At 71.3% G+C, this 229633-nt stretch carries 201 protein-coding genes, 1 pseudogene and 2 riboswitches (2 of these 204 running past the window's edge); of the genes and pseudogenes, 97 read left to right on the top strand and 105 right to left on the bottom strand.

The annotated features are described in order from the left end of the window. A protein-coding gene (locus F6J85_RS04910; RefSeq protein ID WP_150924080.1) for a pyridoxal phosphate-dependent aminotransferase crosses the window boundary here: on the bottom strand, positions 1–124 show its start. It extends 1103 nt beyond the left edge of the window; 124 of the gene's 1227 nt are visible here — the first part of the coding sequence; it begins with the start codon at positions 122–124; its stop codon lies off the left edge, out of view. A 134-nt stretch (positions 125–258) separates the two neighbouring features. After that, complete coding sequence (gene secA, locus F6J85_RS04905; protein WP_150924079.1) at positions 259–3060, bottom strand: preprotein translocase subunit SecA; 2802 nt, start codon at positions 3058–3060, stop codon at positions 259–261. Positions 3061–3366: 306 nt separating this feature from the next. Here secA and F6J85_RS04900 point away from each other — a divergent pair, with 306 nt between their 5' ends. Beyond that, positions 3367–4680: a coiled-coil domain-containing protein gene (locus F6J85_RS04900; protein ID WP_150924078.1), complete on the top strand. Its 1314-nt coding sequence runs from the start codon at positions 3367–3369 to the stop codon at positions 4678–4680. 81 nt (positions 4681–4761) lie between these two features. Here F6J85_RS04900 and hpf read toward each other — a convergent pair whose 3' ends face one another. From hpf to mtrA, 5 genes are all read right to left on the bottom strand, one after another. Next, a complete protein-coding gene (gene hpf, locus F6J85_RS04895) occupies positions 4762–5421 on the bottom strand; it encodes a ribosome hibernation-promoting factor, HPF/YfiA family (RefSeq protein WP_150924077.1) in 660 nt (219 codons plus the stop codon). Positions 5422–5522: 101 nt separating this feature from the next. Further along, entirely contained in the window at positions 5523–6185 is a 663-nt protein-coding gene (locus F6J85_RS04890; protein ID WP_150924076.1) for a ComF family protein, read from the bottom strand. Between the two features lie 91 nt (positions 6186–6276). After that, positions 6277–7941, bottom strand: coding sequence for an LpqB family beta-propeller domain-containing protein (locus F6J85_RS04885; RefSeq protein WP_150924075.1), 1665 nt, complete (start codon positions 7939–7941; stop codon positions 6277–6279). After that, the gene (gene mtrB, locus F6J85_RS04880) at positions 7938–9608 is read right to left on the bottom strand and encodes an MtrAB system histidine kinase MtrB (protein WP_150924074.1); all 1671 of its coding nucleotides are present in this window, start codon (positions 9606–9608) and stop codon (positions 7938–7940) included. The genes F6J85_RS04885 and mtrB overlap by 4 nt, the downstream gene beginning before the upstream one ends. Positions 9609–9615: 7 nt before the next feature. Beyond that, positions 9616–10296 carry an MtrAB system response regulator MtrA gene (mtrA, locus tag F6J85_RS04875; RefSeq protein WP_150920036.1) on the bottom strand — a complete coding sequence of 227 codons (681 nt, stop codon included), beginning with the start codon at positions 10294–10296 and terminating at the stop codon, positions 9616–9618. 158 nt (positions 10297–10454) lie between these two features. Between mtrA and F6J85_RS04870 the strand changes: the two genes are divergently transcribed. From F6J85_RS04870 to F6J85_RS04850, 5 genes are read left to right on the top strand one after another with little or no spacing between them, the layout of a single operon-like run. Further along, positions 10455–11780: a DUF7847 domain-containing protein gene (locus tag F6J85_RS04870; RefSeq protein WP_150924073.1), complete on the top strand. Its 1326-nt coding sequence runs from the start codon at positions 10455–10457 to the stop codon at positions 11778–11780. Then, complete coding sequence (locus F6J85_RS04865; protein ID WP_150924072.1) at positions 11777–12436, top strand: DUF4129 domain-containing protein; 660 nt, start codon at positions 11777–11779, stop codon at positions 12434–12436. The genes F6J85_RS04870 and F6J85_RS04865 overlap by 4 nt, the downstream gene beginning before the upstream one ends. Further along, complete coding sequence (locus tag F6J85_RS04860; RefSeq protein WP_150924071.1) at positions 12433–13593, top strand: DUF4350 domain-containing protein; 1161 nt, start codon at positions 12433–12435, stop codon at positions 13591–13593. The genes F6J85_RS04865 and F6J85_RS04860 overlap by 4 nt, the downstream gene beginning before the upstream one ends. After that, positions 13590–14561: an AAA family ATPase gene (locus F6J85_RS04855; RefSeq protein WP_150924070.1), complete on the top strand. Its 972-nt coding sequence runs from the start codon at positions 13590–13592 to the stop codon at positions 14559–14561. Before F6J85_RS04860 ends, F6J85_RS04855 begins: the two co-directional genes overlap by 4 nt. Positions 14562–14563: 2 nt before the next feature. Further along, positions 14564–15931 carry a DUF58 domain-containing protein gene (locus F6J85_RS04850; RefSeq protein ID WP_150924069.1) on the top strand — a complete coding sequence of 456 codons (1368 nt, stop codon included), beginning with the start codon at positions 14564–14566 and terminating at the stop codon, positions 15929–15931. 133 nt (positions 15932–16064) lie between these two features. Here F6J85_RS04850 and katG read toward each other — a convergent pair whose 3' ends face one another. The 3 genes from katG to F6J85_RS04835 form a co-directional block, all read right to left on the bottom strand. Further along, complete coding sequence (gene katG / locus F6J85_RS04845; RefSeq protein ID WP_150924068.1) at positions 16065–18326, bottom strand: catalase/peroxidase HPI; 2262 nt, start codon at positions 18324–18326, stop codon at positions 16065–16067. Then, positions 18323–18784 (bottom strand): Fur family transcriptional regulator, encoded by a 462-nt coding sequence (locus tag F6J85_RS04840; protein WP_150920874.1) that lies wholly within the window; start codon positions 18782–18784, stop codon positions 18323–18325. The genes katG and F6J85_RS04840 overlap by 4 nt, the downstream gene beginning before the upstream one ends. Before the next feature lie 185 nt (positions 18785–18969). Beyond that, positions 18970–19965 carry a stage II sporulation protein M gene (locus F6J85_RS04835; RefSeq protein WP_150924067.1) on the bottom strand — a complete coding sequence of 332 codons (996 nt, stop codon included), beginning with the start codon at positions 19963–19965 and terminating at the stop codon, positions 18970–18972. A gap of 16 nt (positions 19966–19981) precedes the next feature. Between F6J85_RS04835 and F6J85_RS04830 the strand changes: the two genes are divergently transcribed. Next, positions 19982–20803, top strand: coding sequence for an RDD family protein (locus tag F6J85_RS04830; RefSeq protein WP_150924066.1), 822 nt, complete (start codon positions 19982–19984; stop codon positions 20801–20803). A 106-nt stretch (positions 20804–20909) separates the two neighbouring features. Here F6J85_RS04830 and F6J85_RS04825 read toward each other — a convergent pair whose 3' ends face one another. Then, a complete protein-coding gene (locus tag F6J85_RS04825) occupies positions 20910–21116 on the bottom strand; it encodes a DUF3499 family protein (protein WP_150920877.1) in 207 nt (68 codons plus the stop codon). Positions 21117–21187: 71 nt separating this feature from the next. Between F6J85_RS04825 and F6J85_RS04820 the strand changes: the two genes are divergently transcribed. Continuing rightward, entirely contained in the window at positions 21188–21622 is a 435-nt protein-coding gene (locus F6J85_RS04820) for a metallopeptidase family protein (RefSeq protein ID WP_191639963.1), read from the top strand. An 8-nt stretch (positions 21623–21630) separates the two neighbouring features. On the opposite strand, the gene F6J85_RS04815 is transcribed toward F6J85_RS04820, so the two are convergent. The 4 genes from F6J85_RS04815 to manA all read right to left on the bottom strand — a co-directional run bounded on the left by F6J85_RS04815 (position 21631) and on the right by manA (position 27546). Further along, positions 21631–23025: a DUF5719 family protein gene (locus tag F6J85_RS04815; RefSeq protein ID WP_150924065.1), complete on the bottom strand. Its 1395-nt coding sequence runs from the start codon at positions 23023–23025 to the stop codon at positions 21631–21633. After that, entirely contained in the window at positions 23022–25841 is a 2820-nt protein-coding gene (locus tag F6J85_RS04810; RefSeq protein ID WP_150924064.1) for a glycosyltransferase, read from the bottom strand. Before F6J85_RS04810 ends, F6J85_RS04815 begins: the two co-directional genes overlap by 4 nt. Before the next feature lie 68 nt (positions 25842–25909). After that, complete coding sequence (locus tag F6J85_RS04805) at positions 25910–26236, bottom strand: WhiB family transcriptional regulator (protein ID WP_150920880.1); 327 nt, start codon at positions 26234–26236, stop codon at positions 25910–25912. Positions 26237–26376: 140 nt separating this feature from the next. Beyond that, complete coding sequence (gene manA, locus F6J85_RS04800; protein WP_150924063.1) at positions 26377–27546, bottom strand: mannose-6-phosphate isomerase, class I; 1170 nt, start codon at positions 27544–27546, stop codon at positions 26377–26379. Between the two features lie 42 nt (positions 27547–27588). On the opposite strand from manA, the gene F6J85_RS04795 reads away from it, so the two are divergent. The 4 genes from F6J85_RS04795 to F6J85_RS04780 all read left to right on the top strand — a co-directional run bounded on the left by F6J85_RS04795 (position 27589) and on the right by F6J85_RS04780 (position 33360). Next, positions 27589–28992, top strand: coding sequence for an O-antigen ligase family protein (locus F6J85_RS04795; protein ID WP_150924062.1), 1404 nt, complete (start codon positions 27589–27591; stop codon positions 28990–28992). Beyond that, a complete protein-coding gene (locus F6J85_RS04790; RefSeq protein WP_150924061.1) occupies positions 28989–30335 on the top strand; it encodes an O-antigen ligase family protein in 1347 nt (448 codons plus the stop codon). The genes F6J85_RS04795 and F6J85_RS04790 overlap by 4 nt, the downstream gene beginning before the upstream one ends. Positions 30336–30484: 149 nt before the next feature. Beyond that, positions 30485–32386, top strand: a complete 1902-nt coding sequence (locus F6J85_RS04785) for a glycosyltransferase (RefSeq protein WP_238707061.1) — start codon at positions 30485–30487, stop codon at positions 32384–32386. After that, the gene (locus F6J85_RS04780; RefSeq protein ID WP_150924059.1) at positions 32383–33360 is read left to right on the top strand and encodes a glycosyltransferase family 2 protein; all 978 of its coding nucleotides are present in this window, start codon (positions 32383–32385) and stop codon (positions 33358–33360) included. The genes F6J85_RS04785 and F6J85_RS04780 overlap by 4 nt, the downstream gene beginning before the upstream one ends. On the opposite strand, the gene F6J85_RS04775 is transcribed toward F6J85_RS04780, so the two are convergent. From F6J85_RS04775 to F6J85_RS04750, 6 genes and pseudogenes are all read right to left on the bottom strand, one after another. Next, positions 33345–34091, bottom strand: coding sequence for an ABC transporter ATP-binding protein (locus F6J85_RS04775; RefSeq protein WP_150924058.1), 747 nt, complete (start codon positions 34089–34091; stop codon positions 33345–33347). The genes F6J85_RS04780 and F6J85_RS04775 overlap by 16 nt on opposite strands. Then, a pseudogene (locus F6J85_RS04770) lies at positions 34091–34878 on the bottom strand (ABC transporter permease). The gene F6J85_RS04775 and the pseudogene F6J85_RS04770 overlap by 1 nt, the downstream one beginning before the upstream one ends. 46 nt (positions 34879–34924) lie before the next feature. Then, positions 34925–36061: a UDP-galactopyranose mutase gene (gene glf, locus F6J85_RS04765; RefSeq protein WP_150924057.1), complete on the bottom strand. Its 1137-nt coding sequence runs from the start codon at positions 36059–36061 to the stop codon at positions 34925–34927. A gap of 39 nt (positions 36062–36100) precedes the next feature. Next, positions 36101–37363 carry a lipopolysaccharide biosynthesis protein gene (locus F6J85_RS04760; protein ID WP_150924056.1) on the bottom strand — a complete coding sequence of 421 codons (1263 nt, stop codon included), beginning with the start codon at positions 37361–37363 and terminating at the stop codon, positions 36101–36103. Further along, complete coding sequence (locus F6J85_RS04755) at positions 37360–38280, bottom strand: glycosyltransferase (RefSeq protein WP_150924055.1); 921 nt, start codon at positions 38278–38280, stop codon at positions 37360–37362. The genes F6J85_RS04760 and F6J85_RS04755 overlap by 4 nt, the downstream gene beginning before the upstream one ends. Before the next feature lie 67 nt (positions 38281–38347). Continuing rightward, the gene (locus tag F6J85_RS04750) at positions 38348–39589 is read right to left on the bottom strand and encodes a glycosyltransferase (RefSeq protein WP_238707157.1); all 1242 of its coding nucleotides are present in this window, start codon (positions 39587–39589) and stop codon (positions 38348–38350) included. 44 nt (positions 39590–39633) lie between these two features. Between F6J85_RS04750 and F6J85_RS04745 the strand changes: the two genes are divergently transcribed. Beyond that, positions 39634–40503, top strand: a complete 870-nt coding sequence (locus F6J85_RS04745) for a glycosyltransferase family 2 protein (RefSeq protein ID WP_150924053.1) — start codon at positions 39634–39636, stop codon at positions 40501–40503. After that, positions 40487–41386 (top strand): glycosyltransferase family 2 protein, encoded by a 900-nt coding sequence (locus F6J85_RS04740; RefSeq protein WP_150924052.1) that lies wholly within the window; start codon positions 40487–40489, stop codon positions 41384–41386. The genes F6J85_RS04745 and F6J85_RS04740 overlap by 17 nt, the downstream gene beginning before the upstream one ends. Here the strand turns inward: F6J85_RS04740 and F6J85_RS04735 are convergent. The 5 genes from F6J85_RS04735 to F6J85_RS04715 are packed head-to-tail and all read right to left on the bottom strand — an operon-like array spanning position 41371 to position 47514. Beyond that, positions 41371–41781 carry a DUF2304 domain-containing protein gene (locus F6J85_RS04735; RefSeq protein WP_150924051.1) on the bottom strand — a complete coding sequence of 137 codons (411 nt, stop codon included), beginning with the start codon at positions 41779–41781 and terminating at the stop codon, positions 41371–41373. The two genes, F6J85_RS04740 and F6J85_RS04735, sit on opposite strands and share 16 nt — an antisense overlap. Then, a complete protein-coding gene (locus tag F6J85_RS04730) occupies positions 41778–42506 on the bottom strand; it encodes a glycosyltransferase family 2 protein (protein WP_150924050.1) in 729 nt (242 codons plus the stop codon). Before F6J85_RS04730 ends, F6J85_RS04735 begins: the two co-directional genes overlap by 4 nt. A 35-nt stretch (positions 42507–42541) precedes the next feature. Next, positions 42542–44473, bottom strand: a complete 1932-nt coding sequence (locus F6J85_RS04725) for a DUF6541 family protein (protein WP_150924049.1) — start codon at positions 44471–44473, stop codon at positions 42542–42544. Between the two features lie 27 nt (positions 44474–44500). After that, complete coding sequence (locus F6J85_RS04720) at positions 44501–45496, bottom strand: arabinosyltransferase C-terminal domain-containing protein (RefSeq protein ID WP_150924048.1); 996 nt, start codon at positions 45494–45496, stop codon at positions 44501–44503. Continuing rightward, entirely contained in the window at positions 45493–47514 is a 2022-nt protein-coding gene (locus tag F6J85_RS04715) for an arabinosyltransferase domain-containing protein (protein ID WP_191906756.1), read from the bottom strand. Before F6J85_RS04715 ends, F6J85_RS04720 begins: the two co-directional genes overlap by 4 nt. 137 nt (positions 47515–47651) lie before the next feature. Here F6J85_RS04715 and F6J85_RS04710 point away from each other — a divergent pair, with 137 nt between their 5' ends. The 4 genes from F6J85_RS04710 to F6J85_RS04695 are packed head-to-tail and all read left to right on the top strand — an operon-like array spanning position 47652 to position 52018. Further along, positions 47652–48881: a lipopolysaccharide biosynthesis protein gene (locus F6J85_RS04710; RefSeq protein WP_150924046.1), complete on the top strand. Its 1230-nt coding sequence runs from the start codon at positions 47652–47654 to the stop codon at positions 48879–48881. Between the two features lie 4 nt (positions 48882–48885). Further along, positions 48886–50016 carry a glycosyltransferase family 4 protein gene (locus F6J85_RS04705; protein ID WP_150924045.1) on the top strand — a complete coding sequence of 377 codons (1131 nt, stop codon included), beginning with the start codon at positions 48886–48888 and terminating at the stop codon, positions 50014–50016. 53 nt (positions 50017–50069) lie between these two features. Next, positions 50070–51053, top strand: coding sequence for a GDP-mannose 4,6-dehydratase (locus F6J85_RS04700; RefSeq protein ID WP_150924044.1), 984 nt, complete (start codon positions 50070–50072; stop codon positions 51051–51053). After that, a complete protein-coding gene (locus F6J85_RS04695) occupies positions 51050–52018 on the top strand; it encodes a GDP-mannose 4,6-dehydratase (RefSeq protein ID WP_150924043.1) in 969 nt (322 codons plus the stop codon). Before F6J85_RS04700 ends, F6J85_RS04695 begins: the two co-directional genes overlap by 4 nt. Positions 52019–52022: 4 nt before the next feature. On the opposite strand, the gene F6J85_RS04690 is transcribed toward F6J85_RS04695, so the two are convergent. Then, positions 52023–52886, bottom strand: a complete 864-nt coding sequence (locus F6J85_RS04690; protein WP_150924042.1) for a decaprenyl-phosphate phosphoribosyltransferase — start codon at positions 52884–52886, stop codon at positions 52023–52025. A 125-nt stretch (positions 52887–53011) separates the two neighbouring features. On the opposite strand from F6J85_RS04690, the gene F6J85_RS04685 reads away from it, so the two are divergent. Genes F6J85_RS04685 through rfbD form a run of 4 tightly spaced genes read left to right on the top strand, consistent with a single transcriptional unit; the run spans position 53012 to position 56933 of the window. Then, entirely contained in the window at positions 53012–53635 is a 624-nt protein-coding gene (locus F6J85_RS04685) for a histidine phosphatase family protein (protein ID WP_150924041.1), read from the top strand. A gap of 12 nt (positions 53636–53647) precedes the next feature. Then, the gene (gene rfbA, locus F6J85_RS04680; RefSeq protein ID WP_150924040.1) at positions 53648–54517 is read left to right on the top strand and encodes a glucose-1-phosphate thymidylyltransferase RfbA; all 870 of its coding nucleotides are present in this window, start codon (positions 53648–53650) and stop codon (positions 54515–54517) included. Further along, entirely contained in the window at positions 54517–55518 is a 1002-nt protein-coding gene (gene rfbB, locus F6J85_RS04675) for a dTDP-glucose 4,6-dehydratase (protein ID WP_150924039.1), read from the top strand. Before rfbA ends, rfbB begins: the two co-directional genes overlap by 1 nt. Positions 55519–55520: 2 nt before the next feature. Beyond that, complete coding sequence (gene rfbD / locus F6J85_RS04670; RefSeq protein WP_191906797.1) at positions 55521–56933, top strand: dTDP-4-dehydrorhamnose reductase; 1413 nt, start codon at positions 55521–55523, stop codon at positions 56931–56933. A gap of 1 nt (position 56934) precedes the next feature. On the opposite strand, the gene F6J85_RS04665 is transcribed toward rfbD, so the two are convergent. Further along, the gene (locus F6J85_RS04665; protein ID WP_150924037.1) at positions 56935–58227 is read right to left on the bottom strand and encodes a nucleotide sugar dehydrogenase; all 1293 of its coding nucleotides are present in this window, start codon (positions 58225–58227) and stop codon (positions 56935–56937) included. A gap of 129 nt (positions 58228–58356) precedes the next feature. Between F6J85_RS04665 and F6J85_RS04660 the strand changes: the two genes are divergently transcribed. Then, on the top strand, positions 58357–60306 hold the full coding sequence (locus tag F6J85_RS04660; RefSeq protein ID WP_150924036.1) for a cell wall-binding repeat-containing protein: 1950 nt from the start codon (positions 58357–58359) through the stop codon (positions 60304–60306). Positions 60307–60324: 18 nt separating this feature from the next. Here the strand turns inward: F6J85_RS04660 and wecB are convergent, their stop codons facing one another. Then, entirely contained in the window at positions 60325–61392 is a 1068-nt protein-coding gene (wecB, locus tag F6J85_RS04655) for a non-hydrolyzing UDP-N-acetylglucosamine 2-epimerase (protein WP_150924035.1), read from the bottom strand. 78 nt (positions 61393–61470) lie between these two features. Here wecB and F6J85_RS04650 point away from each other — a divergent pair, with 78 nt between their 5' ends. Continuing rightward, positions 61471–62556, top strand: a complete 1086-nt coding sequence (locus tag F6J85_RS04650; RefSeq protein ID WP_150924034.1) for a glycosyltransferase family 4 protein — start codon at positions 61471–61473, stop codon at positions 62554–62556. Between the two features lie 108 nt (positions 62557–62664). On the opposite strand, the gene F6J85_RS04645 is transcribed toward F6J85_RS04650, so the two are convergent. The 19 genes from F6J85_RS04645 to F6J85_RS04555 form a co-directional block, all read right to left on the bottom strand. Then, positions 62665–63978: a glycosyltransferase gene (locus tag F6J85_RS04645; protein ID WP_150924033.1), complete on the bottom strand. Its 1314-nt coding sequence runs from the start codon at positions 63976–63978 to the stop codon at positions 62665–62667. Then, complete coding sequence (locus F6J85_RS04640; protein ID WP_150924032.1) at positions 63975–64403, bottom strand: hypothetical protein; 429 nt, start codon at positions 64401–64403, stop codon at positions 63975–63977. The genes F6J85_RS04645 and F6J85_RS04640 overlap by 4 nt, the downstream gene beginning before the upstream one ends. Continuing rightward, positions 64403–65665 (bottom strand): glycosyltransferase, encoded by a 1263-nt coding sequence (locus F6J85_RS04635; protein ID WP_191906755.1) that lies wholly within the window; start codon positions 65663–65665, stop codon positions 64403–64405. The genes F6J85_RS04640 and F6J85_RS04635 overlap by 1 nt, the downstream gene beginning before the upstream one ends. Positions 65666–65718: 53 nt before the next feature. Next, entirely contained in the window at positions 65719–66924 is a 1206-nt protein-coding gene (locus F6J85_RS04630) for a glycosyltransferase (protein WP_150924030.1), read from the bottom strand. A gap of 2 nt (positions 66925–66926) precedes the next feature. Next, positions 66927–68705, bottom strand: coding sequence for an ABC transporter ATP-binding protein (locus F6J85_RS04625; protein WP_150924029.1), 1779 nt, complete (start codon positions 68703–68705; stop codon positions 66927–66929). A gap of 3 nt (positions 68706–68708) precedes the next feature. Next, on the bottom strand, positions 68709–69695 hold the full coding sequence (locus F6J85_RS04620; protein ID WP_150924028.1) for a Gfo/Idh/MocA family protein: 987 nt from the start codon (positions 69693–69695) through the stop codon (positions 68709–68711). Further along, complete coding sequence (locus F6J85_RS04615) at positions 69695–70792, bottom strand: DegT/DnrJ/EryC1/StrS family aminotransferase (protein ID WP_150924027.1); 1098 nt, start codon at positions 70790–70792, stop codon at positions 69695–69697. Before F6J85_RS04615 ends, F6J85_RS04620 begins: the two co-directional genes overlap by 1 nt. Further along, positions 70789–72012 carry a glycosyltransferase family 4 protein gene (locus F6J85_RS04610; RefSeq protein ID WP_150924026.1) on the bottom strand — a complete coding sequence of 408 codons (1224 nt, stop codon included), beginning with the start codon at positions 72010–72012 and terminating at the stop codon, positions 70789–70791. Before F6J85_RS04610 ends, F6J85_RS04615 begins: the two co-directional genes overlap by 4 nt. 65 nt (positions 72013–72077) lie before the next feature. Further along, positions 72078–74003 (bottom strand): DUF6541 family protein, encoded by a 1926-nt coding sequence (locus tag F6J85_RS04605; RefSeq protein ID WP_150924025.1) that lies wholly within the window; start codon positions 74001–74003, stop codon positions 72078–72080. Continuing rightward, positions 74003–74740, bottom strand: coding sequence for an ABC transporter ATP-binding protein (locus F6J85_RS04600; protein WP_150920789.1), 738 nt, complete (start codon positions 74738–74740; stop codon positions 74003–74005). The genes F6J85_RS04605 and F6J85_RS04600 overlap by 1 nt, the downstream gene beginning before the upstream one ends. Further along, complete coding sequence (locus tag F6J85_RS04595) at positions 74737–75663, bottom strand: ABC transporter permease (RefSeq protein ID WP_238707060.1); 927 nt, start codon at positions 75661–75663, stop codon at positions 74737–74739. The genes F6J85_RS04600 and F6J85_RS04595 overlap by 4 nt, the downstream gene beginning before the upstream one ends. A 99-nt stretch (positions 75664–75762) precedes the next feature. Then, a complete protein-coding gene (locus tag F6J85_RS04590) occupies positions 75763–78000 on the bottom strand; it encodes a cell wall-binding repeat-containing protein (RefSeq protein ID WP_150924024.1) in 2238 nt (745 codons plus the stop codon). Between the two features lie 59 nt (positions 78001–78059). After that, positions 78060–79157, bottom strand: coding sequence for a glycosyltransferase (locus F6J85_RS04585; RefSeq protein WP_150924023.1), 1098 nt, complete (start codon positions 79155–79157; stop codon positions 78060–78062). After that, entirely contained in the window at positions 79154–80623 is a 1470-nt protein-coding gene (locus F6J85_RS04580; RefSeq protein WP_150924022.1) for an LCP family protein, read from the bottom strand. Before F6J85_RS04580 ends, F6J85_RS04585 begins: the two co-directional genes overlap by 4 nt. Beyond that, positions 80620–81087, bottom strand: coding sequence for a 5-(carboxyamino)imidazole ribonucleotide mutase (gene purE, locus F6J85_RS04575; RefSeq protein ID WP_150927186.1), 468 nt, complete (start codon positions 81085–81087; stop codon positions 80620–80622). The genes F6J85_RS04580 and purE overlap by 4 nt, the downstream gene beginning before the upstream one ends. A 98-nt stretch (positions 81088–81185) precedes the next feature. Then, positions 81186–82322 carry a 5-(carboxyamino)imidazole ribonucleotide synthase gene (locus F6J85_RS04570; protein WP_150924021.1) on the bottom strand — a complete coding sequence of 379 codons (1137 nt, stop codon included), beginning with the start codon at positions 82320–82322 and terminating at the stop codon, positions 81186–81188. A gap of 67 nt (positions 82323–82389) precedes the next feature. Further along, positions 82390–82944 (bottom strand): PH domain-containing protein, encoded by a 555-nt coding sequence (locus F6J85_RS04565; RefSeq protein WP_150924020.1) that lies wholly within the window; start codon positions 82942–82944, stop codon positions 82390–82392. A gap of 48 nt (positions 82945–82992) precedes the next feature. After that, positions 82993–83787, bottom strand: a complete 795-nt coding sequence (locus F6J85_RS04560) for a biotin--[acetyl-CoA-carboxylase] ligase (RefSeq protein WP_150924019.1) — start codon at positions 83785–83787, stop codon at positions 82993–82995. Between the two features lie 96 nt (positions 83788–83883). Further along, the gene (locus F6J85_RS04555) at positions 83884–85776 is read right to left on the bottom strand and encodes a serine hydrolase (RefSeq protein ID WP_275094070.1); all 1893 of its coding nucleotides are present in this window, start codon (positions 85774–85776) and stop codon (positions 83884–83886) included. A gap of 500 nt (positions 85777–86276) precedes the next feature. Between F6J85_RS04555 and F6J85_RS04550 the strand changes: the two genes are divergently transcribed. Beyond that, a complete protein-coding gene (locus F6J85_RS04550) occupies positions 86277–87866 on the top strand; it encodes an acyl-CoA carboxylase subunit beta (RefSeq protein WP_191906753.1) in 1590 nt (529 codons plus the stop codon). Beyond that, positions 87863–88090 (top strand): acyl-CoA carboxylase subunit epsilon, encoded by a 228-nt coding sequence (locus F6J85_RS04545; RefSeq protein WP_150924017.1) that lies wholly within the window; start codon positions 87863–87865, stop codon positions 88088–88090. Before F6J85_RS04550 ends, F6J85_RS04545 begins: the two co-directional genes overlap by 4 nt. Positions 88091–88480: 390 nt before the next feature. Here the strand turns inward: F6J85_RS04545 and F6J85_RS04540 are convergent, their stop codons facing one another. The 4 genes from F6J85_RS04540 to F6J85_RS04525 are packed head-to-tail and all read right to left on the bottom strand — an operon-like array spanning position 88481 to position 92720. Beyond that, complete coding sequence (locus F6J85_RS04540; RefSeq protein ID WP_338037102.1) at positions 88481–89515, bottom strand: hypothetical protein; 1035 nt, start codon at positions 89513–89515, stop codon at positions 88481–88483. Further along, the gene (locus F6J85_RS04535) at positions 89512–90768 is read right to left on the bottom strand and encodes a sensor histidine kinase (RefSeq protein WP_150924016.1); all 1257 of its coding nucleotides are present in this window, start codon (positions 90766–90768) and stop codon (positions 89512–89514) included. Before F6J85_RS04535 ends, F6J85_RS04540 begins: the two co-directional genes overlap by 4 nt. After that, the gene (locus F6J85_RS04530) at positions 90761–91429 is read right to left on the bottom strand and encodes a response regulator transcription factor (protein WP_150924015.1); all 669 of its coding nucleotides are present in this window, start codon (positions 91427–91429) and stop codon (positions 90761–90763) included. The genes F6J85_RS04535 and F6J85_RS04530 overlap by 8 nt, the downstream gene beginning before the upstream one ends. Positions 91430–91448: 19 nt before the next feature. Then, positions 91449–92720, bottom strand: a complete 1272-nt coding sequence (locus tag F6J85_RS04525; RefSeq protein WP_150924014.1) for a class I SAM-dependent RNA methyltransferase — start codon at positions 92718–92720, stop codon at positions 91449–91451. A 36-nt stretch (positions 92721–92756) separates the two neighbouring features. On the opposite strand from F6J85_RS04525, the gene F6J85_RS04520 reads away from it, so the two are divergent. Further along, positions 92757–93413 carry a Maf family protein gene (locus tag F6J85_RS04520; RefSeq protein ID WP_150924013.1) on the top strand — a complete coding sequence of 219 codons (657 nt, stop codon included), beginning with the start codon at positions 92757–92759 and terminating at the stop codon, positions 93411–93413. 78 nt (positions 93414–93491) lie between these two features. Then, complete coding sequence (locus F6J85_RS04515) at positions 93492–95258, top strand: acetyl/propionyl/methylcrotonyl-CoA carboxylase subunit alpha (protein ID WP_150924012.1); 1767 nt, start codon at positions 93492–93494, stop codon at positions 95256–95258. A 22-nt stretch (positions 95259–95280) separates the two neighbouring features. Here F6J85_RS04515 and F6J85_RS04510 read toward each other — a convergent pair whose 3' ends face one another. Further along, positions 95281–96732: an NAD(P)H-quinone dehydrogenase gene (locus F6J85_RS04510; RefSeq protein WP_420846128.1), complete on the bottom strand. Its 1452-nt coding sequence runs from the start codon at positions 96730–96732 to the stop codon at positions 95281–95283. 76 nt (positions 96733–96808) lie between these two features. On the opposite strand from F6J85_RS04510, the gene F6J85_RS04505 reads away from it, so the two are divergent. The 3 genes from F6J85_RS04505 to F6J85_RS04495 are packed head-to-tail and all read left to right on the top strand — an operon-like array spanning position 96809 to position 99941. Continuing rightward, positions 96809–97642 (top strand): purine-nucleoside phosphorylase, encoded by an 834-nt coding sequence (locus tag F6J85_RS04505; RefSeq protein WP_150924011.1) that lies wholly within the window; start codon positions 96809–96811, stop codon positions 97640–97642. Beyond that, the gene (locus tag F6J85_RS04500) at positions 97639–99321 is read left to right on the top strand and encodes a phospho-sugar mutase (RefSeq protein WP_150924010.1); all 1683 of its coding nucleotides are present in this window, start codon (positions 97639–97641) and stop codon (positions 99319–99321) included. The genes F6J85_RS04505 and F6J85_RS04500 overlap by 4 nt, the downstream gene beginning before the upstream one ends. 29 nt (positions 99322–99350) lie before the next feature. Further along, the gene (locus F6J85_RS04495; protein ID WP_150924009.1) at positions 99351–99941 is read left to right on the top strand and encodes a GNAT family N-acetyltransferase; all 591 of its coding nucleotides are present in this window, start codon (positions 99351–99353) and stop codon (positions 99939–99941) included. A 30-nt stretch (positions 99942–99971) separates the two neighbouring features. Here F6J85_RS04495 and F6J85_RS04490 read toward each other — a convergent pair whose 3' ends face one another. Continuing rightward, the gene (locus F6J85_RS04490) at positions 99972–101897 is read right to left on the bottom strand and encodes a BglG family transcription antiterminator (RefSeq protein ID WP_150924008.1); all 1926 of its coding nucleotides are present in this window, start codon (positions 101895–101897) and stop codon (positions 99972–99974) included. Between the two features lie 197 nt (positions 101898–102094). On the opposite strand from F6J85_RS04490, the gene F6J85_RS04485 reads away from it, so the two are divergent. From F6J85_RS04485 to F6J85_RS04450, 8 genes are all read left to right on the top strand, one after another. Next, on the top strand, positions 102095–102436 hold the full coding sequence (locus tag F6J85_RS04485) for a PTS sugar transporter subunit IIB (protein WP_150924007.1): 342 nt from the start codon (positions 102095–102097) through the stop codon (positions 102434–102436). Between the two features lie 19 nt (positions 102437–102455). Next, entirely contained in the window at positions 102456–102731 is a 276-nt protein-coding gene (locus tag F6J85_RS04480) for an HPr family phosphocarrier protein (protein ID WP_150920768.1), read from the top strand. Positions 102732–102744: 13 nt separating this feature from the next. Further along, a complete protein-coding gene (gene ptsP / locus F6J85_RS04475; protein WP_150924006.1) occupies positions 102745–104436 on the top strand; it encodes a phosphoenolpyruvate--protein phosphotransferase in 1692 nt (563 codons plus the stop codon). Next, on the top strand, positions 104433–106043 hold the full coding sequence (locus F6J85_RS04470; protein WP_191906752.1) for a PTS mannitol transporter subunit IIBC: 1611 nt from the start codon (positions 104433–104435) through the stop codon (positions 106041–106043). Before ptsP ends, F6J85_RS04470 begins: the two co-directional genes overlap by 4 nt. A 110-nt stretch (positions 106044–106153) precedes the next feature. Beyond that, positions 106154–106591, top strand: a complete 438-nt coding sequence (locus F6J85_RS04465) for a PTS mannitol transporter subunit IIA (RefSeq protein ID WP_150922078.1) — start codon at positions 106154–106156, stop codon at positions 106589–106591. 2 nt (positions 106592–106593) lie between these two features. Beyond that, positions 106594–107745, top strand: a complete 1152-nt coding sequence (locus F6J85_RS04460; protein WP_420846150.1) for a mannitol-1-phosphate 5-dehydrogenase — start codon at positions 106594–106596, stop codon at positions 107743–107745. Beyond that, positions 107742–108509, top strand: coding sequence for an alpha/beta hydrolase (locus F6J85_RS04455; RefSeq protein WP_150924004.1), 768 nt, complete (start codon positions 107742–107744; stop codon positions 108507–108509). Before F6J85_RS04460 ends, F6J85_RS04455 begins: the two co-directional genes overlap by 4 nt. A gap of 649 nt (positions 108510–109158) precedes the next feature. Continuing rightward, positions 109159–110076, top strand: a complete 918-nt coding sequence (locus F6J85_RS04450; protein WP_150924003.1) for a type IV toxin-antitoxin system AbiEi family antitoxin domain-containing protein — start codon at positions 109159–109161, stop codon at positions 110074–110076. Between the two features lie 325 nt (positions 110077–110401). Here F6J85_RS04450 and F6J85_RS04445 read toward each other — a convergent pair whose 3' ends face one another. The 8 genes from F6J85_RS04445 to F6J85_RS04410 form a co-directional block, all read right to left on the bottom strand. After that, positions 110402–111523, bottom strand: coding sequence for an adenosine deaminase (locus tag F6J85_RS04445; protein WP_150924002.1), 1122 nt, complete (start codon positions 111521–111523; stop codon positions 110402–110404). A gap of 22 nt (positions 111524–111545) precedes the next feature. Continuing rightward, positions 111546–112856: a thymidine phosphorylase gene (locus F6J85_RS04440; RefSeq protein WP_150924001.1), complete on the bottom strand. Its 1311-nt coding sequence runs from the start codon at positions 112854–112856 to the stop codon at positions 111546–111548. Next, positions 112853–113275, bottom strand: a complete 423-nt coding sequence (locus F6J85_RS04435; RefSeq protein WP_150924000.1) for a cytidine deaminase — start codon at positions 113273–113275, stop codon at positions 112853–112855. Before F6J85_RS04435 ends, F6J85_RS04440 begins: the two co-directional genes overlap by 4 nt. Position 113276: 1 nt before the next feature. After that, on the bottom strand, positions 113277–114557 hold the full coding sequence (locus F6J85_RS04430; protein ID WP_150923999.1) for an ABC transporter permease: 1281 nt from the start codon (positions 114555–114557) through the stop codon (positions 113277–113279). Then, positions 114554–115816 (bottom strand): ABC transporter permease, encoded by a 1263-nt coding sequence (locus tag F6J85_RS04425; RefSeq protein WP_150920066.1) that lies wholly within the window; start codon positions 115814–115816, stop codon positions 114554–114556. The genes F6J85_RS04430 and F6J85_RS04425 overlap by 4 nt, the downstream gene beginning before the upstream one ends. Then, the gene (locus F6J85_RS04420; protein ID WP_150923998.1) at positions 115813–117309 is read right to left on the bottom strand and encodes an ABC transporter ATP-binding protein; all 1497 of its coding nucleotides are present in this window, start codon (positions 117307–117309) and stop codon (positions 115813–115815) included. The genes F6J85_RS04425 and F6J85_RS04420 overlap by 4 nt, the downstream gene beginning before the upstream one ends. An 89-nt stretch (positions 117310–117398) precedes the next feature. Next, positions 117399–118475 (bottom strand): BMP family lipoprotein, encoded by a 1077-nt coding sequence (locus F6J85_RS04415; RefSeq protein WP_191906751.1) that lies wholly within the window; start codon positions 118473–118475, stop codon positions 117399–117401. A gap of 182 nt (positions 118476–118657) precedes the next feature. After that, positions 118658–119773, bottom strand: a complete 1116-nt coding sequence (locus F6J85_RS04410; RefSeq protein ID WP_150920069.1) for a mannose-1-phosphate guanylyltransferase — start codon at positions 119771–119773, stop codon at positions 118658–118660. Positions 119774–120008: 235 nt separating this feature from the next. Between F6J85_RS04410 and sdhC the strand changes: the two genes are divergently transcribed. The 15 genes from sdhC to F6J85_RS04335 all read left to right on the top strand — a co-directional run bounded on the left by sdhC (position 120009) and on the right by F6J85_RS04335 (position 135148). Then, a complete protein-coding gene (gene sdhC / locus F6J85_RS04405; protein WP_150920070.1) occupies positions 120009–120443 on the top strand; it encodes a succinate dehydrogenase, cytochrome b556 subunit in 435 nt (144 codons plus the stop codon). Then, positions 120443–120907 carry a succinate dehydrogenase hydrophobic membrane anchor subunit gene (locus F6J85_RS04400; protein WP_420846126.1) on the top strand — a complete coding sequence of 155 codons (465 nt, stop codon included), beginning with the start codon at positions 120443–120445 and terminating at the stop codon, positions 120905–120907. Before sdhC ends, F6J85_RS04400 begins: the two co-directional genes overlap by 1 nt. Positions 120908–120939: 32 nt before the next feature. Further along, positions 120940–122748, top strand: coding sequence for a succinate dehydrogenase flavoprotein subunit (sdhA, locus tag F6J85_RS04395; protein WP_150923996.1), 1809 nt, complete (start codon positions 120940–120942; stop codon positions 122746–122748). 1 nt (position 122749) lies between these two features. Further along, the gene (locus F6J85_RS04390) at positions 122750–123541 is read left to right on the top strand and encodes a succinate dehydrogenase iron-sulfur subunit (protein ID WP_191906750.1); all 792 of its coding nucleotides are present in this window, start codon (positions 122750–122752) and stop codon (positions 123539–123541) included. Between the two features lie 99 nt (positions 123542–123640). After that, on the top strand, positions 123641–124816 hold the full coding sequence (locus F6J85_RS04385; RefSeq protein WP_150923995.1) for a YihY/virulence factor BrkB family protein: 1176 nt from the start codon (positions 123641–123643) through the stop codon (positions 124814–124816). A gap of 174 nt (positions 124817–124990) precedes the next feature. Further along, positions 124991–125839 carry an exodeoxyribonuclease III gene (locus F6J85_RS04380; protein ID WP_150923994.1) on the top strand — a complete coding sequence of 283 codons (849 nt, stop codon included), beginning with the start codon at positions 124991–124993 and terminating at the stop codon, positions 125837–125839. 927 nt (positions 125840–126766) lie between these two features. Next, entirely contained in the window at positions 126767–127771 is a 1005-nt protein-coding gene (gene trpS, locus F6J85_RS04375) for a tryptophan--tRNA ligase (protein ID WP_150923993.1), read from the top strand. A gap of 150 nt (positions 127772–127921) precedes the next feature. Beyond that, complete coding sequence (locus F6J85_RS04370) at positions 127922–128485, top strand: GNAT family N-acetyltransferase (protein WP_150923992.1); 564 nt, start codon at positions 127922–127924, stop codon at positions 128483–128485. 27 nt (positions 128486–128512) lie between these two features. Then, positions 128513–129376, top strand: a complete 864-nt coding sequence (locus tag F6J85_RS04365) for an Fpg/Nei family DNA glycosylase (protein WP_150923991.1) — start codon at positions 128513–128515, stop codon at positions 129374–129376. A 67-nt stretch (positions 129377–129443) separates the two neighbouring features. After that, positions 129444–129600: riboswitch (FMN riboswitch) on the top strand. A 53-nt stretch (positions 129601–129653) separates the two neighbouring features. After that, positions 129654–130694, top strand: a complete 1041-nt coding sequence (gene ribD, locus F6J85_RS04360; RefSeq protein ID WP_150923990.1) for a bifunctional diaminohydroxyphosphoribosylaminopyrimidine deaminase/5-amino-6-(5-phosphoribosylamino)uracil reductase RibD — start codon at positions 129654–129656, stop codon at positions 130692–130694. Continuing rightward, a complete protein-coding gene (locus F6J85_RS04355; RefSeq protein WP_150923989.1) occupies positions 130694–131323 on the top strand; it encodes a riboflavin synthase in 630 nt (209 codons plus the stop codon). The genes ribD and F6J85_RS04355 overlap by 1 nt, the downstream gene beginning before the upstream one ends. Next, complete coding sequence (ribA, locus tag F6J85_RS04350) at positions 131320–132600, top strand: GTP cyclohydrolase II (protein WP_150923988.1); 1281 nt, start codon at positions 131320–131322, stop codon at positions 132598–132600. The genes F6J85_RS04355 and ribA overlap by 4 nt, the downstream gene beginning before the upstream one ends. After that, complete coding sequence (gene ribH, locus F6J85_RS04345; RefSeq protein ID WP_150923987.1) at positions 132597–133070, top strand: 6,7-dimethyl-8-ribityllumazine synthase; 474 nt, start codon at positions 132597–132599, stop codon at positions 133068–133070. Before ribA ends, ribH begins: the two co-directional genes overlap by 4 nt. A gap of 118 nt (positions 133071–133188) precedes the next feature. After that, a complete protein-coding gene (locus tag F6J85_RS04340; protein ID WP_150923986.1) occupies positions 133189–133539 on the top strand; it encodes a Fe-S protein in 351 nt (116 codons plus the stop codon). A gap of 157 nt (positions 133540–133696) precedes the next feature. Then, the gene (locus F6J85_RS04335) at positions 133697–135148 is read left to right on the top strand and encodes an MFS transporter (RefSeq protein WP_150923985.1); all 1452 of its coding nucleotides are present in this window, start codon (positions 133697–133699) and stop codon (positions 135146–135148) included. An 850-nt stretch (positions 135149–135998) separates the two neighbouring features. Here F6J85_RS04335 and F6J85_RS04330 read toward each other — a convergent pair. Genes F6J85_RS04330 through F6J85_RS04320 form a run of 3 tightly spaced genes read right to left on the bottom strand, consistent with a single transcriptional unit; the run spans position 135999 to position 138612 of the window. Beyond that, positions 135999–136823 (bottom strand): ABC transporter permease, encoded by an 825-nt coding sequence (locus tag F6J85_RS04330; protein WP_150923984.1) that lies wholly within the window; start codon positions 136821–136823, stop codon positions 135999–136001. Beyond that, on the bottom strand, positions 136820–137674 hold the full coding sequence (locus tag F6J85_RS04325) for an ABC transporter permease (protein WP_150923983.1): 855 nt from the start codon (positions 137672–137674) through the stop codon (positions 136820–136822). The genes F6J85_RS04330 and F6J85_RS04325 overlap by 4 nt, the downstream gene beginning before the upstream one ends. Further along, positions 137671–138612, bottom strand: coding sequence for an ABC transporter ATP-binding protein (locus F6J85_RS04320; RefSeq protein WP_150920644.1), 942 nt, complete (start codon positions 138610–138612; stop codon positions 137671–137673). Before F6J85_RS04320 ends, F6J85_RS04325 begins: the two co-directional genes overlap by 4 nt. A 103-nt stretch (positions 138613–138715) precedes the next feature. Between F6J85_RS04320 and F6J85_RS04315 the strand changes: the two genes are divergently transcribed. Together F6J85_RS04315 and F6J85_RS04310 are read left to right on the top strand one after the other, a co-directional pair. Beyond that, a complete protein-coding gene (locus F6J85_RS04315) occupies positions 138716–138931 on the top strand; it encodes an AsnC family protein (RefSeq protein ID WP_150923982.1) in 216 nt (71 codons plus the stop codon). Positions 138932–138954: 23 nt separating this feature from the next. Further along, on the top strand, positions 138955–140841 hold the full coding sequence (locus F6J85_RS04310) for an ABC transporter ATP-binding protein (RefSeq protein ID WP_150923981.1): 1887 nt from the start codon (positions 138955–138957) through the stop codon (positions 140839–140841). An 88-nt stretch (positions 140842–140929) separates the two neighbouring features. Here the strand turns inward: F6J85_RS04310 and F6J85_RS04305 are convergent, their stop codons facing one another. Then, a complete protein-coding gene (locus tag F6J85_RS04305) occupies positions 140930–142822 on the bottom strand; it encodes a phosphoenolpyruvate carboxykinase (GTP) (protein WP_150923980.1) in 1893 nt (630 codons plus the stop codon). A gap of 117 nt (positions 142823–142939) precedes the next feature. On the opposite strand from F6J85_RS04305, the gene F6J85_RS04300 reads away from it, so the two are divergent. Then, complete coding sequence (locus F6J85_RS04300; RefSeq protein WP_150923979.1) at positions 142940–144382, top strand: XRE family transcriptional regulator; 1443 nt, start codon at positions 142940–142942, stop codon at positions 144380–144382. Positions 144383–144390: 8 nt separating this feature from the next. Here F6J85_RS04300 and F6J85_RS04295 read toward each other — a convergent pair whose 3' ends face one another. From F6J85_RS04295 to F6J85_RS04285, 3 genes are all read right to left on the bottom strand, one after another. Then, the gene (locus F6J85_RS04295; RefSeq protein ID WP_150923978.1) at positions 144391–144840 is read right to left on the bottom strand and encodes a hypothetical protein; all 450 of its coding nucleotides are present in this window, start codon (positions 144838–144840) and stop codon (positions 144391–144393) included. Positions 144841–144919: 79 nt separating this feature from the next. Beyond that, positions 144920–146029: a winged helix DNA-binding domain-containing protein gene (locus F6J85_RS04290; RefSeq protein WP_238707059.1), complete on the bottom strand. Its 1110-nt coding sequence runs from the start codon at positions 146027–146029 to the stop codon at positions 144920–144922. Positions 146030–146067: 38 nt separating this feature from the next. After that, on the bottom strand, positions 146068–147990 hold the full coding sequence (locus F6J85_RS04285; protein WP_150923977.1) for an FAD-binding monooxygenase: 1923 nt from the start codon (positions 147988–147990) through the stop codon (positions 146068–146070). Between the two features lie 147 nt (positions 147991–148137). Here F6J85_RS04285 and F6J85_RS04280 point away from each other — a divergent pair, with 147 nt between their 5' ends. Continuing rightward, positions 148138–148848: an IclR family transcriptional regulator gene (locus F6J85_RS04280; RefSeq protein ID WP_150923976.1), complete on the top strand. Its 711-nt coding sequence runs from the start codon at positions 148138–148140 to the stop codon at positions 148846–148848. Positions 148849–149551: 703 nt separating this feature from the next. Here F6J85_RS04280 and F6J85_RS04275 read toward each other — a convergent pair. Beyond that, complete coding sequence (locus F6J85_RS04275; protein WP_150923975.1) at positions 149552–150838, bottom strand: multidrug effflux MFS transporter; 1287 nt, start codon at positions 150836–150838, stop codon at positions 149552–149554. A 163-nt stretch (positions 150839–151001) separates the two neighbouring features. Here F6J85_RS04275 and F6J85_RS04270 point away from each other — a divergent pair, with 163 nt between their 5' ends. The 8 genes from F6J85_RS04270 to F6J85_RS04235 all read left to right on the top strand — a co-directional run bounded on the left by F6J85_RS04270 (position 151002) and on the right by F6J85_RS04235 (position 158487). Next, positions 151002–151964 carry an AraC-like ligand-binding domain-containing protein gene (locus F6J85_RS04270; RefSeq protein WP_191906749.1) on the top strand — a complete coding sequence of 321 codons (963 nt, stop codon included), beginning with the start codon at positions 151002–151004 and terminating at the stop codon, positions 151962–151964. A gap of 137 nt (positions 151965–152101) precedes the next feature. Beyond that, complete coding sequence (locus F6J85_RS04265) at positions 152102–152536, top strand: carboxymuconolactone decarboxylase family protein (RefSeq protein WP_238707058.1); 435 nt, start codon at positions 152102–152104, stop codon at positions 152534–152536. Next, positions 152533–153930: an aldehyde dehydrogenase family protein gene (locus F6J85_RS04260; RefSeq protein WP_150923973.1), complete on the top strand. Its 1398-nt coding sequence runs from the start codon at positions 152533–152535 to the stop codon at positions 153928–153930. Before F6J85_RS04265 ends, F6J85_RS04260 begins: the two co-directional genes overlap by 4 nt. A 6-nt stretch (positions 153931–153936) precedes the next feature. Beyond that, on the top strand, positions 153937–154854 hold the full coding sequence (locus F6J85_RS04255; protein ID WP_150923972.1) for a fumarylacetoacetate hydrolase family protein: 918 nt from the start codon (positions 153937–153939) through the stop codon (positions 154852–154854). Beyond that, on the top strand, positions 154851–155297 hold the full coding sequence (locus tag F6J85_RS04250) for a nuclear transport factor 2 family protein (RefSeq protein ID WP_150923971.1): 447 nt from the start codon (positions 154851–154853) through the stop codon (positions 155295–155297). The genes F6J85_RS04255 and F6J85_RS04250 overlap by 4 nt, the downstream gene beginning before the upstream one ends. Before the next feature lie 175 nt (positions 155298–155472). Continuing rightward, positions 155473–156261 carry a VOC family protein gene (locus tag F6J85_RS04245; RefSeq protein ID WP_150923970.1) on the top strand — a complete coding sequence of 263 codons (789 nt, stop codon included), beginning with the start codon at positions 155473–155475 and terminating at the stop codon, positions 156259–156261. After that, positions 156248–157222: a ketopantoate reductase family protein gene (locus tag F6J85_RS04240; RefSeq protein WP_150923969.1), complete on the top strand. Its 975-nt coding sequence runs from the start codon at positions 156248–156250 to the stop codon at positions 157220–157222. Before F6J85_RS04245 ends, F6J85_RS04240 begins: the two co-directional genes overlap by 14 nt. Further along, entirely contained in the window at positions 157219–158487 is a 1269-nt protein-coding gene (locus F6J85_RS04235; protein WP_191906748.1) for an alpha-hydroxy acid oxidase, read from the top strand. Before F6J85_RS04240 ends, F6J85_RS04235 begins: the two co-directional genes overlap by 4 nt. On the opposite strand, the gene F6J85_RS04230 is transcribed toward F6J85_RS04235, so the two are convergent. Together F6J85_RS04230 and F6J85_RS04225 are read right to left on the bottom strand one after the other, a co-directional pair. Next, positions 158472–158933, bottom strand: coding sequence for a DUF3237 domain-containing protein (locus F6J85_RS04230; RefSeq protein WP_150923968.1), 462 nt, complete (start codon positions 158931–158933; stop codon positions 158472–158474). The two genes, F6J85_RS04235 and F6J85_RS04230, sit on opposite strands and share 16 nt — an antisense overlap. A gap of 37 nt (positions 158934–158970) precedes the next feature. After that, the gene (locus tag F6J85_RS04225; RefSeq protein ID WP_476738600.1) at positions 158971–159945 is read right to left on the bottom strand and encodes an NAD(P)-dependent oxidoreductase; all 975 of its coding nucleotides are present in this window, start codon (positions 159943–159945) and stop codon (positions 158971–158973) included. Between the two features lie 82 nt (positions 159946–160027). On the opposite strand from F6J85_RS04225, the gene F6J85_RS04220 reads away from it, so the two are divergent. From F6J85_RS04220 to dctP, 11 genes are all read left to right on the top strand, one after another. Beyond that, complete coding sequence (locus F6J85_RS04220) at positions 160028–160339, top strand: EthD family reductase (RefSeq protein WP_150923967.1); 312 nt, start codon at positions 160028–160030, stop codon at positions 160337–160339. Between the two features lie 37 nt (positions 160340–160376). Next, entirely contained in the window at positions 160377–161132 is a 756-nt protein-coding gene (locus F6J85_RS04215; protein WP_150923966.1) for an SDR family oxidoreductase, read from the top strand. 39 nt (positions 161133–161171) lie between these two features. Further along, positions 161172–162890 carry a dihydroxy-acid dehydratase gene (locus F6J85_RS04210; RefSeq protein ID WP_150923965.1) on the top strand — a complete coding sequence of 573 codons (1719 nt, stop codon included), beginning with the start codon at positions 161172–161174 and terminating at the stop codon, positions 162888–162890. Continuing rightward, positions 162887–163774: an NAD(P)-dependent oxidoreductase gene (locus tag F6J85_RS04205; RefSeq protein ID WP_150923964.1), complete on the top strand. Its 888-nt coding sequence runs from the start codon at positions 162887–162889 to the stop codon at positions 163772–163774. Before F6J85_RS04210 ends, F6J85_RS04205 begins: the two co-directional genes overlap by 4 nt. Positions 163775–163784: 10 nt before the next feature. Further along, entirely contained in the window at positions 163785–164783 is a 999-nt protein-coding gene (locus F6J85_RS04200) for a thiamine pyrophosphate-dependent enzyme (RefSeq protein ID WP_238707056.1), read from the top strand. Next, positions 164780–165805, top strand: coding sequence for an alpha-ketoacid dehydrogenase subunit beta (locus tag F6J85_RS04195; protein WP_150918593.1), 1026 nt, complete (start codon positions 164780–164782; stop codon positions 165803–165805). The genes F6J85_RS04200 and F6J85_RS04195 overlap by 4 nt, the downstream gene beginning before the upstream one ends. After that, positions 165798–166130 carry a biotin/lipoyl-containing protein gene (locus tag F6J85_RS04190; protein WP_150923963.1) on the top strand — a complete coding sequence of 111 codons (333 nt, stop codon included), beginning with the start codon at positions 165798–165800 and terminating at the stop codon, positions 166128–166130. Before F6J85_RS04195 ends, F6J85_RS04190 begins: the two co-directional genes overlap by 8 nt. Beyond that, the gene (locus F6J85_RS04185; RefSeq protein WP_150923962.1) at positions 166130–166882 is read left to right on the top strand and encodes an alpha/beta fold hydrolase; all 753 of its coding nucleotides are present in this window, start codon (positions 166130–166132) and stop codon (positions 166880–166882) included. The genes F6J85_RS04190 and F6J85_RS04185 overlap by 1 nt, the downstream gene beginning before the upstream one ends. Before the next feature lie 100 nt (positions 166883–166982). Further along, the gene (locus F6J85_RS04180) at positions 166983–167648 is read left to right on the top strand and encodes a TRAP transporter small permease (protein ID WP_150923961.1); all 666 of its coding nucleotides are present in this window, start codon (positions 166983–166985) and stop codon (positions 167646–167648) included. Beyond that, entirely contained in the window at positions 167645–169192 is a 1548-nt protein-coding gene (locus F6J85_RS04175; RefSeq protein ID WP_150923960.1) for a TRAP transporter large permease, read from the top strand. The genes F6J85_RS04180 and F6J85_RS04175 overlap by 4 nt, the downstream gene beginning before the upstream one ends. An 81-nt stretch (positions 169193–169273) precedes the next feature. Continuing rightward, the gene (gene dctP, locus F6J85_RS04170; protein ID WP_150923959.1) at positions 169274–170485 is read left to right on the top strand and encodes a TRAP transporter substrate-binding protein DctP; all 1212 of its coding nucleotides are present in this window, start codon (positions 169274–169276) and stop codon (positions 170483–170485) included. Positions 170486–170537: 52 nt separating this feature from the next. Here dctP and F6J85_RS04165 read toward each other — a convergent pair whose 3' ends face one another. The 3 genes from F6J85_RS04165 to F6J85_RS04160 all read right to left on the bottom strand — a co-directional run bounded on the left by F6J85_RS04165 (position 170538) and on the right by F6J85_RS04160 (position 174270). Further along, complete coding sequence (locus F6J85_RS04165) at positions 170538–172535, bottom strand: acetoacetate--CoA ligase (RefSeq protein WP_150923958.1); 1998 nt, start codon at positions 172533–172535, stop codon at positions 170538–170540. A 63-nt stretch (positions 172536–172598) separates the two neighbouring features. After that, positions 172599–172736 carry a hypothetical protein gene (locus F6J85_RS17650; RefSeq protein ID WP_191906747.1) on the bottom strand — a complete coding sequence of 46 codons (138 nt, stop codon included), beginning with the start codon at positions 172734–172736 and terminating at the stop codon, positions 172599–172601. A 61-nt stretch (positions 172737–172797) separates the two neighbouring features. Beyond that, positions 172798–174270 carry an NAD-dependent succinate-semialdehyde dehydrogenase gene (locus F6J85_RS04160; protein WP_150923957.1) on the bottom strand — a complete coding sequence of 491 codons (1473 nt, stop codon included), beginning with the start codon at positions 174268–174270 and terminating at the stop codon, positions 172798–172800. A 271-nt stretch (positions 174271–174541) separates the two neighbouring features. Between F6J85_RS04160 and F6J85_RS04155 the strand changes: the two genes are divergently transcribed. Continuing rightward, positions 174542–176191 carry a thiamine pyrophosphate-binding protein gene (locus tag F6J85_RS04155; RefSeq protein ID WP_150923956.1) on the top strand — a complete coding sequence of 550 codons (1650 nt, stop codon included), beginning with the start codon at positions 174542–174544 and terminating at the stop codon, positions 176189–176191. Positions 176192–176213: 22 nt separating this feature from the next. Here F6J85_RS04155 and F6J85_RS04150 read toward each other — a convergent pair whose 3' ends face one another. Further along, positions 176214–177605: an MFS transporter gene (locus F6J85_RS04150; RefSeq protein WP_150923955.1), complete on the bottom strand. Its 1392-nt coding sequence runs from the start codon at positions 177603–177605 to the stop codon at positions 176214–176216. Positions 177606–177728: 123 nt separating this feature from the next. Between F6J85_RS04150 and F6J85_RS04145 the strand changes: the two genes are divergently transcribed. The 6 genes from F6J85_RS04145 to F6J85_RS04120 all read left to right on the top strand — a co-directional run bounded on the left by F6J85_RS04145 (position 177729) and on the right by F6J85_RS04120 (position 184504). After that, the gene (locus tag F6J85_RS04145) at positions 177729–179204 is read left to right on the top strand and encodes a fumarylacetoacetate hydrolase family protein (protein WP_150923954.1); all 1476 of its coding nucleotides are present in this window, start codon (positions 177729–177731) and stop codon (positions 179202–179204) included. Continuing rightward, positions 179201–179914 carry a GntR family transcriptional regulator gene (locus tag F6J85_RS04140; protein WP_238707055.1) on the top strand — a complete coding sequence of 238 codons (714 nt, stop codon included), beginning with the start codon at positions 179201–179203 and terminating at the stop codon, positions 179912–179914. Before F6J85_RS04145 ends, F6J85_RS04140 begins: the two co-directional genes overlap by 4 nt. 15 nt (positions 179915–179929) lie before the next feature. Further along, positions 179930–181447, top strand: coding sequence for a 5-carboxymethyl-2-hydroxymuconate semialdehyde dehydrogenase (gene hpaE, locus F6J85_RS04135; protein ID WP_150923952.1), 1518 nt, complete (start codon positions 179930–179932; stop codon positions 181445–181447). Positions 181448–181473: 26 nt separating this feature from the next. Next, a complete protein-coding gene (gene hpaD / locus F6J85_RS04130) occupies positions 181474–182640 on the top strand; it encodes a 3,4-dihydroxyphenylacetate 2,3-dioxygenase (protein WP_150923951.1) in 1167 nt (388 codons plus the stop codon). 290 nt (positions 182641–182930) lie between these two features. After that, the gene (hpaH, locus tag F6J85_RS04125) at positions 182931–183716 is read left to right on the top strand and encodes a 2-oxo-hept-4-ene-1,7-dioate hydratase (RefSeq protein WP_150923950.1); all 786 of its coding nucleotides are present in this window, start codon (positions 182931–182933) and stop codon (positions 183714–183716) included. After that, positions 183701–184504, top strand: a complete 804-nt coding sequence (locus F6J85_RS04120) for an HpcH/HpaI aldolase family protein (protein ID WP_150923949.1) — start codon at positions 183701–183703, stop codon at positions 184502–184504. Before hpaH ends, F6J85_RS04120 begins: the two co-directional genes overlap by 16 nt. A gap of 7 nt (positions 184505–184511) precedes the next feature. Here the strand turns inward: F6J85_RS04120 and F6J85_RS04115 are convergent, their stop codons facing one another. Both F6J85_RS04115 and F6J85_RS17645 read right to left on the bottom strand, forming a co-directional pair. Continuing rightward, entirely contained in the window at positions 184512–185132 is a 621-nt protein-coding gene (locus F6J85_RS04115) for a pyridoxine/pyridoxamine 5'-phosphate oxidase (protein ID WP_150923948.1), read from the bottom strand. Between the two features lie 10 nt (positions 185133–185142). After that, a complete protein-coding gene (locus tag F6J85_RS17645; protein WP_191906746.1) occupies positions 185143–185283 on the bottom strand; it encodes a hypothetical protein in 141 nt (46 codons plus the stop codon). Between the two features lie 56 nt (positions 185284–185339). Here F6J85_RS17645 and F6J85_RS04110 point away from each other — a divergent pair, with 56 nt between their 5' ends. Next, positions 185340–186137, top strand: a complete 798-nt coding sequence (locus tag F6J85_RS04110; protein WP_150923947.1) for a transglutaminase-like domain-containing protein — start codon at positions 185340–185342, stop codon at positions 186135–186137. Positions 186138–186176: 39 nt separating this feature from the next. Next, the gene (locus F6J85_RS04105) at positions 186177–186791 is read left to right on the top strand and encodes a hypothetical protein (protein WP_150923946.1); all 615 of its coding nucleotides are present in this window, start codon (positions 186177–186179) and stop codon (positions 186789–186791) included. 132 nt (positions 186792–186923) lie between these two features. Here the strand turns inward: F6J85_RS04105 and F6J85_RS04100 are convergent, their stop codons facing one another. Beyond that, positions 186924–187805: a bifunctional methylenetetrahydrofolate dehydrogenase/methenyltetrahydrofolate cyclohydrolase gene (locus tag F6J85_RS04100; RefSeq protein WP_150923945.1), complete on the bottom strand. Its 882-nt coding sequence runs from the start codon at positions 187803–187805 to the stop codon at positions 186924–186926. A 180-nt stretch (positions 187806–187985) separates the two neighbouring features. After that, positions 187986–189260: a serine hydroxymethyltransferase gene (gene glyA, locus F6J85_RS04095; protein ID WP_150923944.1), complete on the bottom strand. Its 1275-nt coding sequence runs from the start codon at positions 189258–189260 to the stop codon at positions 187986–187988. 39 nt (positions 189261–189299) lie between these two features. Beyond that, positions 189300–189385: riboswitch (ZMP/ZTP riboswitch) on the bottom strand. 93 nt (positions 189386–189478) lie between these two features. Here glyA and F6J85_RS04090 point away from each other — a divergent pair. The 4 genes from F6J85_RS04090 to F6J85_RS04075 are packed head-to-tail and all read left to right on the top strand — an operon-like array spanning position 189479 to position 193964. After that, on the top strand, positions 189479–191035 hold the full coding sequence (locus F6J85_RS04090) for a family 20 glycosylhydrolase (RefSeq protein WP_150923943.1): 1557 nt from the start codon (positions 189479–189481) through the stop codon (positions 191033–191035). Then, entirely contained in the window at positions 191032–192180 is a 1149-nt protein-coding gene (gene nagA, locus F6J85_RS04085; protein WP_150923942.1) for an N-acetylglucosamine-6-phosphate deacetylase, read from the top strand. Before F6J85_RS04090 ends, nagA begins: the two co-directional genes overlap by 4 nt. 36 nt (positions 192181–192216) lie before the next feature. Continuing rightward, positions 192217–192603, top strand: a complete 387-nt coding sequence (locus F6J85_RS04080) for a YrdB family protein (protein WP_150922054.1) — start codon at positions 192217–192219, stop codon at positions 192601–192603. Next, positions 192600–193964, top strand: a complete 1365-nt coding sequence (locus F6J85_RS04075; protein WP_150923941.1) for an FAD-binding oxidoreductase — start codon at positions 192600–192602, stop codon at positions 193962–193964. Before F6J85_RS04080 ends, F6J85_RS04075 begins: the two co-directional genes overlap by 4 nt. A gap of 22 nt (positions 193965–193986) precedes the next feature. Here the strand turns inward: F6J85_RS04075 and F6J85_RS04070 are convergent, their stop codons facing one another. The 6 genes from F6J85_RS04070 to F6J85_RS04045 are packed head-to-tail and all read right to left on the bottom strand — an operon-like array spanning position 193987 to position 200014. Continuing rightward, positions 193987–194766 carry a glucosamine-6-phosphate deaminase gene (locus tag F6J85_RS04070; RefSeq protein ID WP_150923940.1) on the bottom strand — a complete coding sequence of 260 codons (780 nt, stop codon included), beginning with the start codon at positions 194764–194766 and terminating at the stop codon, positions 193987–193989. After that, positions 194759–195712, bottom strand: coding sequence for an ROK family protein (locus F6J85_RS17940; RefSeq protein WP_238707054.1), 954 nt, complete (start codon positions 195710–195712; stop codon positions 194759–194761). Before F6J85_RS17940 ends, F6J85_RS04070 begins: the two co-directional genes overlap by 8 nt. Continuing rightward, positions 195712–196563 carry a carbohydrate ABC transporter permease gene (locus F6J85_RS04060; protein ID WP_238707053.1) on the bottom strand — a complete coding sequence of 284 codons (852 nt, stop codon included), beginning with the start codon at positions 196561–196563 and terminating at the stop codon, positions 195712–195714. The genes F6J85_RS17940 and F6J85_RS04060 overlap by 1 nt, the downstream gene beginning before the upstream one ends. Next, positions 196560–197549, bottom strand: a complete 990-nt coding sequence (locus F6J85_RS04055) for a carbohydrate ABC transporter permease (RefSeq protein WP_150923939.1) — start codon at positions 197547–197549, stop codon at positions 196560–196562. Before F6J85_RS04055 ends, F6J85_RS04060 begins: the two co-directional genes overlap by 4 nt. A 25-nt stretch (positions 197550–197574) precedes the next feature. Continuing rightward, positions 197575–198807, bottom strand: a complete 1233-nt coding sequence (locus F6J85_RS04050) for an extracellular solute-binding protein (RefSeq protein ID WP_150923938.1) — start codon at positions 198805–198807, stop codon at positions 197575–197577. 55 nt (positions 198808–198862) lie between these two features. Further along, positions 198863–200014: an ROK family transcriptional regulator gene (locus F6J85_RS04045; RefSeq protein ID WP_150923937.1), complete on the bottom strand. Its 1152-nt coding sequence runs from the start codon at positions 200012–200014 to the stop codon at positions 198863–198865. Positions 200015–200157: 143 nt separating this feature from the next. Here F6J85_RS04045 and F6J85_RS04040 point away from each other — a divergent pair, with 143 nt between their 5' ends. The 3 genes from F6J85_RS04040 (at position 200158) to F6J85_RS04030 (ending at position 203143) form a co-directional block, all read left to right on the top strand. After that, on the top strand, positions 200158–200628 hold the full coding sequence (locus F6J85_RS04040; RefSeq protein WP_150923936.1) for a hypothetical protein: 471 nt from the start codon (positions 200158–200160) through the stop codon (positions 200626–200628). Between the two features lie 72 nt (positions 200629–200700). Beyond that, a complete protein-coding gene (locus F6J85_RS04035; protein ID WP_150923935.1) occupies positions 200701–202146 on the top strand; it encodes a L,D-transpeptidase family protein in 1446 nt (481 codons plus the stop codon). Between the two features lie 28 nt (positions 202147–202174). Next, positions 202175–203143: an acetylxylan esterase gene (locus tag F6J85_RS04030; protein ID WP_150923934.1), complete on the top strand. Its 969-nt coding sequence runs from the start codon at positions 202175–202177 to the stop codon at positions 203141–203143. Between the two features lie 52 nt (positions 203144–203195). On the opposite strand, the gene F6J85_RS04025 is transcribed toward F6J85_RS04030, so the two are convergent. Beyond that, positions 203196–205415, bottom strand: coding sequence for an NADP-dependent isocitrate dehydrogenase (locus tag F6J85_RS04025; protein ID WP_150923933.1), 2220 nt, complete (start codon positions 205413–205415; stop codon positions 203196–203198). 138 nt (positions 205416–205553) lie between these two features. Between F6J85_RS04025 and F6J85_RS04020 the strand changes: the two genes are divergently transcribed. Beyond that, positions 205554–206006: a GNAT family N-acetyltransferase gene (locus tag F6J85_RS04020; protein ID WP_150922071.1), complete on the top strand. Its 453-nt coding sequence runs from the start codon at positions 205554–205556 to the stop codon at positions 206004–206006. Between the two features lie 223 nt (positions 206007–206229). Further along, positions 206230–207081, top strand: coding sequence for an endonuclease domain-containing protein (locus F6J85_RS04015; protein WP_150923932.1), 852 nt, complete (start codon positions 206230–206232; stop codon positions 207079–207081). Between the two features lie 156 nt (positions 207082–207237). Here F6J85_RS04015 and F6J85_RS04010 read toward each other — a convergent pair whose 3' ends face one another. From F6J85_RS04010 to F6J85_RS03965, 10 genes are all read right to left on the bottom strand, one after another. Further along, positions 207238–209055: an ABC transporter ATP-binding protein gene (locus F6J85_RS04010; RefSeq protein ID WP_150923931.1), complete on the bottom strand. Its 1818-nt coding sequence runs from the start codon at positions 209053–209055 to the stop codon at positions 207238–207240. Further along, complete coding sequence (locus F6J85_RS04005) at positions 209052–210893, bottom strand: ABC transporter ATP-binding protein (protein ID WP_150923930.1); 1842 nt, start codon at positions 210891–210893, stop codon at positions 209052–209054. Before F6J85_RS04005 ends, F6J85_RS04010 begins: the two co-directional genes overlap by 4 nt. Positions 210894–211205: 312 nt before the next feature. Next, positions 211206–211718: a methylated-DNA--[protein]-cysteine S-methyltransferase gene (locus tag F6J85_RS04000; RefSeq protein ID WP_150923929.1), complete on the bottom strand. Its 513-nt coding sequence runs from the start codon at positions 211716–211718 to the stop codon at positions 211206–211208. Beyond that, positions 211715–213307: a DNA-3-methyladenine glycosylase 2 family protein gene (locus F6J85_RS03995; protein ID WP_150923928.1), complete on the bottom strand. Its 1593-nt coding sequence runs from the start codon at positions 213305–213307 to the stop codon at positions 211715–211717. The genes F6J85_RS04000 and F6J85_RS03995 overlap by 4 nt, the downstream gene beginning before the upstream one ends. A 72-nt stretch (positions 213308–213379) precedes the next feature. Next, a complete protein-coding gene (locus tag F6J85_RS03990; protein ID WP_150923927.1) occupies positions 213380–215413 on the bottom strand; it encodes a hypothetical protein in 2034 nt (677 codons plus the stop codon). Positions 215414–215430: 17 nt separating this feature from the next. After that, positions 215431–216507 carry a glycoside hydrolase family 130 protein gene (locus tag F6J85_RS03985; protein WP_150923926.1) on the bottom strand — a complete coding sequence of 359 codons (1077 nt, stop codon included), beginning with the start codon at positions 216505–216507 and terminating at the stop codon, positions 215431–215433. Then, a complete protein-coding gene (locus tag F6J85_RS03980) occupies positions 216504–217343 on the bottom strand; it encodes a carbohydrate ABC transporter permease (RefSeq protein ID WP_150923925.1) in 840 nt (279 codons plus the stop codon). Before F6J85_RS03980 ends, F6J85_RS03985 begins: the two co-directional genes overlap by 4 nt. Then, positions 217340–218311 carry a carbohydrate ABC transporter permease gene (locus F6J85_RS03975; RefSeq protein WP_150923924.1) on the bottom strand — a complete coding sequence of 324 codons (972 nt, stop codon included), beginning with the start codon at positions 218309–218311 and terminating at the stop codon, positions 217340–217342. Before F6J85_RS03975 ends, F6J85_RS03980 begins: the two co-directional genes overlap by 4 nt. Before the next feature lies 1 nt (position 218312). After that, positions 218313–219596: an extracellular solute-binding protein gene (locus tag F6J85_RS03970; protein ID WP_150923923.1), complete on the bottom strand. Its 1284-nt coding sequence runs from the start codon at positions 219594–219596 to the stop codon at positions 218313–218315. A gap of 1 nt (position 219597) precedes the next feature. Continuing rightward, entirely contained in the window at positions 219598–220653 is a 1056-nt protein-coding gene (locus F6J85_RS03965; protein ID WP_150923922.1) for a LacI family DNA-binding transcriptional regulator, read from the bottom strand. Between the two features lie 154 nt (positions 220654–220807). Between F6J85_RS03965 and F6J85_RS03960 the strand changes: the two genes are divergently transcribed. Beyond that, positions 220808–222241: a dihydrolipoyl dehydrogenase family protein gene (locus F6J85_RS03960; protein WP_150923921.1), complete on the top strand. Its 1434-nt coding sequence runs from the start codon at positions 220808–220810 to the stop codon at positions 222239–222241. A 35-nt stretch (positions 222242–222276) separates the two neighbouring features. After that, complete coding sequence (locus F6J85_RS03955; protein WP_338037101.1) at positions 222277–222753, top strand: ASCH domain-containing protein; 477 nt, start codon at positions 222277–222279, stop codon at positions 222751–222753. Between the two features lie 547 nt (positions 222754–223300). Here F6J85_RS03955 and F6J85_RS03950 read toward each other — a convergent pair. The 8 genes from F6J85_RS03950 to F6J85_RS03915 form a co-directional block, all read right to left on the bottom strand. After that, entirely contained in the window at positions 223301–223582 is a 282-nt protein-coding gene (locus tag F6J85_RS03950; RefSeq protein ID WP_150923919.1) for a hypothetical protein, read from the bottom strand. Between the two features lie 58 nt (positions 223583–223640). Next, the gene (locus tag F6J85_RS03945; RefSeq protein ID WP_150923918.1) at positions 223641–224597 is read right to left on the bottom strand and encodes an ADP-ribosyltransferase family protein; all 957 of its coding nucleotides are present in this window, start codon (positions 224595–224597) and stop codon (positions 223641–223643) included. Positions 224598–224642: 45 nt separating this feature from the next. Continuing rightward, positions 224643–225131, bottom strand: a complete 489-nt coding sequence (locus F6J85_RS03940; RefSeq protein WP_150923917.1) for a hypothetical protein — start codon at positions 225129–225131, stop codon at positions 224643–224645. Next, positions 225128–227971, bottom strand: coding sequence for a WXG100-like domain-containing protein (locus F6J85_RS18145; RefSeq protein ID WP_150923916.1), 2844 nt, complete (start codon positions 227969–227971; stop codon positions 225128–225130). Before F6J85_RS18145 ends, F6J85_RS03940 begins: the two co-directional genes overlap by 4 nt. Beyond that, the gene (locus F6J85_RS03930) at positions 227968–228261 is read right to left on the bottom strand and encodes a hypothetical protein (protein ID WP_150923915.1); all 294 of its coding nucleotides are present in this window, start codon (positions 228259–228261) and stop codon (positions 227968–227970) included. The genes F6J85_RS18145 and F6J85_RS03930 overlap by 4 nt, the downstream gene beginning before the upstream one ends. Then, positions 228258–228590: a WXG100 family type VII secretion target gene (locus F6J85_RS03925; protein WP_150923914.1), complete on the bottom strand. Its 333-nt coding sequence runs from the start codon at positions 228588–228590 to the stop codon at positions 228258–228260. The genes F6J85_RS03930 and F6J85_RS03925 overlap by 4 nt, the downstream gene beginning before the upstream one ends. Before the next feature lie 77 nt (positions 228591–228667). After that, entirely contained in the window at positions 228668–228961 is a 294-nt protein-coding gene (locus F6J85_RS03920; protein ID WP_135063853.1) for a WXG100 family type VII secretion target, read from the bottom strand. Between the two features lie 37 nt (positions 228962–228998). Beyond that, on the bottom strand, positions 228999–229633 hold the 3' portion of the coding sequence (locus F6J85_RS03915; RefSeq protein ID WP_150923913.1) for a hypothetical protein. The gene runs 178 nt beyond the window's last position; the window shows 635 of its 813 coding nt (coding positions 179–813); its start codon lies off the right edge, out of view — the gene reads right to left on this strand; it ends in the stop codon at positions 228999–229001.

Genomic DNA, 229633 nt, shown 5'->3' with positions numbered 1-229633 from the left:
TGAGCTTGAGGATCGCGTGACCCTCCGACTCCAGCCGGTCGGCCTCGACGAGAGCCTGCCCGCGGATCTCGTAGAGGACGTCCTTCAGCTTGGAGGACTGATCGAGGGGGCGAAGCGGGCTCATCGGATCAGGATATCCCCGGCCCGGCCACGGGCCTGCGCAGGCTGAGCGGGCCAATCCCGGCCCCGTGGCGTCGGCGCCCGGCACGTGCATCCCCCTCCTGCGCGCTCAGTGGCAGCAGAAGGGGGATGCCGCGCCTACTTCTTCTTGTCGGCGGCCCGACGCTGGGCGCGGTTGGCCGCGGGAGCGGTGGGCCCGGCGCCATCGGTGCGCTGACCGAAGGCGCCGCGCGGCGCCTCGGCGGTGCGCGTGGGGGCGGCGCCGGACGACGCGGCGGCCTGCCGCATGCGTCCGGTGGCGGCCTGCTGCACCTGCCCGCGCTCGTTGCGGACCTCCACCTCGCCGGCATCGTTGGCCGCGGAGTACTCCAGGCGCGGGGCTTCCGCCGGGCCCGAGAGGCCCTTGGCCTCCACCTGCGCACCCTGCTCGCCCTCGGCGCGACGCACCTCGACCTCGAGGTTGAACAGGTAGCCGACCGACTCTTCCTTGATCTGGCCCATCATCGCCTGGAACATCTGGTAGCCCTCGCGCTGGTACTCGATGAGCGGGTCGCGCTGGGCCATCGCCCGCAGGCCGATGCCGTCCTTGAGGTAGTCCATCTCGTACAGGTGGTCGCGCCAGCGGCGGTCGAGCACCTGCAGCACGACACGGCGCTCGAGCTCGCGCACGGCCTGCTCGCCGAGCTCCTCCTCGCGCTTGGCGTAGGCGATGCGGGCGTCGGAGAGGATCTCCCGCTTGAGACCCTCCGCCGTGATGCGGCCGCGCGTCCCGGCGTCGGCGACGACCTCGTCGATCGTCACGCCCACCGGGTAGAGGGTCTTCAGCTCCGTCCACAGGGCGTCGAAGTCCCAGCTCTCGGTGTGACCGCTGCCGGTGTGGTCGTCGATGACGGCCGAGATGGCGTCTTCGATGAAGTGCTGGACGCGGTCGGCGATGTCATCGCCCTGCAGGATGTGGCGGCGGTCGGCGTAGATCGCCTCGCGCTGCCGGTTGAGGACGTCGTCGTACTTCAGCACGTTCTTGCGGATCTCGGCATTGCGCGCCTCGACCTGGGCCTGCGCGCTCTTGATGGCGCGGGAGACCATGCCGGATTCGATCGCGACGTCGTCGGGGAAGTTCGCGCGGGCGAGGATCGCCTCGGCGGCCCCGGACTGGAACAGGCGCATGAGGTCATCGGTCAGCGACAGGTAGAACCGGCTCTCGCCCGGGTCGCCCTGTCGGCCGGAGCGCCCGCGCAGCTGGTTGTCGATGCGGCGGGACTCGTGACGCTCGGTGCCCAGGACATAGAGGCCACCGGCCTCGACGACCTTGGCGCCCTCCTCCGCGGCGGTCTCGCGCACGCGCTGGTACACCGCATCCCATTCGGCCTCGTACTCCTCAGGAGTCTCGACCGGATCCAGGCCCTGGGCCTTCAGCTCCTGCACCGCGAGGAACTCGGGGTTGCCGCCGAGCATGATGTCGGTACCGCGCCCTGCCATGTTCGTGGCGACCGTGACGGCGCCCAGGCGCCCGGCGCGCGCGACGATCTCGGCCTCGCGCGCGTGGTTCTTGGCGTTGAGCACCTCGTGCTTGATGCCCTTCTTCGCCAGCAGGCGCGAGAGGTACTCGCTCTTCTCCACGCTCGTGGTGCCCACCAGCACCGGCTGCCCGGTGGCGTGGCGCTCGACGATGTCTTCGACGACCTGGGCGAACTTGGCCGTCTCGTTCTTGTAGACGAGGTCGGACTGGTCCTTGCGGATCATCGGCTTGTTCGTCGGGATGGGGACCACGCCGAGCTTGTACGTCGACATGAACTCCGCCGCCTCGGTCTCGGCGGTGCCGGTCATGCCGGCGAGCTTGTCGTACAGGCGGAAGTAGTTCTGCAGCGTGACGGTCGCGAGGGTCTGGTTCTCGGCCTTGACCGGCACACCCTCCTTGGCCTCGATGGCCTGGTGGATGCCCTCGTTGTACCGACGACCGACCAGGATGCGGCCGGTGTGCTCGTCGACGATCATGACCTCGTCGTTCATGACGACGTAGTCGGTGTCGCGCTTGAACAGCGCGAGGGCCTTGATCGAGTTGTTCAGGAACGAGATGAGCGGGGTGTTGGCCGACTCGTACAGGTTCTCGATCCCGAGGTAGTCCTCGACCTTCTCGATACCGGGCTCGAGCACGCCGATCGTGCGCTTCTTCTCGTCCACCTCGTAGTCCACGCCCGCCTCGAGCGTGCGGGCGATCTTGGCGAACTCCGCGAACCAGCGGTTCGCCTCCCCCGAGGAGGGACCGGAGATGATCAGCGGCGTGCGGGCCTCGTCGATGAGGATGGAGTCCACCTCGTCGACGATGGCGTAGTAGTGGCCGCGCTGGACGAGGTCCTCCTTGCGCCACGCCATGTTGTCGCGCAGGTAGTCGAACCCGAACTCGTTGTTGGTGCCGTAGGTGATGTCGCACGCGTACTGCGCCCGGCGCAGCTCCGGGGTCTGTCCCGAGACGATGACGCCGGTGGTCATCCCGAGCGCGCGGTAGACGCGGCCCATGAGCTCGGACTGGTAGGTCGCGAGGTAGTCGTTGACGGTGATGACATGCACGCCCTGGCCGGCGATCGCATTGAGGTAGACGGCGAAGGTGGCCGTCAGCGTCTTGCCCTCACCGGTCTTCATCTCGGCGATGTTGCCCAGGTGAAGCGCTGCACCACCCATGATCTGCACGTCGTACGGGCGCTGACCGAGGGTGCGCTGGGCTGCCTCGCGCACGGCGGCGAAGGCCTCGGGCATGAGGCGGTCGAGGCTCTCCCCCGCCTCGAAGCGCGTCCGGAGCTCGGCAGTCTCGCCGCGCAGTTCGTCGTCGGTGAGGTGGGAGTAGTCCTCTTCCAGCGCGTTGACGGCCTTCACGACCTGCTGAAGCCGCCGGAGGATGCGTCCCTCTCCGGCTCGGAGCAGTTTCTCGAGAGGATTGGCCACGGAGGATCTCCATCTGTCGGGTTCGGCCGTGTGCTGCCGCACGTGGCCCGCCTGCGCGCAGGCATACCGTGCCATGTTATCCGTTCGTGACACGAAGGATCCTGCGAGAGCCCGGCGAAAGCGCCTCGACGTCTCCGGCGGACCGGGGCTTCCCGCCGAATCCCCCGAACCAGGGGATTCCCGGCGAGAGCGAGGGCGTCGCCCCCGCTCTCGACCCGGATGCCCGGTCTCGCCGAAACGCGGGCCGCCGGAGCGCGATCGGTGAATACGCGACGCGGGAGCGCCGTCGGCTCGTAGGATCGTCGCATGGCCGGATTCTGGGGTAAACGCAAGCGCGAAGAGCAGGATGCCGCCGACGCCGACCTGGCGAAGCGGGCAGAACTGGCCCTGGTCGCCGCCGATGAGCGCATCCGCCTGACCACCGACGAGCTGGATTTCGCCGTCGCCGAGCTCGGTGAGGCCCGCACCGCCGACCTCCGCGGGGCACTCACCGCCGTGCGCACCCACATGGGCGAGGCGTTCCAGCTCCACCAGCTCAACCACGACCACATCCCCGACACCCCCGAAGAGCTGCGGACGCGGAACGCCCGCATCATCCAGCTCTGCGAGTGGGCTGAAGACCTCCTCGAGGAGCGCACCACCGCTCTGCAGCCGGCCATCGAGGCGGTGCGGCGGGCGCCGCAGATCCTCCAGCGCGTGCGCAGCGACCGCGAGCGTCTCGAGGAGCGCGTGCCGCACGCCCGCGAGGTGGTCTCCCGCCTGTCCGGTCGGTACAGTGCCGCGGCGCTCCGCCAGATCAGCGGCAACCCGGATGAGGCCGACCAGCTTCTGGACTTCGCCGTGCACTCCGCAGACGTCTCCCAGCGCCGGCGCGAGGCCGGGCAGCGCGAGCAGGCATCCGTCGCCCTCGAGGCCGCCACCGAGGCGGTGCGCCGCGCGGAGTCGCTGCTGGATGCGGTGGACGCGTTCGAGATCGAGGCGCTTCGGGCCGAATCCACCCTCGCCGCGGTGATCGACGACTCGCGAAGCGACCTGATCGAGGCCCGCAACGGCCCGATGACCCCCACCGTCACGACGGCGATGGCCGAATTGGAGGCCGCCCTGGCGTCCCTCCCGGCCAACGCCGCCAAGGACGATCCCTTCGGCGCCCTCTCCCGCCTGCGTACCGCGAATGCGGCGCTGGACGCGGCGCGTGAGCGTGCAGCCCGTCCGGTGATCTCCGAGGCGCACGTGCGGCACACCGTGGACGACGCGGACCGTCAGATCTCCGTCGCGCGCAGCGTCATCGCCGGACACCGCGGTTGGATCGGGGCCGATGCCCGCACGCGGTTGGCCGAGGCCGAACGGCTGCGCGGCGAGATCCCGTTCGGACCGATCCCCGAAGACGACCGCGAGGCCACGCAAGCCGTCGCACGGCGCGCAGGTGCTCTCGCGAGCGAGGCGCTGCAGCTGGCCCAGCAGGACATCGACTCCGCGCGCCCGGACGACTGGGGCAACGACGGATGGGGCGGCCGCGGCGGCCGCGGAGGTATGGGCGGTATGGGCGGCGGCGGCATGGGCGGCGGCATCCTCGGCGGCCTCGTCATCGGTTCGCTCCTGGGCGACATCTTCGACGGCTGACCGACCCCGGGGCCCGTGGGCCGCGGCCCACACGCACGGGAACCCCCGCGGTGCGGGGGTTCCCGGTCACGACGTGCGCGGTCAGGACGCGGCGCGGGCTGCCGGCGGCGCGGCCGCCGTCAGCGAGATCACACCGTAGTCCCAGCCCTTGCGGCGGTACACCACGCTCGGGTGGTCGGTGCGCGCGTCGATGAAGAGGAAGAAGTCATGCCCGACCAGCTCCATGCGGTCCACGGCCTCCTCGACCGTCATCCATTCGGCGTCGAACTGCTTCGTACGGATGACCACGGGCGTGTAGGGCTCGTCGTCCACCGAGCGCAGCACCGGGATGTCGCCGGTCGCCACGGCGTGGATGGCATCGGCCGACGCGGGCTCCACGTCGATGCCCTCCAGCGCGCCGGTGCCCTTTTCGAACTTCGGACCGCGAGGATGGTTGCGCGAGTCGATGCGCTTGTCCTTCGCGCGGCGCAACTGCTCGGTCATCTTGTCCACGGCCAGATCCAGCGCGGTGAACTTGTCGCCGTCCGCCGCCTCGGCCCGGACCACGGGGCCCTTGTTCACGAGCGTCAGCTCGACGGTGTCGTCCTCCATCCGGCCGTTGTGGTACGCCCGGTGGGTCACCTTCACTTCCAGGACCTGCGCCCGCGGGCAGAGGTGTTCGATGCGGGCTGCCTTCTCCTCGACGACACTGCGGAAGCGGTCGGTGATCCCGACCCCCACGCCGACGATACTGGTGTCCATCCGTTACCTCCTTGTTCCGGGTCCGCCCTGCGGGTCACACGGTGCAAGGGCGGACATCCGTCGCCTTGTACTCCCACGCTATCCCGCCGCGACGGAAAGTGTCACCTCACGGGACCCGTTCTCTCTCGACCGCGAGAAATCCGCCGCGGCGTCGCCGCGACCGTGACCGCGCCGATCACCTCGCCCCCCGCCGCCCGCACGGCGCGTGCCGTCTCGCGCAGCGTGGCGCCGGTGGTGACCACATCGTCCACGATGAGGACTCGGGCACCGGCCACCCCGCGCGCCCGCATGCTGCCGGCCACGTTGGCCGCCCGGCCGCCGATCCCGAGGGCCCGCTGGTCGGCCGTGCGGCGCGTCGTGCGCACGAGCCGTTGCGTGCGCCAGCCGGCGCGGCGGGCGAGGAGCTCGGCCACCCGGTAGCCGCGTCGTCGCATGGCCGCGGCGGAGGTCGGCACGGGCACCACGATCACCCCGTGGAGGTCCCAGGATGCGGCGGCCGCTTCCAGCGCCTCCCCCAGCGGCCGGGCGAGGGCCGTGCGGCCCTCCTCCTTGAGGGCGCGGATGACGCGGGCCACGACGCCGTCGTAGACCAGTGCGCTGCGCACGGTCAACCCGTCGACGACCTGCTGGGACGGCGACGCGCACAGCTGCGCGAGGCACCCCTCGCACAGCGCGACGTCGACGGCGGAGCATCCGGCGCATTCGACGGGCAGGAGGAAGGCGAGCGCCTCGGCGAGCGCGCGGCGGACGGGGCTGGTGGGCATGCGCCGATCCTGGTGCGACGCGGAGCCGCGCCGAAGCCGGGCGCGAGAGCCGGCGGACAACGCCGCGGCCAGGGCGGCGGTGCAGGAGAGGTTACGGCATGCCCTGCTGGACGGCGAGCACGCGCACGTCCGACGCGAGCTGCTGCCATGTCGGGCCCTGCCGCACGTACAGGATGCCGCCATCGGTGAGCAGGCGCGCGCTGGAGTTGCCGCCCGCCACCGACGACACGCCGGCGGGGATCGTCAGGTCGGTGCCCGGGCCGCCCACGGGCTGCTCGCGCAGCGACGCGTCGCCGCCCGAGCGCAGCAGGACGCCGAGGGTGATGTCATCCAGCCACGCCAGGCCGGCGCCCTCGCCGCTGAGCACGGCGACCATGTTCGGTTCGCCCAGCGTGATCTCGGCGCCGTCGGAGGTGCGTCGGATGCCCGCGACCCACAGCTCGGTGTGACCGCGCACCGTCACGGTGGCCGCGATCCGAGCCCCGTCGCGGGAGACCTGCATCGCCGAGATCCCGGTGGCGCCCGGCCACGCGTCGGCCACGTCGATCGTGCCGCCCGCCGGCGCGTACGCGCGCACCGCGGCGGGGTCGCCTGCGGGCACAGCCCACACCATCCCGAAGGGATCGATCGTCGGAGACAGCAGGCCCGGGCGCTGGTCCAGCAGCGCCGTCGTGCCGTCGGCGGCGGCGCGCACCACGGCCCCGGAGGCGGTGCGGATGGCCGCGAGTTCCAGGTCGGCGGTCGTCTGCACCGCGACCGCGTCCACCGACTCCACGGCGGGCGAGAGGCCGCCGACGGCCTCCACGGAGTCGCCGTCGAGGAAGCCGAACGGCCCGTCGGTCAGTTCCACGAGCGACTGGGCGTCCACGCGCGTGGAGACGGTCGCGGCGGCGCGGGCCTGCAGCGGCGAGCCGTTGGCCGTCATCTGCACGCCGGTGATGTCGGGCGAACGCAGGGAGGACTCCAGTTGCGCCTGCATGCGATCCAGCGTGGTCTGCCCGAGCGAGAGGGCGGATCCGTCGAGGTCGACCTGTGCGACGCCCTCGGAGACGGTGACCGCGCGCGTGGCGCCCCCCACGTCCTCGGGGAAGGCGGTCGCGACCGATCCGTCCAGCCACGGACTGGGCGCACCGTCCACGAGCGCCCGCGCGATGTAGGTCGCGCTGTTGGTGCGCGGGAACCACCGGACATCGGGCACGAGGTACTGCCACAACGGATCGAAGTACGCCAGCGACGCCGAGCGGAAGACGCTGCGGAACTGCTCCTCGAACAGCACGATGCCGTCGGGGGCATCCGCGATGCGCCACTGGCCGTTCTCCTCCGTCAGCGCGAAGCTCAGCGTCGCGACGCCGCCGTTGTGCGGCTGATACGCCCCCTCGGCGTCCACGATGCCGATGGGGGTCACCTCCACCGTGCTCACCCCGTCCACCGGCGTGGTCGGGGTGGAACGGTCGGTCAGGCGGTCGATCGTGACCGTTGCCAGCGGGTTCCACTCCGGCGCGAAGGATTCGGTGAGGAACTGCCGCGCGGTGGCCCAGCCGTCCTGCGACCCCGACCCGGCGCGGATGAAGCCGCTGACGATCTCTTCGGGCGAGGCGTCGGGCTGCGGGCTGTCGGGGATGAAGCGGATGTCGGGATCGGCCTCGACGTCCACCGGCGAGCGCCCGGGATTCACGGCGCCGGTGGTGGGCAGGCCCGCGCAGGCGGAGAGCAGGAGCACGAGCGCGGCGGCGGCCGCCGCGGCCAGGCGCCTCACGACGCACCCCGCGCGAGGTCGATCGGCTGCGTCAGGCCCATGGCCTCGAGGGAGGCGGAATCGTCGTCGACGTCGAGTGTGATCGGCGACGGGCCGGCGAGCCGGCCCCCGCGGCGCGGGAGGGTGAGGACGAAGTGCGACCCTCGGCCCAGCTCGCTCCACACCTCCAGGCGTCCGCCGTGCAGCCGGGCGTCGCCGAGGGCGATCGACAGCCCCAGCCCGCTGCCGCCGATCGTGCGGGTGCGGGAGGGGTCGGCACGCCAGAACCGGTCGAACACGTGCTCGGCCTCCCCCGGCCGCATCCCCATGCCGTAGTCGCGCACGCCGAGCGCGACGGCGCTCTGGTCGCTGTCGACGGTGACCACGATGGGCCTGCCCTCGCCGTGCTCGATCGCGTTGCCGAGAAGATTGCGCACGATGCGGCGGACGCGGCGGGCGTCCATCTCCACGAGCGAATGCCCGCCGGGGGCCAGGAGGCGCACATCCGAGCCGTGCTGCTCGGCGAGCTGGTGGAGCGAGCCGATGACGTCCTCGGCGAGGTGGGCGAGGCTCGTCGGCTCCAGCTCCAGCTGCACCGAGCCCGCGTCGTAGCGGCTGATCTCCAGCAGGTCGGTCAGCAGGCCCTCGAACCGCTGCACCTGGGCGTGCAGCAGTTCGGCGGCACGGGCGGTGGCCGGGTCGAAGCTCTCGCGCTGGTCGTTGATCATGTCGGCGGCCAGGCGGATGGTCGTCAGCGGAGTGCGCAGCTCGTGCGAGACGTCGGAGACGAACCGCTGCTGCACGAGCGACAGGTCGGCGAGCTCCTTGATCTGCGACTGGATGCTGTCGGCCATCGCATTGAACGAACGCCCCAGTACGGCCAGCTCGTCGTCGCCGCGCACCGGCAGCCGCACGCCGAGATCACCGGCGGCCAGCTGCGCGCTCGTCTCGGCCGCCTCGCCGATGGGGACGGTCACCGACCGCAGCACGAACCACGTGATGCCGCCGATGAGGGCCACGAGGGCGAGCCCCGCGCTCCACAGGGTGACCTGCACGAACGCCAGCGTGGCCGAGGCGCCCTCGAGGTTGTAGGCCAGATACAGCTCGTAGGGTCCCACACCGCGGACCACGAGCTGCTGGCCGACGAGGATGCCCGGTCCCTGTCCGGCTTCGGTGGTCAGCGGCACCGACTGCCACCACTGCGTGTCGACGTTCGAGCGCACGAGCTCGCGGAGTTCGGGTGTCACGATCGCGGGATCGAAGCCGACGGAGTCGATGTTCTGCGGCGCGAGGGAGGACGCATCCGTGTCGATGCGGTAGGAGGCGAACGCGTCGGCGGCGGACTGCTGCGAGAGCGTCCGCAGCACGCTGTTCATGAGGTTCTGCGCGGTCACCGGATCGTCGGTCTCCACCGCCGCGTCCAGCTCCGTCTGCGCCGCGACCGTGGCGCGCTGCGCGGAGGACAGCGCTTGACGCAGACGCGACTGGAACAGCTCGTTCTGGATCGCCAGCGCCATCCAGATGAACGCCACGAGAACCGTGACCGCCGTCAGCGCGAGGGTGATCATGATCGTGCGGAACCGCAGCGACCGCTGCCACAGCGCCGTGAGGCGACCCGGCCACGAGCGCCAGCCGCGCACCACGGTGGGCACGGGGCGGCGCGGCGTCGGGGCCGTCGCCGTCGTCATCCCGACCTCACACCACCGCGCCGGCGCGGTAACCGACCCCGCGTACGGTCGTCACGATGCGCGGGTTGTCGGGGTCGGTCTCCACCTTGGCCCGCAGGCGCTGCACGTGGACGTTGACCAGCCGCGTGTCGGCCTTGTAGTGGTAGCCCCACACCTGCTCGAGCAGCATCTCGCGGGAGAAGACCTGCTGAGGCTTGGATGCCAGAGCCACGAGCAGCTCGAATTCCAGGGGCGTCAGCGCGATGACCGTGTCGCGGCGGCGCACCTCGTGGGCCGCCACGTCGACGGTGAGGTCGCCGATCCGCAGCACCTCGGTGCCGCCGACGCCCGCCGGGCGCAGCCTCGTGCGGATGCGGGCGACGAGCTCCTTGGGGTTGAACGGCTTGACGATGTAGTCGTCGGCGCCCGATTCCAGGCCCTTGACCACGTCGGCGGTGTCGGTGCGAGCGGTGAGCATGATGATGGGGACGCCGGACTCGGCGCGCACACGCGCGCACACCTCGATGCCGTCCATCCCGGGGAGCATCAGGTCGAGCAGGATGAGGTCGGGCCGCTCGCGCCGCCACGCCTCGACCGCGTGCGCACCGTCGGCGCAGAACACCGTGTCGAAGCCCTCGGTGCGCAGGACGATGCCGATCATCTCGGCAAGGGCGGTGTCGTCGTCGACCACCAGGATCCGTGCTGTCATGTGCGCGTTCTCGTCCTCACATCCGCCCGGCTGCGCGACGGGTGCACGCAGCAGCCTCCCCGTGCGCTTCCCACAGGGTAGTCGAGGCGGCTGGACACGAGCCGGGCGCCTCGCCCGCGTATGACACGATAGGACAAGCCCAGCACGAGGAGGCGCATGTGACCGCGTACCCGGCCTGGACGCCGGCACCCCGCCCGGGGATCGTGCCGCTGCATCCGTATGGTTTCGGCGTCACGCTCGGGCGCTCTTTCACGGCCCTGCGGCAGAATCCCGGCGTTCTGCTGGGATTCGCCCTCGGCGTGCAGGCGCTCGCCTTCCTCGTGCTGACGCTCGTGACCGGAGGCGTCGCGTTCGCGGCGTTCTCGCGGCTGGACACTCTGATGGAGGGCACCGAGGAGTTCGAGGCCGTGCTGGCCGGCTCGATCGCCCTCACCGCGATCACCGGCGTCGTGCTCTCCCTCGCCGCCGGCGCCCTCGGCGTGCTGGTGCAGGGCATCGTCGTGCTCGAGGTCGCGCACGCCGTCGTCGCGGAGCGGCTGCCGCTGAGGGCGCTGTGGCGGCGCCTGCGGCCGGTCGCGCCCCGGCTGGTGGGCTACGCCTTCCTGGTGCTCCTGGCCGTCGCGGTGGTGGTGGCGGTCGTGGTCGCGCTCCTGTTCGCCATCGGGGCGGCCTCCCCGCCGCTGGCGGTGCTCACCGGGATCCTGGCCCTGCTGGGCGCGATCCCGCTCACGCTGTGGCTGAACACGAAGTTCCTCCTGGCGCCGGCGGCCATCATCCTGGAGCACGCCGGCATCGTGCCGGCGCTGCGTCGCTCGTGGCACCTGACCCGCACGCGCTTCTGGCCGACGCTGGGGATCATCGTCATCGTCTCGCTGACCTTCAGCGTGCTCGCCCAGCTCGTGGGCCTGCCGTTGCAGTTCTTCACGGCGGGTCTGACGAACATCCTCACTCCGACCGGGGAACCGGATGTCGGCTTCGTCATCGCCTTCCTGGTCACGGCCGTCATCACGCAGGTCATCACGATCCTCATCCAGTGCGTCGCGCTGATCGTGCAGTCCACCGCCACCGCGCTCGTCTACGTCGACTGCCGTATGCGTCATGAAGGGCTCGACCTGGATCTGCTCGCCTACGTCGAGCAGCGCGACGGCGGGGCGACCGAGCTCGCCGATCCCTACCGCGTGCACATCGGCCGCGCCCTGGCACCGCGACCGCCGGTGTTCGCCGCGCCCTCCCCGTATCCGGGTTCCCCCGCCGGCGCATCCGCCTTCCCGGCCGGCCCGGCGGGTCTGCCCCCGTACGCCGGCGGGTTCGCCGCGGCGCCGTCGTGGCCGGCGCCGTCGGGCGCCCCGCGGCCCGGACCCCCAGCCGCTCCGCCGCCCCCCGCGCCGGTGGGGACTGCCGCTTCGCAGGCCCCCGGGGCTGCCGCTTCGCCGGCAACGACGTGGGCGCCCCCGGGCGCACCGGCCGGACCCCGGCAGCCGTGAGGCCGGGCCCGGTCCTGGCGCAGTCCGCACCGCTTCTGCCCGACCCCGACGACGCCCGCGACCTGCTGCGCCGCGAACTCGAAGACCCCGTCTACGACGCCGCCGAACCCACCCTGCTCGACCGTGCCGCGAAGGTCGTCGGCGATTTCTTCGCACAGCTGCTCGATCCCGACCTCTCCGGCGCGTGGGGGCCGGCGGCGGCCGTGGTGGCGACGGTCGTGGTGGTCGCGGTGCTGGGGGCGGCACTTCTCATCCGGGGTCGGCCGCGCTCGTCGGCGCGTTCCCGCCGCACCGGCACCGAACTGTTCGGCGCGGATGAGCGGCGTTCGGCAGCGATGCTGCGGGCGGATGCGGCGGCAGCCGCCGCCCGCGGCGACTGGGATGCGGCGATCGCGCTGCGCTTCCGCGCCCTGGCCCGCGGACTCGCCGAGCGCGCGATCGTGGAGCCCTCGCCCGGCACGACCGCGCAGGCCTTCGCCCGCGCCGCCGCGGTGGCGTTCCCCGCCTCGGCGCCGGAGCTGGCGCGGGCAGCGACGACCTTCGACGACGTGCGGTACCTCCGCCGGCCCGGGACGCGCGAGCTGTACCAGGAGTCCGCCCGCCTCGACGACGCCCTGGTGCGCACGCGCCCCGCCGCAGCGGAGGTCGTGCGATGAGCGCGGCGCAGCGCACTGCTCCCCGGCGCACCAGGGTCCTGGCGTGGGCGGGGTTCGTCGCGGCGGTGATCGTCGTGGCGATCGCCGCCGGGCTCCTCGCCCAATCCGCCGCATGGTCAGAGCGCGGCGTCCTCGATCCCGAGTCGGCCGGGCCCGACGGCGCGCGCGCGGTCGTCCGCGTCCTGGAGGCCGAGGGGATCGAGGTGCGGGTCGCCCGCGACCGCGCCGCCGCTGCCGCGGCGCTCGCGGACTCGGACGCCACGCTCGCGCTGACCGACGTGCCCGGCCTCTCCGACGCCGCGCTGCGGGATCTCGTGGGCGACGCCGGCGACGTCGTGCTGCTCGAGCCGCGCTCCCGCACCCTGCGGCTCCTCCTCCCCGGTTCCGCTCCCGCGGGGGCGTTCGCCGACGAGGAGGTCTCCCCCGCGTGCGGCTTCCCGCCGGCCCGCCGCGCCGGCGACATCGTCGCGGGCGAGCTGTTCGCACCGGCCACCGACGGGCAGGCGTGCTACCGCGTCGACGACGGCTACGCACTCGTGACGGCGACACAGGACGGCCGCTCGGTGACCGCCGTGGACGGCCGGACGCTCCTGGCCAACGACGGCGTCGACCGCGCCGGCAACGCCGCGCTGGCCCTCGCGCTGCTCGGGGCCCGCCCCACCCTGGTGTGGTATGTCCCGTCCCCGGCGGACGCTGACGGGGCCGCCCCCACCCTCGGGGAGCTCACCCCGCCCTGGGTCACCCCCGCGATCGTGCTGCTCCTGGTCGCAGGCGCGGCCGCCGCGCTGTGGCGGGGCCGCCGCTTCGGTCCGCTCGTGGCCGAGACCCTCCCCGTCACCGTGCGCGGGTCGGAGACCACCGCCGGCCGCGCGCGCCTGTACGCCAGGGCGCGGGACACCGCGCACACGGCCGAGCAGCTCCGCTCCGCCGCGCTGGCGCGGCTGCGCCGCATCCTCTCGCTCGGACCCCACGCCGCCCCCGCGGCGGTGGCGGATGCAGCCGCCGCCCGGCTGTCCGAAGACCCGGCTGCGCTCCGCCGCCTGCTGCTGGCCGACGCACCCGCCACCGACCGCGAGCTCGTCGACTTCAGCGACCGCCTGCACGACCTCGAAGCGGCCGTCGCGGCCGCCGCCCGACCGGAAGGGACCACACGATGAGCGATCACGCTCCCGACGACGCCGCCCTGCGCGATGCGATGCACCGCGTGCGCACCGAGATCGGCAAGGCGGTGGTCGGGCAGGACGGCACCGTGACCGGGCTGCTGATCGCGCTGCTGGCGCGGGGCCACGTGCTGCTGGAGGGCGTCCCCGGCGTCGCCAAGACGCTGCTGGTCCGCGCCTTCAGCCGCTCGCTGGGCCTGGACACCAAGCGCATCCAGTTCACCCCCGACCTCATGCCCGGAGACGTGTCGGGCTCGCTCGTGTACGACGCCCGCACGGGCGAGTTCGAGTTCCGCGCCGGGCCGGTGTTCACCCACGTCGTGCTCGCCGACGAGATCAACCGCACACCGCCGAAGACCCAGGCGGCGCTCCTGGAGGCGATGGAGGAGCGTCAGGTCTCCACCGACGGCGTCACCCGCCCCCTCCCCGAGCCCTTCCTCGTCGCCGCGACCCAGAACCCCATCGAGCACGAGGGCACGTACCTGCTCCCCGAGGCGCAGCTGGACCGCTTCCTGCTAAAGCTCGTGGTGGACGTGCCCGGACGCGACGCCGAACTCGCGGTGCTCCGCCGCCACGCCGACGGGTTCGACCCGCGGGCGCTGGAGGCGGCAGGGGTGCAGCAGACCGTCAGCCCGCGCGAGATCCTCGCGGCCCAGCGCGCGGCGGCCGCCGTCACCGTCGCCGACGACGTCCTGGGCTACGTCGTCGACCTCGCCCGCGCCACCCGCGAGAGCCCGTCGGTGCAGCTGGGGGTGAGCCCCCGCGCGACCACCGGGCTCCTGGCCGCGGCCAAGGCGTGGGCTTGGCTAAGCGGCTACCCCGCCATCACCCCCGACCACGTCCAGACGATGCTCGTGCCCACGTGGCGCCACCGCATCCGGCTGCGCCCCGACGCCGAGATCGAAGGCGTCTCGGTCGACGCGATCCTCACCTCCATCCAGCAGCAGACCCGCGTTCCCCTCTGATCGTGTTCGTCACCGGCCGCTTCCCGCTCCTGGTCGCCCTCGGCGTCGTGCCCGTCGTGCTGCTGTCGGCAGCCGGCGTGCCGGCATGGGCGGTCGTGGGCGCGTGGATGCTGCTGTGCCTGGCGGTCGCCGGTGCCGACGTGGCCCTCGCCGCCGATCCTCGGGCCCTCAGCATCCAGCGGCGCCTCCCCGCCCGGAGCCTCCTGGGCGAACCCGCCGAGTCCGAGCTGATCGTGGGCAACGGCGCCACGCGGGCGATGCGCGCTCTCGTGCGCGACGGCTGGCAGCCCACGGCGGGGGCGGGACCGGCGCGGCTGCGGCTGGACGTGCCCGCCGGGGAGCGCCGCATCCTGCGCCAGAGGCTCGTGCCGGCGCGGCGGGGAGAGCTGCGCAGCAGCTTCGTGGCGGTCCGCTCCGGCGGCCCGCTGGGCTTCGCCGGGCGACAGGCCGTTCTCGAAGCTCCAGGGCGCCTGCGCGTGCTCCCGCCCTTCCGGGCGCGCCGGCATCTCCCCTCCCGCCTGGCACGCCTGCGCGAACTCGACGGGAACACCAGCGTGCAGGTGCGCGGGCAGGGCACCGAGTTCGACAGCCTGCGTGAGTACGTCCGGGGCGACGACGTGCGCTCCATCGACTGGCGCGCCACGGCGCGGGCGGGCACCACCATGCTGCGGACCTGGCGCCCCGAACGCGACCGGCACATCGTGATCGTCGTGGACACCGGGCGCACCTCCGCCGTGCGGGTGGGCGATGGCACGCGGCTGGATGCCGGCATGGAGACCGCGCTCCTGCTGGCAGCCCTCGCCGCACGCGCGGGCGACCACGTGCACGTGCTCATGTTCGACCGCGTCGTGCGCGCCCGGGTGAGCCGGGTGGACGGCCCGGCGCTGCTGCCCACCCTCGTGGACGCGATGGCGCCCGTGGAGCCGCAGCTGCTCGACACCGACTGGGACGCGGCCTTCGCCCAGGTCCGCGCGCTCGCGGGCCACCCCTCGCTGGTCGTGCTTGTCACCGCCCACGACGATCCCGCCGCCGCGCGCGGGTTCCTCGGCTCCCTGCCGGCGCTGACGGCCCGTACGCGCGTCCTCGTCGCCACGGCGTCCGAGGATACGGGCGCCGGCTCGGCCTCCACCGCCGGCGACGCAGGCTCATCCTCGCCGCGCACCGCCCGGCGGGGACAGCGCGCCGCGGAGACGAAGACCGCCGCCGACGTGTATGCCGCCGCGGCCGCCGAACGGGCCGCCGCCGATGCCCGGCGGGTGGTCGCGGCCGTCGAGCGCGCCGGCGGCGAGGCGGTCACCGCATCCGCCGACGACCTGCCCCCGCGCGTGGCCGACCGCTACCTGGCGCTGAAGGCCGCCGGGCGGCTGTAGCCCGCCGCATCCGCCGAGAGTGCATCATCTCGGCGAGAGTGCACCGAATCCGGTGCACTCTGGCCGGTTCCATGCACCCTCGGGAGACGCGGAAAGGCCCGCCCCGGAAGGGACGGGCCTTTCTGCGGCGGTGTCAGACGAGGTCGAAGCGGTCGAGCTCGGTGACCTTGCGCCACGCGGCGACGAAGTCGCGGACGAACTTCTCCTTCGCGTCGTCGCTCGCGTACACCTCGGCGAGGGCGCGCAGCTCGGAGTTGGAGGCGACGACGAGGTCGACGCGCGATCCCACGCCCACGCGCTCGCCGGAGCCGTCCTTCGTGCCCTCGAAGGCGTGCTTGCCGGTGTCCAGCGGCTTCCACGTGGTGCCGAGGTCGAGCAGGTTCGCGAACACGTCGTTCGTGAGCGCACCCGGGGTGGGGGTGAACACGCCGAACGGCGAGCCGTCCCAGTTCGCGCCGATCGCGCGCATCCCGCCCACGAGCACGGTCATCTCCGGCGCCGTGAGCGTGAGGAGGTTGGCCTTGTCGACGAGCAGGTACTCCGCCGGGAGCTTCGCGTCGCGCGAGATGTAGTTGCGGAACCCGTCGGCAACCGGCTCGAGGTAGGCGAAGGATGCCTCGTCGGTCTGCTCCTGCGTCGCGTCGGTGCGCCCCGGGGTGAAGGGCACCTCGATCTCCACGCCGCCGGCGAGGGCCGCCTGCTCGACGCCGGCGTTGCCCGCCAGCACGATGAGGTCGGCCAGCGACACGGTCTTGGCGCCGGCCTGCTGCGCGTCGAACCCGGCCTTGATGCCCTCGAGCACGCCGAGCACCTTCTGCAGCTGGGCGGGGTTGTTGACCTCCCAGTCCTTCTGCGGGGCGAGGCGGATGCGGGCGCCGTTGACGCCGCCGCGCTTGTCGCTGCCGCGGAAGGTGGATGCGGCGGCCCACGTCGTGGCGACGAGCTCCTGCACGCTCAGACCGCTGTCGAGGATCTGCTGCTTGAGCGCGGCCGCGTCGGTCTGGTCGATGAGGGGGTGGACGGCTGCGGGCAGCGGGTCCTGCCAGATGAGCTCCTCCTGCGGCACCTCGGGTCCGAGGTAGCGGGCCTTGGGGCCCATGTCGCGGTGGGTGAGCTTGAACCAGGCGCGGGCGAACGCGTCGCCGAAGGCGACGGGGTTGTCCTTGAAGCGGCGGGAGATCTTGTCGTACTCCGGGTCCATCCGCAGCGCGAGGTCGCTCGTGAGCATGCGCGGCTCGCGCTTGCCCTCGGAGTGGGCGAGGGGGACCATGTCGGCCCCCATGCCGTTCTTCGGACGCCACTGGTGCGCGCCGGCGGGGCTCTGGAACAGCTCCCAGTCGTACGCGTACAGGATGTGGAAGAACTCGTTGTCCCAGCGGGTGGGGTGGTAGGTCCACGTGACCTCGAGCCCGCTGGTGATCGTGTCGTCACCCTTGCCGGTGCCGTACTCGTTCTTCCAGCCCAGGCCCTGCTCGTCGATGTCGGCGGCTTCGGGGTTGGGTCCGACGTGCGAGTCGGGGGCCGCACCGTGGGTCTTGCCGAAGGTGTGACCGCCGGCGATGAGCGCGACGGTCTCCTCGTCGTTCATGCCCATCCGGCCGAACGTCTCACGGATGTCGCGCGCCGACAGCAGCGGGTCGGGGTTGCCGTTGGGGCCCTCCGGGTTGACGTAGATGAGGCCCATCTGCACGGCGGCGAGAGGCTTCTCCAGCTCGCGGTTGCCGGTGTAGCGCTCGTCACCGAGCCACGTGGTCTCCGGTCCCCAGTACACGTCGTCGTCCGACTCCCACACGTCGGGGCGGCCGCCGGCGAATCCGAAGGTGGAGAAGCCCATCGACTCCAGCGCCACGTTGCCGGCGAGGATCATGAGGTCGGCCCACGAGATCGACTGGCCGTACTTCTTCTTGATCGGCCAGAGCAGGCGGCGGGCCTTGTCGAGGTTGACGTTGTCGGGCCAGCTGTTCAGGGGGGCGAAGCGCTGCATCCCGGCCCCGCCGCCGCCGCGACCGTCGGTCGCGCGGTACGTGCCGGCGCTGTGCCACGCCATGCGGATGATGAGCGGGCCGTAGTGACCGAAGTCGGCGGGCCACCAGTCCTGCGACGTGGTGAGGGCGTCCTTGATGTCCTGCTTGAGGCTCGCGAGGTCGAGGCCCTCGAAGGCCGCCTTGTAGTCGAATCCCTCATCGAGCGGGTCGCGCTGCGCGGAGTTCTTGGCGAGGATCTTCAGATTGATCCCGTTCGGCCACCACACGCGGTTGGCCGATCCCTGCGTGGGGTGGGGCAGTGCGCCGGCGGGCTCGCTGTCGGCGGGCGCCTCGCCCACGGGCAGGCGGTTGTCGTCCGGGGCAGCGCCATCGTGGAATACGGGGCAGCCTGGGGCGGCGGTGTCGCTCATTCGGGTCCTCTCAGAGGGTTCGGGTTCTCTACTTCTGCTCGACAGGCCGGGCACGTGCCCCAGAACGTGACCTCGGCGGAGCGGACGTCGAATCCGCTCCCCTCCGGCACGTGCAGGCAGGGCGCGGCACCGACGACGCAATCGACGTCCTCGATGTGGCCGCACGAGGTGCACACCACGTGGTGGTGGTTGTCGCCGACGCGCAGTTCGAACATGCCGGGGTGACCGGCCGGTTCGATCCGGCGCGCGACCCCGGCCTCCACGAAGTCGCCGAGGGCGTTGTAGACCGACTGCATGCTGGTGCCCGGAAGGGTCACGCGGATGCGGTCGAACACCTCCTCGGCGGATGCGTGGGGCTTGCCGGAGAGCGCGTCGAACACGGCGGTTCGGGTCGAGGTCACGCGGAGCCCCGCGGTGCGCAGCAGCGCCTCGGGAGTCGTATCGGGGCCGTCGAGCATCCCTCGAGCCTAGCCGTCTTTTGAGTCATTCAAAAAACGGCCGGTCACCCGGCATGCCCCACTGCACTCCCCCGGCACACACAGGTCGGAGCATCCCGCCATCGTCGGAGCATGCGGCGCGCATCCTCCGACCTGCATGCGATTCTCCGACGTGGAGGGCCGCTGCGAGGCGAGCGCGGCAGGCGTCAGCCGGCGACCAGGCGCGAGGTGCCGGCCTCGTACTCGGTGAGGTCGCCGTCCTCGCCGGCCCGCACGGCCCGCCCGCCGACCACGAGCATGTACGCCAGGAACGCGCCCAGCGCCGCCGCGCCGATCGCGATCTTCACCGCGACCGGCCAGGGCGCCGGCGTCACGAAACCCTCGATCACGCCGGAGAGGGCCAGGACGAACACGAGCCCGATCGCGATCGTGCCGAGCGATCGTCCCGCCGCCGCCAGTGCCTCGCCACGCGAGCGCGGGCCCGGAGCCACCCACGCCCAGAAGATCTGCAGGCCCGCCGCCGCGGCCACGAGCACCGCCGTGATCTCCAGCAGGCCGTGCGGGAGGATGAAGGAGAAGAACACGTCGCCACGGCCGAAGGCGAACATCACCGCCGCCGCCGTGCCGATGCCGACCGCGTTCTGCACCAGCACCATGAGCGGCCAGATGCCGGTCACCCCGAACAGGACGCACTGCGCGGCGATCCACGCGTTGTTCGTCCACACCGTCCCGGCGAACACCGCGGCGGGGTTCTCGCTGTAGTACGACGTGAACTCCTCCTCGGCGTAGTACTCCAGGTCTGCGCGGTCGCCGAGGGCCGCGACGGCGGCCGGATCGCCGGCGATCCATCCCGCCACCAGCGCCGTGACCGCGAGGAAGCCGACGGCCACGGCCAGCAGCATCCAGCGCACGCGGTACAGCGCCGCCGGCAGCTGACGCAGGAAGAAGCGCGGCACGAGCGCTCCGGAGTGCTCGCGCACGCCCGTCAGCCGCAGCCGGGTGCGGGCCAGGAGGGTGGAGACGTAATCGCCCTGCGGGGTGCGCCCGGCGGAGGTCTTGATGTCGGCGAGGTCGGCGGATGCCGCGCGATAACGCGTGACGAGTTCGTCGACGTCGGCGCCGGAGAGGTGGCGCGCGCGGCTCAGAGCGTCCAGTCTCGCCCACTCCTCCCGGCGTGCGGCGGTCAGGGCGTCGAGATCCATTTGCTTTACTGTACCCATGGCGCAAGGCCCCTCCCCCGACCTCGTGCGCGTCGCGCAGGACGAGACCCTCACCGGTGAAGCCGTCGCCCTGGATGTGCAGTCGGCGGGGTTCTTCCTCCGGGCCCTGGGCGCGCTGCTGGATTTCCTCGCCGGGGTGACCGTGCTGCTGCTGATGGCCGCGGTCGTGACGTGGCTGGTGAACGCCGGCGCGCTCAGCGAGGCGATGATCCCCCCGGTGGCGATCACGGTTCTCGTGCTGGTCACCGTCGTCGTGCCCACGACCGTGGAGACCCTCACACGCGGGCGGAGCCTCGGCAAGCTCGCCGTGGGCGCGCGGATCGTGCGCGCCGACGGCGGGGCGATCGGATTCCGGCACGCATTCCTGCGGGCGCTCGTCGGCGTGCTGGAAGTGTGGTTCACACTGGGTTCGCTCGCCGCTCTCGTGGCGATCTTCACGCCGCGCGCGCAGCGGCTGGGCGACCTGCTGGCCGGCACCTACAGCGAGCGCACCCGCACGCGACCGCTGCCGGATCCCGCACCCGGGGTGCCGCCGGTGCTGGCCGGCTGGGCGACCGTCGCCGACGTCGCGCGGCTTCCCGACCGCCTCGCCGCGCGCATCGCGCAGTTCGTGCGGGCGGCACCGGAGCTCGACCCGGCTGCGCGGCTCCGGCTCGCCGAGACCCTCGCGGTCCAGGCGCGCCCCTTCGTCGCGCCGCTGCCGCCCGTGGACGCCGACGTGTTCCTCCACGGCGTCGCCGCGGTACGGCGCGACCGCGAGCTGCGCGCCCTCCGCCTGCAGGACGAGCGCGTGGCCGCGCTGGTCCCCCCGGCCTCCTGACCCGCCGCATCCGCCCTAATCAGGAGGATCGCCGAAATCAGGCCCGGATGCGCCCGATCGGGCCTGATCTCGGCAGATCGCCTGTTCTCGGGCGATCTGGCATGGGTCAGACGCGCAGGGTCTCGTGGCGCACGACGACCCAGCCGCGCGGCACCGAGAGCCGGTCGGTGTGGATGGCGCACAGGTCGTGCGCGTGCGGGTCGTCGACGCGTCCCAGCGGTCCGATGACGGCCATCTGATCGCCGTAGTCGTACGTCAGTGTCGCCACGGCCTCACGGGAGCAGGCCACCTTGGAGCAGAGTCTGTCGCGCATATCGCCGCCAGCCTAACCGCGGGCTCCGTCATCGCCGCAGCGCCTCGCCGCCCGCGTCGTAGGATGGGGCCATGGTCCGCCGACGCACGCGCGAGCGTCTCCGCGCGAGACCCCCGCGCCATGGCCGTCACGGCCGCGAGAACCGCAGCCCGGTCGTGCGGCCGCCGCTGCCGCCGCTGGATACGCGCACGGAACGGTTCGACCTGGCCGTGGGCACCGCGGCGGAGTTCCTGCGCTCGGCATGGGAGGAGCTGCGGGACGTGTCGTTCGAGATCGGCGTCCTGCCCCCCTCCCCCGACGATCAGGGAATCCCGCGCTGGCGCGTGCTGCAGGAGCAGAAGCGCATCATCCTCTATCGCGTGCCGATCGAGCGGCTCAGCCACCTGCACCGCAACGACGACCTGCACCGGCGGATGATGATCGAAAGCGCGGTCTTCCGCGCCGCGGCCGAGTACCTCGACCGCGATCCGTGGGACCTCGGACCGGAGCGCTTCCGGTACTTCTGACCCGGCGGCTACGGGAAGACGACGATCGGCGGGGCCGCCGCATCCGCGCCCCACACCGGATATCCGGCGAGCGCGCCCGCCGCGGCGAACGACACGCCCGCACGCACCGGCGCGGACGGGTCGAGCGTGTAGACGCCGGATTCGGCCAGCTCGACCTGGACGGCGCCGGATGCGGGCACCTCCACGTCCCGCGTGGATCCGGTCGGCGACGTCAGGACGACCGTGGCGTCGGCGGCGCGGTCGTTGACGAACGACATCGTCGGCGCCGTGCCGCCGGGCACCGCGACCGCCGTGGGCAGGTCGACCTCGGGCGCGGCGGCGAACCACGCGTAATCCGACCCTTCGCCGAACCCGGTCGTGCTCCACACGCCGGCAACGACCGGGGCATCGGCCTCGACCACGACGGAGTAGGTGCCGGCGGCAAGGCCCGGCAGCTCCAGCTCGATCGGGATCCCCGCCGCGAGGGGAACCGTCGCGGTCTCCCCCACGGCACGCCCGGTCTCGTCCTGCACCGACACCTGGGCCTCGCCGTCGCCGGCGGGGGCGAGCACGCGCACGATGGCGCGCGCCTGCGCGCCCTCATCGGCGGCGGGGGCGAGCATGACCACGCCGGGGATGACCTGCCGGTCGGCGGCCGCTGCCAGGGGGCTCACCTGGTCGACGCCGCCCGGCAGGAGCGTGCGGGTGAGGCTGGACTGCACCGCCACCGCCACCGGCGCCCCGGCCGCCGTCACGTGCACGACGGGGCTGGCCTCATCGCGCAGGAGCCCCGCGAGGGGCACCACGATCTGGCTCCGGGCCGGCACGACGCGGTCCACGCCACCGGGCGCGCTCTGCGCCCCGGCCGCGCCGTACACCGTCACCTGCACCGTGGCGGCGACGACACCGGGGTTGGTGAGCACCACGAGGTCGTTGGAGCCGGTCGTGGTGGCACCCCCCACGACCCACGACTCCAGGAGGGGAGGCCGGCACGCGGATGCGGCGTACCCGCGCAGATCCGCCGCTTCCACCGACGCCGACCCGGCCGCCGCGAACGCGGCGGGGGCGGAACCGTCGGGAGCGGCGGTGAAGCTCAGTGGTCCCTCGTCCGGCACGGGGCCCGTGAGGGCGCGCTCGGACGCGTCGGCGCTGCCGGGCCCGGAGACGACGGACTGTGCGGCGGCGAGGTCGAGCTGGCCGGCCTGCTCGACGGTGCGCCCCAGCACCAGCAGCGGCCCATCGCACGCGAGCACGGTGTCCGAGGGGGCCGGCGTCGCCTCCACCCGCACGGGTTCGGTGGACACGGTGGGCCAGGGGAACGCGATGGCCAGCACGACCGCGATGACCACGGCCACCGCGGCGGCGGCACCCGCGATCACACGCGCGCTGGTGAGGGCCCAGCCGAATCGGCGACGCTCGGTCATCGGGCCTCCCGGTGTGCGGGGCCGACGATGCGCGGGGTGCGCCGCGCGATGCGCCGGCTGGCTGCGGTGGGCACGGCCAGGAGCAGCCCGATGACGACGACGGCGATCTGCAGCACCGCCAGCAGACGGGCCGTGTCATGCACCGCCGCGCTCGCGTCGGGTCGGGGCTCGACGTCGCCGGTCACGCGCCACAGCACGCCGTGGGAGGCCGCATCCAGTCCATCGCGCTGATCCAGCGCCGTGGATGCGGCCAGCCGCAGTGCGCGCACCGCCTCGACGTCGTCGGCGGGGGCTGCGAGCATGACGAAACCGATGCCGCGCGCGGCGAGCGCTTCGACGGCGGCGGGCCCGGTCGAGGTCACGAGGTCGGCGGAGAGGGCCGCGAGCTCGCGGTCGGCCTCCGTGGGTGCCGTGCGGGTGGCTTGCAGGGTGCTCTGCCCGCCGAGCGTCTCGCTGCCGCCCCACACGACCTGCACGACCATGCCGTCTCCGCGCGGGTCGAGCACGATCGTGCCGGTGCGGACGTCACCGCGGCCCTCGGCGGCGACATAGGCGGGGAGGGTGGACGCGGGGCCGTTGGTGAGCGCGGCGGCATCCCGCGCCGGCGCCGTCAGTGCGGGCAGCGCCGCCGCGGCCACGCCGCCGGCGAGGATCAGCGCGACGGCGGGCCGCAGCATCCGCACGCGGGGCACCAGCCCGGTGTCCAGGGTCACCATCGCCGCGCCCAATGCGCCGGCCCATGCCAGGCTCAGCCCGGCGCCCGGCCACAGCGACACCGCCGATGACCCGGCGAAGGAGACCGCGATCCCCACGGCGCCGAACGCGGTGGCAAGTCCCAGCAGCGCCAGTGCCACCATCGCCGCGGCGGCGGGCCAGCGGGGAGTGATCAGCGACGCCAGGGCGAGCAGGCCCAGCGGCGCCACCAGCAGGGGAACCCACCACACCGGCGCCCCGGCGAGGAAGGCGCTCCACCCGGCGGGGTCGGCCGTGGGGAAACCGGCGGCCAGCAGCAGCCGCCCGCCCGCGTCGGCGGCGACGGCGCCGCCGGTGGGGGGCCCTGGGTCGGCGAGGATCGCCAGGAGGCTTCCCGCACGCGCATGCGCCCACACCAGTGGGGCGAAGAAGACCGCCGTCGGCACCAGGAGCCACACGATCTTGGCCACTCCCCGGCCCCGCCGGGTGGCGACGACGGCGACGAGGATCGCCAGCCACGCCACGAGCACGGCCGGGGCCAGCGACGGCGCGCATGCCAGCACCGCCACCAGGAGCACGGATGCCCCGCCGGCGCTCGCCCACGACCGGTGCGCGACGCTGCCGGTGTACAGCAGCCACGGCAGCAGGAGGTGCACGAGCACCGCCGTCGGACGCCCGTCGATGAGGGCCGTGAGGAACGGCGGCGCCAGCGCCCACGTGACGGCCGCGATGATCCGCAGGAGCGAGCGCTCGGTCACCCGGGTCGCCGCGAACCACGCGCCGAGGACGGCGAGGGGCAGTGCGAGCAGCCACAGGATCACCAGTGCCCGCGACGGGTCGGCGGGCCAGAGCGTGCCCACCACCGCCACCACCGCGGCGAAGGGGTCGGCCGGGGCGATGTCGGCCAGGCCCAGGGCGCGCTGACCGTACGCGGCATCGGCCCACAGCTCAGCGACGCGCGAGCGGAGCGGAAGCAGCGCGCCGCCCCCGAGCACCGGCCAGGCCAGGAGGGCCGGGAAGACCGCCACCGACACCACCGCCGCAGCCAGCACGGTCCACGCGCCCCCGCCGGTGAAGAAGCGCAGCTCGGTGCGCACCGGCGCGGAGGGATCGGCGCCGTCCCCGTCCCAGCGCAGCCGCAGCTGCGCGTGACTCACGCGCAGGGGGGTCAGCCGCGTCCACCCGGCGCGGCGGGTCGCGCGGATCTGCCGCCGCGCGCGGGCCACCGCGCCCCACCGCACGAGCACGACGAGCGTCGCCCACCATTCCGGTCCGACACGGCCGGGCTGCTTGGCGACCAGGAGGGCGACCGTGCGCCACACGGCGAGCGGAAGCAGGGAGAGCCAGTGCAGGGGCACCGCGACGGCGGGGGCGTACACGAGCCGGCGGTGCAGCTCGGCGGTGCGGATGGCGAACTCCCGGCGGGTGGAGCGGTGCTCGGTGGGGAGCCCTGCCACCCCGTCGCCGGCCACAGCGACGACGGCGGAGGGCACGAGGGTGACCCGCTCCCCCGCCAGCCGCGCACGCACGCCGAGATCGAGTCCTTCGTCGGCGCCGGCGAGCGCGGGATCCAGCCCGCCCAGCTGCCGCCATGCCTCGCGCCGTACGAGCACGCCGCGGATGTCGGTGCCGAGCACGTCCTGCGCGGCGTCGTGCTGTCCCTGATCCAGCTCGCCCGCGGCCAGCTCGATCGCCCTCCCCATCGGCGACATGCTCACCCCGAGCGAGACGATCTCGGAGCGGTCGTCCCAGCGGACGAGCTTGGGGGCGGCGAAGGAGACGGAGGCGGCCAGTTCGAGGGCGCCCGCCAGGCGCGTGAGCGCCTCGGGGTCAGGTGCGGTGTCCTGCGCGAGCAGCCACACGGCGTCTCCGGTCAGGCGCGGCGTGGCCATCGCGGTCGCCGCGGCGAAGCCGGTGCCGTGCGCGGCGGTGATGACCCCCTCGGCGCCCGAGCGGGCGGCGATGTCGCGCAGGTCCGCGTCGCCGCCGCACAGGACGATCGTCAGGGCGTCGACGGGCCGGGTCTGCGCGGCCAGTGCCGCCAGCGTGGCCCGCAGGTGTGCGGCAGCGGGCGTGCGCCCTTCCGGACGCACGACGAGGATCGCGTGGACTCGAGCGGGCATGACGGAGTCAGCCTAGGCCGATCTCGCGTGCGCACCGCGGCGCACGCGCCGCGGGAGAGGGGATCGGCTCAGCTCGCGCGGCGCTTGAGCTTGCGACGCTCGCGCTCGCTCAGACCGCCCCAGATGCCGAAGCGCTCGTCGTTCTGGAGGGCGTACTCCAGGCAAGCGTCGCGCACGTCGCACGAGGTGCAGATGCGCTTGGCGTCGCGGGTGGAGCCGCCCTTCTCCGGGAAGAAGGCCTCGGGGTCGGTCTGCGCGCACAGCGCGTCGGACTGCCAGGAGAGCGGATTGTCCTCGACGACGTCGACGTCGCGACGCACACCGGGCACGCCCAGATGAACGGGATCGACGAACCAGTTGTCGGGTACGCCGGAACGATACTGTGATCCAGCCATCTCGTCTCCCGCTTCCTCAACCCCACGCCGGCCGCGTGTACCCCTAATTACACCGGTGTGATTCGTCGCGGTCAAGTCGCAGAGCATAAACCCTCACCCCCGACTTCAAACTTCACCACGCCCACGGCGTGTCGGGGTTGTTATGGCCGGCCGGGCATCGCCACGAACGCACGGCCGGCGCCGGCCAAGCGCAACGGGCTCTCCACGGCGCTGGCCACGAGCGCCTGCCCCGGCTGCAGCGTGACCCGCTCCCCGCTGGCCCCGGTGACCTCGACGATGCCGCCGACGGCGACGGCGAGCGCGATGCCGCTGAGGTCGAGTTCGGCGGTCCCGGTGTCCACCGTCACGGCAGCCAGGGCGAAATCCGGCACGCCGGCGTCGAAGAGCTGCACACCGGGGGCCACCTCGCGCGGTGCCAGGAGGGGCGCACCCGACGGGGTGGCATCGAGCACCGACAGCAGCTCGGCGGCGTCGACGTGCTTGGGGGTGAGCCCGCCGCGCAGCACGTTGTCGCTGGCGGCCATGAGCTCGACGCCCAGGCCCGCCACGTACGCGTGCAGCACCCCGGCGGGCACGAACAGCGCCTCGCCGCGCATGAGCGTGACGAGGTTCATCAGCAGCGCCACGACCACGCCCGGGTCGCGCGGGTGGGCCTTCGCGAGAGAGCGGGCCAGCGCGAGCTCTGCCGCGAACTCCTCCGACCTCGCCCCGTCGATCGCCGCGATGACGTCGACGACGTCCTCGGACGAGGCAGGCCCGAGCAGCCACGCGATCGCTTCGCGCAGCGTGGCCGTGGCATCCGCACCCTCCAGGTGCGCACGCAGTGCCCGAGTTCCCGGCCCGTCGCCGAGGGCCTGGACCAGCCGGCGGGTGGCGTCCAGCTCGCGGAGGCCCGCGAGCGCCTCGAACCGCTCGCTGATCGCGACGATCAGCTCGGGCTTGTGGTTGTCGTCGCGATAGTTGCGCTCCGCCGCGTCGCGCGGCACCCCCGCGGCCTCCTCCCGCGCGAACCCCGCCTCGGCCTGCGCCTTGGACGGATGCGCCTGGATCGACAGCGGCGCTCCGGCGGCCAGCAGCTTCAGCAGGTAGGGCAGGCGGGCCGGCACGCCCAGCGCCGCCGACTCCTCCGCCAGCCACGTGTCCAGTGTGCGGCCGGACCCGTCCTCCACCAGCGCCGGGGAACCAGGGTGGTCACCGAACCACACCTCCGCCTCCGGTGCACCGGACGGGCGGCGCCCCTCGAGCTCGGCGATCAGCGTGCGCGATCCCCACGCGTAGTCGCGGGGCGAGTTCGAGATGCGGGTGAGCACGCGCCCAGCCTACGACCCGCCCGGGCGCTACCCTGAGATGCCATGGCGGTTCACACGAAGCATCCTGTCTCCGCGCCGCCCACCCCGCCCGCGCGGGAGAAGACCGCGCACCTCCTGCTGCGCGGATGGTGCGTGTTCGTGGTCCTGCTCGCCCTCGGCGGAACGGCATGGGTGCACGCGTTCGGCGATGTCGTCGCCGGCGCGATCACGCTCGTGTCGGGGGTCGTCTCGATCGTGCTGTGGCTCGTCGTGCGTCCGCCCGTGCAGGGGCGGCGGATGCCGTGGCTGGCGCTGGGCTACATCGCCTGGGCGGGCGCGTCCCTCATCTGGAGCGCGTGGCCCGCCACGACGGCGCTCACGTGGTTCCTGCTGGCGATCACGACCCTGCAGGGCCTGTTCGTCGCGGCCGTCCTGACGTGGGCGGAGATCGTCCGCACGATCGCGTCGGCACTGAAGTGGGTCATCGCGTTGAGCCTGCTGTTCGAGCTGTGGGTGTCGCTCTTCATCCAGGGTCCGATCCTGCCCGGATGGGTGCGCCCCACCGAGAAGATGGACCCGATCGTCTACTGGTCGCGCGACAACCTGTTCGACTGGGATGCGCGCATCCAGGGCATCTTCGGCAACTCCAACCTGCTCGCGGGCGTCTCGGTGCTCGCTCTCGTCGTCTTCGCGATCCGCCTGGCCGCGCGGGCACCGCGCCGCGCCCTGCTGCTGGCCTGGATGGCCGCGGCGGCGTTCCTGCTGGTTCGCGCGGGGTCGGCCACCGCCTACCTCTCCGTCGTCGCCATCGCCGTGGTCCTGGGCACCGTGCTGCTCATGCGCACCGCCCGCCGGCCCGGGGAGCGCACGCGCTGGTACGTCCTCTACGCCGTCGTGGGGTTGGGCGGCGGAGCGGCGCTGTGGTTCGCGCGCGACGCGATCTTCCGCATCCTGGGCCGCTCGGCCGACCTCACCGGACGCGAGCAGATCTGGCAGCAGGTGCTCGAGCGCGCGACGCAGCATCCGGTCATCGGATGGGGTTTCGCCACCCCGTGGCTGCCGGATGACCCCCGCTTCGACGGGTGGATCATCGACCACGGCGAGACCGTGCTGCAGGCGCACAGCATGTGGCTGGACGCGTTCCTGCAGCTGGGCGTCGTCGGTGTCGTGCTGCTGGCGCTGGCCTACCTCGCCTTCATCTGGCGGGCGTGGTTCTTCGCGATCGACCGCCCCCGCTTCGATCTGCGCGCCGACCGCCCGTATTCGCCGCTGAGCCTGCTCCCGACGCTGTTCGCCACGCTCATGCTCGTGCAGGGGGTGTCCGAATCGGGGCCGCTGCTGGTGTGGGGCTGGATGCTGTTCATCATGCTGTCGTTCAAGATCGACCAGGCGCCGCTGGTGGGCGTGGGGCCCGCGGAGCAGAGCCTGTCGATCGAGCGCGGCGACCTGCAGAGCCGGGTGCCGTGAGCCGGGCTGTGCCGCTTCCCCTCCCGGGCCTTCCGGCACTGCTGGCCTCGGCATCCTTCGCGCGCGCCTACACCTTCACGACCCTCGCGACCGTCTTCTCCGCCTTCGCGATCCAGCGCGTCGCCGGCGAGGTGACGTTCCTCACCATCGTGGCCGGCCTGTGCGCGCTCGGGGTGGGGATGCTCATCGCCCGCCGGGCGGAGTACTCCCTCGTGCGCCTGGCGCCCACGACCGTGCTGATGTTCCTGGTCTGGACGCTCGTGACCCTCGCGTGGACCACCGACAACGCCCGCACCGTGTCGGGATGGCTGGCGCTGGCGGCCACCGCGCTGCTGGCCGTCGTCGTCGCCCTCGTCCGCGACACCCTGCAGACCGTGCGTGCGCTCGGCGACGTCCTGCGCTGGCTGCTGTCGATCTCGGTCGGGGTGGAGATCCTCTCCGGCATCCTCCTGGACATGCCCTTCGACTTCCTGGGCATCCAGGGGCGTATCGCCGAGCTCGGTCCCATCCAGGGCATCTTCGGCACCCGCAACCTGCTCGGCTTCGCCACCGTCATCGCCCTCATCACCTTCCTCATCGAGTACCGCACCCTCTCGGTGCGCACGGGCGTGGCGGTCTTCTCCGTCGTCCTGGGCGGCGTCACCGCCGTGCTCACCGACTCCCCCACCGTGTTCGTCCTCGCCGTCGCCGTCGGCGTGGCCGCCGCCGCGCTGGCCGTCGTCCGCAGCGCCCCGCCCGAGCGGCGCAGCGTCCTGCAGTGGACGATCGGCACTCTCGTCGTCATCGCCGTGGGCATCGGGTACCTGCTGCGCAACCGCATCATCGGCGTCCTCGGCGCCGGCACCGACTTCTCCCTGCGCACCGACCTGTGGAGGACCCTCCTGCCCTTCGTGCGGTTCCGCCCGGTGGAGGGGTGGGGGTGGTACGGGCCGTGGACGGCGACCGACTACCCCTTCATCGCGATCAACCTGAGCCTGGGTGAATCGCACGCCTCCGCCCTCAACGCCTACCTCGACGTCCTCCTGCAGACCGGGTGGGTCGGGCTCCTGCTGTTCCTCGCGCTCGCGCTGATCGCCCTCATCCGCGCATGGCTGGTCGCCAGCGAACGCCGCTCGGTCGTCCACGCCTGGACGCCGCTCGTCCTCGTCGCGCTGCTCGTGGACTCGCTGTTCGAGAGCTTCACCCTCAGCGGCTTCGGCTGGTTCATGCTCGTGCTGTGCGCCGTGCGCGCGGGACAGAGCAGGTCGTGGCGGGAGCGCGTGGGGGCGATGGACGACCCGGCCGATCCCGGCCTCCTGCCGCTCCCCGGCGACGCTCAGGGCCTGGGCGGGCTGCGCGGGTAGGACTTCTCCGGCGACGACGGCTCTCCAGGCCTGGGCGCCCTCATCGCGGGCCGGGCCCACGGGTATCCGCTCAGTCACGACAAGGTAGGCTGGCACGCGTTTCCACGCCCGACATCCGGAGTTCTCACGTGCCCTCAGTCTTGCAGAATGTGATTCTCCCGCTCGACCGGGACCCCGACCTCCTGCCGCTGTACATCGACGCGGAGACCTGGTCGATCATCGACGAGGACCCCGTCCGGGTCAGCGATCGCGCCCACGTCGGCAACGTGCTCGACCGCACGACCCTGCGCATCCCCGGCGGCGAGCGCGTCTCCTTCGGAACCTACTTCAACGCATTCCCCGCCTCCTACTGGCAGCACTGGACGCCCGTCCGGCGGGTGCGACTGACCGTGCGGCTCTCGGGCGGCGCGACGGTGCTGGTGTACCGATCCAACGGGGGCGGGACGCAGCAGCGGATGGAGTCGGCCCATCTCCCCGCCGACGGCAGTGAAGGCGGGGAGCTGTCCTTCGACCTCGAGGTCACGAGGTTCAGCGACGGCGGGTGGATGTGGTTCGACGTCGTGGCCGACGGCGACGACGTCGAGGTCCGCGGCGCCGAGTGGACCACGGAGGAGGAGCCGCGGGAGCGCGGCCTCGCCTCCATCGGCATGACGACGTACAACAAGCCCGACTACTGCGTCCAGACGCTGCAGAGTCTTGCCGACGCCCCCGACGTCCTCGAGCTCATCGACCGCATCTTCGTGGTCGATCAAGGGGATCAGCTGGTGTCGGAGGAAACCGGCTACGACGAAGTCGCGACGCGGCTGGGCGACACCCTCGCGATCCTGAGGCAGGGGAACCTCGGCGGCTCCGGCGGATTCTCCCGAGCGATGAGCGAGTCGCTGGAGCGCCCCGACACCGCCTTCGTCCAGCTTCTCGACGATGACGTCGTCGTCGAGCCCGAGTCGCTTCGCCGGTCGATCATGTTCGGGCGCTTCGCGTCCCGCCCGCTCCTGGTCGGCGGCCACATGTTCGATCTGCTCGACCGGCCCAAACTGCACGCGTGGGCCGAGGTGGTCGACGAACGGCCCTTCATGTGGCGCAATCTCTTCCAGGAGCGCATGCCCCATCACTTCGGTGAGGCCAACCTCCGCCAGTCCCCGATGCTGCACATGCGCATGGACGCCGACTACAACGGCTGGTGGATGTGCCTCATCCCCACGGAGGTCATCCGCCGCGTGGGTCTGGCGATGCCGGCCTTCATCAAGTGGGACGACGCGGAGTTCTGCCTGCGCGCCCGCGACGCCGGCTTCCCCACCGTGTCCCTCCCTGGCGCCGCGCTGTGGCACGTCTCCTGGCTGGGCAAGGACGACGCGATCGACTGGCAGGCCTACTTCCACGCGCGCAACCGCCTGGTCGCGGCGCTGCTGCACTCGAATGCGCCGCACGGCGGCACCCTGCTGCGCCACAGCCGCCGCATCGACCTCAAGCACCTGATGATGATGCAGTACTACCCGGTCGCGCTGCGCATGCGCGCGTTGCGGGATGTGCTCTCCGGTCCGCAGCACATGTGGCCGACACTGTCGACCGCGATGCCCGCCGCCCGCGCGCTGGCGGCGGATTTTCCCGAGACCCGTGTCCACAAGGGCACCGACGGCGTCCTCCAGGCCCGCCACGGGCGGCAGGTCTTCCGGCGCCTGCGGCGCAACGTGTTCGACAGCCCCACCGGCATCCGCCTGCGGTGGTTCACCCTCAGCACCCTCGTCCGGCACTGGTTCCACGTGCCCCGTCCCGAGAACCTGGAGACGCCGGAGGTGGAGTTCGGAAAGGGCGACGCCAGCTGGTGGCGGCTGCCCCGCTACGACAGCGCACTCGTCAGCGCGGCGGACGGGTCCGGCAAGAACGTCTACGTCCGCGACCGTGCCGCGTACCGTCGTATGCTCGTGGACACGGTCGTGCTCCACTGGAAGCTCAAGCGGCAGTGGCGTCGGCTGTCTTCCGAGTACCGCCGCGCGCTTCCCGGCCTCGTCTCCCCGGAGAGCTGGCGCACCTACCTGCAGGATCACCGGTGAGCCTCGCGACCGCCCCCTTCTCCCCCTCGTCGGCGACGATCGCCGTCGTGACGTACAACCGGTCGGGGCTCCTGACGCGCCTGCTGGAGAGCATCGAGCGGATGGACCCGAAACCGGGCCACATCGTCATCGTCGACAACGCCTCCGTGGACGACACGGCCGACGTGGTCGAGTCCTTCCGCGAGCGCGTCGGCACCCGGCTCGTCTACCGCAGACTCGAAACGAACACCGGCGGGTCCGGCGGATTCAGCGAGGGCATGCGCGTGGCGTATGAGCTGGGCTCGGAGTGGATCTGGCTCATGGACGACGACGTCGAGGTCCTCCCCGACGGCTTGGCCCGCATGGGGAAGTGGGCGCCGCGGTTCCGCAGCATCCAGGGGCGCCGCTACGACTACGACGGCAGCGAGTTCTACTGGCAGTACCGGGTCGCGGAGAAGATGGGCATCCCGATCCCGTTCGCGCCCGCAGGGTTCGACGAGTCCGGCTACAAGGAGATGAACTCCGGCTGCTTCGAGGGCATGTTCATCCACCGTGACATCGTGGCCAAGATCGGCCTGCCCGACCCGCGGTTCTTCATCTACTGGGACGACCAGCTCTACGGGTGGCTCGCCTCCCGTCACACGACGTCTGTCATCGTGAACGAGTTCGTGCTGCGCCGCACGCGCGAGATCAAGCAGTGGGACATGGGCATCCGCCACATGAACGCATCCAGCGATGCGTACCGCTACTACATCATGCGCAATCGCGCGCACATCAAGCAGTACTACCGCGCGCTGGGCGTCTACCGGCGCATCCCTTTCGCAGCCGGCACCGCCCTCACGTTCGTGAAGGAACTCATTCGGCTTCTCGCCGTCGAGCGCACCGTGCGCGGGACGAGCCATCTCTTCCGCGGCCTGCGCGACGGCGGACGCATCGCGCGTGATCGCGCCTGGAAGCCGATGCCGCCGCTGAGCGCGTCTCAGCCGGTGGCGTAGTCGGCGTTGTAGCGATCGAGCACCTCGACGATCGGTGCATCCATCGCGAGCCCGCCCTTGTCGAGGTAGAGCCCTCGCGTGCAGAAGCGACGCAGGTCCTTCTCGTTGTGACTGACGAAGAAGAGCGTCCGCCCCTCCGTGAGCAGCTCGTCGATGCGCCGGTAGCACTTCTCACGGAAGGCCCGGTCACCCACGGCGAGGACTTCGTCGACCAGCAGGATCGGCTCGTCCAGCTGCGACACGACCGAGAAGGCCAGCCGCACCTTCATGCCGTTGGACAGGTGCTTGTACGGGGTGTCGACGAAGTCGCGGATCTCGGCGAAGTCGATGATCCCGTCGAAGCGGCGGTTCACCTCGGCGCGGGACATCCCGCGCAGCCCCGCGGCCAGGCGCACGTTCTCCCGCACCGACAGGTCGCCGACGAACCCGCCCGTGATCTCGATGAGCGGGGCGACGCCGCCGTGGACGGTCACGCCGCCCTCGTCGGGGATGAGGACGCCGGCGACGAGCTTGAGCAGCGTGGACTTCCCCTGACCGTTGCGTCCGACGACCCCGATGGATTCACCCTGTCGGACGTCGAAGGTCACGTTCCGCAGGGCCCAGAACTCCCCCGGCCGCGTGCGGCGCGCGGAGCCGGCGAACAGGTCCTTGATCGTGCGCTTGCCGCGCTTGTTCCGTCGGAAACGCACGCCGAGGTCGCGTGCCTGGATCGCCGGCTCGTTGGTGCTCATCACAGTTCCTTCAGGAGGGGCCGTTCCAGGCGCCGGAACATCAGGAGACCGGCTCCGAGCAGGACGACGGAGATCACTGCAGAGCTGATGACGGCGGCGGCGTCCCACTGATCGGGGAAGAATCCCACCCGGAACAGGGTGAAGATCCCCGCGAGGGGGTTGCACACCGCCAGCCAGGAGAAGCCGCTGGGCAGGTCCGCGACGCCGTAGATGATGGGTGAGGCGTAGAACAGCGCGCGCAGCACCAAGCGTGTGGTGCGTTCGAGGTCGGCGAAGAGCACGCACAGCGGCGCCACGATGAGACCGAGCCCGACCAGGAGCATCGCCATCAGCAGCACTCCGAGCGGGAACCACAGCAGTCCCCATCCCACCGTCGCCCCCCGAGAACGGCGAACAGCACGAGCACGGGGAGGGAGAAGAGAAACTCGACGCCCTTGCTCAGCACAATCCGGTTGACCCAGATGGTCCGCGGGATGGCGGTGGATCGCACGAGGCGGGCGTCCTTGTTGAAGGCGCGCGTGAAGTCGGTGACCGCGGCGTTGAACCACATCCAGGGAAGGAGAGCGGTGATCAGGAACAGGATGTAGGGCTGCTCCCCGACGGTGCGCTGGAAGATCTGCGTGAAGACGAACCAGTAAATCAGGCTCATCACGAGCGGGTCCAGCACCGACCACAGGTAGCCGAGGGCACTCGTGGTGTAGCGGACGCGCAGATCGCGCGCCGACAGCAGCCACAGCGAGTGGAGGTAGCGCCGGGCGGATCCGGGTGCGCCGACGGCGGTGGTCACGGCATCGATCCTAGGGCGCGGCGGGGACCGGCTGCGTCAGGCTCACTCAGGCGAGGTGGTTGTTCCACATCGACAGCGCCGATCCGATGGCCATGTGCATGTCCAGGTACTGGTAGGTTCCGAGCCGTCCGCCGAAGTACACGTCCTTCTCTCCCTTGCTGAGCTCCCGATAGGCCAGCAGCCCGGCGCGGTCCTCAGGTGTGTTCACCGGGTAGTACGGCTCGTCGTCCCGGGTCGCGAAACGAGAGTACTCGCGCATGATGACCGTCTTGTCGGACGGGTAGCGGTCGGCCCGCTCGGGGTGGAAGTGCTTGAACTCGTGGATGCGGGTGTACGGGATTCCGGCGTCGGCGTAGTTCATGACGCTCGTGCCTTGGAAGTCACCCACGTGCAGGACCTCCTCCTCGAAGTCGAGGGTCCGCCACGACAGCGCGCCTTCGGCGTAGTCGAAGTAGCGGTCCACGGGGCCGGTGTACACGACCGGCACCTGTCCGACGGTCGCCGCCTTGTGCAGCGGCTGCGTCTCGTCGAAGAAGTCCACGTTGAGCTTGACGTCGATGCGCGGGTGGTCGGCCATCCGCTCGAGCCACGCCGTGTAGCCGTCGACGGGCAGCCCCTCCCACGTGTCGTTGAAGTAGCGGTTGTCGTAGGTGTAGCGGACGGGCAGGCGCGAGATCACCTCGGCCGGCAGTTCCGTGGGGTCGGTCTGCCACTGCTTGGCGGTGTAGTCCCGGATGAACGCCTCGTACAGCGGCCGCCCGATCAGGCCGATGGCCCGCTCCTCGAGGTTCGTGGCCTTCTTCGGATCGAACTCCCCCGCCTGCTCGTGGATCAACGCGCGGGCCTCGTCCGGCGAGTAGGCGGCGGTGAAGAACTGGTTGATCGTCCCCAGATTGATCGGCAGCGGATACACGACCCCGGCATGGTTCGTGTACACCCGGTGCACGTACGACGTGAAGGCGGTGAATCGGTTGACGTACTCCCACACCGTCGGGTTCGAGGTGTGGAAGAGGTGCGCTCCGTACCGGTGCACCTCGATCCCCGTCTCGGGCTCGTCCTCGCTGTACGCGTTGCCGCCGATGTGGTGGCGACGGTCGATCACCGTGACGTGGCGACCGGCGGCTGCGGCCCGCTCGGCGATCGTGAGGCCGAAGAAGCCCGATCCGACGATGAGGAGATCCATGCAGGGTCGCTTTCTGGAGAGGCCGGGGACCGTGCCAGTCTATTCGGCCGGTCGGTGGTCACTCTGATCGGCCAGCCGCGCCAGGCGGATGACGTGCCACGCCCGGTATGCGGCGGTGCCGAGGGCGACCATGAGCAGGGCCGCGGCTGCGCCGACGACCCCGAGCCACCACGTGAGCACGGCGAAGAGGGGGAGTCCGACGAGGGCGGCGGCGATCGAGGACCACGCGAGGTGGCGCACTCCCCCCAAGGCGACGAGTCCGGCCAATCCGGCCACCTGCGCCACGGCCTCCGCGGCGAAGGCGAGCCCGAGCAGGATCGCGGCCACTATGGGGATGCGCACCTCGCCAACGGTCAGGAAGGAGGAGACGGGAGGAGACAGGACGGCGATGCACAGGCCGCCGACCAGACCGATGGCGGCGCCGAGTTCGAGCGTCCGACGCGCCCGGCGGCGGGTCTGCTCGCCCGCCGTCTCCGGCACCCAGCTCTGCACGGCCTGCAGCACGGGCCCCAGGGCCAGGACGGCGTATTTGTAGAGCCGGTCGGCGATGGCGTAGACCGGCAGCATCGCCGGCGCCACGATCTGCACCAGGGTGGGGGGCAGCGTCGAGTAGATGCTCCCCGACACCATCGTCGCCGTGCCGCCCAGCTGCGAGGAGTAGAGGGAGATGAGCGGGCGGCGGGCACGCCACGAGACGGGACCGTCGTCGGCGCGCGTGAGGACGAATGTCGCCGACAGGATCGACCCGACCACGGCGAAGGCCGCCACCCCGGCGAGGTAGGCGGTCAGGTCCGGCCACATCAGGACGGCCACCAGACCGGCCACCTGCCCGACGATCAACGGCAGGGCGTCGAGGAAGAACAGCGCGGCGGGACGGTTGCCGCCGATGAAGTACCACGCAGCCCCGATGCCCGGTGCGGCGTAGGCCACCGCACTGAGGAGAGCGTTGACGAGCCCCTGCCCGGTCACCAGCATGCCCAGACCCGCCGCGAGCGGGATCGCGAGCACGAACACGACACCGCGTGCGACGAGCGAATCCAGGTAGAACTGGCGCCGCTCGTGGCGAGGGCGCGCGGCCACCATGCTGGGGCCCGTCGCCCCCCACCCGAAGGCCACGAGGATCGCGAAGAACTGTCCGATCGACTGCAGGACGACCAGCACAGCCCACTGCTGCGCACCGACGGCGGCGACGAGGACCGGAATGGAGAACACGCCCACCACGGTGGAGGCCAGGATCGGGGCGGCGAACAGGATGCTGCGGCGCAGCAGGTCGTGGCGGAGGAGGGCGCCCAGCCGGGTCATCGACGCGGCCTCGAGGGTGCCATGATCCACTCGAGGGTGGCGGGGTCGATCTTGCCGAGCACTCCCCTGCGTGCGTCGCGGCGCCCCGCGCGCACCGCCCGCAGCTGCGACCGGCGGTCGCCGGCGAGGATGATGCAGCCGGCCACCATCTCGAACATCTTGCGACTGCGGCGCCGCATCCATTGCGGTCGGTGGTGCGCGTAGCGACGGTTCAAGACGGTGCTGTTGCGCACCATGTAGTACGTGCGGAACGGCGAGTGGTACAGCACATGACGGGGTTTGCCGGCGAGCACCAGCTGCCGTCCGAAGATCCGGATCGGCTGCAGCTCGCCCAGGCCGTGCGCGATCTCCGCTTCATCGACGACGGCGAACGAATAGCCGAGTGCATCCGCCCGCAGCCAGAAGTCCGAGTCCACCGCGTCGATGAACAGCTCCTCGGCGAAGGGGCCCACGGCGTCCAGGACCGGCACCGGGATGATCTGCCCGGACTGGATCGGATCGAACGGCACGTCGTCCATATCACGCAGCACCGCGGCCCCGCCGGCCGAGGAGGGCACGGCACCGGCGACGGGCCGCCCGCTGGCGGCGCGGGCGCGCAGGGCGGCGAGCATACGAGCGACATACCCCGCAGGCACGGTGGAATCCTGGTCGAGCGTGAGGACGTGGGTGGCGCCCAGGTCGCGTGCCCGCTCGACCGCGACGTTGAGGGCGTGTGCGATGCCGGAGTTCTCCTCCAGCGCCACCTGCTCGACCCCCGGCAGCTCGAACGCCGGAGACGGAAGAGAACCGCTGCCGTCGTCGACGAGTACCACCGCCGCCACCTGCTGCCGCAGCGCGTCGACTCGGGCGGGGAGGTCGCCGGGGGCGCGGAAGACGGGGATCGTGGCGACCACGCGCTCGTGTCCAGGTGGATTCATGGGCTGGGGCAATCGTCGGGCCGCGGCGCGGACGCCGGGGACGACGCGATGTCGTCGACAGTCGATCCTAGGCGAGCGGGTCGGGCATCAGCTGACCGTACACCGCGCGCACACGCCGGGTGAACGCATCCATCCCGTACACCTCCGCCGCCCACTCCCCTGCCGCCGCGGCACGCTCCGCATGCGCGCCCCGCAGAGCCGCCACGACGAGATCAGCGAACCGCACGGGGTCGTCGGTGACCCCGGCGAAGACATCCTCCCGCTCGATACCCTCGGCACCCACGGGGGTGGCCACGGTCGGCAGCCCCCGCACGAGAGCGTCGACGGTCTTGAACTTCACGCCCGCTCCCGTGAGCACCGGTGCGACGAACACCCGCGCCGACGCGTAGTAGGGGTCCAGGGAGGGGACGAAGCCGGTGAGCTCGGCCCGGCGGGATCGCGCGACCAGGCGCCGCAGACCGCGGCGCGGCCCGGAGCCGGCCGCGACGAACAGTGCGTCGGGGACCCGCTCCGTCACGCGCGGCCACACGTTCTGCAGGAACCAGCGCACCGCCCGGTCGTTGTCGGGCCGGCCCAGCGCCCCCGTGAAGAGCACGACGGGTTCCTCCGCTTGCTGTGCGGTGGACGTCGAGCCCAGGCGGAAGCCGGGTGCGACCACGACGGGCTGGGCGGCGGGCGCGAGGTCGCGCACCAGAGCCGCATCCTTCTCACTGAAGACCACGACGCGGTCGGCGGCCGCGAAATCCCTCCGCTCACGGGCGGCGCTGCGCCGCGCCGCCACCGAGTAGGCCGTGCGCAGCACGGGGTTCTTCGACGCGCCGGCGGCGCGTCGCCACCGCTGGGTGATGACATCGTGCGCCACGACGACGAGCGGCTTCTCCGGAAGCCGGGAGCGGACCAGCGGGGCGAGGGAGGCCATCTCCGACCATTGGAACTCGACCACGTCCGCCTCGGCGAGAAGGTCCCACGGCCACTCCGGCGTCGTCACCGCGCGGCCGAAGAACCCCTGCGCGTCGCTTCCCCGCCACGCCGAGGCGAGGTCGGTGAGCAGCTTCGCCCTGCCCGCGCGGAACGGCCCTGTCCCCTCGATGAGGATCACCTCGCCCGGCGCTCCCTGCCGCGTCACGGCGGCGCGGTTGGCCGGTGTGGAGGGCGCCACCGCGACGACGCGGGCGATGCCTGCGAGGGCGTCGAAGTGGTCCTTGGCATACTGGCCTCCCGCATGGGGGATTCCGTCGTACGGGATATACTTCGTGAGGCTGACGATCAACGGATCGTGACCGTCGCGGACCGACTTCCGCTCATTCATCGCCACCGCAACAGCCTACGCCCGCCACTTCGGGGCGCCCCGCCATGACTGCCTACGCCGCCCTGATCATCGCCTATCGCCGCCGTGACCTGGTGAAGGGTGTCCTCGCACGACTGGCGGCGCAGTCGCACCCGCCGGTGGCCGTCGTCATCGTGGACAACGGCGGCGACCTCGGTGACGTGGAAGCGCCTCCCGGTCTCGCCGCTCCCGTGCAGGTGGTGACACGGGCCGACAATCCCGGATACGGCGCAGCGGTCAACGAGGCCAGGCGCGCGGTGGGCGACGCCGCGCCCGCCCTGCTCGTCCTCACCCACGACGCCGAGTTCGACGCGGAGCTCGCACGACGGCTGTCGGAGGCGCTCGGCTCCGCCCCCGACATCGGGGCGGCCGGGCCGGTGCTCAGGCGCGCGTCCGACCCCGGCGCGATCTTCTCAGCCGGCGGACGGCTCACGCGGGGTGGCCGTGCCACCCACGTGACGCGAGAGCCCTCGACCCGACTTTCCGACGTCGATTGGCTCGATGGGGCGATCGTGATGTTCCGCGTGGACGCGCTCGACGCCATCGGCGGGGTGGACGAGGAGTACTTCCTGTATTTCGAAGACGTCGACACGTCGTGGCGCCTCGCCCGTGCGGGGTGGCGCACCGTGGTCGACCGCGATGCCCACGGAGCGCAGGAGCCCGGCGAGCATCCCGTGTACCTCGGCATGCGCAATATGGCCCTCTTCGCCCGCCGCGCCGGGATCCCCCGCATCCGCCGAAGCGCCGCCGCGGCGCGACGCCTGGCGGAAGTGGCCGCCTCCGCCCTCGTCCGGGGCCGGCCGGCCGGAGTGTCGGACGGGTGGCGCGGGTGGCGCGACGGACTGCAGGGGATGTCGGGCAAGCCCGCCGGAAGGGGTGATGACCGTGACGGATGACGTCATCGACATCCTCCTCCCCTACTTCGGCGACCTCGACTACCTGCGCCTTGCGGTGGAGAGCGTCCGCGCGCAGACCGACGGGGCGTGGCGCCTGGTGTGCGTGGACGACGGGTCGCCATCCATGGAGGGCCACGAGTGGATCGCCTCCCTCGGCGACCCGCGCATCGTCGCCGTGCGCAACGAGGTGAATCTGGGCGTCGCGCGCAACTTCGCTCGCTGCCTGGAACTGTCGACGGCCGACTGGTTCGTCATGATGGGCGCCGACGACGTCATGATGCCCAACTACCTCGAGACCGTCCGCCGCGCGACGTTGCGCGCTCCCGCCGCCGACGTCATCCAACCGGGAGTCGAGGTGATCGACGACGACGGGATCCCGGCCCGCCCGCTGCCCGACCGGGTCAAGTCGCTCCTGCGCCCGAGCACCCGCTCCGGCGACCGCGTCCTGGTCGGAGAGGCGTTCGCTGCGAGCCTCGCGCGGGCGGACTGGGCGTACTTCCCGTCGCTCCTGTGGCGGCGCGCCAGCGTCTCGGCTCAGGGGTTCGATGCCAGCTACGACGTGGCGCTGGACCTCGCGCTCCTTCTGGACGTCGCGATGGCAGGCGGCGTTCTGCGCGTCACCGACGAGGTGTGCTTCCAATATCGACGGCACGCTCGGTCGTTCTCACAGGCGACGGCCACCAGCGGACTGCGCTTCGAGCAGGAGCGGCGCTTCTTCCAGCACTATTCCGAACTGCTGCACGCGCGCGGCTGGCACCGCGCGTCGCGGATCGCCCGCCAGCGCCTCGTCTCCCGGCTGAACGCCGGTGCGGAGGTGACTGCGGCGCTCGTGCGCGGGCGGATGCGGGACGCGGGACGCCTGATCCGCTACGTCTTCCGCTGACCGTCCTGGTCACCGTCGTCGCCCGCGGTGTCCCGCTCTGCGGTGAGCCGCTCGACCTTCGCGGAGAGAGTGTCCACCTCCGCGCGCAGGATCGCCGACTCCTCGGCCACACGGCGGATCTCGTCCTCCGCGCGCGAGAGTTCCCACGACAGATGGAGGGAGACCCCCAGCAGCAGGACGATGGCGAGCGAGAACAGGAGGTTGGCGGGCAGTTGGACCCCGAGCAGGGCTGTGGCCCACGTGAGCAGGCCCGGGAAGATGCCGAGGACGAGGACGGCGAGTCCGATCACGAGCCACATGACCGCGTACTTCTCGCGGATGGAGCGTCGCAGCAGCAGGACCATCACGATGGTCAGGATGATGAGCGCGAGTGCGACTGCACCGATGACGGTCATGCCGGGGGCTCCGTCCGTCGACGTCGTGGCCGCAGGACCGCCAGCGCCAGGGCGAAGACCGAGCGGAGAAGGTAGACCGTCGACCCCCACGCATTCTGGCTCGGCCGTCCGGCGGCACGGGGGCGCATGGCGACAGGCACCTGGGTCACCCGCAGTCCGCTGTGGACGGCCGCGACGAGCGAGTCGATCGTGTCGCCCAGGTATTCGGCCGGGTAGTACCGCACGTACTGTTCGATGGCTGCGCCGTTGGCCGCGCGGAATCCGCTCGTCACGTCTGTCAGGCGCGTGTTCGCGACGTTGGAGACCACCTTCGCCAGGACGACCATGGCCCAGCGCCGCGGCCCCTTCACCGGGTAGTCGCCGACATCGGCGAACCGCGCACCGATGGAGATGTCTGCGCGGTCGAGCCCGTCGAGCACACGGGCGATGTCTGCCGGGTTGTGCTGACCGTCGGCGTCGACCTGGATCGCCCTGCCGTACCCGTGACGTCTGGCGTACGTGAAACCGGTCCGCATCGCGCCCCCGACGCCCAGGTTGAAGGGGAGAGTCAGCACCACGGCACCGGCCGCGCGGGCAGCCTCCGCCGTCGAGTCGGTGGAACCGTCGTCGACGACGGCGATGTCATAGGGTCCGGCCGCCCGGATGCTCCGCACGGTGGCGCCGACGTTGTTCTCCTCGTTCCACGCGGGAACGATGACGAGGACACGCTCCGCGCTTTCAGACATCCTCCCCATGATATCCGTGGCGTCCGGGCGCGCCGTCATCGGTCGCATCCCACCAGCTCGTACAGCCGCGCATCGCCGACCTGGTCCCGCAGTTCCATCGAGGCGGACTCGGAGAGGTCCTCGTATCCGGCATAGGAGTGATAGCCGCCGTGGACCTCCTCAGGTCCGAACTCGAGGACGAAGCGCACTCCGAACTCGCGGGCGAGTTCGCACGTGTCGTCGCCCGCCGTGCTCGCTCCGAGCGTCGCACCCAGCTGCCGCAGTCGCTCGTCCTCGTAACTCAGGAGGTGCGGCGTGAGCACAGGACGATCCGCGAGCGCGTAAGCGAGAGAGGTCCCCGTCCAGGGGTTTCCGGCCACAACGGCACCGGGCGGAACGTGCTCGTCGAGGCGCTCCAGCAGGGTGCGCTCGTCCTGGGAGAGCAGCGCGGGGGTTCCGGAGTCGTCGAAGTTGCGCTGCGCGGTGGCGATCGCGGCCGGCACCGGCGAGAGCGGCGCCGCCTGGCTGGCGGCCAGGCCGACCAGGGCCGCGACGGCGCCGAGCACCGGCAGAGCGACACGACGACGCGGTACCGGGATGCGGCGGGAGACCGCGCGCGCGGAGCACGCGATGCCGTACGCCCCCAGGGGCACGGCCCCCAGGGGAAGGAGGGCGGCCAGTCGCGGGATGTTGTTGTACCAGCTTCCCGTGAAGATATCGCGCAGTGGGATGATCGGAAGGCTTGCCACGATGATGAACAGCAGCAGCGCCACGAGGAACATCCCCGCTGCGAGGATCGCGGGGCGGGACCGGTTCCGCACCGTGAAGAAGAGTCCGGCCAGGACGGCGAGGGCGGCGACGACGGGCACGACGCCGTACCACGCGGAGCCCACCAGTCCCTGGATGAAGGCCTCTCCCATGGACGATTGGATTGCCCATCCGCGGGCATCGGCGGGGGGCCGCAGGATGCGCAGCAGTGCCGCACCGACCACGAGGTAGACGGCGGCGGCCACGAAGACGCGCACGCGCGCCCGCCGGGAACGGGCTCGCCTCACCGAACTCCACCCGAGCGTCGCTGCTATGGGAGTCGACAGCGCGAGCCACGCGACGAACCCGCCGGGGTGCGCGAGCGCGACGCCCCCAAGCGTCGCGATGAGGAGGAGCCCGCGCTGCCACGCCGACGCCGCGTCGCGCAGCCGACTCCATCCGACGACGTGGAGAGTGAGGGCCAGTGCGACGGGGACGAGGGCGAGGGAGAGCTGATACGGGTATAGAACGCCGTAATCCAGCAACAGGATCGGGAAGACGGGCATGGCGACGCTGAGCAGTCCTGCGCCCACCGTCGCTGCGGGGGTGCGGCCGAACAGCGCGCGTGTGAGCATGATCGCCGCCATGGGCCAGGCGAGCGCGCAGACGACGATCACCGTCGCGTTCACGGCGACCGGGATGGTGGCTCCCGACAGCTGGACGACGAGCGCGACGAGCGCGTGCCATGCGCCGGGATAGAAGGCGAGCCCTTCGCTCTGTGCGGTGATCTGCCCGAGCGTCAGGGACGACGCCGAGCCCGTATCCAGGATCCACCGCACCGCGTTGAGGTGGAAGACGTTGTCGAACGTCTGGGAGATCGCGTCGGGCGCCCCGATGGACAGCACCACCTGCGTCGTGGCGGCCACCGCTGCCGCGATGACGGCGCCGGCCAGCCACGGACTGAAGCGCGACCGCGCCGCCGGCCTCGCCGGCCGCCGTCGGCCGAGGGCGCGGCTCACTGCCGCGGCGACGACGAGGGCGATCAGCACCGGGATGATCGACCACGCCAGGCCCACCCACGGCGCCACGACGCTCGCGACTGCGATGACGGCCACGGTGAGCGCCGGGGCGGTGGCGAGCAGGGCGAAGCCGCGCAGGCCGCCCGCCCACCCCACCACGCCGCCGACGACGAACAGCAGCAGTGCGGCCACAACGGCCCCCGGAATCAATTCAGCCCACATGGAGCGCAGACCCCCTCTCGAGCGGACTCACCTCTCGGCCACCACGAGCTGCGAGGCTTCCGGGAAGGCGCTTCGCCAACCCGGGGTGAGGACACGCTCGGCCCGGAGCTCGTACCCGGCTTCGGCCACCGGATACTCGAACACCTGCGCACGCCCCCAGGCCTCGCCGAATCCGTCCATGTCGCCGGCGAGGGTGCGGATGTCGGCCAGGCGGGACGCTCCAGCGAGGATCCCGCCGCGAGCCGGTGTCCACGGGTTCATGTCCCACGCGAAGTCGCCCCACGATGTGGCGCCTGCAGGCGGCTCGACGATCCCGTTCGCGATGGTCGGGGGCGTCGTGCACGCGAACCAGAAGGACATCAGCCAGTGCACGGAGACCGGCCTTCCGGCGGGGAACACCTGCGCGAAGCTCCGCGCGGGCGCGACGAGCGGATCGCTCACCGCGAGCCATTGCCCGGGCAGCTCCGTCCTGGTCTGGGCCACGAGCCGGATCTCCTCGATGTCTTCCGTGACCAGTGGCGACAGCAGCAGCGTGCGCCAGCCATGACGGTCGACCTCGTCGGTGACGGGTGCCGTCGTGATCTCGCCCGATCCGTCCCGTCGCTCCAGGGTGAGCTTCGTCGAGGCATCGCGCGTCAGGTGCCCGGCGACGGCGACGACCAGCTGCTCCCCGTCCGAGAGCGCGGGCACATCGAACCAGCCGGACTCGTGCGCGCCAACGACCGGGACACCGTCCCGGAGGCTCGTCCACACCGACGAGCCGGTTGCCAGAATCGGCTCGGTCGGCGTGCCGTCCGGCAGATGCTCGGGCGTCATCCCCGGGGCGCCGACCTGCGTGTCGATGGCGGGCGCGACCGCACCGTCGGCAGCGTCCCAGGTCGCGACGGCGTCCTCGATGAGGCAATCGCGCGCAAGCGGGTCTCGCAGATTCGCCGCCGAGGTGGAGAAGTCGTCCAGTCCCCGCGCCGCGGCGATGCCGAAGGTCCCGAACATGTAGACCCCGATCAGGGCGAAGCAGGTCACGGGTACCGCCGCGGCAAGGACCGGCAGACGGACCGGCTCACGCCGGACCCGGGACACGGCGAGCAGGACCGCCGTGAGCGCGACGACCAGACCGACCCACAACACCGGCTGTGCGAACAGGACAGGGCCGACACCCGGCGCCTGTCCCCAATCCGACAGGTGGGCGTTCCAGGAGAACCAGTTCTGCGGGCCCTCCAGGGCCAGCAGAACGGGGGGATCAGTGAGGCGGCGAAGATCGATGCGATGAGCCAACGGTGACGGGTGGTGGGAAGTGCGGCCAGGACGCGTGCCGGGAGGATCACCAGCATCCAGGCGACGAACACCGCCCCGATCACCGCCATGGCCCCGAAGTGGTGGGACCACTTGCTCGTGGTGATCCAGATCAGCACGAATCCCGCGGCGAAGGTCCACCCCATGAGGGTGGCGGCGTCCCCGATCAGTCTCGTGCGCGATCGACGGTCCCACGCCCACGCGATGAGGAACCACAGCACGAGCACGAGCGCGACGAGCACCACCGCCCGCTTGACGTACGTTCCCTGCGGCCCGTTCTCCAGCAGCAGGACGTACCGGGCGAGTTCGTCCGACCAGTCCAGGGGTGTCTCGACCGCGGCGAAGCGGCGCTGCCCGTTGATCGCCTCGAACAGCGCGCCGTCGTGGAAGGCGGCGATGAGCGCGAACGCCCCTCCGCTGATGACGGCGACCGTGCGACGGGCTCCCGCCCGCCATCCGTCGCCGGACAGTGCGCGCCACAGGGGAGCGATCCCCACGAGCAGCGGGCCGAACGCGACAACGCCGGTCGGGTGGGCCGCGAAGCTCAGGGCCCCCACAGCCGCGGCCACGAAGGCGGGGAACGCACGGCCGGTGCGGACCGAAGTGACGACGAGTACCAGGACGGCCATCGCTCCGACCGCCGCGACCGCCTCCGGGCGCACGCCGATGGCGAAGGCACTCCACCACAGGACGGTGACCATGCCCGCGACGGCGAGAAGCCCGGCGCGGGCGGCTCCGGCGACCTCCAGATGGCGTCGGACGTAGTACCGGATCAGCATCCAGCCGCCCACTGCGGCGAGGAGGGAGGGGATCCGCAGCCAGACCGCGCTGACGGACAGCGTCTGCCACAGATCGAGGAACTGCCAATACCACACGAAGGGGACGAAGGTCTGATTGAAGATCTGGTAGTACATGCCGACGTATCCGGCATCGGAGTTGTTACGCGCCATCACCGCGTAATAGCCGTCGTCGGCGGTCATCGGCCCGATGAACACCCACAGCACCAGCGCCCCCACGACAGCGACGTCGACGGCCGCGACGGCGACCCGCACCCACCGGCCCTCGCCGTCATCCCGACGCGGACGCGCCACACGTCGAAGCGGCCGCGCGCGATCGTCGCGGATGAGCATCACGGCCACGGCGATCAGGGCCAGTGCGGCCACCGCGAGGATGACGAGCTTCACCGGGGAGGCGACGGTGTTGTTGTCGTCGAGCACTTGAACCGTCGCCTGGAACTCGGCGCCCCCGGGGAGCTCCCCCACAACGGTGAGCAGGCCGTCGATCTCCGGGGGCACCTCAGTGGGCCAGGACAGCACCGACTCCCCGTCGCGGTCGAGCGTCATCCCCTCGATGCTGGAGCGCAGGTGCCACGATCCCGGCTCGATCACCACTGTCTCCACGCTCTGACGCAGCGAGACCGTGAGAGTCGCCCCGTCCGTCTCCAGGACCAGCCCTGCCGCCCGCGCAGCGGGGCGGTCTGTGCGGACCGTGGACAGCAGCAGGCCGCCGCCGTCGGCGGCCGCATTCAGCGCGGCCTCGTCGAACTCCACGTCGATGGCGTGCGGGGTGAGGTTGGCCAGAAGGAGCGCGGTCGACCGGACGTCGTCGGGCGCCTGCGGCCAGCGCACCTCGACTTTGCTCTGGAGCACCGGCGCGAGCGCGAGGGCGAAGCCCGCCACGATCGCCACGAGGGAGGCGACCAGGAGGGCGGTGCCACGCCGCCGCGCGACTAGGTTCAGGGATCTCACGGACATCCGAATCTCTCGAGTGCGGATCTGGGACAGCCGAGCAGACACGAAGGTCGCAGGTGCAGCCGCCCCATTGTCGCAGGCATCCCCTGAGAACCTGGTCCGCGCGGCCGGTGTCCGCCCGATACCCTGTCCCGGTGCCGAAGCCACCGTCTCCCCCGCAGGTCGCCGGCATCGCGCTGGCCTGCACGGTCGTCGCCGGCGTGCTCACCTACGCCCTCCTCGCGATCATCTCGCGGTCCCTGTCGGCCGCGGAGTTCGACGAGTTCTCGGTGTTCTGGTCCCTCGCACTCATCGTGGGGTTCGGTGCCTTCCTCCCCTCCGAGCAGCTGCTGGCGGCACGCCACGGCACCCTCTCGCGCCGAACCGCCATCGCCGCCTGGCGCACGTCCTGGCTCCTCGCCGGGGCGGCGATCGTGATCGCGTGCGTCGCGGCCGTCCTGCCCTTCCCGCAGAACCCGGTCTCCGTCCCTGTGCTCGTGGGACTTGCGGCACTCGCGGTCGTCTCACCGCTGCAATACGTCACGCGCGGACTGCTCCTGGCCTTCGGGCGCCAGGTGACGTTCGCCGTCGCCCTGGTCGTGGATGCGGCACTGCGTGTGGTGCTGGCCGCGGGGATCGCCGTCGCGGCGATCGGTCAGCCCGCGCGCGCCGTCCTGTTCATGGTCGCTGTGGCACTGGCCATCGCGATCGCCCACGCCGCCGTCTACCCGCGCAGCGCGCCGTTCGCCCCAGACCCGGCCGAGGGCGAGTCCTTCGCCCGTCCCATGCTCACCCTCCTGCCCCAGGCTCTCTCCGCACAGGTCCTGGCGAACGCCGCCCCGCTGATCGTCTTCGCCCTGGGGCCGGTCGGGGCCGCCGGCGCGTTCCAAGCGAGCTTCACGCTCGCGCGGCTGCCGCTGTTCCTCATCACGCCGGTTCAGGCGATGCTCGTGCCGCCCTTCACCGTCATGCTCCGCGAAGGGCAGACCGTCCGGCTGCTCGCGGCGATCCGCACCCTCGTGCTGGGTGTCACCGGTCTGGCTGGCGCGGGCGCGGTGGTGGGATACCTGGCCGGACCGTGGGCGGTGGAGCTCATCTTCGGTCCCGGCCGCGCCCTGGCCCCGCTGGACCTCGGGATCCTCGTGGCGGGCGTGGTGTGCATGGCCGGACTCATCGTCTTCACCCAGGCGGTGATCGCCGCCGGTCGCCACCGCCTGGCACTCCTCGCCTGGTCGGGCGCTCTGGGGGCGGCAGCGGTGACGGTCGTGGCCGCCGGGGCCTTCCTCCCGATCGAGCTCGCCTGCTCGATCGCGCTCCTGCTGTCGTCCCTCGCCGCGCTGGTGGGCAGCGCGCTGTCTCTTCGCACGCATCTCACGAGAGGATGACCGGATGCGCATCCTGATCACGCTCAACTACTACGCCCCGTACGTCAGCGGCCTGACCAATGTCGCGCGCGATGTGGCCGAGGGGCTGGCGGCACGAGGGCATGACGTGCTCGTCCTCACGACGCAGCACGACCGGTCGCTCCCCCCGTCCGAGACGATCAACGGCGTCCGTGTCCGCCGATTCCCCGTTCGGGTCCGCCTGGGCAAAGGCGTGATCGCGCCGGGCCTCGTGCCGGCGGTGATCCGAGCCGCACGGACGGCGGATGTGGTCAACATCCACGCGCCGATGCTGGAAGCCGGACCCATCGCCGCCGGGGCCCGCCGGGCGGGGACGCCCGTCCTCTTCACGTATCAGTGCGACATCGCGATGCCGCCCTCCCTGCTCGGCCGTCTCCAGTCGCGGGCGATGGATGCCTCGACGACGGCGGCGGCGCGCAACTCCCGGGCGGTGATCGTCTCCAGTTCGGATTACGCGGCGCATTCGCGGGTGTCGCGCGCTCTCGCGCACAACCAGCTCGTCATCCCTCCGGGGTGCCACGATCGCCGCGGCGGAACGGGACGGTTCCGTGAGAGCGACGGCCTGCACGTCGGCTTCCTCGGGCGCATCGTCGAGGAGAAGGGCATCGAATACCTGGTCCGCGGGTTCACCGCGCTGTCCGACCCCGAGGCACGGCTGCTCATCGCCGGCGACTTCGCCCACATCGCCGGCGGGTCGGTCATCGCCCGCGTGCGCGAGGCGATCGGCCGCGACGACCGGATCCGCATGCTCGGGTTCCTCGCGGACGACGACCTGCCCGACTTCTACGCCTCCCTCGACGCCTTCGCGCTGACGTCCGTGAACTCCTTCGAGGCGTTCGGGATCGTCCAGGTCGAGGCGATGATGGCCGGAGTGCCGGCGCTGGTGACCGACATGCCCGGCGTGCGCACCCCCGTGCAGGAGACCGGCTTCGGAACCATCGTGCCGCCGCGTGACTCCGCGGCGATCACCTCGGCGCTGCGGAAGCTGTCCACGCTTGCTCTCCCCGCCGACGGACCGGACCGCGCGAGGGCTCTCTTCGCCAACGAGAGGGGCGTCCAGCGCTACCAGGAGCTCATCGACGAGGTGCTCGAAGGAGCGGGGAGGGGCACCCGGTAGGGTGCTTAAGCGCCGTCGCACCGGACGGCGGTTCCCATCGGAAAGCGGACGCCATGCCTCGCGCGCTCATCACCGGCATCACGGGACAGGACGGCCTGTACCTCGCCGAACTGCTCATCTCGAAGGGCTACACCGTCTACGGCCTGATCCGGGGACAGAACAACCCTAAGATCGAGCTCGTGCGGCGCACTGTTCCCGACGTGCGCCTGGTCACCGGTGACCTGACCGACGTCTCGAGCCTGGTCCGGGTCTTGTCCGAGGCGCAGCCGGACGAGGTGTACAACCTCGGCGCGATCTCGTTCGTCGCGTACTCCTGGGAGAACGCGGCACTCACCACCGATGTGACGGGCAAGGGGGTGCTCAACATCCTGGAGGCCACCCGGCTGTATGCGGGTGACGATCCGGCGTCGGTGCGCTTCTACCAGGCGTCCTCCTCCGAGATGTTCGGGAAGGTCCAGGAGGTGCCCCAGCGCGAGAGCACGCTGCTGTGGCCCCGGTCGCCCTACGGCGTCGCGAAGGTCTTCGGCCATTACATGACGATCAACTACCGCGAGTCCTACGGGATGCACGCCTCCAGCGGGATCCTCTTCAACCACGAGTCCCCCCGCCGGGGCCCGGAGTTCGTCACGCGCAAGGTGACGCGTGCCGTGGCCCGCATCCGGCACGGTCTGCAGGACGCCCTGGTGATGGGGAATCTCGACGCGCAGCGGGACTGGGGGTTCGCCGGCGACTACGTGGAGGCGATGTGGCTCATGCTCCAGCAGCCGCACGGCGATGACTACGTCGTGGCGACCGGGGAGACGCATTCCATCCGGGATCTGCTAAATGCGGCCTTCGACGCCGCGGGCATCGCTGACTGGGAGCCGCACGTGCACCAGTCGCAGGAGTTCATGCGCCCGGCCGAGGTCGATCTGCTCGTCGGCGACGCGACCAAAGCGCGCGAAGTGCTCGGATGGGCGCCGAAAGTCGGCTTCCGGGAACTCGTGGCCATGATGGTCGAAGCCGACCTCCGAGACGCTGCGGCCGAGGCCCGATGAACCCCGGGGCGCGCGTCCTCGTCACCGGCGCGACCGGACAAGACGGCTCCTACCTCCTCGAGCGGCTCCTCGAGCGGGACGCATCGGTCACCGCCGTCACGCGCCCCGGCGATCAGCTGACCGCCGGGCTGCCCGCCCAGGTCCGACCCCGCACGGCCGCGCTGGACGATGCGGAGGCGCTCCGGCGGGTCGTCCACGACGCCTCCCCGGAGTACATCTTCCACCTCGGAGCGGTCTCCTCCGTCGCGGCGTCCTGGGAGCGGCCGGCCGAGACCATGGCGGTCAACACCGTCTCCACCGCAGCCCTCCTCGAGAGCATGGCGTCGACGGAGGGTGCGCGCCTGGTGCTCGCCAGCAGCTCGGAGATCTTCGGGAGCGCGGCCGATTCGCCGCAGACGGAAGCCACCGCCATCCGCCCCGTGACCCCGTACGGCGTCTCCAAGGCCGCTGCGCACCAGCTCGTCTCCCTCTGGCGCGGCCGCGGATCGTTCGCATCGACGGCCATCCTCTACAACCACGAATCACCGCGGCGCCCGGAGACCTTCGTCACCCGCAAGATCACCGCGGGAGCCGCGCGCATCGCGCGCGGCCTGCAGGACCACCTCACCCTCGGCGCGCTGGACGCACGCCGCGATTGGGGGTGGGCACCGGACTATGTCGACGCCCTCCTGGCCATCGCGGATGCGGAGGAGCCGGACGACTTCATCGTCGCGTCGGGTCGCTCGCACACGGTCGCGGAGTTCGCCGAAGCGGCGCTGCATGCGGCCGGAGTCGCCGCGACGGACGGGCTGATCGTCTCCGACCCGCGCTTCGTCCGGCCCGCCGACGTCGCCGAGATGGTCGGGGACGCGTCCCGCATCCGTTCGCGTCTGGGCTGGAGTCCGACGGTGGACTTCGACGGCCTGGTCCAGCGGATGGTGGCACACGATCTCGCACTCATCGACCAGGCCGATCCGCCCCGCTGACGCCTCAGCCCAGCGGTAGGTAGAGCACCGCCACAAGCGTCAGCACCCAAACCAGCGCCAGCACCTGGAGCAGGCGGTCGTGCAGGGCGATGTCCTCGGGCGCCTCCGCGTCACCGGCATCGATGTGCTGGCAGTAGCGGAGGATCGCGATGACGAACGGGACGAGCGTATAGGCGAGCAGCGTGTTCGTTCCGTACTGCCCGCCGGTGACCGCCCACATGCCGTAGACCAGGATCACGATCGTCGCCGCGGACTGCCAGACGAATCGCAGGTAGGTGTCGGTGTACTGCTTCAGCGACCGCCGCGACCTCGCCCCGTCATGCGCGCCGACGAGCTCAGCGTACCTCTTGCCGCCCACCATGAGCATCGAGCCGAATGCGGCGACGAGCAGGAACCAGTGCGACAGCGGCACGCCCACCGCGACGCCGCCGGCGATGGCGCGCAGCAGGAACCCGGAGGAGACGATCACGATGTCGATCACGGCGACATGCTTGAGCCACACGCAGTAGGCGACCTGCAGCACCAGGTACACGCCCACCACGAGCGCCAGCGGCCAGCCCACGAGCAGCCCTACGGCGACGCCGAGGACCATGAGGGCGATCCCCAGGGCATACGCGAGGGGCACCGGGACGACACCGGCGGCGATCGGGCGCGTCCGCTTGATGGGATGCTGGCGATCGGCATCCGCATCCAGGGCGTCGTTGAGGAGGTAGACGCCGGAAGCAGCCAGGCAGAACGCCACGAAGGCGATCGCGATGCGCCACAGCGTGTCGCCGTCCACGAGGACGCCCGCGGCCAGAGGCGCGGCGAGTACGAGCAGATTCTTCAGCCACTGCCGCGGCCTCGCCGTCCGCGCGACGCCAGCCATGACAGAGGTCACGCGTCCGGAGGGCTCGTCCGCGAGGAGATCGGGATCGGAAATGGCTGCTCCTGCAAGGTCGGTGTGCCTCAGCGTAGCGTCCAGGATGCGCCCATCCCTGTATCGTCTACGCGATGACTACCCGCGCGTCCGACCGGCAGGTTCATCTCGTCCGGCACGGCGAAGTGGACAACCCCGGGGGCGTCGTGTACGGGCGGCTGGACGGATTCCCGCTGACCGATCGGGGCCGGCGCCTCGCGGCCCTCGCCGCCGACGAGCTGGCCGGCCGGGGTCGGCCGGTCGCGGCACTGTTCACCTCTCCCCTGGTGCGGGCGAAGCAGTCTGCGGAGCCGGTCGCCCAGGCGTTCGGCGTGTCGCCCGAAGAGCGGGTGGGCCTGCTCGAGGCCGCCAGCCTGCTCGAAGGCAAGGCATACGACGTGAGCCTGAAGATCTTGACCCACCCCTCGGCGTGGCGATACCTGGTCAATCCGTTCCGGCCTTCCTGGGGTGAGCCGTTCGCCGATGTCGCCCGGCGGATGGGGGGCGAGCTGCAGAACGCGTTCGCCGTTCTGGGGGAAGGCGACGTCGTGATGGTCTCGCATCAATTGCCGATCTGGATCACCCACCGCGTGGCCACGGGACGACGTCTCGCGCACGACCCCCGTCGCCGGCGGTGCGCCCTTTCCAGCATCACCTCGTTCCAGATGCGGGACGATCGCCTCACCGAGGTCGGTTACTGGTGCCCTCCCCCTGCGTGAGACGATGATGCGGTGAAGGGCATCATTCTTGCGGGCGGTTCGGGTACTCGGTTGCATCCGATCACGCTGGGCGTTTCGAAGCAGCTGATCCCGGTGTACGACAAGCCGATGGTGTACTACCCGCTGTCGACCCTGATGCTCGCCGGCATCCGCGACATCCTCGTGATCACGACTCCGCATGATGCACCGTTCTTCGAGCGCCTGTTGGGCGACGGGTCGCAGTTCGGTGTGAACCTCAGCTTCGCGCAGCAGCCGTCGCCGGACGGCCTCGCGCAGGCGTTCACGATCGGCGCGGACTTCATCGGGGACGACAAGGTCGCCCTCGTCCTGGGCGACAACCTGCTGTACGGGCCGGGTCTGGGCACTCAGCTGGCGCGCTACACCGACGTCGAGGGGGGTGCGGTCTTCGCGTACTGGGTGGCCGAGCCCTCCGCGTACGGCGTCGTGGAGTTCGATCAGGACGGCCGGGCGATCTCGCTGGAGGAGAAGCCCGCGCAGCCGAAGTCCAACTATGCCGTTCCGGGGCTGTACTTCTACGACAACGACGTCGTCGAGATCGCGCGGGGGCTGGCCCCGTCCGCGCGCGGGGAGTACGAGATCACCGACGTCAACCGCACGTACCTGGAGGCGGGAAGGCTGCAGGTCGAGGTGCTCCCCCGCGGGACGGCGTGGCTGGACACCGGGACGTTCGACCAGATGACGGACGCCGCGGACTACGTCCGGACGATGGAGCGGCGCACCGGGATGCGGATCGGGGTTCCCGAGGAGGTCGCCTGGCGTCAGGGGTTCCTCGCCGACGACCAGTTGCGTGAGCGCGGTCAGAAGCTGGTGAAGTCGGGGTACGGCACGTACCTGCTGGAGATCTTGGAGAGGGGCCGCTGATGGGGCGTCGTCTGCTCGTGACCGGTGGGGCCGGGTTCATCGGCTCCAACTTCGTCCACCACGTCGTCGAGCACACCGATGACGAGGTCATCGTGCTGGACAAGCTCACCTACGCCGGCAACCGCGCATCGCTGGCCGGGCTGCCCGAGCAGCGGGTCGAGCTGGTGGTCGGCGACATCGCCGACGCCGCGCTCGTGGACGACCTGTTCGGGCGGGTGGATGCGGTGGTGCACTACGCCGCCGAATCCCACAACGACAACTCGCTGAACGACCCGCGGCCGTTCCTGGACACCAACATCGTCGGCACCTACACGCTGCTGGAAGCCGCCCGCCGGCACGGCACCCGGTTCCACCACATCTCCACCGACGAGGTCTACGGCGACCTGGAGCTGGACGACCCCGCACGGTTCACCGAGTCCACCCCGTACAACCCCTCATCGCCGTACTCGTCGACCAAGGCCGGCTCCGACCTGCTCGTGCGGGCGTGGGTGCGCTCGTTCGGTGTGCAGGCGACGATCAGCAACTGCTCCAACAACTACGGGCCGTACCAGCACGTCGAGAAGTTCATCCCCCGCCAAATCACCAACGTCATCCGCGACATCCGCCCCAAGCTCTACGGAAAGGGCGAGAACGTCCGCGACTGGATCCACGCCGACGACCACTCCTCCGCCGTCCTCACGATCCTCGACAAGGGCGAGATCGGACAGACCTACCTCATCGGCGCCGACGGCGAGAAGGACAACAAGACCGTCGTCGAGCTCATCCTCACCCTCATGGGACAGCCCGCCGACGCGTACGACCACGTCACCGACCGCGCCGGCCACGACCTGCGCTACGCGATCGACTCCACCAAGCTGCGCACCGAACTCGGATGGCAGCCGCACTACCGCGACTTCGAAGCCGGCCTCGCCGCCACGATCGACTGGTACCGCGCACATGAGGACTGGTGGGCTCCCGCCAAGGACGGCGTCGAAGCCTTCTACGCCACCAAGGGCCAGTGACCGTGGGGATCGAGTTCGGCAAATCCCTCACCGCCACCACCACCCCGATCCCCGGCCTGGTCGTCTACGATCTGCCCGTCCACGGCGACGCGCGCGGGTGGTTCAAGGAGAACTGGCAGCGCGAGAAGATGCTCGCCGCCGGGTTGCCGGACTTCGGGCCGGTGCAGAACAACATCTCCTTCAACGACGAGGTGGGCACCACGCGCGGCATCCACGCGGAGCCGTGGGACAAATACGTCTCCGTCGCGACGGGCCGCATCTTCGGCGCCTGGGTGGATCTGCGTGAGGGCCCGACCTTCGGAGCGGTGTTCACGACCGAGCTGGATCCGTCCCGGGCGATCTTCGTCCCCCGCGGCGTCGGCAACTCCTACCAGACGCTGGAGCCGGACACCGCGTACACGTATCTCGTGAACGACCACTGGTCGCCCACCGCCGAATACACATTCCTCAACCTCGCCGACGAGACGGCAGCCATCCAGTGGCCCATCCCGCTGGATCAGGTGCAGATCAGCGACAAGGACAAGAACCACCCGCGTCTCGCCGACGTCACGCCCATGGCGCCCGCGCGGATGCTGATCACCGGCGCCAACGGGCAACTCGGGCGCGCGCTGCGGGCGGAGTTCGGGGACCACCCGCACATCGAGTACGCCACGCGCGAAGACCTCGACCTGACCGCCGCCGACCTGGACGCCGCGCGACGTTGGCGCGACTACTCCACGATCATCAACGCCGCCGCGTACACCGCCGTCGACAAGGCGGAGACCCCCGAGGGCCGCTCCGAGGCGTGGGCTGCGAACGTCACAGCCGTGGCCAATCTCGCTCGGATCGCCACGGCCAACGGGATCACCCTCGTCCACGTCTCCAGCGACTACGTCTTCGACGGCACGAAGGAGACCCCCTACACCGAGGACGACACGGTGTCGCCGCTCGGTGTGTACGGGCAGACCAAGGCGGCCGGCGACGCGATCGTCTCCACCGTGCCCCGCCACTTCATCCTCCGCACCAGCTGGGTGATCGGCGAGGGAGGCAACTTCGTGCGGACGATGGCGGCCCTGGCCGAGAAGGGCGTCGACCCCCGTGTTGTCGACGACCAGATCGGGCGCCTGACGTTCACCGACGATCTGGCCCGCGGCATCCTCCACCTCCTCACCACGCGACCGGCGTACGGCACCTACAGCCTGACCGCATCCGGCGATCCGGAGTCGTGGGCCGCGATCGCGCGCCGCGTCTTCGCGCTCACCGGACACGACCCCCAGCGTGTGACCGGCGTCTCCACGGAGGAGTACTTCGCAAATGCCGCTGCCCCCGTCGCCCCACGTCCGCGCAACAGCGTGCTCGACCTGAGCCGGATCGAGGCGACGGGATTCCGTCCCTCGGCCGGCGCGATGGCCCTGGCCGCCTACCTCGCGCGGTAGGTCAGCCGACGCCCACGACGACGCGCGGCGTGCCCGCCCACGCGGCGGCGTCCGTTGCGTTGCGTCCGTCGACCAGGAGCCGGATGCCGGGGAGATCGGCGGCCGACAGCGTGCGGTACTGCGCATGGTCGGTCTGGAGGATGGCGAGATCGGCGGACTCGCCCACGCGATAGGGCTCCAGGCCCATCGCGCGGAGTTCGTCGTCGCTGTAGAGCGGGTCGTGGACGCGGACCTGAGCGCCGCGCTGGGCGAGCGCCTGCACCGTCGGGAAGACGCCGGAGAAGGCGGTCTCCTTCACGCCGCCCCGGTACGCCGCCCCCAGCACCACCGCCGTGAGGCCGTCGAGCGAGCCGAGCAGGTCGGCGGCCTGGGAGACCAGCCGCTCGGGCATCGAGGCGTTCAGGAGCCGAGCCGTGCGCACGATGTCGGCTCCGGGGTCGGTCGCGAGGTACAGGCGCGGATAGACGGGGATGCAGTGCCCGCCCACGGCGATCCCCGGGCGGTGGATGTGGCTGTAGGGCTGGGAATTGCACGCTTCGATGACCTGGTAGACGTCGATGCCGTGCTCCGCCGCGAAGAGGCCGAACTGGTTGGCGAGCCCGATGTTGACGTCACGGTACGTGGTCTCGGCGAGCTTGGCCATCTCGGCTGCTTCCGCACTGCCCAGATCCCACACCCCGTTCGGGCGGGGCAGGTCGACTCGCTCGTCGAACTGGAGGACGGCCTCGTAGAACTCCCGTGCGCGCTGCGCACCGGCATCCGAGAGGCCGCCGATGAGCTTGGGGTACTTCCGCAGATCCGCGAACACGCGACCCGTCAGCACACGCTCGGGCGAGAACACGAGATGGAAGTCGGTGCCCTCGGTGAGCCCGGAACCCTCTTCGAGCATCGGCTTCCAGCGGTTGCGCGTCGTGCCCACCGGGAGGGTCGTCTCATACGAGACCAGGGTTCCCGGGGTGAGGTGCTGCGCCAGCGAACGCGTGGCAGCATCCATCCACGCGAAATCCGGCTCCCACGTCGCGTCGTCCACGAACAGCGGCACCACGAGCACGACGGCGTCGGCACCGGGGATCGCGTCGGCGTAGTCCGTCGTCGCCTGCAGGCGACCGGCGGGGACGAGCTCGGTCAGCTTCTCCTGGAGGTGCGCCTCTCCGGGGAACGGCTCGCGCGCGGCGTTGATCTCCGCGACGGTGGTCACGTTCACGTCCACGCCGATGACCTCATGGCCGGAATCAGCGAACTGGACGGCGAGCGGGAGCCCGATCTTTCCGAGGGCCACGACGGCGATGCGCATGGGTCCAGTTTAGGCGTGCGGCGTGGGTCGCTCCGCGGTGCGGCGGCGACACCAACCCGACACCTGGGGTCCGATCGTCCCAACCGGTAGCGTGTGAACGCAACCGCCCGCGACGTCGAAGGAGTCGTCATGCGTCTCGTCCCGCTACGCACCGCCGCCGCCGCAACGGCGCTGACCCTCGCCCTGGGTCTCCTCAGCGTGCCGCCCGCGTCCTCGGCTCAGCAGCCGATCGGAGAGACCGCCACTGCGAGCGCGGCGGTAACCCGCGTTGCCGGGCAGAGCAGGTACGAGACGGCCGTGGAGCTCAGCAAGCGCTTGGCGCCGGGCCAGAACGCCGTCTTCGTCGCCACTGGGGCAGACTTCCCCGACGCGCTCAGCGCGGCCGCCGCGACGGGCAGCATCGGCGGACCGGTGCTGTTGACGCCATCCACATGGATACAAGAGACGGTGATGACGGAGATCCGGCGTCTCGCGCCGGACACCATCTACGTTCTAGGTGGTCCGACGGTGGTGTCGGAGAGCGTCAGAGCAAAGCTCGCGACCATCGCTCCAGTTGAACGCATCCACGGAATCAACAGGTACGAGACGTCACGCAAGATCGTTAGCCGCTTCTTCACCTCCAGCACCGAGATGATTCTGGCCACGGGTCGCGGGTACGCCGACGCCCTGGCAGCGGGCGCTGCGGCCGGCGCGCGGAAGATCCCCGCCCTGCTCGTGGACGGAGACAAGGCCACGCTCGACACCGACACCACGGGGCTCATCCAGAGCAGCGGGGCGCGGACGATCTGGCTCGCCGGCGGCCACGGTGCAGTGAGCATCGGTATCGAGCAACAGTTGCGTACCGCGGGGCTCTCGGTTCGCCGCTACGGAGGCGCGACGCGCTACGACACCGCCGCGGCCATAACAGCGGCGCTCCGAGCGAACGAACCCACGACGATCTTCGTCACCACCGGGCAGGACTTCCCCGACGCGCTCGCTGCAGCGGCGGTGGCGGCCCAGACCGGTGCTGCCCTGTACCTGTCCCGCGCCACCTGCGTGCCACTCGCCCCGCGGACCGCCATCGCCGCGGCCAGCACCGTGCCACGTGTCGTCGTCGGTGGCACCGCGGTCGTCTCCGACGCCGCGGCGCGCAACACCGGCTGCGGTGACTCCGCTCCCCCGGCCCCCTCGTGGGCGACGACCCACTGGGCGTTCTCGACGACCACCGACGCGCCCTACCTGGACCGCCCGCCCGTCAACGTCCACGACCCCGGCATCGTGCTGGATGCAACCGGGCTGCGGGTGATGAACTTCGGGCCAGGCGGTTCGCGTGCAGACCATCCGGTCGCGTACGCGCAGTATGGATTGTCGGCGTTGATCGAATACCAGAACACCGGCGGCACGGTGTGGCTGGACAGGGCGCTCCGGCACGCGCAGCGCCTCGTGGAGATCCACACCGATCGCGGCGACGCGTGGCACTTCCCGTATCTTTTCGACTGGCGCAATGCGAATGGGCAGACTTTGAAGGCGCCCTGGTGGTCGGCAATGGGGCAGGGGGAAGCGCTGAGCCTGTTCGTCCGGCTCTTCGAAGAGACCGGGGACACTGGCTGGCGCACCGCCGCCGACCACACGTGGGCTGGGCTGCAACAGCCTCAGTCCGTTGCTGAGCCCTGGACGACGGTCACCGACCAGAACCTGCTCTGGTTCGAGGAGTACGCAGGCAATCTGCCACCGCTCCGGGTGCTCAACGGCCACATCTTCGCGCTGTTCGGCGTCTACGACTACTGGAAGCTGACCGCAGACAGTACAGCCCGTCGCTACCTCGACGGCGCGGCGACCTCCGTGCTCACGGTCATGCCGAAGATCCGCATTCCCGGTCAGGTGTCCTATTACTGCTGGGCTCCGCAGTGCGGCTCAAGTGCGTGGCAGAACTGGCGCTACCACCTCATCCACTCCTGGCAATTGGACACCCTCGCGCGACTGACCGGCGACGCCCGGTTCACGGACTGGGCCAACCTTCTGCGCCGCGATTGGAGCCAGAGCGCACGCATGGCGGACCCGTTCTTCGAGCCGGATCCCCTCACCTTCGTCGCCGAGTGATCCGTCGCGCTGGGCTCGTCACCTGGCGCGGCGGAGGAGTTCGGCCACGACGCGCTCCGCTGCGCGTCCGTCGCCGTATGGTGCGGCGTCGGTGTCCGCCGGACGGGGGCGCCGCGCGCCGGCAGCGACCTGCTGGGCGGTGCCGGCGAGCACGTTCCAGCCGAGGTCCACCGTCTCGACCCACTCCGTCTCGGTGCGCACGGTCGTACACGGCACACGCAGGAGGAACGCCTCCTTCTGCAGACCACCGGAGTCCGTGACGATGCCCGCGCTGTGCAGCACGGACGCGATGAGGTCGGGGTAGGCCAGCGGCGCGTGCGCGAGCAGCGACCCCTGGGTGAGCTGGATGCCGTGGGCCGCGGCCTTCGCGACCACGCGCGGGTGGGCGAGAAGGACGACTGGCTTGTCGAGTCCCGCCAGTGCGGACGCCACTTCGGCAAGGCGAACCGGGTCGTCCGTGTTCTCGGCACGGTGGATCGTCGCGACGTAGTAGGCCCCCGCAGACAACCCCAGTTCGGCGGCGAGGGGCGAGGGACGGCCGGCGACCTGATCACGCACCTTGAAGAGCACGTCGGTCATCACGTCGCCGACGAGCACCGTCCGCGGGCCCAGGCCCTCGGACGCGAGATGATCGACGGCGACCTGGGTGGGGGCGAGGAGCAGGTCAGCCGCGTGGTCCGTCATCACACGGTTGTGTTCCTCCGGCATCCGCCTGTTGAAACTGCGCAGCCCCGCTTCCAGATGCGCGACCGGCAGGTGCATCTTGACGGCGGAGAGGGCCGCCGCAACGGTCGAGTTCGTGTCGCCGTACACGAGGACCCAGTCCGGCTGCTGGGCGTCGAAGACAGCGTCGAGGGCGGCGAGCATCGCGCCGGTCTGCACACCGTGCGAACCACTGCCCACCCCGAGGTGGACGTCTGCCGCACCGATGCCGAGATCCTCGAAGAAGACGTCCGACAGCATCGGATCGTAGTGCTGGCCCGTGTGCACGATGACGTGGTCGACACCTGAAGCCTGCGCAGCGTGGTGGATGGGGGCGAGTTTGACGAACTGCGGGCGCGCGCCCACGACGCTGACGATCTTCACGGGCAACAAGTCTAGGGGCGCGTCTGCCCCTGCTCCGGCAACGAGTACTCTGCCAGGTCCGCCCCATAGAGTTGGCGGGTGCGTGTGCTCATGGTGACCTGCTGGTACCCCTCGGCCCACGTCCCCTTCGCCGGATCGTTTGTCCGCCGAGACGCCCTGCTGATCAGTCGTCGCCACGACGTTCATGTTCTTCACCTGGTACACGGGGACGACGGCGGGCCGGATCCGGCGAACGCCGCGGACGCTCTCCGAGTCACCCGCGTGCCGATGCCGACCACACCTCCAATCGGCCCTTTCCTAGCCGCGGGAGCGGTCGGTGCGGCGCTGCACGGCGTTGACCTGGTCCACACACAGGCCTTCCCCGCGCTCTACCCGTTCGCCCTGCGCCGCCCGCGCCTCCCGTGGGTGCACAGTGAGCACTGGTCAGGTATCGGCGACACCGGAGGGCTGCCGTGGCGTGGCCGTCTAGCCGTTGGCGCTACCGGCCGTATGCTCGATCGTCCCGACGTCGTGACGGCCGTGAGCGAGCACCTCGCGGAGCGCGTCCGCCACTTCCGCCGCGGCCCGGTGCACGTGGTGCCGTCGGTGGTCGAACCCACGACACTGACGCCGCGACCTTCGGGCCGGGTGATCGAACTGGTGGCCGTCGGCGGCCTGGGAGCGGGCAAGGATCCGGCACTGGCGCGTGACACCGTGCGTACCCTCCACCAACGAGGCTTCCAGGCTCGCCTGACCTGGGTAGGGGATGGCCCGCTGCGCGCCGAGCTTGAGGCGACCGCCCAGCCCGACGATCAGGTTCGATTCGTCGGATCGAGGGATGCCTCAGGCGTAGCCGATTCCCTGGATGCGGCAGACGTTTTCCTTCTGCCCACGCGCGGCGAGACCCTGTGCCTGTCGGCGCTGGAAGCGATCACGCACGGACGGCCGGTCGTGCTCGGCGCCAGAGGCGGCCAACGAGAATACATCACGCGTGAGAACGGCCGACTCGTCGCCGCACGGTCGCCTGAAGCATATGCCGACGCCGTGCTCGAGGTGTGGGACCAGCGGAACGAGATCGCACCGTCGCGGGTGGCTGCGACGATCGGTGACCGTTTCACACCCGATCGCGTGCTTGAAGCGTACGACCGAGCGTACCGATACGCCACCGGGGTGGCGCGCCCATGACGACTCCTCTCATCAGCTCTTCTCCGGCCTCGCGCAGGCGCCCGCCTGCGCCTTCAGGCAGGTTCCCGTCAGTGCTCCGCTCACCGGCACGCGCCGCGACACGTCCCGCTATGTGCACGCAGGACGCAGCGCCTCGATCCGTGGCGTGAGCTGAGCGCTCCGCGAGTATCGCGACGCGGCCTCCTGCGCTGCGGTCCGCTCCTGCGGCGTCTGATCCAGCGCACGGCGCGCGGTCTCCTCCAGTGCATCGGCGATGGCCTCGGGCGTCACCTCTGCAACTGGCACATGGACCGGTGAGCCCTGGAGCACATCCGTCGCAGCGTTGCCAGGGTCATGTATCGCGGCCACCGGCATTCCGGTCGCGGCGTATTCGTAGACCTTCCCGCTCGTGACGTATCGGCCTGTGCCGAGCGCTAACACGAGTGCGTCGAAGCCGGCGTAGGCGTCGGCGATGTCGGCTTTGCTCACCGGGCCCTCGTAGCGGATGCCGAGGTCGCGTCCCCGCTCGAGGGCAGCCTGGAGCTGCTCGCTGACAGTGCCGAAGTGGCCGAGGTAGCCGCGCAGCGACAGTCGCGCGCTCGAGATCGCGCCGCCGCGGGCCCGAGCGATGGCCCACCCCTCCACGAGCTCACGGAATGGAACCTTGTCCGTGATCGTGCCGATGTACCCGAACACCAGGCCCTGCTCCCGGCCGGCGCGCACCGGGACCGTCAGCGGAGAGCCGTACTCCTCGAACCCGTTGGCGACGACGCGCATTCGACTTGCGGACTCCGGATGCTGCCGCCCGTGCCATTGCCTGATCGCGTCGTTGACGAACCACACCTCTCGGGCATTCGCCATGAGCTTCGCCTCCCAGCGATTCACCACGGGCAGTGCGGTGATGAGCTTGCGCCCCGTGAATACATCGAGCTGCCAGGCATCGCGATAGTCCATGACGTAGGGCACGCCGAATCGGCGGTGCAGGTGCCAACCCGGGATGAAGTCGACATGCGGGTTCGCGGTCCCGATCGCGAGGTCGACCCGCTGCGCGGCATGGATCCGCTCCGCGGCGCCCTCGAGCGACGGCCGCCAGCGACCGTAGTTCGGCTCCGGGAAGTGCCGGAAGTCCTTGCGTATGTCGGCGAGTTTGAACAGCTCGGGGTGACGCGCCCGCGCGCGGGGCCACCGGGCGATGTCGTTCTCGAACGCGGGCACGTGCGGCTCGTCTCGCACCACCCGCACCTCGGCTCGGATCTGCTCCTCAAGGCGGAAGTCCGCACCGGTGGAATCGACGAAGATGGTTCGCGGGACGGTCAGCACGGTGACATCCCACCCCGCGTCGGCGAAGGCGTTCACCGTCGCCAGCGCTCGGTAGACGCCGCCCGCACGGCTCGGCGGGAAACTCCAGGCCGTATAGAGCAGGTGCGGCTTGCGGGCCGTCATCGCGCGAGCCGCTCGACCGCCGCGCGCGCAGCCGGGTAACCATAGACGGTGGGCAGATCGCGACCCGCCTGGCGTGCGGCTCGCGCCCACCGCCACGCCGCGTATGCGGCGTCGCGCTCCGCCGCCACCAGGACGTCGGCGGTGCGGATAGCTGCGCGGGCGGACGGCACGGAGCGTGTCGCCCGCCAGAACGTCGCACCGCCATCGAGCGGCGTCAGCCGGATCAGGATGCGCCCGGGCATCGACCGGGACGCGAGCGATTGCAGACGCGCCGCGAGCCCGCCATGAAGCGGCAGCAGGATCGTCTCGGCCTGGGATCCGGCCGACTGCTCCCCCGCAATTAGGGTCACCCGCGCGCCGTCGGGGAGTCCGGGCAGCGACCCTTCGTCGAAGCCCGCAGAAGGGGCGAGGACCACGATGTGCATCAGGTCTTCCTCTCATTTACGAGCGCCGTGGCATCGGCCACACCACTTGCCAACTGTTTGCCGCGTTCCCACTGCGCGCCCCAGGCGATCGCCGCCGCACGGTCCTCGGGGGTCTGTGCCAGGGCGCGCCGCCCGACTTCCGACAGGGCCTCCGCCACATCCTCAGCCGATAGCGATGCTGACGGGGTCCAGACAGGGGATGAGCTCATGATGCTCGTCGCGGCGCTCTCGCGATCGTGCACGGAGACGACCGGCAACCCGGTCGCGGCGAATTCGAAGACCTTGCCACTGGTCACGCCCGGCCCACTCGCCAGGGCGAGCACGAGCGCGTCAAACTGCGCGTACACATCGGCGAGATCAGCCTTGGCGACCGGACCTTCGTAGCTCACGCCCTGTGCGGCCGCGGCATCCAGCAGACTCTGCAGTTCCTCGCTTGCGACACCGGTGCGCCCGAGGTGTCCGCGAAGCACGAGGCGCGACCGCGAGATGAGAGGATCCCGCTCCCGTGCCAGCGCCCATCCGGCGAAGAGCGCTTCAGCGGGAAATTGTCCGAAGTTGATGGTGCCGACGTAGCCGAACGTCAGTGCGTCCGTCGGCGGGCGGAACGGCACCGCCGGGGTTCGACCGGCGGTCACATCGAAGCCGTTGGCCACGACGCGCATCCGGTCCGCATGCTCGGGGTGGCGCTCGGCATGCCAGCGGCGGATCGGCTCGTTGACGAACCAGATGCGGTCCGCTTCAGCCATGAGTTCACGCTCCCAGCGGCGCTCGGCCGGCGTCGCGGACACACGATCCCCGCCGGAGAAGACGTCGATGTTCCAGGCGTCGCGATAGTCCATGATCGCGGGCACCCCGTGGCGGCGCTTGAGGTGGCTCGCCGGGATGAAGTCCACATGCGGGTTGGCCGTCCCGATGGCGAGGTCGACACGGCGCGCAGAGTGTACGCGCTCGGCGGCGCGCTCCAGTTCCCGTCTCCACAGCCCGAACCCCGGCTCCGGGAAGACGCGGCGCTCACGCGCCAGCCGCAGGCTGTTCCACAGTTCCGGGTGACGTGCCCGCAATGGCGACCAGGCTGCCACGTCGTTGTCGTACGCTTGCGCCGAGAACGGCACACGCTCGACCCTGACACCCTCATCCACTGCCGCGAGGAGCGAGCCGTCGACCATCGCATTGTCGGTGAACGTTCGCTCCGGAGCAGCGAGCACGGTCACCTCCCAGCCTTCAGCAGCGAAGGCGTTCGCGATGCCGGCGGCGCGGTGCACTCCCGAAGTGCGCGCCGGCGGGAAGGCCCAGGCCGTGAGCAGAAGGTGCCGGCTCACGACTGGATTCCGAGGAACGCGGACAGGACGCGGGCGGAGTACGCGCCATCATGCACGGCGGCCACGAACGCCGGTCCGCGGGCGGCGATCTCGCGATAATGATCAGGCCGCTCCAGGACATCGCGCAGCACCGCACCCAGCGTCGCCGGTGTCGCGGACACTACCGGCACGTCCAACCCCGTCACCTCTCGCACGTGGTCGCGCACCTGGTCGTGCACATGCGCGATGACGAGCCGGCCCGCAGCCATCGCCTCGACGGATGTGACCGAGTACATGCCCAGCGCGAACTGTTCCAGCACGACATCCGCGTCCGCGTACAGTCCCGGCATCCCGTCGGCGGGGGTCTTCTCCACGCGCCGATAGTCGATCTCGCCGGCGGTGTGCAACGCGCGCACCACGGGTTCGATCAGATTCGTGCCCTTCACGAGTGGATTGGTCGGGGCGTGCAGCACGATGGGGACGGAACGCTCGAGCACGGGTGCGTTCGTCGCCCAGCGACGCCGGTTCACGACAATCGGCAACCATGTCGACTCCGGACGGTCGAGCAGCATCTCAGGAGTGGAGACGAACACCGGCGCGCCCACACGATCCAATATCGCGTGGTTGGCGCGCGCCCGAGCTTCCAGCGCACTGACCCACTGCGGATCGGCGTGACGGAACGGTGACCACTCGTCCAGCTGGACATGGCGGCTGGGCAGGCGAATGTCCGTCCCGTGGCACACCATGCCGATCTCGACGTCCCGCTGTCGCAACCACGCGGCTTCCCTCGCGACGACCTTGTCGAATGCCTCTCCGAACAAGGAACGCTCAGCCTCGAACAGCACGTGCGTGAACCCGTACCCCACCGCGTCGCGCTGGCGCGTCCCCCACTTCCTGGAGAAGCTCCAGACGGACTCGGCTACGGCGTAGTCTGCGGGAAAGCCGTAGTCGGCATGCCCGCGGTACTGCATGTTCACGGCACCGACCCCGTCCAGCCGCTCGGCTGCGCGCGCCCAGGCGTAGCCCTGCGCAGCGAAGTTCGCCGGTCCGATGAAGAGCCTGACCGGGGTTTCCGGCGCCGTCACCGGCGGCGGCACGCTCGCCGGGTCATAGCGCGATGCGCGAGGAAGCAACCGCACGCTCAGGGCCTCAGGCAGTCGTGCGCGGAGCAGTCGTGCGGCGATGCGGCCCTTCGACTGCAGGCCCGCGGTGAGGGCTGGCACCCTCACACCAGACCCGCCAGCTGCGCCTGCAGCGCGAACTCGCGATTCGCCGCCACTACCTCGTCGAACGACCCCGACTCCTCGACGCGCCCTTCCTTCATGAACAGGATCTGGTCGAAGGAGCGGATCGTCGACAGTCGATGCGCCACGGCGATGACGGTGACTTGACCTTGCAGCCCCTGGATCGCGGCGGCGACATCGGACTCTGTCTTGGTGTCCAGAGCGCTCGTCGCCTCGTCGAGGACGAGGATCAGCGGGTCGGAGTACAGCGCCCGTGCTATGCCCAACCGCTGACGCTGGCCGCCGGAGAGCGTGAGCCCCCGCTCGCCCACGCGCGAACTGAGGCCACCTTCACGCTGCTGGATCACGTCCCACAGCTGCGCGCGGCGCGCGGCATGCTCGGCCCGCTCGAGATCCACGTCCTTCCCCCATGTCAGGGCGATGTTCTGCGCGATCGTTCCATCGAAGAGCGTGACGTCCTGCGGCACGTAGCCGACGTGCGAGCGCCACGCCCCGAGCACATCTTCCAGCTGCAATCCGTCGATCGTGAGCACACCCTCGGTGGGAGTGATGAGTCCAAGCAACAGGTCCACCAGCGTCGACTTGCCGGCCCCCGAAGAGCCGGCGATACCCACGGTGGAGCCCATCGGGATGTCGATCGTGACGCCAGATACCGCGGGCACCGCGGCCTTCGGGTAGGTGAAGCCGACATCGTGGAACGACAGCAGCCGTGGGGCTCGGGGAAGCGGCTGCTTACCGAGATGCTCCTGGGCCCGAAGATATTCCTCGCTCGTCTCGATGTCGCTGATCACGGCATCCGCATACGGCGCTGCGGTGACGGTGCGGGTGATCACCGCCTGGAATCCGGTCAGCGCAGGCACGAGACGGAATCCAGCGATTCCGAACAGCGCGATCGCCGCGATTGCCCCCTCCATTCCATCCAACGCGAACGCGAGACCGCCGGTGAGGAGAAAACCGCCGATGATGGCCGCGTCGAACACGAATCGAGGTACCGCCGAGAGGAAGCTGACGTTGGCGCGAGCCCGCGACGTCAAGGCGCGCTGGTCTCGGACGACCGCCTCCACCTCGTCTGCCTTGCCCCGCAGCGTGATCTCCTTGAGCGAGGCGACCATCCCCGAGATCAGTGCGGCGACCTTAAGCGCGGAGTCCCGCGCAACGCGGCCCGCCTGCCGGGTCTTGGACCCCAGGACCGCGTACTGCAGCGCGGCGATGCCGCCGAGGTAAACGACAGTGATGAGCGCTGTGAGCGGCTGCGCGAAGACGATGACACCCGCGACACCGACAGAGGTCACGACGAGCCCAGGGAGCGTGGTGATAGGCAGCAGGAAGCCCGCGATGACATTCGCGATACCGGTGTCCGCCATCTGCACGATCTGGGCCGTATTGCGGCCGAGGCGCTCGGTCCAGGGGGCGCGGATGTAGGCGGAGAAGAGGCGTCCGCCGACAGCCAGCTCGTAGGAGGCGAACCTCCGCGTCGCGATCCACTGCAGACCCACGTTGGCCGCAGACTTACCGACCACGAGGATCGACAACACGACGATCATCCACGGCACGGCGCTCTCGGGCACCGTGCCCACGATCGGGAGACTCACGGTGTTGCCCGCCGCTGCCGCGGCGAGGGTCAGCGCGAGGAGCATGAGAGCGACCACGTCGACGACGGCGAGGACCGCCGTCACGCCGCAGTACCAGAGCAGGAACCGGCGCGCCGACGCCGGGAGATACGGCATCAGCCGTCGCAGGGTGGAGGCGATGAGCTTCATGGGTCAGAGGGCGATGGACTCGCCGGTCCTCGCGGAATCCACTGCCGCCTCGGCGACGGCAAGGGCCCGCTGCCCCTGAGCCATCGCGACGACATCGTTGTCCTTGCCCAGCACCGCGTCGCGGAACGCCTCGAGCTCCACTCGCAGGGGCTCGCGCTTGGCGAACGCGTATCGGGTGACATCGCCTTCCGAGACCCCCCGGAACGAGGACACCGACTCCCACTCCAGGGGGATCGTGCCGTTCGCGAAGAACGTCAGGTCGCCGGTGGCGGTGTCCGCGACGAACGCGCCCTTCTCCCCGGTGACCACCGTGACGCGCTCCTTCATGGGGCTCAGCCAGTTCACGAGGTGGTTGACGATTGCTCCGCACTCCAGGCGGCCAGTGATCGCGATCATGTCCTCGTGCTCACGACCGCTCTGGAAGGCGGTCTGCGCGAACACCAGCCGGTAGTCGCTCTGCGCGACCCACGCGGTCAGGTCGATGTCGTGCGAGGCCAGGTCCTTGGCGACGCCGACGTCGGCGATGCGGGACGGGAAGGGGCCCTGGCGCCGCGTCGCGATCTGATAGACCTCGCCGAGGTCGTCCGCCTCCAGCCGGCGCCGAAGCTCCTGCAATGCCGGGTTGAACCGTTCGATATGACCGACGGCACCGACCAGTCCCGCCGTCTCGAACGCGTCGACCATGCGCTGACCGGCGTCGAGGGAGTGCGCGATGGGCTTCTCGACCAGCGTGTGCACACCGGCTGCCGCGAGCTTCAGCGCCGCTTCTTCGTGGAAGCGGGTCGGAACCGCGACCACCGCGATGTCGATGCCCGCGCCGATCAGCGCGTCGATGTCGGGCAGAATGCCGAGGCCGCCGGCGACCCCGTGCGGGTCACCACCCGGGTCCGCGATCGCGACCAGCTCGACGCCATCCACCTCGCGCAACACGCGGGCGTGGTGACGGCCCATCATGCCGACACCGAGCAGGCCGGCGCGCAGGGCGGCCATCAGGCGCCCGCCCCGACGACGGCGTTGACCGCCGCGACGATCCGGTCCAGATCCGCGGCGGACAGCGAGGGATGCACCGGCAACGACGCGACCTCGCGCGCGGCCCTCTCCGTCTCGGGCAGATCGAGGCCCGGGGCGTACGGCGCGAGCGAGGGCAGGCAGTGGTTCGGGATCGGGTAGTAGACGCCGGCTCCCACATTGTGCTCGTCCTTGAGCGCCTGCACGAAACCGTCGCGGTCATCGGCGACGCGGATCGTGTACTGGTGGTACACGTGCACGGCGCCGTCGGCGACGGGCGGTACGACGACACCCTCCAGATGTGCATCCAGGAAGGCTGCGTTCCGTTGGCGGGTGGTCGTCCAGGCATCGACCTTCGTCAGCTGCACACGGCCGATGGCCGCGTGGATGTCGGTCATGCGGGCATTGAAGCCCACGACCTCGTTCTCGTACTGGCGCTCCATGCCCTGGTTGCGCAGCAGCCTGACCATGCGGGCGATCTCCGGCGACCCCGCGGTGACCATGCCCCCCTCCCCGCTGGTCATGTTCTTCGTCGGGTACAGCGAAAACATCGCGAAGTCGCCGAACGTCCCCACGGGGCTGCCGTCCAGCGCCGCACCGTGCGCCTGCGCCGCATCCTCGTACAGAGCGATGCCGTGCTGACGGGCGATCTTCCCCAGTTCCCGCATGCGCGCGGGATGCCCGTACAGGTGGACCGCCAGGATCCCCTTGGTCTTATCGGTGATCGCCTTCTCGACAGCGGCGGGATCGAGAGTGAACGTGTCCGGCTCGATGTCGACGAAAACAGGCACCGCACCGGCGAGCGCGACAGAATTGCCGGTCGCTGCGAAGGTGAACGAGGGCACGATGACCTCGTCGCCGGGTCCGACTCCCGCAGCCAGCAGGCCCAGGTGCAGGCCGGACGTACCGGAGTTCACCGCGACGGTGGTCCGTCCACCGACGAAATGGTCGGCGAACTCCTGCTCGAACGCCGCCACCTCCGGCCCTTGTGCGACCATGCCGCTGCGCAGCACTCGATCGACCGCGTGGCGCTCTTCGTCGCCGATGATGGGTTTGGCCGGCGGGATGAACTCGCTCACTCGGACTCCTCTGACGGGTTGTTGTGTGTGTCGGTGTTCCGGGCGCCCGTGGCCGGCGCCCGGCGCGCGATCTCCGACACGACATCGGATGCACGATCGGCAACGGCGCTCAACGAGAGGTTCTCCCGAGCCCACTCGGCACGCTGCGCGCGGCGGTGTTCCGTCTCACCGCTGGATTGCTCCTCGAGCAGCTGCCGCATGCCTTCGGCGACGTCCTCCACCGCGAAGCCCACCGCCGTGCCGAGTCCGGCGCTCGTGATGAGATCCCCGCCCTCGACGGGTCCGGCGAAGAGCACTGGCGTTCCCGTGGCCGCCGCCGCGTAGGTCTTCGTGGGCCGGGCGAAGTCGTATCCGATGCCGGGCACGATGCTTACGAGCGCAGCGACCGCGCCCCTGATCCAGGCCGCCGACTCGCGGGGGCTGATGACCCCACCGAAATCGACCCGTCCGGGGACGAGCGCCGCAGCGAGGTCGCGCAGCCGGGCCTCGACGGCGCCCTGACCGAAGAACTTGAGCCGGAGGTCGGGATGACCGTCGACGATCGATGCGAAGGCTCGGATGAAGACGTCGGGTTGCTGCCATTCCGACATCGTCCCGGTGTAGACGAAGTACCTCTGCTCGGGCGAGGCCGGTGCGACCTCGGGGGTGAACACCGACGTGTCGATCCCGTTGCCGATCGTCGCCACGCGCGAGCGGTCGGCGCCGAGCATCACGAGCCGGTCGGACACCTCCTCGCTGACGGACAGGATGCCGCGAGCCCGGCGGAGGACGAGCTGCTCGAGGCCGCGGATGACGGAGATCACCGCCCGGGGCGCGCCCATCGAGATGACGCCGTCGGTCCAGACGTCGGCTGCGTAATACACCACCGGGCGGCGCTTGAGCAGCGCGACGACCGTGGCTACGAAGCCGGTCGTCGGGGGCGACTCGGCCACGACGACGTCGAAGCGGCGCAGGAGCAGGCGTACGACGAGCGGCAGGTCGAAGCTCAGATACTGGAGGTATCCGCGCACGTTGCCGCCGCGATCGCGCAGCACCGGCCACCGTCGCACACGCACGTCGGTGGGGTCTTCGACGGCCGGTGCGGCCGCCGGGGGGCGCGTGCTCAGCACGTTCACGACGAACCCTCGCCGCGCGAGCGATCCAGCCAGCGCACCCAGTCGGAAGGCTCCCGCGCTGACCTCCGGCGGGAACAACCGGCTGACGATGATCACACGCGTCATCGCGGGTGTCTTTCCGTCGGCGGCGGGAGGCATTTCGATCAACTCTATCGAACGCCGCGAAGCTCTCAGCGGGCGCATGCCGTGATCCTCCACAGCGACGCGCGCTCGCTCCCCGCAACCAGTTCGAAGCCGTCCCGGGTGTCGAACCCGGTCATGCCGGGCATGAGGTAGCGTCCCGGTGCCTGCTCGCCAGGGCCGAAATCGAGGACGTAGTCGGGGTCGCCGTATTGTGCGAGGGCATCGCACACCGCCGCGTCGTCCGCGGCATCCCGCAGGCTCGCGGCGAGGATGTTCCATGCCTCGTGCCGCGGTGGGGACCACGTGCGGGGATACACGTCGAGACCGCTGAGCATGTAACCGAACGCGCCGCCGGTGGACGGGTTCACCAGAACCCGCGCATCCTCCGCCACATACCGGGGCAGCTCCTCGAGGAGCTCGCGCTCAGAGGGGTCGAGATAGGAGGTCTCGTCCTCGGCGTAGCGCGACTCGATGTCGAAGGTGCTCTCCACGACCTCAGGCATCTGCTGCACCGGCCGGACGGCGATGCCGACCACCAGCAACGCCGCGAGCACTCCATAGGTCAGCCATTCGGCCCGTCGCCGGTCGGAGAGGAAGTGGGTCGTCCACCCTGCGACCGTCGCCGCCCCTATCGCGGCCAGGGGGATCACCACGAGGGGTACGAGCGCGACGATGCGGTACGGGTCCGCGTACCAGGCGCCGAGCAGCAGGGACCGCACGCCGACGTGATCGATCGACGCGACGGCGACGTACAGCGCGGCGACGGCCAGCCACGCGGCGACGAGCCAGCGCAGGCGCGGCTTCCGGCATGCGGTGACGAGACCCACCACCATCAGCGCGCTCACGAGTACGGCTGGGGGCAGCCGCAGGTGGGTGTTCAACGCGAGGTCGGCCAGAACCTCGGCGTTTCCGCGGAAGGGGCCCCAGTGGGCTCCGCTCGTGGACGTGGAGAGGAGGTACCACACCGCAGCGAGAGCGATCCACATCGCCGCGACGGCGAGCAGAGACAGGATGCCGCGCCGCCTGCCCAGCGTGGTGAAGGTCGCCCAGGTCAGGGACAGGAGCCCGAACGCCAGCAACCCGGCAGGTTGTGCGACGCCGATCGCCCCGATGCACAGGAGGACCAGCAGCGCCGCAGCAACCCCGGCCCGCCAGCCGCGCGGCCATCCTCCCCTCCCCCGCACCCATGCCGGCACTGTGATGACGGCCGACACCGCGGCGGGCAGCAGAGCGGTCGACAGCGCGTTCGGGTACAGCACCCCCCACTGGAACATGAGCATCGGGAACGCGTGCAGAGCGCCGGCGAGCAGGCCGGCAGCCGCAGCGACGGCATCGTCACCGGTGGCGGCACGCGCGAGCAGGGCGATGCCGGCGGGCCAGATGAGCCCGGCGATGACCATCGCCACGGCGTTGGCGGCCACAGGGATGCTCGCCCCCGTCATCATCACGACCAGCGAGGTGATGCCGTGCCATCCCCCCGGATAGAACCCCCGGCCCCCGATCACCCCGCTGACGTGCAGGGATGACGCGGACTGCGTCTCCAGGATGAAGCGGATCGCGTTGAGGTGGAAGACCGCATCGTTGGTCTGTGAGATCCCGTCGGGAGACTGGATGTACAGGAGGAGTCTGACGACGAGCGTCCCGCCCGCCGCGATGCCGGCGACGACGAGCGCGGTTCGTGGCCGAGCGACGAGCCGCGCGGGTGACGGCCTGAGGTTCAGCGTCCGCCCGGCCACCGCCGCCGCGGCGACCAGCACCACGCATCCGGCGAGGAACACCAGCGGCGTCCACGGGAGACCGAGAAGCTCGACTGCGACCGCGAGCCCTCCGACGATGACCGTTCCGACGACCGGAGCAAGTCCCCACAGGCGCAGTCCGCGCAGCCCCAGCAGCAGCAGCACCGCGGCGCCGGGGACGAAGACGACCGCCGCGGCGACCAGGAAAACCGGGACAGCCGCGATCCAGTCGTCCATCACGACTCGACCAGGGAGATGGCACCCTCCACGGGGCCGTCGTAGACGACCTCCCCCTTGTTCATGACGATGCCGCGGCTGCACAGCTCGCGCACCATCTCCATGTCGTGGCTGACGACGACGAGCGTCTTCTGCTGCGCGATGAGCTCTTGGAACTTCAACCGGCACTTCTCGCGGAACGGCGCGTCGCCGACCGACAGGATCTCATCCACGAGCAGCACATCGAGCTCGACGTGGATCGCGACGGAGAACGCCAGACGCATGAACATGCCGGAGGAGTAGTGCTTGACCTCCTGGTCGATGAACGGCTCGATCTCGCTGAAGGCGACGATCTCGTCGTAGCGTGCGGCGATCTCCTTGCGGCTCATTCCGAGGATCGCGGCGTTCAGGAAGACGTTCTCCCGACCGGAGAGCTCGGGGTGGAACCCCGCTCCCACCTCGATCAGGCCCGCGACTCGGCCCCGCGTGAGAACCTCCCCGCCGTCGGGCTGCATGACGCCGGAGATCAGCTTGAGCAGAGTCGACTTGCCGGAGCCGTTCAGCCCCAGGATCGCCACCGACTCACCCTCGTTGATGACGAGATCGACGCCGTTGAGCGCGTGGAACACACTCGTGGTCTTGCGGCCGCGCAACGTCGCGACCACGGTGTCCTTGAGCGAGTGGGCGTGATGCAGAAGGAAGGTCTTGTGAGCCCGCTGCACGACGATGCTGGGCTTGAGAGAGGTCGTAGTGCTCATAGATCCTGCGCGAACCTTCCCTCGAGGCGGCGGAAGACCAGCTGGCCGACGAAGAACACGACAAGACCGATGAGGAAAGCCCACAGCGTGTTGATGCCCAGATCGGGCGCCAGTGGCATGTCTGCGACAACCGGCGAGGTCGACCGGGAGGTGTCAGTGACGGGGTACCAGAAGGCGTAGTGGAAGAGCTCGACCGCCTGCGTGATGGGGTTCAGCAGGTACAGCTCGGTGAGCCAGTCCAATCCCACCGTGCGGGCTGCCTGCGCCACCATCGTCCAGTGATACAGGACCGGTGAGGCCCACGTCGCCAGCAGGAGCAGGAGCTCCACGATGTTCTCGGCATCGCGGAACCGCACGTTCACGGCGCCGAAGAACAGGCCGAGACCCAGCGCGAACAGCAGGATCAGGATGACGGCGGCGAAGATCGCGAGGACCTGCAGGATCGACACCTGGACGATCCAGCCCATGAAAAGGCACACGACCAGGAGCAGGGCCACCTGGGGGAGGAAGTGAACGAAAGCCACGACGACGGCCGACACGGCGAAGAGCTGGCGGGGCAGGAAGACCTTGCGCACGAGCGGAGCGTTGCCGACGATCGAAGTGGTCGCGTTCTTGAATGCCTCGCTGAAGAGGTTGATGACGACGATGCCGCTGAAGAGGTAGACCGCGTAGTTGGGGATCCCGCGGTTGAGGTCCAGGAACAGCCCCATGACGGCCCAGAACACCAGGAACTGCGCCGCCGGGCGCACGTACGACCATGTCCAGCCCAGCACCGAGTTGCGATACCGGGTCGTCACGCCGGTCCGGATCAGGAGCCGCAACAGGTAGTGCCAGCGGAAGACATCCAGGAGACCGCGGCTGCGCCCGGGGACGTCGAACTCGGCGCGCGGCACGGCGGCGAAGGGGTCGGGTGTGTTGCTCACGGTCGATCGTTCTCGGGGCGGATTCGCCGGGTACCAGCGAACCGGGCCAGTCTAGTCGACCACTTCCTGTGCCCCCGGTGGACGGCGACCTCGGTCACCTCAGCATCGCTGGAACTTGCCCACTGAGGCGTTCATGACGCCCACACCGCCCACGAGGGTGAAGGCCGATCCGCCATTGCGCAGCATGAAGTCGGCAGTCTCGCCCGTCACGCACCCGCCCCTGTTGACGAAGATGGGAACGCCGCGCTCCGCGGCCAGCACTGCCCCGGTCAGGGCATCGGGAAAGTCTCGCCCTGTCGCCAGAACCATCGACCGGGTGCCTTCGCCGAAGGACGCGCTGTTGAGTGCCGCGTTCGTGGCAAAGCGGTCGATGCCGCCGTACCGCTGGACTGCGAGCCCCCGAGAGCTCAACTGGTCGGCGATGCCCTTCGAAACAGCGCCTTCCGCGCCGGCGATGACGACATCCTTCGCCCCCAGAGCGGTGAGGGTCCGCAGCGTCTGGTCGTCGACCCGGCCGGTCTCGCCCTTGACGAGGATGACCGGAGCGCCGCGGTGGCCGGCGATCGCGGCCGCACCGAGTGCGTCCGCGAAGTCTCTACCCGTCGCGACGTAGACAGTGAGCGCTGATCGAAATTGCGCCGCGATCATGCGGGCGGTCTCGTATCGGTCGGCGCCCCCGATCCGGTCAACGGTCAGCGTGGAACCAAGAAGCGTGCGTAACCGGTCCGGCATCCCCGCGTCAAGGACCCCCGTGCCGCCGACGAGCACGACATTCTGCGGCGCGAGCCGTTTCAGCTCCGCCGCAGTCGAGGCGGGCAGGGCACCCGAGCGGGTGAGGAGCAGGGCGGCGTCCTCCGCAGCGGCGAGCGGGGCTGCCGCGAGCGCGTCCGCGAAGTCCGTCCCGACGACCAGGTACACCGTGCCGACGCCCTTCGGGAACGAGGTCCGGGATACCGCGACAGCGGTCTCGTAACGGTCTTGGCCGTCCAACCGGTCGGACGCGAATCCCCGAGCCGACACGCTCGCCGAGGTGCTCTGGGACTTCTCTGCGCCGAAGTGCGCGGAGACCGTGACGGAGATGCGCGTGGTGGCATCGTCGTTCGTGACGCGGTACGTCGATGCGGTGGCTCCCGCGATGGCCCGGCCGTCGCGGTTCCATTGGTAGGAGAACGACGTCGGCTTGGGAGTCCACGTGCCGGTCGCGGCCGTCAGGATCTGGCCGGATGCGGCGTTCCCACTGATCGTCGGCGTGCCGGGCACCACGGTGAAGGTGGCGAGATACTTCGTCGTCACCCACATCTGCGCGCCGTTGATGCTGGCCCTCGTCCACGCCCCGTAAGTGCCGGAGGCCTGCACGACGGTGCCCTTCGCCAGGCTCACCGCTCCGGTGCCGCACGCGGTCGTCGGCGCACCGCGGGCATTGAGGGAGTCCGCCGTCACGACGAGTCGATCGCCGCGCGGGGCGACCTCCGTCCCGGGTGGGACGGTGCACGGCGGGATCTGCGCGGCGGGCGCCCCGGTGGCACCGCGGAACCACTGCGCGTAGTAGTTGTAGAAGTTCCGGTTGCCGTACGACGAGCAGTCGTCACCGGTCCCCCAGCCGGCGGCGAGCGCCGCGATGTTCGGTCGGTAAGGCGTGTAGATGTAGAGGTTCGCCGTCGCCTGGTTGTGGATGTACACCTGGGACGTGCCGCACGCGGCCTTGTCGGGGTGCCACTGGATGGTATTGACGCGGCCGGGGCGGTAGTTGTACCAGCTCGGGTTCTGCACGTAGATCTGCTGCTGCCGGGCACCCAGGTACATCTGGTTGACGAACCCGGCCGCGCGAGGGTCGCACGGAGCAGTGTCGGGGCAGCTCTGGCCGAGCGCCTTGTCGTAGTGGGTGGTGGTCGGCTTGGTGCGGGTCACCAGGCTCTGCTCCTTCTGCAGCATGACCAGGAGCACCCGCGGGCTGACCCCGCACGCCTGCCCTGCCGCGGCGATGATCTCCGCTGCGGTGGCCCGGGCTTTGGCAGGCACGGCCTTGCAGTACCGGTCGGCGGCCATCGCGGGCAGGTCGGCCCGGTAATCCTTGATGCACGCGGGTCCCCCCGCTGCCGGCACGCACGACCCACCCTTGTCGTTGAGGAACGCCTGGACCTGTGCGGCAGACATCGCCGCGCCGTCGAAGAACTCGGCGTCGCTGATGATCATTCCGCCGTCGAAGATCGATCCCTCGGCCGCTTCCGCAGGCGCCGGTGGCGCCGCCACACCCATCAGGGAGCCCGCAAGGACGCCTGCGAGCACGAATGCCGCGAGCCTGGACGTCGCCCGACGGCGCTCTCGGGTGTGAGACATGTGAACAGTGTGGCGGAAGTTGCTCGTCAACGGCAACGATTGCCCAGGACGACTGGCGTCTACAGCTCCGCGTGAAGCTGCCACACCCGTTCCGCTGCTCCGAGCCAGGAGAATGCGCGTCCCCGGTCACCGGACATCACTGCCAGTCGGGCCAGCGCCGAATCAGAGGCGAGCACCTGGGTCAGCCCATCGCGGAGCCCCTCCGCGGAGGCATCCACGAGCAGGCCTCCGTCGAGCACCACCTCGCGGTGCACGGCGCAGTCCGCCGCCACCACAGGTGTCCCCAGCGCGAGGGCCTCCACGACGAGCCACGGAAAGGCCGTGTCGGTCGCAGGAGCGATGAGAAGGGATGCGGAGCTCAGTACGGCGGCACGGTCGAAGGGTTCCAGGGCGCCCCGAACGTGGATGCGGGATTCCGGGAGCCCTGCCGTCGCCGCGAGGTCGGCGATACCCGCCACGTCCGGATCGCCGACACCCGTCACCACGACGGGCGCGCCGCCTCCCGCACGAGCGACGGCGGCGAGCGCTGCATCCCGTCCGATTTCCCGTGCGCCGTCGATGAGAACGAAAGCGGCGGGCAGGTCGAGCGAGCGCAGCCGCCCGGCGACGTCCGTCGGCACGCGGAAGCCCTCCGGCGCGGCACCGGCGATGACGCGGATGCGGCCGGCCAGCCGTGGCGCGATCTCGGAGAGCGCCGCGGCCATCGCGTGCGTGGGGACGACGACGGCGTCGGCGTACCTCTCCGCCCGTTTGAGCATCGCGCGATGCCACATCGCCTCGGGCCGCGACAGCGTCTCCGGCGCCTCCCACGCGCGCAGATCCCACAGCGTCACGACGATCTGGTGCGTCTCGTTGACGCGGTCGTGCCGCACCAGCGGGCCCATCAGCGTCGGCGAATGGATCATGCCCTTGCCGACGCCGGGCGCCACCCCCAGCTGCCAGGATGCGGCGAGTTCGCGGCGCGGCAGAGCGAGGCGCGTGACGTCGACGAGCCCGTCGACGGCCGGGTCGTCGCCGCGCGGGATGATGCCGGCCACATCCGCCCCGCGGGGGGCGGTCGCGATGAGCGCGCGGGTCAGCGCGTGCGACGCCTCCGCCAGGTCGGGAGAGGTCGGCGAGACGAGCTGATCGAGGACGACCCGGAGGGTGGCGGTCACGCGCCCGGCTCCGGCGTGGGGGTGGGGGGATGCAGCGTCGTTCGGACGAGCTCCTGGATGTACGCGTAATTCGGATCGAACTCATCGATCCCGCCGTCGGGCGTGAGCTCGATGGTGCTGACGGGGAGCTCCTTGGCCTTCAGTGCCAGGTCGACGAGGGTCGGGAGGAGCGGCTGCGGAAGGTCGGTCTCCACGACCGCGGTGCCGGCGGCGGCGACGTCCTGGAACCGCGTCAGCACGTTCTCGGGCGTGAACTGGGCGAGCATCGCCTGCTGCAGCTGCCGCTGGCGCTGCATGCGATCGAAATCGCTCGTGGTGTAGCGGGAGCGGGCGAACCACTGGGCGGTGTCGCCGTCCATGTGCTGCGGCCCGGCCTCGATCCAGCCGATCGCCCAGTCCTCCGCGGGCTGACCCGGGTATGCCGGTCCCCCGCCCTTGGGCAGGCGCTGCTCCACGGTGATGTCGACCCCGCCGAGCGCGTCGACGAGGGCGGCGAAGCCGTGCATGTCGATGAAGACGTAGTAGGGGATCTCGATGCCGAGGATCCCTTCGGCGGCGTCCTTGGTCGCCTCGATGCCGGGAGCGGATCCGTTCGCCGCGGCGTCGGGGTAGAGCTCGGTGCCGTCCTGGCACACCTCCACCTCGGTGCGCAGCTGGTTGATGCCGCTCCCCCAGCCGCATGTGGAGCTGGCAAAGCCCTCATGCCCGTCGGGGTACTTGTCCTGCATGGGTCCGGGAGAGAACGGGAAGTTCGGCATGTCGCGAGGGATGCCGGTGATCGTGACAGCGCCGGTGTCGGCGTTGACGGAGACGACCGAGATGCTGTCGAACCGCATCGAGTCGCGCCCTTCGCCGCTGTCGGCACCGAGAAGGAGGATGTTGTAGTAGCCGTCGGAGGGGGGCACCACGGGGCCGGAGACACCGAAGATCGCCCCGAGGGTGTCACGAGCGGTGCCGGCGGCCTGCGCACCCCACGCCGCACCGCTGCTCGCTCCCACCAGGAGCAGCACCGACACCGCGGCGATGCCGAAGCGGGCGACGCTGCCGGTGCGGACGAGTCGGACCAGGCGCAGCGTGTCGACGGTGAGCACGACCCACAGGACGACGTAGCCGAGGAGGAGGGCCTGGACGAGGGTGAGCGGGACCCACCGGAACCATCCGAGCCATTCCGGGAGCCACGCGCCGGAGACGATCGAGACCAGGGCGGTCGGCCACAGGAGGGCGAACAGCCCCGCCACGATGACCCCGACCCACAGCGCGAGCGTCGCGCCGAGGCCGAAGCGGCCGAGCCGGCGGCTGCCCGCGAGCACCTGGGCGGAGCCGGGCAGCAGGAAGTTGAGGACGACCAGCCACCATCCGCGGCGGGTCATGACCTGACGCGACCCGGCGTCGGGATTGCGCAGCGGCCGTGTCTCCACGACGCTCCGTGCGGCCGGGCGCGTGCGCGGCGTGGCGGTCACACTCACAGCGAGTCCTTCAGCCGCCGGCTCTTCTCCTCGACCTGCGCCTCCAGGGCACGCGCGTATGCGACCAGCCGATCGCCGAGGGCGAGGTCGGCGGTGCCGAGGATGCGCGCGGCGAGGATGCCGGCGTTCTTCGCACCATTGATCGAGACGGTCGCGACGGGGATGCCGGCGGGCATCTGCACGATGCTCAGCAGGGAGTCCATGCCGTCGAGGGTCGCCAGCTGCACCGGCACGCCGACGACGGGGAGGGAGGTGACCGAGGCGAGCATCCCGGGCAGGTGCGCGGCGCCGCCGGCGCCGGCGATGATCACCTTCAGTCCGCGGGCGCGCGCGTCGCGGCCGTAGCGGATGAGCTTGTCGGGCGTGCGGTGCGCGGAGACGACCTCCACCTCGTGCGGGACGCCGAGCTCCGCCAGCATCTGCGAGGCGTCGCTCATGACGCGCCAATCGGAGTCGGAGCCCATCACGACGCCGACCACAGGCGTCTCGGAGGAGTGCAGCGGTCGGGTCACTGCACCAGGCTAGGGCGACTGCCTGCGAGATCGCCGCAACGGCGCGGGCCTCAGTCCAGGAAGTACGCCGCCGCCGCGCGTGCTTCGTACGCGACGTCATCGAGATCGTCGCCGGCGACGTTGACGTGCCCGACCTTGCGCCCGGGGCGCGGCGCCTTGCCGTACGTGTGGACCTTGGCCCGCGGATGCTCCGCCATGGCGGGAGCGAACCGCTCGAGGAGTCCGCCCTCCTGCGGCCCGCCGAGGAGGTTGACCATGACCGACCACGGCGCCGTCGCCTCCGTCGAGCCGAGCGGGAGGTCCAGGACCGCCCGGAGGTGCTGCTCGAACTGGCTGGTCACCGCACCGTCCTGCGTCCAGTGGCCGCTGTTGTGCGGACGCATGGCGAGTTCGTTGACGAGGATGCGCTCGTCGGTCGTCTCGAACAGCTCCACCGCCAGCATCCCGGTGACGCCCAGCCCCTCTGCGATCGCGACGCCGAGGTCGGCGGCCGCCTGCCTCAGGCGCGCGCTCGCGCCGGGTGCGGGGGCGAGTACCTCGGCGCACACCCCGCCGCGCTGCACCGTCTCCACGACGGGGTAGACCGCGACGTGGCCCGACGGACGACGCGCCACCTGCTGGGCGAGCTCACGGGAGAAGTCCACGAGTTCTTCGACCAGCAGCTCCCCGCCGCGGGCGTCCTCGGCGAGCGTCGTGAACCAGTCCTGCACTTCGTGCGCCGCCGACACGACACGCACGCCCTTGCCGTCGTATCCGCCGCGCGGGGTCTTCACGACGGCGCGGCCGCCGTGGGCGTCGAGGAACGCCTGCAGCTGCGTCTCATCCGACACCGCCGCCCACTCCGGCTGCGGGGCGCCGAGTTCCTGCATGCGGCGGCGCATGACGAGCTTGTCCTGGGCGACACCGAGCGGCTCGGGACCGGGGTGCACGGACACGCCGGCGTCCACGAGCGCGGCCAGGACGTCCTGCGGCACGTGCTCGTGGTCGAAGGTGACCACGTCCACATCGCGCGCGAACGCGAGCACGGTGTCGGCATCGCGGTAATCGCCGGTGGCGGTGGCGGCAAGCGCCGCCGACATGCCCGGCTCCTCGGCGAGGACGCGCACGTCCACGCCCAGCTCGACCGCGGGGGCGATCATCATCCTCGCGAGCTGGCCGCCTCCGATGATCCCTACTCGCAGCGCCATGGGTCCCCTTCCGTCGCCCCCATTCTCGCGCAGCCCGCGGGCGCCCACGACGGCGGGCGCGCAGCGGTCACATCTGGGCGGTGGGGACGGTCGCCGGCTGAGCGTCGCGGTGCGCGAGGATCTGGTTCACCTCGACCTGGTCGACGAGCACTTCATGCACGAGCTCGACGCTCGGGACGTTGCGCAGGCGCAGGGGCGCGTCCACGCCGTTGGAGAGGATCAGCGTGCCCGCTCCCCACAGCCGCTGCAGCGGACCCCGGCGCACCTGGATCGTGTACCCGCGCATGTGCGGCAGCTCCGTGCGCTTCGTGCCGAACAGACCCGACCGCTCGATGACTCGCCGCGTCGTGATCGTGTAGGTGTGCGACCACCACGTCGCCCACGGCAGCACGGCGAGGAGGAGCACGGCGACGGCGGCCGCGGTCAGCAGCATCCAGTCCTCGAAGGGCGCACGGAGGTTGCCGTAGAAGTAGCCGACGCCACCGGCGACGGCGATGACGACGAGGGCCGACCAGAACAGCCGCCGCGCGTGCGGGCGGAAACGGGCGACGCGCAGCTCGGGCGTGGGCACACCCGGGGCGGGGGTCAGAGGCCGGCCCCCGTACGTCGTCGGAGAGGTCACGGTCCTATTGTGACGCCGGGCGCCGACATCGCGGCGCTCCCACGCGGATCAGCGGACGTGGACGACGTCACCGGCCGACACGGGAATCTCCTCGAGGCCGGTGGCCACCACGAGACGGCCGTCGCCGTCGATGCGCTGACCGCGGCCCACGAGCGTCGTCCCGTCCGGCAGCGAGACCCGGACGTCGCTGCCGAGGGTCGTGCACAGCGCCTCCACTTCGCCGAGGACCCCGGATGCGGCGGCGTCGCCGTGGGAGGAGAGCAGCGCCTGCACGTGCTCGTCGAGGGCGCGCAGGTAGTCGGCCAGGAGACGGTCGTCGTCGCACTCCAGCCCCAGCGACGCGAAGGAGACGGCGGTGGCGACGGGGAGGTCGGCGCGGGTCATCCGCGTGTTGACGCCGGCGCCCACCACGACGGCGTCGCTGTCGCCGGGGACGACCTCGGCGAGAATGCCGCAGATCTTGCCGCCGTCCACGAGCACGTCGTTGGGCCACTTCAGCGCCGCGGTGTTGCCGGTGCCGGTCAGCTGCGCCGCCACGGCGCGCGTCATGGCAGCGCCTGCGGCCAGCGGGATCCATCCGCGGGCGTGGGCGGGCAGGCCCGGTACGCGCACGAGCACCGACACGGCGAGCGCCGTTCCGGGGGCGGCCGTCCAGGCGCGGTCGAGGCGGCCGCGTCCTGCGCGCTGATCGGCGGTGACGAGCACCGACAGGTGCGGCCAGCCGGCGGTGTCCCCCTCGGCGGCGGCGAGCACATCGGCGTTGGTGGAGTCGGTGGTCTCCACGACCTGGACACGCGGGCTGACGGCGGCGGCGAGCGGGTAGCCCTCTTCGGGGATCGGCATGCCCCCACCCTAGGCGTGGCCCCGCCCTCGACCTCCGGACTTGACAGCGCCGCCGCCCGTCGTCCGAAGACAGGAGGACGCGGGGCGCCGGACCGGTCAGCGGTTGCGGAGGTCGTTGACCACAGTCCAGAGCTGCCGGTTCCCGTAACGGACCTTGTACCAGTTGCGATCCGCGTCGAGGACTTCGATCGGCACGCCCGCCGGCACGACGACGGTCATCGCCCCCGCGGGGGACGTGCGCAGCGCCGTCGCACGCACCGTCACCATCTGCTCGACGGGGTACCACGCGGCCGTTCCGAAGGACCCGTTGAAGAATTCGTAAACGGTCCGGGAGATCGCCCGCAGCGCGGCCTGCGGCGGTGCCTGATCGCCGACGATCGAGATGACATAGGTCGATTTGGGTCCCCAGACGACTCCGCTGTCACCCTGCAGGAGGCCGGAGTCGATCCACAGCGCGCCGGGCTTGGTGGCCTGGCGGACGCCTGGCGGAATGCCCGAAGCGATCCGGGAGCGCCAGATCTGTGCCGACATCAGGGTGAGGAGGTGATCCGCGTAGGGGCGGGAGATCTTCTTCGCGCCGTGGAGCCGGTCGAGCAGGAGCACGAGGTCGTTTGTCGTGGTCCGGTTGCCGGCGTAGAGCACACTCGTGCCGTAGGGCACGCTCCCGTACGTCGTCTGACTCCATCCCGAAGCGCGGATGAACGCGTTCAGGTTTCCGATGCCGATCCAATGGACGATGTCGGAATGGCACCCGTTGTCCGAGGCGTGGATCATCACGTAGACGCACGTGGAGAGATCCAGTCCGGACGGGAGCATCGTCCCCCAGGACGCTTCCCCGCGCTCGATCTTGTGCAGCACGGCCCATGCCGCATACAGCTTCATCATGCTGGCCGGTTCGCGGAGCACCCCGCCATTGACATCTGTGACGACTCCGAGCCCGTCCATCTGACGTACCGACACGGAGAAAGAACCGGGATACTGGGCCGCCGTGGCCCGGATGGCGGCATTGAGGTTCCGCTGCCGGAGATCCTTCTCCGCCGAGCAGTTCCGGTTCACCAGCACCGCGGGCCCGAGCCACGCCGGCCCGCCCACCGCCGTGACCCCGACTCTGCGGGCACTGATGTCCGCGGCAACGGCATCGGGGGTGCAGGGCTCGATCGCATAGTAGAGGGGCTGCGCGGTCGCCCCGGCCAGGGCGGCCGCGACCGTCAGATCCGGATCCGTGAAGGAATTCACGACGATCGCCCGCTGGGCCGGTGCGGTGCGCTGCCCGGCCATCAGGATGGACTGTGCATACCGGTTCGGGGCTACGAGCCGCGAGACCGTGAACCCCGCCGCACGAAGAGACTCTTCGTGTCGAGCGCTCACAGTGCCGAGACCGCCCACGATGACCGTCTTCGTGGCTCCGATCGAGCGAAGAGCCGTCAGGGTCGGCTCGTCCACAGCGACCGCACCTCTGACCAGGAGCACCCCGCGCCCGCTCGACGCAGCCGTCACCGACGCGAGGGCGGCATCGACGGTCCCTTGCCCACCGGCCAGATACACCGTGTCGATCGCTTCGCCGACGCTGGCCAATGCGATGCGCGAACTCTCATACCGATCGCCGCCGCCGTACCTGCGCACGTCAGGCGCCCAGCGCTGCAGCTGCGTGAGGACTGCGTCCTGGACGACCCCCGCGCCCCCCACGACCACGATGCGCTCCGGACTCAGCCGCGCGAGTTCGTCGGCGACGGCCGGCGGAACGGAGCCCGCCCGCACATAGAGAAGCGGTGCCTGCAGCCGCGCCGCGAGGCCCGCCGCCACGATGGCATCCGCCGGGGCGTTGCCCGCGGTGACGAGAACGGTGGCGGCTCCGCTCGGGAAGGCGTTCTGAGCGGCCGCCACGCTCGTGCCGTATCGGTCCTGGCCCGATACGCGCGATGCGTTGGGGACCGCGACGGCGTCTGGAGGGACGACCGCACGGGGGGCACTCCGCGGCTCCGGATCCACCGGGGCGGGGCGGTCGTCGGGCACCTCGTCGGTCGGCGGTGTGACTCGGTCGGGTGCCAGCGGATTCTGCGTCGGAGTCGGCGAAGGCGTCGCAGGCTCAATCCGGTCTCCGACATCCTCGGGGGCGGGCGACGCGGGCGACGGCGCCGGGGCGGGCTGCTCCTCGGTCGGCGAAGGGGACGGCGCGGGCGGAGACACGGTGGTCTCCGGCGTCGGGGCGGCCACCGCGCCGGACGACGTCGTCAAGGACGACGTGAGCGCGCACGCGACCGCCAGCAGGAGCGCGGACGCTCGTGCGACGTGGGACCTGCGGAGGGGGGATCTGTGAGTCACCGTGGCAGGACGATACTGCGAACACAGCCGACAGACGGGAGCGCCACACGCAACGTCCAAGACGAGTGGGAAACCCCATCGGTTCGACAGGAGCGTACAGCGGATGCGGTGATGACTTGTGCGCACCCTCCAACGCCGCCGAGCACCCCGCCGATAGGGTGGAACGCGTGACCGAGCAGCCCGATCTCTCCACCACCGCCGGCAAGATCGCCGACCTGCGCAGCAGGTATCAGGCCGCGGTGGTCGATCCGGAAGAGGCCGCGCGCGTCAAGCAGCACGCGAAGGGCAAGCTCACCGCGCGCGAGCGCATCGAACTGCTCGTGGACCCGGGAACCTTCGTCGAACTGGACGAGTACGTCCGCCACCGCACGACGGCCTTCGGGATGGACCGCGCGCGCCCGTACGGCGACTCGGTCGTCACCGGCACCGGCACGATCCACGGCCGCACCGTCGCGGTGTACGCGCAGGACTTCTCCACCTTCGGCGGTTCGCTCGGCGAAGTCGCCGGCGACAAGATCATCAAAGTCATGCAGTTCGCCCTGCGCGGCGGCATCCCGATCATCGGCATCCTCGATTCCGGCGGCGCCCGCATCCAGGAGGGCGTCGTCGCGCTCGGCAAGTACGGCGAGATCTTCCGTCTGAACACCGCAGCGTCCGGGGTCATCCCGCAGATCTCGATCATCATGGGGCCCGCCGCCGGCGGTGCGGTCTACTCCCCCGCCCTCACCGACTTCGTCATCATGGTCGACAAGACCAGCCAGATGTTCGTCACCGGCCCGGACGTCATCAAGACCGTCACGGGCGAAGACGTCGGCATGGAAGAGCTCGGCGGCGCCTACACGCACAACACCCGCTCGGGCGTCGCGCACTACCTCGCCGAGGACGAGGACGACGCGCTCGATTACGCCCGCACGCTCCTGGGCTTCCTGCCCGACAACAACCTCGACGAGATCCCCGTGTACGAGACGGCGTTCGAGTTCGAGACGACGGATGCGGACCGCTTCCTCAACACCGTCATCCCCGACTCCCCCAACCAGCCCTACGACATCCACTCGGTGATCTCCCACGTCGTGGACGACGGCGACTTCCTCGAGGTCCAGCCGCTGTTCGCCCCGAACATCGTGATCGGGTTCGGGCGCATCGAGGGGCGCACGGTCGGGGTCATCGCCAACCAGCCGTCGCAGATGGCCGGAACCCTCAACATCGACGCGGGCGAGAAGGCCAGCCGGTTCGTGCGCTTCTGCGACGCCTTCTCCGTCCCCATCGTCACCCTCGTCGACGTGCCGGGTTATCTCCCCGGCACCGACCAGGAGTGGACGGGCGTCATCCGCCGTGGGGCGAAGCTCCTCTACGCCTACGCCGAGGCCACGGTGCCCCTGGTCACGGTGATCCTCCGCAAGGCCTACGGCGGCGCATACATCGTGATGGGCTCCAAGCAGCTGGGCGCCGACATCAACCTCGCGTGGCCGACCGCCGAGATCGCGGTCATGGGCGGTCAGGGGGCGGTCAACATCCTCTACCGCGGCGAGATCAAGCGCGCCGAGGCGGCGGGCGAGGATGTCGCGGCCGTGCGAACGCGCCTGGCCAACGAGTACACCTACAGCGTCGCCTCCCCCTTCCTCGCCGCCGAGCGCGGCGAGCTGGACGGGATCATCGAGCCGGCCCAGACCCGCGTCGCGATCGCGAAGGCGCTGCGGGCGCTGCGGGGCAAGCGGGCGAGCCTGCCCGCCAAGAAGCACGGGAACATCCCGCTGTGACCCCCGACCCCGCCGAGGCCCCCGTGTCGCTGGACGTGCGCCGGGGCAACCCCACCGCGGACGAGCTCGCCGCCCTGCTCGCGGTTGTGAGCGAGGCGTACGCGGAGGAGTCGGCGCAGGCCACCGCCCCCGAGCCCCGCGGACGCTCCCGGTGGCGGCTGTCGGCCAGGGCAGGGCGGGTTCCCCTGTCCCGCGAGGCGGGATGGGGCGGATTCTCGGGCTGAGCTGTCCCCCGAAGGTCCCGGCGTGTCCCCCGAAGGTCCTACCCGCTGTCCCCCGAAATGCCTACAGACGAGGGGCTTGCCCCCGCCGCATACTGAATGAGCTGGAACGCATCACGCGTTCGGTCGGAACCGCTCTTCAGCCGGTTCCGATCCTGCGGGCGGTTTTCGGGTAACCGCTCGCCAGGGCGAGGGGCGGGCGGCTTCGCCGCCCCTCGCCTCCCCTCGACTCACCGATCCGGAACCTCCCCCGGCCGGATCGGTGAGTCGGGTGGGCCAGCGCCGCCACGGGCCGCCGAGAGTGCATCACCTCGCCGAACCGGCACCGGATTCGGTGCACTCTCGCCGAGACGATGCACGTTCGGCGCAGTGGGGCCGCGCCGCGCGGTGGGGTCAGTGCGTGCGGGAGATCTCGCGCCAGAGCTCGACGCTGTCCTCGTCCGACAGCCGGTCGCCCTCGCCGGAGCGCCCCACGATGGTCACGGCGACCTCCTCGTGGGGCGACGTGCGGATGATCAGGCGCGTGGACGACGCCGAGCGCAGGATCTCGGCCAGCTCGGCCCTGATCGCCGCGAGCTCCGGTTCGGCGAGGTCTTCGAGGCCGCCCTCGTCGAGCATCGTGACGGCGATGCCGCGGCGGCGCGCGGCCTCCAGCTGCTCGCGCACGACATCGTCGAGCAGGCGCGGGCCGCGCAGCTCGTCGCGCAGGCGCCCCTCGGCCAGCCGGGCCTCCAGGCGCTCGGCGGGTCGCAGGTTGCCGCCGGTCTCGATCGTGCGCCCGAGGATCGGCCCTGCCGCCTGCAGGGCGCGCTGCACCTGCACGCGGCGCTCGCGCTGGCGCCCCGACTGGGAGGCCTGCCACGCGGATGCGGCCTGCTGCAGCTCTGCCAGACGCACGGTGTCGCGCGCGGCGTTGTCCAGGGCGAACATCAGCAGCTGGGCGGCGGCGACCCACACGATGGAGCCGACGAGCCCGAGCGCGAGGGCGGGCAGGAGGCCGATCCACAGGGAGATGGACACCCCTGCGAGGATCAGTCCGGCCCAGGCGAACCACGGCCCCCGGCGCACCATGATGATGGTCATGAGCGCTCCGACGCCGCCGATCACCCACGTCGCGAACGGCTGCGTGCGCGAGCCGGGCGCCACGGCGAACAGGATCGCGTTGGGGACGAGCACCGCGACGGCCAGCGCGAGGGCGCACACCCACATCGGGAGCCCGCCCTTGCGGTTCGAGGCGGTGGCGGGCGCCGCCGCGGTCTTACCCACGCCCCAGAACACCGTCAGCCACGTCACGACGAGGTACAGCGGCAGGGCGAGGTAGATGACCACCGGATGGTCGACGTCGCCGGTGCCCCACCAGAACCCGCGCGCGGCGAGGTAGGCCGTGAAGGCCACGGCCAGGACGGAGACGATCGCGCGAACGCTCACCAGCGGTCCCCGCTGTCCCACTCCAGGGTGACGGTCGTCCCGTTCGAGCCCGACTCGATCTCGGTGCGCCCGCCCACGGCGGTCACGCGCGCGAGGATCGAGCCGCGGATGCCGAGGCGATCCTCCGGGATCTGGTCCACCTCGAATCCGTCGCCGGCATCGCGCACCCGCACCACCACGCCACCCGGCTCGGCGCGACCGTGCAGCTGCACGGCCAGACCCTGCGCATTGGCGTGCTGGACGGCGTTGGCGACCGCCTGCAGCGCAGCCAGGACAAGTGCGCGCGCCACCCGCCCGGGCACGCGGGGCGTCTCGGGATCGACCGAGCGGGCCACCTGCAGCTGCACGCCCATCTCCCGCGCACCGCTTTCCAGATCGTCGGCCAGCCGGTCGGCGTCCACCGGTTCGTCGCTGCCCTCCCACGGGTCCTTCTCGGCGTTGGCGAGGCGGGTGAGCGCCTCGCGCGCCATGCTGACGGCCAGGGTCCGCTCGCGGGGCGTCGTGGCCCGCTCGGCGGCCAGGAGCGCCCCCAGGACGCTGTCGTGCATGAGGGCGGCCACCGCCACCCGCTCTCCCTCGGTCGCCGCCGCTGCGGCGGCCGCGGCGTAGCTGGCCACTGCGCGCGCCCGCGTCTCATCGACGTTGGCCGCGACCGAGCGGTAGGTCCATCCCAGAACCACCACGACGCTGCCGAGGATCAGGGCGAACGAGACGTCCAGGCCCACCGGCAGGAAGAACCGCTCGTCGAAACCCGCCTGGACCAGGCGCACGAAGCCGAACAGCAGCGGCGTGACCACCGTCCACACGATCTGCAGCGCCAGCGGGAAGGCGACCACGGTGGCGACGGTGGCCACGTTGACGAGGTAGAAGATCCACGGCTCCTCCGTGGGCACCGGCCGCGCACCGCCGGCGGTCGCGAACGGCCACACCGCCAGCGCGACGACGTAGACGACCGCGAACAGCCCGCTGAACACGCGCGGGAACCGGCCGGCCACACAAGCGATCACCATGGCGGTCAGCGGCACGAACACCGCCAGCACCATCGGCAGGTGCCATCCGGGGCGCTCGTCGCCGGGGCCGAAGGAGGCGAACACGGCCTGCGCCCCCAGGATCAGGGAGCCTGGGCCCACCAGCAGCGTGATGACGCGCTCGATCCGCGCACGTGTGAACGAACCGAGGTTCTCGGTGGCCTCCCGCGAAGTCGGCAGACGCCCCCAGGCAGCTTCGAGTACCGACCTGCCGGCCTCAACCATCGCGTTCGCCCTCGGGGCGCTGCAGGATGCCGTCCTCCATCGCACGGCGCAGCAGGTCGATCTTCGTGGGCGCCGGCCGGCCCACCTCGACGTACTTCACGCGCACGCGGGTGATGTTCTCCTTGGCGGTGGAGTACGCCACGCCGAGCCGGTCGGCCACCGCCTTCAGCGGCAGCCCGGCGGCGTACAGCCGCAGCACCTCGCGTTCGCGGGCCGACAGCTGTGCGTCGGCGAACTCCCGGTCCGCCTCCACGGCGCTGGCCCACTCGACGTTGTTGAGCAGCTCGCCCTGCGCGACGGTGCGGATGGCGCCGAGCACCTCGTTGATCGGGGAGGCCTTGCTCACGATGCCCGCAGCCCCCGCCGACAGCGCCTCCCGCACGGCTGCGGGCCGGTCGGCGACACTGTGGATGATGACGCTGGAGCCGTCGGCGAAGAGGCGATTGACGTTCTCGGACACCGTCGTGCCGTCGCCGAGCGTGAGGTCCAGCACGACGACGTCGGCCGGCGCCTGGGTGCGGGTGGACTCGCCGCGCCACGCGAGGTATTCGGTCACGGTGCTGCCGGAGAAGGCGACCACCATGCTCTCCTCGCGGGCGATTGCGGCTTCGAGCCCGAGCCGCACCGACTCGTGATCATCGATCAGGGCGACTCGCGTCATAGTCGTCATGGTATCGGTGTCACGGGGTCAGCACCGCGACCGCCTCGACGTGATGCGAATGCGGGAAGAGATCGACGGCGCGCACGGGGCGGCGGCAGTGGTATCCGCCGTCGCGGAAGGTCCCCAGATCGCGCGCCAGGGCGACCGGATCGCACGCGACGTACACGACCGCCGCCGGTGCGAGGGCGAGGATGCCCTCGACCACCTCGCGCCCGGCTCCCGCGCGCGGCGGATCCAGCAGGACGACGCCGCGCGAGAGCCGCTCGCGCTCCGCGGGCGAGGATTCCGCCGCCAGCTGCCGCACGAAGCGGTCCACACGGGCGGTCACCGCGCGCGCCCCCACCCACTCCGCGAGGTTCTCGCCGGCGTGCTCGGTGGCGCGCGGATCGGATTCGACCGACGTCACCCGCGTGGCAGGCCCGCCCAGGCCGCCGAGCGTCGCGGCGAACAGGCCGACTCCGCCGTACAGGTCCAGGTGCGCCGCGTCGGGGTCGACGGGAGCCGCGGCGCCCAGCTCCTCGGCGACGATGGTGGTCAGGCTGTGCGCGGCGAGCCGGTGCACCTGCCAGAAGCCGCCCGCGTCCACGCGGAAGTCGCGCCCGCCCGCGTGCTCGACGATGACCTCGGGCGCCGGTGGTGCTGCCGAATCGGGGCGCGGGATGATCCGCACGCGCCCGTCTGCGGGCTGGACGAGGTCGACGCATCCGGGCAGCTGGCCGCGCAGGCCCGCGGCGGCCCGCGCGAGGGCGGGGGTGGCCAGCGGCAGGTCGTCCACCTCGATGACGCGGTGACTGCGCGCAGCGAACGGGCCGATGCGTCCGTCCTCGTCGACGTGCAGGCTCACGCGCGTGCGCCACTGCGTGGCATCCGGGCTCTCCTTCGCCACCACGGCACCGGATGCGTCGACGATCGGCACGGCCTCCTGCATCGTGACCGGTACGTCGACCTTGCCGATGCGCTCGAGCGCGTCACGGAACACGTGCAGTTTCAGCTCGCGCTGGTACGGCAGGTCGATGTGGCCGAAGTCCGCCCCGCCCGGGCGCTGCTCGGGGGCCGTGGTCACGTCGGCGGCCGCCCACACGTGCGTCCTGCGATGGGGCGAAGCGGTCAGCACTTCGACCGTCTCGGCGCGCCAGAACGACTTCTTGCGGGTGTCGCTCAGGCGTGCACGCACCCGCTCGCCCGGGATCGCGTCGGCGACGAAGACGACACGACCCTCCAAACGCGCGACGAACACGCCGCCGTGGGCGACGTCGGTGACTTCCAGCTCGACGAGGTCTCCGGTTTCCATCCCGCCAGCCTTTCACGCGGCGGCTACCGTGTGAGCATGCACGTGTGCCTGGCCTCCACCTCGCCCGCCCGTCTCCAGCTCCTGCGGCAGGCCGGGATCGAGCCGCGGACGCTCGCGCCCGACGTGGACGAGGATGCGGTGATCGCCGACACCGAACGGGCCGAGGGGCGGCGTCTGCCGCCTGCCGAGCACGTGCTGCTGCTGGCGCGCCGCAAGGCCGCCGACGTGGCGGCGCGGCTGGCCGATGCCGAATCCGACTTCGCCGGGTTCGTCGTGGGAGGCGACTCGATGTTCGAACTCGACGGCGAGATCCTCGGAAAGCCGTACACGCCGGATGCGGCGGCCGCCCGCTGGCGGGCGATGCGGGGACGCACGGGCGTGCTGCACTCCGGGCACAGCGTCATCCGGCTGGGCCCGGGCTCGCCGGCCGTGGAGGCGCACGCGGTCGCCGAGGCGTCGGTGACCTTCCGCGGCGACGTCACCGACGACGAGATCGCCGCGTACGTCGCCACCGGCGAGCCGCTGCACGTGGCGGGCGCCTTCACGGTCGACAGCCTGGGCGGCGCGTTCATCGAGCGGGTCGAGGGCGACCCCTCCACGGTCGTCGGCATGTCGCTGTCGACGGTGCGCGGCCTCATCCGCGACCTCGGCGGGGAGTGGACCGCGCTGTGGAACCGCGCGACCACTTCGTAGACTCCCCCACACGTTCTCGGCGGTTTCTTGTGCAGGTGGCGCAAAAGGGCACCACGGGGCGTGAGTAGGCTGACACCCATGCCGGAAATCGCCAAGGTGCTGGTCGCGAACCGCGGCGAGATCGCTGTTCGAATCATCCGTGCCGCGCGCGACTCCGGTCGCGCCAGCGTGGCCGTGTACGCCGACCAGGATCGCGACGCCCTCCACGCCCGCCTCGCCGACGAGGCGTACGCCCTGTCGGGGGCCACCAGCGCCGAGACCTACCTGTCGATCGAGAAGATCCTCTCGATAGCGCGGCGCTCCGGCGCCGACGCCGTGCACCCCGGCTACGGGTTCCTCGCCGAGAACGCCGGCTTCGCCCGCGCCGTCATCGCGGCAGGGCTGACCTGGATCGGCCCGTCGCCGGAGGCCATCGAGGCGCTCGGCGACAAGGTCACCGCCCGCCACGTCGCCGAGAAGGTGGGCGCCCCGCTGGCCCCGGGGACGCCGGGCCCGGTCGCCGGCGCCGACGAGGTCGTGGCCTTCGCCGAGCTCGTCGGACTGCCCATCGCCATCAAGGCCGCCTTCGGCGGCGGCGGACGGGGTCTGAAGGTCGCCCGCACCCTGGAAGAAGTGCCCGAGCAGTTCGAGTCCGCCACGCGCGAGGCGGTCACCGCGTTCGGGCGAGGCGAGTGCTTCGTCGAGAAGTACCTCGACCGCCCGAGGCATGTCGAGACGCAGTGCTTGGCGGATGCCGCCGGCAACGTCGTGGTGATCTCCACGCGCGACTGCTCGCTGCAGCGACGCCACCAGAAGCTCGTGGAGGAGGCGCCGGCGCCGTTCCTCACCGCGGAGCAGAACGACATCCTCTACAGCGCGTCCAAGGCCATCCTCCGCGAGGTGGGCTACGTGGGCGCGGGGACGTGCGAGTTCCTCATCGGCGCCGACGGGACGATCTCCTTCCTCGAGGTGAACACGCGTCTGCAGGTGGAGCACCCCGTGTCCGAGGAGGTCACCGGGATCGACCTCGTGCGCGAGCAGTTCCGCCTCGCCGAGGGCGCAGAGCTCGGCTACGACGACCCCGAGCCGGTGGGTCACTCGATCGAGTTCCGCATCAACGGCGAGGACCCCGGACGCGGCTTCCTCCCGCAGGCCGGCCCCATCCACGTCTTCAAGACCTTCGGCGGCCCCGGCCTCCGCCTGGACTCGGGCGTGACCGCCGGCGACACCGTGTCCGGGTCGTTCGACTCGCTGCTGGCGAAGATCATCGTCACCGGCCGCGACCGCGCCCAGGCGCTGGAGCGCGCACGCCGGGCGCTGGACGAATTCGAAGTCGCCGGCCTCCCCACCGTGCTGCCCTTCCATCGCCGTGTCGTGCGCGACCCCGCCTTCACGGCCGAGGACGGGCGGTTCGGGGTGTTCACGCGCTGGATCGAGACCGAGTTCGACAACGACATCCCGCCGTGGGACGGCGAGCCCGAGCCTGTCGTCGCTGCGCCGGCGCGTCACACCGTCGTCGTGGAGGTGGGAGGCAAGCGCCTCGAGGTCAACCTCCCCGAACGCATCGCCACCGCCCCGCACGCCCCCGGTCGCCCCGCGGCGGTCCCGCCGTCACGGCGCTCGCACGGGGCAGCGGCCGTCACGGGGGCGACCGGCGACGCCGTGAAGGCCCCCATGCAGGCCACGATCGTCAAGGTCGCCGTCGAGGTGGGTCAGTCGGTCGTGCAGGGCGACCTGGTGGTCGTGCTGGAGGCGATGAAGATGGAGCAGCCGATCCAGGCGCACAAGGACGGCATCGTCGGCCTCATCGACGCCGCCCCCGGCACGACGGTGGCCGCCGGTCACCTCCTCCTGACGATCGCCTGACGCCGGCCCCGGATGCGGCGGGTCAGGCCTCCTCGACGTCCTGACGATCGACGATGTGCATCGCCCGCGTGGCATCGGTGATGCTGCCCGACAGCGACGGGTACACCGCGAAGACGCGGGAGACCTGGTCGACCGTGAGGCGCCGTTCCACGGCGATCGCGAGCGGGTAGATCAGCTCAGACGCGCGGGGGGCGACGATGACGCCGCCGATGACGGTACCGCTGCCCTGTCGCGCGATCACCTTGACGAAGCCATCGGTGATGCGCTGCATCTTCGCGCGCGGGTTGGCCGAGAGCGGGAGCTTGCGCACGATGCCGTTGATGCGGCCGTCGGCGATGTCCTGCTCGGTCCATCCCACGGTGGCGATCTCGGGAGCGGTGAAGATGTTCGCCGCGATCCGGCGGCGCTCCAGCGGGATTACGACATCCCCCAGCGCGTGGAAGACGGCCGTGCGCCCCTGCATCGAGGCCACCGAGGCCAGCGGCACGAACGTCGTGCAGTCGCCGGCGGCGTAGATGTTGGGCACCGACGTGCGGGCGACGCGGTTGACCTGGATGTGCCCGGAATCGGTGAGCTGCACCCCGGCCTCCTCCAGGCCGATGCCGGCGGTGTTCGGCACGGCGCCCACGGCCAGGAGGCAGTGGCTGCCCTCCACCGTGCGCCCGTCGGAGAGGGTCACCACGACGCCGTCGCCGGTGTTCACGACGCTCTGCGCGCGCGACTTGGACAGCACCGTCATGCCGCCGCGGCGGAAGACGTTCTCCAGCACCGCCGCGGCGTCCGGGTCCTCCCCCGGCAGCACCTGGTCGCGGCTGGAGACCAGCGTCACCTGGGCGCCGAGGTTCATGTACGCCGAGGCGAACTCCGCCCCGGTGACGCCCGATCCCACGACGATGAGGTGCTTGGGGAGCGCACGCATGTCGTACAGCTGCGTCCACGTCAGGATGCGTTCGCCGTCGGGGCGCGCGGAGGGGAGCTCCCGCGGCGACGCCCCCACCGACACCACGAGGGTGTCGGCCTCGACGCGGTCGAAGTCGGTGCCGCCGGCCTCGTTCGAGACGATCACCGCCGAATCGCCGTCGAGGCGGCCGTGCCCCGAGATCACGCGGACGCCGGCCTCCACGAGCGCGGCGCGCATGTCCTCGGACTGCTGCCGGGCGAGGGAGAGCACGCGGCGGTTGACGGCTGCCATGTTCACCGCGACCTGGGGGGTCAGCGGCCGTCCGTCGCCGTCCTTGGCGAACACCTGCACGCCCAGGTCGCTCGCTCCCGCGATCGCCACGGCGGCGTCCGCCGTGGCGATGAGGGTCTTGGACGGCACGACGTCGGTGATGACGGCGGCGCCGCCGATGCCCTGCCGTTCGACGACGGTGACCTCCGCGCCGAGCTGCGCGGCTGCCAGCGCCGCCTCGTAGCCGCCGGGTCCGCCACCGAGGATGGCGACGCTCTGGGTGCGCTCGAAGCTGAGGGACATGGCATCCATTCTGTCTGGTTCCGTGCCCCGCGCCGTCCGTGTGGCACCGCGGTGCGCTCGTTCCTAGAGTGGGGGGATGCCACACACAGCGGGGAACCCCCTCGACGAGCCCACCGCCGATCCGTTCGAGATCGCCGCACAGGCCGCCGCCGACATCGCGCGCCTGACCGGCGTCGAGCGCCACGACATCGCCGTGACCCTGGGAAGCGGATGGGGCAGGGCCGCCGATCTGCTCGGCGAGACCGTCGCCACCGTTCCCGCCGACGAGGTCACCGGCTTCAGCAGGCCCGCCCTGGCCGGCCACGTCGGGACGCTGCGGAGCGTCCGAACCCCCGCGGGCCGTCACGTGCTCGTGATCGGCGCCCGCACCCACTTCTACGAGGGCCATGGCGTCCGCCGCGTGGTGCACAGCGTGCGCACGGCAGCGGCCACCGGGGCCCGCACGATGGTGCTCACCAACGGCGCCGGGGGCATCCGCGAGACGTGGCGCCCCGGCCAGCCCGTGCTCATCAGCGACCACATCAACCTCACCGCCGCCTCGCCCCTGGAGGGGGCCACCTTCATCGACCTGACCGACCTGTACTCCGCGCGCCTGCGGGACCTCGCCCGGCAGATCGACCCTGCACTGGATGAGGGGGTGTACTGCCAGTTCCGCGGCCCGCACTACGAGACCCCCGCGGAGGTGCAGATGGCCAAGACCATCGGCGGTCACATCGTCGGGATGTCCACGGCGCTGGAGGCCATCGCCGCGCGCGAGGCGGGAATGGAGATCCTCGGCATGTCGCTCGTGACGAACCTCGCCGCCGGCATCCAGACCACGCCCCTCAGCCACGAGGAGGTGCTCGAGGCCGGGCGCGAGGCCGAGCCGGTGATCTCCTCCCTGCTGGCCCGCATCATCGAGGCGCTGTGAACGGCGTCCCGGAGGAGCTGTTCGCCGCCGCGCGGGCATGGCTCGCGCAGGACCCCGACCCGCAGACGCGCGACGAGCTGAGTCACCTGATCGCCCAGGCACAGGCCGACGACGCCACGGCCGCCTCGGAGCTGCTGGATCGGTTCTCGCACCGGCTCGCGTTCGGGACGGCAGGGCTGCGCGGTGCGCTGGGGGCGGGACCGAACCGCATGAACCGCGTGCTGGTGGCCCAGGCCGCCGCCGGTCTCGCCGCCTACCTCCGCGAGCGGTCGACGCCCGGCGAGACCCCCGTCGTGGTGGTCGGCTACGACGGACGGCGCAACTCCGACGTGTTCGCGCGCGACTCCGCGGAGATCTTCGCCGGCGCGGGGCTGCACGCCGTGCTGCTGCCGCGGATGCTGCCGACCCCCGTGCTCGCCTTCGCCGTCCGCCACCTCGGCGCCGCCGCCGGCGTCATGGTGACCGCGAGCCACAACCCCCCGCAGGACAACGGGTACAAGGTGTACCTCGGCGGGGCCGACGACGGCGCGCAGATCGTCTCGCCCGCCGACGCCGAGATCGCCGCGCACATCCAGGCCGTCGCCGATCGCGGCGACATCGGCACGATCCCCCGCTCGGTCGGCTACGCCAACGCGGCCGAGGAGGTCGTGGACGCCTACGTCGCAGCCACCGCCGCCGTCGCGCCGGCCACCGCCGGCGCGGCCGGGCTGAAGTGGGTGTACACCGCCATGCACGGCGTCGGGTGGGAGACCCTCCGGGCCATCCTGGCCACCGCCGGCTACCCCGAGCCGACCGTCGTGGCCGAGCAGATCGAACCCGACGGCGCCTTCCCGACCGTGGCGTTCCCCAATCCCGAGGAGCCGGGCGCGATGGACCTCGCGTTCGAGACCGCGCGGGCCGTGGGGGCCGAACTGGTGCTCGCCAACGACCCCGATGCCGACCGGATGGCCGTCGCCATCCCCGACGCATCCGCCGACGGCGGCTGGCGCCGGCTCAGCGGCAACGAGGTGGGGCTCCTGCTCGGCCGCCGGGCCGCACGTGCGGCGGCGGGCGTTCCGGGCGCCTCGCTCGCGTGCTCGCTGGTGTCCTCCCCCGGTCTGCAGGCCATCGCCGAGCGCTACGGGCTGGACTTCCACGCGACGCTGACCGGATTCAAGTGGATCTCCCGCGCACCGGGGATGGTCTACGGCTTCGAGGAGGCCCTCGGCTATCTCGTCAATCCCGGCACGGTGCGCGACAAGGACGGCATCTCCGCCGTCGTGGCCCTGCTCGACCTCGCCGCCCAGGCCCGCGCCGAAGGCTCCGACCTGCAGGGCCGGCTGGACGACCTGCGCGAGGAGTTCGGGGCGTTCGCGAGCGATCAGATCTCCATCCGGGTCGCCGACGTGTCGCAGATCGCCGGGATGATGGCGTCGCTGCGGGCCGACCCGCCCTCCCACGTGGGCGGCAGCGCCGTCTCGCGCATCGATGACCTGCTCACCGGCGTCGACGATCTGCCGCCCGGCGACGTGCTGCGCGTGTGGCTCGACGACGGCGCACGGCTGATCGTGCGTCCCAGCGGCACCGAGCCCAAGCTCAAGATGTACCTCGACGTGCACGGGTCATCCGACCAGGAGGCCCGGGAACGGCTGGCCGCCCTCGCCGACGGCGCGCGGGCGCTGCTGGCGGAGCGGCGGTAGGCGCGGGCGCCGTCGGTAGGATCTGCGGCATGGATCTGCTCGACCCGGTGGTGCTGGAGGACGCGCACGTGCGGCTGGAGCCGCTCACGCCCGCGCACGCCGACGACCTCGCCGAGGCCGCCCGCGGTCTCGAGCACGCGTGGTACACCTCGATCCCGGCGCCGGGAGCGGTCGCCGACGACATCGCGCGGCGCCTGCGGTGGCGCGATGAGGGGGTCATGAATCCATGGGCGGTGGTGCACGAGGGCGTCGCGGTGGGCGAGACGACCTTCTGCAACATCGACCAGGCCAACCGCCACGTCGAGATCGGCCACACGTGGCTGGGCCTGTCGGCCCAGCGCACGGCCGTGAACACGGCCGCGAAGCTCCTGCTGCTCGCCCACGCCTTCCAGGAGTGCGACGCGATCGCGGTGGAGTTCCGCACCCACTGGCACAACCGGCAGTCCCGCGCGGCCATCCAGCGCCTCGGCGCGAAGCAGGACGGCGTCCTGCGCAATCACCGCGTGGGCCCGGACGGGATCCTCCGCGACACCGTGGTGTACTCGATCCTCCCCGGCGAGTGGCCCGCCGTGCGCCGTGGGCTCCAGGCGCGGCTCGACCGCGGCGACGGCGCGGCCTGACCCACCGCACGTGCCGCGCCCCCGCGGGGCTCAGCCGTCGATGACGGCGACGAGTTCGTCGAGGAACGCCGTGAAATCCGTCGCGCGCCGCACGATGCGCTGCACGCTCTCGCGCTCGGAGAACACCTCGACGAACTGCTCGAACACCGTCTGGAACGCCTCGCGGTCGGCCTCGGAGAAGGCCACGAACGCCACCACCTGCACGCGCCCCTCGCCCCATGGGATCGACGGGTCGGCGATGCCGATCGCGATCTGGGTGCGGGTGGCGGTCATCGCCATGGCGTGCGGGACGGCCAGCGCGTCGGTGAACGCCGTGGAGGAGAGCCGTTCGCGCTCGATCGCGCGTTCGACGTAGTCGTCGTCGATGACGCCCTGCCGCACGAGCAGGCCGCCGAGCTGACGGATGACGCCGGCCTCGCCTGCGGCCGGGTCCAGACCCCGCACGAATGCAGAGGAGTCGAAGTAGCCCTCCAGCTCGGCGCGGAGGCGGTGCAGACGACGGCCGCGCCGGATCCGTGCCGCCGCGGCCTGCACCCGGTCGACGTCGGAATCGGTGAGGAACGGCTGGATCCGCACGATCCGATCCCCCGGCGCCGGCGGGTCGATCGTGGTGAGGATCAGGTCGGTGTCGATCGCCGACCAATCGGGGTCCACGCGCGTCTCCACGCCGACCACTTCGATCGCCTGACCCAGCGAGCGGTCCACGCTCGAGCGCAGCAGCTCGTGCAGCTCGTAGTACCCCGGGCACACGATCGTGGCCGTCAGGAGCGAGTCCTCGCGCCGGCTGCGCTCCAGGCGTCCGCCGACGTGCATCGCGATGTAGGCGATCTCGTCGTCGACGATGGGGATCCCCAGGCTCTCGTGCAACTCACTGGCGATGAACACCGCCACTTCGAAGATCATCGGGTAGGTCGACTTCAGTGACCGCGTCAGCGGATTGCGCGACCACGCCTGCGCGTGCGAGCGATGCAGCAGGTTCTGCACGTGCAGGGCCAGGCGCAGGATGAAACCCTCGTGCGCGATGTCGACGAGGAATTCGGATGCGGCGCGCTCCACCACCGTCCGCACGGCACTCTCCACCCGCGGGTCCAGCCGCGTGCGCGCATCGTCGGCGGCCGGGGCTCCGGGGGCCACGACACGCGTGAGGACGAGCGCCGCCAGATGCTGCTGGTCCCCTGCGCCCAGCTGCACCCCCAGGTGCGTGCGGGCGAGTCGGTCCAGGAGCTCGGCGACCTGGCCGTGCGCGGCCGGCATCTCCCCGGCGGGGCGGTCCATGGCGCGGTCGCGGGTGATGCGGTCGGCGGCGATCGCGATGTGCATGACCACGTCGCCGATGCCGTACTCGTTGACGTAGTAGCCCAGCGCGCTCAGCTCGGCTGCCAGGTCGGCCTTGAAGGGCCCGAAGGCCTGGGCCCCGACGGACCCTTCGCCGAGCGTGCGGCGCAGTGCCTCCAGATCGAAGGAGCCGGCGTCCATCTCGTCGTGCGCGAGGCGGCTGAGCAGGCGCCGCTGCGCCATCTCGGTGCCGCGCAGCCGCGCGATCGACGCCGAGCGCTCCAGCGTCAGCTCGGTGCCGCCCAGAAGCCCGCGCACGCGGGCGAGGTCGGCTTCCAGCGTGGCCGGACTCACGTGCAGTGCTTCCGCGGTCTCGAAGACGTCGATCCCGTCTGCGCTGCCCAGCAGCGCGCGCACGAGCGTGTGGAGCCGGTCGCGGGGAGTGCCCGCGTCGGCGGCCGGCCCCGCACGCAGCGCTGCCGCGGCATCCGGACCGGCCCGATACCCCAGGGGTCCGGACTCCACGGCCGTTCCCCCTCCGGTGCGGGCGTTCAGCGCCGTCACGTACGAGCGGATGCTGCGCGGGGTGACCCCCAGCACGTCGGCGAGCGCGGCGGCCGTCGCCCACCGCCCGTCGCGCATGAGCAGGCTCAGAAGCCGGTCCTGACGGGCTCGCGTCATGGCGCCGCCGTCCTCGCTGCCGTCACGATCGTCCTCCGCGGCCGAGTCAGGGGGCCGCGGTCCAGTCAATCATGGCGCCCCACGGGCGGAGCAGGGTCGGAGGCCCCGGCTCGACCCGTCGTTCCGGGGGGTGGGAAACGAACCTGGTTGTCCACCCAGCGCAGACGAAGAACAATGGCCGGGGAGGAGGCCGATCGATGAGGATCCTGGTGATCTGCGGGGCGGGTGCGTCCAGCACCTTCGTCGCGCAGCGCGTGCGCCGCGCCGCCCACGAGCACGGGCTGCCGTACTCGGCGGTGGCCGGGACCACCGGCTCGCTCGCGATCGACCTGGACTCCGCCGACATCGTCCTGGTGGGCCCCCACCTGGCGGCCGAGCGGGATCGGATCGAGCGCAGCGCCGCGGCGCTGGACGTGGCGGTGGCCGTCCTCCCCGAGGACATCTTCAGCGACCTGACCGGCGAACGCACGCTCGACCTCGTGCGCGCGACACTGGCCGGCCGCCCGGATCCCCTCTCCACCACCGACACGAACGCGTAAGCGCGAGAAAGCAGGAAGCATGCCCTCCCTCACCCGCACGGTGCGGATCGGATCGTCTCACGGACTGCACGCCCGCCCGGCGAAGATGTTCGCGCAGGCGGCCAAGGATGCCGGCATCCCCGTCACGATCGCCAAGGACGCCGGGGCGCCCGTGAACGCCGCGAGCATCCTCGGGGTCATCGCCCTGGGCATCGACCAGGGCGATTACGTCACCCTCACCGCCGACGGGGAGGGTGCCGAGGCGACGCTGGACACGCTGGCCGACCTGCTCAGCACCGACCATGACGCACAGTGAGGGGACGGCGGCGATGACCGAGCTTCGTGGCGTCGGCATCGGCCTGGGCGTGGCCCAGGGCCCGGTGGCGCGGATGGCCGAGCCCTTCCCTCCGCCCGAGGACGTCGACAGCACCCGGTCGGCCGAGGAAGAGGGCGCGCGCGTCCGCGACGCGGTGGCAGCGGTGGCCCGTGAGCTCGAGCAGCGCGGCGCGCAGGCGGGCGGCGCGGCACGCGACGTGCTCGAGGCGCAGGCCATGATGGCCGAAGACCCTGCCCTCCTCACCGAGGTGGACACCCGGGTGGGCGACGGCAAGACCGGCGAGCGGGCGGTGTGGGAGGCGTTCGCGTCGTTCCGCGACCAGCTCACCGCCCTCGGCGGCTACCTCGGCGAGCGCGCGGCCGATCTGGACGATGTCGCCCAGCGCGTCATCGCCCGCCTGCGTGGCGTCCCCGCCCCCGGGATCCCCGACCCCGGGCACCCCTTCGTGCTCGTCGCGAAAGACCTGGCACCGGCCGACACCGCACTGCTGAACCTCGACATGGTGCTCGCCCTGATCACCACCGAGGGCGGACCGACCTCGCACACCGCGATCCTCGCGCGGGAGAAGAACATCGTCGCCGTCGTGGGCGCCGCCGACGCGGGCTCCCTCACCGACGGCACGGTCGTGATCGTGGATGCCGCCGCCGGCGTCGTGACGGTCGCCCCCAGCCAGGACGAGCTCGACCGCGCCGAGAACCGCGCCGCCGCGCGGGCCTCGGCGGCCACCGCACCCGTCACCCCCGGCGCCCTGGCCGACGGCACCCCGGTGCCGCTTCTGGCCAACCTCGGCAAGCCCGAAGGCGCGGCCGAGGCGGTCGAGCTGGGCGCGGAAGGCGTGGGCCTGTTCCGCACCGAGTTCCTCTTCCTCAGCGCCAACGCGGCCCCCACCGTGGCCGAGCAGCGCGATGCGTACACGCGCCTGCTCTCGGCCTTCCCCGGCAAGAAGGTCGTCGTGCGCGTGCTGGATGCCGGCGCCGACAAGCCGCTGCCCTTCCTCAACGACTCCCACGAGGAGAACCCCGCGCTGGGCCTGCGGGGACTGCGCGCCCTGCGCGCGAGCGAGGACATCCTCCGCGAGCAGCTGACCGCACTGGCCGAAGCGGATGCGGCGACCCGGGCGACGCCGGAAGGACCGGCCGATCTGTGGGTCATGGCACCGATGGTCTCGACGGTCGAGGAGACGGAGTACTTCGTCGCCATGGCGCGGGAGTACGGCGTCAAGACCGCCGGCGTCATGGTCGAGGTGCCGTCCTCGGCGCTGCTGGCCGACCGCATCCTCGCCCACGCCGACTTCGCCTCCATCGGCACGAACGACCTCACCCAGTACACCCTCGCGGCCGACCGGCTGCTCGGCTCCGTCGCGGCGTTCCAGGATCCGTGGCATCCGGCCGTCCTGCGCCTGGTGCGCGAAGTCGGCGCCGCCGGCGCAGCCCTGGGCAAGCCCGTGGGTATCTGCGGCGAGGCGGCGGCGGATCCGCTCCTGGCCGTCGTCCTGGTGGGCCTGGGCGCGACCACGCTGTCGATGGCGCCCACGGCCCTGGCCGACGTGCGCGCGTCCCTGCTCTCCCACACCCTCGACGACGCCCGCCGCGTCGCCGAGGCCGCCTTGGCCGCAGACGGCGCGGCCTCCGCTCGCGAGGCGGCACGAGCCGCCTCCGCTTCACAGAAAGTGACACAGCCATGACAACGGCGTCCGCACCCGCGACGCGTTCCGGAGGCGGCGCCCGCGTCGCCGTCCAGCGCTTCGGCACGTTCCTCTCCGGCATGATCATGCCGCTGATTCCCGCGCTCATCGCGTGGGGCATCTTCACGGCCTTCTTCATCGAGAAGGGCTGGACGCCCAACGCCCAGCTCGCCACGATCGTGGGACCGTTCATCCACTACCTGCTGCCGATCCTGATCGCCTACCTCGGCGGTCACATCGTGTACGGCGTGCGCGGCGGCGTGGTCGGCTCCATCGCCACCTTCGGCGTCATCGCGGGGTCGGACTACCTGATCGCCCAGATCAACGAGACCCTCCCCGCCGACAACCAGCTCGGCGAGATCAACATGTTCATCGGAGCCATGATCATGGCCCCCATCGCCGCGTGGACGATGAAGCAGCTGGACAGGCTGTGGGACGGCAAGATCCGCGCGGGCTTCGAAATGCTCGTGAACATGTTCTCGGCCGGAATCTGGGGCTTCGCGATGGCGATCCTCGGCTTCTACCCGCTGGCCTGGCTCATCAACGGCCTGATGGACGTCCTCAGCGAGGCGGTGGGCTGGCTCGTGGAGACCAACCTCCTGCCCCTGACGAGCGTGCTCATCGAGCCGGCGAAGGTGTTCTTCCTCAACAACGCGATCAACCACGGCGTCCTCACGCCGCTGGGCATCGAGCAGGCGTCGCAGGACGGCTCCTCGATCCTGTTCCTCCTCGAGGCCAACCCCGGCCCCGGCGTCGGTCTGCTGCTGGCCTTCACGTTCTTCGGCATCGGCGCGGCACGCGCGTCGGCACCCGGAGCCGCGATCATCCAGTTCTTCGGCGGCATCCACGAGGTGTACTTCCCGTACGCGCTCATGAAGCCGGTGCTCATCGTCGCCCTCATCGCAGGCGGGGCCACCGGCGTCACCACCAACATGCTGCTGGGAGGTGCGCTGCGCGCCCCCGCGGCCCCCGGCAGCATCGTCGCGGTGATCGCACAGACCGCAAACGGGTCGTACTTCGCGGTCATCCTGTCGGTCGTGCTCTCGGCGGCGGTGACGTTCCTCATCGCGTCGGTGATCCTGCGCGCATCGCGCAAGCGCGACCTGCTGGCCGAGGGAGACCAGTTCTCCGAGGCGGTGTCCAAGACCGCCGCGAACAAGGGCAAGTCCTCCGCCGCCCTCGACGCGCTGCGCGCCTCGGACGGCAAGGACCGCGCGACCGTCCGCAGCGCCGAGGACGCCGTGGACCGCCTCGACACCGAGGAGCGCACCGGCGGGCAGCTCGACGGCGGTCGCGTCCTCGCCACCAAGCCGGTTCGCAACATCGTGTTCGCGTGCGACGCGGGCATGGGCTCGTCGGCGATGGGCGCGAGCGTCCTGCGCAACAAGATCAAGAAGGCCGGAGTGGCCGATGTCACGGTCGTCAACAAGGCGATCGCGAACCTCGACGACTCCGCCGACCTCGTGATCACGCAGAACCAGCTCACCGATCGCGCACGCCGGCAGAGCCCGGACGCGATCCACGTGTCGGTGGACAACTTCATGAACTCCCCGAAGTACGACGAGGTGGTCGAACTCGTGCGCGATCAGCACGACGAGTCCCACTGAGATGACCGCCGCGGGGCCGGGCCGGCGTGATGCCCCCGGCCCCACGGCCTTTCCGTCTGCGCTCCCGGCTGGGAGGGTGGGCACAGGACGATCAAGCGAAAGGCAGGACCATGACACGGGAAGTCCTCGGAATCGGGCAGGTGCGCATCCACTCCGGCAGCGCGACGCGCGAGGAGGCGATGAAGGAGGCCGCCGACATCCTCGAGGCCGCGGGCGCCGTCACCAGCGGCTACTTCGACGCCATGCAGCAGCGCGAGGAGACCGTCTCGACCTACATGGGCAACGAGCTGGCCATCCCCCACGGCACCAACGAGACCAAGCAGACCATCCTCGAGTCGGGACTGTCGGTCGTGCGCTACGACGGCGGCGTGGACTGGGGCGGCGAGCCGGTGACGTTCGTCGTCGGCATCGCCGGCAAGGGCGATGAGCACCTGGAGATCCTCTCCCAGATCGCGATCCTGTTCTCCGACGAGGACGAGGTCGAGCGGCTCAAGAACGCCCAGAGCCCCGAAGAGCTGTACACGGCACTCTCGGCGGTCAACCAGTGAGCATCGCCGTCCACTTCGGCGCCGGCAACATCGGGCGCGGATTCGTCGGGCTGCTGCTGCACCAGGGCGGTTACGAGCTCGTCTTCGCCGACGTGTCCGAGCCTCTCGTCGACGCCATCAACGCCGCATCCGAGTACACCGTCCACGAGGTGGGCGAGGGCGGCGTCGACACGGTCGTGACCGGCTTCCGCGCGATCAACAGCGCCACGGACGCACCGGCGCTGGTCGAGGCGATCGCCGGCGCCGACATCGTGACCACCGCCGTCGGACCCACGATCCTCCGGTTCGTCGCGCCGCACATCGTGGCAGGTCTGGGGCTCCGCGACCCCGCGGCGACGCCCTTGAAGGTCATGGCGTGCGAGAACGCGATCGGGGCCACCGACACCCTCCGGGAGGAGATGGCCACAGCGGCCGGCGACGCGTGGGACGCCGTCTCCGGACGCGCCGTGTTCGCCAACACGGCCGTTGACCGCATCGTCCCCGCCCAGGCTCCGGGCGGCGGCATCGACGTGACCGTCGAGCCGTTCTACGAGTGGGCGATCGAACGCGGCCCCTTCGGCGACGAGCCGCCCCGCATCCCCGGCGCACACTTCGTCGACGACCTCGCGCCCTACATCGAGCGCAAGCTGTTCACGGTCAACACCGGGCACGCCGCGACGGCGTACTTCGGCGCCGCCGCCGGCATCGAGCGGATCTCCGACGCCCTCGCCGACCCGGCCATCGCCGGCAGGGTCGACGCGGCCCTGCGGGAGACCTCCGAGCTGCTGATCCGCAAGCACGACCTCGATCCGGCCGCACAGCACGCGTATCGCGAGACGATCCTGCGGCGTTTCCGCAACCCTGCGCTCCCCGACACGGTGTGGCGCGTCGGCCGCCAGCCGCTGCGCAAGCTCTCCCGCCACGAGCGGTTCGTCGGGCCCGCCGCCGAGGCGATCGAACACGGGCTCCCCGTCGACGCCCTCGTGACGGCGATGGCGGCGGCGCTCACCTTCGACGACCCCGAAGACGCCCAGTCGGTGGATCTGCAGCGGATGCTGCGCGAGCTGCCGGCGGCGGAGTTCACCGAGGCCGTCACCGGCCTGGAGCCGCAGCATCCGCTGTTCCCCCGCGTCCAGCGCATCGTGGAGTCCCGGCAGGCCGAGATCGCTTCGTGACGGCAGGTGGTTCCCCACGGCCCGCCCGGCGCCGGCGGCGGCGCATCCTGGCGTGGACCCTGGGCGCCGTCGCGGGAGCTGTCGTGCTGGCCGTGGCGGGCGTGGTGATCTGGAGCCAGGTCGGGGTGTACCGCGCCGAGCCCGGCCCGGTGGAGGCCGTACGGGAGGACTCCGCGATCACGGTGACCGACGGCGCGGCCGGGATCGTGCTGACCCCGGCCGACGGCGGCAGCGGGGAGGGGCTCGTCTTCATCCCCGGCGCGAAGGTCGATCCGTGGGCGTACGCCCCGACCCTGGCCGGGGCGGTGGCCGAGGACGGTCTGACGGTGGTGATCACGCGTCCCTGGCTGGGCGTGGCGTTCTTCGATCTCCGGCCGCTGTCGACGTTCACCGGCCTCGCCCCGGACGTGTCGTCGTGGGCGGTGGGCGGCCATTCGCTGGGTGGGGTGCGCGCGTGTCAGCTGGCGACCGAGGCGAATGCCCTCGTGCTCTTCGCCTCGTACTGCGCGAACGACCTCGGCGACAGCGGCCTTCCCGTGGTGAGCGTCTCCGGCTCCGAGGACGGCCTCTCCACACCCGAGAAGATCGCCGACGCCGCCGGCGAGCTCCCCGCGGACGCCGTCTTCGTCGAGATCCCGGGCGCGTCGCATGCCTCGTTCGGCGCCTACGGTCCGCAGGACGGCGACGGCTCGCCCACCATCTCCGACGCGGCGATGGCCGCTGCCCTCACCGACGCCCTCGCCGACTTCCTCCCCGCCGGCTGACCGCCCCCACCCTCCGGGCCTCCCGCCTCCGGGCCTCCCGCCCGGCCGGCCCTGCGCCCCTTCCTCCTGCCCTCCGCCGCCCGCGCTCCGGCTGCACCTCGCGCTTGTACCTCCCGAACTCCTCAATCCCGGTCCCGATCGGCCCGAATCCGGCCCACCACGGCCCCTCCGGTCCCACCCATGAGGAGTTCGGCACACGGCCGCCCCCAGCGTCCTCCCATCCGCGCGCACCCTCCCCGCCGGCCGCACCCTCCCCGGCGACTGACCCTCCCCGCCCTCCGGTTCCCCCGCCTCCGCATCCGCACTTCCCGAACTCCTCAATCCCGGTCCCGATCGACCCGAATCCGGCCTACCGCGGCCCCTCCGACCCTGCCCTTGAGGAGTTCGGCACACGGCCACCCTTGTCCTCCCCTTCCCTCGCCTCCGATTCCCTCTCCCGCTCGTTCCCCTCTCCCTGCCCGCCGGGGCCGAACTCCTCAAATCCGCTCCCGGAGAGCCCGGATCTGGCCATTCCGAGTGAACTCCGACCCGATCTTGAGGAGTTCGGGAAGCGACGCCTCTCTCCTCCCCAGGCCGTGCCCGTGCGCCGCCATCCACGGGTGCGCGCCGGAACCCAGACGGGAGAGGGCCAGGGCGGTTCGCTGGGCGGATGACCACAGCGAATCCCGAAGTGGCGCCGATCTTCTCGGCGCGGTTCTGGCGCACAGCGGAGTTGCGGGCCGCGGGCTGGACCAAGGTACAGCTCCGCGCGATGATCGACGTCGGTCGTCTCACCCGCGTGCGCCGAGGACGCTACGCCCCCGGCGACCTCCCCGCCCCACTGCTGGATGCCGCTCGGCTCGGCGGGCGGGTGGACTGCGTCACTCTGCTCGCCCTCCTCGACGTGTTCGTCGGTTCCTTCGCGGCAATGCATGTGCAGTTCGACAACGGCGCGAGCCGCCTCCCGCGTCGCCCTCTCGAGACCGTGCCGCACTGGCGTGCCACCACTCGCCCACTCCACACCCTCGCCGCCGACATCATCGAGGCCCTCGCGCAGGCCGTGCGGTGCCAGGCTCCCCGGGATGCCGTCGCCACGCTCGACTCCGCATGGCATCTCGGCCTCGTGGATGAGGCCGACATCGGCGAAATCTTCGCGCGCCTGCCCCTTCGGTACCGGGCCCTTCGCGGTCTCCTGGACAGCCGGAGCGAATCCGGCCCAGAGACCCTCGTGCGTCTCCTCCTCAGGGCGCTCGGATGCCACGTCGACGTGCAGGTGCACATCCCCACCGTCGGCCGGGTCGATCTGCTGATCGACGGCTGGCTCATCGTGGAGTGCGACAGTCGCGCCCACCACGAGGGGTGGGATGCGCAACGGCGCGATCGCCGTCGCGACCTGGCTGCGGCGGCCCTCGGTTACACCACGGTGCGCCCCGTCGCCGAGGACATCCTGTATCGGTACGAGGACGTCCTCACCGCGATGAAGGCCGTCATCGCCACTCGGGACGCCTCCGGCTTTTCCGAACTCCTCAAAACCGCGAGCTCAGGCGGCAGAAACCGGCCGAACCGGCGGCGGAAGCGGCGGGATTGAGGAGTTCGGGCAGCGCAAGGTGGGGCGGCGTGCGCGCGCCCGAGCCGGACGGGGTGCACCGAAGCCGCGGTCGGCCGCCGGAATCAACGGCCCGAACTCCTCAAAACCGCGAGCTCAGGCGGCAGAAACCGGCCGACCCGGCGGCGGAAGCGGCGGGATTGAGGAGTTCGGGCCGCGCATGGTGGGGCGGCGCGAGGTTGCCAGCCGCTCAAGGTGGGCTGGCCCACGCGGGAGGCAGACCCGCGCAAGGTGGGCCGACCCGCGCAAGGCGGGCCGACCCGCGCGGGATAGGGAGCCCGGCAGGCCGCCCTCACCGGCCCCGGGATCAGCGACGGCGGGCGAAGGCGTCGGAGATGATGTCGATCAGCTCCTCACGCTCCTCGATCGGCAGGAACGATGCGGCCGCGGCGTTCAGCTGGAACGCCTCGACGTCGTCCAGGCCGTAGTCGAAGGCCTCCGCGAGCAGCGCGAGCTCGCGCGTGAGCGACGTGCGGCTCATGGTGCGGTTGTCGACGTTGACCGTCACGGCGAAGCCGAGCTGGTACAGCAGATCGAACGGATGGTCCTCCAGCCCCGTGCCCCACGCCGCGACGGCGCCGGTATGCAGGTTCGACGACGGCGACAGCTCCAGCGCGATCTCACGGTCGCGCACCCACCGCGCGAGCTCGCCGAGGTGCACGCGCACCTCGTCGCCCTCCCGGTCGATGACGTCGAGGTCCTCCGCGATGCGCACGCCGTGCCCGAGCCGCAGGGCTCGTCCGTCCAGCAGCGCCGAACGGATGCTGTCGAGCCCGGCACCTTCGCCGGCGTGCACCGTCACGGGGAAGAACTCCTCCGCGAGGTAGTCGAACGCCGCGCGGTGGCGGGCGGGGAGGAACCCCTCCTCGGGTCCGGCGATGTCGAACCCGACGACGCCGCGATCGCGCCAGTCCACCGCGAGCCGTGCGATCTCCAGCGACCGGTCGGTGTGCCGCATCGCGGTGAGCAGCTGGCTCACGCGGATGTCGCGGCCGGAGTCCTGCGCGGCGTCCTCGCCCTCCTCGAGCCCCTCCTCCACGGCCTCGACGGCCTCCTCGAGCGTCAGCCCGCCGGCCACGTGCTGCTCGGGCGCCCATCGCACCTCGCCGTAGACGACGCCGTCGGCGGCGAGGTCTTCGACGAACTCCCGGGCGACGCGCGTGAGCGCCGCGCGGCTCTGGGTGACCCCGACGGTCACCGCGAAGGTCTTCAGGTACTCCTCCAGCGAGCCCGACTCGCCCTGGTCGGCAAACCAGTCGGCGAGGCCGTCGGCGTCGGATGCGGGCAGGTCTATGCCCGCGGCGTCGGCGAGGTCGAGCACGGTGCCGGGGCGCAGGCCGCCGTCGAGGTGGTCGTGCAGCGACACCTTGGGCAGCGCGCGCAGCGACCGTCCTTGGATGCGGGTGTCGCCGTCGGGGTCGATAGCCATGGGTTCCTCCGGGGGACGGTGGTCAAGCGGTGATGCGTTCGCGGACGCGGGGTGCGGGGTCGAGGGGTTCGTCGCCGATCGTCCACGCACCGGTGAGCGCGTCCAGGGCGCGGCCGAAGCGCGCGCCGTCGTCGGCGAGCAGCGTGAACAGGGGCTGCCCGGGGGTCACGGTCTCGCCCGGCTGGACGTGCAGGTCGATGCCGGCCGCGTGGACGACCGGGTCCTGAGGGCGGGCTCGCCCGGCACCCAGCCGCCACGCGGCGATGCCGAACGGGAGCGCCTCGATGCCGGTCACGACCCCGCCCCGCTCTGCGGTGACGGTGTGGGTCTCGCGCGGCTGCGGCAGGGCGGCATCAGGGTCGCCGTCCTGGGCTCGGATCATGCGGCGCCACACGTCCATCGCCCGCCCGTCGGCCAGCGCCTTCTCGACGTCGGCGTCGGGGCGACCGGCCAGCGCCAGCATCTCGCGCGCCAGGGCCACCGTCAGCTCCACGACGTCGGCGGGCCCGCCGCCGGCGAGCACCTCGACCGATTCGCGCACCTCGTTGGCGTTGCCGATCGCACGGCCCAGGGGCGTGCTCATATCCGTCAGCAGGGCCGTCGTGGCGACGCCCGAGTCGGTGCCCAGGGCCACCATCGTGCGGGCGAGCTCCCGCGCGCGGTCGAGGTCCTGGATGAAGGCGCCGGAGCCGAACTTCACATCCAGCACGAGCGCGTCGGTGCCCTCGGCGATCTTCTTCGACATGATGCTCGAGGCGATGAGCGGAATGGCCTCGACGGTGCCGGTGACATCCCGCAGCGCGTAGAGCTTCTTATCGGCGGGGGCAAGGCCCGACCCGGCGGCGCAGATCACGGCGCCCACGTCGGCCAGCTGCGCGAGGATCTCGTCGTTGGACAGCGCGGCGCGCCATCCCGGGATCGACTCCAGCTTGTCCAGGGTCCCGCCGGTGTGCCCGAGCCCGCGCCCGGACAGCTGCGGCACCGCCACGCCGAAGCTGGCCACCAGCGGGGCCAGGGGCAGGGTGATCTTGTCGCCGACGCCGCCGGTGGAGTGCTTGTCGACGGTGGGCTTGCCGAGGGAAGAGAAGTCCATCCGCTCCCCCGAGGCGATCATCGCCTCCGTCATCACGCGGATCTCGTCGCGGTCCATGCCGTTCAGCAGCACGGCCATCGTGAACGCCGACATCTGCGGGTCGGTGACGTACCCGCGGGTGTAGGCGTCGATCATCCAGCGCAGCGCGGGCTCGGGCACCGCAGCGCCGTCGCGCTTGGCCCGGATGACATCGATGGCGTCGTGCGGTTCCACCGCGGCGGATGCTGCCGGGTCGGTCATCTCGCGGCGTCCTCGCCCCGGGTCTGGCGGACGTCGAGGTCGCGCGGTCCGAACGCGTCGGGCAGCACCTCGTCGATCGTGCGGATGCCCGACACCGTCTCCAGCAGCATCCCCGGGATCGCATGCTCGAACAGCAGCTGCCGGCACCGGCCGCACGGCATGATGGTCTGTCCCTCGCCGTTGACGCACACGAACGCCACCAGCTGACCGCCGCCGGACATGTGCAGGTCGGAGACCAGCCCGCACTCGGCGCACAGGCCCACGCCGTACGAGGCGTTCTCCACGTTGCAGCCCGAGACGATCCGCCCGTCGCTGACGAGCGCGGCAGCGCCGACCCTGTACCGCGAGTAGGGCGCGTAGGCCCGCTGCATGGCGTCGGTGGCGGCCGAACGCAGCTCGTCCCAGTGGATGTCGGTCACGTCACTCCTTGATGTACGGTTTGCCGGCGGCCCTGGGGCCGATGACCCGGCCGGCCACGATCGCCACGGCCACGATGGTCACCACGTACGGCACCATCTCGATGATGTCGGTGGGGACCTGCGACCCCGCCTGTCCTGCCCAGATCCGGAAGTTGCTGGCGAACCCGAACAGCAGCGCGGCGATCGCGGCGCCCCACGGGTTCCATCGCCCGAGGATGACCGCTGCCAGCGCGATGAATCCCTGCCCCGCGCTCATCTCGCGGACGAACGCGCCCACGGAACCGATCGTCAAGGTGGCGCCGCCGAGGCCCGCGACCAGGCCCGCCACCGTCACCGTCCAGAAGCGCCAGCGGTTGACGTTGATGCCCACCGTGTCCGCCGCCAGCGGGTGCTCCCCGAGGGCGCGGATGCGCAGACCCCACGTGGTGCGGAAGAGCACGAACCACGCCAGCGGCACGAGCAGGAACATGATGTAGGTCGTCAGGCGCTGCTCGAACAGCACGGGCCCCACGACGGGGATGTCGGACAGGAGCGGGATGGCGATGCGCGGCAGCGTGCCGGGGTCGTTCAGTGTGGCGGAGTTGGGTGAGAGCACCGCGGAGTAGAGGAAGTTCGTCACGGCGGTGACCAGGCCGATGAGCACGACGCCGACGACCACCTGGTCGACGAGGTAGCTGATCGCGAACCACGCGAGCACCATCGCGATGAGGGCGCCGGAGATCATCGCCGCCGCCAGCGCCAGGATCTGGTTGCCGGTGGCGGAGGCCACCATGGCAGCAGTGCAGGCGCCGGCCAGCAGCTGTCCCTCGATCGCGATGTTCACGATGCCGACGCGTTCGCCGATGACGCCGGCGATCGCTCCGAACACGAGAGGTGTGGACAGGGCGATCGCGCCGGTGAGGAGGAAGATCACGGGCACCGAGCCGCCGGCCCCCACCCACGACACGAGCGCGACCAGGAACGCCAGGCCGACGAGGAGGGTCACCCACACGGGCACGCGTCTGCGGCCCGCCGCCAACCAGAACGCGAAGGCCGCCGCGGCGACGGCCAGCACGCCTGCCACGAGGCCCACCGCCCGTGCCGACACGACGAAGGGGTTCAGCTGCACGGCGTCGCCGCGCCGGGACCACGTGAACGAGACCGACTCGTCGGTTCCGAGGATGCCGAGGAGCACCAGCGTGATCAGGGCGAGGGCGCCGAGGAGGACCGGTGTGCGCCACGTGCGCGGCGCGAGAGTCGGCGCGTGCGCCTGGGTGGGGGCGGCGGGAGCGGTCGTGGTCATTGTCCCGGCTCCTTGGCTTCGAGCTGAGGTTTCCGGCCGGTGTTCAGCTCGGTGACCTCGCGGGGCACCGGCAGGAACCGGAAGATCGCCCGCACGAGCGGCGGGGCGGCGATGAACAGCACGATGAGCCCCTGGATGACCCCGAGGATCTCGGGAGCCACATCGGCCAGCTGCATCGTGGGTCCCGCCGCCCGCAGCATCCCGAACAGGATTCCGGCCAACAGCACGCCGCCGGCACGGGAGCCGCCCAGCAGCGCCACGGTGATGGCGTCGAAGCCGATGCCCGCGTCGATGGTCGGGCCGAAGTTGCCGTCGCGACCGAGGGCCTGGTTGAGCCCTGCCACCCCGATGAACATGCCCGACAGCACCATCGCGACGATGTACATGCGCTTGACGTCGACGCCGGCGGTGCGGGCAGCGTCGGGGTTCAGCCCCACCATCCGCAGCCGGAAGCCCAGCGACGAGCGCTCCATGAGCCACCAGAACACGCCCACGGCCACGATGCACAGCACGAAGCTCCACCGCAGGTCGAACTCCGCGAAGATCCGCGGGAAGACGGCGGTGGGGTCGGGCGGCCGGGTCGTGGGGTTGTTGCCGGAGTCCATGTCGTGCAGCACCGGGGTGCGCATCAGGAACGTCGCCAGCGACACCGCGATGTAGTTCATCATGATCGTCACGATGACCTCGTGCGCCCCGGTGGCGGCTTTGAGGAAGCCGGCGATGCCGGCCCAGATCGCAGCTCCCACGAGCCCGAACAGGATCGCCACGACCAGGTGCAGGCCGTAGGGCAGGTGCAGCTGGAACGACGCCCACGCCGCCCAGATCGCGGCGATGACCATCTGGCCCTGGCCGCCGATGTTGAACAGGCCCGCGCGGAAGGTCAGCGCCACACCCAGGCCCGCCGCGATGAGCGGGCCGGCGAAGCGCAGCGACTCCAGCAGCGGACGGATCGCCGACTCCGCAGTGGTCGCCGTGTAGTTGTAGATCGACCCGCGGAACAGCGCCGCGTACGCGTCGCCGATCGCCTGACCGGCGGCCTGGAGGAAGTCGGTGGGCCGGGAGAAGAAGTACGGCAGTGTGCGGGCGACATCCGCGTTGGTGGCGACGATGAGAACCGAGGCGACGACGAGGGACAGCACGATCGCCGCGACCGTGCGGACGATCCCGCCGGAGGCGATGTCGTGCAGCACGTCGCCCAGGGACGGGCGGGTGCGCGGCGGCGGCTCGGTCGCCGCCGGATCCGTCTGCGCCTGGCTCATTCGTGCACTCCTGCCATGAGGCGGCCGAGGCGCTCACGCGGCGCGTCGGCGGGGACGATGTCGATGATCGCGCCGCGGTACATCACGGCGATCCGGTCGGCGAGGGCGACCACCTCGTCCAGCTCGGTGGAGATGATCAGCACGGGGATGCCCGAGTCGCGGATCTGCACGATGCGTTCGTGGATGAACTCGATGGACCCCACGTCCACGCCGCGCGTGGGCTGGGAGGCCACGAAGAGCTTGAGGTCGCGCCCCAGTTCTCGGGCCAGCACCACCTTCTGCTGGTTACCGCCGGACAGGCGCCCGACCAGGACATCGCGGTGCGGCGTGCGGATGTCGAATTCGGCGATCGCCTCGTCGGCGAACCGGTCGCGGTGGTCGAAGTCGATGGCGGGGCCCTTCGTGAAGGGGCCGGCGAAGGAGCGGTCGAGCATGAGGTTCTCCGCCACCGTGAACTCGGCGACGAGCCCGTCGACCTTGCGGTCCTCCGGGACGAACCCCACTCCGCTGTCCAGCACGTGACGCACGTGCGCGGAGGAGAGCTCCTCGCCGTCGAGGCGGATGCTGCCCTGCACCCGGTCCCGCAGGCCCACGAGGGCTTCGGTGAGCTCGGTCTGGCCGTTGCCCTGCACGCCCGCCACGGCCAGCACTTCGCCGGCGCGGATCGTGAACGACACGTCGTCGAGCAGGCGCTCGCCGGCGGGGCCGAAGACCGTGAGGTTCTCCACCACGAGCGCCTCGGCACCCAGCCGCGGCGGGTCCTTGTGCACGGTCAGCTCGACGGCCCGTCCCACCATGAGGGCGGCCAGCTCGTCGTTGGTGGCGGTGGGGGATGCTTCGCCCACCACGCGGCCGAGCCGGATGACGGTGATCGTGTCGGCGACGGCGCGCACTTCGCGGAGCTTGTGGGTGATGAAGACGATGGAGGTGCCGCCGTCGGCGAGGCGGCGCATCGTCGCCATCAGCTCGTCGGTCTCCTGCGGCGTGAGGACGGCGGTGGGTTCGTCCAGGACGAGGACGCGGGCATCGCGGGCGAGCGCCTTGATGATCTCCACGCGCTGCTGAGCGCCCACGGGCAGGTCGCCGACGACCGCATCCGGGTCGATGTCGAACCCGAACCGATCGGAGATCTCCCGCACGAGCGAGCGCGCCGCCGGGAGGTCCAGGACGCCGCCGCGGCTGGGCTCATGCCCGAGGATCACGTTCTCGGCGACGGTGAAGACGGGGATCAGCATGAAGTGCTGATGCACCATCCCGATTCCGGCGGCCATGGCCTGGCCGGGTCCGGAGAAGTGCTGCGGGACATCGTCCAGCAGGATCTCGCCCTCATCGGGCTGATACAGCCCGAACAGCACATTCATGAGGGTCGATTTGCCGGCGCCGTTCTCCCCCAGCAGGGCGTGGATCTGCCCCGACTCGACGGTGAGGTCGACGGCGTCGTTGGCCACGAGCGGTCCGAACCGCTTCGTGATCCCGCGGAGCTCGAGTTTCATGGTGCGACCCATCCTGCCGGAAGCGGCGTGAAACGGCACACGCCGAGGCGGACTCTGCCGCCCCGGCGTGTGCCCGGGTGTGACGAAGGTCAGGGGGCCGCGAGCGGGTCGATGGTCCCGTCGATGATGGCCTGCTTGAGCTCGTCGAGCTTGTCCTTCAGCTCCTGCGGGACCTCGCTGTCGAAGTCGCCGAAGCCGCTGAGAGCGGTGCCGTCGTTCTCCAGCGTGCCGACGTAGGGCTCGGCCGTGAACTCGTCGCTGTCGATGATGGCGGTGATGACATCCAGCACGGGCTGGGTCATGCGCTTCTCCACCGACGTGAGCGTGATGTCGGCGAGCTCGGGCTGCGTGACCGCGATGTCCTTGTCCACGCCCAGCATGACGCCGGCGCCGGCCTCGCGGATCGCCTCAGCGGTGGCGGTGAACAGCGTGCCCGCGACGGGGAAGAGGACGTCGGCGCCGGCGGCGAGCTGACCCTCGGAGAGGCTCTTGGCGACGCCGGTGTTGGAGAAGTCGCCGACGAAGTCGCCGATGCCGGTGGCCGGGTCCCAGCCCACGACGGTGATCGGGGTGCCGGTCTCCTGCTCGTAGTACTTCGCGCCGTTGTAGTACCCGGTCATGAAGGACGTGACCGACTCGATGTCGTCACCGCCGTAGGTGCCGATGGTCTTGGTCGTGGAGTACGCCGCCGCGAGGTAGCCGGCGAGGAAGCTGGACTCCTGCATCGCGTAGGTGATGGGCTTGAGGTTCTCCTGGCCCTGGTTCCATCCGTCGATCCACACGAAGCGCGCCTCGGGGTTGTCGTCGGCGACGTCGAAGATGACGTCGTTGATGGAGAAGTTGAAGCCCACCGCGAAGGTCACGTCGCAGCCGGCTTCCACCATCTGCGTGAGGTTCGGGGTGAAGTCCTCGTTGCTGGCCGACTCCGCGTCGGCGATCTCGATGCCGAGCTCGGACTCGGCGTCGAGCAGGCCCTGGTACGCCGCTTCGTTGAAGCTCTTGTCGTTCCAGCTGCCCTCGTCGGAGACGGCGCAGGCGAGGAAGTCGGAGCTCTCGGCGCCGCCGTCGCCTTCCTCGGGCGCGGGCGCACATGCCGAGAGCAGAAGGCCGGCGGCTCCGATGAACGCCATCGCGGCGGCCGTCCGCTTGGGGGTGAATGCAGACACTGCAGTCCTCTCTGAGATGTCCGGGCGCACAAACATCAGCCCCGGTCGGGATACCAGAACGTTACGTCGCAAGACGCGCGACGACCCACTCTGATAGGCGCGCGCGCCCGAAGCGTTACAGATTTGCGATCGTTTCGAAACCTGGCGGCCGCATTCGGCCCGCGGAGGGGTTCGCGTGCGCGTCAGAGCACGTCGCCACGGCCGGTCAGCTTGAGCGCGTCGACGACGCCCTTCACACGCTGCGCGTGCTCGCTCGTGGTGACCAGGAGTGCGTCGGCGGTGTCGACCACGACGATGTCCTGCACGCCGATCAGGCTGATGATGCGCTCGGTCTGCGACACCACGATGCCGCTGGAGGCGTCGGCGAGGATGCGCGCATGGCTGCCGAGGATCGCCAGCTCGTTCTTGCCGCCGTGGGAGTTGAGCTTGGCAAGGCTCGCGAAGTCGCCCACGTCGTCCCAGTCGAAGTGCCCGGGGATCACGGCGAGCCGGCCCTTCCCGGCTGCCGGCTCGGCGACGGCGTAGTCGATCGCGATCTTCTTCAGATCCGGCCAAACGCGATCAACGACGGGGCCGCGACGGTCGCGATCGTCCCACGCGTCGGCGAGCTCGAGGAGCCCCGCATGCAGTTCCGGCTCGTTGGCGGCAAGCTCTGCCAGGAGCACATCGGCGCGGGTGATGAACATCCCGGCGTTCCACAGGTACGCGCGGTCGGCGTAGTAGGTGCGCGCGGTCTCCAGGTCGGGCTTCTCCACGAACCGCTCCACCATGGCCGCTTCCGGCGCACCGTCGACGTCGAGCTCGCCGTCCTTGCGGATGTAGCCGAATCCGACGGAGGGTTCGGTCGGCTGGATGCCGATGGTGCAGATGTAGCCCGCGCGGGCGACGGCGACGGCCTGCTGCACCGCGAACTCGAACGTGCGCGTGCCCCGGATGACGTGGTCTGCGGCGAAGGATCCGATGATCACGTCCGGCTCACGGCGGTGCAGGATCGCGGCGGCGAGCCCGATGGCCGCCGAGGAGTCGCGCGGCTCGGACTCGAGGAACACGTTGTGGTCGGGGATGCCCGGAAGCTCCCGCTCCACGGCGGCGCGGTGGGCGCGCCCGGTGACCACCGCGATGCGGTCGCGGCCGGCGAGGGGTTCGAGGCGGTCCCACGTGTCGCGCAGGAGCGTCTGCCCAGACCCCGTCAGGTCGTGCAGGAACTTCGGCGCCTCCGCCCGGGAGAGCGGCCACAAGCGGCTGCCGATCCCTCCGGCGGGGATCACGGCGTAGAAGTCGTCGATGGGCTCAAGCATGCGAACAGGCTAGCCGTGCCCGTTCGCCGCGCCGTATCCGGCGCGTGTCGGCGCCGTGACGGAGCATCCGCCTGCCCGTGCGGATATCTCGACATCGAGAGAGTAAGGCCTGCCTAATCCCCGCGATTATGCCCCCGGTCGTAGGATGATCGAGCGCCCGTGTGTCGCAGGAGCATCATGCTCCGGGAGCAGCGGACCGCCCCCGCCAAGCCGTGTTCGATCAGGGAGGATGCTCGTGCCTGAACCAGCGCGCGTGACGCTATCGGTGGCCGAGACCACCTCGAAGGTTCCGCGCGGGACGCTGTACCGCGGTCGTGAAGGCATGTGGTCGTGGGTCCTGCACCGGATCACCGGCGTCGCCATCTTCTTCTTCCTCCTCGTGCACATCCTCGACACGGCGCTCATCCGCGTCTCCCCCGAGGCGTACGACGCGGTCATCGGCACGTACAAGAACCCCATCATGGGCCTCGGTGAGGTCGCCCTCGTCGGGGCGATCGCCTACCACGCGTTCAACGGGCTCCGCATCATCCTCGTGGACTTCTGGGGCTGGGCCACCCGCCACCAGCGTCAGCTGTGGTGGATCGTCCTGGGCGTGTGGGTCGTCACCATGCTCGGGTTCACGCCCCGCCACCTCATCAATGTCTTCTCGTCGATGGGAGGCGGTCACTGATGTCCCTTCGCCAGGCTCAGGGAGCGGCCGACGTCTCGATGATCGTCCCGCCGCGCACGCGCAACAAAGGCTCGAACTGGGAGAAGTGGGGCTGGGTGTACATGCGCGCCTCCGGCGTGCTCCTGGTCGTCCTCATCTTCGGGCACCTGTTCGTCAACCTCATGACGGGCGACGGCATCCACCAGATCGACTTCGCCTTCGTCGTCGGCAAGTTCGCCTCGCCGTTCTGGCAGTGGTGGGACGTGCTGATGCTCTGGCTGGCGCTCATCCACGGCGCGAATGGCATGCGCACAATCGTGAACGACTACGTCACCTCCCCCACCGTGCGTCGCGTGCTGGTGTGGGCGCTGTGGCTGTCGGCCGGTTTCCTGATCCTGCTGGGCACGCTCGTGGTCTTCACCTTCGACCCGTGCATCGGCGTGACCGAGTCCAGTTCCCTGTGGGACATGTGCCAGGCCGCCTGACCTTCCGACCGAACCAGTAGAGGCATCATTCCGTGAGCACCCAGACCAACGCTGATTCCGTCGTCCGCGACGGCGTGCACTACCACCAGTTCGACATCGTCATCGTGGGCGCCGGCGGCGCCGGGATGCGTGCGGCGATCGAGGCGGGCCCGGGCGCGAAGACCGCCGTCATCTCCAAGCTGTACCCCACCCGCTCGCACACCGGCGCGGCGCAGGGCGGCATGGCCGCGGCCCTCGCCAACGTCGAAGAGGACTCGTGGGAGTGGCACACCTTCGACACCGTCAAGGGCGGCGACTACCTCGTCGACCAGGATGCGGCGGAGATCCTCGCCAAGGAAGCCATCGACGCGGTCATCGACCTCGAGAACATGGGCCTGCCCTTCAACCGCACGCCCGAGGGAAAGATCGACCAGCGCCGCTTCGGCGGACACACCGCCGACCACGGCAAGACCCCCGTGCGTCGCGCGTGCTACGCGGCCGACCGCACGGGTCACATGATCCTGCAGACCCTCTTCCAGAACTGCGTCAAGCTCGGCATCAACTTCTTCAACGAGTTCTACGTGCTCGACCTGATCACGGTGAAGGATGCCGCCGGCGACACGCAGGTCGCGGGTGTCGTCGCGTACGACCTGGCCACGGGCGACCTGCACGTCTTCCAGTCCAAGGCCGTGATCTTCGCGACCGGCGGGTTCGGGAAGATCTTCAAGACCACCTCCAACGCCCACACCCTCACCGGTGACGGCGTGGGCATCGTGTGGCGCAAGGGCCTCCCCCTGGAGGACATGGAGTTCTTCCAGTTCCACCCCACGGGCCTGGCCGGCCTCGGCATCCTCCTCACCGAGGGCGCCCGCGGCGAGGGCGCGATCCTCCGCAACGCCAGCGGCGAGCGGTTCATGGAGCGCTACGCGCCCACGATCAAGGACCTCGCCCCGCGTGACATCGTCGCCCGCTGCATGGTGCAGGAGGTGGCGGAGGGTCGCGGTGCCGGCCCGCACCGCGACTACGTGCTGCTGGACTGCACGCACCTGGGCGCCGAGGTGCTGGAGACCAAGCTCCCCGACATCACCGAGTTCGCCCGCACCTACCTCGGCGTCGACCCCGTCGTCGAGCCCGTGCCGGTCATGCCCACGGCGCACTACGCGATGGGCGGCATCCCCACCAACGTCGAGGCGGAGGTGCTCGCCGACAACACCACCGTCGTCCCGGGCCTCTACGCCGCCGGCGAGTGCGCCTGCGTGTCGGTGCACGGCTCGAACCGCCTGGGCACCAACTCGCTGCTGGACATCAACGTCTTCGGCAAGCGCGCCGGACGCAACGCCGTCAAATACGTCCAGACCGCCGACTTCGTGCCGCTGCCGGAAGACCCCGCGAAGGAGGTGCGCGGCATGATCGAGGCCCTGCGCGCCAACCCCGGCACCGAGCGCATCGCCGTGCTCCGCAAGGCGCTGCAGGACGAGATGGACAAGGGCGCACAGGTGTTCCGCACCGAGGAGTCGCTCGCCCACGTGCTCGATGTCATCGCCGATCTGCGCGAGCGCTACCTCAACGTGCACGTCGACGACAAGGGCAAGCGGTACAACACCGACCTGCTGGAGGCCGTGGAACTCGGCTTCCTCCTCGACCTCGCCGAGGTCGTCGTCTACGCCGCGCAGAACCGCAAGGAGAGCCGCGGCGGACACATGCGCGACGACTACCCCAAGCGCGACGACGAGAACTACATGAAGCACACGATGGCCTACCTCACGGGCGACCCGCACTCGTCGCATCCCGCCGACCACATCGCGCTGGATTGGAAGCCGGTCGTCATCACGCGGTACCAGCCGATGGAGAGGAAGTACTGAGATGGCCACCGCCGCCGCCACCATCGACGTCGCCCAGGATTCGCAGAGCGTCGAGCAGGCACCCGAGCCCACCGGCATCCAGTCGTTCCTGGTGACCTTCAACATCCGCCGCTTCGATCCGGAGGTCGACGCGGAGCCGCGCTGGGTCGACTACGACGTCGAGCTGTTCTCCACCGACCGCGTGCTGGACGCCCTGCACAAGATCAAGTGGGAGGTCGACGGCTCGCTGTCGTTCCGCCGCTCGTGCGCGCACGGCATCTGCGGGTCGGACGCCATGCGCATCAACGGCCGCAACCGCCTCGCGTGCAAGACCCTGATCAAAGACCTCGACATCTCGCAGCCGATCTACGTCGAGGCCATCAAGGGCCTGCCGCTGGAGAAGGACCTCATCGTCGACATGGAGCCGTTCTTCGCCTCCTACCGCGAGGTCCAGCCGTTCCTCATCGCCGGTTCGAAGCCGGAGCCGGGCAAGGAGCGCGTCCAGTCGATCGTCGATCGCGAGGTGTTCGACGACACCACGAAGTGCATCCTGTGCGCCGCGTGCACATCGTCGTGCCCCGTCTTCTGGACCGACGGGCAGTACTTCGGCCCCGCCGCGATCGTCAACGCGCACCGCTTCATCTTCGACTCGCGCGATGACGCCGCCGAGGTGCGCCTGGACATCCTCAACGACAAGGAGGGCGTGTGGCGCTGCCGCACGACCTTCAACTGCACCGAGGCGTGCCCCCGCGGCATCGAGGTCACCAAGGCCATCGCCGAGGTCAAGCAGGCGGTGCTCAGCGGCAAGCGCTGACACGGGCCTCACGCGCCGGTCGGGCTTCGGCCCGGCCGGCGCGTTCGTGCGTGGCCCGGGACCGCGGGCGGCGCGTCGGCCGATCGCTATCCTGACAGCGTGACCGACACGTCCGCCGTACCCCCCGGCGGGGACCCCGCACCCCTCCCCGGTGCGCTGCGGCAGCGCTTCGATCAGCCGCTGGAACGGGCCACCGCGATCACGCGGCGCACGCTGGAGTGGTTCCCCATCCGCGTATGGCGGCACTTCCTGCAGCACAACGGCTTCCTTCTCGCAGCCGGCATCTCCTACCAGGCGCTGTTCGCGATCTTCGGGGTCATCTATCTCGCGTTCGCCACGGTCGGGGCGTGGCTGGGCGGCAGCGCGGACGCCATCCGGACGCTGATCGACATCATCAACAGCTACATCCCCGACCTCATCAGCGAGTCGGGGCTGGTCAAGCCGGAGCAGGTGAAGTCGGTCGCGGCGGGGAGCACCGGCCTTCTGACCGCCACCGGCGCCTTCGCGGCGGTCGTGGTCATCTGGACGGCGATCGGATTCGTGACCTACACGCGCCGCGCGGTGCGCGATACGTTCGGGCTGCCCTTCGACCGCCGCAACTACCTGCTGCTCAAGGCGCGCGACCTCCTGGCGGCGGCTCTGTTCGGCCTGGCGCTGCTGGTGGGCGCAGCCCTGGGTTCGGTGGCCACGGGTGCGGTGGATCTGCTCTTCCAGCTGGTGGGATGGGACGACTACGGCGCGTGGTCGGGTGCGCTCGCGCGCGTCGTGTCGCTGCTGGTGGCCTTCGGCCTCAACACCCTCGCCCTGGCGTCGCTGTTCCGCTTCCTCACCGGGGCGTCGCTCCGCTGGCGCCGCATCTGGCCCGGCGCGCTCCTGGGCGCCGGGGCCATCGTGGTGCTGCAGATCGGTGCCGGGTTCCTCCTCGTCTACACCCCCGCCAACCCCCTCCTGGCCACCTTCGCGGTCTTCATCGGGTTCCTCCTGTGGTTCCGCCTCAACGGCATCGTGCTTCTGGTGTCGGCCGCGTGGATCGCCGTGGCCGCAGCCGACCGGTTCGAGAGCATCGAGAGCGAGGCGGACGCCCGCGCCACCGAGCGGGCCGCGCTCGTGATCGCCGCGCGGGTGCGGCTGCGCGACGCCGAGCGCGCAGCCGCGGATGCGCCCTGGTACGCCCGCCGTGCGGCACGACGGCGCGTGGCGGAGGCGGAGGCCGCTCTGCGGGAGGCCGAACGAAACGCCCCGCCGGTGCCGACGTCGGCGCTGCCCTGGGACTGACGCTCTGCCGCGACGGGGCTGCCGCTCTGCCGCTTTGCCGCGAGGGGGCTGCCGTGCTGCCGCCACCGGGCCGGCGCTCTGCCGCTACCGGGCTGCCGCTCTGCCGCTACCGGGCCGGCGCGACCGGTGGCCGCGGCCGCTGCGGTGTCGGAGGGCACGGCTAGGCTCGTTCTCGTGCCCCGTCGCGTCCGCATCGTCTCCATCAACGTCAACGGCATCCGCGCCGCCGCCCGCAAGGGCATGAACGAGTGGCTCGCCGCATCCGGTGCCGACATCCTCGCCATCCAGGAGGTGCGGGCCACCACGGCCGAGTTGCAGGCGGCCCTGCCCGGGTGGGACGTCGTCCACGACGAGGCGCTGGCCAAGGGCCGCGCGGGGGTCGCGATCGCCAGCCGCCTGCCGCACGTGCGGATGAGCACGGTCCTCGGCCCCGAACCCCTCGATTCGGCGGGGCGCTGGATCGAGGCCGACTTCGACATCGACGGCGAGAGCATCGCCGTCGTCAGCGCCTATGTCCCCACCGGTGAAGCGGAGACTCCGCGGCAGGACGCCAAATGGGCGTTCCTCGACGCGATGGAACGGCGCATGCCGCAGCTGGCGGCGGAGCATCCGCTCGCCCTCATCATGGGCGACCTCAACGTCGGCCACCGCACGCTCGACATCCGCAACTGGAAGGGCAACGTCAAGAAGGCGGGTTTCCTCCCCCGGGAGCGGGCCTACTTCGACCGTTTCCTCGGGGAGCCCGGGGCCGATGTGACCGGCGCCGACGGCACGACGGGCACGGGTCTGGGCTGGGTGGACGTCGGCCGCCGGTTCGCCGGGGATGTCGACGGTCCGTACACGTGGTGGTCGATGCGGGGGCGCGCGTTCGACAACGACACCGGCTGGCGCATCGACTACCACCTCGCCACTCCCGCCCTGGCCGAGCGCGTGGTCGACTACACCGTCGTGCGGGCACCGTCGTGGGACACCCGGTGGAGCGACCACGCCCCCGTCATCGCCGACTACACCCTCGGCCGCTGACGCTCCCTCTCGTCAACCTGGCGCGCCGCTGACGTCGCCCCGCCTCCTCCCCGGCCTGCCGCCGCGCCTCCTCCCCCGTCCCTGCACCCGCGCACCGCTGCTGCCCGAACTCCTCAATCTCGCAGCCTCCGCCGCCGGTTCGCCCCTTTTCGACCCCACGCCTCGGTGTTCTTGAGGAGTTCGGGCAGCAGCGACTCCCTCGAGCACGCGCTCACGCTCGCTGATCGAACACAACGCCCCCTGTCCGCGACCCCCGGCGGCGCGCCAGGCACCCCCTCGCGGGCCGGACTCGTGCCCGTCCGAACTCCTCAATCTCGCCGCTTCCGCCGCCGGTTCGCCCCTTTTCGACCCCCCTCCTCGGTGTTCTTGAGGAGTTCGGGCAGCGGCGACTCCCTGGGACGACATACTCACGCGGCAGCGAACGGTCGCCCCCCACGCGCCATCCCGAGACCACGCACGCCCCTTCACACGACCCGGCCGCCAGCGCGCCGAGCATCACCCGCGCGGCCCCGCACCGTCGGTGCCCGAACTCCTCAATCTCGCCGCTTCCGCAGCCCGAAACCACGCACGCCCCTTCACACGGTCCGGCAGGCAGCGCGCCGAGCATCACCCGCGCGGCCCCGCACCGTCGGAACCCGAACTCCTCAATCTCGCCGCTTCCGCAGCCCGTTCGGCCAGTTTCGGCCGCACTTCTCGCCGCTCTTGAGGAGTTCGGGATGCGGCGGCGGACAGCGGCGGACGTGGCGGGCCGCGGAGCGGAAGACGTGGCGGGCCGCGCGGCGGCGGACGTGTCGGGATGCCGCGGGACGGACGTGGCGCGGCGCGGCGGACGTGGCGGGATGCGGCGGCGGACGTGGCGGGATGCGGCGGCAGACGATCGGCGGGCAGGCGGACGGCCGCCCCACCCGTCGCGGCTAGAATCGGCGGGTGACCAAGCCCCGCCTGTACTCCGGCATGCAGCCCTCCGCCGACTCGCTCCACATCGGAAACTACATCGGCGCGCTCATGCAGTGGCGGGACCTGCAGGAGTCCTACGACGCGTACTTCTCCGTCGTCGACCTGCACGCGCTGACGCAGCCGAACGACCCCGGGGAGCTGCGCGAGAAGACGCGCCGCACCGCCGCGCAGTACATCGCCGCCGGGATCGAGCCGTCGCGGTCGACGCTGTACGTGCAGTCGCACGTCCCGGCCCACACCGAGCTCGCCTGGATCCTGTCCACCCTCACCGGTTTCGGCGAGGCGGGGCGGATGACGCAGTTCAAGGACAAGTCGGCGCGGTACGGCGCCGACGCGACCAACGTGGGCCTGTTCACCTATCCCGTGCTGATGGCCGCCGACATCCTGCTGTACCAGACCGACGTGGTGCCGGTCGGCGACGACCAGAAGCAGCACATCGAGCTGACCCGCGACCTGGCCGAACGGTTCAACTCACGGTACGGCGAGACGTTCACGGTGCCGATGCCGGTCATCCAGCGGGACACCGCGCGCATCTACGACCTGCAGAACCCCACCGCCAAGATGTCCAAGTCCGCCGAGTCGGATGCGGGAATCCTGGGACTGCTGGATGCCCCATCGGTGACGGCGAAGAAGATCATGCGGGCCGTGACCGACAGCGAAGGCGCCGTGCGCTTCGACCGCGAGGCGAAGCCCGGGGTGTCGAACCTGCTCGTCATCTACGCCGCCCTCACCGGCCGCCAGATCGCCGCACTGGAAGACGAGTACGCCGGCCGAGGCTACGGCGACTTCAAGAAGGACCTCGCCCAGGTGGTGGTGGACGAGTTCGCGCCCGTCCGCGAGCGTGCCCTCGCGATGCTCGATGACCCCGCCGAACTCGACCGGGTGCTCGCCGCGAACGCCGAGCGCGCCGCCGCCGTCGCCGATCGGACCCTCGCCGACGTCTACGACCGCATCGGGCTGCTCCGCCGCGTGTGACTCCGCTGCTCCGCCGCGTGTGAACTCACCCGACCGCCTCGTGTGGAACTCCCCCGCGCGCCGCGGATGAGCGTCCGCAGCGGCGCGGGTGACGCAGCGGCGCGGATGGCGCGAGACCCGGCGGCGCAGCGGCGGGAGTAGGGTGCCCGGATGGAGCCCGTGGAGCTGCGCACGCCGCGAACCCTGCTGTCCCCGCCGACGGAGCACGACGTGACGGCGATCTTCCAGGCGTGCCAGGATGCGGACATCCAGCGCTACACGGCGGTGCCCTCGCCGTACCTGCTCGAGCACGCCGAGGCATTCGTCGAGGCGGTGCCGAGCCGCTGGGCCGACGGCGTCGAGGCCACGTGGGCGATCCGCGTCGACGACGGCCTCGTGGGGATGCTGGGGGTGCACCGCCTGACGACGGACTCCCCCGAGATCGGCTATTGGATGGCGCGCGGGGCGCGTGGGCGGGGCCTGCTCACCGAGTCCGCCGCCGCCGTGGTCGAGTGGGCCCTGGCGCCGGACGGCCTGGGCGCCGCACGCCTGGAGTGGCGGGCCGTCGTCGGCAACCGGCCGTCGGCGCGGGTGGCACGCGCGCTGGGCTTCCGCTACGAGGGGACACTCCGCCACGCGCTGGTCAACTCCTTCGGACGCGACGACGCGTGGATCGCGGGCCTCCTCCCGGGCGATGACCGCACCCCGCAGCCCTGGAGCGTGCTCGGAGACTGAGGGCACGATCCGTGGCAGGATGACCGCATGCCGGAGATGCCCGAGGTGCAGGGGCTCGCCGACTTCCTCCGGGGGCGAGTCGTCGGCCGCACCATCACGCGCGCGACCGTGGCGGCCATCGCCGCCCTGAAGACCTACGACCCGCCCATCACGGCGCTCACCGGAGTGACGGTGACCGATGTGCAGCGGCACGGGAAGTTCCTCGACCTCGCCACCGACGGCGGCGTCCACCTCGTCTTCCACCTCGCCAAGGCCGGATGGCTGCGCTGGTACGACGCGCTGCCGGCCACGGTGATCAAGCCCGGCAAGACCCCCATCGCCCTGCGCGTCGGCTTCGACGACGGCTCCGGGTTCGACCTGACCGAGGCGGGAACGAAGAAGTCGCTCGCCGTCTATGCCGTGCGCGACCCGGCCGAGGTGCCCGGCATCGCGCGCCTGGGCCCCGATCCGCTGCACCCCACCTTCACGCGCGACGACCTGGCCTCTCTCCTGGCCGGACGCAGGACGCAGATCAAGGGCGTCCTGCGCGACCAGTCCGTCATCGCGGGAGTGGGCAACGCGTACTCCGACGAGATCCTCCACGTCGCGAAGATGTCGCCGTACGCCCTGGCCTCCACCCTCTCCGACGCCGACGTCGACCGGCTGTTCGAGGCGATGACGGCCACCCTCGCCGATGCCGTGGCCGAGGCATCTGGCAAGCCGCCCGCCGATCTGAAGGACGCCAAGCGCCGCGGCATGCGCGTCCACGGCCGCCGTGGTGAGAAGTGCCCCGTGTGCGGCGACGAGGTGCGCAGCGTGTTCTTCGCCGACAACTCCCTCGAGTACTGCGCGACGTGCCAGACCGGCGGCAAGATCCTCGCCGACCGGCGGCTGTCGCGCCTGCTGAAGTGAGCGGATGCGGCGGCAGCGGAATCGGGAATGATCCGGGTGATGGCGCGTTGACTAGTATCGAGTTATCAACGTGCTCCGGGGTCGGTGAGAATCCGAACCGGCGGTGACAGTCCGCGAGCCCGAGTGTCCGCCTTGGCGGAGACGAGGGCCGATCCGGTGGAAATCCGGAACCGACGGTGATGCGACGGTCCTCCGTCGCGAGTCCGGATGGGAGGCAGCACGGTCGGCGCGACGCGCCGCCCTGCCGCAACGACCCCGGACCGACCGGAGGATCGACATGGCGGATGCCGCAGAACGCGAGGCAATGGCCCGAGCGCTCGAGCTCGCCGCGCGCGGACCTGTGGGGGCGAACCCCCAGGTGGGCGCGGTCATCCTCTCCCCCGACGGCGAGGTGCTCGCCGAGGGGTGGCACCGGGGAGCAGGCACGGCGCATGCCGAGGTCGACGCGCTCTCGAAGCTGCCGCCCGGGCGAGCCCGAGGGGCTACCGCGGTCGTCACCCTGGAGCCGTGCAACCACACCGGACGCACCGGCCCGTGCGCGGTCGCGCTCCTGGACGCGGGGATCGCTCGCGTGGTCTACGCCCTCGACGACCCCAACGCGGTGTCCTCCGGCGGCGCGGAACGTCTTCGCGCGGCAGGTGTGTCGGTGGAGAGCGGCGTGGACGCCGACCGCGTGCGAGAACTGCTCGACGGGTGGCTCACGGTCCAGCGCCTCGGCCGCCCCTTCGTGACCGTCAAGTGGGCGCAGAGCCTCGACGGACGCGCGGCGGCCCCCGATGGGACGAGCCAGTGGATCACTGGGCCGGCCGCACGCGCCGACGTGCACCGTCGCCGCGCCGAGGCGGATGCGATCGTGGTGGGCACCGGCACGGTGCTCGCCGACGACCCCGCACTCACGGCCCGCCGCCCCGACGGCACCCTGTACGAGAACCAGCCCCTCCCCGTCGTGCTCGGCGACCGGTGGGTTCCCGAAGACGCAGCCCTCCGCCGGCATCCGCGGCAGCTCCTCCAGCGCTCGGGGAACGATCTGCCCGCGGTGCTGGCGGAACTGCGCACGCTCGGGGCGCAGCGCGTCTTCGTCGAGGGCGGCCCCACGATCGCGAGCGCGTTCGTGCGCGACGGTCTCGTCGACGAGGTACTCGCCTACATCGCACCGACGCTCATCGGCTCCGGCCCCGACGGCACCGACCGTCCGGCCCTGGGCCGCCTGGGCGTCGACACGATCACCCAGCAGCATCGCCTGGTCGTCTCATCCGTCGAGACCATCGGCGACGACCTGCTGATCACCGCGCATCCCGCCACCGAAGGAGCCCCCTGATGTTCACCGGAATCGTCGAAGAACTCGGCACCCTCACCGCCGTCGATCCCTCCGGCGACGGCGTGCGCCTGACCGTGCGCGCGCCTCGTGCGGTGACGGATGCTGGGCACGGCGACTCCATCGCCGTCAGCGGCGTCTGCCTCACGGTCGTGGACCAGGGTCCCGACTGGTTCACCGCCGACGTGATGCAGCAGACCCTGGAGATGTCCACCCTCGCCGGTGCCGCACCCGGTCGCACGGTCAACATCGAGCGCGCCACGCCCGCCCACGGGCGCCTGGGCGGCCACATCGTGCAGGGCCACATCGACGGCACCGGCACGGTCGTCGACGTCCGGCCGGGCGAGCGCTGGCAGGTCGTCCGCGTCGCCGTGCCCGCCCACCTCGCGCCGCTGATCGTGGACAAGGGGTCCATCGCGATCGACGGCGTGTCGCTCACCGTCAGCGCCGTGAGCGAGCCCGACGCCGACCAGCCGTGGCTCGAGGTGTCGCTCATCCCCGAGACCCTCACCGCCACCACCCTGGGCGAGGCATCCGTCGGCGACGCCGTGAACCTGGAAACCGACATCCTCGCCCGCCACGTCCAGCGACTCCTCGCATTTCCCGCACTCACCGAAGGAGGCTCCCGATGAGCCTTGCCACCATCCCCCAGGCCCTGGACTCCCTGCGAGCCGGTCGTCCCGTCATCGTCGCCGACGATGAGGACCGCGAGAACGAGGGCGACGTCATCCTCTCGGCCGAGCTGGCCACCCCCGAGTGGATCGCGTGGACCGTGCGCTGGTCCAGCGGATTCATCTGCGCCCCCATGCCCGGCGAGTGGGCGGACCGCCTGGATCTGCCGCCCATGGTCGCCGTCAACCAGGACGCCCGCGGCACGGCGTACACCGTGAGCGTCGACGCCGCCGACCGCATCAGCACCGGCATCAGCGCCTCCGACCGCGCGCACACGCTCAATGTGCTGGCCGATCCCGGAGCAGGCCCCGCCCGCCTCATCCGCCCCGGCCACGTCCTGCCGCTTCGTGCGGTGGACGGCGGCGTGCGCGAGCGCAGCGGGCACACCGAGGCGGCCGTGGAGCTCATGCGCCTGGCCGGCCTGCAGCCCGTCGGGGCGATCGCGGAGGTCGTCGCCGAGGACGGGAGCATGATGCGTCTGCCCGGGCTCATCGAGCTGGGTGCGCGGGACGAGGTCCCCGTCATCACGATCGAGCAGCTGATCGCCTACCTGGATGAGGAGGAGCCGGTCGCCAAGGCGGAGGCGAACGAGCGCCACACGCGACGGGTCAGCCTCCGCGCCGAGGCCCAGGTCCCCACATCCCACGGCGAGTTCCGATTCCTGGCGTACAAGGACCGTGTCACCGGCACCGATCATGTCGCCGTCGTCTCGGGCGATCTCACCGAGGATGCGCCGCTGGTGCGCGTGCACTCGGAGTGCCTCACGGGCGAGGCGTTCGGCTCGCTGAAGTGCGAATGCGGACCGCAGCTGGAGGCGGCGCTGGACGCGATCGACGAGGACGGCGGCGTCGTGGTGTACATGCGCGGACACGAGGGACGCGGCATCGGCCTCATCAACAAGCTGCGGGCCTACAGCCTGCAGGAGCAGGGCCTGGACACCGTGGATGCGAACCTCGCGCTGGGCCTCCCTGCCGACGCGCGGGATTACGCCGCCGCGGCCGGGATCCTCGCCGACCTCGGCGTCAGCCGCGTGCGCCTGCTGACCAACAACACCGACAAGGTCGCGCAGCTGCGCGAACTCGGGCTGGAGGTCGTGGAGCAGGTGCCGCTGCTGGTGGGGGTCGGACCGAACAACCACCAGTACCTCGAGACCAAGCGCGACCGCATGGGGCACATCATCGCGGAGGCCGACCTGACCCGCGCGCTGCAGCAGATGAAGGAAGGGGCCGAAGCATGAGCGGCAAGGGAGCGCCGGAGACCGGCAGCATCGACGGGAGCGGACTCGACGTCGTCGTGATCGCGGCCACGTGGCACGAGGTCATCACCGACGGACTGATCGCCGGCGCCCGTCGCGTGCTCGACGCATCCGGCGCGTCGTGGCGCCTCGTGCGCGTACCCGGCTCGTTCGAGCTGCCGGTCGCCGCGCAGGTCGCGCTGGAATCCGGAGCCGACGCGGTCGTGGCCCTCGGGGTCATCATCCGCGGCGGGACCCCGCACTTCGAATACGTGTCGTCGGCCGCGACCGACGGGCTCACCCAGGTCGCCCTGAACACGGGCCGGCCGGTCGGGTTCGGCGTGCTGACCCTCGACGACGAGCAGCAGGGGCTCGATCGTGCGGGCCTCCCCGGGTCGAAGGAGGACAAGGGCGCCGAAGCGGCCGACGCCGCGCTGCGCACGGCGCTCGTCCTGCGGGACCTGCGCGGCTGACGCGAGCCGCCCGGCGTGACCGTGCGGCGACGAACTTGCCTGGCGCTTCTTCCCGGGGTGGGGTGACGCGCCGATCCTTCGCTGGCGTGGCACCGCCATTGACCCTACGGTTACCGGCATGGAGATCCTCCGTCACGTCGTCGTCCTGCTCCACCTCGTCGGATTCGCCATCCTGTTCGGCGCGTGGGTCGCCGAGGCGGTGTCGCGCCGCATCCGGTTCACCCGCGTCATGGACTGGGGCCTGGCGCTCGCCGGCCTCGCCGGGCTCATCCTCGCCGCACCGTGGGGCATCGAGTACGAGCTGAACTACGTCAAGCTCGGGATCAAGCTGGGCATCCTGGTGGTCATCGGCGCCCTTCTGGGCATCGGGTCGGCGCGCCAGCGGCGCACCGGGTCGCTGCCCTCGGCGATGTTCTGGCTCGTCGGCATCCTCACCCTCACCAACGCGGCCATCGCCGTGCTGTGGTGAGCGTCGCTGCGTAGACTTGGTCGGTCGTGCAGACGATCCCCCCGCACGCACTCGGTGACCCTGTGTCGAGCCCGGGCGCACCACCCCGCGCCTGCGTCTAGACCCACCGCCGTCATGTCGCACAACGACGGCTCCCGCGCTTCCCCGACAGGCACTCATGACCACCGCGAATCCCCCCGCCCCCACCTCCACCCCGGCCAATCCGCGCTCGCGCGTCATCACCGCGAGCCTGGTCGGCACGACGATCGAGTTCTACGACTTCTACGTCTACGCCACGGCCGCGGTGCTCGTCTTCCCGATCCTGTTCTTCCCGACGGGCAACGAGACCACCTCCCTCCTCTCCTCCTTCGCCGTCTTCGGCGCCGCGATGGTCGCCCGGCCCATCGGCGCGGTCGTCTTCGGACACTTCGGTGACAAGTTCGGACGAAAAGCCACCCTCGTCGCATCCCTGCTCACGATGGGCATCGCGACGTTCCTGATCGGCCTGCTGCCCACCAACAACGACATCGGCTGGTGGGCTGCGCTCATCCTCCTGCTCCTGCGCCTCGCGCAGGGTTTCGCCCTCGGCGGGGAGTGGTCCGGCGCCGCCCTGGTCGCCACCGAGAACGCCCCGGCGGGTAAGCGGGCCTGGTACGGCACGTTCCCGCAGCTGGGTGCGCCCATCGGGTTCATCATCGCCAACACGGTGTTCCTCGTGATCAACTTCGCCCTCCCCCACCCCGACGGCCCCGCGCAGCGATCCGACGAGTTCCTGGCGTGGGGGTGGCGCGTGCCGTTCCTGTTCTCGGCCGTCATGGTCATCATCGGCCTGTGGGTGCGCCTGAAGCTGGTCGAATCCGACACGTTCGCACGTGCCGAGAAGACCGGAGCCATCCGGAAGTTCCCCCTGGGCGAGGTCGTGCGCCGCCACTGGCGCCAGCTGATCCTGGGCACGTTCATCATGCTCGCCACGTACGTGCTGTTCTACCTGATGACCAGCTTCACGCTCTCCTACGGCACGAAGGCCACGACCGAGGGAGCACGTGCGGCAGCCGAGGCGGCCGGGCAGTCCTTCGACGCGGCGGGGTATGTCCCCGGGCTCGGGTTCGGGTACACCGACTTCGTCATCATGCAGATCATCGGCGTGGTCTTCTTCGGCGTCTTCACGCTGCTGTCCGGTCCCGTCGCCGACACGATCGGACGGCGCAAGCTCCTGCTGTGGGTGACGGCGGCCATCGCCGTGTTCGGCGTGCTGTTCAACGTCTTCCTCATGCCGCAGCTCGATCCGAAGTTCACCGGCGCCCTGACCCAGGCCTTCCTCGTCCTCGGCTTCCTGCTGATGGGGCTGACGTTCGGGCCGATGGGCGCCGTGTTGCCCGAGCTGTTCCCCACCAACGTGCGCTACACCGGATCGGCCATCTCGTACAACGTGTCGTCGATCCTGGGCGCCGCGGTCGCCCCGCTCATCTCGGTCGCGCTGTGGGCTGCTGCCGACGGTCAGCCGTGGCTCGTCGGCCTGTACCTGACGGGGTCGGCGATCTTGACGTTCATCGCGCTCGTCCTGTCCAAGGAGACCAAGGACGTCGATTACGACGAGAACATCGGCCTGGGCGCCACGGGTTCTCCCTGACGTGCACCGGCCGGATGCCGCGGGGCTTCGGCTCCGCGGCATCCGGCTGCCGCCGTGGCGGGCTTCGGCTCCACGGCATCCGTCGGGCGTGCCGCCGCGGCGGGCTTCAGCTCCACGGCATCCGTCGGGCGCGCGTGGCCCTGCCGCCGCCACATCCGCCGGGCCCGAACTCCTCGAATCCGCCGCGGAAACCTCCCGCTGAGCCGGTATCAGCCCCGCACGGCGGCGTTCTTGAGGAGTTCGGGCAAGCCGGAGGCCGCACCTCGACGACGACGCCACCGCGCCGCCGGCGCGGGGCTCCCCGGTGGCGGTCGTGGGGCTCCGCGGCATCCGTCCGCCCGGGCCCCTGTGGCGGGGCCTGCTCCGGCCCCCGACTCCGGGTCTGCTCTGGCCCCCGCCTCCAGCCCTGCCCCGTCTGCCCCGACCCGGGCTCCGGGTCGGCCCCGGCCCCTCCCTCCGCCACTCCCCCGCCCGAACTCCTCACTTCCGCCGCGGAAACCGCCCGCTGGGCCGGTATCAGCCCCGTACGGCGGCGTTCTTGAGGAGTTCGGGCAAGCCGGAGGCCCGCACCTCCACGGCGCCACCGCACCGGAGGCGCGCCGCCGGCGCGGGGCTCCCCGGTGGCGGTCGTGGGGCGCCGGGCTCCGTGTGTGCCCCGGCCCCTGGCTCCGGGTCCGCCCCGGCCCTCGCCTCCGCCACTCCCCCGCCCGAACTCCTCGAATCCGCCGCGGAAACCGCCCGCTGGGCGGGTATCAGCCCCGCACGGCGGCGTTCTTGAGGAGTTCGGGCAGCAGTCTGAGGCCCGCACCTCCACGGCGCCACCGCACCGGGGCGCGGCCGACCGCCCGCGTCAGTCGAGGAACAGCGCCCGCAGCCGCTTGGTCGTGAAGACCAGGCCGATGCCGATCATGACGGCGTAGTACAGCACGTGCCACAGCATGCCGGCGCTCAGCGCCCCCGTGGTCAGGCCCCGGATCAGCTCGACCCCGTGCCACAGCGGGAGCGCCTGCACGATCACCTGCACGGGCTCGGGGTACACCGTGATCGGGTAGAACGTGGCCGAGAACAGGAACATCGGCAGCAGGACGAAGTTGATCCAGTCCATGTGCTGGAAGGTCTTCATGTAGCTCGTGATCGCCATCCCGACGCTGGCGAAGCCGAACGCGATCAGCAGCACGGCGGGCAGCGCCAGGATCGCCGTGGGCGCCAGGTTCAGGCCCAGGATCTGCATGATGATCATGAACCCGGTCGCGTACAGCAGGCCCCGCAGCAGGGCATAGAGGATCTCGCCGAGCGCGACGTCCAGCGGACCCAGCGAGGTCGACAGCATCCCCTCGTAGAGCTTGCCGTAGTTGAGTTTGAAGAAGACGTTCCACGTCGAGTCGTAGATCGCCCCGTTCATCGCCGACACCGCCAGCAGCGCCGGCGCGATGAACGCGGCGTACGGCACGTCCAGGCCGGCGGAGGTCTGCACGTCACCGATGAGGGCGCCCAGTCCGATGCCCATCGAGGCGAGGAAGAACACCGGCTCGAAGAAACCCGACAGCACGACGATCCAGCTCGACGAGCGGGCGGCGAGGAGTCCGCGCTGCACCACGGCCTGCGGATTGCCCGCCCACAGCGCGCGTACGCCACCGCGGCGGCGGGTGGTGTCGGATGCGGTGGCGAGCGTCATTTCGCGAGCCTCCGCTCGAAGATGCGCCGGCCCAGCAGGTAGCCGACCCCGGCGAGCACCAGCAGGTAGGCGAGGTGGCTGCCGGCGGCCGGCGCGTCGACCGAACCGTACGTCAGCATCCTGCCCAGCTCCGACGCGTGCCACAGCGGTGAGATCCACCCGATCCACTGCAGCCACCCCGGGAGGGTCTCCAGCGGATAGAAGGTGCCCGAGAACAGGAACATCGGCATGAAGATGAAGCGCTGCACGAGGGCGAACTGGCCCTTGTCGTCTTCGATGGATGCGGCGTATGCCATCAGCGGTATGCCGAAGCTCACCCCGGCCAGCACGCCCACCGCGATCGAGATCCATCCCGTCGCCGGGTTCGGCACGGCGCCGAACACCCAGATGAACAGGTAGTACGCGGCGACGGCGATGAACATGCGGGCCGACGCCCCCAGGATCACGCCGTTGGCGATCTGCGGCGACGACAGCGGCGACGCGTTGAACCCGTAGAAGTACCGTCGCCACTTGAAGCCGGCCATGACGGGGTAGGTGAACTCCTCCGACGCCACCGAGATCGCCGCCGTCATCAGGAGCGCCGGCGCGATGAAGACGAGGTACGGCACCGGCTGCCCGCCGTCGTCGATGTCGGTCTGGATGAGGGCGGCAAGGCCCAGCCCGAGGCCCAGCAGGTACAGGATCGGCTGGCCGAATGCGCCGACGACGATCGTCCAGCCGTAGGCCCGCATCGCGCGCACCATGTGCTCGGTGACGTACCAGGACCCGCGGGCCCGCGGTTTCCGCCCCCACTCGAGCGCCTCGGCGCGCAGTTCGTCGAGCGAGGGGTGGGTGCGGGTCGCGTCGGTCATTCGATCAGCGACCTTCCGGTCAGCCGCAGGAACACGTCCTCGAGGCTCGAGCGGCGGACGAGGGAGGTGATCGGCTCGAGCCCGAGCCCGGTGACCCGTTCGAGGGCGGCCTCGCCGTCGGCGGCGTAGATGAGCACCCGGTCCGGCAGCACCTCCACGCGGTCGCCGATGCCCTGCACCTGCGCGGCGACCTGCTCGTTGCGGTCGGACCCGAACCGCACCTCGAGCACCTCCCGGCTGGAGTGCTCGCGGATGAGGGAGGCCGGGGTGCCCTCGGCCATGATGCGCCCCTTGTCGACGACGATGATCCGATCGCACAGCTGCTCGGCCTCATCCATGTAGTGCGTCGTGAGCACGAGCGTCGTGCCGCGCTCCTTGAGGCGGAACAGGCGGTCCCACAGCACGTGACGGGCCTGCGGGTCCAGGCCCGTCGTCGGCTCGTCCAGCAGCAGGATGCGCGGGTCGTTGATGAGCCCTCGCGCGATCGTGAGGCGCCGCTTCATCCCGCCGGAGAGCTGATCCACTTTGCTCTTGGCCTTGTCCTCCAGCGCGGCGAACGCGAGGAGCTCGTCTGCCTTCTGCGCGCACACCTTGCCGGGGAGCCCGAAATAGCGCCCGTAGATGTAGAGGTTCTCGCGCGCGTTGAGCTCGCCGTCGAGGTTGTCCTGCTGGGGCACGACGCCCAGGCGCGAGCGGATCTCCGGTCCGTACGCGTCGGGGTCCAGGCCCAGGATGCTGAGGTCTCCGGCCGTGCGGGTGGACACGGCGCCGATCATCTTCATCGTCGTGGACTTGCCCGCGCCGTTGGGTCCGAGCAGGCCGAAGGACTCCCCGGGGGCGACGTCGAAGGACAGCCCGTCGACGGCGAGGAAGTCGGGTTTGCCCTTCACCCGGTAGGCCTTCACGAGATCGCGGGCATGGATGACCGGTTCTGGCACCGCACCACCCTAGCTCCGACGGCGGACGCCCGTGCGCGTCAACAATCGTTGACCGTCAGGACGTTCGTCAACTATTGTTGATCCGCGAACGAGAGGAGCACTCATGAGCGGAGACGGCATCCGAACCGCCATCGGGGCGATGCCCGGCCCCGAGCCGATCGCCGAACTGCACCGTCTCGCCGAGGTGCGCCGCGAGCTCGCCCGCGCCGAGGAGGTGCAGGTGCGACGCGCCCGCAACCAGGGATTCTCCTGGCAAGCCATCGCCGGAGCCCTCGGCGTGAGCAAGCAGGCCGTGCACAAGAAGTACGGTCGAAAGTGACCCCCACCCGATCGAGGAACCCCATGTCGACCTCATCCCCCGCCCGCGCGCGCCGCGGACGCCGCGAACAGCCCGAGGGCCCGCGCGCCACTCTCGGCCAGCTGCTGCCGTTCATCTTCGAGCACAAGCGCGTGCTCGTCGTGGTGGCGGTCCTCAGCATCCTCGGCGCCGTCGCCACGCTCGCCCAGCCGCTGCTGGTGGGCGAAGTGATCGCGCGGGTGCCGGACGGCTCCGACCTCGGCGGCCTGATCTGGATCCTCGTCGGGTTCGTCGTGGCCGCCTCCGTCATCTCCGGCTACCAGCACTACCTCCTCCAGCGCACCGGCACCGCCGTGGTCTATTCCAGCCGCCGGCGCCTCATCGGCCGCATCCTGCACCTGCCGATCAGCGAGTTCGACGCGCGCCGCACCGGCGACCTCGTCTCCCGCGTGGGCACCGACACCACGCTCCTGTACGCCGTGCTCACGCAGGGCCTCGCCGACGCCGTGGGCAACGCGCTCATCTTCGTGGGCGCCCTCATCGCGATGGCCGTCATCGACGTCGTCCTCCTCGCGCTCATCGTCCTGGTGATCGGGGTGTCGGTGCTCGTCGTGGTGCTCCTGAGCGGACGCATCCGCACCGCCTCCACCGAGCAGCAGGTCAAGGTGGGCGAGCTCGCGTCCGCCGTCGAACGCGCCGTCGGCTCGATCCGCACCGTCCGCGCCTCGGGGGCGACCGAGCGGGAGGCCGCGGCCGTCACGGGCCTGGCGAGCGAGGCGTACGGCGTGGGCGTGCGGATCGCGAAGGTCTCCGCGCTCGTGGTGCCCATCGCCAGCGTCGCCCTGCAGGTCTCGCTGCTGGTCGTGCTCGGGGTCGGCGGGTTCCGCGTGGCCTCCGGAGCGATCGAGATCGCGAGCCTCGTCACCTTCATCATGTTCCTGTTCATGCTGATCGCCCCGCTCGGATCGACGTTCGGGGCGATCACCTCGGTCAGTCAGGCCCTGGGCGCCCTCGGCCGCATCCAGGAGATCCTCGAGCTGCCCACCGAGACCGCATCCGACCACCCGGATGCGGCGGCCGCGCCCGACCCGGCCGCTGCGGCCATCGCGTTCCGCGACGTGCGGTTCCGCTACCCCGAGCACGTCGTTCAGGCCCGCGAGGCCGCCGCCAAGGAGGCCCGCGCGGTGCTGGAGGGCGCCCACCTCGAGCGGGCCGCGGACGAGGTCGCCGCAGCGGAGGACGACGCCGACCGCGACGTGCTGCGCGGGGTGTCGTTCGATGTGCCGCGGGGGTCCAGGGTCGCCCTGGTCGGACCGTCGGGAGCGGGCAAGAGCACCGTCCTCTCCCTCGTCGAGCGGTTCTACGACCCCACCGGCGGCGAGATCCTCATCGACGGCGTCGACGCGCGGCGCCTGGACCGCGACGTGCTGCGTGCGCGCTTCGGATACGTCGAGCAGGACGCCCCGACCCTCGCCGGCACGATCGCCGACAACCTGCGCCTGGCCTCCCCCGAGGCGACGGATGCCGAGTGCGAGCGCGTGCTGCGCGCGGTCAACCTCGGCGACGTGCTCGAACGCGATCCGCTGGGCCTGCACGCGCCCGTCGGCGAGGCCGGCGTCATGCTGTCCGGCGGTGAGCGTCAGCGTCTCGCGATCGCTCGTGCGCTCCTGGCCGCTCCCCCGATCCTGCTGCTGGACGAGTCCACGTCGTCCCTGGACGGCGTGAACGAGCAGCGGATGCGGGAGGCCATCGACGCCGTCGCGGCAGGTCGCACGCTCCTGGTGATCGCGCACCGCCTGTCCACGGTCGTCGACAGCGACCTCATCGTCGTGCTCGACCGCGGCCGCGTCGTGGGCCAGGGCACGCACTCGGAGCTCGTCGCATCCACTCCCCTGTACCGCGAACTGGCCCGCCACCAGCTACTGGTGTGATCGCCTCGGCGTGAGACACCACATCCCGGCTGAAACATCACGCGTCGCGTGGTGTTTCGGCCGGGATGTGGTGTTTCGGCGGGGCGCATCAGCGGGCGGAGGGGGCCTGCTTCAGGCGGTAGCGCAGCGACGCCAGCTCGGCGTTGAGGGCGGCGGGGATGCGGCCGCCGAAGCTGGCGTAGAACTCCTCGGTGAGGTCGGCCTCCTGCAGCCACGAGTCGGTGTCGACGGCGAACAGCTCCTGAAGATCGGCCGCCGGCACGTCGACGCCGTCGAGGTTGAGGTCCTCCACGCGCGGGATGCGGCCGATCGGGGTGTCCACCGCGGCGGCGTTGCCTTCGATGCGGCGGATGATCCAGTCGATCACGCGCGCGTTCTCCCCGAAGCCCGGCCACAGGAACCGGCCGTCGGCGCCCTTGCGGAACCAGTTGACCTGGAAGATGCGGGGCGCGCGGTCGAAGCGCAGCTGCTGACCGACCTTGAGCCAGTGCGCGAAGTAGTCCGCCATGTTGTATCCGCAGAACGGCAGCATCGCGAAGGGGTCACGGCGCAGCTCACCGACGGTGCCCTCGGCCGCGGCGGTCTTCTCCGACGAGATCGTGGAACCCAGGAACACCCCGTGCGTCCAGTCGGTGGCCTCCACCACGAGCGGGACGTTGGTGGCGCGGCGGCCGCCGAACAGGATGACATCCAGCGGCACGCCCTCCGGTGCATCCCAGTCGGCGGCGATCTGCGGGCACTGCGCGGCGGCGACGGTGAAGCGGGAGTTGGGGTGCGCGGCGGGGCGGCCGGACTCGGGCGTCCACGCGTTGCCCTCCCAGTCGGTCAGGTGCGGCGGAGCGTCATCGGTCAGGCCCTCCCACCACACGTCGCCGTCGGGGCGCAGGGCCACGTTGGTGAAGATCGTGTTGCCCCACATCGTCTCCACCGCGGCGACGTTGGTGGACTCCCCCGTGCCGGGGGCGACGCCGAAGAAGCCGGCCTCGGGGTTGATGGCCCACAGGCGCCCGTCCTCACCGGGACGGATCCACGCGATGTCGTCGCCGAGGGTCTCCACGCGCCAGCCGGGGATGGTCGGGCGGAGCATGGCGAGGTTGGTCTTGCCGCACGCCGAGGGGAAGGCCGCGGCGACGTGGTAGGCGCGGCCGGAGGGGTCGATGACCCGGATGAGCAGCATGTGCTCGGCGAGCCAGCCTTCGTCGCGGCCGATCACGGAGGCGATGCGCAGGGCGAAGCACTTCTTCGCCAGGATCGCGTTGCCGCCGTAGCCGGAGCCGAACGACCACACCTCGAGGGTGTCGGGGAAGTGCACGATGTACTTCTCGTCGTTGCAGGGCCACGCCGAGTCCGGCTGTCCCGGCGCGAGCGGCGCGCCCACCGAGTGCACGGTCTTCACCCACGGGTCGCCGTCGGCGATGCGTCGGAGGGCGTCGGTGCCCACGCGCGTCATGATGCCGATCGAGGTGACCGCGTAGGCGCTGTCGGTGACCTGCACGCCCAGGTGCGACAGCGGGCCGCCCACCGCGCCCATCGAGAACGGCACGACGTACATCGTGCGGCCGCGCATCGATCCGGCGAAGACGCCGTCCAGGGTCGCGCGGATCTCGCTCGGGGCGATCCAGTTGTTCGTGGGTCCGGCGTCCTCCTCCAGCTCGGAGGCGATGTAGGTCCGCGACTCCAGCCGCGCCACATCCCCCGGGTGCGAGCGGGCCAGGTACGACCCCGGTCGCCACTCCGGGTTGAGTTTGAGCAGCTTGCCCTCGGTCACGAGCTGACGCAGCAGCGCGTCGTTCTCGGCGCGGGAGCCATCGACCCAGTGGATGCTGTCGGGCTGGGTGAGCGCGGCGATCTCATCCACCCACGCGGCCAGCGCCTCCATGCCGGGGCCGCGCACGTCGGGCCGCGCACCGAAGCGGCGCATCGGCGCCTCGGGGGCGGCGATGCGGGCGGGGCGACGGGTGGGGATGTCGGCGAGAGCCATGGGTGCTCCTTGGTCGGCGTTCAGAACGGGAGTCTTCCCCTACTCTGGCGCGAGATCACCGGGTCTTTCCCCATTCGACCGCGTCAAAAGTTGCGATTCTTTCGCTACGCTAAAGGAATGGCTCCTGCTGCGATCGAACTCGCGACGCTCGGACACCGCATCCGGCACCACCGGCTGGCCGCCGGGTACACCCTCGACGAGCTGGGCGCCCTGACCGGCGTCGCGGGCAGCCAGCTGAGCCTCATCGAGAACGGCAAGCGCGAGCCGAAGCTCTCCCTCCTGCAGGAGATCGCCCGCGCGACGGGCACCGAGGTCGCCGATCTGCTCTCGGCCGAGCCGCCCAACCGCCGCGCCGCCCTGGAGATCGAACTCGAACGCGCGCAGGCCGGATCGGTGTTCCGGCAGCTCGGCATCCCGCCGGTCAAGGTGACCAAGGGCGTCAGCGACGAGACGCTCGAGTCCATCCTCGGCCTGCACCGCGAGCTGCAGCGGCGCGAGCGGGAGGCGATCGCCACGCCCGAGGAGGCGCGCCGGGCCAACACCGAGCAGCGTCTGCGCATGCGCGAGCGGGGCAACTACCTGCCCGAGATCGAACGCCTCGCCGAGAAGCAGCTCAAAGCCGCCGGCCACGTCACCGGAGCCCTCACCCACCGCACCGTCAGCATCATGGCCGAGCAGCTGGGGTTCGAGCTCATCTACGTCAACGATCTGCCCCACTCCGCGCGCTCGGTGACCGACCTGGAGAACGGTCGCATCTACCTGCCGCCGGCGTCGATCCCCGGCGGCCATGGCCTCCGCTCGATGGCGCTGCAGGCGATGGCCCATCGACTGCTCGGGCACGAGCGTCCGAACGACTACGCCGATTTCCTGCAGCAGCGGCTGGAGATCAACTACTACGCCGCGTGCTGCCTCATGCCCGAGACGACCTCGGTCGCGTTCCTGCGGCAGGCCAAGAAAGACCGCAACCTCGCGGTGGAGGACTTCCGCGACGCGTTCGGGGTGACCCACGAGGCCGCCGGCATGCGGCTGACCAACCTCGCCACCGAGCACCTCGGCATCCGGCTGCACTTCCTGCGCGTGGACGGCTCGGGCGCGATCTCGCGCGTGTACGAGAACGACGACCTGCCGCTGCCGGTGGATGTGACCGGCTCGGTGGAGGGCCAGGTGGCGTGCCGCCGGTTCTCGGCGCGTCGGGCGTTCTCTGAGCAGAACCGCACGACCGAGCACTACCAGTACACCGACACACCCGCCGGCACCTTCTGGTGCTCGACCCAGACCGGGTCCACCTCAGAGGGCGACTTCTCCATCACGGTGGGCGTGCCCTTCGACGACGCCAAGTGGTTCCGCGGTCGCGAGACGCAGGAGCGCGCGGAGTCGCGCTGCCCCGAGGAGTCGTGCTGCCGGCGCCCGCCCGCCGACGTCGCGGCCCGCTGGACGGGGAAGGCGTGGCCGAGCGCGCGCGTGCACCGGCACATGTTCTCCCCGCTCCCCCGTGGTGATTTCCCCGGTGTCGATGACACCGAGGTCTTCGCCTTCCTCGAGCGCCACGCCGGGAGCTGACGTCGCGCTTACCCGGCGGTGCCGGCGGCGTCCCGCTCGGCGGCCGAGTTCGGCGTCCAGCCGAGCCAGCCGTCGTCGGTGGCGACGGCCGTCCACTCCCCGCACACGTACGCGTCCGTCAGCGCGTACACGTCGGGGCTGTCTCCGAAGTACCACGCCGCGCCGCTCATCCGTGGCCCGGGCGCGCACAGCTCCGGGTCGAGCGGACTGCCGCTGACGAACTGCACGACGGCGTCGGGATCTCCGCGCGTGGAGGTGCGCGTGCGGATCTCCGCCGCGTCGTCGGGGATCCACTTCGCCCCAGGCCCCAGCGCATCCCGGGCGGCGACGGCGTCGCCGTACGTGTCGTCGGCGAAGTGGTGGACGGCGTCGTTGTAGGCAGCGCATCCGGTGAGGCCGCTGCCGGCGGCGAGGAGGAGGACGCCGGCGAGGGCGGAGACGGCGAGTCGCTGTGTCATGACACGAGTCTCGCGGGAGCGGACCACGGGCACGTCGTGCGCGAGGACGATGCTGCTGCATCCCGAGGAGGATCCCGCGTCAGCCGGCACGCCCCACGAAGTCGGCGTACCGCTCCAGCGCGGCGGCCACCTCCGCGGCATCCGCGTCGGCGAACAGCTGCGGCTCGGGAGGCTCGCCGTGACGTCCGACCGCGAGGGAGTGGGTCCACACCCCGACCACGCGCCCGCGGTCGAGGAGGATAGGACGCACGATGCCGTTCTTGGCCGGGCCCACCGCGGTGAGGAACTCCGGCGCGCAGACCCGAGTGCGATCGGCATAGGAGATGTAGTACTCCTCGAACGGCGGAAGGGCGAGAAGAGGAGCAGCGGATGCGGCGCGCCGCGGCGGCGCCTGGGCGGCGACGTGGAGCGGATCCGTCCCGTCCTCGACCGCGACGATGCGCTCCCCCGCCGCCGCCATCGCCGCCCGCGCCGTCCCCAGCGGCAGGCCCGCCCACCACGCCAGGTCGCGGGCGCCGGCCGGAGCGTGCGAGGCGACGAAACGCGCCGCCAGCTCTGCGAGCGGGTCGGCGGGCACATGCGGGTCACCGATCCAGTCCTCGGCCAGCACGAGGTACTGCTCGCGCGATGCTCCGCCCTCCCGCGGCACGACCGGTCCCCACACGAGGACTCCGCGCAGCGCCAGCACGTGCAGCACGTGGATGCCCCGCTGCCCCGCCGGGTCGACGCCGCCGGCGGCCAGCATGGCCGGGAACTCCGCGCGCGTGAGGCGGGAGCCACCGGACAGCGCCGCGCGCGCGAGCGCTTCCGCACGCGCGAAGGTCTCCGCATCCAGCGCCAGGTCGCGGTGGCGGGGGGCGGCCTGCCGGAACTGCCGCTCCCCGGTGACGGACAGCATCCACGCCAGGTCTTCGGCGGGCACGATGTGCAGCGTCCCGCGCATGGGCCAGGCCCGGACGAGCTCGCCGCGCTCGAACGCCGCGTCGACCTCGGGCATCGTGATCGCCCCGCGACTGCGCACGGCCAGCGCCCAGCGCCCGCCCCAGAATTCCTGCGCCTGCACGGCCAGCATGTGCCGCGCTGCCGCGACCGGGGAGGCGGCCGGGGCGGTGAGGCGGTGCGAGCGGAGCCGGTGGGCGATGACGTCGAGGGCTGCCATGATGCCCAGTGTGCCCGCCGTCCAGGACATCTCGGGTCCTCGACGGCGGGCACCGGCGGCGACGCGGGCTAGACCGCCGCGGGTGCGGGCGCCGGGTTCTGGGCGAGCATGTTGCCCGCGAAGAAGCGCGCGAGCTTTTCCGTCGCCGTGAGGGGCAGCACGTGCGCGACGTACTGGTCGGGTCGCACGACCACGACGCATCCGCCGCGATCGATCCCGCGCTCGTCGAAGATGTCGCCGTTGTCGGGGTCGACGGCGTAGACCTTCTCGTAGTCGGTCACCGCGAACGGGCCCACCTTCGGCAGGAAGATGCCGGGGACGCGGTCCAGCTCCACCCCGTCGAGGGGCTGCTGGTACACGACCTTGACGTCGAAGACGCTGTCGAGGTCGGCGCCGGCGGGAGTGAAGCGCGCCACCGGCGACTCCGGCGAGGTGGCCATCCACTGCGCCCATTCGGCCAGCGCCGAAGGCTCCCCCGCCGCCGCCGGTGCGTCGGCGAAGGCGTACAGGCGCCAGCGTCCGTCGGCACGGTGGTGGTGGCCGAGGTGCACGGGGTTGGCGTCGCCGACACGCATCGCGTGGGCGGACTTGAAGCGCTTACCGATCGGGAAGCCGGACGCCAGGTCCTGGTGCTCGGCGGTGCCGACGAGCATCGACGGCTCGTACTGCGTCATGAAGCCGGCCGGGAACTCCGCGGTGTCGACGTAGAACTTCGCCAGCGCGTCGGGGCTTTCGAACTCCTCGGGCTTGCGGGCCATCATCGACGACCACTCGCGGTCGAAGTCGATGAGGTTCTGCGCGATGACCTGACGCTCGCCCGAGTACGTGCTCAGCAGCGACGCGGGGCTGCGGCCCTCGAGCACCTGCGCGAGCTTCCAGCCCAGGTTGAACCCGTCCTGCATCGAGACGTTCATGCCCTGCCCCGCCTTGGCACTGTGGGTGTGGCACGCGTCGCCGCAGATGAACACGCGCGGGTCGCGCTCCCCGGTGAGCTCGGGCGGCACGTCGTCGAACTTGTCGGTCACGCGGTGACCGACCTCGTAGACGCTGTGCCATGCGACGTCGCGCACCTCGAGCGTGTACGGGCTCATGATGCGGTTGGCCTTCGCGACGATCTGCTCGAAGGAGGTCTTGCGCACCGCACCGTTGTCGTCCGCGGGCACTTCGCCCAGGTCCACGTACATGCGGAACAGGTGCCCGCCCTCGCGCGGGATCAGCAGGATGCTCCCATCGCCGTGGGACTGGATCGCGCACTTGGTGCGGATGTCGGGGAAGTCGGTCTCGGCCAGCACGTCCATGACGCCCCACGCGTGCAGGGCCTGCGCCCCCACGTGCCGTCGCCCGATCGCCTCGCGCACACGACTGCGGGCTCCGTCGCATCCGACGACGTACTTCGTGTGGACGACGCGTTCGATGCCGTCCTGCGGCCCGGCGGTGCCGCGCAGCGTCACGGCGACGGGGCACTCGCCCTCGGGGGCGACCTCGAGCCCGACGAACTCCCACCCGTAGTCGGGGCGGACACGGGCAGGCCCGTGGGCGGCGTACTCGGCGAAGTAGTCCAGGACGCGGGCCTGGTTGACGATGAGGTGCTTGAACTCGCTGATGCCGTGCGCGTCGTCCTTGGTGCGCTGGCCGCGGACGATGCGCGCGGGGTCGCGCGGGTCGGGCGCCCAGAAGTTCATGGCGGTCAGCCAGTACGCCTCTGCCACGATCCGCTCGGCGAACCCGAAGGCCTGGAAGGTCTCCACGCTGCGGGCCTGGATGCCGTCGGCCTGGCCGATCTCCAGGCGCCCGGGGCGCCGCTCGACCAGGCGCGTGGAGATCGAGGGGAACATCGACAGCTGCGCGGCCAGCAGCATCCCGGCGGGGCCGGAGCCGACGATGAGCACGTCGGTGACGTCGGGGAGCTCGTCGGGCCGGTTCAGGCCGGTCCCGGCCGCCGGCAGGACGCGCGGGTCTCCCGAGACGTACCCGTGATGGTGGAACTGCATCGTCGTCGATTCCTTCCCTGACAGCGTCGTCGAGGCCGGGCCTCGAGGGGCTTGTTCGATTATCGAATACGTGATTCGATTATGGATCACGTCAGAGTACCGCGGCCGGTGCACGGCGTACACCCGCCGTTACGGAAGGATCGGTCCATGCCCGCTTCCCCTCCCGCTGCCCCGCCGTCGCAGACCCTGAGCCGCGGTGTGCGCATCCTGGAGGCGCTGGCCGAAGCGCCCGCGGCACTGACGACGGATGAGATCGCGCGCGAGATCGCCGTGCACCGCTCGATCGCCTACCGCCTCATCCGCACGCTCGAGGAGCACGGCCTGGTCGAGCGCGATGAGACCGGGCGGGTCGCCCTGGGCGTGCGGCTGTCGGCGCTGGCGGCGGGGGTGTCGCGCGATCTGGTGTCCGCGGCCCTGCCCGAACTGACCGCCGTGGCCAACGAGCTGCGGATGACCGCGTTCGTCGGGGTCATCGACGGCAGCGAGTGCGTCACCCTGACCTCGGTGGAGTCGCGCACGGCGGTGGCCTCGATGGCCCAGCGCCCGGGCGCCCACCACCCGGTGTCGGCCGGCGCCACCGGCAAGGCGCTGCTGTCGATGCTGCCGGAGAGCGAGTGGCCCGTGCCCGCGACGCCGGCGCTGGCGGCGGAGGTCGGCGCCATCCGCGAGCGCGGCTACGCCGTCAGCTCCGACGAGGTGATCCCGACCGTGCGCGCGGTCGCCGTCCCCGTCCGGCTGCGGGGCGGGCGCCCTGTGGCGCTGGCCGTCATCTACGTCGGCGAGGTGGCCGACACCGCCGCGATCGCCCGCCGTCTGCAGCGCTCGGCCGACGCCCTGCGCGCGGCGACCGGGGGCTGACGGCAGCGGAGGCCCGGGTGGCGTGCTCGTCCCACGCCATCCCGGCATCTTCGCTCCCGCGGTTCCCTCGTGTCCGACAGTGAGCGAGGTGTGTCTCCGGTCCCTGGAGACGTACAGGGCGCGACAGGGCGTCGCACTGACCCGCCGCGGCGCCACGATGGGAGCCGCTGCTTGGCCCGGCCGCTGCCCGGCCCTGCTGCTTCCCGGCCCTGGTGCTTCCCGGCCCTGGTGCTTACCGGCCCTGGTGCTTCCCGAACTCCTCAAGACCGGTCCGGAGGCGGCCGCTCCCGGCCGGAATCGGGCTGCTGCGGCAGAGTCTTGAGGAGTTCGGGAAGGCGGAGAGGCAGACCATAGCCGGATCCGGGATGCGGCCCGGACTCGGACCTGGGGTGAGCGGACCGGATGGCGTGCGGCGCGTCTCGGCCGCTGCCCCACCACCACCGCTTCCCGAACTCCTCGAGAACGGGGCAGAACCGAGGCCCGGGGCTGGATCCGGGGTGCTTCCAGGCCGGTCTTGAGGAGTTCGGGAAGGCGGCCGGGAGCCGCCACCACCCCGCGCATCGAGCGCCGTCCGGAGGGCCGTCATGGCTGGGGCGACGGACTCCGACGTGCTCGCTCCGACGAGGTCCCCGATGCTTTCGGAGTTCGTTCGGCTCGCAGAAAGTGCCGTCTGCGTGAAAGTCAGCCTGGTCGGCGCCACACCCTAGGCCGGCTCGGTGAGATCCGGCTCGGCGTCGCCGAGGTCGCGTGCGCGCGGGGCCCCGCGCGCCGACAGCGCCGCCACGGCGACCAGGCCCAGGGTCACGATCGTCGCCGCGGCCTGGGCGATGCCGAGGACCACGCCGGATGTCTCCACGACGCTCACGACGATGGCGGGGGCGATCGAGCCGAGCGCGAGCTGCGAGCCGCCGGCGATCGCCGCGGCCGTTCCGGCGCCCTTCGCGAACGGCTGCAGGGCCAGCCCGATCGCGAGCGGCATGCAGATGCCAGCGGCGAAGACCGTGAACCACATGCCGGCATCGAGCAGCCACAGCGGGCCGCGCAGCGCAGAGCTGAGCGCCACGGTGACGGCGGCGGCGAGGTTCAGCGTCAGCGCCAGCACGAGCACGCGGATGCCGCCGAGGCGACGACTGAGCCACGGGCCCACCTGCGCTCCCAGGAGGACGCCGACCGCATTGAACGCGAACAGCATCGAGTACCCCACGACGTCGATGCCGCGCTCGCGCTGGAGCACGATCGGCACGCAGCTGAGGTAGAGGATCATCGAGGTCGACGCGCCCACGAGGATCAGGACGCTCACGACGAACTGCCGATTGCGCAGCGGCGCGATCCACGCCTCCCGCCTCTCGGCCGACGCGCCGTGCACCCGCAGCTCGGGACGCAGGGTCTCGGGGATGCCGACGGCGCTGGCGACGGCGAGCAGGACGCCGATCGTCATGAGCAGGAGGAACGTCGAGCGCCAGCTGCCGACACTGAGCACGAACCCGCCGATGAGCGGTCCGATCACCGGCGCGATGCCGAAGACCACCGCCAGGATGCCGAAGACGCGCGTGAGCTCGGCGCCGGAATACAGGTCGCGCGCGATCGCGCGACCCACGACGATGCCGGCGGCCCCGGCGAAGCCCATCAGGACGCGCCCGGCCAGCAGCACGCCGATGTTGGGCGCGAAGGAGCACAGGAGCGCGGCGAGGGCGAATCCGACCGAGCCGAGGATGACCGGTCCCCGGCGCCCGACGCGGTCGCTGATGGGCCCCCACGCGAACTGCCCGACGCCGAGCCCGACGTTGTAGGCCATGAGGGTGAGCTGGACCAGGCCCGTCTCGGTGTCGAGGTCGTCGATCACGCGGGGCAGCCCGGGTGTGTACATGTCGGTGCCGAGCGGACCGCCCGCCACGAGCACACCCAGCAGGGCGAGCAGGGCGAACCGGCGCCGGCGCGACCACGTGCGCACGTCCAGCCGTCGCGGCCTGGCGCCCCCCACCGAATCCATCGCACCTGTCTACGGCATCCGGCGGTGCCGGACGAATCGCACCCCGCCCGGACCCCGATGCTGGCGGTGGTCGCCCGCGCCGAGTTATGCTCCCCCTCGAGTGCTCATCGGCGAGCCTGCTCAGGATCGCGTGGGCACTCTTTCGTCTTGCGGGGAGAACACAATGGCGCGCGCCTCCACCACCGAGTACACCGGCGTCGAGACGGCGACCGCGCGATCCATCGGCGAATGGCGTGAGGTCGCGGGCAGCCGCTTCGTGCCGCTGCACGTGATCGGCGGCCCGGGTTTCACCGGCAGCATCCGCTGGCGCATCGTGGAGGGCACGTGCCTGAGCGAGATCGCCGCGAGCGCGCATCGCGTGCTGCGCACCCCCGCGCTCATCTCCCCCGACGACCCCAGGCACTACAAGCTCACCCTGCAGGTGGAGGGGACGGCACTGGTCGCCCAGGACGGGCGGCAGAGCGTCCTGCGCCCGGGCGACCTCGCCATCTACGACACCAGCCGGCCGTACACGCTCGAGTTCAGCGGCGACGTGCACTGCCTCGTGATGGCCTTCCCGCAGGACGCGTTCGACGTTCCCGAATCCCTCATCCGCCGCATCACGGCGGTGCGGCTGCCCGGCGACTCCGGCGTGGGAGGGCTGATCTCGCCGTTCATGCGGCACCTCTCGGAGAACCTCGACACCCTGGACGGGGTGGCCGGGATGCGGATCCTGCACAGCTCGCTGGACCTGCTGACCGCCCTGGTCTACGCGCAGCTGTCCGAGGATCAGGACCATTGGGGCCAGACGCGCCAGGTCGAGATGCGCCGGCTCAAGCTGTACATCGACGCGCACCTGCACGAGCCGGATCTCAACGCGGTCGAGGTGGCGAAGGCGCACTACATGTCGGTCCGGCAGCTGCAGTACCTCTTCCGGGGAGAGAACCTCACCGTCTCCGGCTACATCCGCTCACGGCGACTCGAGCACTGCCGCATGGCGCTGAGCGATCCCGCCCAGTCGTCGCTGTCGATCCTCGAGATCGCCCAGCGGTGGGGCTTCCCCGACGCCAGCCACTTCAGCAAGGTGTTCCGGGCGACCTACGGCATCACCCCGCGCGAGCTGCGGATGGCGCGGTTGGGCGACTGATCCGATCCTGCGCCGATGCGGCAGTCGCGTGCGCCGCGCGACCAGCGGCCGCCGCGCACCCGGACGAGACTCGTCTCATCCGACGGCGCCTTCTCGCTCTCGGATGAGACGGCCGACATCCATCAGGAGGCGACACGGTGGTCATCCGCGACGAACTGTACGACATCGGCATGCGGCAGCGCCGCGCGATGTTCGGCACCCAGGGCGCCGATGCCCGGGTGGACACCACGACCGACCTCAACGACAAGCTCGAGGACTTCGTCACCCGCACGACCTTCGGCGACGTGTGGCAGCGGCCGGGGCTCTCCCTCGCCGCCCGCAGCGAGGTGACCTTCGCGATGCTGCTCGCCAACGGCAAGGAGCACGAGCTCCGCGTCCACACCGAGGGCGCCCTGGAGAACGGCGTCTCGCCGGTCGCGCTGCGCGAGATCGTGCTGCAGGGGCTGCTCTACTGCGGCATCCCGGCCGCGGTGCTGGGCGTGCGGGTCCTGCGGGAGGTGTTCGACGCGCGCGGCATCGGCGACGTCCTCGACGGTGAGGCCGAGGCGACACGGATGAAGGAACGATCATGACGACACTGCTCGAAGACATCACGGCGACCGCCCAGGAAGGTCGCGCCATCCCGGATGCGGCGACCGGCGAGCCGATCGGCTACGTCGCGACACGCTCGATCGCCGACCTGGACGACGCGGTGGCGACGGCGCGGGCCGCCCAGCCCGCGTGGGCTGCGCTCGGGCACGCCGAGCGCAGCCGGATCCTGCACGCAGCAGCCGACGAGATCGACGCGCACGCCGAGGAGCTCGCGCAGATCATCGCCAAGGAGCAGGGCAAACCGCTCAACGGCCTCGGCGCCCGCTTCGAAGCGGGCGGGTGCGCGGCCTGGATCCGCGCCGCCGCCGACCTGCCGCTGGAACCCGAAGTGATCTTCGAGGCAGAGGGAACCAGATCCGAGCTGCACTACGTGCCGCTGGGGGTCGTCGGCGCGATCAGCCCCTGGAACTGGCCTGCCCTCATCGCGATCTGGCAGATCGCGCCGTCGCTGCGCATGGGCAACACCGTGGTGGCCAAGCCCAGCGAGTACACCCCGCTCAGCGTGATGGCGGTGGCGGAACTGATGAACCGGCACCTTCCGGCGGGCGTCCTCACCGTGGTGCCCGGCGGCCGGGAGGTGGGCGCCGCGATCGCCGCACACCCCGGCATCGACAAGATCATGTTCACCGGATCGACCAGGACCGGCCGCGAGATCGTCAAGAGCTCCGCGCACAACCTCGCGCGCCTGACCCTCGAACTCGGCGGGAACGACGCGGGCATCGTCCTGCCCGGAGCCGACGTGAAGGCACTGGGCGAGAAGCTCTTCTGGGGGGCGTTCATCAACTCCGGCCAGACGTGCGCCGCCCTCAAGCGCCTGTACGTGCACGACTCGCTGTACGAGGAGGTCGTGGCCGAGCTCGCACGCCTGGCCGAGGCCGCGCCGCTGGGACCGGGCATGGACGAGACCAGCGCGCTGGGGCCTCTCTCCACGCGACAGCAGTTCGACATCGTCTCGGACCTGGTCGAGGACGCACGCGGGCGCGGGGCGCGGATCGTCACGGGAGGAGAGGCCGCGCCCGAACTGGGTGCCCACTTCTACCGCGCGACGGTCGTGGCCGACATCGACGACGACGCCCCGCTGGTGGCGGAGGAGCAGTTCGGACCGGTCCTTCCGATCGTGCGGTACACCGACCTCGACGACGTCATCGCGCGCGCGAACGCGTCGGATCAGGCACTGGGCGCGTCGGTGTGGGGCGACCCCGAGCAGGCACGGGTCATCGCCGAGCGGATCCAGAGCGGCACCGTCTGGATCAACCAGCACGGCACGATCAATCCCCTCGTGCCCTTCGGCGGAACGAAGGGCTCGGGGTATGGACTGGAGTTCGGCGTGCACGGTCTGAAGGCCGTGGCCGGCACCAAAGTGATCACCGTCTGAGCGCCCATGCGATTCGGGACGATCGAGGAGGGCGCGGGCACGACGGTGGTCGTCCAGGCCTCACCGGAGGATGCGGCGGTGATGCCGTATCCCGACCTGGACGCGATGCTCGCCGCCCCGGAGGCGCAGTGGCGGTCCGCCGCGACCACCGCGCTGGCATCCGGCGAGGTCCGCCCCGTCGCGTCGCTGTCGTGGCTGCCACCGGTGCGGCGGCCGGGGAAGGTGCTGTGCGTCGCGCTGAACAACAGCGCCAATCCCGACCGCATCATGCGCGGACCCTCCACGCCGGCGATGTTCGTGAAACCGTCCTCGTCACTCGTCGGCCACGGCCGTCCGATCGTGGTCAAGGAGGCGTACGGCCGGGTGCATCCCGAACCCGAGCTCGCGGTCGTCATCGGGCGGGGCGGGACGGACATCGCCGTCGGGGACGCCCTCGCGCACGTGTTCGGCTACACGATCATCAACGACCTGACCTCCCCGACCATGCGGGATGCCGACACGTTCCACTACCGCGCGATCCACCCCGACCCCGAGAGCCCCGACGGAATCCGCTACGTCGACAGCTGGGTGAGCTATCCGGCCCGCTACAAGGGCGCCGACACGTTCGGGCCGCTGGGCCCGTGGGTGAGCACGCGCGATGAGATCCCGGATCCGCACGCCCTGCGGATCACGTGCACCCATGACGGCGCGCTCGTGACCGACGACAACACAGCCAACCTGCGCTTTTCCGTCGCCGAGGTGATCTCCTTCGCCTCGGAGTACCTGACCCTCGAGCCCGGCGACGTCATCGCGATGGGCACGGCCCTCCAGCGCTCCGCGCGCGGCGGCGCCGTGCAGAACGTCGACCTGACGCGGCTGGGCGGAGTCATCGAGGTCTCGATCGAGGGGATCGGCACGCTGTCGAACCCCGTCGAGCGGCGATGACGCCCGACGCCGAGGCGCGGGCCTCGATCGGTGACCTCAACGCGCGCTTCGCGTGGGCACTGGACCTGCACGACTTCGATGCGCTGCGCGCGATTCTCGCCCCTGACGTGCACTACGTCAGCATCGGGCGGGAGTTCCACGACGCCGAGGCGGTCATCTCCTCCTTCCGTGCGCGGACGCGGCGGCGCACCACGCGCCACGGCCTCGGAAACCTCCTCCTCGAGCCCGCCGGGGGCGACGAGGTGAGAGGGCGCTCGAGCTGGCACACCTTCGCCGACAACGACGACCCGCCCCGACCGGGTGTCCCCCTGTTCATGGTGGCCGATTTCTCCGACCTCTACCGCCGCACCGCGCAGGGCTGGCGCATCGCCGAGCGGATCATCACGCCCGTCTTCCGCGACCCCGCGCTGGCCCCCGCGGCAGCGACCCCCGATCCGTCCTGAAGGAGTGCCGCGTGCCCGACTCGCCCCGCCATGAGCTCGCCCACCTGGGCCACCATGCGCTGCTGACCCCCACGCTCGAAGACACCCTGGCGTACTTCGTCGACCTGCTCGGGATGGACGAGGTCGAGGAGCGCGACGGGTCGCATTACCTGCGGGCCTTCGGGGACTACGAACGGTGGAGTCTCAAGCTCACCCCTCCGACCGGGCCGGCCTGGAGTACGCCTCCTGGCGGACGGCGAGCGCCGACGCCCTCGACCGGCGCGTCGCGTGGCTCGAGGAGCACGGGCACGGGGGCACGTGGGTGCCGCAGGATCTGGGCGGCGGCCGCGAGTACGAGTTCACCGACCCCGACGGGCACGTCTTCCGGCTCTACTTCGACACCGAGGCGTACGTCGCCCCCGAGGGCAAGCGCCCGGTCATCCCGGTGAACTTCCAGGCCTACGCCGGCCGCGGCGCGAACGTGCGGCACGTCGACCATCTCAACCTCCTGGCCCGCGACGTGCGGGCCAACCGCCGGTTCTGGGAGGAGGGCTTCGGACTGCGGACGTACGAGATCATCGAGCTTCCCGACGGGGCCGAAGCGGGCGCGTGGATGAGCGCGACCATCCAGGGGCACGAACTCATCTACACGCAGGAGCGCACCAGCGGCTCCGCCCGGCTGCACCACTTCGCGTATCTCGTCGACACCCGCGAGGAGGTGCTCCGCGCCGCGGAGATCTTCGCCGACGCGCGCATCCACATCGAGGCCGGCCCGTCGCGCCACACCGCGATCCAGGGCTTCTACCTCTACACGCGGGAACCCGGCGGCAACCGCATCGAGGTCGCCAACGGCGGGTACCTCGTGTTCGCCCCCGACCGCGAACCCTACGTGTGGACGGCAGAGGAGTGGGCGACGAAGCCCGGATGGGGGGCACCCATCCCGCCCGAGTTCCACATCTACGGCACGCCCGATGTCGCGGAGTGACCCCGGTGCGGCCGCGCCGGGAGCGGAGGTGGATGCCGGGAGCGTCGCATCCGTCGTCGTCGTGGGCGCCGGCGCGATGGGTCGCCTGTTCGCTGCCCGCCTGAGCGAAGTGGGCACGCGCGTGACGCTCGTGGACGTGGACGCGGATCTGCTGCGCGCGCTGTCGGAGCGCGGCGTCCGCCTGGAGGACGACGCAGGCGTGCGCGAGGTCCCGGTGCCCGCATGCCGCGCCGACGACCTGACGGGCGCGGCGGATCTGTACATCGTCTTCACCAAGGGCATGCACACGCGCGCCGCCGTCGCCGCCATCGCCCGGTTCGCCGGCACCGGAGCCCGGGTGCTGACCCTGCAGAACGGGCTGGGCAATCCCGAGCTCCTCGCGGAGGTGTTCCCCGCCGACCGGATCGTCGCGGGGGTGGCGGCCCTGCCCGCCGATGCGTGGGGCGCGACCGGCGTGCGCTCGCGAGGCCGAGGCCATCTGGAACTCGGCGCTTTCGTCCCCGCCGGGGCTGCGGCGGTGGGCCCGGTCGCCGCCGTCCTGGCATCCGCCGGATTCGACGCGCGGGTCTCGCCCGACATCGCCACGGCCGTGTGGGAGAAAGTCGCCTTCAACACCGCGCTCAATGTGCTGGCCGCGCTCACCGGGGCCGCCAACGCCGCGATGGACACCCCGCCCGGGCGGCGCGTGATCGCCCGCGTGCTCGAGGAGGTCGTCGCCGTGGCGCACGCGCTCGGCGTCGCGGTGGACGCCGACCGCATCCGCGCCGCCACCGAGCACGCTCTCACCGCGCACGGGGAGCATCGCGCCTCCATGCTGCAGGACGTGACGGCCGGCCGCCCCGCCGAGATCGAGTCCATCCCGGGCGCCGTCATCGAGCGGGCGCGTGCCGCGGGTGTGCCCGTCCCGGCGCTGGAAGCACTCACCGACGCGCTGCGCGTCGCCGTGACGGTGCGCCGATGACCGGGAAATGGACGGCCTCGATCGCCCACGCCGTGCGCATGGTGCGGCTGCGCGGCGGGCTGCCGCACCGGTCGGTCCGCTCCGCGGTGGACGTCGCCGAACTGCGCGACCGCGCCCGCCGGCGTCTTCCCCGGCCGGTCTTCGGTTACCTCGACGGCGGCGCAGGCGACGAGGTGGCCACCCGGCGCAACCGGGAGGCCTTCGCCGGGGTCCGGCTCGTCTCCCGGGTCCTGCGCGATGTCAGCGTCGTCGACACGAGCGTCGACATGCTCGGGCGCCGGGCGGATTCGCCCCTCATCCTCGGGCCGGTGGGGCTCACGCGCGTGTTCCACCCCGAGGGCGAGGCGGCGGTGGCGCGGGTGGCGGCTGCGCACGGCATCCCGGCGGCACTGTCGACCATGGCCTCGACCTCGCCGGAGGCCGTCGCACAGGCGGCGCCGACGCTGGATCGCTGGTTCCAGCTGTACCTGTGGCGCGACCGGGACGCCGCGCGCGCGATCATCGAGCGGGCCCGCCGTGCCGGCTTCCGGGTGCTGGTGCTCACCGTCGACGTGCCGGTGGCGGGAGAGCGGCTCCGCGACGTGCGGGCCGGGCTCCAGTTCCCCCCGAGCGTGCCGCTGCGCACCGCGGTGGGCTTCGCGCGGCATCCGCGGTGGGTGTGGCGCGTGCTCACCACCGAGCCCATCGGCTTCGCCACCGGCGGCGCCCCCCGCTCGGACTTCGTCGCCCAGACCAACGCGCTCCTGGACCCGGCGGTCACCTTCCGTGACCTCGAGTGGCTCCGGGGGCTGTGGGACGGCCCCATCGTGGTGAAGGGCGTGCTCTCACCCGAGGACGCCGTGGCCCTGCGCGCGCACGGGGTGGACGGGCTCGTGGTGTCCAATCACGGCGGACGGCAGCTGGAGGGTGCGATCGCCCCGATCGAGGCGCTGCCGGCGATCCGCCGCGCGGTCGGCCCGGAGATGTTCGTGGCCGTGGACGGCGGCATCCGAACCGGCGCACACGTCGCGGCGGCCCTGGCCCTCGGCGCAGACGCGGCGCTCATCGGCCGCGCGTACCTGTACGGATTGGCCGCCGGCGGCGAGGCGGGCGTGGACCATGCGCTGGGGATCGTCGAGGCGGGCCTCCGCCGGACCCTCGCGCTGCTGGGCGCCGCGTCCCCGGCGGAGGTGACGCCTGAGATGGTGCGTGTGGAGGAGCGGCTTCGCGTTCCCTCTGCGGGTCCGGTGGGCACTCGGCCGGATGCGGGCTACGTCACGCGGTAGGCGCGGTAGCGCACGGCGTCGGCCTCGCGGATCGCCGAGGCGACGAAGATCGCCTGCTGCAGATGCTCCAGCCGCGGCGCCGAGGTCTCGACGTACACGGCCACGCGGAAGTAGTAGCGGCTCGGATCCACCGCCTCGCCGCGCAGGAGCGCCTCCAGTGTGGCGGGGTCGCCGCTGCGCACGCCGGCGGTGCGCAGGTGCACGTACTCCCCGTCGGCGGTGCGCGCGGTGTAGCGGGTATCGATGTCGACCGACCCGTCCGCGCGGAGGATCTGCCAGTCGGCACCCCCGGGGAGGATCTCGGCGTCGAAGAGCCCGCGGATCGTGCCGCCGGCCACCGGGATGACGCGGCGGTGCCCGGCGCGGGTCATGCCGTGATCCTGCAGCGACCCCAGTGCGGCCTCGACGTCGAAGGCGGGCTCCAGGCCCGGCAGGGAAGGCTCCATCGGCTGCTCCGTTCGCGATCGGGTGAGGGTGGCGGGGTCAGCGGCTCTCGCCGCTCCAGTGCCGGTAAGCCTCGGTGTGGTCCACGCCGCCGAGCGCGTCCAGGGCCTCCTGGAAGCTCGCCGTGACAGCTTCGCACACGGGCGCGTCGCGACCGAGCCCGCGCTGGAGGTCGCGCGCGATGCGGATGTCCTTGGTGATCAGGGGCAGCGCGAAGCCGCTGGCGTACCGCTCCTGCACCACGTGCGGGCCGAAGACGTGCGTGGAGGAGAAGCTCTGCCCCGTCGAGTCGTTGAGGATGTCGACCATGAGCTGGGGATCCAGGCCGAACTGCCGTCCGGCGATCAGCGCCTCCGAGGTGGCCGCGAACGCGGCGCCGGCGACGAAGTTGTTGAGGGCCTTCATCGCGTCGCCCGTGCCCAGGCCGCCCGTGCGGTACACCGATCTGCTCATCGGCGCCACGATCCGTTCGGCGAGGGCCGCCGCGTCCTCGTCGTCGGCGCCCATCATGATCGCGAGCGTCCCATCGGCCGCGCGCGCCACGCCTCCGGACACCGGGGCGTCGACGAGGCGGACGCCGAAGGCCGCGAGGGCGCGGCCGGTCTCGACGGTCTCCGCCGGGTCGGACGAGCTCATGTCGACGATCACGGTCCCCGCGCGCAGGGGGATCGTCAGCGCGCCGTCGGCGCCGAGGAAGACCGAGCGCACGATCGCACTCGTGGGGAGCATCGTGACGACGACGTCGCAGGCGGCCAGCTCCACGGGATCTGCGACCGGGGTGACGCCCAGTTCCGCCGCCACCGCGCGCGTGCGCTCGGGGTCGGCGTCGTAGACCCGCAGGTCGAATCCGGCACCGGCGAGGTTGCGCGACATGGGCGTGCCCATCATCCCCAGCCCGACGAAACCCACCCGCTGAGTCCTGTCATCCACCATCGCCGCGTGCTCCGATCCACTTCGTCCGCCTTCGCACCAGTCTGGGACGGCGCGCGCAGGCGGACTGGTCCACCGGCGCACATCTGTGCCTCCTCCGTGCAGTCCGCGTGCCGGTCGGCGCTACCCGGGCCACGATGGAGGGGTCCTCGTCGAAAGGTCCGACATGCACAAGCTCGTCGTGCTGTATCCGCAGCCGCCCGACCCCGCCGGCTTCGAGAGCTACTACCGGAGCACGCACCTGCCGTTGGCCTCGCGCATGCCCGGCATGCTCGCGCACCGATTCTCCACGGCGATCAGCGCACAGGGCGGGTCCAGCCCTTACTTCGCCGTCTACGAGGCAGACTTCCCCGATCACGCGGCGATGGTGGCTGCGCTGTCGTCACCGGAGGGCCGGGCGGTCGAGGCGGACGTGCCGAACTACGCCCCCGAGGGCACCCTCGTGCTCGACTACGAGACCGAGACGCCGCCGGCATGACGCCCGCGACCACGGGGCATCCCCGGGAGGGGATGTGATGCCGCACACGCCTCGGCGCGCGATCGTCACCGGTGCCGGCAGCGGCATCGGTGCGCGCATCGCCGACGCCTTCGTGCGCCGGGGCGACACCGTGTGGGGCTGCGACCTCGGCGGCGACGCACGCGAGACCGATTCGGGCGTGACGATGCGCGAGTGCGACATCTCCGACCGCTCTGCCGCCCGCTCGTTCGTGGCCGAAGCCGTCTCGGCCATGGGCGGCCTCGACGTCCTCGTCGACAACGTCGGGATCGGCGGGCCGACGGCGCCGATCGAGGACATCTCCGCCGCCGACTGGCGGCGCGTTCTGGCGGTCAATCTCGACGGCACGTTCTGGATCACCCAGGCCGCCGCTCCCGCGCTCACCGAATCCGGGCGGGGCGCCATCGTGGTGATGTCGTCGCTGGCCGGACGCGTCGGGTACCCGCAGCGGCTCGCCTACGCCACCAGCAAGTGGGGCCTCGTCGGGTTCGCCAAGACCCTGGCGCTCGAGCTCGGCCCATCCGACGTCACGGTCAACGCCGTGCTCCCGGGCGCCGTCGCGGGCGAGCGCATGGACCAGGTGCTCGCCGGTCGGGCGCGCGCCAGCGGGCGGACGCTCGCGCAGGAGCGGGAGGCGGCGCTGGCCAATCAGTCGCTTCAGCGCTTCGTCACGGCGGAGGAGGTCGCGGATCTGGTCGCCTTCCTGACCTCGGACGCGGCCCGCTCGATCAGCGGCCAGGCATTCCCCATCGACGGCGATTCCAAGGGTGCGTGATCCCGCCGGCCACGGCGGGTGAGCGGGGAGAGGACGAGGATGTCCCAGGAACACATCCACCGGCTCGACGGGCGGATCTTCGGCGACCCGGGTGCCGACGGCATGGTGCACCGCGCGTTCCTCCGCGCGGAGGGCTACACGGCCGAGGAGGTCCGCCGTCACCCGGTGATCGGCATCTGCACGAGCTGGAGCGAACTGAATCCGTGCAATTCGGGCTTCCGCGACCTCGCCGCGGCCGTCAAGCGGGGCGTCGAAGCCGCCGGCGGGCTCGCGCTGGAATTCCCCACCATCTCGATCAGCGAGCCCTTCAGCCGCCCCTCCTCGATGTACCTGCGCAACCTGCTCGCGATGGACGTGGAGGAGACGATCCTCGCGTCGCCGATCGACGGCGTCGTCCTGCTGGGCGGATGCGACAAGACCGTCCCCGGGGTGCTCATGGGGGCCATCAGCGCCGGCACGCCGGCGGTGCTGGTGACGGCAGGACCGCGGCCGGTCGCGTGCTGGCAGGGGGAGCCGACGACCGTCGACGCGCAGTGGGACGTCATCGACCAGCGCCGCGTGGGCGCCCTCAGCGACGCGGACTGGGCCGCGTTCGAGGGCGTCATCCACTCCGGACCGGGCACGTGCAACGTGATGGGGACGGCGACGACGATGGCGGCGATCGGCGAGCTGCTCGGGTTCGCGCTGCCCGGATCCGCGCTGGCACCCGCCGCCGCACCCGAGCGCGACAGGATCGCCGAGGACAGCGGCCGGCTCATCGTGGATGTCGTCTCACGCGGCGTTCCGCCCCGCTCACGGGTCACCCTGGAATCCCTGGAGAACGCGGTGCGCGTCACGTGCGCCCTCGGCGGCTCGACGAACGCGCTCATCCACCTCGAGGCGATCGCAGGCAGAGCGGGCCTGCGGATCGGACACGAACGCCTTCGCGAGTGGTCGAGGTCGACGCCCTTCATCACCGACGTCAAACCCAACGGGCGGGCGCTCCTGAGCGACCTCGAGACCGCCGGCGGCATCCCCGCGGTCGCGGCGCGGATCCGCCACCTGCTGCACGAGCACGTGGCCACCGCGGACGGCCGCACGTGGGGCGAGGTGTTCGACGCCATGGCACCCGTGGCGCTGGGGGGACCGATCGCGGATGCCGCCGAGCCGCTCACCCCCGACGGCGGGATCAGTGTGCTGCGGGGGTCGCTCGCCCCCGGCGGCGCCGTGATGAAGCTCGCCGGCGCCGCGTCGGCCGCGCGCCGGCATCGCGGCCGGGCGGTGGTGTTCGACGGCGTGGCGGACATGTGGTCCAAGATCGACCGCGAAGACCTCGACGTCGACGCCGACTCCGTGCTGGTCCTGCGCGGGGTGGGGGTGAAGGGCGGGCCGGGCATCCCGGAGGTGGGACACGTGCCGATCCCCGCGAAACTCCTCCGCGCCGGCGTCACCGACATGCTCCGGGTGACGGATGCCCGCATGAGCGGGACCTCCAGCGGCAGTGTCGTCCTGCACGTGTCGCCGGAGGCGGCCGTGGGCGGTCCCCTGGCGCTCGTGCGGGACGGTGACGAGATCGAACTGGACACGCACGCCGGCCGGCTCGACCTGCTCGTACCCGCCGAGGAGCTCGCCGCCCGCGCTCCGATGACGGGAGGTGTCGCGCCGCCGCGTCGCGGCTGGGGCAGCCTGTACGCCCGGCACGCGCTCCAGCCCGACGAAGGCTGCGATTTCGACTTCCTCGTCGACGAGGACCTCCGCGGACGGGAGGCGTCCGCATGACGCGGATCGGCTTCACCGGCGTGGGCGCGATGGGCGCGCCGATGGTCCGCAACCTCCTCGCCGCCGGGCACGAGGTCACGGTGTGGGGCCGTTCCCCGTCGAAGCTGGCACCGGTGCTCGAGGCGGGCGCCGTGCCCGCCCGCGATCTCGCGGAGATCGCCGCCCAGGACGTCGTCCTCGGGTGCCTCCTGGACGGCGCGGCGATCGAAGAGGTGTATCTCGGCGGGCTGCTCTCCCACGCCCGGCCCGGCCAGCTCTTCGCCGACCACGGGACCTACGCCCCGCAGGTGGCGGAGCGCGTCGCCGCCGCGTTCGCCGAGCGGGGCGCCCGGTACCTCGATGCGCCCGTCTCCGGCGGCCCGATGGGCGCTGTCGCGGGAACCCTCGTGTGCGCGGTGGGGGGCGACGCGGCCGGGGTGGAGCAGCTGCGGCCGATCGCGCAGGCCTACACCGGGCGGATCGCCCACCTCGGCGGACCAGGCCGCGGCCTGGCGCTGAAGCTCATCAACAACTTCCTGGTCTCGATCAACTTCGTCGCCGCCGCCGAGACGGCCTGGCTCATCGAACGCCTGGGACTCGACCCGGATGCCGCCCAGGGGATCCTGTACGGCGGAATGGCGGACGGCGCAGTCCTCCGGCAGGGGCTGTCCAAGGCGCTCGCCCACGATTACGACGCGGGCGGCATGTCCCTCGGCGGCCTCGTGGAGGTGCAGCGCAACATCGCCGAGCTCCTCGGTGGCGCGGAGTTCCGCTCGGGTCTGTTCCCCTACGCGCAGGAGGTGTTCGCCGCCGCGGCGCGGAGCGAATTCACCCGGCATCCGTCGGCGCTGACGCGCTGGCTCCCCGGCGCGCCGTCCATCGATCCATCGTCGTCCGAACAGTGAGGGGACTGCCGTGTCCGAACCCACCCGCGAGCAGGAGCGGGAGATGTACCGCTTCCTCGTGCGGGCGCGCGCGCTCGATGTCGAGCTCGTCCGCTGGCACCGCCAGGGGATCATCCCCGGCTTCCCGCCCTCGATCGGTCACGAGGCGACGCAGGTGGGAGCGGCGGCGGCCATCGACACCGGCCGCGACTTCGTCTTCCCGATGTACCGCGAGCTGGCCCTCGCCCTCGCCCTCGGCGTGGACATGCGGGCCTACCTCGCCAACCACAACGGCGACTGGAACGGCGGATCGTTCGACCCGGTCGCCGCCCACGTCACCCCCATCCAGGCGGTGGTCGGCTCCAACGGCCCGCACGCGGTCGGATGGGCCCTGGGCCAGCGGATCGACGGACGCGACGGCGTCGCCCTCGCCTGCATCGGCGACGGCGGCACCAGCCAGGGCGACACGCACGAGGCGATGAACTTCGCCGGCGTCTGGCGCCTTCCCGTGGTCTTCCTCGTCACCAACAACCAGTGGGCCATCTCCGTGCCCGTCTCCCAGCAGGTCGCCGGCGGATCCATCGCCGCGCGCGCGGCCGGATACGGCTTCCCCGGGGTCGCCGTCGACGGCAACGACGTGCTCGCCGTGCGCGCGGCGGTGACCGACGCCGTCCAGCGCGCCCGGGACGGGGGCGGGCCGACGCTCATCGAGTCGAAGATCTACCGCCGGGGGCCGCACGCCACCTCCGATGACCCCGGCCGGTACCGCACGCTGGACGACGAGCGCCGCGACGGCGGGGAGGACCCCGTCATCCGGTACCGCCGCAGCGTGCGGGAGCGGGGGGTGATCGAGGAGTCCGACGTCGCCGAGGTCGATGCCGAAGCCGCCCGGTGGGTCGAGGAGATCCGCCTCCACCTGACCACGCTCCCGCCCCGTGGAGGCGAGGAGCTCTTCACCGACGTCTACGAGGAGCTCACCGAGGATCTCCTCGAACAGCGCGCCGCCTGGGAAGAGAGCACCCGCGCATGACCACCACCCTGCGTCCGGCGCCGGGCGACACCGGCTCCACCGTGGAGATCCTCTCGGTGCAGCAGGCGCTGAACCGTGCGCTCGCGGATGAACTCGACGCCGACCCCCGCGTCCTGGTCTTCGGGGAGGACGTCGGCGTGCTCGGCGGCGTCTTCCGTGTCACCGATGGCCTGCAGGCGCGCTTCGGGTCCGACCGCGTCTTCGATACACCGCTGGCCGAATCGGCCATCCTGGGCACCGCGGTGGGCCTGGCGATCGCCGGCTTCCGGCCGGTCCCCGAAGTGCAGTTCGACGGCTTCGCCTATCCCGCGTTCGATCAGATCGTCTCGCAGGTCGCGCGCTACCGCTATCGCAGCCGAGGACGGCTGCCGATGCCGATCACACTGCGCGTGCCCAGCTACGGCGGCATCCGGGCCCCTGAGCTGCACGGCGAGAGCACCGAGGCGTTCTGGGCGCACGTCGCAGGGCTGAAGGTCGTCAGCCCTGCAGACGCGCATGACGCGTACCACCTGCTGCGGGCGTCGATCCGCTCTCCCGACCCGGTGATCTTCCTCGAGCCCAAGTCGCGGTACTGGCAGAAGGGCCCCGTCGACCTCGGGAACTCCGGAGGCGCGGACGGAGCGAGGATCGTCCGCCCCGGCCGGCACCTGACCATCCTCAGCTGGGGAGCGATGGTCGACCGGTCACTGAAGGCGGCCGAGGTCGCCGCGGAGGATGGCGTGGACACCGAGGTCGTCGACCTGCGGTGGCTCTCCCCCATCGACACCGCGACGATCGTGGAATCGGTGGGCCGCACCCGGCGGGCGGTGGTCGTGCATGAGGCGGCCCGGACGGCGGGCCTGGGCGCCGAGGTCGCGACGCGCATCTCGGAGCGGCTCTTCGACACGCTGCGCGCGCCGGTGCAGCGGGTGACCGGCTATGACGTGCCGACCCCCTCCGGCGCCCTCGAGGACGAGCAGATCCCGAGTGTCCACCGCATCCTGCTGGGGATGCAGCGAGTACTGGAGTACCGACGTGGCTGAACAGTCCTTCCCGCTTCCCGACCTCGGCGAGGGCCTGGAGGATGCGGTCATCCTCGAGTGGCACGTAGGGGTGGGCGACCTCGTCGAGCGCAACGACGTCCTTGTCGAGGTGGAGACGACGAAATCGGCCCTGGAGCTGCCCTCCCCCCTCTCCGGCGTCGTGTCCCGCCTCGGCGCGGAGGAGGGTGAAACGGTGCGGGTCGGCGACGCGCTGATCACCTTCGAGGTGCCCGAGGAGAGCGCCGGCATCGTCGGGAGGGTACCGGCCGTCGACGCCGACGTGCCGGTCAAGCGCGTCACCCTGCGCCCGCCCGAGGACGACTGATGCCGACGGTGCGGTCGGGCGGCACCGTCGTCTCGTGGGAGGAGATCGGCGCCGCGGACGGACGGCCTGTTCTCGTCGTGCATGGATTCGCGTCGAATAGTGCACAGAATTGGCGACGAAGCGGGTGGGAAACCGCGCTCGCCGACGCCGGCCTCCGCGGGATCGCCGTCGACCTTCGCGGTCACGGCGGCAGCGCCCGTCCGGCCGGCCCCGACAACTACCGGGCGGCTCTGCTCGTGACCGATCTCGTCGCCGTCCTGGATGCGGTCGGCGCCGACGAGGCCGGATACCTCGGCTATTCGCTCGGCTCGCGCCTGGGATGGATGCTGGCCCTCGCGCAGCCGCGACGGATCCGGCGGCTCGTCCTCGGCGGCTTCGGACCCACCTCACCGCTCGCCGAGGTCGACCTGGAGGCCGCGCGCGCGGCTGTTTTCCGCGGCACCCCGATCCTCCACCCCCCGACCGCGGCTCTCATCTCTCTGGCGTCCCTCGTGCCGGGCAACGACGTCGGCGTGCTCCTGGACGTCGCCGAAGGGGTGGGCCGGGACACGGTCTCCGTCCTCCCCGCCGACCCCGCACCCGCCGCGCCGATGTGCATCGTCAACGGAGATCGCGACACCATCGCCGCCGGCGGAGAGGCGCTCGCCCGCGCCGTCGGCGCGCATTTCGTGCCGGTGGCGGGGCGCTCGCACACGAGCGCGGTCTCCTCCCGCACGTTCAAGGAAGCGGCGACGGTGTGGCTGACGCGGTGATCCGGGTCCTCCGCGAACCGTCGCGACGTGTGCCCCGTTGGTGTACCGTCAGCCTCCGTGAAGCCAGGGGACCCCTCCTGGTGACGAGGAGGGCTCGAAGGTGAGTGCACCCGGTTTGAAGGACGACCCGATCCGCGTCGTGGAGAACGCCGTGGTCTGGGTGGCTGCCGTCTCGGCCATGATCGCGACACTGGCGACACTGGGCATCGTCGCCGCCTTCGTGGGCTCGGTGATCGCGAGATGGCTGGGCGACCCGTTCGATGTGACCAACCTCGTCAGCGGGCTGCTCGTCACCGCGACGTTCGCGGGTATGGCGTGGACCACCGTGCGCGGCGAGCAGGTCTCCGTGCAAGTCGTCACCGAACGGCTCGGACCGAAGGCGAACCGCGTCCTGGACATCGTCATCTGGTCGCTGGCGAGCGGGTACATCCTGTGGCTGCTCTGGGCGTCGGTGGACCGCGCGATCACCCGTACGTGGCCGGTTCCCGAGACCGTCGTCGACGGCGTCGGCCTCGCCCCGCTGTGGCCATGGCGCTGGGTCTTCGCCGTCGCACTGATCCCCTTCTTCCTGGTCGTGCTCCTCAACCTGGTGCGGTCGATCATCGGCCGGCGACCCTACGACGACGTCATGCAGTTCGACGACGCCCCGCCGAGCGACCCCACGGCCCTCAGCGACCGCGACGCGCTGCGCGCGGCGAGCCTGGCCGAGCACGAACAGCAGATCGACCGGACCCCGGCACAGGGATCGGATGGAGGCGCACGATGATCGATTCCGCCGTCGCCATCTGGCTCACCCTCGCGCTGATGTTCCTCCTCCTGGCCATCCGCGTGCCGATCGGTTTCGCGCTCGGCATCTCCGGCGCCCTCGGGCTGATGATGGTCAAATCGCCCACCGTCGCCGTGTCCGTGATGGTCAACGAGACCTTCCAGAACTCCTACAGCTTCACCCTCACGATCATCCCGATGTTCATGCTCGTCGGCCTCTTCGCCGTCCGTGCGCGCATCGCGGAGTACGCGCTGGAGATCGCCGCGTACTTCACCCGGCGCCTGCCCGGGGGCCTGGGGGTTGCGACCGTGATCGCCGCGGCCGGGTTCTCCGCGGTGTCCGGCTCGTCGATCGCGAAGGTCGCGACGATGTCGAAGCTCGCGGTGCCCGAGATGCGCCGCCACGGATATCCCGCGGGACTGGCCACCGGCATGGTCGCCGTCGCCGGCACCGTGGGCATCCTCATCCCGCCGAGCACGTTCATCGTCATCTACGCCGTCATCACGAACACGTCGGTGGCTCCCATGCTGGTGGCCGGCCTCATCCCGGTGGCGATCTCGTTCCTCGGCTACGTCCTGTACATCATGATCATCGGCGCGCGCCGGGTGGGCGTGGACAAGCTGAGCAAGCCGGAGGACCTCAACTTCATCGCCTCCTACGAGTCGCTGCAGCGCGAGACCCGGGCCCGCGCGCAGGCCGAGGGCAACACGCGGCGCACCGACTCGGGCACGCTGACGATGAGCATCGGGCTCAGCGCGAAGACGAAGGACTGGCGGAACCTTCCCTGGCGCGGAGTCGTCTACGTGCTGGTGCTGGCCACCGTCATCATCGGCGGCATCTTCTCGGGCCTGTTCACCCCCACCGAGTCCGCCGCGTTCGGAGCGGTGGTCTCCGTGATCATCCTCATCATCGAGCGGCGCAAGCTCGGGGCGAAGGGTCTGGGGCTCCAGATCCGCGATTCGCTGCTGGACACCGCGGCGACGACGTCGATGGTGTTCTTCATCATCTTCGGCTCGGTGATCTTCTCGAGGTTCTTCGTGCACGCCGGTGTCACGCAGGGGATCAAGGATGCCGTCGGGGAGTGGCAGCTGGACCCCCACATCCTGATGGCGATCCTGCTGATCTGCCTCATCCCGCTCGGGATGTTCCTCGAGGAGATGTCGCTGCTGCTGCTGAGCGTGCCGATCATCCACCCGATCGGGATGGCGCTGGCCACCGACTTCTTCCCCGACGCCCCGACGCAGGCCGCCGCCGAGCTCCTCATGAGTATCTGGCTCGGCATCCTCATCATCAAACTGATGGAGATCGGGATGGTGATGCCACCGGTGGGCATCAACTCCTTCGTGGCCGCCGGCGTGGCGAAAGTCCGCAGCGGCACGGTCTTCGTCGGCATCCTGCCGTTCATCGTGGTCGACCTGGTCGTCCTGGTGATCCTGTTCCTGTGGCCGGAGCTGACCCTGTGGCTGCCGTCCTTCGTGTCCGACGCCGTCAACGCCGCCTTCCACGGCACGCCCGGGGAGATTCCCACCATCCCCGCGCCCTGACTTGAGGGCCGCTCCCCTCTCCCGACCCATCCCGAGGAACCCGCACCGTCCCGATCACACCGAACACTGAGGAGAACACCGATGTTTTCACGTAACCAACGACGACTGGCTACGGCCGTCGCGGCCGCAGCGACGGCGGTGGCCATGCTGGCCGGCTGCAGCGGCTCGCCGGCCAGCCCCTCCGGCGGCGAGGGCGGCGGCGACTACGCCGAGGGCGAATGGGAGGTCACGATCACCTCGGTCGCCGCAGACAAGTCCGTCCTCCGCCCGGCGCAGGAGTGGTACATGGATCAGGTCGAGGAGCGCACCAACGGCGCGATCGCGTTCAACCGCACCACCGCGAACGAGATCTGCGCACAGGCCGACCAGTACGCGTGCCTCGAGGACGGCAGCGCCCAGCTGCTGGTGACGGTGCCCAACTACCAGCCGTCGATCTTCGTGCCGAACTCCCTGCCCGAGATCACCTTCGGTCCGACCAACTCCGCCGCCATCACCGCGGCGATGGCGGAGCTGACCGAGACCAACGAGGACGTCAAGACCTTCCTGGACGCCAAGAACCTGTACTCGGTGTCGACGTGGTCCGTCGGCAACATCCTGGTCGGTTCCAACACGCCGCTGGAAGGACCGGCCGACCTCGACGGCCTGACCATGCGCACCGCCGGCACCATCGCCGCGCCGAACTTCGCCGCCGCAGGCGTCGTCCCCACGCAGGTGACGGCCGACGAAGCGTACAACTCCTTCTCCACCGGCCTCGTCAGCGCCGCCGCCGGTGCCATGGACTTCGTCGTGGCGTGGAAGCTCGGTGAGGTCCTCAAGCACTGGGTCGACACCGGACAGGGCGTGTACTCCGAGTTCGCCATGTACTGGGCGAAGGACTACTACGACGAGTTCCCCGACGACATCAAGGCCACCCTGGAGGAGGTCGCCGACGAGCTGAACTCCGGCGCGGCGGTCGAGGTGTGGAAGGCCGGATACGACAGCGCCGACGGCACCCACTTCGTCGGGACCGACGAGCAGTGCGAGATGATCTCGTCCATCCCCAACGTGGAGACGCTCACGGCATGGGATGAGGAGACCGTGGCCGAGTTCGAGGAGCTCGGCGCGCTCGTGGACGGCGAGACCTACACCAACGAAGAACTCTGGGTGCGCAACGCCACCGCAGCGGGCCTCACCAACGCCGAGGGCGTCCTGGAGGACTACTGGACCCTGATCGAGAAGTACGAGGCGGAGTTCGACGACCCGGCCCTCTCGATCGACCCGGTGACCTCGTGCATCGAGAGCTTCAACGGCTAGACACCACAGCCGGCCGGAGGCCGTCGCCCCTCGGGGCGGCGGCCTCCGGTCGTCACGGGGCGGATGCGTCCAGGACCGGTGCCGCGGACCGGGTCCGGGCGAACTCCGCGAACCATTCCAGTGCGCCGGCATCGGCCACCGCTCCCAGCTGAGCGACCTCCGCGAGGGGCCTGCCCTGCAGGAGCCGCTTGACCGGCACCTCCAGCTTCTTGCCCGTGCGGTTCAGCGGGATCGCGGGGACGGCGTGGATCTCGTCCGGGACATGGCGCGGCGACAGCTCGCTGCGCAGCATCCGCGCGAACGATGCCCGCCGCTCCTCGTCCAGCGGAGCCCCGCCGGCCATCTGCACGAACAGCAGCAGCCGGCCGGTCTCGGCGTCCTCGCCCTGACCCTCCAGGAAGACCACGAGCGAATCCTCCGCGTCAGGTGCGGCGTCGATCACGCGGTAGAACTCGCTCGTCCCCAGGCGCACGCCACCCCGGTTCAGCGTCGCGTCCGAGCGCCCGGTGATCTGGCACGAGCCGTCGGCGTGGAAGACCGCCCAGTCGCCGTGTCGCCAGATGCCGGGGTACGAGGAGAAGTACGCCTCGTGCATGCGCGACCCGTCGTCATCGCCCCAGAACCCGACCGGCATCGACGGCATGGGCCGGCGGATCACCAGCTCCCCGGGGGAATCCAGCACCGGATCGCCGTTCTCGTCGAATGCGGCGGCGGCCACCCCCAGGGCCGAACCGGAGATCTGCCCGTCGTATACCGGGAGGAGCGGAGCGCCCTGCACGATGCCGCCGCACACGTCGGTGCCGCCGGATCCGACGTTGAGGAGGACGCGGTCTCCGAACTCCTCGTGCACCCAGCGGTAGCCGTCACGCGGCAGCGGGCTGCCCACGGCGCACAGCTGCCGGAGGCGGGGGAAGGAGAACTCGGTGCGCGGGTCGACGCCCGCGGCCCGGCTTCCGCGGATGTATGCCGGGCTCATGCCCAGGACGTCGGGATCGGTCTCCTCCGCGACACGCCACAGCTCACGGGTGTCGGGGAAGGTGGGGTCGCCGTCGTACAGCACGACGGACGCGCCCACCAGGAGCACCGAGGGGAGGGTGTTCCACACCATCCATGCGGTCGTGGAGTACCACATCAGGCGATCACCCTCGCGCAGGCCCCAGCTGAGACCGTGGTTCTTCAGATGCTCGAGCAGGATGCCGCCGTGGCAGTGGGTGATGGCCTTGGGCTTGCCGGTGGTGCCCGAGGTGAAGATGACGAAGAGCGGGTGGTCGAAGGGGACGTGCTCGAACGCGATGTCCTCCGCTCCGCCGTCGCCGAAGTCCTCGTACCGGATCGCGTCGGACAGGACGTGGGAGGGGTACGCCACCTCCACGACCTTCTCGAGGCTCCCGATCGCCGCGGTGATCTCCGCCACCTCGGCGGTGCGGTCGATGCTCTTGCGCCCGTACCGGTAGCCGCCGACGGCGAACAGCACCTTCGGTTCGATGATGCTCAGCCGGTCGATGGCGCTGGAGGCGCCGAACTCCGGCGCGCAGGTCGCCCACACCGCGCCCAGGCTCACCACGGCCAGTTCGATGGCGATGGTCTCCGGGATGTTCGGCAGGTACGCCGCGACCCGGTCGCCCAGGCCCACGCCGGCTTCGACGAGGCCGGTGCGCACGCGCCCGACCTCCGCGCGCAGGTCGTCCACGCTCCACTCCTGCGTCGGCCGCGTCTGCGAATACGCGACGAACGCGCAGCGGCCGCCGTCGCCTCGGAGCACATGCTCGGCGTAGTTCAGCCGCGCACCCGGGAACCACACGGCACCGGGCATGCGCTCCTCGGCCAGCACCGCGGTGTACGGGGTGCTCGAGTGCACGTCGTAGAACTGCCACACCGACTCCCAGAACCCGTCGAGATCCGTGATCGACCAGTCGTACAGCTCCCGGTAGCCGTCCAGGCGGATGCCGCGGTGCTCCGCGACCCACTCGATGAAGCGCTGCAGGACCGACTCCGACTGCAGGTCGGCCGGCAGCTCGTACAGGACCGGGGCGACCGGGTAGGCACTCATGCCGATGACCATACCGCGGGGCCCGCGGCGAAGCGGATCGACTTCCGCCGCACGAAACGCGGGTCAGAACGGCAGCGCGAGCAGCACGGCCGCACCGACGACGGCGACGGCCGTGACCGCCGCGCTCCCCCACCACCACAGGGAATGCCCGGCGAAGGGACCGCGTGGGTCGCCCGCCCTCCGGTCGTTCCTGCGCGTCATCGGTCCAGTATGCCCCGGCGACCGCGCGACGGATGCCCCCGCATCCGCCGCGCGCCGTTGCTCAGGCGAAGGGGTTCGCCGTGAGCGTGTACTTGGTCTGGAGGTACTCGTGGATGCCCTCGGCGCCGCCTTCGCGCCCGAGCCCGGAGAGCTTCCAGCCGCCGAAGGGGGCGGCGGCGTTGGACACGACGCCGACGTTCAGCCCCATCATCCCCGTCTCCAGGCGCTCGATCATGCGCTGCCCGCGTGCGAGGTTCTCGGTGAAGACGTAGGACACCAGGCCGTACTCGGTGTCGTTGGCGATGCGCACGGCGTCGTCCTCGGTGTCGAACGGCACGATCGCCAGGACGGGGCCGAAGATCTCCTCGCGGAGGATCTCGCTGCCCGGCTGCACGTCGGCGACGACGGTGGGCTGGTAGAACGTGCCGGGACCGTCCACGGCCGCACCGCCGACGGTCACGGTGGCGCCGCGCTCGACGGCGTCACCGACCAGCTGCGTGGCCTTGGCGACTGCGCGGTCGTCGATGAGCGGACCGATCTGCACCCCGTCCTCGGTGCCGCGCCCGATGCGCATGCCCTGCACGCGCTCGGTGACGCGGCGGGTGAACTCCTCGACCACCGAGCGGTGCACGATGAAGCGGTTCGCCGCCGTGCAGGCCTGCCCGATGTTGCGGAACTTCGCCTGGATGGCGCCGTCGACGGCCTTGTCGAGGTCGGCGTCGTCGAACACGACGAACGGCGCGTTGCCGCCGAGCTCCATCGAGGTGCGCAGCACGCCCTCCGCGGCCTGCTGCAGCAGGCGCTGACCCACCGGGGTGGATCCGGTGAACGAGAGCTTCCGCAGGCGCGGGTCGCGGATGATGCGCTCGGACACCGGGCCCGTCGTGGAGGTCGTGATGACGTTGACGACACCGGCGGGAACGCCGGCCTCCTCGAGCAGCTTGACGAAGAAGAGCGTCGTCAGCGGGGTCAGCGAGGCCGGCTTGATCACCACGGTGCATCCCGCGGCGAGGGCGGGGGCGATCTTGCGCGTGGCCATCGCCAGCGGGAAGTTCCACGGCGTGATGAGGAAGCACGGACCCACCGGGTGCTGCGTGACGATCATGCGGCCGGTGCCCTCGGGGTTCGCGCCGTAGCGGCCCTGGACGTGCGCGGCCTCCTCGCTGAACCACCGCAGGAACTCGCCGCCGTAGGCCACCTCGCCGCGGGCCTCGGCGAGCGGCTTGCCCATCTCGAGCGTCATCAGGAGCGCGACGTCCTCCTTGCGGGCCTGCAGCAGGTCGAACGCGCGCCGCAGGATCTCGGCACGCTCGCGCACGGGCGTCGCCGCCCAGGCCGGGAAGGACTCCGCCGCAGCATCCATGGCGGCCGCGCCGTCGGCGACCGAGGCGTCGGCGATCGAGCGGATGACGTCACCGGTGGCGGGGTCGGCGACGTCCAGCGTCTTGCCCCCCTCCGCCGCACGCCACTGCCCGGCGATGTACAGGCCGTCAGGCACCGATGCCAGCAGTTCTTCCTCGCGCGAAACGCTCATGTTCGTCCTCCTCGATCGATACGCTCCCCTCCATTGTGGCCACCGTCGCGCATCCGCATCGATATACACGGCGTACAGCCTCGCGTGCGCGGTGGACAGCACGTCGAGGGTCGGCCCGCGTCGCGCCGACGCATCCGGCGACCGCCATATACTGGCCACCGTCCGGCGACTCCCCCCGCGCCGGTGCCCGGAAAAGGGGCACGCAGCCGCTCCCGCCGAGCGCGCGAGACACATACGGCCCTCCCCCGTCCCCGTCTCGAAAGGCTTCGCCATGCCCTCCGTCTCCGCCCACGTCGCCACCACCCTCTCCCGCTGCCTCGACACCGTGTTCGGCGTGATGGGAAACGGCAACGCCTACTTCCTCGACGCTCTCGAGCGCGACACCGCGGCCCGTTTCGTCGCCGTGCGGCACGAGGCGGCGGGGGTCGCGGCGGCGGATGCGTACTTCCGCGCGTCGGGGCGGATCGCCGCGGCCACCGCGACCTACGGCGCCGGCTTCACCAACACCCTCACGGCACTGGCCGAGGCCGTGCAGGCCCGCACCCCCCTCGTGCTCCTCGTCGGAGACGAGCCGACCTCGGGCCCGCGGCCGTGGGGCGTGGACCAGATCGCCCTGGCCGACGGCGTCGGCGCCCGCACGTACACGGTCGGACACCAGGATGCCGCGGCCACCGTCGCGATCGCGGTCGAACACGCCCACACGTATCGCGTCCCGGTCGTCCTGGCGATCCCCTACGACCTCGCCACGCGCGATGCCGGCCCCGTCCCGGCCACCGCCGACCCGGTGCCCGTGCCGCAGATGCCCGCGCGCACCGCCTTCGCCGACGCCGTCCTCGACGGGATCGTCGAGGCGCTCGCCGACGCCCGTCGGCCCGTGCTCCTCGGCGGCCGCGGCGCCTGGCTGGCCGGCGCCGGGGCGACACTCGGCGACCTGGCCGAGGCGACGGGGGCGCTCACCGCGACCTCTGCACTCGGGCGGGGCCTGTTCCCGGACGCGCGCTTCGACCTCGGCGTCGCGGGCGGCTTCGGCGCGCCCGGCGCGATGGCGCTCGTGCGGGAGGCCGATGTGGCGGTGGTGTTCGGCGCCGCGCTGAACCAGTTCACGATGCGCTTCGGCGAGCTCTTCGCGCCCGGGGCGCGCGTCTTCCAGGTGGACGTTGCGCCCACCGCGACGCATCCGCATGTCGGCGGCTACGTCCGCGGCGATGCCGCCGAGGTCGCCGGCGAGATCCTCCGCCGATTCCGCGCGCGCGGTGCCCGCCCCTCGGACTGGCGTCACAGCGTCGACGTGGCAGCGGTGCGGCAGCAGGAGCCGGGAGCGGGGACCGGCCCGGACGGCCGCATGGATCCGCGGTCCGCGGCGCAGCGCCTGGCCGAGCTGCTGCCCGAAGACCGCGTGATCGTCTCGGACGGCGGGCACTTCCTGGGCTGGTCGAACATGTACTGGCCCGTGGCATCCCCCGACCGCATGATCATGGTCGGGACGGCCTATCAGTCGATCGGGCTCGGCTTCCCCAGCGTCCCCGGCGCCGCCGTCGCGCGCCCCGAGTCCACGATCGTCCTCACCACCGGCGACGGCGGCGGCCTCATGGCCCTCGCCGACCTCGAGACCGCCGTGCGGGTGGCCGGGGGCCGGGGCATCGCGGTGGTGTGGAACGACGCGCAGTACGGCGCCGAGGTCAACAACTACGGCGTGAAGGGTCTCGCGCTCGATCCGATGCTCATCCCCGAGGTCAACTTCGCCGCCGTCGCGCGCGGCTTCGGCGCGGAGGGGGTCGTGGTGCGCACCGTGGCCGACCTGGATGCGGTGGCCGAGTGGACGGCCCGGTCGGCCGAGGAGCGCCCGTTCCTCCTCCTCGACCTCCGCGTCAGCGGCGCGGTGATCGCCCCGTTCTGGCAGGAGATCGCCCACGCGGGCTGACCCCGGCCGAACGATCGCCGGGTCAGGCCTTGGACGCGCCGTAGATCGGGCTGCGGGCCTGCAGCTCCTCGTGGTCGGGCCCCAGCGGGATGCCGCTGCGGTCGCGCAGGAGCAGGGTCGCGAGCAGCCCCAGCACGGTCATCCCGGCGAGGTACCACGTGACCGAGTCGGTCGATCCGGTCTGCTGCACGAGGGCCTGGGCGATCGTGGGCGCGAAGGCCCCGCCGAGGATCGCGCCCAGCGCGTAGGAGATCGACACGCCGGAGAACCGGATGGATGCGGGGAAGAGCTCGGCGTACAGCGCCGCCTGCGGCCCGTACGTGAAGCCGAGGCCGGCCGTGAGCACGACCAGGCCCAGGGTCAGCATCCCGATGCTGCCGGTGTTCACGAGCGGGAACAGCAGGACCACACCCACCAGCTGCGCGATCCATCCGATGATGTAGGTGTTGCGGCGACCGAGCCGGTCACCGGCCCAGCCGGCGATCCACGTGAACACGAGCCACGACACCGCCGAGATCGTGACGGCACCGAGCACCTCTGCCGTGGGCAGGCCCACGGGGCCGGCCGGATCGGTGGCGTAGCGCTGGATGTATCCGCCCGTGGTCATGTACCCCACGGCGTTGTTGCCGGCGAAGACGAACGCCGCGATGATCACCAGCAGCGCGTGCTTGCGGAACAGCTGCACGATGGGCATGCGCGTCTGCTCCTTGCGGTCGGCGAGCTCCAGGAACACCGGGCTCTCCTCCACTCGGCGGCGCACGTAGTGGCCGATCAGGATCAGCACGAACGACAGCAGGAACGGGATGCGCCAGCCCCACTCCAGGAACGCGTCACCGGGGGCGATCACGGCCATGAGACCGAGCATGCCGCTGGCCAGCAGGAGCCCGAGCGGCACGCCCAGCTGAGGGGAGGCGCCGAAGAGGCTGCGCCGCGTCTTGGGGGCGTGCTCGACGGCCATCAGCACGGCGCCGCCCCACTCGCCGCCGGCGGAGATGCCCTGCAGGATGCGCAGCACGATGAGGAGGATCGGTGCGGCGATCCCGATGGCCTGGTACGTCGGCAGCAGCCCGACGAGGGTCGTGGCCACGCCCATCAGGATGAGCGTGAGCATGAGCACGAGACGGCGGCCGTACGTGTCGCCCAGGTGACCGGCCAGGAACGCACCGAGCGGGCGGAACAGGAAGCTGATGCCCACCGTGATGAACGACAGGATCTGCGCGAAGCCCTCGCCGGCGGGAGCGAAGAACAGCTGTCCGAAGACGAGGCCGGCGGCGGAGGCGTACAGGAAGAAGTCGTACCACTCCACCGTGGTCCCCACGACCGTGGCGAACACCACGCGCCGCCGATCGGTGGAGCTGGAGATCGTCCCGGTGGGGGTGAAGCCCTCCGGACCGGTGGGGATGGGTCTGCTCATGTCGGAACTCCTTCGGACGCCGCTGTCGGGGGAAGACGTCTGTGTCGCGGAGGCGGCGTCTTGCCCGCCCGCGATGAATAATATACGATTTGAGATACGACGCAAAAGAGCGAAGGAGCTCGGATGACCCCGACGGAACCGCACGATCCCCGCATCCCCGCCCTGACCCGCCGCCCCGGCAAGATCATCGCGGTGCACCTGGCCTACGCATCCCGGGCCGACCAGCGAGGACGCCGACCCGCACACCCCTCCTACTTCTTCAAGCCCGCCAGCTCCCTCGCCCTCACCGGCGCGAGCATCGAGCGTCCGCACGGCACCGAGCTGCTCGCCTTCGAAGGCGAGATCGCCCTCATCATCGGCGAGCCCGCCCGCCGCGTCGGCGCCGATCGGGCGTGGGACCACGTCGCGGCCGTCACGGCGGCCAACGACTTCGGCCTGTACGACCTGCGCGCGAACGACAAGGGCTCCAACGTCCGCTCCAAGGGCGGCGACGGCTACACCCCCATCGGGCCCGCGCTGCTGGACGCCCGCGAGGTCGACCCCGCGGGGCTGCGCCTGCGCACATGGGTCAACGGCGACCTCGTGCAGGACGACACCACAGCCGGGCTCATCTTCTCCCTCCCCCAGATGGTCGCCGACCTCTCGCAGCACTTCACCCTCGAGACCGGCGATGTCATCCTCACCGGCACGCCCGCCGGCTCCAGCGTCGTCGTCCCCGGCGACCGCGTCGAAGTGGAAGTCAGCGCCGGCGACGCCTCGACCGGGCGCCTGGAGACCACCGTCGTGCAGGGCACACACGCGTTCGACGCGTCGCTGGGCTCCCTCCCCGCCGTCGACGACACCCAGCGCGCCGAGGCGTGGGGCTCGCGCGAGGCCGCCGGCCTGCCCGCCCCCGAGCCGGCCGCCCTCTCCCCCGAGCTCCGCGACAAGCTCCGCCAGATACCCGTGGCCGGCCTGTCGGCGCAGCTGCGCAAGCGCGGGCTGAACAACGTCACGATCGACGGCGTGCGTCCGATGCATCCCGGCACCAAGCTCGTCGGCACGGCCCGCACGCTGCGGTTCGTCCCCGGCCGCGAAGACCTGTTCGCCGCCCGCGGCGGCGGGTACAACGCGCAGAAGCGCGCATTCGACTCCGTCGGCGAGGGCGAGGTCATCGTCATCGAGGCCCGCGGCGAGACCGGCTCGGGCACCCTCGGCGACATCCTGGCGCTGCGCGCCCAGGCCCGCGGAGCCGCAGGCATCGTCACCGACGGCGGCGTGCGCGATTACGACGCCGTCGCCGAGATCGGCCTGCCCGTCTTCTCCCGCGGCGCCCACCCCGCCGTCCTCGGGCGCAGGCACGTACCGTGGGATGTGGACGTGGCGATCGGATGCGGCGGCACCACGATCGAACCCGGCGACATCATCGTCGGCGACGGCGACGGCGTCATCGTCATCCCGCCGGCCCTCGCCGAGGAGGTCGCGGACGCCGCCCTCGCGCAGGAGGAGGAGGACGCCTGGGTCGCCGCTCAGGTGAAGGCGGGGCATCCCGTCGACGGCCTGTTCCCGATGAACGCCGAATGGCGCGCGCGCTACGACGCGGAGCGGGGCGAGCGGTGACCCTCCGACAGGCGCACGCGCCCGACCAGGCTCCGGACACGTCCCGCAGCAAATCCCAGCAGGCCTACGCCTGGATCAAGGAGCGGATCACCGGGCAGCAGTTCACCGCCGGGTACCGCCTGGTCCTCGGGGCGATCGCCGCCGAGCTGGACATGAGCGTCGTGCCCGTGCGCGAGGCGATCCGCCAGCTCGAGGCGGAGGGCCTGGTCACCTTCGAGCGCAACGTCGGCGCACGCGTGTCGATGGTCGACGACTCGCAGTACCGCTTCAGCATGCAGGCCCTCGGCATCCTGGAGGGGGCGGCCACGGCACTGGCTGCCCGCGCGCTGACGGTCGACGACGTCCGCCGCGCGCGCGCCATCAACGAACAGATGATCCAGACCCTCGAGAACTTCGACCCGCGCGCGTTCACGAGCCTGAACCAGGAGTTCCACGCGACGCTGTTCGAGCGGTGCGCGAACCCGCGCATGCTCGAGCTGGTCCGAGCCGAGTGGGCCCGCCTCGGGCACCTGCGCGAGTCCACCTTCAGCTTCGTGCCCGGCCGCGCCGCCGAGTCGGTGCGCGAGCACGAGAACATCCTCGCCCTCATCGAGGCGGGAGCACCCCTCGCCGACATCGAGCACGCCTCGCGCCGGCACCGCTCGGCCACCCTCGACGCCTATCTGACCCACGAGCACCCCGGCGAGGCCCTGGGCCTCCCGACGTCCTGAACAGGAGCACACACCATGACCGACCCGCGCCACATCCCCGCCGACCTGCCCACGCGCATCCAGCACTACATCGACGGCCAGTTCGTCGACTCCGTCGAGGGCGGCACGTTCGACGTGCTCGACCCGGTGACCAACGAAACCTATCTGCAGGCAGCGGCCGGCACGAAGGCCGACGTCGACCTCGCCGTCGCCGCCGCGCGCCGCGCGTTCACCGACGGGCCGTGGCCGCGGATGCTGCCGCGCGAACGCGCCCGCATCCTGCATCGCATCGCCGACCTCGTCGAGTCGCGCGACGCGCGCCTGGCCGAACTGGAGTCGTTCGATTCGGGCCTGCCGATCACGCAGGCCCTCGGGCAGGCACGGCGCGCGGCGGAGAACTTCCGCTTCTTCGCCGACCTGATCGTGGCCCAGACCGATGACGCGTTCAAGGTGCCGGGGCGCCAGATGAACTACGTCAACCGCAAGCCCATCGGCGTGGCCGGCCTCATCACGCCGTGGAACACGCCCTTCATGCTCGAGTCCTGGAAGCTCGGCCCGGCCCTGGCCACCGGCAACACCGTCGTACTCAAGCCCGCCGAGTTCACACCGCTGTCCGCCTCGCTGTGGGCGGGGATCTTCGAGGAGGCGGGCCTGCCGCAGGGCGTGTTCAACCTCGTCAACGGCCTCGGCGAAGACGCCGGCGACGCCCTGGTGAAGCACCCCGACGTGCCGCTGATCTCCTTCACGGGCGAGAGCCGCACGGGGCAGATCATCTTCGCCAACGCCGCGCCCCACCTCAAGGGCCTGTCGATGGAGCTGGGCGGCAAGAGCCCCGCGATCGTGTTCGCCGACGCGGATCTGGAGGCCGCGATCGACGCGACGATCTTCGGGGTGTTCTCCCTCAACGGCGAGCGCTGCACCGCCGGCAGCCGCATCCTGGTGCAGCGGGAGGTCTACGACGAGTTCGTGGAGCGCTACGCCGCGCAGGCGGAGCGCGTGGTCGTCGGCGACCCGCAGGACCCGAAGACCGAGGTCGGCGCGCTCGTGCACCCCGAGCACTACGACAAGGTGATGAGCTACATCGAGATCGGCAAGGCCGAGGCGCGCCTGGTCGCCGGCGGCGGTCGCCCGGAAGGGTTCCCCACGGGCAACTACGTCGCCCCGACGGTGTTCGCCGATGTGGCACCGGACGCCCGCATCTTCCAGGAGGAGATCTTCGGCCCGGTCGTGGCGATCACGCCGTTCGACACCGACGAGGAGGCCCTCGCCCTCGCCAACGGCGTCAGGTACGGCCTGGCCGCGTACGTGTGGACCAACGACCTCAAGCGCGCGCACAACTTCGCGCAGGCGATCGAGGCGGGAATGGTGTGGCTGAACTCCAACAACGTGCGTGACCTCCGCACGCCCTTCGGCGGCGTGAAGGCCTCCGGCCTCGGCCACGAGGGCGGCTACCGCTCGATCGACTTCTACACCGATCAGCAGGCCGTGCACATCACCCTCGGCAAGGTGCACAACCCCACCTTCGGCAAAGCCGACGCCGCCGCATCCCACTGACCCCCACCGATCCGCAAGGAAGCGACATGTCCCACCGCGACGATATGACCCTCACCTCCTCCGGCTTCTACGTGTCGCAGGAGGCGCCCATCGCCACCGACAACCCGATCCCGACCCCCACGGTGCCCGCGCCCGACATCCTGCGCTGCGCGTACATGGAGCTCGTCGTGACCGATCTGGCCGCGTCGCGGCAGTTCTACGTCGACGTGCTGGGCCTGTACGTCACGGAGGAGGACGGCGAGGCCATCTACCTGCGGTCGACGGAGGAGTTCATCCACCACAACCTCGTGCTGCGCCAGGGGCCGGTGGCCGCCGTCGCGGCGTTCTCCTACCGCGTGCGCACGCCGGAGGACCTCGATCGGGCGGTGGCGTTCTACTCCGAGCTCGGGTGCCGCGTCGAGCGGCGCGAAGGCGGCTTCACCAAGGGCATCGGCGACTCGGTGCGCGTGGAGGACCCGCTCGGCTTCCCGTACGAGTTCTTCTACCAGACCGATCACGTCGAGCGCCTCGCGTGGCGGTACGACCTGCACATCCCCGGCGAGCTCGTGCGACTGGACCACTTCAACCAGGTCACCCCCGACGTCCCGCGCGCGGTGAAGTTCATGCAGGACCTGGGCTTCCGCGTCACCGAAGACATCCAGGACGAATCCGGCACCGTCTACGCCGCGTGGATGCGCCGCAAGCCCACCGTGCACGACACCGCGATGACCGGGGGCGATGGCCCGCGCATGCACCACGTCGCATTCGCCACGCACGAGAAGCACAACATCCTCGCCATCTGCGACAAGCTCGGGGCCCTCCGCCGCTCCGACGCGATCGAGCGCGGCCCCGGCCGTCACGGCGTCTCCAACGCGTTCTACCTGTACCTGCGCGACCCCGACGGGCACCGCGTGGAGATCTACACGCAGGACTACTACACCGGCGACCCCGACAACCCCGTCATCACGTGGGACGTGCACGACAACCAGCGCCGCGACTGGTGGGGCAACCCCGTGGTGCCGTCGTGGTACACCGAGGCATCCCTCGTGCTCGACCTCGACGGCAACCCGAAGGAGGTCGTCGCCCGCACCGACACGTCGGAGATGGCGGTGACCATCGGCGCCGACGGGTTCTCCTACACGCGCCGCGACGAGGGCGAGGAGTCGATGCCGGAGTACAAGCAGGGCGAGTACAAGCTCGGCCACCAGCTGTAATCCGCCCGGCGGCTGCCCACCCTGTGGCCGCCTCCCCATCCCGAACTCCTCAAGATCGGCCCGTTCCGGGGCCGAACAGCGGCTTCCGGCCGGATCCGGCCCCGGAATTGAGGAGTTCGGGACGTGGGCGGCCTACCCGGGTTCCCCGCCGCCGGAGCCGCCTCCCCATCCCGAACTCCTCAAGAATCCGTCCAGCCGGGGACTGGCGCCCCGATTCGGGCCGGTTCGGCTCGGATATTGAGGAGTTCGGGAATCGGCGGCTCGCTAGTCTGACAACGAAGGAGACCCCCATGCTCGACGCAGAGACCATCGCCGCGATCGCGGCGGAGCTGGCCGAGGCCGACCGCACGCACGGCGTCATCCCGCGCATCACCGCCCGGTATCCGGATGCGACGGTGGAGGACTCCTACGCCATCCAGCGGATGTGGCGGGACGCACGCGTGGCCGAGGGCCGGCGCCTGGTCGGGCGCAAGATCGGCCTGACCTCCAAGGTCATGCAGGCGGCCACCGGCATCAGCGAGCCCGACTACGGCGTCATGTTCGACGACACCGTGTGGGAGAACGGCTCGGTGCTCCGGCACGCGGACTACTCCAACGTGCGCATCGAGGTGGAGCTCGCGTTCGTGCTGAAGCATCCGCTGGAAGGCCCCGCGTGCACGCTCTTCGACGTGCTGCGCGCCACCGAGTACGTCGTCCCCGCCCTCGAGGTGCTCAACTCGCACATCGAGCTCGAGGGCCGTACGATCGTCGACACCATCGCCGACAACGCCGCGTACGGCGGCATGGTCCTCGGCGGCAACCCCATGGCACCGGATGCGGTGGACCTGCGCTGGGTGTCGGCGCTGCTGTACCGCAACGAGACGATCGAGGAGAGCGGGGTCGCCGCCGCGGTGCTGAACCACCCCGCCGCCGGCGTCGCGTGGCTCGCGAACAAGCTCGCCCAGCACGGCGACCGGCTGGAGGCGGGAGAGGTCATCCTCGCCGGTTCGTTCACGCGGCCCATGTGGGTGCACCCCGGCGACACCGTCCTGGCCGACTACGGACCGATGGGAACCATCGCATGCCGCTTCATCTGACCCCCACCTTCCGCGACGCCCTCGCCGCCGCCGACCGGCCGCTCGCCGGCATGTGGGTGTGCTCGGGCAGCCCCCTCGTGGCCGAGATCTGCGCGGGCGGCGGGCTGGACTGGCTCCTCATCGACATGGAGCACTCCCCCAACGCCCTGGAGGGCGTGCTGGCGCAGCTGCAGGCGGTGGCAGCGTACCCGTCCACCCCCATGGTCCGCGTGCCGATCGGCGATGTCGTGACCCTCAAGCAGGTGCTCGACGTCGGGGCGCAGAACATCCTCGTGCCCATGGTGTCGTCGGCCGAACAGGCGCGCGACCTCGTCGCGGCGGTGCGGTACCCGCCGCGCGGGGTGCGCGGCGTGGGCTCGGCGCTCGCCCGCTCCGGCCGCTGGAACCGCGTCGACGGCTACCTCGCCCACGGTGACGAGCACGTGTCGCTGTTCGTCCAGGTCGAGAACGTCGAGGGGGTCGCCGCCGCGGCCGAGATCGCCGCGGTCGACGGCGTCGACGGCGTGTTCGTCGGCCCGAGCGACCTCGCCGCCTCGATGGGGCTGCTCGGCCAGCAGACCCACCCCGACGTCGTGGCCGCCGTCCACCGCGCGTTCGACGCGGTGCGCGGCGCCGGCAAGCCGGTCGGCGTCAATGCGTTCGACCCCGCCGCCGCGCAGGCCTACCTCGACGCGGGAGCCGCCTTCGTGCTGGTGGGTGCCGACGTCGCCCTGCTGGCCCGCGGGTCCGAGGCCCTCGCCGCCCGATGGGTGCCCACAGCCGACGACGCCGGGCGCGCCGGCTACTGACGCCGCGTCACCCCGGCAGGTAGGACACGCGCCAGCCGTCCTCGTTGCGCACGTACTCCACCCGCCGGCCGGCGGCTTCCGGATGCGCCGCCCAGAACAGCATGCGATGGGGCCGCACGCCGAAGCCGACCCATTCCGGCGGCTGCGGCGGCGCCGGGGTCTCGGCGCGGAATCGCGCCCAGCGGGCCTCCCGTTCGGCCAGCGGCAGCTGCGCGTACCCCGCGGTGTTCAGCCACGCCAGCTGCTGCAGGTACGGCGAGCGCCGGCGATACACCTCGGCGCACTCGTCGGCCGGTGCCGGCGCAGCCGTCCCCTGCACGACGAGCTGGCGCGAGAGATCCGGCCACAGGATCGTGAGCGCGACGCGCGGATCGGCCGCGAGGTCGGCCACCTTGCGGCTGCGCGCGTCGGTGTGGAAGAAGAAGCGCTCGCCGTCGAATTCGCTCAGCAGCAGCGTGCGCGCACGGGGATACCCGTGGGCGTCGATCGTGGAGAGCGTCATCCGCATCGGCTCGTCGGTGAGCGCGGGAAGCCAGGATGCCGCGAGCAGGCCGGGGTCGGCGGCGGGGATGTCGCCCAGCACCGGCTCGAGAGCGGGATCGGTGGGAGCGTCGGTGGTCGGTGGCATGGTCCTCTTTCTACCCGAACACGAATCCGTCGATCTCGGCGAGCGCGTCGGCGACGAACGCGACGCGGACGCGCCCGTCCGGGGCGAGGTCACCGTCACGCTCCGTGCGGGCGTCGATGACGATCCGGTCGGCGCCGCGCAGGGTCAGCATGCTCCGTTCCTACCAGAACGGCGCCGACCGAACCCGATCCGTGCCACGCTGGCATGATGCAGCGGGATGTCGCCAGCACCATCGTCTTGGACGTGACCGAATCCGCCGACCTCGTGTTCGCGATCGCCGTCTCGTCCGTCTACCCGTCGGTCACCGAGCGGCTCGTCGCGTCATTGGATGGCGCGGAGGTCGACGTGGCGGAACTGCCCGACGCGCACGGCACGCGCCTGCACCGCGTGCGCTGCGGCACCGGGCGACTCGAGGTGTCGTACACCGCCCGCGTGGACGAGCCCGCCGGCGATCTGCCGACCAGCCCCACCGACCTGCTCGTGTACACGCGGCCCAGCCGCTACGCCGAGTCCGACGCCCTGGGCCCCACCGCGTGGGCCGAGTTCTCCCGCATCCGCGACCGCCGGGAACTGCTCGCGGCGGTGTCGTCGTGGGTGGGGACCGAGCTCGCCTACGTGTCGGGCGCGAGTCTGCCCACCGACGGCGCGGTGCGGACGCTGCTGAACCGTCGCGGAGTGTGCCGCGACTTCGCCCATCTGTGCGTCGCCCTGCTGCGCGCCCGCGACATCCCCGCCCGCGTGGTGTCGGTCTACGCGCCCGGCCTCGCGCCGATGGACTTCCACGCCGTCGCCGAGGCGTGGGTCGACGACGCGTGGCACGTCGTGGATGCCACGACCCTCGCGCCGCGCTCGTCGCTCGTCCGGATCGCGACGGGACGGGACGCGGCCGACACCGCGTTCCTCACGATCGTCGGCGGCCGCGCGACCCTCACCGACATCACCGTCACCGCGGTGGTGGATGCCCTGCCCGACGACGATGTGACGCAGCTGGTGCAGCTCACCTGACCCGGTACGCCCCGCCGCATCCTGTGTCAGGCTGGAGGTATGAGGGCCTGGATCATCCGCTTCGCTTCGCTGTACGTGTTCGACGTCGTCGTGCTGCTGGCCATCGGCGCACTCGTGCCCGGCGTGCGCGTCGGCCTGGCGGCGCTGTGGGCGGGCGCGGTGCTCGCGGCCGCGACGATCTGGCTGAAGCCGCTGATCCACCGCTGGTTCCGATCGATGGCGGCGCGGTCGGCCGCGCAGCGGTCGTGGCTGGCTGAGAAGCTCGTGCAGTACGTCGTCGTGCTGGGCGTCGCCGCGATCATCTGGGTGCTGCTCGTGGTGTTCACCGGCGTGAACGTGCGCGGGTTCGTGTTCGGCTGGTTCGTGCCGCCGATCTTCCTGCTGATCGCGTGGGCGATCTACGACCTCATCGACGACCGCATCGAGGCCCGCGCGGCAGAGCTGTACGACCGCGCCACCGCCGGGCGCCGCTCCACGACCGGCCCCGACGCGCGCGGATCGGTGCCGCCGGCTCCCGGGTCCGCCGGGTTCGCCCCGCCGCCCGCGCCCGGGTTCGCCCCGCCGCCCGCGCCGGGGTCCGCCGCATCCGCCCCGCGCCCGCGCCGGGACGACGGCCTCACCGACGAGCAGCGCCGCATGCTCGACGGCCTCTGACCCCGCCCCCCACTCCGCGAGACTGCAGCGCACCGACGAGACCGCGGCTTTATGTCGCGGTCTCGTCGGTGGCGTGCAGTCTCGCGGCCGGAGGCGGTGCGGCGCGGGCCGAGGCGGCGGGGGCGGGACCGGTCAGGATGCGGCGCGCTCGGCGGCCTCCACGACGTTGGTCATGAGCAGCGCGACGGTCATCGGGCCCACGCCACCGGGGTTCGGCGAGATCCATCCGGCGACCTCGGCGACATCGGGGGCGACGTCGCCGTAGACGCGGCTCTTGCCGGTCTCGGGGTCGGTCTCGCGCGTGACGCCGACGTCGAGCACGGCGGCTCCGGGCTTGACGTCCTCGGCGCGTACGATGTGCTTCACCCCCGCGGCGGCCACGATGACATCGGCCTGGCGGAGGTGGTGCGACAGGTCGGCGGTGCCGGTGTGGGTCAGCGTCACGGTGGCGTTGATCTCGCGGCGCGTGAGCAGCAGCCCGATCGAGCGGCCGATCGTGACGCCGCGGCCGACGACGACGACGTCCTTGCCGGCCAGGTCGTAGCCGTTGCGCTGCAGCAGCTCGATCACCCCACGCGGCGTGCACGGCAGCGGCGTGGTGATCGGGCCGTTGACGTTGAGGACCAGACGGCCGAGGTTGGTCGGATGCAGCCCGTCGGCGTCCTTCGCCGGATCGATGCGCTCGAGGATCGCGTCGGTGTCGAGGTGCTTGGGCAGCGGCAGCTGCACGATGTAGCCGTGGCACGCGGGATCGGCGTTGAGCGCGTCGATCGCGGCCTCGACCTCCTCCTGCGTCGACTCGGCGGGAAGCTCCACCTGGATCGAGTTCATGCCGATGGCCTCGGAATCGCGGTGCTTCATCCCCACGTACAGCTGCGAGGCGGGGTCGGCCCCCACGAGCACCGTGGCGATGCCGGGGGTGACCCCCCGTTCCTTCAGCGCGGCGACGCGCTCGGCCAGTTCGGTCTTGATCTGCGCTGCGGCGGCTTTGCCGTCCAGTCGTACAGCCGTCATCCGTAATCCTCTCTGATTGGTTCGCAGTCATCCGCGAGACTGCATCTCACCGGCGAGACCATGACATCATGTCGCGGTCTCGCCGGTGGCGTGCAGTCTCGCGGGTCGGGTGGCGCGGGTCGGGGGGCGGGCGGGGCGGGTCGGGGGGCGGGCGGGGCGGGGCGGGGCGGGGCGGGCGGGTTACTGGTGCAGGTCGGGGTACAGCGGGAACGCGGACGTCAGGGCGGCCACGCGCTCGCGCAGGGCCGCCACATCGGCGCCGGGCAGCAGCGCGCGCGCGATCACGTCGGCGACCTCGGTGAACTCGGCGTCGCCGAAGCCGCGCGTGGCCAGGGCGGGCGTGCCGATGCGCAGACCCGAGGTCACCATCGGCGGACGCGGGTCGTTGGGGACGGCGTTGCGGTTGACCGTGATGTGGATCTCGTGCAGCAGGTCTTCGGCCTGCTTGCCGTCGATCTGGGCGTCGCGGAGGTCGACGAGCACGAGGTGCACGTCCGTGCCGCCCGAGCGCACGGAGATGCCGGCGGCGGACACATCCGGCTCCGACAGGCGCTCGGCGATGATCGCCGCCCCGCGGATGGTGCGCTCCTGGCGCTCGCGGAACTCCGGCGTCGCGGCGAGCTTGAACGCCGTCGCCTTCGCCGCGATCACGTGCATGAGCGGCCCGCCCTGCTGGCCAGGGAAGACGGCGGTGTTGATCTTCTTCGCCAGGTCGGCGTCGTTGGTGAGGATGAAGCCCGACCGCGGCCCGCCGATCGTCTTGTGGACCGTCGAGGACACCACGTGCGCGTGCGGCACGGGGTTCGGGTGCAGGCCGGCGGCCACGAGGCCGGCGAAGTGCGCCATGTCGACCCACAGCAGGGCGCCCACCTCGTCGGCGATCTCACGGAACCGGGCGAAGTCGAGCTGACGGGGGTAGGCCGACCAGCCGGCGATGATGACCTTCGGCTTGTGCTCGACGGCCAGGCGGTGCACCTCGTCCATGTCGATGACGGATGTCTCGGTGTCGACCCCGTACGCCACGATGTTGTACAGCCGGCCGGAGAAGTTCATCTTCATGCCGTGCGTGAGGTGACCGCCCTGATCCAGCGACAGACCCAGGAGCGTGTCGCCGGGGCGGGCGATGGCGTGCAGCACGGCGGCGTTGGCGGTGGCGCCCGAGTGCGGCTGCACGTTGGCGAACTCGGCGCCGAACAGCGCCTTGGCCCGGGCGATGGCGAGCTCCTCGGCCACGTCGACCTCTTCGCAGCCGCCGTAGTAGCGGCGCCCCGGGTAGCCCTCGGCGTACTTGTTCGTCAGGACCGAGCCCTGCGACTGCAGCACGGACACCGGCACGAAGTTCTCGGATGCGATCATCTCGAGATATCCGCGCTGACGGTCGAGTTCGCGCTCGAGCACCTGCGCGATCTCGGGATCGACTTCGGCAAGGGGGGCGTTGAAGTACGGGTCGGACACGGGAGTCTCCTCGACGTCGGCTGCGGAATGGAAAAGTCCTACATCGGCCCAGGCGTGCGGTCGAATGCCGTCGTTCGGTCGCTCCCCGGTGGTTCCCCACCTCAACGCCAGTCGCGACCAGACCAGCGTACCGCCTCGGGGATACAGTGGGGAAACGCCGCACTGCCACCGGCGTCAGACGCAAGCCGAGGCCGCCGAGCCGGCCGCGAAGGAGCATCGTGCCGACACCGACCGTGGTGCCGTTCCCCGCCGCCCTGCGCCCGCGCGAGGGCACCCCGTTCCCCCTCGCCGGCGCGAGCGTCGCCGGAGATCCGGATGCGGCCGCCGAACTCGCACGGCTCGTACGGGCCCGCACGGGCCTGGAGCTGACGCCCGCGGCATCCGGCAGCATCCGCCTGCGCGTCGCCACGGATGCCGCCGACGCCGCGGACGCCGCGGGGGTCGCCGCGGACGCCCCCGGTCCCGCCGATCGCCCGGCCACCCCGCCGGAGTCCTACGTCCTCACCGTCGACGAGGCGTCGGTCACCGTCACCGGGGCGGATGCGGCGGGGCTGTTCTACGGCGTGCAGACGCTGGCACAGCTGCTCCGGCGTCATGAGGGCGAGTGGGTACTATCCCCGGTGGAGATCGAGGACGCCCCGCGCTTCGCCTACCGGGGCGTGATGCTCGACGTCGCGCGCCACTTCTTCGGCGTCGAGGAGGTGATGTCGTTCATCGATCGGGCGGCCTCGCTCAAGTGCAACCACCTGCACCTGCACCTCACCGACGATCAGGGGTGGCGCCTGCAGCTGCGCTCCCGCCCCGAGCTCACCGCGCGCGCGGCCGGCACGGCGGTGGGAGGCGACGACGGCGGCTTCTACACGCAGGAGGACTACGCGCGGATCCTCTCGTATGCGGCATCCCGGCACGTCACGGTCGTGCCCGAGGTCGACATCCCCGGGCACACGCACGCGGTCGGGCTCGCCTACCCCGAGATCGCCGCCGACCCCGTCATCACCGACGAGGTGCGGGCCGACGCCGAGGCGGCCGGCGTGCCCCTGCCGGTGGCCGGGCAGCCCTACACGGGCATCGCGGTCGGCTTCTCGTCGCTGCGGATCGGCGATGCGCGCACCGACGCCTTCCTCGCCGACGTGTTCGGCGAGCTCGCCGTCCTCACCCCCGGGCCGTACCTGCACCTCGGCGGCGACGAGGCGCTCGGGACGGATCCGGCCGACTACGCCGCGATCATCGCCCGCACGGTGGGGATCATCGCCGCCACCGGCAAGACCGCGATCGCGTGGCATGAGGCCAGCGCCGTCGCGCCGCTGCCGGCCGACCTCATCGCGCAGTACTGGGGTTTCGTCACCCCCAGCCCCTCCACGACGGCCGCCCGGGCAGCCGCGGTGATCCTCTCCCCCTCCGACGCCGCCTATCTCGATATGAAGCCCGACGCCGACTTCCCGCTGGGCCTGACGTGGGCGGACGGCCCGACCAGCGTCCGCCGCGCGTACGACTGGGAGCCGGCGGGGATGCTGCCCGGCGTGGAGCCCGGCGACATCCTCGGCGTGGAGGCGCCGCTGTGGACCGAGACGGTGCGCACCCTGGCCGACATCGACGCCCTGGTCTTCCCCCGCCTGGCCGCCGCCGCCGAGATCGCGTGGTCGCCCGCCCCGTCGGCGAGCGCCGCACGCACATGGGACTCGTTCCGCGAGCGCGTGGGCGGGCTCGGGCCGCTGTGGGCTGCGCTGGGGATCGGATTCACCGCGTCCACGGAGATCCCGTGGCACCTCGAATGAGCACGATCGTCCATTCCGCCGCCCTCCTCGACGGCGGCACGCGCACGGATGCCGCGTGGGTGCGCTTCGCCGGCGGCCGCGTCGCCGAGCGCGGCACGGGTCGCTCCTGGCAGGACGCCGCAGCCGACACCGTCGTGGATGCGGCGGAGCTGGCGGGCCCCGGCGCGATCCTCTCCCCCGGTTTCGTCGACATCCACGGGCACGGCGGCGGCGGGTTCGCGTTCGACGACGGGCCCGACGCCATCCGCGCCGCCCGGACGCTGCACCGCCGGCACGGCACCACGAGCGCCGTGGTGTCGCTGGTGACCGCTCCCCTGGACGACCTCGTCCGGCGCACGCGCATGATCGCCGAGCTCGCGCGCACCGACGCCGACATCCTCGGGTCGCACTTGGAGGGTCCGTTCCTGGACCCCGCCCACCGCGGCGCGCACGACCCGGCCGCCCTCGCGTCCCCCGTCGCCGTCGAGGCCCTCCTGACGGCGGGCGCGGGAACCGTGCGCCAGGTCACGATCGCACCCGAGCTGCCCGGCGCCTTCGAGGCGATCCGAGACCTGACCGCGGCCGGTGCGGTCGCTGCGATCGGGCACACCGGCGCGGATGCGGCGCTGACGGCGGCCGCGTTCGACGCGGGCGCCCGCATCCTGACCCACGTGTTCAACGCGATGCCGGGCCTGCACCACCGCGCACCCGGGCCCGCCGGCGCGGCGCTGACGGATGACCGCGTCACGATCGAGCTGATCGCCGACGGCGTGCATGTGCATCCCGAGCTCGTGCGGATCGCCTTCGCGGCGGCGCCGGGGCGGATCGCGCTCGTCAGCGACGCGATGGCCGCCACCGGGGTGGGCGACGGCAGGTACACCCTCGGCGGGCTCACCGTCGACGTCACCGGCGGCGTCGCACGTCTGGCCGACGGCGGTGCGATCGCAGGGTCGACCCTCACGCAGGACCACGCCGTGCGCGTGGCGGTGGCCGCCGGAGTGCCCCTCCCGGAGGCGCTGCGCGCCGTCACGGCCACCCCTGCCCGCGCCATCGGCGCCGGCGACGAGGTGGGGCACCTGCGCCCGGGCGGCCGCGCCGACGCCGTGCTCCTGGATGCCGGCCTGAACGTCCGGGCCGTGTGGGCGGGTGGGGCGCCCGTCCGCTGAGCGTTCGCGTGAGCTGCCCGCCGTAGAATGAAGGCCATGACCGAGACCCCGTACGTGCGCCCCGAAACCCCGGCCGAACCGGGCACCCGGCCCGCCGTCTCGGTCGTGGAGATCATCTCCGTCCTGTGCGGCCTGATCGCCTTCGGAACCCTCGCCCTGTGGGGCTTCACCGGCTGGCCCTTCCCGTGGAACCTCGTGTTCGGGATCGGCGCACCCGTGGTGGCCATCCTCGTGTGGGCGCTGTTCGTCTCCCCGCGTGCCGTGCTGGCCGTGCACCCCTTCGTCCGCGCCGTTGTCGAGCTGCTCGTGTACCTGTCCGCGACGATCGCGTGGTGGAGCATGGGGCAGCCGTGGATCGGGCTCGGCTACGGCGTCGTCGCCGTGGTGTTCGGGCTGGTCACGGGGCGCCGGCGCCTGTCGTGAGCGCCGACGTCGTCGCGCGGCTCGTCGCCGAACTGGGCGACCGCGTCGACACGTCCCCCGACGCCCTCCACGCCGCCCGCGCCGACAAATCCGGGCACGCCGCCGAGGGCCTGCCGCTGGCCGTCGTGCACGCCGGTTCGGTCTCCGACGTGCAGGCGGTCATGCGGATCGCCTCCGAGACCGCGACGCCTGTGGTCCCCCGCGGTGCCGGGACGGGACTGGCCGGCGGCGCCAACACCGGCGCGGGCGAGATCGCGCTGTCGCTGCGCGGAATGGACCGCATCCTCGAGGTGCGACGCGACGACCTGCTCGCCGTCGTGGAGCCCGGGATCATCAACGCCGACCTGAACGCGGTCCTGGCCGAACAGGGCCTGTGGTGGGCGCCCGACCCCGCCAGCCGCGACATCTCCACCGTCGGGGGCAACATCGCCACCGGGGCCGGCGGGCTCCTGTGCGCCAAGTACGGCGTCGTCCGCGACGCGGTCCTCGGCGTCGACCTGGTCCTCGCCGACGGGCGCCTGCTGCGCCTCGGACACCGCAGCGTCAAGGGCGTCACGGGTCTTGACCTGACGTCCCTCGTGATCGGGTCGGAGGGTGTGCTGGGTGTCGTCGTCGCCGCGACGCTGAAGCTGCGCCGCCTCATCCCCGGCGAGGTGCGCACGCTGTCGGCGACCTTCCCCGACGTGCGGACGGCCGCCGTCGCCTCCGCCGCCGTGACGGCCTCGGGTGTGCAGCCGGCGATCATGGAGCTGATGGATGCGACGAGCCTCGCCCGCACGCACGCCTACCTGGGCCTGCCCGCCCCCGCGCCCGGCGCCGCGCAGCTGCTCGTGCAGACCGACGGCCCGGCGGCGACGGCCGAGGCCGACGCGATCGCGGCGACCCTCGTGGCATCCGGCGGCGCCGTCGTCCTCGCCGCCGACGAGGCGCAGGCCGCTCACCTCCTGTCGATCCGCCGGTCGATGCATCCGGCGTGGGAGACGGCGGGCACGACGCTGATCGAAGACGTCTCGGTGCCCCGCAGCGCGCTGCCGGCGATGTTCGAGGTGATCGCCGACCTCGAGCGCCGCTACGGCGTCGCGATCCCCACCGTGGCGCACGCCGGCGACGGCAACCTGCACCCGAACTTCGTCGTCCCCGGTCCCGAGGTGCCGGAGGAGATCTGGCAGGCCGCGGGCGAGCTGTTCCAGGCCGCCCTCGCGCTGGGCGGGACGCTCACGGGCGAGCACGGCGTCGGCGTGCTCAAGCGCCGCTGGCTCGCGGACGAGCTCGGTGAGGATCAGTGGGAGATGCAGCGGCAGATCGCGCGCGTGTTCGATCCGGCCGGCATCCTCAACCCCGGCAAGGTGTTCACGCCCTGACCCCGGACCCGCCGCGGATGCGTCACAGGCCCTGCCACGCGGGCTTGTGCTCGTACGTCTCGCGGTAGTAGTCGGCGAAGCGGAGCCCCGCGGCGGCCTCCTCGTCGATGACGACCGTGACGCGAGGGTGCAGCTGGATCGCCGAGGCGGGGAGAGACGCCGTCACCGGGCCCTCGACGGCTCCGGCCACCGCCTCGGCCTTGCCGGCGCCGAAGGCCAGGAGCACGAGGTGGCGCGCCGCCAGGATCGTCCCGAGTCCCTGCGTGATGCAGTGCCGCGGCACGTCCTCGACGCGGTCGAAGAAGCGGGCGTTGTCCTCCCGCGTCTGCCGCGTGAGGGTCTTCACGCGCGTGCGGGAGGCGAACGAGGAACCCGGCTCGTTGAAGCCGATGTGACCGTCGGTGCCGATCCCCAGCAGCTGAAGGTCGATGCCGCCGGCGGCGGCGATGGCCTGCTCGTACTTCTCCCCCGCCTCCGCGATGCCCTCCGCCGACCCGTCCGGGACGTGCACGCGCCGCGGGTCCAGGCCCAGAGGTTCCACGACCTCGCGCTGGATCACCGAGCGGTAGCTCTCCGGATGCTGCGGATCCAGGCCGACGTATTCGTCGAGGGCGAACGCCTGCACGCGGGAGAGGTCGGCGCCCGCCAGGCGTTCGGGCAGCGCCTCGTACACCGGCAGGGGGGTCGAGCCGGTCGCCACCCCCAGCACCGTGTCGGGGCGCGCGCGCACGAGCCGCGCCACCTCGTCGGCCACGAGCGCGCCGGCTGCCTGGCGATCGGGAACGATGACGACTTCAGCCACGGCTGAGTACCTCCTCTTCTGCGCCGACGAGCGCGGCGCCCACCGCCGCCGCCGGTGACCCGGCCGGCAGCACCCGGAGGCGTTCGGCCACCGCCACCGAGCGCAGGAACGCGGACCCCGCGGCGCTGTCGTGCAGCGCCGCGACGACATCGTCGGTCAGGCGCGGGCCGAGCGCGGTGAGTCCGCCGCCTAGAACGACCGTATCGGCATCCGTGGTCAGCACGAGAATCCGCACCGCCGCAGCGATCCCCGCGGCCACGTCACGGCGGAGGGCGCGGGCCCGTTCGTCGCCGGCATCCGCCGCGTCGAACACGGCGCGCACGGGGTGCGTCGCCGCTGTGCCCCACCGCGCGGCGACGGATGCTCCGCCCGCGAGTGCTTCGATGCATCCGCGCTGACCGCATGCGCACGGCGGGCCGGCCGGGTCGACGGAGACATGTCCCACCTCGCCGGCTGCCCCGCGGGAGCCGCGCCATACCGCGCCGTCCACGACGAGGGCGGCCGCGATCCCGGTGCCCACGTTGACGTACGCCAGCGTTCCTTCCCCGCCGTGCAGCCGCCACGCGCCCGCCGCGGCGGCTTTCACGTCGTTCTCCACGCGCACCGGCACGCCCAGGGCCCCTTCGATGCGCTCGGCCAGGTCGAGCCGCTCGATGCCGAGGTTGACCGCGTGCACGACGCGCGCGCCGCGCCCATCCACCTGCCCGGGCACGCCGATGCCGACCGACGCCACGGCACGCCCGGCCGCGCGCGGATCCGCCGTCAGCTCGGCGACGGCTCCGAGGATGCCGCGGACGGTCGCATCGGGCCCCCACCCGCTCGGGCGCCGCACGCGGGCGAGCACCGAATCGTCGGCGGCGAGCGCGACGGCGTCGGTCTTGGTCCCGCCCACGTCGAGGCCGATGCGGATGCGGGATTCCGCGTCCGCCGCTGCGTGTGCCGCCATCAGCCTTTGACCGCCCCGGAGACCAGGCCGCTGGTCATGCGGTGCTGCACGATGAGGAAGAACACCACGACCGGCACCGCGACGAGCGTGGATCCCGCCATCAGCTCGGCCCAGTTGATACCGCCGTTGGGGTCGAGGAAGGTGCGCAGCCACACCGGCAGCGTCATGGCGTCGGGCCGCGGATTGAGCACGAGGGCGAAGACGAACTCGTTCCAGGCCTGGATGAACCCGAACACCCCCGTCGCGACGAGCCCGGGCGCCAGCAGAGGGAAGGTCACGCGCCAGAACGCCTGCGCCCGGCTGAGGCCGTCGACCATGCCGGCCTCCTCCAGCTCCACCGGGATGCCCTGCACGAATCCCCGCAGGGTCCAGATCGTGAACGGGAGCACCGTGGCCACGTACACGGCGGTCAGGCCGATGACGGAGTTGAGCAGGTGCCACCCGTCCACCAGGCGGAAGATCGAGATGATCATCGCCTCGGCCGGGATCATCTGCACGATGAGGATCGCCACGAGGAAGGCCGCGCGCGAGCGGAAACGGAACCGGGAGACGGCGAGCGCTGCGAGGAAGGCGACCACGAGCGCCACCAGCACCGTGAGCAGCGTGACCGCGAGGGAGTTGCCGAGGGCGGGCAGGAAGGGCGCACGGTCGGCGCGGAAGATGACGCCGACGTAGTTCTCCAGCGTCGCGTTCTCGGGCCAGAACCGCAGCTCGCTGCCGCGCACCTGCGCGTTGGGCTGCAGCGAGGTGTTGACCATCCAGTACACCGGGAACGCCGAGGCCACGAACACCGCGATCGCCGCGACGCCCGCCGCCACAGACCCGGCGCGCCGGCGGGTGCGCGGGTTCACAGCGTCTCCTCCTTCACGGTGCGGCGCACGTAGAACGCCGACAGCGCCACCAGCAGCAGCACCACGAGCACCGAGATCGCACCGCCCACGCCGAAGTCCCCCGACCCCAGGGACACGCGGTAGATGTACACCCCGAGCGTGTTGGTCTGGTCGGCGATGCCGCCGATCGACTGCAGCGAGTAGATCTGCGTGAACACGCGCAGGTCCCAGATCACCTGCAGGATCGTGACGATGGTCAGAAGCGGCCGGAGGTACGGCATCACCACGAGGAGGAACCTCTTCGCCGCGCCCGCGCCATCCAGCTGCGCCGCCTCCATCACCTCGTCGGGCACCTGCGTGAGGCCGGCGTAGACGGTGAACGCCACGAAGGGCACCGCCCCCCACACGATGATGACCGTCGCGACGAGGAAGAAGCTCTCCGGCGCGAGCAGCCACGAGTGTCCCTCGAACGGGAGACCGAACCAGCGGCTGAGGATGTGGTTGAGCACGCCGTACTGCGTGTCGAAGATCCAGCCCCACACGATCGTGGCCGACAGCGGCGGCATCGCCCACGCCAGCAGGAGGCCCACCGACACCAGGGTGCGCAGCGCCGTGCCGAGCCGCTTCATGAGCAGCGCGACGAGCACGCCCAGCACCATCGTGAGGACCACGCACACGGCGGCGAACGCCAGCGAGCGCGACAGCACGCGCCAGAACTCCGGATCGGTGAGCACCGCGATGTAGTTGCCGGCGCCGATGAACTCCGCCGGCCGGCCGAACACCTGGGCGCGCCCGAACTCCTGGAACGACATCACCACCAGCTGCACGAGGGGCCACGCCGACAGCGCCGCCAGGACGATGAGCGCGGGCGTCAGCAGCGCGTACGGCGTCCACCCCCCGCGCCTTCTCCGCCGTCGGGCGGGGAAGGCGCGGGGCGAGGGGGCGACCAGCCGCTCACCGTCCACGCCGCTGACGGCGGGCGCGGGGGCACTGTGCACTCGTGGCATGGCAGCTCCGATGTCCGTGCGCGGATCAGCCGTTGAGGATGTCTTCGATCTTGGTGTCGACCGCTTCGGCCAGCGCGGGGAGGTCTCCCCCCTGTGCGACCTGGACGAAGAAGTCCTCCAGCACGCGGGAGGCCTCCACCTCCGCCCAGTTCGGCGAGGCGGGAGTGAGCTTGGCGTTCGCGGCGGCCGCCGTGAAGGCCTGCGCCTCCGGGCTGTCGCCCAGTGTCGAGGCGAGCGACTGCTTGGCCGGGATGAGGCCGTTCTCGCCGTAGATGGTCTGGAACTCGTCGCTCAGGATGATCTCCAGCGCGCTCTTGGCCAGCTCGGGGTTGGCCGAGTTCGCCGAGATGCCGATGTTCGATCCGCCGGCGAATGCCTGCGCGACCTCGCCGTCCGCCCCCGGGAGGGCGTACACGAGCGGTGCGGCGGGCGGGTCGTCCGTCTCGCACTCGCTGGCCAGGCCCAGCGCCCAGTTGGGGGCGGAGAACTGGATCGCCGTCCCCTCGCAGTACGGGGTCCACGGTTCGGCGTTGTCGCCGTCCTTCGGCGCCGTCGACGCGGTCGTCATCAGCTGCTGCACCTGCTCGAGCCCGGCGAGGGATTCGGCCGAGGAGAACTGCGCGTCCCACTCCTCGCCGTCCTGCACCGCGATCTCGCCGCCGGCCTCCCAGATGAACGGCAGGGCGTTGTACCAGTCCTGCCCGGCGAAGTACACGCCGGACATGCCCGGATTGGCCGTGGCCAGCTCCACGCCCTGGGCGACGTATTCGTCCAGGGTCGCCGGGGGGTCGGCGACGAACGCCGGGTCGGCGAAGACGACGCGCGCCCCGGAGTACAGCGGCGCGGCGTAGAACGCGCCGTCGTACGATCCGGCCTCGACGAAACCGGGCAGCAGGTCATCGCCGCCGAGGTCTTCGTAGATGTCGGAGATGTCCAGCAGAGCTCCCACGGAGGTGAACGCCGGGGCCTGCGTGTTGCCGAACTCCACGAGGTCGGGGCTGTCGGAGCTGGAAAGGCTCGTGGTGAGTTTGTCCACGAGTCCGTCCCACGTCTGCTCCTCGATGACGAGGGTGGAGCCCGGGTTGTCCTCTTCGAACGTCTCCACGAGGTGGTCCCTGGCCTCCTGCGGGGTGTCGGTGCCGACGAGCCATACGCGGATCTCCGCGCCGTCGCCGCCGGCGCTGCCTCCGCCGGCGCAGCCGGCCAGAGCGAGGGCCGACGCCCCGGCCAGTGCAAGGGATGCGAGCTTTCTGTTCATGATGCCTTCCTTCGTCGTTGATGGTGCACGGTGGGAGCGGTCGGATGGGGGCGGGTCAGGAGACGCCGAGGCGTGCGGAGAGCACCATGACGGCTGCTCCGCGCAGGACGATGTCATCGCCGTGCGCGGTCATCCGCACCCGGACGCCGTCATGGAACTGCGCGAGCGTGCGCGCGCGGAGGGTGGCCGCGGCGGCATTGGCGAGGGGACCGCCGAGAAGTTCGACCGGGCCCGACAGCACGATCTCCGACAGGTCGAGCGCGCCCACCACCGGCGCGAGCGCGATGCCCAGCCGCTCGCCGGCGTCACGGAGGACGCCCTCCCGCGCGGAGTCGGGGACGGACTGCAGTCGCGCCGACAGCGCGGGGACCGACAGCCACGCCTCGAGGCACCCGAGCTTTCCGCACACGCAGAGCGGGCCGCCGTCGGTCCCGACCGTGACGTGCCCGATCTCCCCGGCGGCGAAGCGGCCGCCCCGCATCGGCCTGCCGCCGGCGAGGAGCCCCGAGCCCACGCCGCGACCCACTTTCACCAGCAGCACGTCGTCGTGGGCGGCGCCGTAGGTGTACTCCGCGAGCACCGCGGCGTTGGCGTCGTTGGCCACCAGCACGGGGAGACCGAGCTCGCCCGCCAGACGCTGCTGCAGGTCGACCCGCTGCCAGCCGAAGTTGGGAGCGGTCAGAACGACGCCGGCGTCGTCCACGACGCCGGGCGAGCCCACGCCCACCCCGAGGACGGGGGCATGGGAGTCGGCGATCAGTTCCCGCGCGAGGTCGGTCACGACCTCGACGACATCGGCGCCGGCACCGGGCACGGGCACATCGCGCCGCGCGACGATCTCTCCGCCGAGGGTGAGGACCGCCCCGAGGATCGCCGTGCTGCCGGAGAGGTCGATGCCGACGATGCGGTGGCCCGCGCGGTCGACGTCCACGAGCATTCCGGGCTTGCCGGGCCGGACGCTCTCACGCATGCCGATCTCGGTGACGAACCCCTCGGCCATCAGGGCCGCCACGAGGTCGGAGATCGTCACACGCGTGAGCCCGGTCTCCCGCGCCAGATCGGCGCGCGACATGGCGCCGTCGGAGAAGAGGGTCTGGAGCACGAGCGACCGGTTGTGCGCGCGGGCCTGCTCGGGCAGCACCTTCGCCCTCGGGCGCAGCGCGCGGCCCGCTCCGAAGGGGCGGACCGTGGCACTGGAGGAGGTCATGTTTGTTAGTAGACCTTACGAACTAACCTGGGCGCAAGGACTTTCGTCACTTCCGAGCGGGATTTGTCGAGTCGTCGTCCCCACCACCGGACGGGCGCGATCAGGGGCGCTTAGGGTGGTGCACTCCTGGACCGAGGAGACCCATGAGCCGTCGCCATCCCCTCCGCGCGCTCCCCCTCGTCGCGGCGCTCGCCCTCACCGCCGCGCTGGCCGGATGCACCGGGCCATCCGCCGGCGGCTCCCCCGCAGCATCCACGCCCGCTGCGGACACCCCCGGCGACGCAGGTCAGTCGACATCCGACGCGTGCGGGGTCGTGCAGCAGTCCATCGACTCGGCGACATCCTCGTTCGCCGACGCCGACCCCGCTGATCCGACGTCCGTCGTCACCGCGATGGAGTCCGCCTCCACCGAGCTCGGGACGATCTCGGCGCAGGTCACCAACGACGACGTGGCCGCACTCCTCCCACCCCTGCGCGACATGTTCGCCCAGGCCGCGGAGGCGATGGCCGCCATGGCGGAGGGGGACGTGTCGCGTGCAGCCGAGGTCTCGGCCCTGAGTGCACAGCTCCAGGAGTCGGCCGCCGCCTACCAGGAGTTGTGCGAGACCGGGTGACCGTGATCGGAACGTTGCGTCCCGGAAGGGGATGCTCCCTTACCATGGAATGACGAGAAGGGGTGCCACGACATGACGGATCTCGCCACGAGACCCGACGCCGACGAAGAGCGCGCGCACGACGCCGCCTCACCCGGCGACGGTGACGCTTCCGAGTACCAGTGGGCCCCGGCCGAACCGCATCACCCGAAGAAGCGGGCGCTCCTGTGGATCGGTCTTCCCGCTGGCGCCACCGCCGTCGCTCTCGTGGCCGCGTCCCTCGTGCTGATCGCACCCGGCACGACCGTGGCAGGGGTGAACGTGGGGGGCCTGACCGCCGGCGCCGCCTCCGATGCCATCACCGCTCGCCTGGCCGAGACCACGCTCGTCTTCGAGGGTCCCGACGGGCAGTTCCAGATCACCGGAGCCGACCTGGGTGCGACGGTGGACGCCACCGCCGCCGCGGAGGCCGCCTTCGCCGAGCACCCCATGTGGAACCCGTCCACATGGTTCCCCGCCGGCATCGATGTGCCGGTCACGCTCGACGAGTCCCGCGCGACCGAGGCGCTGCGCGCCGTCGCCGGCGACCTCTACGTCGACCCCGTCGACGCCGCCGTGTCCTTCGACCCGGCCTCCGCCGGCTACGTCGTCACCGAGGCTCAGACCGGCGAAGGCATCGACCTCGCCGCCGTCCAGGAGGGGCTGCAGGCCGCGTTCGACTCCGGCGCCGCCACCGCCTCGCTCGAGACCACCATCGCACCCGTGCCGGCGGCCGCCACGACGGAGGAGGCCACCGCGATCGCGACGAGCCTCAACGGCATGCTCGATGTCGTCGGCTTCTACGTCGGCGAGGAGCGGACGGTCCCCGTCGACCGCACGGTCGCCGCATCCTGGCTGAGCGTCACCGCCGAAGACGGCGACTTCGTCGTCACCGCCGATGCTGCCGCCATCCAGCCGGTCGTCGACGCACTGCCGGCCGCCGTCAACCGGGAGGCGATCAACGCCACCGTGATCACCGACACCGCCGGCGAGGTCCTGCGCGAGCAGACCGCGGGCGTGACCGGCCGCGCCCTGGAGAGCACCGACGGGATCGCCGACCGCTTCGCGGGCATGCTCGGTGAGGGCGAAGCCGCCTTCCCCCTCACCGTCACCGAGAGCGAGTTCGCCACGACGGCGCTCGTCCGCCGCATCGACGTGAACCTCAGCGCGCAGCGCACGACCCTCTACGAGAACGACCAGGTCGTGCAGTCGTGGGCGATGTCGTCGGGCCTTCCCGGCTCCCCCACGCTGCCCGGCAGCTTCCGCATCGGCTGGAAGACGCCGATGCAGGACATGGGGTGCTTCCCCGGCGCACCGTACTGTACCGAGAACGTGCCGTGGGTGTCGTATTTCAACGGCGACCAGGCCTTCCATGGAGCGTACTGGCACAACAACTTCGGCAACGTGATGAGCCACGGCTGCGTGAATCTCCCGGTCAACGCCGCGAAGTTCATCTACGACTGGGCGCCCCAGGGCACGCAGGTCTCCGTTCACTACTGACCCGCGCGCGGCGCGCTATCGTGGCGGGATGCCGCGATTCGACCTGCCGCTGAGCGAACTGGAGCAGTACCGGCCGGAGGTCGCCGAGCCCGACGACTTCGACGCCTTCTGGGGCCGCACGCTCGCCGAATCCCGCGCTGCCGGGGGCGAGATCGTCGTCACCCGCGCGGCCACGATGCTGCGCACCATCGACGTGTGGGACGTGACGTTCCCCGGGTTCGCCGGCGATCCGGTCAAGGCGTGGTACCTGCGCCCCGCCGGCCGCGCCGAGTCGCTTCCGGTGGTCGTGGAGTTCCTCGGCTACGGCGGCGGCCGCGGGCTGCCCGTGGACCGCCTCGCATGGTCGTCAGCCGGCTACGGCCACCTCGTCATGGATACGCGCGGTCAGGGTTCGGGCTGGGGCACCGGCGGCGACACCGCCGATCCGCACGGCGCCGGTCCGGCGACCCCCGGATACCTCACGCGCGGTATCGACGATCCCGTCGACCACTACTACCGCCGCGTGTTCACCGACGCCGTGCGCGCCGTCGACGCCGCGCGCCTCCTCCCCGGCGCCGACCCCGACCGCATCGCGGTGACCGGCGGCAGCCAGGGCGGCGGCATCGCGCTGGCGGCGGCAGGGCTGTGCTCGGGCCTGGTGGGCGTCATGCCGGATGTCCCGTTCCTGTGCCACTTCGAGCGGGCGGTGGGGCTCACCGACCGCGATCCCTACCACGAGGTCGTGCGCTACCTGGCGGTGCACCGGGGAGCCGAGGCGACGGTGTTCCGCACGCTGTCGTACCTGGACGGCGTGAATTTCGCGCGGCGCGCGGACGCGCCGGCGCTGTTCTCCACCGCTCTGCTGGATCAGACGTGCCCGCCCTCGACCGTCTTCGCCGCGTACAACGCCTACACCGGCCCCCGCGAGATCGACGTCTTCCCGCACAACGACCACGAGGGCGGTCAGGCGTACCAGCTCACGCGACAGGTGGCGTGGCTGGCCGAGCGCCTGTCCTGACAAGACGAAGAGCGGATGCCCCGGGGCATCCGCTCTTCGTCGTATCAGCCGGTCAGGCGATCGCGTCGACGATCCCGTTGAGGGTGGCCGAGGGGCGCATGACCGCCACGACCTTGTCGGCATCGGGGTGGTAGTAGCCGCCGATGTCCACCGGCGAGCCCTGCACGGCGAGGAGCTCCTCGACGACCTTCTGCTCGTTCGCGGCCAGGGCCTCGGCAACAGGGCCGAACACGGCGGCGAGGTCGGCGTCGGCGCTCTGACGGGCCAGCTCCTGCGCCCAGTACAGCGCGAGGTAGAAGTGGCTGCCGCGGTTGTCGATCGTGCCGAGCGCGCGGCCGGGCGACTTGTCGTTCTCCAGGAACGTGCCGGTCGCCGCATCCAGCGTGTCGGCCAGCACCTGCGCCTTCGCGTTGCCGGTGGTGGTCGCCAGGTGCTCGAGGGAAGCGGCGAGGGCGAAGAACTCCCCGAGCGAATCCCAGCGCAGGTAGTCTTCGGCCACGAGCTGCTGCACGTGCTTGGGGGCGGAGCCGCCCGCACCGGTCTCGAACAGCCCGCCGCCGGCCAGGAGCGGCACGATGGAGAGCATCTTGGCGCTGGTGCCGACCTCGAGGATCGGGAACAGGTCGGTGAGGTAGTCGCGCAGCACGTTGCCGGTCACCGAGATGGTGTCTTCGCCGCGGCGCATGCGCTCGAGCGAGTAGCGGGTGGCCTCCACCGGCGGCAGGATCTCGATCGTCAGGCCCTCGGTGTCGTGCTCGGCGAGGTACGTCGTGACCTTCTCGATCAGCCGGGCGTCGTGGGCGCGGGAGGCGTCGAGCCAGAACACCGCCGGCGACCCGGTCGCCCGCGCGCGGGACACGGCCAGCTTGACCCAGTCGCGCACCGGGACGTCCTTGGTCTGGGTCGCACGCCAGATGTCGCCGGGCTCGACGGCGTGCTCGATGAGCACGTCGCCGGCGGAGTCGCGGATCTGGACCACGCCGGGGGCGGAGATCTCGAACGTCTTGTCGTGGCTGCCGTACTCCTCGGCGGCCTGCGCCATGAGGCCGACGTTGGGGACGGTGCCGATGGTCGCCGGGTCCAGCGCCCCGTGCGCGTTCACGTCGTCGATGACCGCCTGGTACACGCCCGCGTAGGACGAGTCGGGGATGACCGCGACGGTGTCGTCCTCGCCGCCGTCGGCGCCCCACAGCTTGCCGCCGTTGCGGATGAGGGCCGGCATCGATGCGTCGACGATGACGTCGGAAGGCACGTGCAGGTTCGTGATGCCCTTGTCCGAGTTGACGTAGGACAGCCGGGGGCCGCGCTGGAGGTCGGCGGTGATCGCCGCGGCGATCTCCTCGCCGCCCTCGACCGAGGACAGGCCCGACAGGATCGCGCCGAGGCCGTCGTTGGCCGTGAGCCCCGCCGCGGCGATGGCATCGCCGTAGCGATCGAACACGTCGGAGAAGAACGCCTTGACGACGTGACCGAAGATGATCGGGTCGCTGACCTTCATCATCGTGGCCTTCAGGTGCACCGAGTAAAGGACGTCGTCGGCCTTGGCCTCTTCGAGCGTCTCGGCGAGGAACGCATCCAGCGCCTTCGCGGAGAGGAACGTGGCATCCACGATCTCACCGGGAAGCACCTTCAGGCCCTCCTTCAGGACCGTGACGGTGCCGTCGGCGGCGACGTGCTGGATGCTGAGGACGTCGTCGTCGGCGATCACGACCGACTTCTCGTTGGAGCGGAAGTCGTCGTGGCCGAGCGTGGCGACGCGGGTCTTCGAACCCTCCGGGAACGCCTTGTTGCGGTGCGGGTGCTTGCGCGCGTAGTTCTTCACCGACAGCGGCGCGCGGCGGTCACTGTTGCCTTCGCGCAGCACCGGGTTCACCGCCGAGCCCTTGATGCGGTCGTACCGCGCGCGGATGTCCTGGTCTTCGGCCGAGGCCGGCTCGTCCGGGTAGTCGGGGATGTCGTAACCCTGCGACTGCAGCTCGGCGATCGCGGCCTTCAGCTGCGGGATCGAGGCGGAGATGTTCGGCAGCTTGATGATGTTGGCCTCGGGCAGGGTGGCCAGGCCCCCGAGCTCGGCGAGGGCGTCACCGACCTGCTGCTCGGGCGTGAGGCGCTGCGGGAAGGCGGCGAGGATGCGGCCGGCGAGGGAGATGTCGCGCGTTTCCACGTCGACTCCCGCCTGCCGCGTCACGGCCTGCACGATGGGCAGGAACGAAGCGGTCGCCAGGGCCGGAGCCTCGTCGGTGTGGGTGTAGATGATGGTGGAGTCGGGCACGTGTCGTCTCTCCAATGGGGCGTCGCGGGGTGGCTCTCAGCCTATCGCACGCCCACCAGATATCTCGACGTCGAGATACTTCGGACCCGCGGGGTAACGCGCTTTCCCCCGCGCGCGCTTCCCGGCTAGCCTGTGCCTATGGCCGCCCTCCGCCTCGAAGAACTGTCCGCCGCGACGATCGTCGCCGTGAACACCCTGTCGCTCAAACCGGGGCAGGAACAGTTCCTCGCGCCGCTGAGCTACGGCATCGCTGCGACCGTGGTGAATCCGCAGACCTCGTGGCAGCGGGTCATCCTCGACGGCGATGAAGTCGTGGGCTTCGTCAGCGCCAACTTCGACCCGGATGCCCCGCAGGAGCACTTCCGCTCCGTGCTGTGGCGCATCAACGTCGACGCCGACGACCAGGGCCGGGGCATCGGCCGCTTCGCGGTGGAGAGCCTGCTCGCCGAGGCACGCACCCGCGGCATGGACCACGTCGACGTCATCTACGAGCCCGGCGAGGCCGGGCCCGAGGCCTTCTTCCACGCCGTGGGCTTCACGCCCACCGGCGAGACCGAGTACGGCGAGGTCATCGCCGAGATCCGCCTCTAGCCCGGCCCGGCGCGGCCCGGCGCGGGCGTCGGCCTCCGCCGCTCACCGCGGTCGGAGGATCGCGCCGAGGTCGGAGCATCCCGCCCGCATCGCCCGACATCGGTGGGATTCCCCGACGCTCGTGTGGCCCCACCCCTCCTCCCCAGGGGGCCTGAGCAGGCGCTCATCCCCAGGATGCGCGTAAGGCGCAGGTGCACGTCGCCGCTCGAGCGAGGCTGGCGGCATGCAGGATGTGACGGCGTGGCTTCGCGGGCAGGGCGGCATCGCGCATCGCGAGGCGGCGCTGGATGCGGGGTTCTCCCCCGCTCGGCTGCGCGCCGCGGTGGGACCGCACACGGGCATCACGCGCGTACGCCGCGTGTGGCTCGCCCTCCCCGAGGCGCCGCCGGCGGAGCTGACGGCAGCGCGGACGGGCGGTCGGATCGCGTGCGTCTCGCTCGCCCGGCGCCGCGGCTGGTGGATGACCGACGACGTGGACGGGAGGATGCACCTGGCTCTGCGCCCGCACGGCCGGTCCGACGGCCTGCAGGAGTTCGACGGCGTCGTGCACTGGGCGACGCCGATCGCACCGGTCTCGGGCCACGCGCTGGAGGAGTCGGTGGAGGACGCCCTCGCCCACGTCGCATCCTGTCTTCCGCGCGCCGATGCGCTCGCGGTGTGGGAGTCGGCGGTGCGCATCGAGAGGCTGCACGTGGATGCCCTCCGCCGCGTGCGCTGGAGCACACAGGATGCGGCGTGGTGCGCGGGCCGCGTCACGGGATTGTCGGATTCGGGGCTGGAGACCTTCTTCACCTACCGGCTGAGCGCGTGGGGCGTCCCGTTCCGCCAGCAGGTGATCCTCGCGGGGCGCCCGGTGGACGTGCTCATCGGCGACCGGCTCGTGGTGCAGGTGGACGGGTATCGCTTCCATTCCGGTTCGGCCGACCGCACGCGCGACGTCGCGCACGACGCCGAGCTGCGCCTGCGCGGCTACACCGTGCTGCGCTTCACGTACGCGCAGGTCATGCACGACTGGCCGGCGGTGGCGCGCACGGTTGCGCGCGCCATGGCGGCCGGCGCCCACCTCGCCCCCTGACGGCCACCCCCGCCGCGTCGGAGGATCGCACCAAGGTCGGAGCATGCGGCGCGCATCGTCCGACGTGGGTGCGATCCTCCGACCTTGGTGCGGCGCGGGGCGCGCGCGGCGCGGGGCGCGCGCGGCACGCCCGGTGCAGGCCGCGCGGCGCGGGGGTCAGACGAGGGACTCGCGCCACGCGGCGTGCAGCTGCGCGAACCGGCCGGTGCCGGCGATGAGCGTGTCGGGCTCGTCGTCCTCGATGATGCGCCCGTGCTCCATCACGAGTACGCGATCGGCGATCGCGACCGTCGACAGGCGGTGGGCGATGATGATCGCGGTGCGGTCGGACAGGAGCGTCTGCAGCGCGTCCTGGATGAGGCGCTCGCTCGGGATGTCCAGCGACGCGGTCGCCTCGTCGAGGATCAGCACGGCCGGGTCGGCCAGGAACGCCCGAGCGAACGAGATCAGCTGCCGCTGCCCCGCCGACACGCGTCCGCCGCGCTTGTTGACGTCGGTGCCGTACCCGTCGGGCAGCGCCTCGATGAACTCGTGCGCGCCGACCGCGCGGGCCGCGGCCTTGATCTCCTCCAGCGTCGCGTCGGGCTTGCCGAGCGCGATGTTGTCGGCGACCGTGCCGCTGAACAGATACGCCTCCTGCGTCACCATGACGATCGCCCGCCGCAGGTCTTTCGGATGCAGCGACCGCAGGTCCACGCCATCCAGCGTCACGCGCCCGGACGTGGGGTCGTAGAACCGTGCGACCAGCTTGGCGAGCGTCGACTTGCCCGCACCGGTGGTTCCCACCAGCGCGATCGTCTGCCCCGCGGGGATGTCGAGGGAGAAGTCCGGCAGGATGACGCGGTCGCCGGAATAGCCGAAGACGACGTCCTCGAACCGGACATGCCCCCGCGCCTTCCACAGGTCGATCGGCGACGTGGGGTCGGGCACCGTGGGCTGCTCCTCGAGCACGCCGGAGACCTTCTCCAGCGCCGCGGTGGCCGACTGGTAGGAGTTCAGGAAGAACGCCACCTCCTGCATGGGCGCGAAGAAGTTGCGCACGTACAGCACGGCCGACAGGAGGAACCCGAGCGCCAGCGCGCCGTCCAGCACGCGCAGCCCGCCCCACAGCACGACGACGCCGAGGGTCACCGACGCGACGGCCATGAGGCCGGGCTCGAAGGTTCCGAACAGGCGGATGCTGCGCATGTTGATGTCGCGGTAATCGCTCGCGAGCGCACCGAACTCCTCATCGTTGCGCGGCTCCTTGCGGAACGCCTTCACCGCACGGATCCCGGTCATCGTCTCGACGAACTTCACGATCACCTTCGCGCTGATCACGCGCGACTCGCGGTAGACCACCTGCGAGCGCAGGTAGAACCAGCGCATGAGCAGGAACAGCGGCACTCCCATGACGAGGAGGATGACGCCGGACTGCCAGTCCAGCAGCAGCAGCGCGATGAGGGTGAACCCGCCGTACAGCAGGCCCGACACGAGCTCGTTGAGCCCCCCGTCCAGCAGCTCGCGGATGGTGTCGAGGTCGCTGGTCTGCCGCGAGATGATGCGCCCCGACGTGTACGACTCGTGGAACTCCAGGCTGAGCCGCTGGGTGTGCAGGAAGATGCGCTTGCGCAGATCGAACATGATCGCCTGCGTCAGGCGCGCGGCGACGACGGCGTACCAGCCGATGAGCGCCGCCCCCGCGATGCCGGTGACCAGGTACACCGCGACGACGAGGATCGCCGGCATCCAGTCCATGCGGTCGACCACGGCCGGCAGCGCAGTGGTGATGCCGTAGCCGACGAGGGCGGGCCCGGCCACGCGCAGCGCGGTGGAGACGATCAGCACGACGCCGGCGAGCACGAGCTGCCACCGCAGCGGCGACACGAGCGAGCCGAGCAGCCGCAGCGACCGGCGGCGGATGGCGCGGCTCTCCTCGCGCGTGTAGTCGGAGCGGTCTTCGCCGCTCGTCCCGGTGACGGTCGTCGCGCTCATCGGGCCACCTCCTGCTGGGTCGGGATGCGTCCGGTCTCGGCCTTGCGCAGGGCCTCCACCTCGAGGCTGGAGATCACATGGCGGTAGTGCTCGCTTTCGCGCAGCAGCTCGGAGTGCGTGCCCACCGCCGTGATGCGGCCGCCCTGCAGCAGCGCGACACGGTCGGCGAGCATGACCGTGGACGGCCGGTGCGCCACGATGAGCGCGGTGGTATCGGTCAGCACGCGGCGCAGGGCCTCCTCGACGAGCGCTTCGGTGTCGACATCCAGCGCCGACAGCGGGTCGTCCAGGACGAGCACGGCGGGTCGCGTGGCGACGGCGCGGGCCAGAGCGAGCCGCTGACGCTGACCGCCCGACAGGCTCAGCCCCTCCTCGCCGATGACGGTGTCCAGGCCCCGCGGGAGCTCGTACACGAACCCGGCCTGGGCGACCTCGAGCGCCTCGCGCAGCACGGCTTCGGCCTCGTCGGAGCCGGGCTCGAGCTCCTCGCGCCCGAGGAGCACGTTGTCGCGCACGGATGCGGAGAACAGGGTGGCGTCTTCGAACGCCATGCCGACGTGCCGCCGCAGCTCCCGCAGTTCCAGGTCGCGCACGTCCACGCCGTCCAGGGTCACGCGCCCGCCGGTGACGTCGTAGAGCCGCCCCGGGAGGGTCGTGAGGGTGGTCTTGCCGGATCCGGTGAGCCCGACCAGCGCCATCGTCTCCCCCGGCCGCAGCACGAGGTCGATGCCGTCGAGGAGGTCTCGGGTGGCGGCGGGAGCATCCTGGTACCGGAAGTGCGCGCCCTCGAACGCGAGCTCGCCCCGGACGTCGGCGATCGTGCGAGGCTCCGCCGGATCGGTGATGGTATTGCGTTCGTCGAACACCTCGAAGATGCGGTCGGTGGCCGTACGCGCATCCACGAGGAACGAGAACAGGAACCCGATGGACTCCACCGGCCACCGCAGGATGGTCGCCATCGCGAAGAACGCGATGAGCTGCGCCACCTGCAGCTCGCCCATCTCCACGAGCACGATGCCCGCGCCCAGGCACACCGCGAACGCGATGTCGGGCAGCAGCACGAGCCAGAACCAGATCCAGCCGACCGCGCGGGCCTTGGCCAGCTCCGTCTCGCGGAGGGTCTCGGCCTGACGGGCGAACTTGTGCAGCGCGTGCCGGCCGCGGCCGAACGCCTTCAGGACGCGGATGCCGTGGACGCTCTCCTCGACGGAGGTCGCGAGGTCACCGGCCTGGTCCTGACTCTGGCGCGACAGCATCCCGTAGCGCTTCTCGAAGAGGTAGCCGGCGATCCACAGCGGCAGCGCGCACACGACGAAGATGGCGCCCAGCACCCAGTGCCACGTGAACAGGATCGCCGAGCCCGCGACGATCGTGAGGAGGTTCACGATGAGCAGGATCAGGCCGAACGCCAGCCACCGGCGGATGACGGAGATGTCCTGCATCATGCGGCTGAGCAGCTGCCCCGACTGCCAGCGGTCGTGGAAGGAGACCGGGAGGCGCTGCAGCCGGGAGTAGAACTCGGTGCGCAGCTCGTACTCCACCTGCGTCGCCGGTCCCAGCACGAACCAGCGGCGTGCCCAGACCAGGAGTGCTTCGAGCAGTCCGAGCAGGAGGATCGCGCCGGCGCCGACGGCGATGAGGCCGGGGTCACCGGAGGTGATCGGCCCGCTCTCGCCGACGATGACCTCGAGCACGAGCGGGATGCCGAGCGCCAGGAGGCTTGCCAGAAGCGCGCTGATGGCGCCCAGCGACAGGCGGCCGATGACGGGCCTGGCGAAGGGCAGGAGCCGCGCGAGGGAGCGGATCGTGGACGGGGCGGGAGTGGAAGAGCGAGTCATGATCCTCGAAGGGTGGGAGCTGGACGCCGGATCGGGCGTGAAGGGGTCGAGCGTGCTCGACGACGGGCGGCCGTCAGCCGCTTGCAGGAGGAAACGGAAATGCGGGCGGCGTTATGCCGCGGATGCTGCGGCGAATGCCCATCCGGAGGTCAGCTCCGAGCGCCCGCGGAAGCGGATGCGCAGGGCGACCGGCTGTGCAGCGGAAACGGTCGTGTCCATGGCAACCTCCTCAGGCGGGGCGAGAACGTGCCGCACCGCGGCGCGACAGCCGTCCAGCCTAACCTGAGAATCTCCTGGGCACAACCGGTCCGTTCACGAGGTCGCTTCGCGCGCGAGCAGGCTCCGCTTGACCGGAAGACCCCACGCGAACCCGCCGAGCGAGCCGTCCGTGCGGAGCACCCGGTGGCACGGCACGAACAGTGCGGGGGCGTTGCGCGCGCAGATGGATGCGGCCGCCCGCACGGCGGCGGGCTGGCCGAGTGCGGCGGCGAAGCCGGTGTAGGTCAGCGGCTCCCCCGGCCGGATGCGGCGGAGGGCCTCCCACCCCGCGTGCTGCAGGGCCGTGCCGAACTGGCGCACGGGGACCGCTGCGATCGCGGCGATGTCGCCGTCGTAGTACGCGCGGACCGCGGCGGCAGCATCCGTCCCGCCGGCGACGACGCGCCCCGGCCGGCGGCTCACCGGAAGCCGCCCGAGCAGGGCGTCGGGGTCGGCCGTCCAGCCCGAGGCCAGCACGTGACCGGACTCGTCGGCGAGCAGCGTGAATGCCCCGTCGGGGGTCGCGACCGTTTCCAGGGTCGCGACTGCGGTGGCGGTCGTGGTCATGCGAGGACCTCCTCGGTATCGGCTCCGGCGGACGTGGGCAGCCGAGACGGCTGTTCAGAACTCAGGAGATCCGGCACCTCCGGCACCTCCCGGCGCCGCTGTGCGGCGGTTCTTCCTGAGTTCTGCGCGCGGGTCGGACGGATGGGCGCTGCCCGCCACAGGTGGGCCGTGAGGTACGTGCGCCATGGCGCGACCCGCGTCGACCACGCCGTGAGCCCGGCGGGATCGGCGGGCAGGCCCGCGGCGGCGGCGCCCGCGCGGGCGGCGACGTCTCCGGGCAGCAGCACGTCGGGGTCGGCCAGCACGCGCATGCGCACGTAGTCCGCCGTCCACGGGCCGATCCCCGGCAGCGCGAGCAGCGCCGCGCGCTGCTCGGCGCGGTCGTCGCCGCTGGTGAGGACGAGGTCTCCCGACGCGAGTGCGGCGGCAGCGCCGGTGACGGCGCGGATGCGGGCCGCGGGTCCGCGCAGCACCTCGTGCCCGCGCTCGGCGATCGCCGCCATCGTCGGGAACAGCACGGAGGTGCCCTCGACGGCGGCGACGCGCTCGCCCAGGGCATCGGCCAGCGCCGTCAGCGCCGTGCGGGCAGCGGCCACGGTGATCTGCTGGCCGACCATGGCGCGGATGAGCATCTCGTGCGGATCCGCCGCCCCCGGCACGCGGATTCCCGGTGTCTTGGCCACGAGCGGGGCCAGTTCCGGATGCTGTGCGAGCGCGTCGTCGATCGCGACCGGGTCGGCGTCGAGGTCGAACAGCCGCCGGGCCAGCGTGACCAGGGCCGACAGGTCGGACAGGCGCGCGAGGCGCGCGCGCAACCGCACGCGTCCGGACTCGTCCACCCGCAGCGCGAACCAGCCGGGGCCGCCGGGAAGGCGTAGCGCGCGGGCGAAGTGCGCCGCATCCGCCGTCTCCACGCCGGGAAGGGCGCGCGCCGACATCCACGCGAACAGCCCATCGGCATCCAGCGGGCCACGGTGCGGGAGGACGAGGTCGATCGCCCCGCCCACCGAGTCGGTCGACCGGCGGCGGGCACGCAGCTGCAGCGGCGGCATCCCGAACACCTCGCCGACGGTCTCGTTGAACTGCCGGACGCTGGCGAACCCGGCCGAGAAGGCGACGTCGGCGGCGGAAAGGTCGGTGCCCACCAGCAGCATGCGAGCGGTGTGCGCGCGGTGCGCGCGGCTGAGGGCGAGGGGACCGGCGCCGAGCTCCGCCGTGAGCAGGCGGGTGAGGTGCCGCGAGGAGTACCCCAGGCGCCGCGCGAGCCCCGGCACGCCTTCGCGGTCGACGACGCCTTCGGCGATGAGACGCATGGCACGGGCGGTGACGTCGCCGCGCACGTTCCACTCCGGCGACCCCGGCGCCGCCTCCGGCAGGCAGCGCCGGCACGCGCGGAACCCCGCCTCGTGCGCCGCGGCCGACGTCGCGAAGAACGTGACGTGGGCGGGTTTCGGGGTCCGGGCCGGGCAGCTCGGCCGGCAGTAGATGCCCGTCGTACGCACGGCCGTGACGAACTGCCCGTCGAAGCGGCGGTCGCGCGACTGGATGACGCGGTACCGCTCATCGAAGGTCATCCCGGCGGTGCTCATGCCTCCACCCTGCCACGCCCCTCCCCCGCCGGCTGGCGGAAATCGGACACGGCCTGCGCGCCCCGGGCGGGGTCAGCCGGTCGCGATGGCCAGGCCTCCGGGCGGGAGGACGATCGTCGTCCGGCCCTCGTAGGGGTGCGTGCGCAGGAGGGCGCCCTCGTCGTCGTAGACGCGCACGATCCCGCCGCCGTCCACCGTCGCCGGCTGCGGCAGCGCCGCGCTGGAGTGCACGAGCTCGGTGCGGCCCCCCTCCCCCGCCACGACCAGCCGCGACACGACCGGACGCACGAGGATCCCGTCCAGCACGAGCTCGCCCGACAGCACGTCGACGCGCAGCCGCGATCGGTCGCCCAGCACCGGGGCCTGCAGCGACTGCGGCAGCAGCGCACCGGGCGTGGGCGAGATGCCCTGCTCCGGGCCCGTCAGCCGCAGGAGTCCGCTCGGCAGGCCCCCGCCCCGCCAGAGCGACGTGGTCCGCTTCCCCGGGAGCGACCAGACCACCGGCTCGACCCAGCGGCGCGTGGCGTCGGTGCCGATGTCGAACACCGCGCGCTGGCCGCGCGTGAGGGTGAGCGCATCGCCCGACCACCCCGACTCGCCCGTCCACGCCTCCGGCGTGCTGACCGTCCCGTTCGTCTCGCTCGCGCTCTCCGCCTCGACGAACTCCAGCCCGTCGCGGGCGGTGATCTCGGTGACCGTCGTGGCCCGTGCCGCCACGTCGGGCCGCGCGTCCAGGGCGAGGGCGGTGAGCAGCCCGTGGATCGTGGATTCCGCGCCGCTGTTGCGGTTGACGCTGCCGTCGGGCTGCAGCCCGTCGAAGGTGACACCCGTCGCCGGATCGTACATGCGGGCACCGGCATGATTGGCTCCGAAGAACCACGCGGCCTGGATTCCGGCGAGCTCGGTGAACGCCGTCGAGCCCGTCGCATCCGCCACCGCCAGGAGCGACTGCACGCGCGAATCCGCGCCGTACGCGATCTGCACGCGGTCGGCGGGCGTGGGATTCCAGCCGTTGTCGGGGCCGCCGGCGGTCAGCAGCGTCGGGGTGAACACGGCGGCGTCGGCGATCGCCGGTGCCGCCAGCGCCGGGTCGCCGAGGGCCTCGGATGCCGCGGCCAGCGCCGCCGGCATCTGCGACCCCCAGGCGTGCCAGATCGCGGGCGACTTCGCCCACGGCAGGATCGCGCGGTAGGGCCACGCGCGGGTCGTGCCGGACGCCATCGCGCCGATGCCCTCGGCCAGTTGCCGGAGGGCGGTGGCAGCGGCGGTGTCATCGGGCCGGGCCTGCACGCGCGCGGCCAGTCCGAGCACGGCCTCGGCCGACGCATCCGCCCCGTCCACGATGAGCCACGTGGGCACGCGCATGCCGTCGGCCGTGGACCACTGCCCGTATCGCGACAGCACATCGCGTTGGAGCGCGGTGAGGGAGAGCGAGAGGCGCTCCTCGAGGAACGCCGCGAAAGCCGGATCGGCGTCGGCGAACGCGGCGTATCCCTCGCCGAGTGCCCAGATCGTGCGCGCGAGCCAGTAGCTGGGGCCGCTGTCGGACGGGTCGGGCAGTTCGACGGGCTCCGCGGAGGGGTTCAGTGTGCCGTCCGGCTGCATCCACAGGACGACGTTGCCCGCGTCCGGGCCCTCGGCGGTCTGCAGGTAGGTGAGCGCGCGCAGCAGCTCGTACGCGGTCTGCCGGCTGTCGTCCGCGCCGGTCAGCCGCCAGTGACGCAGGTAGACCACCGCGGCGCGGGCGGTGTCGTCGGCGTTGAACGCGCCCTGCGCCCACGTCCCGGTGGCCGGGTCGAACTCTCCCCCTCCGACCCGTTCGAACGTGCCGCCGTCACGGGCGTCGGCGTAGGTCCACGGCTGGATCAGCTCCGGCTCTTCGGCGAGCCGGTACGTCGTGTGACCGGGGACGTCGGCGGGCGGGGTCGCCTCGTCGAGCAGGAAGTCGAGGTGGGCGAGGTTCGTCAGCGGGGCCGCCGCGGCGGCCGCGGCGGCCGGCGTTGGGGCGGGGGCGGAGGCCGAGGCGGGGGCTGCGACGAGCAGCGGAACGGCGAGCGTGAGAGCGCCGATCGCGGCGGTCGCGCGCGCACTCCATCGTGCGGGCATCAGGGTGTCCTTCCGGGTCAGGGTGGGGATCCACCGTCGGAGCGTTCCAGCAGCGCGACCCCGATCTTGGAGTCGGCCATGCCGTAGAACACGAAATACCGGCCGTCGATCTGCTCGACCGCGGTGGGGAAGACGACGTTGGGCACGATGCCGCTGCGCTCGTCGGGCGTCTCCGGGGCGAGCAGCGGCTCGGCGGTGCGTGCCAGGACGCGGCCCGGGTCGGCGGCATCCAGCAGGAGCGCACCGGCGGCGTAGTTGACGTTCCGCTGCTGCGCGAACGCGTTGTCGATGACGCCGGTGACGCCGTGGTGCAGCACGAGCCAGCCCTCGGGAACGCGCAGCGGTGGCGGCCCGCCGCCGATCTTCAGCGCCTCGAACGGGAACTGCGGACCGGCGACGAACCGGTGCTGCTCCCACAGGGTGAGGTTCGCCAGGTCGGCGCGCACGGCAGTCAGCGGCACGTAGCTGATCCAGATCGACTGGCGGGGATCCTCCACACCCGCCGGCAGCCGCACGCCCTGCCCTGGGCGGGTCTCCCCCAGGTCCCACATCGGCCGGTGCAGGACGGCGAGCGCCTCCGTGCCGTCGGGAGCGCGGACGGGCTCGGGGAAGAACACGGTGTCCTTGTTGTGGAACAGGTTCAAGTCGGTGTCGAGGTCGTCCTGGTAGCGGAACAGGGCCGGTCCGAGGCGCCGCCACGTACGCAGGTCGTCCGAGACGGCGAGCGCGGTGCGCGGACCGAGCGGGCCGAAGGCGACGTAGGTCATGACGTGCACCCCGACCGCGTCGATCCACGTGATGCGCGGATCCTCGACGCCGCCGTGGTCGGCGCCGCGCTCCCAGCCGCGGTCGGGCGCGAGCACGACGCCCTCGCGGACGACTCCGACCGGGACTCCGTCCTCGATCACGACGCGCGCCAGACCCACGCGCGAGACGTTGCCGGCGGCCACGAGGCGCGGGAGGAGATACAGCTCCCCATCCGGCCCGCGGCCTGAGCCCGGGTTGAGCACGCCCTCCACCTCGTCCGGGTCGTCGGGGTCGGGGGTCATCACGATCCCGATGCGCGTGAGCCGGTACGGCACGGCCGCTGTCATCCCTTCACCCCCGATCCGAGATCGTTCGACGTGAAGTACCGCTGGAACACCAGGAACAGCGCGACCGCGGGGGCCGCCAGCACGACGGCGCCGGCCATCATCGCGCCGAACGGATTGGACGTGGAGGCGGCGATGTTGGAGATGAAGTTCGCCAGCGACACCGCCAGCGGCTGCATCGACGCCTCCTTGGTGATGAGGAACGGCCACAGGAACTCGTTCCACGGCCCGATGAAGGTCAGCAGCACGACCGTCAGCAGCGCGGGACGCACCAGCGGCAGCGCCACGTTCCACAGCAGGCGGAACTCCCCCGCTCCGTCGATGCGGGCCGCGTCGAAGAGCTCGCGGGGCAGCTGCATGAAGTACTGCCGGAAGATCACGACGGCGGTGGAGCTGATGAAGAACGGCAGGATCATCCCGAGGTAGCTGTCGGAGAGGCCGTAGTCGCGCGCGATCATGACGTACAGCGGGATCATCAGGAGCTGGAACGGGATCACCTGCACCAGCAGCGCGAGCGAGAACACCGCCCCGCGTCCGCGCCACTGCAGCACGGCGAGCGCGTAACCGGCGAGCACCCCGAACACGACCGTCCCGAGGATGACGCCGCCGGCGAAGATGCCGGAGTTCACCAGGCCCCGCAGCAGGTTGATGCGCGCGTTGATGACGACGTAGTTCTCCACCGTGAGGTTCGCCGGGTTGGGGAATGCGCCGGCGGGAGTGGAGTCCACGTCCGTCTGCAACGACCCGATGACCATGTAGTAGAAGGGGAAGAGGAAGGCCACGGCGCCCAGCGACAGCACGACGTACATCGCGACCTTCCCGCCCAGTGCGCGCCTCATCGCTCCTCCCCTCCCACGAAGCGCCGCTGGATCGCGGCGATGATCAGGACGAAGAAGATGAGGATCACGCCGATCGCGGCCGCGACATCCGGGTTCTGCTGCTCGATGCCCTTCTGGTAGATCAGCAGGACGGGCGAGGTGGAGGCGCCGTTCGGGCCGCCGCCGCCGGTGAGCAGATACGGCTCGGTGAACAGGTTGGCGCCCGTGATGGTGGCCAGCAGCACCACCAGCAGCGTCGCGGGGCGCACCCCGGGGACGGTCACCGAGAAGAACTGGCGGATGCGGCCGCCGCCGTCGACCGAGACCGATTCGTACAGTTCCCTGGGGACGTTCTGCAGCGCCGCGAGGTAGAGCAGGATGTAGAACCCGAGCCCCTTCCACGTCACGAACAGCGCGATCGTCGGCATCGCGAGGGCGGAGTTCACCAGCCACGACGGGTCGGGAGCGAGGGGACCGAGGATGTTGTTGACGAGTCCGTTGTTGGAGAACAGGAACAGCCAGACCGCCACGACGGCCACCGAGGCGCTGACGTACGGCACGTAGTAGCTGACCCGAAAGAACGTGCGCGCCTTGACGACCCGGTCCAGCGCTGAAGCCAGAAGGAGCGAGAGCACCACGGTGAGGGGCACGTTGATGATGAGGAAGATGCCGACGTTGAGGAAAGACCGCCACACCGCGGGATCGGTGACCGCCGTGACGTAGTTCGCGAACCCGACGAACGGACGCTCCACCACCGCGCCGGGTGCGGCGAAGAAGTAGTCCTGGAACGACATCCACACCGCGAAGACGATCGGGTAGGCGAAGACCACCGCCACGAACACGATGTAGGGGGCGGAGAAGAGGATCCCGAGCGGGTTCTCCCCGAGCAGTCCGCGCCGGCGCGGGCGCGGGCGACCCCCGCCCGCGGGGGCGGCCGGGGCGTCGGCGGCCGGTGCCGCCTGCTGCCCCGGCACGACCTCGGCGGTCATGTCAGTCCCCCGCTGCCAGCTCGTCGACCTTCTCGGCGCCGTCGGTGAGGAAGGTCTGCACGTCGTCCTCGCCGAAGATCACCGCACGGGAGTACCCGTCTCGGAACGCCTGCCAGATCTCCACCGAGTTGGGCACGTTGGGCACCTCGACCGTGCGTGCGGCCTGGTCGCCGAACAGCGCATAAGCGGGGTTGCCCTCGAAGAAGTCGGCGTAGGTCTCGCTGAGGTCCTGACGCAGCGGCATCTGCCCGGTCTCCTCCAGCCAGATGCCGTCCTGCTCCTCACTGGTGGCGAATTTCAGCACGTCCCACGCGGTGGCCTGGTTCTCGCATGCGGTGAACATGCCCACGTTCTTCGCGTCGCTGAAGGTCCAGGTCTCGGCGGGGTCGGTGCCGTCCTGCGTCGGCACCGGGACGGCACCCCAGTCGACGTCCTCGCCGTACACGTTGATCGCCCACGGTCCGACGATCGCCATCGCCGCGTATCCGTCGGCGAACGCGTCGCCCTGGTACTGCTCGTTGCCGGCGAGCTGCTCGGCGTACAGGGTGCGCCAGAACTCCGCGACGGCGGCGCCGTCCTCGTCGTCGAAGGTCGCTTCGCCCTCCTCGACCAGCTGCGTGCCGCCCGTCTGCGCCGCGTAGAGCGGGTAGAAGTCGAACCACGACTGGAAGAACTCACTCGTGGGAGCGGGGTTGATCGCGAAGTCCGCGACGCCGGCTCCCTTGAGGGTGCGGGCGGTCTGCAGGAACTCGTCGTAGGTCGACAGGGCCGGGTTCTCGGGGTCGAGGCCCGCCTGGGCGAACAGCGCCTTGTTGTCGAAGATCACGACGGGGTTGGATTTCCACGGCATCTGGTAGAAGTCGCCGTCCTCAGAGCGGTACTGCTCGGCCACGTCGCCGCTGCGCTCGGTGATGTAGTCGTCGCCGTCCTCGAACTCCGACAGGTTCACCAGGCCGCCCTGGCGCTGGAAGCCCGGGACGGCGGCGGGAGAGGTGTTGAAGATCAGGCACGGCGCGTTCCCGGCGGTGATCGCCGCGCCGATCACCTCTTCGCTGGACGAGCCGGCCGGGATCTCCTGCGCGCGGATCTGCTCGTCGGGGTTCTCACTGTTCCAGGCCTCCACCATCTGCTCGCCCCACGCGATCTCCGACTCGTTGTTGGAGTACCAGATGGTGATGTCGCCCCGGCCCTCCGTGCCGCCACCGCCACCGCCTCCCCCGCCGCAGGCGGTGAGAGCGAGGATGCCGGTTGCCGTCGCGGCGGTGATCAGGATGCGTCGTCGCATGTCAATCTCCTTCCAAAGATGCGGCCGAGGTCGCGGTGTCCAAAGGCGGGCAGGTCGAGGCCCGGATGACCAGGCGAGGGTCGGGAAGCGTGATGTGCTCGGCCGCGCCGCCGGCGACTGCCACGAGCAGCGTGCGTGCGGCGATCGCACCCCAGCCCCGCACATCCGTCGCCACGCTCGTGAGCGAGGGGTGGACGTGCCGGCCCATCTCGGTGTCGTCGAACCCGGTGATGGACAGATCGCGCGGCACCGAGAGCCCGCGCTGCTGGGCGACCCCCATGCCCGCGAGGGCCATGCTGTCGTTCGAGTACACGATCGCGGTGGGCGGCTCGGCGGCGCCGAGGAGTGTCGCGGTCGCGCGGGCTCCGTCGGCCGCGCTGAAGTCGGTCTCCACGACGGTGGAGCGCAGGCCGAGCTCCGCGGCGGCGACGTCGAAGGCCGTGCGCCGCCGAGCGGCGTGCAGCAGCTCGGCGGGACCGGCGACGTGCGCGATGTCGCGGTGGCCGAGACCGGCGAGGTGCTCCACGGCCAGTCGGATCCCCACCCCGTCGTCGGAGCACACCGAGGAGAACGGGCTCGGCCCGCCGGGCACGCCGAGGGTCACGGCCGACAGCCCGAGCTCGGCGACGAGGGAGATGCGCGGATCGTCCACCCGCAGGTCGGTGAGGATGACGCCGTCCACGCGTCGATCGGCGGCAAGGCCGCGGTAGGTCTCGGCCTCGTGGCGGCCGGGCGTTGCGACGGCCAGGACGAGCGCCTGGCCGGAGACGGAGAACGCGTCCTCCAGTCCGGCGATGAAGGCGGGGAAGAAGGGGTCGGCGGCGATGACGTCGGGGCTGCGTCCGATCACCAGCCCGCACGCGAATGCCCGTCCGACGCTGAGCGAGCGGCCGCGGACACTCGGCGACCACCCCAGCTCGCTCGCGGCGGCGAGGATGCGCGTGCGCGTCTCGGGTGCGACGCCCGAGCGGTTGTTCAGCGCGAAGGACACCAGGCCTTTGCTCACGCCCGCCCGCCGGGCGACATCGGCGATCGTGGCTCGCTGGGCGTGTCCCATCCGCACTCCTTCGTGACATCCGCGCCGTGGTCGGCTCCCGTGACGCCCCGATCTAAACCGGTTCAGGAGTGCGCCGACAGGCCTTGACAAACGCGGAAGCGCGGATTCCGCGGCCGCGGCGCCCGGCCGCCGTGGCGCGAGTAGCGTGTCGGGCATGAGCGCACGCGAGTACGACGTCATCGTGATCGGAGCGGGACCGGTGGGCGAGAACGTCGCCGACCGGGCCGTGCAGGGCGGCCTGTCCGCGGTTCTCGTGGAGGCCGAGCTCGTCGGCGGCGAGTGCTCGTACTGGGCGTGCATGCCGTCCAAGGCGCTCCTGCGCAGCGGGGCGGCGCTGCGGGCGGCTCAGGCGGTGGATGGCGCGAAGCAGGCGATCACCGGCACCCTCGACGTCGCCGCGGTGCTGGCCCGGCGGGACCGCATGGTGCACGACTGGAACGACGACTCCCAGGTGCAGTGGGTCGATAAGGCCGGCATCGACCTCGTCCGCGGCCACGGCGCGCTGGCCGGTGAGAAGCGCGTGCGCGTCACGGCCGACGACGGCTCGGTCACCGATCTCGTCGCGCGTCACGCCGTCGTGGTGTGCACGGGATCCGCCGCCCTCCTGCCCGACATCCCCGGCCTGCGCGGCATCCGCCCCTGGACCAGCCGTGAGGCCACCGCCGCCCAGACGACGCCGGAGTCGCTCGCGATCCTCGGCGGCGGCGTCGTGGCGACGGAGATGGCGACGGCCTACGCGAGCTTCGGCACGCGAGTCACGGTGCTGGCCCGATCCGGCCTGCTGACGAACGAGGAGCCGTTCGCCGGTGAGATGGTCACTGCATCCCTGCGGGATCTGGGCGCCGACGTGCGCACGGGCGTGACGATCGCCGCAGCCCGGCGCGACGGCGACGTGCCGGCGCACCTGGAACTGTCGGACGGCACGACGCTCGAGGCCGAGGAGGTTCTCGTCGCCACCGGCCGCGTGCCGCGCACGGGCGACCTGGGGCTGGAGACGGTGGGCCTGGAGCCCGGGTCGTGGCTGGACGTCGACGACACCCTCCTCGTCCGCGGCACCGACTGGCTGTACGCCGCCGGTGACGTCAACCACCGCTCGCTCCTGACGCATCAGGGGAAGTACCAGGCGCGGGCGGCGGGTGACGTCATCGTCGCGCGCGCGAACGGCGCACCCGTGCAGGATGCGCCGTGGGGAGCGCATGTGGCCACGGCCGATCATGCCGCCGTGCCGCAGGTGACCTTCACCGATCCCGAGGTCGCATCGGTGGGACTGACCGCGGCGAGGGCCGAGAAGGCCGGCATCCGCACGCGCGTGATCGACTACGACCTGTCGTGGGTCGCCGGGGCGACCGAGTGGTCGGACGACTACCGCGGCCAGGCCCGCGCCGTCGTGGACGAGGACCGGGGCGTGCTCGTCGGGGTCACCTTCGTGGGGCCGGATGTCGCCGAGCTGCTGCACTCCGCGACGATCGCGATCGTCGGCGAGGTGCCGCTGCACCGGCTGTGGCACGCCGTTCCCTCCTATCCGACCGTGAGCGAGGTGTGGCTGCGGTTCCTCGAGACGTACGGCCGCGACAGCGCGTCGCGCTGACCGGCCGCCGCGGGCGGTGCGTCAGGATGGGGAGTATGGAGCCCGTCGACCTCACCGCCGCCGCCGAGATGTGGAAGGCGTATCAGTCGGCGCATCCCGACCTCGCCACCGACAACGAGATGCCGAGCGTCGAGCGGTTCGGCGACCACCCGGCGCTCAGCGACGAGCTGCTCGGCCTGGTGATCGACGGCGAGAAGCGTGCGACTGCCACGCTGCTGAAGGAGTTCGAGGCGGAAGGACAGCAGCTCCCGCGCATCGGCAGTCACTGGATCGCGTGCGACGGCGCCGGACGCCCCCGCGCGATCCTGCGCAGCACGGAACTGCGCATCGGCACGATCGACACCGCCGACGCCGCCTTCGCCTACGACGAGGCCGAGGACGACCGCTCGCTCGACGCGTGGCTGCTGGGCCACCGCACGTACTGGAACCGCATCTGCCCCTCCCTCGGCATCGAGTGGAGCGACGACCTCGAGATCCTGTTCGAGCGCTTCACCGTCGCCTGGACCGCCTGACCCCCGGCGCCGCACCGCACCTTCCCGGCGCCGCACCGCACCTTCCCGGCGCCGCACCTTCCCCGCGCCGCCTGCCCGAACTCCGCAACAACAGGCCGGATGCGCCCGTTCCTGCCTGGAATCAGGCGGCTGCGGCGCGGTCTTGAGGAGTTCGGTCGCGCCGGGTGGGGCCAAAGCCTGGGAGGGCAGACGAGTGGCGCGGGCGCATCACAGCCACTGCCCGGGCGCTCTCGCTTCCCGAACTCCTCGACAACGGGCCGGATGCGCCCGTTCCTGCCCGGAATGAGGCGGCTGCGGCCCGGTTCTGAGGAGTTCGGGCCGTCGGGTGATGCTCACACTCAGGCCGAGGCCCCGATTCGGCAGCCGGATCCGGGGACAGACGGATTTCGTGTGGCGCATCAGGGCCTGTGCCACGTCGCTGCCGGTTCCCGAACTCCTCAAGAACGGGGCAGAACCGACGGCTGGAGCGCAATCCGGGCTGCTTCAAGGACAGTCTTGCGGAGTTCGGGAAGCAAACAGAGCGGCCGTGCTGACGCGGGCGCGCGGCTCAGCGGTACTCGAAGGTCAGGAGCGCCTTCAGCGCCGCGAGGGCTTCGTCAGACAGCTCCGGGTGGCGCTCGCGGACACCCGCCGCCAGAGCGTCGCCCCAGGCCGAGAGGTTCTCCCCGGTCCCCGGGCCGGCGTCCGCGTCCACTTCGGCGACGATGTCCACAACGCGTCGCCGAAGCTCCGGGTCATCGATACGGGCGGGAAAACGCCCAGGGACGGCGGCATCCCGGTCGAATCCGACGTACGCCAGAACTGCTGTGCTCAGTATGTCGTCGACCATCCGCGTTCCTCTCGGACTGCAACTCTCGCGGTTGCACTGCATGGCGCGGCGATCTCCCTCATTGAGGCGGCGCCGCCGGACCGCCCACACGGCCGGTCACAACGGTTCGACCGGGCAGGTCGATCACCCGAAAGACCTCCCAGTCCAACCCGCGAGCCAGCAGCAGCGTACCCGGCTCCCCCGGGAGCGACGCATCCTGGTAGAGGGCCGGTACGCCGGCCGGTACGTGAAGCTTGACGACGACCTCCGCACCGGGAGGAAGGAGGTCTTGGCCGGCGAGCAGGGTAAGGAGATACGCCGGCTCGTGGATGCGCGTGCCCGTCGTGAGCTCGGCGGGCAGCGAGTCCCGGGAACGGACAAGCGTCACGACCACCGGCTCCGGCGTGGGACGCACCTGAAGAGCCGAATCCAGCGCGCGCACCCTCTCTGCGATACGGGGCGCCATTGCACCCCCCGCTCGCAGAGCCGCGTCGATCTCGTCCCGCTCGGGGCGTTTCGCTGCAGGTTCGTTCCGCCGAGGCGCGTCATCCCCGCGCGGTTCGAGCACGCCTCGTGCGGAGGCCTTACTCTCGAAGCTCTCGAACAACGTGTCGGCTGCGCCGGCGTATTCGGGGCCGGCGGTCCCCGCGAGGGAAGCGACGGCTTCTGCAGCGGGCACCCCGTCATCATGGAGCCGACGCAGCTCGTTGAGCCAATAGCCCGATCCCTGTGGCTGGAAGTCGCCCTCGCGACGGGAGATCAGACCGGCTGCATCCTTCTCGTCGCCATCCACCCCGTGGAACAGATATGCCTCGACGACTCTCTCGCGCCGGATCGCGACGGCACGGATCGGTCCACGCGGCCCGGCGTGGTAGGTAGGCAGGTCTCCGGAGACCTTCGCGGAGAAGTCCTCGTCTGAGAACACGCCGGCCATCATCCGACCCTCCGGAATAGAGGGAAGCGGCCGGGAGCTCATGGCAGCATCCTCACCCTTGCCGGCCAGCGTCGAGGCGGGGTCGTCCCCCTGCGGAATCACGACCCCACCCCTGAACGCGGGTCGGCGTACCTGGCCGGCCTGTGCTCAGCGAGCCAGCGGTGCGTCGGCGAGGGCGGCCTGCGCGCGGAGCTCGTCCGCCGTGTACACGGCGTACCGCGAGAATGCCGCGGCGGCGATGTCGCCGTCGAACCAGACGCGGTGACCATCAGGGCCGGTGAGGAGGAAGCCGCCGTCCTCGCCACGCTGCAGGCTCCAGCCGTCCGCGGGCACCGCGGTGCCCTCGGGGCCCAGCTCGACGAGGCGTCGCAGGCGGCTCAGCCCGCGTGATTCGCGCGCAGTGCCCAGGTACAGCATGACCACGTAGCGGTCGACGTCCTCCCAGTCACTGGAAGACATCTGCGCGACCATCGGTGCACCCCGCAGGCTCTTGCTCACGACCCATCCGTCCGACGTGCGATCGATCCGGAATCGCGCCTCGCCGTCGTCCACGAGGAGGAATGCATCGTTCGACGGCAGGAGCTCGAGACCTTCGTCTGCCAGCCAGCGCGCGAGGTCGGTGGATGAATCGGTCACAGGAACACCCCCAGATCGTCAAGGTCTTTCACCGACAGGAACTCGTCCCGCCCGTTGGCGCCCACGGACGGTCGTCCGTCGGGGCCGGCGCGGAAGAAGCGGATCTGCCAGCCACCGCCAGGGTAGCCGAGAGCGTCGTCGATGACCGACACCTCGATGCGGATGCCGGGAGGAAGCTCCGGCGCCAGCTGACGGTGCAGGAGGTCCATTCCCTGGTGCCCAGGGGTCAGACCACGCTGCTCGAACGGAGTGTTCGCCACCGTGAGGTAGTCGCCTGACGTCCGGCCGATGCGGTCGAGGTTCGCGAACTGCGGGTAGTCGCGCAGGAGCGCGTCCACGCCGTGATAGTGCACACGCGTGCCCGGAACAGCACCGTCGTTCGTGGGCCAGCGGGGGCCGCCGGGAGACCCGTCGGCGTTGTCGGGCAGTGCGTACCGCTCGTTCCACGCGTTCTGGTCGGGAATCGGCGTGCCGTCTGCGTCCCGTCCGAACGGCGCGCCCGGGTCCGTGATCATCGGAGCGATGTCCGGATTGGGCGACGCGGGAGCCTCGTAGTGTCCCGGCACGGTCCCGTGCTCGGGGCGAGGCTGACCGTAGTCGGGATCGGGGCGAACGGTGTCGTCATAGCGGTTCCATCCATCGCCGGCCGTGTCGTTGGAGTACATCGGACCGGTCGGGTCGGGCTGGCCGGCGGTGGGCGGGTTGTGCACGGGGGTACCCGCGCCGCCGTCGCCGTCCGCGTCGGTGGCCGGCGCATCGCCGGCGTCGGTCGGCGTGCCCGACGGGTCAACCGGTGTCGCCGGAGAGTCCGCATCCGGAGCATCTCCCGTGACGGGCGCAGCATCGCCATCGGGGGAATCCCCACCGACGGGCACAGCATCGGCATCCGGCGTGTGCGGAGCCGGAGCGGCGCCGCCATCGGCATCAGCCGGGCGTCCGCCGTCGGCATCACCCGGGCGTCCACCGCCGGCAGCCGGCGCTTCGGGATCGCTCGAGACCGGAGCAGAGTCGCCGGCTCCGCCAGAGGAAGCCGGGAATCCGTCGCCGTCGACATCCATCCCGAGGTCGTTCTCCACGTCGTGGAAGATCGGCGTCTCGGGGTCGTAACCGCCCGGGTTGTGGGAGCCGTTGCCCGAGCCGGAGCCCGGAGGCAGGCCGTGACCGCCGCCACCGCCGTTGTTGACCGGCGGGGCCGGCACGTCGACCGGGTCGTTGCCGCCGCCGCCACGACCACCGCCGTTACCGCCCGGGGACGGGATGCCCTCGTCACCGGTGGGCTGGGGGGCTTCGCCGTCGGGCACGCGCGGACCGCCGCCGCCGTCGCCGCCGCCGCCGCTGACGTCGTTGCCTCCCGTGACGTTCGGGCCCTCGTAGTCCGTGGTGCCGGCGGGACCACCGTCGCCACCGCCGCCGCTGACCTCGTTGCCGCCGGAGACGTTCGGACCCTCGTAGTCGGTGGTGCCGCTACGGCCGCCGTCGGGGCCGCCGCTCTCGGCGTTGTTCCCGCCGCTGATGACGGGCGTGTTCTCGTTCACGCGGACGTTGCCGGGACCCGGATCGGCCGCCGACGACGACCCACGGCCGGAGCCGCTGCGAGCACTGGCGCCGCCGAAGACGCCGCCGCCGGCCGCGCCGATGACGACCTGGCGCGGGTCGATGCTGCCGTCGCTGATGAGGCCGTCCGTGGCCGCACCGGCCGCGCCACCGCCGCCGCCGGCGAGCGCCTGCACGGCGACCCGCTGACCATAGCGGCCGAAGGGCGACGTGATCGCCTCGGTGACGGCTCCGCCCACGAGCCCCGAGCCGAAGGCGGCGAGCAGGTTGGCGTCGCCGCGCTTGACGATGACCTCGGAGGCGACGGCAGCCGCGGTGCCGGACGCCACGTTGATGACCGCGCTCGCCACCCTGCGGTGGCGAGTGGCGAAGGGGATGAGGGCGACCCGGACTGCCCGGATCCGCACGGCCACGCGGGCTGCGGTGCCGCCCACCTTCGTCAGGATCGTGAGGATGCGGGCACCGATCACCGCGATGCGCGCCGTCACCGCGGCTGCGCCCGCGGCGCCCGCGGCCCCGAAGGTGAAGGCGCTCAGCGCCGCGCTGATCGCGATGGTCGCCGCGATCTCGATCGCAAGCTGCACGAGCATCTCGATGACTTCCTTGTGCGCCTCGCGCACGTCATCGGCGTACTCCTTGCACTGCGTGCCGATCTCCTCGATGAGATCGGCGACTTCACCGATGTCCGTGGCGAAATCGGTGACCTCCGTGCGCGCCTTGGGCAGCTCGACGCTGTCGAGGGACGCCACGGAGTTGTCGGCCTGCCGCACGTCGGTGGCGAGGCGGCGGACGTCACGGGCGATGTCCTTCCACGTCTGCCCGGCCTGGTCGAGCTGGTCCGTGTCGGCGTTGGGCCACATCATCCCGACCACGTTCATGACCAGGTCCCATCCCGTGGGCTCACCGGCTGTGCCACCGAACGCCGACGGCGGCGGCGCGACGCTGAGGTCGGACCGCGCGGGGCGCAACGTGTAGGCGCCGGCGTCGAAAGTCTGCCCGGAGGCGACGGCCTCGGCCGATGCGGCGCTGCCGCCGCTGGCCATGAAGAGGCGGTCCAGGGTGTTGGCCCGCATGCCGATGTCGAAGATGTTCTGCAGGGCGGCGTGGGCGGAGGCGTCGTAGGCGGTGGCGAACTGCTCGCCACCGGGGTCGTCGCCGGCCATCGCGGAGTACCCGTTCGCCGAGGATCGGGCACTGGAGCCCACGCTGTCGGCCGACGTGGCGATCGCGTCGAAGGCGTCGGCGGCCTGGACGTAGAGGGTCGGGTCGATTCGTCTCGTCGTCATGCGCTCGCCCACATCGTGCGGTTGTCGTTCTGGGCGGCTTCGTAGACCGATGCGGCCTCACCGACCCATTTCTTCAGGTCTTCGGCGTGCGTCTTGATCGCCGTCGCGCCGATCTGCCACGTGCCCACGAGGCCGAGGAACTCCACGCTGGCCACGCCCGCCCACTGAGCGTTGGCGGCGGCGGTGGCGCCGGCGGCGTGCGTCTCGAGATCCGTGCAGTAGGTGATGAGGTTGCCCAGCGCCGTTTCCAGCTCGCGAAGCTCCGCCAGGTCGAAGGTGTGCTGGCTCACGCGGTCCCCCCACCCTGCCGGCGTGTGCCGACGGTGGACGAACGGGATGCGGCGGTCACCTGCATCTCCGTCATGGTGTAACCCGTCTCCGCGCCCTGCACCCGTGCGGCGATGTCGGTGAGGGCATCGCGGACGAGACCGGCGTTGGTCTGCCACTCCGCCCAGCTCTCAGCGAACGCCTCCGCGGCGTCGCCGCTCCACGATGCACCCACGATGGATGTCACCACGCCGGAGATCTGAGACACGTGCCCATCGAACTGGGATACGGCCCCGATCATCGCCGACGCCGAATACCCCAGGGCCGGTGTCGATACCGAGAATTGCCCCATCTGCTGCTCCCTACGCTCTTTCCTGCCGCCCACCCACGACAGGGGGCGCCGTCACCCGGCGCCCCCTACGATCATGCTCAGGCGCGGAAGCTGTTGCTGATGTTGTTCTCCGACTCCTCGTAGGCCAGGGCGGCCTTCGAGAGCTGGTCGCTGATCCCGGTGAGGGATTCCTTCAGCTGCAGGCCGGCTGCATCCCACTGCTCGTACAGCTCGTTGAACGACTGCGAGGCGGCCCCGCCCCAGTCGCCGGCGATGAGTCCCTGCACGAGCGACTTGAGGTTGCTCAGCTGCGACTCGATCGAAGCGGCTCCCGAAGAGAGCTGGTTCGCGACGCCCGAAAGCGACTCCGAGGTGACTTTGATGTCCGCCATGTGATCCTCCGTGGTTCAGGGCGTTCAGCCGCCCGGGTCATAGGTTCCGCATAGTTCTAGCACATAAACGACGCGCTGGAGAATGGGATTGCGTTCGGGGCGCCGAGTATGAACGGAAATTCATTTCAGGCGTCTCGGCGCATCGGGCGTCCGGTGGCCATGGAAGCGGCCGCACGGCCGACGCGGCGGGCGTCGTCCGTCTCGAGATAGCGCACGACTCCCCCTCCGCCAGGGCGCGGAGCGAGCCGGCAAGCGCTCTCAGCTGGACGTCGCCCAGGGCCGTGTCCACGGGCAGCGTGATGCCGCCGAGGTCGAACGACGCACTCAGATAGCGCGTAAGGCCGCCCGCCGCACCCTCACGGAACCGCTTCGGCCGGGCGATGCCCACGACGAGGGTGACCTGCGAGCCGCCCGAGCGGTAGGTGAGGCGCTTCATCCACCGCCCGATACCGCCCCCGGCAGCCAGGTTCGCCCGCTCGTCGCAGTAGACCGCTCCCAGCACATCGGACCACGGGATGGGCGGGACGCCGGAGAAGACCACGGCGTGGGGTGAGAGGAGAAGAAGGGGATCGCCCGCACGCAGGAAGGTCCGCAGCCGGCGGCGAAGATGCAGGCCGAGCACGACGTTCGCCAGGATGATGAGGAGCAGGAGGCTCAGGAGGAAGTAGGTCG

It is taken from the genome of Microbacterium lushaniae, assembly GCF_008727775.1.
GTDB classification, from domain to species: Bacteria; Actinomycetota; Actinomycetes; order Actinomycetales; family Microbacteriaceae; genus Microbacterium; species Microbacterium lushaniae.
The sequence above is the reverse complement of the archived record's forward strand: the minus strand, read 5'-3'. Positions and strand labels throughout refer to the sequence as shown.

What these genes read in the sequence shown, in the direction of transcription:
- F6J85_RS04260 (WP_150923973.1), top strand. Translation starts at nt 152,533, where the DNA reads ATGACGACACTGCTCGAAGACATCACGGCGACCGCCCAGGAAGGTCGC.
- F6J85_RS04445 (WP_150924002.1), bottom strand. Translation starts at nt 111,523, where the DNA reads ATGGCTATCGACCCCGACGGCGACACCCGCATCCAAGGACGGTCGCTG.
- F6J85_RS04685 (WP_150924041.1), top strand. Translation starts at nt 53,012, where the DNA reads ATGACTACCCGCGCGTCCGACCGGCAGGTTCATCTCGTCCGGCACGGC.
- F6J85_RS04210 (WP_150923965.1), top strand. Translation starts at nt 161,172, where the DNA reads ATGTCCCAGGAACACATCCACCGGCTCGACGGGCGGATCTTCGGCGAC.
- F6J85_RS04430 (WP_150923999.1), bottom strand. Translation starts at nt 114,557, where the DNA reads ATGACCACGACCGCTCCCGCCGCCCCCACCCAGGCGCACGCGCCGACT.
- F6J85_RS04605 (WP_150924025.1), bottom strand. Translation starts at nt 74,003, where the DNA reads ATGGACGACTGGATCGCGGCTGTCCCGGTTTTCCTGGTCGCCGCGGCG.
- F6J85_RS03970 (WP_150923923.1), bottom strand. Translation starts at nt 219,596, where the DNA reads ATGCGACGACGCATCCTGATCACCGCCGCGACGGCAACCGGCATCCTC.
- nagA (WP_150923942.1), top strand. Translation starts at nt 191,032, where the DNA reads ATGAGCACGATCGTCCATTCCGCCGCCCTCCTCGACGGCGGCACGCGC.
- F6J85_RS04330 (WP_150923984.1), bottom strand. Translation starts at nt 136,823, where the DNA reads ATGACGCTCGCCACCGCATCCGACACCACCCGCCGCCGCGGTGGCGTA.
- F6J85_RS04175 (WP_150923960.1), top strand. Translation starts at nt 167,645, where the DNA reads ATGATCGATTCCGCCGTCGCCATCTGGCTCACCCTCGCGCTGATGTTC.
- F6J85_RS04735 (WP_150924051.1), bottom strand. Translation starts at nt 41,781, where the DNA reads ATGACCGTCATCGGTGCAGTCGCACTCGCGCTCATCATCCTGACCATC.
- ptsP (WP_150924006.1), top strand. Translation starts at nt 102,745, where the DNA reads ATGACCGAGCTTCGTGGCGTCGGCATCGGCCTGGGCGTGGCCCAGGGC.
- F6J85_RS04355 (WP_150923989.1), top strand. Translation starts at nt 130,694, where the DNA reads ATGTTCACCGGAATCGTCGAAGAACTCGGCACCCTCACCGCCGTCGAT.
- katG (WP_150924068.1), bottom strand. Translation starts at nt 18,326, where the DNA reads ATGAGCGACACCGCCGCCCCAGGCTGCCCCGTATTCCACGATGGCGCT.
- F6J85_RS04830 (WP_150924066.1), top strand. Translation starts at nt 19,982, where the DNA reads ATGGCGCAAGGCCCCTCCCCCGACCTCGTGCGCGTCGCGCAGGACGAG.
- F6J85_RS03960 (WP_150923921.1), top strand. Translation starts at nt 220,808, where the DNA reads ATGAGCGCACGCGAGTACGACGTCATCGTGATCGGAGCGGGACCGGTG.
- F6J85_RS04640 (WP_150924032.1), bottom strand. Translation starts at nt 64,403, where the DNA reads ATGCACATCGTGGTCCTCGCCCCTTCTGCGGGCTTCGACGAAGGGTCG.
- F6J85_RS04805 (WP_150920880.1), bottom strand. Translation starts at nt 26,236, where the DNA reads ATGGCTGGATCACAGTATCGTTCCGGCGTACCCGACAACTGGTTCGTC.
- F6J85_RS04725 (WP_150924049.1), bottom strand. Translation starts at nt 44,473, where the DNA reads ATGTGGGCTGAATTGATTCCGGGGGCCGTTGTGGCCGCACTGCTGCTG.
- F6J85_RS04505 (WP_150924011.1), top strand. Translation starts at nt 96,809, where the DNA reads ATGCCACACACAGCGGGGAACCCCCTCGACGAGCCCACCGCCGATCCG.
- F6J85_RS04480 (WP_150920768.1), top strand. Translation starts at nt 102,456, where the DNA reads ATGCCCTCCCTCACCCGCACGGTGCGGATCGGATCGTCTCACGGACTG.
- dctP (WP_150923959.1), top strand. Translation starts at nt 169,274, where the DNA reads ATGTTTTCACGTAACCAACGACGACTGGCTACGGCCGTCGCGGCCGCA.
- F6J85_RS17650 (WP_191906747.1), bottom strand. Translation starts at nt 172,736, where the DNA reads ATGACGCGCAGGAACGACCGGAGGGCGGGCGACCCACGCGGTCCCTTC.
- F6J85_RS04485 (WP_150924007.1), top strand. Translation starts at nt 102,095, where the DNA reads ATGAGGATCCTGGTGATCTGCGGGGCGGGTGCGTCCAGCACCTTCGTC.
- F6J85_RS04150 (WP_150923955.1), bottom strand. Translation starts at nt 177,605, where the DNA reads ATGAGCAGACCCATCCCCACCGGTCCGGAGGGCTTCACCCCCACCGGG.
- F6J85_RS04425 (WP_150920066.1), bottom strand. Translation starts at nt 115,816, where the DNA reads ATGAGCCAGGCGCAGACGGATCCGGCGGCGACCGAGCCGCCGCCGCGC.
- F6J85_RS04420 (WP_150923998.1), bottom strand. Translation starts at nt 117,309, where the DNA reads ATGAAACTCGAGCTCCGCGGGATCACGAAGCGGTTCGGACCGCTCGTG.
- F6J85_RS04590 (WP_150924024.1), bottom strand. Translation starts at nt 78,000, where the DNA reads ATGTCTCACACCCGAGAGCGCCGTCGGGCGACGTCCAGGCTCGCGGCA.
- F6J85_RS03965 (WP_150923922.1), bottom strand. Translation starts at nt 220,653, where the DNA reads ATGGGACACGCCCAGCGAGCCACGATCGCCGATGTCGCCCGGCGGGCG.
- hpf (WP_150924077.1), bottom strand. Translation starts at nt 5,421, where the DNA reads ATGGACACCAGTATCGTCGGCGTGGGGGTCGGGATCACCGACCGCTTC.
- F6J85_RS04610 (WP_150924026.1), bottom strand. Translation starts at nt 72,012, where the DNA reads ATGACGCGTGTGATCATCGTCAGCCGGTTGTTCCCGCCGGAGGTCAGC.
- F6J85_RS04100 (WP_150923945.1), bottom strand. Translation starts at nt 187,805, where the DNA reads ATGACGGCTGTACGACTGGACGGCAAAGCCGCCGCAGCGCAGATCAAG.
- F6J85_RS03995 (WP_150923928.1), bottom strand. Translation starts at nt 213,307, where the DNA reads ATGAGCACCGCCGGGATGACCTTCGATGAGCGGTACCGCGTCATCCAG.
- F6J85_RS18145 (WP_150923916.1), bottom strand. Translation starts at nt 227,971, where the DNA reads ATGACGACGAGACGAATCGACCCGACCCTCTACGTCCAGGCCGCCGAC.
- F6J85_RS04390 (WP_191906750.1), top strand. Translation starts at nt 122,750, where the DNA reads ATGGCCACCGCCGCCGCCACCATCGACGTCGCCCAGGATTCGCAGAGC.
- F6J85_RS04295 (WP_150923978.1), bottom strand. Translation starts at nt 144,840, where the DNA reads ATGACACAGCGACTCGCCGTCTCCGCCCTCGCCGGCGTCCTCCTCCTC.
- F6J85_RS04030 (WP_150923934.1), top strand. Translation starts at nt 202,175, where the DNA reads ATGCCGCGATTCGACCTGCCGCTGAGCGAACTGGAGCAGTACCGGCCG.
- F6J85_RS04020 (WP_150922071.1), top strand. Translation starts at nt 205,554, where the DNA reads ATGGCCGCCCTCCGCCTCGAAGAACTGTCCGCCGCGACGATCGTCGCC.
- F6J85_RS04005 (WP_150923930.1), bottom strand. Translation starts at nt 210,893, where the DNA reads ATGACTCGCTCTTCCACTCCCGCCCCGTCCACGATCCGCTCCCTCGCG.
- ribD (WP_150923990.1), top strand. Translation starts at nt 129,654, where the DNA reads ATGGCGGATGCCGCAGAACGCGAGGCAATGGCCCGAGCGCTCGAGCTC.
- F6J85_RS04195 (WP_150918593.1), top strand. Translation starts at nt 164,780, where the DNA reads ATGACCACCACCCTGCGTCCGGCGCCGGGCGACACCGGCTCCACCGTG.
- F6J85_RS04530 (WP_150924015.1), bottom strand. Translation starts at nt 91,429, where the DNA reads ATGACGCGAGTCGCCCTGATCGATGATCACGAGTCGGTGCGGCTCGGG.
- F6J85_RS04700 (WP_150924044.1), top strand. Translation starts at nt 50,070, where the DNA reads ATGCCTCGCGCGCTCATCACCGGCATCACGGGACAGGACGGCCTGTAC.
- F6J85_RS04620 (WP_150924028.1), bottom strand. Translation starts at nt 69,695, where the DNA reads ATGGCCGCCCTGCGCGCCGGCCTGCTCGGTGTCGGCATGATGGGCCGT.
- F6J85_RS04740 (WP_150924052.1), top strand. Translation starts at nt 40,487, where the DNA reads ATGACCGTGACGGATGACGTCATCGACATCCTCCTCCCCTACTTCGGC.
- F6J85_RS04010 (WP_150923931.1), bottom strand. Translation starts at nt 209,055, where the DNA reads ATGAGCGCGACGACCGTCACCGGGACGAGCGGCGAAGACCGCTCCGAC.
- F6J85_RS04625 (WP_150924029.1), bottom strand. Translation starts at nt 68,705, where the DNA reads ATGAAGCTCATCGCCTCCACCCTGCGACGGCTGATGCCGTATCTCCCG.
- F6J85_RS04310 (WP_150923981.1), top strand. Translation starts at nt 138,955, where the DNA reads ATGTCGACCTCATCCCCCGCCCGCGCGCGCCGCGGACGCCGCGAACAG.
- F6J85_RS04660 (WP_150924036.1), top strand. Translation starts at nt 58,357, where the DNA reads ATGCGTCTCGTCCCGCTACGCACCGCCGCCGCCGCAACGGCGCTGACC.
- hpaE (WP_150923952.1), top strand. Translation starts at nt 179,930, where the DNA reads ATGACCGACCCGCGCCACATCCCCGCCGACCTGCCCACGCGCATCCAG.
- F6J85_RS04315 (WP_150923982.1), top strand. Translation starts at nt 138,716, where the DNA reads ATGAGCGGAGACGGCATCCGAACCGCCATCGGGGCGATGCCCGGCCCC.
- F6J85_RS04495 (WP_150924009.1), top strand. Translation starts at nt 99,351, where the DNA reads ATGGATCTGCTCGACCCGGTGGTGCTGGAGGACGCGCACGTGCGGCTG.
- F6J85_RS04560 (WP_150924019.1), bottom strand. Translation starts at nt 83,787, where the DNA reads ATGCCGATCCCCGAAGAGGGCTACCCGCTCGCCGCCGCCGTCAGCCCG.
- hpaD (WP_150923951.1), top strand. Translation starts at nt 181,474, where the DNA reads ATGTCCCACCGCGACGATATGACCCTCACCTCCTCCGGCTTCTACGTG.
- F6J85_RS04690 (WP_150924042.1), bottom strand. Translation starts at nt 52,886, where the DNA reads ATGGCTGGCGTCGCGCGGACGGCGAGGCCGCGGCAGTGGCTGAAGAAT.
- F6J85_RS04465 (WP_150922078.1), top strand. Translation starts at nt 106,154, where the DNA reads ATGACACGGGAAGTCCTCGGAATCGGGCAGGTGCGCATCCACTCCGGC.
- F6J85_RS04410 (WP_150920069.1), bottom strand. Translation starts at nt 119,773, where the DNA reads ATGCTTGAGCCCATCGACGACTTCTACGCCGTGATCCCCGCCGGAGGG.
- F6J85_RS04900 (WP_150924078.1), top strand. Translation starts at nt 3,367, where the DNA reads ATGGCCGGATTCTGGGGTAAACGCAAGCGCGAAGAGCAGGATGCCGCC.
- F6J85_RS04080 (WP_150922054.1), top strand. Translation starts at nt 192,217, where the DNA reads ATGACCGAGACCCCGTACGTGCGCCCCGAAACCCCGGCCGAACCGGGC.
- F6J85_RS04835 (WP_150924067.1), bottom strand. Translation starts at nt 19,965, where the DNA reads ATGGATCTCGACGCCCTGACCGCCGCACGCCGGGAGGAGTGGGCGAGA.
- F6J85_RS04820 (WP_191639963.1), top strand. Translation starts at nt 21,188, where the DNA reads ATGGTCCGCCGACGCACGCGCGAGCGTCTCCGCGCGAGACCCCCGCGC.
- F6J85_RS04220 (WP_150923967.1), top strand. Translation starts at nt 160,028, where the DNA reads ATGCACAAGCTCGTCGTGCTGTATCCGCAGCCGCCCGACCCCGCCGGC.
- F6J85_RS04470 (WP_191906752.1), top strand. Translation starts at nt 104,433, where the DNA reads ATGACAACGGCGTCCGCACCCGCGACGCGTTCCGGAGGCGGCGCCCGC.
- F6J85_RS04695 (WP_150924043.1), top strand. Translation starts at nt 51,050, where the DNA reads ATGAACCCCGGGGCGCGCGTCCTCGTCACCGGCGCGACCGGACAAGAC.
- F6J85_RS04860 (WP_150924071.1), top strand. Translation starts at nt 12,433, where the DNA reads ATGAGCGCGGCGCAGCGCACTGCTCCCCGGCGCACCAGGGTCCTGGCG.
- F6J85_RS04160 (WP_150923957.1), bottom strand. Translation starts at nt 174,270, where the DNA reads ATGAGCGTTTCGCGCGAGGAAGAACTGCTGGCATCGGTGCCTGACGGC.
- F6J85_RS04120 (WP_150923949.1), top strand. Translation starts at nt 183,701, where the DNA reads ATGCCGCTTCATCTGACCCCCACCTTCCGCGACGCCCTCGCCGCCGCC.
- F6J85_RS04270 (WP_191906749.1), top strand. Translation starts at nt 151,002, where the DNA reads ATGGCGCGCGCCTCCACCACCGAGTACACCGGCGTCGAGACGGCGACC.
- F6J85_RS04055 (WP_150923939.1), bottom strand. Translation starts at nt 197,549, where the DNA reads ATGCCACGAGTGCACAGTGCCCCCGCGCCCGCCGTCAGCGGCGTGGAC.
- F6J85_RS04730 (WP_150924050.1), bottom strand. Translation starts at nt 42,506, where the DNA reads ATGTCTGAAAGCGCGGAGCGTGTCCTCGTCATCGTTCCCGCGTGGAAC.
- F6J85_RS04015 (WP_150923932.1), top strand. Translation starts at nt 206,230, where the DNA reads ATGCAGGATGTGACGGCGTGGCTTCGCGGGCAGGGCGGCATCGCGCAT.
- F6J85_RS04340 (WP_150923986.1), top strand. Translation starts at nt 133,189, where the DNA reads ATGGAGATCCTCCGTCACGTCGTCGTCCTGCTCCACCTCGTCGGATTC.
- F6J85_RS04810 (WP_150924064.1), bottom strand. Translation starts at nt 25,841, where the DNA reads ATGCCCGCTCGAGTCCACGCGATCCTCGTCGTGCGTCCGGAAGGGCGC.
- F6J85_RS17940 (WP_238707054.1), bottom strand. Translation starts at nt 195,712, where the DNA reads ATGGCGGCACACGCAGCGGCGGACGCGGAATCCCGCATCCGCATCGGC.
- F6J85_RS04290 (WP_238707059.1), bottom strand. Translation starts at nt 146,029, where the DNA reads ATGTCCTGGACGGCGGGCACACTGGGCATCATGGCAGCCCTCGACGTC.
- F6J85_RS04450 (WP_150924003.1), top strand. Translation starts at nt 109,159, where the DNA reads ATGACCACAGCGAATCCCGAAGTGGCGCCGATCTTCTCGGCGCGGTTC.
- F6J85_RS04235 (WP_191906748.1), top strand. Translation starts at nt 157,219, where the DNA reads ATGACCGGGAAATGGACGGCCTCGATCGCCCACGCCGTGCGCATGGTG.
- F6J85_RS04645 (WP_150924033.1), bottom strand. Translation starts at nt 63,978, where the DNA reads ATGACGGCCCGCAAGCCGCACCTGCTCTATACGGCCTGGAGTTTCCCG.
- F6J85_RS17645 (WP_191906746.1), bottom strand. Translation starts at nt 185,283, where the DNA reads ATGCTGACCCTGCGCGGCGCCGACCGGATCGTCATCGACGCCCGCACG.
- F6J85_RS04240 (WP_150923969.1), top strand. Translation starts at nt 156,248, where the DNA reads ATGTCGCGGAGTGACCCCGGTGCGGCCGCGCCGGGAGCGGAGGTGGAT.
- F6J85_RS04280 (WP_150923976.1), top strand. Translation starts at nt 148,138, where the DNA reads ATGCCCGCTTCCCCTCCCGCTGCCCCGCCGTCGCAGACCCTGAGCCGC.
- F6J85_RS04745 (WP_150924053.1), top strand. Translation starts at nt 39,634, where the DNA reads ATGACTGCCTACGCCGCCCTGATCATCGCCTATCGCCGCCGTGACCTG.
- F6J85_RS04045 (WP_150923937.1), bottom strand. Translation starts at nt 200,014, where the DNA reads ATGACCTCCTCCAGTGCCACGGTCCGCCCCTTCGGAGCGGGCCGCGCG.
- F6J85_RS03920 (WP_135063853.1), bottom strand. Translation starts at nt 228,961, where the DNA reads ATGGCGGACATCAAAGTCACCTCGGAGTCGCTTTCGGGCGTCGCGAAC.
- purE (WP_150927186.1), bottom strand. Translation starts at nt 81,087, where the DNA reads ATGGGCTCCGACTCCGATTGGCGCGTCATGAGCGACGCCTCGCAGATG.
- F6J85_RS04145 (WP_150923954.1), top strand. Translation starts at nt 177,729, where the DNA reads ATGACCCCGACGGAACCGCACGATCCCCGCATCCCCGCCCTGACCCGC.
- F6J85_RS04400 (WP_420846126.1), top strand. Translation starts at nt 120,443, where the DNA reads ATGTCCCTTCGCCAGGCTCAGGGAGCGGCCGACGTCTCGATGATCGTC.
- F6J85_RS04755 (WP_150924055.1), bottom strand. Translation starts at nt 38,280, where the DNA reads ATGAATCCACCTGGACACGAGCGCGTGGTCGCCACGATCCCCGTCTTC.
- F6J85_RS03925 (WP_150923914.1), bottom strand. Translation starts at nt 228,590, where the DNA reads ATGGGGCAATTCTCGGTATCGACACCGGCCCTGGGGTATTCGGCGTCG.
- F6J85_RS04040 (WP_150923936.1), top strand. Translation starts at nt 200,158, where the DNA reads ATGAGCCGTCGCCATCCCCTCCGCGCGCTCCCCCTCGTCGCGGCGCTC.
- F6J85_RS04105 (WP_150923946.1), top strand. Translation starts at nt 186,177, where the DNA reads ATGAGGGCCTGGATCATCCGCTTCGCTTCGCTGTACGTGTTCGACGTC.
- F6J85_RS04285 (WP_150923977.1), bottom strand. Translation starts at nt 147,990, where the DNA reads ATGCAGTTCCACCATCACGGGTACGTCTCGGGAGACCCGCGCGTCCTG.
- F6J85_RS04000 (WP_150923929.1), bottom strand. Translation starts at nt 211,718, where the DNA reads ATGACCACGACCGCCACCGCAGTCGCGACCCTGGAAACGGTCGCGACC.
- F6J85_RS04490 (WP_150924008.1), bottom strand. Translation starts at nt 101,897, where the DNA reads ATGACGCGAGCCCGTCAGGACCGGCTTCTGAGCCTGCTCATGCGCGAC.
- F6J85_RS04890 (WP_150924076.1), bottom strand. Translation starts at nt 6,185, where the DNA reads ATGCCCACCAGCCCCGTCCGCCGCGCGCTCGCCGAGGCGCTCGCCTTC.
- F6J85_RS04520 (WP_150924013.1), top strand. Translation starts at nt 92,757, where the DNA reads ATGCACGTGTGCCTGGCCTCCACCTCGCCCGCCCGTCTCCAGCTCCTG.
- F6J85_RS04705 (WP_150924045.1), top strand. Translation starts at nt 48,886, where the DNA reads ATGCGCATCCTGATCACGCTCAACTACTACGCCCCGTACGTCAGCGGC.
- F6J85_RS04255 (WP_150923972.1), top strand. Translation starts at nt 153,937, where the DNA reads ATGCGATTCGGGACGATCGAGGAGGGCGCGGGCACGACGGTGGTCGTC.
- F6J85_RS04795 (WP_150924062.1), top strand. Translation starts at nt 27,589, where the DNA reads ATGGCGGTTCACACGAAGCATCCTGTCTCCGCGCCGCCCACCCCGCCC.
- F6J85_RS04815 (WP_150924065.1), bottom strand. Translation starts at nt 23,025, where the DNA reads ATGACCGAGCGTCGCCGATTCGGCTGGGCCCTCACCAGCGCGCGTGTG.
- ribA (WP_150923988.1), top strand. Translation starts at nt 131,320, where the DNA reads ATGAGCCTTGCCACCATCCCCCAGGCCCTGGACTCCCTGCGAGCCGGT.
- F6J85_RS04570 (WP_150924021.1), bottom strand. Translation starts at nt 82,322, where the DNA reads ATGGCGCTGCGAGTAGGGATCATCGGAGGCGGCCAGCTCGCGAGGATG.
- F6J85_RS04300 (WP_150923979.1), top strand. Translation starts at nt 142,940, where the DNA reads ATGGCTCCTGCTGCGATCGAACTCGCGACGCTCGGACACCGCATCCGG.
- F6J85_RS04600 (WP_150920789.1), bottom strand. Translation starts at nt 74,740, where the DNA reads ATGAGCACTACGACCTCTCTCAAGCCCAGCATCGTCGTGCAGCGGGCT.
- F6J85_RS04335 (WP_150923985.1), top strand. Translation starts at nt 133,697, where the DNA reads ATGACCACCGCGAATCCCCCCGCCCCCACCTCCACCCCGGCCAATCCG.
- F6J85_RS04110 (WP_150923947.1), top strand. Translation starts at nt 185,340, where the DNA reads ATGCAGCGGGATGTCGCCAGCACCATCGTCTTGGACGTGACCGAATCC.
- F6J85_RS04535 (WP_150924016.1), bottom strand. Translation starts at nt 90,768, where the DNA reads ATGGTTGAGGCCGGCAGGTCGGTACTCGAAGCTGCCTGGGGGCGTCTG.
- F6J85_RS03985 (WP_150923926.1), bottom strand. Translation starts at nt 216,507, where the DNA reads ATGACAGCGGCCGTGCCGTACCGGCTCACGCGCATCGGGATCGTGATG.
- mtrB (WP_150924074.1), bottom strand. Translation starts at nt 9,608, where the DNA reads ATGACGACGGCGACGGCCCCGACGCCGCGCCGCCCCGTGCCCACCGTG.
- F6J85_RS04365 (WP_150923991.1), top strand. Translation starts at nt 128,513, where the DNA reads ATGCCGGAGATGCCCGAGGTGCAGGGGCTCGCCGACTTCCTCCGGGGG.
- F6J85_RS04165 (WP_150923958.1), bottom strand. Translation starts at nt 172,535, where the DNA reads ATGAGTGCCTACCCGGTCGCCCCGGTCCTGTACGAGCTGCCGGCCGAC.
- F6J85_RS04665 (WP_150924037.1), bottom strand. Translation starts at nt 58,227, where the DNA reads ATGCGCATCGCCGTCGTGGCCCTCGGAAAGATCGGGCTCCCGCTCGCC.
- F6J85_RS04440 (WP_150924001.1), bottom strand. Translation starts at nt 112,856, where the DNA reads ATGACCGACCCGGCAGCATCCGCCGCGGTGGAACCGCACGACGCCATC.
- F6J85_RS04510 (WP_420846128.1), bottom strand. Translation starts at nt 96,732, where the DNA reads ATGTCCCTCAGCTTCGAGCGCACCCAGAGCGTCGCCATCCTCGGTGGC.
- F6J85_RS03950 (WP_150923919.1), bottom strand. Translation starts at nt 223,582, where the DNA reads ATGGTCGACGACATACTGAGCACAGCAGTTCTGGCGTACGTCGGATTC.
- ribH (WP_150923987.1), top strand. Translation starts at nt 132,597, where the DNA reads ATGAGCGGCAAGGGAGCGCCGGAGACCGGCAGCATCGACGGGAGCGGA.
- F6J85_RS04370 (WP_150923992.1), top strand. Translation starts at nt 127,922, where the DNA reads ATGGAGCCCGTGGAGCTGCGCACGCCGCGAACCCTGCTGTCCCCGCCG.
- F6J85_RS04050 (WP_150923938.1), bottom strand. Translation starts at nt 198,807, where the DNA reads ATGAACAGAAAGCTCGCATCCCTTGCACTGGCCGGGGCGTCGGCCCTC.
- F6J85_RS04275 (WP_150923975.1), bottom strand. Translation starts at nt 150,838, where the DNA reads ATGGATTCGGTGGGGGGCGCCAGGCCGCGACGGCTGGACGTGCGCACG.
- F6J85_RS04840 (WP_150920874.1), bottom strand. Translation starts at nt 18,784, where the DNA reads ATGCTCGACGGCCCCGATACGACTCCCGAGGCGCTGCTGCGCACCGCG.
- F6J85_RS04855 (WP_150924070.1), top strand. Translation starts at nt 13,590, where the DNA reads ATGAGCGATCACGCTCCCGACGACGCCGCCCTGCGCGATGCGATGCAC.
- F6J85_RS03955 (WP_338037101.1), top strand. Translation starts at nt 222,277, where the DNA reads ATGGAGCCCGTCGACCTCACCGCCGCCGCCGAGATGTGGAAGGCGTAT.
- F6J85_RS04305 (WP_150923980.1), bottom strand. Translation starts at nt 142,822, where the DNA reads ATGGCTCTCGCCGACATCCCCACCCGTCGCCCCGCCCGCATCGCCGCC.
- F6J85_RS04775 (WP_150924058.1), bottom strand. Translation starts at nt 34,091, where the DNA reads ATGAGCACCAACGAGCCGGCGATCCAGGCACGCGACCTCGGCGTGCGT.
- F6J85_RS04215 (WP_150923966.1), top strand. Translation starts at nt 160,377, where the DNA reads ATGCCGCACACGCCTCGGCGCGCGATCGTCACCGGTGCCGGCAGCGGC.
- F6J85_RS04325 (WP_150923983.1), bottom strand. Translation starts at nt 137,674, where the DNA reads ATGACCGACGCGACCCGCACCCACCCCTCGCTCGACGAACTGCGCGCC.
- F6J85_RS04825 (WP_150920877.1), bottom strand. Translation starts at nt 21,116, where the DNA reads ATGCGCGACAGACTCTGCTCCAAGGTGGCCTGCTCCCGTGAGGCCGTG.
- F6J85_RS04750 (WP_238707157.1), bottom strand. Translation starts at nt 39,589, where the DNA reads ATGAATGAGCGGAAGTCGGTCCGCGACGGTCACGATCCGTTGATCGTC.
- F6J85_RS04250 (WP_150923971.1), top strand. Translation starts at nt 154,851, where the DNA reads ATGACGCCCGACGCCGAGGCGCGGGCCTCGATCGGTGACCTCAACGCG.
- F6J85_RS03975 (WP_150923924.1), bottom strand. Translation starts at nt 218,311, where the DNA reads ATGACCGCCGAGGTCGTGCCGGGGCAGCAGGCGGCACCGGCCGCCGAC.
- F6J85_RS03990 (WP_150923927.1), bottom strand. Translation starts at nt 215,413, where the DNA reads ATGCCCGCACGATGGAGTGCGCGCGCGACCGCCGCGATCGGCGCTCTC.
- F6J85_RS04760 (WP_150924056.1), bottom strand. Translation starts at nt 37,363, where the DNA reads ATGACCCGGCTGGGCGCCCTCCTCCGCCACGACCTGCTGCGCCGCAGC.
- F6J85_RS04185 (WP_150923962.1), top strand. Translation starts at nt 166,130, where the DNA reads ATGCCGACGGTGCGGTCGGGCGGCACCGTCGTCTCGTGGGAGGAGATC.
- hpaH (WP_150923950.1), top strand. Translation starts at nt 182,931, where the DNA reads ATGCTCGACGCAGAGACCATCGCCGCGATCGCGGCGGAGCTGGCCGAG.
- glf (WP_150924057.1), bottom strand. Translation starts at nt 36,061, where the DNA reads ATGGATCTCCTCATCGTCGGATCGGGCTTCTTCGGCCTCACGATCGCC.
- F6J85_RS04515 (WP_150924012.1), top strand. Translation starts at nt 93,492, where the DNA reads ATGCCGGAAATCGCCAAGGTGCTGGTCGCGAACCGCGGCGAGATCGCT.
- F6J85_RS03980 (WP_150923925.1), bottom strand. Translation starts at nt 217,343, where the DNA reads ATGAGGCGCGCACTGGGCGGGAAGGTCGCGATGTACGTCGTGCTGTCG.
- F6J85_RS04525 (WP_150924014.1), bottom strand. Translation starts at nt 92,720, where the DNA reads ATGGAAACCGGAGACCTCGTCGAGCTGGAAGTCACCGACGTCGCCCAC.
- F6J85_RS04230 (WP_150923968.1), bottom strand. Translation starts at nt 158,933, where the DNA reads ATGGAGCCTTCCCTGCCGGGCCTGGAGCCCGCCTTCGACGTCGAGGCC.
- F6J85_RS04035 (WP_150923935.1), top strand. Translation starts at nt 200,701, where the DNA reads ATGACGGATCTCGCCACGAGACCCGACGCCGACGAAGAGCGCGCGCAC.
- F6J85_RS04155 (WP_150923956.1), top strand. Translation starts at nt 174,542, where the DNA reads ATGCCCTCCGTCTCCGCCCACGTCGCCACCACCCTCTCCCGCTGCCTC.
- mtrA (WP_150920036.1), bottom strand. Translation starts at nt 10,296, where the DNA reads ATGACAGCACGGATCCTGGTGGTCGACGACGACACCGCCCTTGCCGAG.
- F6J85_RS04205 (WP_150923964.1), top strand. Translation starts at nt 162,887, where the DNA reads ATGACGCGGATCGGCTTCACCGGCGTGGGCGCGATGGGCGCGCCGATG.
- rfbB (WP_150924039.1), top strand. Translation starts at nt 54,517, where the DNA reads ATGGGGCGTCGTCTGCTCGTGACCGGTGGGGCCGGGTTCATCGGCTCC.
- F6J85_RS04115 (WP_150923948.1), bottom strand. Translation starts at nt 185,132, where the DNA reads ATGCCACCGACCACCGACGCTCCCACCGATCCCGCTCTCGAGCCGGTG.